The organism is Bacteroides sp. AM37-9, assembly GCF_003603455.1.
In the GTDB taxonomy this organism is placed as follows: domain Bacteria; phylum Bacteroidota; class Bacteroidia; order Bacteroidales; family Bacteroidaceae; genus Bacteroides; species Bacteroides xylanisolvens.
This window is the reverse complement of the sequence record NZ_QTNF01000002.1, coordinates 173,015-368,680: the sequence shown is the minus strand read 5'-3', so window position 1 is coordinate 368,680 and position 195,666 is coordinate 173,015. Positions and strand designations below refer to the sequence as shown.

The following is a 195,666-nucleotide window of genomic DNA, read 5'->3' as shown; positions in this document are numbered from 1 at the left end:
TTGTAGATATGGCTTGTTGCATTGTAACTCTTAATGATGTGGTGTCTTTAAAGTTACTAAAAAGCAAACATATCTACAACTTTTTATAGGATTAAGAAAGAAGAAGAGGAAAACCATCGAAATAAAAAAGAGATTACCACCAAATTTGACGAAGAACCTTGAAAAACATAAAAACATCTGCCACCTGCAACCAAACGCGTGTAATGCACTAATTGACAAATAGTTGGAACGTGGCAGATACTGTGGCAGATAGGTTGCAGATAAAGTATCTGCAACGCGTTATATAATCAAAGAAAAAGCCTTGATTCCTTTATGCAAAGCTATGGGATAATTGGGGTGACTCTATGGATAATTTGTGGTGTCTCTACGGGGAAACGATAGTATCCTTACGTAGAAACTGTAGTGTCCCGCCTTAGAAACTGTCGTTTTCCTGCCTTAGAAACTCTCGTTTCCTGCCGTGGAAACTGTAATTTCTAATGCCGGAAACGACAGTTCCCCGCCTGGAAACGGGGAGTTAATGTATACAATAAACTTTTGCCCTCCTGGAGAATTGGCTTATGCAAGGCTTATACTGTGTTGCAGATACTTTATCTGCAACCTATCTGCAACAGTATCTGCAACGCTACAACTGTTTGTCAACTAGTGTATTACACGCGTTTGGTTGCAGGTGGCAGATGTTTTTATATTTTTTCAACTTTATAGTAGAGGATTACGCATCAAAATTAGGGTCACCACTGTAAGTCATAAACCAAATTCACCTCTGTGTCTTCCGCGTCCTCTGTGGTGAAAACCTAAACAAGAACTAATAACCTTCATTTTTCTATCAATTCCAGTCATTCCGTTTTGGGGGCTATTTTACCCTTTTACCCTCTTTGTAGCCTCCTGTAACGCTTGTTTTGGACGAATTTTAAGTTGAAATGAACGAAAACAAAGTCCTGTTAGACAGTATCAGAGAAGGAAGAAATGAATTGAAAGTTCCGTTTCGGACGGTTTATCTACATTTGCCTACAGAAAAACCAATCATTTGATATCATGAAAAAAGTATTATTGATTTCATTCGTAATCTTGTCTGTGGCTGCACAGATGACACATGCGCAAAAACAAGCAGTCATCAAGTTGACGGAAACAACGTTGATGCACGAAATGCGTGCCACTCCTTATCCTCTTGATAAAGCGGTGGTTAATGACCGCGCGGTTTCTTTTCAGTGGCCGCTCCGTTCAGACATGAACTCGCAGGACAGTCCGTTGGATGGATTCGAACACAAAGTAAAGAAGGTAGATAAAACGAAGATTACCTATCGGTTACGTTATTCGCAGGATGCCAGATTGAAGTCCGGAGTTGTTCAGGTGGAAACTCGTTGGCCGTTCTATAATCCGGAACAACCGCTTGCGCCGGGGGTATGGTACTGGCAGTTCGGTTACGTAGAAAACGGACAAGTGACTTGGGGAAGCACACAGCAAGTCACCGTAGAAGATCGTCCGGGCAAATTCTGTCCGCCTTCATTGAAAACTGTGTTGGCAAAACTACCTGCCGACCATCCGCGTGTGTGGATCATGAAGAACGAATGGAAGGACTTTATAAATCACAGCAAACAAAAGGCAGAAAGACAATGGTATCTTGAGCGTGCAGATCAGGTACTTCAGACTCCAATGAAATCAGTGAAAGATATTAATGTCTCGCAGGTGAAGAATCTGAAGAACGAGATGCAGATAAATTCATACCTCACTCGTGAAAGCCGTCGCATCATCGATGCGGAAGAAGGCAATACCGAAGCATTGATACGGGCCTGGTTGCTGACGCAGGATACTAAATATGCTGACGAAGCCATCAAACGGGTATTTATCATGGCCGACTGGGATAAAGATAAGAATGTGAAAGGAGATTTTAATGCTTCTAGCTTATTGTCTCTCTGCTCTATGGCTTATGATTCTTTCTACGACCGGTTGAATACATCACAAAAGAAAGCATTACTGGAAGCCATCAAAAATAAAGGTGGTGAAATGTATGAGAACTTTAATAACCGGATGGAGAACCACATCGCCGACAATCATGTGTGGCAGATGACACTTCGCATCCTTACAATGGCGGCATTCAGTGTATATGGCGATCTGCCCGAAGCCGATACATGGGTGGATTACTGTTATAACGTATGGTTGGCACGTTTCCCCGGATTGAACAAAGACGGTGGCTGGCACAATGGCGATTCTTACTTTACGGTCAACACCCGTACATTAGTAGAAGTGCCTTACTATTATAGCAAACTGACCGGTTACGACTTCTTTTCCGATCCTTGGTATCAGGGAAATATCATGTATACCATCTTCCAGCAACCTCCTTTTTCCAAATCCGGAGGAAACGGAAGTTCGCATCAGAATGTGGGACGTCCCAACAGCATCCGTATAGGCTATTTGGATGCGCTGGCACGCCTTACCGGAAACACGTATGCCGCTGATTTCGTACGCCGCACATTGAAAGTGGAACCGGATTATATGAAGAAAGCCTTATTGAGTAAGCCCGGTGATCTTGCCTGGTTCCGCCTGCAATGTGATAAACTTCTGCCGGAAGGTGAAGGATTGACAGCACTCCCTGCAGGATACGTCTTCCCCGCAACAGGACTTGCCTCTTTCCAGACGAACTGGGACAGAGTAGGTGGAAATGCGATGTGGAGTTTCCGGTCAAGCCCTTATGGTTCTACCTCTCATGCACTTGCCAATCAGAATGCTTTCAATACGTTCTATGGTGGAAAACCATTATTTTACAGTAGCGGACACCACATTGAGTTTACCGACGTACATAGTATGTTGTGCCATCGTGCCACGCGTGCTCACAATACGATTCTGGTGAACGGTATGGGACAACGTATCGGTACGGAAGGATATGGATGGATTCCCCGTTATTATGCCAGCGAGAAGATCGGGTATGTGCTGGGTGATGCTTCCAATGCTTACGGAAAAGTGATTTCACCGCTTTGGCTGACACGCGGCGAACAGTCGGAGGTGCATTATACGCCCGAAAATGGCTGGGATGAGAACCATGTGAAAACTTTCCGCCGTCATATTGTCAATTTGGGAAAGACAGGACTCATCTTTATCTATGACGAACTCGTGGCAGACGAACCTGTAAACTGGAGTTTTTTGCTGCATACCACAGAAAATCCCATGACAGTGGATCAATCGAATCATCGCTTCGTGCATATTCAAGCCACGAACCGCGGAGGAGCATCAGACGCTTATCTTTTCTCCACCGGAACATTGCAGACAGATACGACGAGCCGTTTTTTCTATCCGGCAGTCAACTGGCTACGTGCTGATGACAAAGGGGTGTTCAAGAAGTATCCTAATCACTGGCATTTCACCGCTACATCGGAAAAGGCACAAGTATATCGTTTTGCCACTGTCATCAATACACATGCACTGAAATATCCTGCCAAAGATCCCGAAATCTTGTCCGACGGACGTATCAAAGTGGGCGGATGGCTAATCAGTGTTAACCTGAAATCCGACGGTGCTCCTTCATTCTTTATCCGCAGCACTCAAGAGAAGGTGAATATCACTTATAAAGGTGAAGCTACTGTCATCAATGAGGATGGGTACGAAACGGTAATGAGGGATACAGTGCCCGAACTGGAAATCTGATCAATGAACATGAAAGATACGAATATATGAGACACTCTACTTTTAATATAAGAACTATATGTCTGTTGGCTGCATTATCGGGCATAACCGTCTTGTCGGCACAGACTCCCGGTAAACCCCGTGTACAGACTTCGGCAGCTCCGGAGGAAACTACGGTCTACAAGCCCGGCGGGAAAAAGCAGGAAATAGCAGTTGCGACTTCTTCAAAAAAGGAGGAGGATAAACGCCAATCCGGCAAAGAGAATGCAGGAAAGAAAGCGACTGCCTTTGATGGTCAACGCTATCTGGCATTGAAAACGAATGTAATATATGATGCTTGTGCTTTGCTGAACCTTGCCGTGGAAATGCAGGTGCATAAAAAGATCACGGTAGAGTTGCCGTTGACTTGCAGTTTGTGGGACTTGGGGGATAAGCACGGCGTGCGTACGGTAGCATTGCAACCTGAAGCCCGCTGGTGGATAGGAAATGAAACAGGACGGGGACACTTTGTCGGACTGCACGCCCACGTGGCATGGTTTAACGTGAAGTGGAACGATGACCGTTATCAAGATACGGATCGTCCGCTGTTGGGAGCCGGAATAAGCTACGGTTACAAACTCCCTCTTTCCAGACACTGGGGAGCGGAATTTAATCTGGGAGTGGGATATGCCAACATGAAGTATAACACCTATTATAATGTAGACAACGGCGCACTGCTGGATACGCGTGTCCGTCATTACTGGGGGATAACCCGTGTGGGAGCATCGTTAGTCTACCGCTTCTAACCTTAGATAGGAACATACATATAAATAAGATAACAATATGAGAAGAAATTTATATATACTGGCACAGTGCACTTTCTTGTTGTTCATCACCCTGCTGGTGAATGGATGCAGCCTGCACGAAGAACCGGAAATGACTCCCGAAGGAGAACTGGGAGTGGATCCGACAGCTGTAACACTCAACCTTAATCTGGCAATGAATCTAAGTTTGGCAGAAAGAGCACCGGTGACCATCACCCGTGCGTCGGAAACCAACTATCTGCGTCGTTTCATCGTAGAAGCCTATTTGGATAGACAGGTGGCGGCACGGCAAACGGTATATGAAGAGGATTTTAACCGTGCCAGTCTGTCTGTTAGTATGAAGCTGCACGCCCGTAATTACCGCATCCTGGTGTGGGTCGATTATGTGAATGCGGAGACACCGGAACAGGGACTTGTTTACGATGCCAAGAATCTGGCTTTTATCCTTCCTGCCGGAAAGTATATAGGGAATAGCCGCTATAAAGATGTTTTTGCAGCTTCTACTACAGCGGACCTGACTTCTTTCCGCAATCATTGGGGAGCTGAAACAAGCCTTGACGTTGAACTGTATCGTCCTGTAGCATGCTATGAATTGGTGGCTAAAGATGTAGCGACGTTTCTCAATAAACTGTCCACAGGCGGACTGAAAGGTGAAAGTTTTACCGCTCGTGTGAAGTACAGTGATTATTTGCCTACCGGCTACAATTTGTGGGACGATGTACCCAAGAACTCGCTCATGTACATGGAATATAAAGTGGCCTTTGAACGCCCTGCCGATGGTACGAAAGAACTGATACTGGGATTCGACTATGTGTTGACCGATGCCGGAGAAACCGTTTCCATCCCTGTAGAGCTCGAAATCTTGAATGAGAAGAATGAAGTGCTAGCACGTACTGCTTTCCGTATTCCTTGTGAACGGGGCAAAAACACAGCGGTACGTGGCAATTTCCTAACTTCCGATGCTAATGGAGGAATAGGGATCGACCCCGATTATGACGGTGATCTGGAGGTAGACCTTGGAGAATTATAAAATAGACAAATCAATTAAGAATTGCTTAACCATAAAACAATTAAGATCATGAAAAAGAACTTATTTTATTCGCTAATGGCTTTGTTCGTAGTGCTTTTTGCATCCTGTGGACAAGAAGAAATCGTTTCGGACAACGGAACAGAAATCAATGCTCCTGTTACTATCTCTGTACAGGCTCCTGTAAATAACGTCTTTAGCCGTGCGGTTACCATTCCTGACGGTTATACGATGCAATGTATCATGCAATTACTGAATGCTGATGGCAATAAGATAGGCGATCAGGTAACTAAACCGGTTACAGACGGTAAGGTATCTTTCACTATTTCTGTAGATGAACAAAAAGAAGTGTCGAAAGCATTGTTTTGGGCTGAATACGTGCCGGAAAGTGGTGCCGCTAATAAAGTATATAACACTGCTGATTTGAGAGCTATAGGATATAATACTGCATCATTCGATCTGACAAATGATGCGTTGATGGCAGCCAGCGACGCTTTCTGCGGAAAATTGGAAACGATTGGTAATGCCAGTGTGACATTAAAGCGCCCGTTTGCTAATGTGAGCGTAAAACCGAAGAATCCGGAAGTAGCTGCGGCAGCTAATAAACTGGAAATAACATACAACGCTTTGAGTGGATATGATATTTTAGAGGGTAAATGTACTGCTACGACTCCTGTGACTTATACAAATGCAAGTTTTGCTTCTGCGGATGGCAATTGGTTCGCTAATTTCTTTTTTGCTCCTTCAAATGTAAGTAAATTTACAGAAGAAATAACCATGGCATTGAGTGGCGGATATAGTAAAGAGATTAAAATACCGGCAAATACATTACCTTTGGACGCTAATATGCAGATTATGGCTAAATTTGAAATCGGAGATGGAAACTTTGACATTGAAGTAGGAGTGGATCCGGATTATGAAGCGTTGGAAATGAAGGTTGGTAGTTATATCAATGCAGAAGGTAAAGTGGTACGTGATGCAGCGGATGCTGTCGGTATTGTTTTCAAGATGGAAGCTATTGGTGATGATGTGCCGGCTAATTATCCTGTAGCACTTCAGGGCAAGACAATAGCCGGATATGCAGTAGCGATTGAAAATGTGGCGACTGGTCGTCAAACTCTTAATACTGAATTATTGACTGCTTTGACCGAAACTGTTGCAGGTATGACAAATGGCACACAGACTACGGGCGTCTTATTAACAGGTCTTGGAGATGTTGCGTTTAAAACAACTTATGAGAAATGGGTGGGAGAACATGCTCCTGCTAGTGAAAATTTGAGTGCATGGTATATTCCTACATTGTCGCAATTGAGCGCATTTATGGGTACATTGTTTACAATGAAAGATGTGCCTGCTACTGGTAGTGAGGACTTCAAAAATATTCCGGAGTTTGAATTTGTCAATGGCAAAATGTTTGATAGAGAAACGATTGCTACAGTGAATTATGCTTCTAGTACTATCAATAACCAAGGTAATGTTTCTGGTGTACGTATTAATGTAGCTGATGGTGTTGTTACTAATGCACAAGAGGCGGGTATCAGTGTTAAGACAGCTCTTAATCAACAAGCTCTTTGCCGCCCAATGATTACAATCTTTAAATAGTCACTGAATATTCGACCTTACTCAATAGAAATTCAAGGAAAGTGGGATCCCCCCATCCCGCTTTACCTTCTTCTTACATTGAAACTTTTGAAAATAGCCCTCTAATCTTATACCTAGAAAAGAAGATAATATGCACACCACATTTCGCCTATCGGTTTTTCTTTTGTTCATGGTACAGCTGTTCTGTAGCTGTACATCTGACTCGCTGCCCGAACCGGACAGTACGCAGCCAGAGACGCCTGCCGGAATTCCCGATGCCTATCAGGATAAAATACGAACGCAACCTTATCCCAAAGCAGATAATGAATTGTATCTGAATCCTGCTCCTCTTATTGTTCCTCAAGCCATGAAGACGGGCGAAAGACTGCAATTTTCCCTTTCACGTACTGAAGATTTCAGCAGTTCCGAAACGCTACTTTCCGAACCGCAGGAATGGTGTATGTATAATCTTCATCGTCGTTTGGAGGTCGGCACATGGTATTGGCGCTTTCGTTCCACCAATCTTAATGGAACTACGCCCGGTGAATGGAGTGCTATCTATCGTTTCGAAGTAAAGAATGATACACCGGAATTTGTAACACCTCCTTTTCAGACATTCTTAGCAAATGCTCCCCGTCTGCATCCTCGTATTTACTGTTTTTTAGACGACCGTATCGGAGAGGCTCGTAACCGTGTCACTTCACACCCTGAATATGCAGAACTACAAAGTCGTGCTTCACAGGCATTGAAAGCCGAATACACCGGAATGACTGATTTATATAGCCGTGCAGAAGAGCTCCGGCAACATGCCACTTATCTTTATCAGGCCTATCATTTAACCCAAAAAGAAATTTATGCCGAAAAGTTACGCCAGCTTCTCGAAGCGTTGATTGTCGCTCCCCCTGCTGATGGACAGCTTTTTGCATCCAACTTTACTGCCAGCAACATCGCATGGTGTCTTGTTGCAGCCTACGATCTGCTTTATAATAACTTGTCTGCTTCCGATCGTACTGCTGCCGAAGAACTGATGATGCGTGTGGCACGTTACTATTACAAGGTAAATTGCGGTTTTCAGGAAAACCATCTCTTTGATAATCATTTTTGGCAGCAGAATATGCGCATCCTCTTTCAAGTGGCTTTGTCGCTTTACGACAAACCGGCCTATTCTTCCGAAGTGCTGCCCATGATGGAGTATTATTATGAATTGTGGACAGCCCGTGCTCCTGCTTCCGGTTTCAATCGCGACGGTATATGGCACAATGGTACCGGTTATTTCAGTGCCAATATCTTGACTTTGGCGTATATGCCGTCTCTTCTTTCATTCATCAGTCGGTACGATTTTCTATCACATCCGTGGTATCAGAATGCCGGACGTTCGTTGGTTTATACTTGCCCGCCGGGATCGAAAAGCAATGGCTTTGGTGACAATAGTGAAAAGGGTAGCGAACCCAACCGTTTGGTTGCTGCCTTTGCTGATTATCTGGCGTGTGAAACGGGTGATTCCTATGCCGGATGGTATGCCGGAGAATGTCGGGAGCTGTTGCGCCGGGATTATGAATTGCGTCTTTACCGGATGTGCACCGAGCAGGATTACAACACTGTTTTTCCTGCCGGGGCTGATAAAATGGTGTGGTATAAAGACGCTGGTGAAGTAGCCATGCACAGTGCCCCGGAAGATACGGGAAAGGATCTTGCACTCTCGTTCCGTTCCAGTACATTCGGGTCCGGCAGTCACACTACTGCCAGTCAGAATGCTTTTAACCTGTTGTATAAAGGTGTCGATGTGTATCGCAGTACGGGTTATTATCAGAATTTCAGCGATGCTCATAATCTGATGTCCTATCGCCATACGAGGGCGCATAATTCACTGTTGGTAAACGGCATCGGGCAACCTTATTCTACCGAAGGTTATGGCAGTGTGACGCGTGCTATGGGTGGACAGCATATTAGTTACTGTTTGGGAGATGCTTCACATGCTTACAGAGGGATCAGCAATGACCCGATGTGGGTTGGCTACTTTAAGCAGGCAGGTATTGAGCAGACGCCTGAAAATGGATTCGGTGCCACTCCGTTGACTAAATATCGTCGGCACGTGTTGATGCTTCATCCTCATACAGTAATAGTGTATGATGAATTGGAGGCATCGGAGGCTGTCCGCTGGGAGTGGCTGTTGCATAGTCCTACGGAATTTAAGATGGATGTAACAAAGAAAACGTTGTCTACAAATAATAAAACCCAAGGATGGGTGGCAGTGACGCAACTGTTTGGAGGACATGTTTTTACGCTGTCTCAAACGGACCGTTTCGTAGTGCCGCCCGCCATCACCGGAGCGGAGTATCCTAACCAGTGGCATTTGACTGCACGGGTTGACGGTTGTTCTGCCACCCGTTTCCTGGCTATTATTCAGGTAGGAGATGAGGCTGTTTCTATTATTAACCGTGACGGTGATACCTTTAACGTAGGCGACTGGACGATCAAAGCGGTTTTGGATGCTTCCAAAGCACCCGAACTTGCAGTGAGTCATCGCACCGAACAGGCGGTATTTAGTTATGGAACAGACAATCCTGCGTTGAATGGCAATTTTTACTCTCGACAATATACGGGTTCCTCGTTGCTTTACGATGAGATAGACGGGGCTTATCGGGTGGTTGAAATGACCGACCGGAGTCCTATATCTACCCGGGTAGTAAATCAATGATAAACAATGAAACATAGTGAATATAAATAACAAACAGAATATGATGAAAAGTAGAATTATTTGCATTTTGTTGCTTCTTGTCGGTGCATCCGGCATTTATGCCCAGAGTTTGACCGTTACCGGTAAGGTGGTGGACAACGAAGGCTTGGAAGTGATTGGAGGAAATGTAACCGTGAAAGGAAAACAAAACACGGGTACCATTACCGATATCAATGGTAAATACACCATTACCGTTAGTGATCCGCAGAAAGATGTCTTGGTTTTCTCTTTTATCGGATTGGAAAATATGGAAGTACCCGTGAAAGGAAGAAAACAGATTGATGTGACCATGAAGGCTGCGTCGGTATTGTTGGATGAGGTGGTAGCTATCGGTTATGCAACAGTAAAGCGTAAAGACCTGACCGGTTCCGTGGCTTCTGTGAGAAGCGACGATTTGCTCAAAGTTCCTTCGTCTGATGTAACCCAAGCCTTAGCGGGACGTATGGCAGGGGTACAGATTATACAGACAGACGGTCAGCCCGGTGCTACGATGTCAGTGCGTGTTCGTGGCGGTATATCAATTACGCAAAGCAACGAACCGCTTTATATTATCGACGGATTTCCGACGGAAGATGGCATGTCCAGCCTTGATCCTGCCGATATTGAAAGTATCGACGTGTTGAAAGATGCTTCGGCAACAGCCATCTACGGCGCCCGGGGAGCGAATGGCGTAGTGGTAATCACCACCAAAAGCGGTGCGAAAAGTGAAGGGAAAGCGACTCTTACTTTCGATTCTTATGTCGGTGTGCGTACGCTTGCCAAGCGGTTGGATGTATTAAGTGTAGAGGAATTTGTGTTGGCGGATTATGAAAGAACATTAGGAGATGCTACTGATCCCGAGGAAAGTATGCGGTCATGGCAAAACCGTTATGGTGGTTTTGTCGATCTTCATGAGAACTATGGAAATCGTAAAGGTATCGACTGGCTGGACCGTACGATGGGACGCACTACCGTTACGCAAAATTACCGGGTAGGCGTCAACGGTGGCAATGATAAGTTGAACTACAATATGTCTTATGGTTACTTCAAGGATGAAGGTGCGATGGTATATAGCGGCAGCGACAAACATAACATTGCGCTTAGCGTGAAAAGCGAAGTGAATAAGCGGCTCTCCGTTACAGGACGTATCAACTTCGATTATCTGAAAGTGTATGGAGCAGGTGTTGCCGGAAATGGTACGAATGAAGGCGGAAGCAATGTAGATGCAAAGTTTAATAAAATGGTTCAGATTTTGCAATACCGTCCTACCATTGGTATACGTGGCAATGACTCGGATTTGTTGGCAGGAGAAGACCCTGTATTAAGCGATGCAGACGGAAACGTGATGCAGAATCCGTTGATTGCCGCCGCTGAAGAAAAGGATAATAAGGAAACACGTACTTTGCAAGCCAATGGCGGACTGACTTTCAAAATCATCAAAGGATTGACTTTCCGCAACAATACGGGGATGCGTTATCAGCTTTACCGCCGGGAGCTTTTCTATGGCGACCAATCTATTATGGGAAGACGCAGCGGTATTTACGGCTCTATCAGGAATACGGAGACCGGAAGTTTTCAGACTTCTAACGTCCTGACTTATGACAAACGTTTTCAGAAGAAGCATAAAGTGGTGGTACAATTGGGACAGGAATTTGTAAAACGCTGGACTCGTGTACTCGAATCCGGTGTCAGTGGGTTGCCTACCGATGAGTTCATTTTGGGAGATATGAGTCTGGGTACTCCATCCGTTGCTTCGTCCGATGAAAACTATGATGATAATCTGCTCTCTTTCTTCGCTCGTCTCAACTATGACTTTACCGATAAGTATTTGTTTTCCGCAACTTTCCGTGCGGATGGCTCTTCTAAATTCGGTAAGAATAATAAATGGGGATATTTTCCTGCTGTATCGGCAGCCTGGCGTGTGAGTGAAGAGGATTTTATAAAGAAACTGAATGTTTTCTCCGACTTGAAATTCCGTATCGGATACGGTTTGGCGGGTAACAACAGAATCGGTAGCTATAACAGCCTTGCTTTAATGTCTTCCATCATCACAGCTATGGGAGATCAGCTTACTCCCGGTTATGCTTCCAAGCAGATACCGAATCCCGATCTGAAGTGGGAAGCGAACAAGACTTTTAATATGGGGGTCGATTTAGGATTTCTGAATCAACGTATTACCATTTCACCCGAATTCTATATAAATAGGAGTAGTAACTTGCTGCTCAACGCCCAGTTGCCTTATTCTTCCGGTTATCAGAGTATGTTGATTAATGCCGGAGAAACGAAGAATGTAGGTGTGGAACTGACTGTGAATACTGTGAATTTCTCTACAAAGAAGTTTAGTTGGAACACTACACTGACGCTGTCTCACAATAAAAATTCAGTGAAAGCATTGACCGGTGAGGCGGTGCAACTCTATGAAGCCAGGTTCGGCTTTAACCAAAACACTCATCGTATTGCTGTCGGAGAACCATTAGGACAGTTCTATGGTTACATCACCGAAGGGCTGTATCAGGTAGATGATTTCAATTATGATGCTTCTACGCAGACCTATACCCTGAAAGATGGGATACCTTATCATGGTGATAAAGGCCGGATTCGTCCGGGTATGTGGAAGTTTAAGAACTTGACCGGAGACGATAATGTGATTGATGAAAATGATAAAACGGTCATTGGTAACGCTCAACCGAAATTCTACGGAGGATTGAACAACTCTTTTACTTACAAAGGATTTGATTTGAGTATATTCCTGACTTTCAGCTATGGCAACGAAGTGCTGAATGCGACCAAACTGGTTACCAGTAAGGTAGGTAGCTTGAACTACAACGCATTGGATGTGATGAATAGCTCTAATCGTTGGATGACCATCAATTCGGATGGACAGAAAGTGACAGATCCCGGAGAACTGTCTGCTCTGAATGCTGGTAAAACCGTAGCTGCTTATCATGATGCTCAACAAGGAGACAATTATATTCATTCATGGGCAGTGGAGGATGCTTCCTATTTGAAACTAAGTAATGTGACTTTGGGATATACATTCCCTAAAAACCTGATTGCAAGGGTAGGATTGAAGAACTTGCGTTTGTATGCCACCGGTAATAATCTCTTGACTTGGACTAAGTATTCAGGTTTCGATCCGGAAGTCTCTACGATGAAAAGCGGTTTGACACCGGGTGTTGACTTTGGGGCATATCCGCTTAGCCGTTCTTTTATTTTTGGTCTCAACGTAGCATTTTAATTCTTTAAATACATAGTAATCATGAAAAATATACATCTATTATATGCCGTATTCGCCCTATTGGCAACAGGATTTTCCTCTTGTGAGGATTTGCTGACGGAAGAACCTAACTCAAAATATGACCGGGACCGCTATTTCGATTCGGAAGATAAAGCGGAAATGGCAGTGATGGGAATATATAGTTCATTGTCGGACTTTAATCATTACGGTTGGTACGAAATGGCTTCTCCCGCATCGGATGATACCTATTATACGGCTCGCACACAGTCTGACAATCAGGTTCACGATATTGCACATTATCAGCTAAACTCCACGAATACGTGGATTGAAAGTATCTGGAAACTGAAATATGAGGGAATCGACCGGGCTAACCTCACCATTGACGGAATCTGTGGCATGACAGGATACGCAGAAAATACCCGTCTGAAAGCATTGGAAGCGGAAGCTCGCTTTCTGCGTGCTTTCCTCGCATTTGATTTGGTGAGATATTGGGGAGATGTGCCTTTCAAAACATCTTATTCATCATCCTACGAATCTGCTTTTGGTGAACGTGTGAACAGGGAAGTGATTTATGACGAGATTATATCCGACCTTACTTTCGCTAAAAACAATCTGGATTGGGCAACTGCTTCTTCCAGTCCCGAACGGGTGACGCAAGGGGCTGCCCGTGCATTGCTGATGCGTGTATATTTGCAACGTGCAGGATATAGCCTTCAATCGAATGGACAGTTGCAGCGTCCGGAGGACAGTAAGCGGATGGAATATTTCGATGCAGTGATAAAAGAGTGGGAGGCTTTTGAAAAGAAAGGGTACCATGATTTTTATGACGGTGGTTATGAGGCACTCTTTAAAAGCTACTCGCAGGGGGTACTGAATAATAAGGAGAGCCTTTGGGAGATTGCTTTCTATCATTCGCAAGGACGTCGTAACGGTGGAGCATGGGGGATTTATAACGGTTCGCAGGTGGCGGAACCTACCGGAGTTTCTGCATCTGAATCAAGTCAGTATATGGGACGTGCCAATGGTTTCTTTATAGTCGTTCCCGAATGGCGTAACTTCTTCGAAGCGAGCGATAAACGCCGTGATGTTGCTATTTGCACCTATCGTTATACTTGGAATGGTACTAAAAAAGAGCATGTAAAAGAAGAAAGAAGCGCAGGAAGCTGGTATGTGGGAAAATGGCGTCGGGAATGGATGCCGAAAGAGTCATGGAACAAGAATATCAATTATGCGGATGTGAACTATTGCCCTTTGCGTTATGCTGATGTGGTATTGATGGCTGCCGAAGCGTATAATGAAACAGGAACAGATAGACAAAAAGCATGGGATTTGTTGAATAGCGTACGTACACGTGCTGAAGCAACTTCTATTACAGAAGCGAATTATGATGAAATGATGAGCGCACGGAAAAAGACACATAACCTGACTTTCATTGACGACTCTGCACCAGAAGGAAAGTTCCGTACGGCTCTCTACTGGGAACGTGGCTTTGAACTGGCTTTTGAAGGACAACGCAAATATGATCTGATACGTTGGGGAGTGTTGGGAAAGGCTCTGAAACTGTTTGGTGAGATCAGTTCCGTCAATCAGAAAGAGAACAAACCATATCCGGCTTACCGGAATTTTACGGAGGGTAAACATGAACTTTTCCCTATCCCTCTGAAAGAGATACAAAGTAATCCGAAACTCAATGGAATGAATAATAACGGGTATTGAGAAGACTCTCAATAGAATAGGCGACTGGAAAAATATACAAAAATAGTTTGCCAATTCAAAGAAAAGCCGTACTTTTGCAAGCCGATTATTATCACAAAATGATAAGAGATTAATTCATAGCAAGTTAGTATTCCTTTGTCCGGGGAAGACTAATGAGTGGTGAAGAAATTTTTAGTAGTAACATTTAAAAAACAAAATTAGAGTGGATACTTTAAGTTACAAGACCATTTCTGCAAACAAAGCGACTGTAACCAAAGAATGGGTTATCGTTGACGCTACAGACCAAACATTAGGCCGTCTGGGAGCAAAAGTTGCAAAATTGCTGAGAGGAAAGTACAAACCAAACTTTACTCCTCACGTAGACTGCGGTGATAACGTTATCATCATCAATGCAGACAAAGTAAAACTGACTGGTAACAAATGGAATGACAGAGTTTATTTGTCATATACAGGTTATCCTGGTGGTCAGAGAGAAATGACTCCTGCCCGTTTGATTACAAAACCGAACGGTGAAGAGAGATTACTGAAAAAAGTAGTGAAGGGCATGCTTCCTAAGAATATCCTGGGAGCTAAGTTGCTGAATAACTTGTATGTTTACGCTGGTAGCGAACACAAACAAGCTGCTCAGAACCCGAAAATGATTGATATTAATTCATATAAATAAGATATAATGGAAGTAGTAAATGCATTAGGCAGACGTAAACGTGCTATTGCACGCATATTCGTAAGCGAAGGTACAGGAAAGATTACTATTAACAAGAGAGACCTTGCAGAGTACTTTCCATCAACTATTCTTCAGTATGTTGTAAAACAACCATTGAACAAGCTGGGTGCTGCTGAGAAGTATGACATCAAGGTGAACTTGTGTGGTGGTGGTTTCACTGGTCAGTCTCAGGCATTGCGTTTGGCAATTGCTCGTGCACTGGTTAAGATGAACGCTGAAGATAAAGCTGCTCTTCGTGCAGAAGGCTTCATGACTCGTGACCCTCGTTCTGTTGAACGTAAGAAACCGGGACAGCCGAAAGCTCGTAGAAGATTCCAGTTCAGCAAGCGTTAATGTGCTGCCTGATAGAGGAATATGTTTAGTATCTAAACTACTGGGACTCTGCTCATAGACTACCCAGCGGTTGGTTTAGAAAAAACAAAAAAGAAAGTAAACGATTTAAAGAAAAAACAAGATGTCAAGAACAAATTTTGATACATTATTGGAGGCTGGTTGCCACTTCGGACACCTTAAGAGAAAGTGGAACCCTGCAATGGCTCCTTATATTTTCATGGAACGCAATGGTATTCATATCATTGACCTCCACAAAACAGTTGCAAAAGTAGACGAAGCTGCTGAAGCTTTGAAACAGATTGCCAAATCTGGCAAGAAAGTTCTTTTTGTTGCTACTAAAAAACAAGCTAAACAAGTTGTAGCTGAGAAAGCTCAATCTGTTAATATGCCTTATGTAATCGAACGCTGGCCGGGTGGTATGTTGACTAATTTCCCGACTATCCGTAAGGCTGTGAAGAAAATGGCTACTATCGATAAATTGACTAACGATGGTACTTACTCTAACCTTTCTAAGAGAGAAGTTCTTCAGATTTCTCGTCAACGTGCAAAATTAGACAAGACTTTGGGATCTATCGCTGACCTGACTCGTCTGCCGTCTGCATTGTTCGTTATCGACGTAATGAAAGAAAACATCGCAGTTCGCGAAGCTAACCGTCTGGGTATCCCTGTATTTGGTATCGTTGATACTAACTCTGATCCTTCAAACGTAGATTTCGTAATTCCTGCTAACGATGACGCTACTAAATCAGTAGAAGTTATCTTGGATGCTTGCTGCGCTGCAATGATCGAAGGTTTGGAAGAAAGAAAAGCTGAAAAGATCGATATGGAAGCTGCTGGTGAAGCTCCTGCTAACAAAGGCAAGAAGAAATCAGTGAAAGCTAGACTCGACAAGTCTGACGAAGAAGCTATCAACGCAGCTAAAGCTGCTGCTTTCATCAAGGAAGACGAAGAGGCTTAATATATAAAATGTGCCAATTTGCTAATGTGCAAGAGTATATTTATACGCTTGTATCTTGATTGGCAGATTGGCACATTTTTTGTTTCGAAAATTATTATTCATTTAAATAAAGGAAATTATTATGGCTGTAAGTATGGCTGATATTACCAAGCTGCGCAAAATGACCGGAGCTGGTATGATGGATTGCAAAAACGCGTTGACTGAAGCTGAAGGCGATTTCGACAAGGCAATGGAAATTATCCGTAAGAAAGGACAAGCTGTTGCTGCTAAGCGTTCGGAACGTGAAGCTTCTGAAGGTTGCGTTTTGGCTAAAACTACCGGTGACCGTGCTGTTATCGTTGCTTTGAAGTGTGAAACTGACTTTGTGGCTCAGAATGCTGATTTCGTGAAACTGACTCAGGATATTCTTGATCTTGCTGTGGCTAATAAATGCGCTACTTTGGACGAAGTAAAAGCATTGCCGATGGGTAACGGTACTGTACAGGATGCAGTGACTGACCGTAGCGGTATCACAGGTGAGAAGATGGAACTGGATGGTTACATGACTGTAGAAGGTGTATGCACTGCTGTTTATAATCACATGAACAGAAATGGTCTTTGCACGATTGTTGCTTTCAACAAGGAAGTGAACGAGCAGTTGGCTAAGCAAATAGCTATGCAGATTGCTGCCATGAACCCGATTGCTATTGATGAAGATGGCGTTTCTGAAGACGTAAAACAGAAAGAAATTGAAGTTGCTATTGAGAAGACAAAAGCAGAACAGGTACAGAAAGCTGTAGAAGCTGCTCTGAAGAAAGCTAACATTAACCCGGCTCATGTGGACAGCGAAGAACACATGGATAGCAACATGGCTAAAGGATGGATTACAGCTGAAGATGTAGCTAAAGCAAAAGAAATTATTGCTACTGTTTCTGCAGAGAAGGCTGCACACCTGCCTGAACAAATGATTCAGAATATTGCGAAAGGTCGTCTGGGCAAGTTCTTGAAAGAAGTTTGCTTATTGAACCAGGAAGATATCATGGACGGTAAGAAAACTGTAAGAGAAGTGTTGGCTGCTGCTGACCCTGAACTGAAGATTGTTGATTTCAAGCGTTTCACTTTGAAAGCTGAATAATTAATCAGATTCAAATTCTATGATGTGTCCTTAAAAACGGAACACGTTAACTTAATAGAGGTATTCATTAAGACTCTCTATTTGAAGATACAAGAAAGGCAACTAATTCATAACGAGTTAGTTGCCTTTTCTTTTGATTTGATCTTATCATTCCTTTCCTCAAGAAACTGCCATGTATAACATGAGGCACATTCTTGGGGAGGATTATTTCAATGCTTTGTCTATTTCCTTCATCAGCTTGTCCATTTCCTCTTTTTTATAACCGACAGTGGCGGATATCACTTTCCCGTCTTTGTTGATTAAGTAACTTCTGGGAATGTATTGACTGGCAAACTTACCTGTGACTTCCCGTTTCGGGTCCGGGTAGAGAGGAAATGTAAACCCTTTGCGCTTGTTGTATTCCGTTAATTGGTCGTCGGTATGTTCGCGCCCGATTACTAACATGCAGAAATCTTTGTTGTCCTTATATTTAGGCCAGAGTGTTTTTTGAACTTCAGCCAGTTCGCTTTGGCAAGGACCACACCAAGTAGCGAAAATATTGATTAATACAACTTTCCCTTTCAAGTCCTCGGAGTTTACAGAACCGTTCACTGTTGAATGAAGCGTGAAAGCAGGCATACTATCGCCTACCTTGACGATATCAGCATTGTTGTCTTGTGCAAATGACAACAGTGAGAATAACGCTGCTGCAAAGAATAATGTTACTTTTCTCATATCTTTAAAATTTCTAGTTACAAAATGCTATTTAGTTTAACCTCCTATACCTTTTGTTTTAGAGTATCCTTCTTTAATGAGCAGCTCTATGATTTTGGTTTTGAAATCTCCTTGTACCATAATCTCTCCGTCTTTAGCCGATCCGCCTACTCCGCATTTGCTTTTCAGTAGCTTACCCAGCTCTTTCAAGTCGTTTTCCGTACCTATAAATCCGGTAATTAATGTGACCACTTTACCGCCCCGGTTCTTTTTGTCAATGGAAACTCGCAGGTTTTGTTTGTTTTTGTCGAGAGTAACTTGCTCTTCATCGTTATCCATTTCATAGCCGAAGTCCGGATTCGTGGAATACACTACGTTTAATCTATCTTTCCAATCATTATTTTTCATACTCGTCATTTTTAATCCTTTTCAAAAGTATTAAACTTATGGAGAAGAGCAAAATTTGAACCTCTTTTCATTGTTTTGTTTAATCTCTATTAAGGTTTTCTGTTATAGGGTTGTCAGTCTCAAAAAAGATTGTACTTTTGCAAAATACCAAATTTAGTAAGAAGTATGAGCACATCTATACGAAAAGAGGCGGATAAAGTGCCGGAGCCTACCTTGCGCAGACTTCCCTGGTATCTGTCCAATATAAAACTAATGAAAGAAAAAGGAGAGCAGTACGTCTCTTCTACACAAATCTCTAAAGAAATAAATATTGACGCTTCTCAAATCGCCAAGGATTTATCCTACGTCAATATCTCCGGGCGCACGAGAGTAGGGTATAACATTGACGCGTTGATTGAAGTGTTGGAGAGTTTTCTTGGATTTACCAATATGCACAAAGCCTTCTTGTTTGGTGTAGGTAGCCTGGGGGCTGCTTTGCTTCGGGATTCAGGTTTGCATCATTTCGGGCTGGAGATTGTGGCAGCTTTTGATGTGAATCCGGAATTGGTGGGAAAAGACCTGAATGGTATTCCTATTTTTCACTCTGATGATTTTGAGGCAAAGATGAAAGAATACGATGTAAATATCGGTGTGTTGACCGTGCCTATTAATATTGCTCAGGAAATTACAGATAAGATGGTAGACGGAGGTATAAAAGCCGTATGGAACTTTACTCCTTTCCGAATCCGTGTACCCGAGAATATTGTGGTGCAGAATACGTCTTTATATGCTCATTTGGCTGTTATGTTTAACCGATTGAATTTTAACGAGAAATAATGAAGATTATTGCAGTAGGCATGAACTACGCCCAGCATAACAAAGAACTGGGACATACACAAGTAAATACGGAGCCGGTGATTTTTATGAAGCCTGATTCTGCTATTCTGAAAGATGGCAAACCGTTTTTCATCCCCGACTTTTCCAACGAGATACATTATGAAACGGAATTGGTAGTCCGTATCAACCGATTGGGGAAAAATATCGCTCCCCGTTTTGCTAACCGCTATTATGATGCTGTGACAGTCGGTATCGACTTTACAGCCCGTGACCTTCAACGAAAGTTCCGTGAACAGGGGAATCCCTGGGAGCTTTGTAAAGGTTTTGATTCATCGGCTGCTATTGGGACTTTTGTTCCGGTAGAGCATTATAAAGATATTCAAAATTTGAACTTCAATCTGTTGATCGACGGTAAAGAAGTACAGCGTGGCTGTACAGCAGATATGCTTTTCAAGATAGATGATATTATCGCTTATGTCAGTCGGTTTGTAACGTTGAAAATCGGTGATCTACTCTTTACGGGGACTCCTGTCGGTGTAGGTCCTGTTAGTATCGGACAGCGTTTGCAAGGTTATCTGGAAGAGGAAAAACTGCTGGATTTCTATATCCGTTGATCTTTTTTATTCATTAGTACTCATTTGTTATACGAAATATGAAGATAAGAGTAGGCTTTGGCTTCGACGTACATCAGCTGGTCGAAGGGCGTGAATTGTGGCTGGGCGGTATTCTTTTGGAACATACAAAAGGATTGTTGGGGCATTCGGATGCTGATGTATTGTTGCATGCAGTTTGCGATGCTTTGTTAGGGGCGGCGAATATGCGTGATATCGGTTATCACTTTCCCGATACGGCAGGAGAATTTAAAAACATAGATAGCAAAATTCTGCTGAAGAAAACAGTGGAATTGATTGCTACCAAAGGATATAAAGTGGGTAATATCGATGCAACCATTTGTGCCGAACGCCCGAAGTTAAAGGCACATATTCCTTTGATGCAAGAGACGATGGCAACTGTCATGGGAATTGATGCGGATGATATTTCCATTAAGGCGACTACTACCGAGAAACTCGGTTTTACGGGTCGTGAAGAAGGTATATCAGCCTATGCTACCGTATTGATAGAGAAGATTTCTTAACCCCTAAAACAAATAAATATGATTCGGCTCTTAAAAATTTACTTAACACTTACCTTTTTGTTGGTAACAACTTTTTGTATGGCTCAAAAGAGTGAACTGAAATTTAGTAAAGATGGTAAATTCAAAATTGTGCAATTTACCGATGTGCATTTTAAATACGGCAACCGGGCTTCTGATATCGCTTTGGAACGCATAAATCAGGTGCTTGATGATGAACGCCCGGATTTGGTGATTTTTACCGGCGATGTTGTTTATTCTGCTCCGGCAGATTCCGGAATGTTGCAGGTATTGGAACCGGTAGTTAAACGCAAACTGCCTTTCGTGGTCACTTTTGGTAATCATGACAATGAACAGGGAATGGCACGGGAACAGTTATATGATATTATCCGTAAAGTTCCCGGCAATTTATTGCCAGACCGGGGAACAGTCTTATCGCCGGACTATGTATTAACCGTGAAATCGTCTTCTAATGTAAAGAAGGATGCAGCTTTGCTTTATTGCATGGATTCTCATTCCTATTCTCCTTTGAAAGATGTGAAGGGATATGCATGGCTTACATTCGATCAGATAAACTGGTATCGCCAGCAGAGTGCAGCTTATAAAGCGCAAAATGGTGGACAGCCTTTGCCGGCTCTTGCCTTTTTCCATATTCCTCTTCCTGAATACAATGAAGCTGCCCGTACCGAAAATGCGATTCTTCGCGGAACTCGTATGGAGGAAGCTTGTGCACCTAAATTGAATACGGGAATGTTTGCGGCAATGAAAGAAGCGAGTGATGTGATGGGTATGTTTGTAGGACACGATCATGATAATGATTATGCAGTGATGTGGAAAGGTATTCTTCTGGCTTATGGACGCTTCACCGGTGGAAATACGGAATATAATCATTTGCCTAACGGGGCCCGTATCATCGTATTAGATGAGGGGGCTCGTACATTTACGTCCTGGATTCGTCAGAAAGACGGAGTGGTGGATAAAATTTCTTATCCGGCAAGTTTTGTCAAGGACGATTGGACTAAACGTTGAGGCTTGCGAACTTCACATGGCTAAGGCGCGTGTACTTTGAACCATAGCTTTCGTATTGGCGTGATACTTTCGCCGATGCAATGTAGATAATATCTCCCAGTCGGTATTCATGTTCTATCCCTGATAGAGTGCATGAAACCGCACTGGGATTTTTTGATGGAATACTTATAATAACCAGGTTTCCACTGGCATCGGTTAAAGTTAGTATCTGCTTGACAAAAAACTGTGGGGTAGTGCCGTTCACTCTTGTTTTGTATGGATCGTCTTCCAGTCGTACGCGTGTGACTTTTAATTTTAAGTCAGTCAGTTTTTCCCCTAATTCTCCCAAATAGCGGCTTGATGAACGTTTCTCTCTCGACTTTCTGATCATGATATCCAAATGTATGGAATGATAAGCCTGTGCTATTTGGACGAAGCGTTCCTGTTTAGGTATTTTTGGGGTGAACTTGTAAGCTACCCAACTTAAATAGGCAGGATCTATCTTCAAAATTTCATGAAGAAAATGTCCCCGGTATTTTCCGAAGAAGATGAGGTCGTCACCGTTACTCTGCATTCTTTTTTCATTGTAATCCATGAGAATAAGACAACGCCTTGAATAGTAAAACATTGTACTGGCCATCCGGAGGGATTCGTTAATGTCCGGTGACAGGTCATGTATATAAAGAATGGATTGCTTTTCGGGCAGGGGAGAGTACAGCCAAAGGGAATAGTTTGGTTTCCCCGGTCGGGGCAACACCACCAAGTAGACTCCTGCCTCTTTAAAAGAGGCTCTGCCTCGGTTGTACTCATTCAATTTGGCATACAATAAGGCTTCTTCGTTTTCGGAAATACCCGGTAATCTAGGGTTAGCCATAATTGTTCTCGCTTTTGGTATATTTCAAATATAAGGATTTTCTTTCAGAAAAGCAACTTTTCTCTTTGAAATCTCGTACATTTGTAACCATGTAAATTTTCAAAATTCGAATGGAAGAACGAAACAAGAGAGTATTGGTAGGTATGAGCGGTGGCATAGACAGCACCGCTACTTGCTTGATGCTGCAAGAACAAGGATATGAGATTGTAGGAGTTACCATGCGTGTGTGGGGAGATGAACCGCAGGACGCCAGGGAGTTAGCAGAACGGATGGGGATTGAACATTATGTGGCAGATGAGCGTATTCCTTTTAAAGAGACCATCGTAAAAAACTTCATAGATGAATATAAGCAGGGGCGTACACCGAATCCGTGTGTGATGTGCAATCCGTTGTTTAAGTTCCGTGTTTTGACGGAGTGGGCGGATAAGTTGAATTGTGCATGGGTAGCTACCGGACATTATTCGCGATTGGAAGAGAAAAACGGAAACGTTTATATAGTAGCCGGAGACGATGATAAGAAAGACCAGTCGTATTTTCTCTGGAGATTGGGGCAGGATGTGCTGAAACGTTGCATTTTCCCGTTGGGAGATTATACGAAAGTAAAGGTTCGTGAGTATCTTGCGGAGAAAGGGTATGAAGCAAAGTCGAAAGAAGGAGAAAGTATGGAGGTTTGTTTTATTAAGGGAGATTATCGTGATTTTCTTCGTGAGCAGTGTCCCGAACTGGATAGTGAAATCGGACCGGGATGGTTTGTCAACTCTGAAGGAGTAAAACTGGGGAAACACAAAGGGGCACCTTATTATACGATTGGTCAACGAAAAGGACTGGAGATTGCTTTAGGAAAGCCTGCTTATGTGTTGAAAATCAATCCGCAGAAAAATACGGTGATGCTTGGAGATGCCGACCAATTGGAAACTGAATACATGTTGGCGGAGCAGGATAAGATTGTGGATGAACGGGAACTGTTCGGGTGTGAGAATCTGACAGTGCGGATTCGTTATCGCAGTCGTCCGATTCCCTGTCGGGTGAAAAGATTGGAAGACGGACGTTTGCTGGTACGTTTCCTCGAAATGGCTTCGGCCATTGCTCCCGGACAATCTGCTGTGTTTTATAATGGAAGACGGGTGCTGGGAGGAGCTTTCATCGCTTCCCAAAGAGGAATCGGGCTGGTGATTATAGAAAATGAAGAATTATGATTGATTAAAATAGAAAGATAACTTATGAAGAAGTTTATAGTATTGATTCTCGCTCTAAATATGTATCTGGGGGTATCTGCCCAATTTACTCCGGGAGATACCTTAAAATACCGGATTAGTCTGAAAGACAAAGCGGCTACGGACTATTCCTTGCAAAAACCGGAAAAGTATTTGTCTAAGAAATCTATAGAACGGAGAAAGAAACAGGGATTGCCCATTGATTCTACCGATTTACCGGTTTGCAGGACGTATGTAGATGCCATACGAAAAACTGGTGTTCATGTACTTGTGACCGGGAAATGGGATAATTTCGTTACTGTTTCTTGTAATGACAGTACCTTAATCAGCGAAATAGCTCAACTGCCTTTTGTACGTTCTACAGAAAGAGTGTGGAAAGGTATCACGCAAAAAGCATTTCAAAGAGACTCATTGATAAATAAACCGTTGCGCACTGATAGTCTTTACGGTCCTGCAATCACGCAAGCGGCTATGAGCCGCGTCGATCTCCTGCATGATGCAGGCTTTAAGGGACAGGGAATGACCATTGCCGTGATTGATGCCGGCTTCCATAATGTGGATAAGATTGATGCCATGAAAAATATCCGTATTCTCGGTGTGCGTGACTTTGTGAATCCGGAGGCAGATATTTATGCAGAAAGCAGTCATGGAATGTCTGTATTGTCCTGTATGGCTATGAACCAGCCGCATGTGATGATTGGCACTGCTCCTGAAGCTTCTTATTGGTTGCTGCGTAGTGAAGACGAATATTCGGAAAATTTGGTAGAGCAGGATTATTGGGCGGCAGCCATCGAGTTTGCCGATAGTGTAGGAGTGGATTTAGTGAATACATCGCTTGGTTACTACTCATTTGATGATCCTACGAAGAATTATAGATACCGTGACTTGAATGGGCATTATGCATTGATGTCCCGTGAAGCTGCGAAGGCTGCCGATAAAGGAATGGTAGTTGTTTGCAGTGCCGGAAATTCGGGCGCGGGTTCGTGGAAGAAGATTACTCCTCCGGGAGATGCGGAGAATATCATAACTGTAGGAGCTGTAACAAAAAGAGGAGAACTGGCGCCGTTTTCTTCTGTAGGAAATACGGCTGACGGACGTGTGAAGCCGGACGTAGTGGCTGTCGGTTTAAATTCGGATGTGATGGGAACGGATGGAAATCTTCGTCGCGCCAATGGAACCTCTTTTGCTTCTCCGATTATGTGCGGTATGGTAGCTTGCTTGTGGCAGGCTTGCCCGAAGCTGACGGCAAAGCAGATTATTGATTTGGTACGTCAGTCAGGTGACAGAGCTGATTTCCCGGATAATATATATGGATATGGTATTCCCGATTTGTGGAAAGCATATCAATCAACTCAACGTTAACTGTTCTTTTTTATGGATTCTCTTTCCCTTTTAGAACTGAATTCACTTGTCCGCCGTAGTCTGGAGCAATGCCTGCCCGATGAATATTGGATACAGGCAGAGTTGAGCGATGTCCGTTCCAATACGACGGGGCATTGTTATCTGGAATTTGTGCAGAAAGATCCTCGTAGTAATAATCTCGTAGCCAAAGCACGGGGGATGATTTGGAATAATATCTACCGCTTGCTGAAACCCTACTTTGAGGAAAGCACCGGACAACTATTTACCTCCGGTATTAAAGTGCTGGTGAAAGTAACTGTTCAGTTTCATGAGTTATACGGTTACAGTCTGACAGTGCTTGATATTGATCCAGCTTACACGTTGGGAGATATGGCTCGCCGTCGTCGGGAAATATTATTGCAGTTGGAAGAGGAGGGAGTCTTGACGTTGAATAAAGAACTTGAAATGCCGGTTCTTCCCCAACGTGTTGCTGTCATTTCTTCGGCTACCGCAGCCGGATATGGAGATTTCTGCCATCAGTTACAGCACAATCCGGGCGGATTCTATTTTTATACAGAACTTTTTCCGGCTTTAATGCAAGGCAATCAAGTTGAAGAGTCTGTATTGGCGGCTTTAGACCGTATCAATGCCCGCATCAATGAATTTGACGTAGTGGTCATTATTCGTGGCGGTGGGGCTACTTCCGATTTATCCGGTTTTGATACTTATCTACTAGCAGCTGCATGTGCGCAATTTCCATTACCTATCATTACCGGTATTGGTCATGAACGCGATGATACAGTCCTTGACTCTGTAGCTCATACCCGGGTAAAGACTCCTACGGCTGCTGCCGAGCTTCTGATTCATCAGGTAACGGAAGTAGCAGAGCATCTGGAAGAATTATCTGTACGTCTTCAACAGGGAGCTTATATGCTTCTTGAGCAGGAACAACGAAGGTTGGAGGCGCTCCAAATCCGTATTCCCAATCTTGTTCACCGCAAACTTGCGGATGCTCGTTTTTCTTTGCTGGCAGCAAAGAAGGATTTATCACAAGTGGCGAAAGCATTGTTGGCCCGTCAGTCTCACCGGTTGGAACTTTTGCAACAGCGGATAGCAGACGCCTCTCCGGATAAACTCTTGAGCCGGGGATACAGTATTACAATCAAAGACGGGAAAGCGGTGACGGATGCATCTTCGCTGAAACCGGGAGATCGCTTGACAACCCGGTTGCTGAAAGGAGAAGTGCAATCTGTGGTGGAAAAGTAACTATCCGTCGACTGTTTATTTGTAAGAACATTCATCATTAACCATTAAATATCAATCATCGTGGCAGCAAAAAAAGAAACATATTCCCAAGCAATGGAACGTCTCGAAAAGATCGTTCGCCAGATAGATAATAACGAACTGGATATCGACATTTTGAGTGAGAAAATAAAAGAAGCCAATGAGATTATTGCTTTTTGCAAGGATAAACTGACAAAAGCCGACCGGGAAGTCGAAAAATTATTGCAAGAAAAGAGGCTATCTGAAGAATAAAAGTTATTTTTGCGTTTCAATGCAATAGAAAATAAACTAATACATAACAATATGAAAGAAATAGACTGGGCGAATCTGTCATTCGGATACATGAAGACAGATTACAATGTGAGAATCAACTTCCGTAATGGTGCATGGGGAGAATTAGAGGTTAGTAGTGACGAACACCTTAATTTGCACATGGCGGCAACCTGTTTACACTATGGTCAGGAAGCCTTTGAAGGGCTGAAAGCATTCCGTGGAAAGGATGGTAAAGTACGTATTTTCCGTTTGGAAGAAAACGCAGCCCGTCTGCAATCTACTTGCCAGGGAATTTTGATGGCAGAACTTCCGACAGAACGGTTTAAAGAAGCAATTTTGAAAGTCGTAAAACTGAATGAACGTTTTATCCCTCCTTATGAAACCGGTGCTTCTCTTTACATTCGTCCGCTGTTGATCGGAACAAGTGCCCAAGTAGGTGTACATCCTGCTGAAGAGTATATGTTTGTTGTGTTCGTAACTCCGGTAGGTCCATATTTCAAAGGTGGTTTCTCTACCAATCCGTACGTTATCATTCGTGAGTTCGATCGTGCCGCTCCTCATGGAACAGGTATTTATAAAGTAGGTGGCAACTATGCAGCCAGTCTTCGTGCTAACAAGAAAGCACACGATCTGGGGTATTCCTGCGAGTTCTATCTTGATGCGAAAGAAAAGAAATATATTGATGAATGTGGTGCTGCCAATTTCTTCGGTATTAAAGATAATACTTATATCACTCCGAAATCAACTTCTATTCTGCCTTCTATTACCAATAAAAGTTTGATGCAGTTGGCAGAAGACATGGGTATCAAGGTGGAACGCCGTCCGATACCGGAAGAAGAACTGGAAACATTTGAAGAAGCAGGTGCTTGTGGTACTGCCGCAGTAATCAGCCCGATTCAGCGTATCGATGATTTGGAAAACGGAAAATCATACGTTATCTCTAAAGACGGTAAGCCGGGACCTATCTGTACAAAATTGTACAATAAGCTGCGTGGAATTCAGTATGGCGACGAGCCGGATACACATGGCTGGGTGACGATTGTAGAATAACGATATATTATGAAATAACACATTTATCAATTAATATTATTCACTATGTTAAAACTAAACTCAGAACTGCGTGCTCAGGCGCGTGAGGCACTTCAAGGAAATTGGGTGATGGCGGCTGTAGCTGCCTTGATTTATTCGGCTATTGTCAGTGCAACAAGTTATTTACCTTTGGTAGGAACATTGCTTGTAGGATTGCCGGTGGCATACGGATTCACGATTCTCATGTTTAGCGTGATAAAAGGAGCAAAAGACATTGACTTGGGAATCTTGTTTGAAGGATTCAAAGACTACAGCCGAATCATGGGAACCGTAGTTTTAGTGTTTATTTATACTTTCTTGTGGTCGTTGCTACTAATTATTCCGGGCATCATTAAACACTATTCGTATGCGATGACACCGTATATTCTGAAGGAAGAACCCGAAATGAAAAACAATGCAGCTATCGAAAAGAGCATGGTTATGATGGATGGCAATAAGATGAAGTTGTTCATGCTTGATTTGAGTTTCATCGGTTGGGCTATCCTTTGCCTCTTTACTTTCGGTATCGGATTTTTCTTCTTGCAACCTTATATGCAGGCTTCTCATGCTGCTTTCTATGAAGATTTGAAAGCACAACAAGGTGGAAATGTAGAAGTAAACGTTGAGGTGAATGTTGAGATTTAATAACACGAATCATTCAATATTATAGAAGAATGGAGCATAGAGAAATCTGTGCTCCATTTCTTTTTGTCGGTTGCGTCAAAATCAGTACCTTTGCGACCTAATCAGGATTGATATGGGAAAGAATAAATTAGAAAAGTTTGCCGATATGGCGAGTTATCCACACGTGTTCGAATATCCTTATTCGGCAGTAGATAACGTGCCTTTTGACATGAAGGGGAAATGGCATAAGGAGTTTTTTAAAAACGATCATCCGATTGTGCTCGAACTAGGCTGCGGACGTGGTGAGTACACCGTCGGCTTGGGTAAAATGTTTCCCGAAAAGAACTTTATAGCAGTTGATATAAAAGGTGCCCGTATGTGGACGGGAGCAACGGAATCATTACAGGCCGGAATGAAGAATGTCGCTTTCCTGCGTACCAATATTGAAATCATTGAACGTTTTTTTGCCGAAGGCGAAGTAAGTGAAATATGGCTTACCTTCTCTGATCCGCAAATGAAGAAAGCAACCAAGCGATTGACTTCCACCTATTTTATGGAACGGTACCGTAAATTCTTGCAGCCGAATGGCATTATCCACCTGAAAACGGACAGCAACTTCATGTTTACCTATACAAAATACATGATTGAAGCGAACCGTCTTCCCGTTGAGTTTATGACCGAAGATTTATATCATTCCGATTTGGTAGATGATATTCTCGGTATCAAGACTTATTATGAACAACAATGGCTCGATCGTGGTTTAGCTATTAAGTATATCAAATTCCGGCTTCCGCAGGAAGGTCAATTGCAAGAACCGGATGTAGAAATAGAACTTGATCCTTATCGTAGTTACAATCGTAGCAAACGTAGCGGATTAAGTACAAGTAAATAGTTTTGTGCAGTAACAATCGCCCTTAAAGTGAACTGACACTTAATCGAATGGTGATTTTAAATTGTAAATAGTAAATCGTCAAATAGTAAATAAAATGACTCTCTATCCTAAATTGATATTAGATGCATTGGCAACGGTGCGTTATCCCGGTACGGGAAAGAATCTGGTGGAAGCGGAGATGGTTGCCGATAATCTCCGTATTGATGGCATGACTGTCAGCTTCTCATTGATCTTTGAGAAACCGACTGATCCGTTTATGAAATCAATGTTGAAGGCTGCGGAAACAGCTATCCATACGTATGTCTCTCCTGATGTGCAGGTAACGATCACAGCGGAAAGTAAACAAGCTGCCCGTCCGGAAGTTGGCAAGCTCCTTCCGCAAGTGAAGAATATAGTCGGCATATCTTCCGGTAAAGGTGGAGTAGGCAAGTCTACGGTGTCTGCGAATCTGGCTGTTGCTTTGGCTAAATTAGGTTATAAAGTAGGTTTGCTTGATGCTGATATTTTTGGTCCTTCTATGCCGAAGATGTTTCAGGTGGAAGATGCACGCCCTTATGCTGAACGTATCGACGGTCGTGACATGATTATTCCGGTAGAAAAATATGGAGTGAAATTATTATCTATCGGCTTCTTTGTCGATCCGGATCAGGCAACTTTGTGGCGTGGTGGAATGGCTAGTAATGCGTTGAAACAGTTGATTGCTGATGCAGCTTGGGGAGAGTTGGATTATTTTCTGATAGACCTTCCTCCCGGAACCAGTGATATTCATTTGACAGTTGTTCAAACGCTGGCCATGACAGGGGCGATTGTTGTCAGCACTCCGCAGGCAGTGGCTTTGGCAGATGCCCGTAAGGGAATCAATATGTTTACCAATGATAAGGTAAATGTACCTATCCTTGGTTTGGTTGAAAATATGGCTTGGTTTACTCCTGCCGAACTTCCCGAAAATAAATACTATATCTTCGGAAAAGAAGGCGCAAAGAAACTGGCTGAAGAGATGAATGTTCCTTTGTTGGGACAGATACCTATTGTTCAAAGCATTTGTGAAGGGGGAGATAATGGTACACCTGTTGCGTTGGATGAAGATTCCGTGACCGGACGTGCTTTCTTATCCCTGGCTGCCAGTGTCGTTCGCCAAGTAGATCGACGGAATGTAGAGATGGCGCCGACTCAAATCGTGGAAATGCATAAATAAGTGGAATCTGGAGTTGGATAGCTTTGCAGTAAGTTATCCATAGGATATAAAACGAGCCTCTGTAGTCTTTTCAAAGACTATGGAGGCTCGTTTATTTATTGATTTTTAGGATTACGTATTCTTGCAAAATAATCTTATATTATAATCCGCGTAATCCGTGCCTAAATATATTATATAAACTAATTATGATGACATACTTATATAGCAATTGTTGTTGGCGGATTTTCCTCTACAAGATAGTGACGCTATCCGATAGAAATAGTGACGGTATCATTATCATATACCGTCACTATCCTAAGCATATACCGTCACTATCTTTTTAACGTTCGAATTACTTATTCAAAGCTTTCATAAGCTCTTTTTTCATGGTGTCTACTCCGGGAAATCCAGTTTGTTTGAAGGTGATATTACCCTCCGGATCAACAACAAAATAAGTGGGAACTCCCCGGATATTGAAGCTGGACATCAGAAAACTCCATTGTTCATTTGTCACACGGAAATGCTCACCATGAATGTCGGTAATCATATTTTCCCAAGTGCCTTTGGGTGAAGTTTCGCCTGTGATGTAGAGGTAGATAATATCCTTGTCTTTTAATTCCTCTTTCATTGGAGTAATGGCTTTATTGGCTGTGCGACAAGGGCCACACCAAGTTGCCCAAAAATCGACTAACAACGTGTGTCCACGGAATTTAGAGATAATGGATGGGAATAAGTCCTCATTGGAGACTTGTCCCGTCTCGTTTACAGTGAAGCCTGTCTTTCTTTTGTTTAATTCTATTTTCTTTATTATTTCTTTGTTCGTTTGGGTAAGCATCTCTGCGTATGCCGGGGAAGAAAAAGTTTTTAGTTCGGCATTCTGCTCTGTTGTTAACGGGGTAAAATCCTTTATGGATTGATACAGCTTATTAAATTTAATGTTATCGAATAAGGGTCCCTGTCCCGTTCCCAGTGTCTCTTTAAGTACATCTAAAGAATTTGGCAGAAAACTTATCAAGTATATTGTTGATGCGTAATATTTACCGTATAGCGCTTTCAGAGTGTTGATAGAAGTGAACTCTTTCAATATGTCATAGTATCCTGTAGGAATATCAATGCGGGTATTGTAGAAATAGTCGTCGGTCTGTTCTTTATTCAGTTTATTAACAGTGATATATGCTGATTTTAGTTCTCTCTCCGTCATGGCGATTTTACCAGTCGCTGCCAGATCTACCTGAATATTTAATAGCTCTTTACACGCATTGCTGTATGGGGATTGTGCAATTTCTTTTCGAATGGATGGAAGACGCTCCAATACATAAGCCTTGTATTCATCTGCGCTTTTCCCGGCAATGTCGTTGTACATATCCATGTAATAAACGCTTTTCAATACAATATCTATATCTACGGAAGCTAATTCTTGTTGCAGACTAGCCAGATAACCATTAAAGTATACAGGTTCTCCATACGTTTTATCCTTTTTTTGCAGATGCGCCTGTCTACGGCATAGTTCCTTTGTATTGATGATGAGCGATGTCTCTTCGTTGGGAGCTATCAGACACTCGATCCAGCCAAAAGGAAGTTCTAATGCTACACTTGTAACGGACGCTACTTTGACCTCCGCCTGAAAAGTGCCGTCTTCTTTGATCTTTATGATATTCTGTTCGTTGTGGACATTCAATGCAGGACTTTCTATATGCATCTTCATTTGTTGCATCATCTCTTTTTGATAGTCCAGTATTTTTCCTTTAAGTGTAGCAGTCCCATAAACCAACTTTGGAGTAGGCAATATCGCTTTCTTATTTATTTTGTGTACGACTGCTTCTTTGGGAAGTTTTTGTTTATAGAATGTATCTTTGTCTAATTGTATTCCCCATATCTTATAGGCCCCGTCGAAGTCTCCTTCCGAGAAATCCAGACTGGTTACATTTTCAGGTATTGGGGGAAATAAGAGTTGAAACTCCGCTTCTCCCGATTCCGGCATCCAGAATTCCTTATCCAATGTGATTCCAACTCCCTTTCGGATGGGATAAAGCATTCCATTATTATCTTTCAGAAAACTGCCCGTTGCTATTTTAATCCAGTATTTCGGACGATAAAAAGCCTTTATATACACTGTTGTCACGGTATCACTCATGACAATTTTATCAATCTCAATACTATTGGAGCTCCATGCTAGAAAAGGAGGCCGCTCGATAACTCTGTCTTTGGCTTGTATGGTGCAGATTGTGCAGAATATTAAACCGATAATCCATGCGAATCTTTTCATGTGAATAATGTTTTATTACACGAACAAATATAAGGATCTTTTTATAACTATCCTTGTAAAAAACGGAAAAAGAAATGACTTTTTTCAGCACCGGGGAAAGATACGTCCGGCACCGGGGAGGAGAGGGTTCCCCACCGATGAACGCCCCGTTCCTCACCGATGAGGAAAGGGAGCGGTATCGGGGAAGTTATTTATTGTAACCGGAACGTGATAGGGAGGGTATACTTAACAGGGACAGCCTGTCCTTTTTGCATTCCCGGTTCCCATTTAGGCATGTTTCCCACTACACGGATGGCTTCTGCATCCAGTGACGGAGATACGCTACGTAATACTTTTACGTTTGACAAACTACCGTCTGTTCCGATAATCATTTGTATGATTACCCTGCCTTGTTCTTTGTTTTTTTGAGCAATGACAGGATATTTGATACTTCTAGCAAGATAACGCATCAACCCGGCTTGTCCCTCCGGGAATTTGGGCATTGTTTCTACTACAGTGAAAGCCTGATCTGCGTTTTCTCCTTTCACACCTACTGCACCGGGAGTTGAATCTTCCTGTGGACCGTATCCCACTACAACTACTTCGTCCAGATCAGACTGTTTGATCTCTTCCGCCTTGGGTAGTTCTGGATCGGATAGTCTGAAAGCAACGGGAACTGTAAATCTTACATTTACTGCTTCCCCTCTTTGTTTGCCAGGTTGCCATTTAGGCATGGCAGCAATGACACGCATGGCTTCTTTGTCGAGATACGGATTGACACTTCGTTCTACTTTTGTGTCAGCTATACTTCCGTCCTTTTTAACAGTAAAGCTTACAATTACACGTCCTTGTGCACCGATTGCATGTGCTTCAGCCGGATATTTGACATTTTTAGACAAGTAATCCATCAATGCCTTCATCCCTCCCGGAAAATCCGGCATTTCTTCTACAACCTGAAAGACAACTGAATCCGGTACACTCTTGATTTGTGTTTCCGTTACTTCCTTTCCTTTTGTACCTTGCGGAAGGCTGATTTCTTGAATTTCTCTTGTAGAAAGTTCGGGAATATTTGTGGTTTCAGCTTGCATGGCAACTTCTTCCGTTACTTGTCCCATCATTTCTTTTGCAAATTTTTCAGTAGTACGTGCTACCATTTCGATGTTACTGACAATCATCAAGATGCCAGCTAAGGGAAGAAACATCAGATATTTGGTTCTTCCTATTTCTTTCGTTCTTCGTTTATTCATCATTTTAATACGATTTTTGAGTGGTAAAACATTGAAACTATTTGATAAATTTGCTGCAGCCTTGTGATGTGCCAGTCCCAATAAGTGGTACTGGTATGATTTACTATCATGTCCCGTTTCTAATACACGATGGTCTGCCATGTATTCGAGGTTTCCTCTGACCTCCCGTTTCATTAACCAGATAAATGGGTTGAACCAGCAGAATATACACATTATTTCGCTGAAAAGCACATCCACCGAGTGGTATTGTCGGGCATGGGTCTCTTCATGCGTAATGATTTCACTGATTTCAGATTCCGTATGTGATTGCGGGTGTATGAATATCCAGTGGAAGAAAGAAAAAGGACCTGTTTCTTTTTTTAATAGATGTACGCGTACTCCTTGTATATTGCTTTTTGAGCATTGGAAATGCAATCGGATGATGCTACCCAGTTGTACGAAGAAACGTGCGGTAAGTAATAACATTCCGCTCCAATAAATAATTTTAGCGAACTGCGTGATAACCTCTTGCCAATTTATGACAGTCGCTTGTGTAGGAGTCACAACTTGCTCCGGAAGCAGGATGGTTGCATAAAGATCTGCCATTGCCACCATCGGTTCGTGAGCTTTTATCCATCCCTGAATATTCAATAGGGGATAAAGCATGGAGATGGCAAAGAAACATAGCAAAGCCATCCTACGCCAATGGAAGAAGGTGTCTTTATGGAAAAACAACCGATAGAATGCATAGAACAGAGCTATCGCTACATTTATCTTTAGAAAATAAGCTAGTTCCGGAGTCATGGTGATGAATGTTTTCTATTAATTTTCTTTTCCTTTTTCAATGAGTTCGATAATATCTTTGAGATCATCGGTCGAAATTTTCTGGTCTTTGGCAAAGAAAGAAACCATTTCTTTGTAAGAGTTCTCAAAGTAGTTACGAACTACGCCACTCATAAAATGGCGTTTATATTCATTTTCGCGAATGGCAGGAGTATATTGGTAGGTATTACCCACACGTTTCGGTGTGACATATCCTTTCCGCTCGAGGTTCTTTACGATAGATGCTACTGTGGTATAAGGAGGTGCCGGTTGCGTATACTTTGCAACAATGTCTTTTACGAAACAGCATTGTAACTCCCAAATGTAGATCATTACTTCTTCTTCTTGTATAGTTAACTTTTCCATGGAGATGTTGTTTAATTACGAATACTTCGCAAATCTACGAATATTTCGTAAACAAGCAATAGCTAGTCGGTTAATAATTGTAAATGTATAAATCTTGCAAGAATATTTTAATTGCATTGTTATTCGGAAATTATTTAAGCATAAAAAAAGACCGGATGAACATTATTTTTTTCTATATAGTCACTCTTTAATAACCTTTATGCAAAAAATAGACTATCAAGGATTTTTTTATATAAAATAAATGAAATATATTTGCGGCTACAAAACATACGTTAAATACGGAAGGGTGTGTTTCAATACTTTAACCGGTTGCGAATAATTCCCCACACTTCAAACAGAACTATTAACTAACAATGCCAACCAAAGGGAAGAGGAAGGCAAACTAAAAAATGAATGATATGAAAAAAGGTTTGATTTTTGTGCTATTTGCACTTGTTTCTATCGTTTCTTATTCTCAGATTTCTTGGAATGCCAAAGTTGGTATGAACATGAGTAACTTTACTGGGGATATGGATACTGACATGAGGATTGGATTCAATGTAGGCGTTGGCATGGAATATCAGTTCTCTGATATGTGGTCTATTCAACCTTCGTTGATGTTCACTCAAAAAGGTGCTAAACAGGATGAAGTGAAAATGAATCCAATGTATTTGGAGATTCCGGTATTGGCTGCTGCAAGATTTGCAATTGCTGATAACCAGAATATTGTAGTGAAAGCTGGTCCTTATTTTGCATTTGGTATTGCTGGTAAGTGTAAAATTGGTGATGAAAAAATTGATTTCTTTGGTGACGGTGATGATCAATTTGGAGCAAAAAGATTTGATGCAGGTCTCGGTGTAGGCGTTGCTTATGAAATTAATAAATTCTTTATTGACTTATCAGGAGAATTTGGTTTGGCTAAATTGGCTGATGGTGACGGTGCACCGAAGAACATGAACTTCTCTATCGGTGTAGGTTACAAGTTCTAAACTTATTATACTCTCTTTATAATATCTCTAAAATCCCTCGTTCTATACTCTCTTGGAACGGGGGATTTTCATGTTCTTATTTGAAAAAAACGGCATATCCCATTGAAAGGATACACCGTTAATTCTCTCTCTTGTAATTCTTACTCATTAATCACTTATCTGCTTGGATAAGTTTGCTTTCTCTTTTAATTCTTTGTATCTCTCTATTGCATGTTTGCGACTCATCAGTATTTGCCAGCGGTATACCCAACAGGTGGTCAGGAAATAAATGCCGGCTTGCAACCACAAAGCCTTATATTCAAAAGCTACTTCACTAAGAGTGGCTCCCATATTGTTGATTTTTACAAAGCCGTTAATTCCAAACGTTGAGGGGAAGATGTAGGATACATACTTCCAAAACGGAGGAATAGCTGCTCCCGGCCAGGAAATTCCTGAAATAAATAACAGGGGGACTGATGTGAATACAAAAATCAGCATACACGTTTCCCGATTGCGAATGGCAATAGAAGCTGTCATCGCAAAGAAGATACAAGCCGCAAGATAGGGGACAACGAATAATATTAATGAACTGGGTTGCCCAATTTGGTTGAGGCTAAACAATCTTGGAACGACATAAAGTACGTAGAAAGCTACCAATATATAAACTAGGAAATAACTCAATCCTTTTCCTAATACAATTCGTAACGTCCCGTTATAGTGACGATTAATAGGTACAAGATCCTTAAATCTGTTGTTCTCACGAGCAGTTCCTGCAGCGAGACCGATGCCGAGCAATAATGTCTGTTGGATAATCAATACCAATACAGCAGGAATCAGGAAAGCGGCGAACCCGGCAGTGGGGTTGAAGATGGAGATTTCTTCATATTCTATCGGATAAGCAGTGATTTCATCCTGACGGTCGGTCGTGTTTCCGCTACGTGCAATTTTGATATCCCTGTTCATATCCAGAGAAACGGCAGTGTTGGCAAGAAGCATCGATTTATAGTATAACAATCCGCTCATGTCGCAATAGATACTGACTTGTGTCTGTTTTCCTTTGGCAATATTGTCGCTGAAATCCGAAGGGATATAAATGATGCCGTATGCACGCCGGTTTTTCAGCATTTGTTTAGCTTCTTCCATATCGGCACAGTAGGAGACGATTTGAATATCGGGCGTAGCATCTACCTTGCGGAGATATTCGCGGCTAAGAGATGAATGTGAATCATCTACAACAACAGCAGGAACTTCACGCACTACTTCGTTATCATAGATGAAACTATATAGCAACGGATAACCTAACGGGACGAGTATAAAGAATATTAGTACCCCCTGGTCGCGGAAAGTTGTCTGAAACTCCCGTTTCCAGATATAAAACAGGTCATTGATGCCTTGAGCTATCTTATCTTTTAATTTTATATCTTTCATTTAGGGTATATATTTATAGTAAACCAATGCTTCCTTCAGGCGGTGAACCACGAAGAAGGGGAGCATCATAAATATTAATAGTGCCATATAGTTGGTCCATGAGTAAGCCATACTATATCCGTTGAGCGCCTGATCCACGTAAATAAGGAAATAGTGCCGCAAAGGAAATAGATTGCTCAAAGCCTGTAAAACAGGATGCATAGCCATGACCGGGAATGAAAAACCGGAAATGGAGAACGATATGACTCCCCACAGGGAAGCAAAACTTAATCCGAGTCGTAGAGTCGGCAGGGTTCCTATCATGACAATACCACAACATTGGGATGCCAGTACAAGACAAAGCGTGGCAAATATCATCGGAAATATACCGCTGTTGCAAGGAAAATGCAGGAATCCATACAGGTATACGTTATAAAATATACCCATGATGAAAAAGATTACGGTGTGGGGAAGCAACTTCCCGGCCAATGCAATATAAATGGAGTTGTTACTCATTCGTAACCATTCGCGAGCCGTACGATCTTTGATTTCTACACCGATTGAATAGACAGTTACCATAAATATTAATAGCATGAGTACTCCCGGTATCAGTGTATTGCATAAGTATACCGAATAGTTCAGCCACGGATTATTCAGTGGGTGTGTATCGATAACAATCGGTTGCAGATATGCCATAGCCTGATCCTCTGTTGCACCTTTGGCATATAACATAGTCCTTGCAGCAGCTCCCGAAGTGAGTTCTCCCATCATTTTCATGTCTCTGAACAATAGGGAGCCTGCAATCAGGTAGGAGTAATTGGTGTAGAAGGAGATTGTCGGTTGTCGTTGGCTCTGTGCCTCTGCCGATAAACCTTTGGGAAGGTAGAAGAATCCGTAGATTTTTCCCTCTTGCATGGCAATGCGTGCATCTGTCACATTACTGTAATGAGCTACAACCCCTGTCTGTGAAAAAGCATCCAGGTTGCGGACAATATTGCGGGAGGTGGACGAATCATCCATGTCTACCACTCCTGCAGGAAGATCCTTGGGAAGTCCCGAATCCATTAAGGTGGTGAAGAATATATAGCAAAACAGTGGGGCAATGACCATACAGAAGAGGTAGAGCGGGCGTGAAACCAACCGCCGGCACTCTCTTTGCATGACCTGCCACAGGGCTATATATTTCTTTTCTCTCTCTCTCATGATTACTTGTCAATGATGACAGACATACCCGGACGGAGGTTTTCCACTTTCTCTATCGGAGAAGCTTTCACTTCGAATGTTTTCAGGTCGAACTGTCCGGTTGTTTTGGTTGCTTTCCAAGCGGCATAAGTCCCTAAGTCTTTCAGATAATATACTTTGAGTTTGATCTTTTTGTTATCCAGAGCAGGAATGACTGCTTCGAATTCCGAACCCATTGTCAGATTTTTGAGCAGATCCTCGCGTACGTTGAATGTTACCCACATATCATTGAGTTCGGCGATATTCATGATGGGAGCACCAGTACCTACCAATTCGCCTACCTTCGGGAAAATCTCTGAAACTTCTCCGGCAGCCGGAGCTATGAGATAAGTCTCCTTTATGTACGATTCTACTTCGGCAACAGCACCTTTTGCCCGGTTTACCAAAGCTTCCGCGGCCATCTTGTCTTCACGTTCCGCTCCGTTCTTTGCCATGGTATATTGTGCTTTGGCTGCTTTCTCCGTAGCAATACTTGCATCCCGTTGCGCAGTGACTTCATCCAATTTCTGTGCAGGCATTACTCCCTGCTCATAGAGGTTCTTTACACGTTGATATGATTTTTCGGCAATGGTGACGCCTGCTTGGGCTTTTTGCCACATTTCGTATGCTGCCTGGATTTGTTCCTCACGCGCGCCTTTGATTGCTTTTGCGTTTTGTGCTTGTGCGGCAGCTTCGGCAGCACGTGCCTGTTCCATTTTTGCCACTACGTCAGGAGCTTCCAAAATGGCCAGCGTATCTCCGGCATTGACACTTTGTCCTTCTTTCACGCGAAATTCCAATATACGTCCCGGAACTTTGCTCGAAACGCGATACTCGGTAACTTCAGCCTGTCCCTGTATGATTTCAGGACCTTTGCGAAGCATGAAGAAGCCAACGACTGCAACGATTGCAATAACTCCCAGTAGAGTAAGGAATGCAAGCAGCATATTGCTGTTTTGTGATTTTATAGGTGCCATATGATTTATGAATTATGATTTATGATTTATGTTTTATGGATTGTGAGTTGGTTAGGGATTGGGTTGTTTCTGATTGGGTTCTTTACTTTATTTTTCTGCTTTTTATTTATTTCAGTGTTCCCAGAGATTTCTTCAGATAGATTTCTGTTAACTTCACATCTATTTGTGCGTCAATCTTTTCTGAATGAGCGGACAGCCATGCCGTTTGTGCTTCAAGAACATTACTTGTGGCAATCACTCCCTCTTTAAAACCAAGCGTTGCATAGCGCAGATTCTCTTCCGCTTTTTCCATGTTTTTGGAAGACATAACCAGTTTCTTACCTGCTTCTTTTACCTTGAAAGCGGCTTGATTGACTTGCAACTCTATTTTTTCGCGTGCGTCCTGAAGCTGGTATTGTGCAATGCGGGCTTCGGCTTTTGCCGCTCTCGTTTTATAAATACCTTCTCCCCAGTGCCATATAGGTATCTGTACCATCACTCCCACATTCCACATGCCTTTGAATTTGTTTTCAAAGCTGTTGAAGACAGAAGGGTTGGTTACCATATAATTCCCCATCAATGCGATAGAAGGAAGATGTTCGGCACGGGTTACGTTTACTTTCTGTTTATAAATCTGTGTCGCTAATTCGAGACTACGTATTTCCGGACGATTCTCATAAGCGGTAGATAAATCGAAATGAGGGTCTGTTGTCAGTAATGGAATATCTTCCATATTTTCATCTGCTAGCGTGATGGGGGAGCTAAGATCAATACCGCATAGTTGGCACAGCAACATTCGGGCAAGGCTCAATCCATCTTCCACTTTGGTGAGTGTCATTTCTGCTTCATTCACCTTGACGCGTACAGACAAGCCATCCGCTTTGGTGGCTACTCCTTCATTAATCATTTTTTCCACATCACCGTCCAGCTGTTGCAAGAGCTTTAAATAACCTTCCGCCAACTTCTTCTTATTAACCAACGAAATAACTTGCCAATATGCCTGGTCTGTACTCATGATTACTTCCTGCATGCCACCGTGGTGTTGTTCTTGAGCTAACTCTTCGGCATACTTTGTTATTTTGTTGTACGCCCGGATTTTTCCACCCATATATAAAGGCTGTGTCAATGTAATAGCGCCTGCATAGACATTTCTGGTGTCTGTGCGGAGTGCATCCACTAAAGAGTTTCCTGCTTGGTCGAGAGCAGGCAGAGCCGCTCCTAGTTTTCCGCTTAAGGAAGCAATAAGTGGTTTTAATTCAGGATGTGCTGTTACAATCTCGGTTGCAGCCTGTTGGATAGGGCCTGCCAGATTAGTTCCTAATCCTGAAAGCGTAGCTTTCTGGTCATTGTTTAATAATGAAAACTCTTTCTGGTTTCTCATGTAAGCTCCGGTTGCCGAGAAGTTGGGCAAATAATTCGTAAATGCAGCTTTTCGTTGATAATGAGCAGCATTTATCTTCTCATTGCTTATCAACAAATCTTTGTTGTTGGCAAGAGCTAATGCGCGGCAACTATCCAGACTTAGAAAGTTCTGCGCTTTTCCTATGAAAGTGAGACTTAGCAGAATTGTCAGAAGAAATACTTTTTTCATCGCATCTTGCATATTAATAAGGTGATACTTCTATATTTAATAACCCGGTTCTCATGTAATTTGTTTATTGAAGTAGTCTGTTTTTTTGAACTTGTTTACTTAAACAATAATTGCATAAACAACGATGCAAATGTATGAGCTTTACTTGAAAGTGCAAAATGAATTAGCTTTTTTTAAAATATAGTGGGGTAGGATTCTGTAGAAAAGAAAGAAGGCTGTTCCTCGTAGTGAAGAACAGCCTTTCTTGATATATAAAGTAAGGGGATTAATTACAGAGCACCTACTTCTTTCAAAGCAGCGTTCGTTCCGTGAACAGCTTTTGCGCTAGCTGCGAACTTAGCTTTTTCGTCTTCGTTCAGGTTCAGTTCAACGATCTTTTCGATACCGTTCTTGCCAAGGATTACAGGAACGCCGATGCAAAGATCTGATTCACCATATTCACCTTCCAATAATACAGAACAAGGAACCATCTTCTTTTGGTCATGAAGGATAGATTCAACTACGAATGCTCCTGCTGCACCTGGTGCATACCATGCAGAAGTACCCAGCAATTTAGTCAGTGTAGCACCACCTACCATTGTAGCAGCGGCTACTTCTTCCAGTTTTTCGGCAGAGATGAAGTTGGCTACAGGCATACCTTTGTAAGTAGCGAAACGAGTCAAAGGAATCATAGTAGTATCACCGTGACCACCGATAACCATACCTTCTACTTCGTTAGCGTTGCAACCGATAGCTTGAGACAAGAAATATTTGAAACGAGAGCTATCCAAAGCACCACCCATACCGATCACACGGTTTTTCGGCAAGCCCAAAGCCTTCAATGCCAAATAAGTCATTGTATCCATCGGGTTAGAGATAACAACGATGATAGCGTTAGGAGAATATTTCAACAGGTTTTCTGCTACCGATTTAACGATACCAGCGTTCACACCAATCAGCTCTTCACGAGTCATACCCGGTTTACGAGGAATACCTGAAGTAATCACAACAACGTCAGAGTTAGCGGTTTGAGCATAGTCGTTAGTGCAGCCTACCAATGCAGTGTCGAAACCCAGCAATTGAGCTGTCTGCATCATATCCATTGCTTTACCTTCTGAAACGCCTTCTTTAACGTCCAGCATTACTACTTCGTCTGCTACTTCATTAAAAGCAAGTACATTTGCACATGTAGCACCTACGTTACCTGCGCCTACTACGGTTACTTTTGACATAATACTATATATTTAAAAAGTTGATAATTTGTTTTATCTTTTAGCGCGACAAAATTACAACGATAATCCTGATTAAAGAAATTTTTCCGTAATAATTTTAGTTAAAGGTCTAAGTTCTCCGGAATGGATAGCTATCATGAAAAAAAAGTGGTCGAACAAGCCGTTGGCAAGCGTGGAAGAGAAGCGGAGAATAAACAACGAAAACGATACAAAAACGAGGGTGTTCGGAGAGGGTGTTACAAAGCGCTGAAACGCCCGCCAGTAAAGGGGAAAAACCCAATGAAAACCAGTAGAGTAGAGAAGAGTAAAGTAAAGAAGAGTAAGTAAAAGTATTATTTCTGTTATAAACAATAGCAATAATACTGGGCAGAGAAGATGGCTTTGGCTGCTGCCGTTGTCGGTTTGGATCACTTCGTCGGTGTCGTTTCTGTTCTCGTGTCCCTCATGAACTGTTCGTCCGGCAGATGACCGCCTTTTGTCTGGTAGGTTATTGATGCTCGCCCGGTGGGTAACGGACATTCACACGGTAGATAACATACGTTTGTACGTTAGGTGAATTCTATATTATTTCTCGGGCTACCGCTTCATTAAAAAATAATTTCAATACTTGTTTGCTAAAGTATCATTTGCTTCAAAACCAGTACGCAAACGAGGTAAAAGTCGCAAATAAGGCTGCTTCGATCAGGTAATGTCAGTGGCCGCTTAGGATCATAAAGGAGAATCAGTCGGGGTACTTTGCGTCTGTCGGTTCGGCCTGGTTGACTGGTTAATAAATTAAAATTGCATAGATTAGTCGGGAGTTTTTCAAAAACTCTCACTTTTTATACTTGACTTCTGTTGCGAAATGATTACTTTTGCGCACGTTATCAATTCACAACTGAAACTATGAGTAAAAAAAGCCTTCTTATTGCGGCCGTGGCTATCTTGGTGATAGCTATTATTGGTATTACTTATTTATTGTTTACCGAAAAAAAAGCTAATCGGGAGTTAGTGCAGGAATTCCAATTGGATAAGGAAGATCTGGAAAACGAATATAGTCGTTTTGTGCAAGAATATGATGAATTGAAGTTTAAGGTTACTAATGACTCATTAGGAGTATTGTTAGAACAGGAACAGTTAAAGACCCAACGTCTATTAGAAGAACTTCGTACTGTGAAGAGTTCGAATGCAACAGAGATTCGTCGTTTAAAGAAAGAATTGGCTACCTTACGTAAAGTAATGGTTGGTTATATTAATCAGATTGATTCACTAAATAAACTGGCTGCACAGCAGAAACAGGTCATTGCAGAAGTAACACAAAAATATAATCAGGCTTCACAACAAATCAGTAACCTTTCCGAAGAAAAGAAAAATCTGGATAAGAAGGTGACGTTAGCCGCACAACTCGATGCAACTAATATTCGTATCGAACCACGCAATAAACGCGGTAAAGTGGCGAAGAAGGTGAAAGATGTGGTGAAATTGGCTATCAGTTTCACAATCGTGAAGAATATAACTGCTGAAAACGGGGAACGTACCATTTATATACGTATAACCAAACCGGATAATGATGTTTTGACTAAGAGTGCATCCAATACTTTCCCTTATGAAAACCGTACACTGGTTTACTCCATCAAGAAATATATTGAATATAACGGAGAAGAACAGAACGTGAATGTATTCTGGGATGTAGAAGAATTCTTATATGCCGGAAACTATCGCGTTGATATCTTCGAAGGTGGTAATCTGATTGGTTCGCAGACGTTTACGTTAGATTAGTTTCCCATCTATCGTCTTCCATCCGCTCCCCACATCATTTTGCTGCGGAGTGTATCGAAAAAGATATGATTGAAGCGTTTGACTACTTTTATGCTATAATCTGCCCGGCGGATCTTGAGTTGAGTTGTTTCTTTGCAGGTTTCGCTTCGCCCGTCAATAGCAACGAGGAAATTATGGCTCCGGCTTTCCACATCCAATGTGATTTCCCAGTCGTCACGGATAACGATAGGACGGACGTTGAGGCTATGCGGAGCTACCGGAGTAATGGCAACCGTGTTGGAATGGGGAACCATAATCGGGCCGCCTACGCTTAATGAATAAGCGGTAGAGCCGGTAGGAGTTGCAATAACCAGTCCGTCAGCCTGATAAGTATTCAGATAGGCTCCATTGATTGCTGTTCGGATACTAATCATTGACGAACTGTCCCGTTTAAGAATTGCAATTTCATTGAGAGCATAAGGAGAATCCTGAAGACGTTTTTCGTCACAGATGAGTTGAAGCACGCTTCGTTCCTCCACACTATATCTTCCGGCTTGGATTTCATCGAACGTTTCTTCCATCTCCTCGGGAGAAATATCTGCCAGAAAGCCCAAACGGCCTGTGTTAATTCCCAAAATAGGAATTCCTTTTCTTCCTACGCGGCGGGCAGCTTTCAGGAATGTTCCGTCGCCTCCGATACTGATTACCATATCGGCATCAAAATCATCTCCGTCAAACAAGTGATCGGCATGGATGTCCATTTTGAGCTCTGTAGTCAGGAATTGATAAAAGTCCCTGCACATACAGATTTCTGCTTTCTGCCTTCTCAATAGTTGGAACAACCTTAGCGCATGAGAAGACTTTTTAGCCTGATAAGTATTTCCGAAAATGGCAAATTTCATAAGCAACATCATTAGTTCAGGATGCAAATTTGGCATTTTTTCTTGGATTTCTACTTTAAATAACCAAAAAAGAACCCATAATGCGTTTCGTATTATTAGGCAACTAATAATAATATTTGTATTTTTGCGGCAAATATAACGTAGAACTATGACTAAATTAAGTGTAAACATAAACAAGATTGCCACACTAAGGAATGCTCGCGGAGGAAATGTCCCCGATGTAGTAAAGGTAGCGCTTGATTGTGAATCTTTTGGTGCAGACGGTATCACTGTTCATCCTCGTCCCGATGAACGCCACATTCGTCGTTCAGATGTATATGATTTGCGCCCTTTGTTGCGCACGGAATTTAATATCGAAGGTTATCCCGCTCCGGAATTTATTGACCTGGTGTTGAAAGTCAAACCGCATCAGGTAACTCTGGTTCCCGACGATCCTTCACAGATTACTTCTAATTCCGGTTGGGACACCAAAGCAAATCTGGAATTCCTGACTGAAGTGCTCGATCAGTTTAACAGCGCCGGTATTCGTACTTCTGTTTTTGTGGCAGCCGATCCTGAAATGGTGGAATATGCAGCAAAAGCGGGAGCGGATCGTGTCGAACTGTATACCGAACCATACGCAACGAACTATCCGAAGAATCCGGAAGCTGCCATCGCTCCTTTTATCGAAGCCGCGAAGACTGCCCGTAAACTGGGTATCGGATTGAACGCCGGACACGACTTGAGTCTGGTTAATTTAAATTATTTCTATAAAAACATTCCTTGGGTGGATGAAGTCTCCATCGGACATGCGTTGATTAGCGATGCATTGTATCTGGGACTCGAACGTACCATTCAGGAATATAAAAACTGTCTACGCTCATGAATGCAATGATCTTGTTAGCCCAAGGGGCTATGAATATGGCCGACTCGCTGGCTACTGCCAACCCCGTATTGACGGAGGTGAACGCTCCTGAAATGAACATGCTTGATATGGCTATCAAGGGTGGATGGATTATGATTGTGCTGGGTGTATTGTCGGTTGTCTGTTTCTATATCCTGTTTGAACGTAACTACATGATTCGCAAGGCAGGAAAAGAGGACCCGATGTTTATGGAGCGGATTAAAGACTATATTCATAGCGGTGAGATCAAAGCGGCTATTAACTATTGCCGTACGATAAACACCCCTTCGGCACGTATGATAGAAAAAGGGATCAGCCGTTTAGGACGTCCTATTAACGATGTACAGGTAGCTATTGAGAATGTAGGTAATATTGAAGTGGCAAAGCTGGAAAAAGGATTGACTGTAATGGCAACTATTTCCGGAGGTGCTCCGATGCTCGGATTCCTCGGTACGGTGACCGGTATGGTACGTGCATTCTATGAAATGGCGAATGCCGGAAGCGGAAACATTGATATCACTTTGCTTTCTGGTGGTATCTATGAAGCTATGATTACTACGGTCGGTGGTCTGATTGTCGGTATCATTGCTATGTTTGCCTACAATTATCTGGTGATGCTGGTAGACCGTGTGGTAAATAAAATGGAGTCTCGTACAATGGAGTTCATGGACTTGTTGAACGAGCCGGCAAAATAATAGGCTGATGGGATTAAAAAGAAGAAATAGAGTATCGCCCAATTTCAGCATGGCTTCCATGACGGACGTCATCTTCCTGTTGCTGATATTCTTTATGATAACCTCTACGGTGGTGTCGCCCAATGCTATCAAAGTCTTGTTGCCGCAAGGCAAGCAGCAGACTTCGGCCAAACCGCTGACAAGAGTGGTTATCGATAAAGACTTGAATTTCTATGCCGCTTTCGGCAATGAAAAAGAGCAGCCGGTGGCGCTGAACGATCTGACTTCATTCTTGCAGAGTTGCGCAGAGAAGGAGCCGGAAATGTACGTGGCATTGTATGCGGATGAATCGGTACCTTACCGTGAGATCGTAAGGGTATTGAACATTGCAAACGAGAATCATTTTAAGATGGTGTTGGCTACACGCCCGCCTGAAAATAAATAAGAAACAATGGACAGAAGAAAAAAGGGTGAATACATAGGAGCGCTGGGTGCACTGTTGGTGCATGTGGCAGTGATTGCTCTTTTGATTCTGGTGAGCTTTACTGTCCCTCAACCGGATGAAGATGCAGGCGGAGTGCCTGTAATGATGGGAAATGTAGACGCAGCAAGTGGCTTCGATGATTCCTCTCTGGTAGACGTGGATATCATGGATGAAGATGCGGCAGCACCCGCGGAAACAGCACCGGAACTTCCTTCGGAACAGGATTTATTGACGCAGACTGAAGAGGAAACAGTAACCCTGAAACCTAAGACGGAAGAACCGAAAAAAGAAACGGTGAAACCTAAAGAGGTGGTCAAGCCGAAAGAACCGGTGAAGAAGCCGGAGAAAACGGAAGCCGAAAAAGCTGCGGAAGCGAAACGACTGGCAGAAGAAAAAGCGGAACGTGAACGTAAGGCTGCCGAAGAAGCTGCCAGAAAGAGGGTGTCCGGTGCGTTTGGAAAGGGAGCGCAAATGACAGGAAATAAAGGAACAGCGGCTAGTGGTACGGGAACCGAAGGTAGCAAGGAGGGAAATTCTTCTACCGGAGCGAAGACCGGAACCGGAGGTTACGGAACATTTGACCTTGGCGGACGTTCTTTAGGTACGGGCAGTTTGCCGAAGCCTGTATATAATGTGCAGGAAGAAGGACGTGTAGTGGTGAATATCACCGTGAATCCTGCAGGGCAAGTGATATCGACCAGTATTAGCCCTCAAACGAATACGGTAAATTCCGCTTTGCGTAAGGCAGCGGAGGACGCAGCGAAGAAAGCCCGTTTTAATACGATAGATGGGGTGAATAACCAGACAGGGACAATCACCTATTATTTTAACTTGAGATAGTATCATTAACCAAATATATAAAGGATTATGGGAACTGTATACGCTTTTTTTGCAGATGGTTTTGAAGAAATTGAAGCCTTTACTGCTATTGACACGTTGAGACGTGCCGGACTTAATGTAGAAATCGTATCCGTTACACCGGATGAAATTGTAGTGGGAGCACATGACGTATCCGTCCTTTGCGATATCAACTTCGAGAATTGCGATTTCTTCGATGCTGAACTGTTGTTGTTACCGGGAGGAATGCCGGGAGCTGCCACACTTGACAAGCACGAAGGGTTGCGTAAATTGATTCTTGATTTTGCCGCAAAAGGTAAACCTATTGCGGCCATTTGTGCTGCTCCGATGGTGTTGGGTAAGCTGGGGCTGCTGAAAGGAAAGAAGGCTACCTGTTATCCGAGTTTTGAACAATATCTGGATGGTGCAGAATGTGTAAATGAACCTGTCGTACGTGATGGAAACATCATTACCGGTATGGGACCGGGTGCTGCCATGGAATTTGCTTTGACAATCGTTGACCTGTTGGTAGGTAAAGAAAAAGTAGACGAACTGGTAGAAGCGATGTGTGTTAAACGCTAAACCGTCCATGAAGAAATATGTAATCATTGTCGCCGGTGGAAAGGGCTTGCGAATGGGAAGTGACCTCCCGAAACAATTCCTTCCCATGGGTGATAAACCTGTGTTGATGCATACCCTGGAAGTATTCAGGAGATATGACGAAACACTTCAAATCATAGTAGTGCTTCCACGGGAACAGCAGGACTTTTGGAAGCAACTTTGCCAAAAACACAGCTTTGCGGTGGAACATACCCTTGCCGATGGAGGCGAAACACGTTTTTACTCTGTAAAGAACGGTCTGGCACTGGTGCAGGAGCCGGGACTGGTAGGGGTGCATGATGGCGTACGTCCGTTTGTGTCGGTAGAGGTGATTCGCCGTTGTTATGACTTGGCAAAAGTGCAGAAAGCGGTGATTCCTGTGGTGGATGTGGTAGAGACACTTCGCCATCTGACAGATGCCGGAAGTGAAACGGTCAGCCGGAATGATTACAAGCTGGTGCAAACACCGCAGGTTTTCGATGTAGAGTTGTTGAAACAAGCCTATGCACAAGAATTTACTCCCTTCTTTACAGATGACGCTTCCGTTGTCGAAGCAATGGGAATACCTGTGTATCTGGCGGAAGGTAACCGTGAAAATATAAAAATAACGACTCCTTTCGATTTAAAAGTAGGGAGTGCCCTTTTATAAATGTTCGATTTAGCCACACGCGACATAAAATTTATCTCCGGTGTAGGCCCTCAAAAAGCCGCTGTATTAAATAAGGAGTTGGAAATCTACTCCTTGCACGATTTAATTTATTATTTCCCTTATAAATATATTGACCGGAGCCGCATCTATTACATTCACGAAATAGATGGCAATATGCCGTATATCCAGTTGAAAGGAGAAATTCTCGGTTTCGAAACCATTGGCGAAGGACGTCAACGTCGTTTGACGGCGCACTTTTCGGATGGTACGGGAGTCGTGGATTTGGTGTGGTTTCAAGGCATTAAGTATATCTTAGGTAAGTATAAACTGCACGAGGAATATATCATCTTCGGCAAACCGACTGTTTTCAACGGACGTATCAATGTGGCGCATCCCGATGTAGACAAGCCGGAAGATTTGAAACTTTCTTCGGTGGGACTGCAACCTTATTATAATACGACGGAGAAGATGAAGCGCAGTTTCCTCAACTCTCACGCGATTGAGAAGATGATGGCAACGGTGATTCAACAAATACAGGAGCCTCTGCCTGAAACACTTTCTTCCAAATTGCTGGCGGAACATCATCTGATGCCTTTGACGGAAGCTCTCCGGAATATTCACTTCCCGACCAATCCCGATGTGCTTCGCAGGGCGCAATATCGCCTTAAGTTCGAAGAACTGTTTTATGTTCAACTGAATATCCTCCGCTACGCCAAAGACAGACAAAAAAGATATCGTGGATATATCTTTGAGAAAGTGGGAGATGTGTTCAATACATTTTATACAAAGAATCTTCCTTTTCAACTGACAGGTGCACAGAAGCGGGTATTGAAGGAAATACGGAACGATGTCGGCAGTGGCAGGCAGATGAATCGCCTCTTGCAGGGAGATGTAGGAAGCGGGAAAACACTGGTTGCCTTGATGAGTATGTTGTTGGCGTTGGATAACGGTTATCAGGCTTGCATGATGGCGCCCACCGAAATCTTGGCGAACCAGCATTATGAAACGATCAAAGAATTGCTCTTTGGCATGGATATCCGTGTCGAACTGCTGACAGGCTCTATTAAAGGCAAAAGGCGGGAAGCGATTCTGACCGGATTGCTGACCGGAGATGTGAAGATATTAATAGGAACGCATGCCGTTATTGAAGATACTGTCAATTTCTCTTCTTTAGGTTTCGTTGTTATCGACGAACAGCATCGCTTTGGCGTGGCACAACGCGCCCGCCTTTGGAGTAAGAATGTTCAACCTCCACATGTGCTCGTGATGACTGCTACCCCGATTCCACGTACTTTGGCAATGACATTGTATGGTGATTTGGACGTGTCTATTATCGACGAGCTTCCACCCGGAAGAAAACCGATTACTACCATCCACCAATTTGATAACCGCCGGGAAAGTATGTATCGTTCGGTGCGCAAACAAATTGAAGAAGGACGCCAGGTCTATATTGTTTATCCGCTGATTAAAGAAAGCGAAAAGATTGATTTGAAGAATCTTGAAGAAGGATATCAACATATTCTGGAAGAGTTTCCCAAATGTACGGTTTGTAAAGTGCATGGCAAAATGAAACCAGCCGAGAAGGATGAGCAAATGCAGCTTTTTGTTTCGGGCAAAGCGCAGATCATGGTGGCCACTACCGTCATTGAAGTCGGAGTGAACGTCCCGAATGCTTCGGTGATGATTATTGAAAATGCAGAACGTTTCGGGCTTTCGCAGTTGCATCAGTTGCGTGGCCGGGTAGGACGTGGGGCGGAACAGTCTTATTGTATTCTGGTGACGAATTATAAGTTGACGGAGGACACCCGGAAACGATTGGAAATCATGGTACGCACCAATGATGGTTTCGAAATAGCTGAGGCCGATTTGAAATTGCGTGGCCCCGGTGATCTTGAAGGTACGCAGCAAAGCGGCATCGCTTTCGATTTGAAGATTGCGGATATTGTACGCGACGGGCAACTGTTGCAATACGTGCGTGCCATAGCTGAAAGTATTGTGGAACAAGACCCTGCGGCACAGAATCCCGAGAATGAAATCTTGTGGCGGCAGCTTAAAGCCTTGCGGAAAACGAATGTTAACTGGGCTGCCATAAGTTGAAAAACGGTTAAACATGCAGTTTATTTGCGTAAATGTGTTGCAAAACATATTTTGTCCCTATCCTCCCTATTTATAGGAGTTTAACGGAACAATTATTCCCTCTTTTTGCACTAAGCATCTGAAAAATAGTTAATAACTCCCTTGCCATTTCACAGGAAAATACTACCTTTGGGAGAATTTTTTTAGTAAATGTATTGTTTAACCATTTGCAAAGTCGAGTATTATGCTTGAAAAAACGCTGGTCATTTTAAAACCATGTACCCTTCAACGGGGATTGGTTGGTGAGATTACTCATCTCTTTGAACGTAAAGGATTACGGTTGGCCGGCATGAAGATGATGCAACTGACTGATGAATTGTTAAGCGAACATTATGCCCACCTTAGCGGCAAACCTTTCTTTCAGCGTGTGAAAGATTCGATGATGACAACTCCTGTCATTGTTTGTTGTTTCGAAGGTGTGGATGCTATTCAAACAGTCCGTACGTTGGCGGGACCGACTAATGGACGTTTAGCTGCCCCAGGCACCATTCGCGGGGATTATAGTATGAGCTTTCAAGAGAATATCGTTCATACATCCGATTCTCCGGAGACTGCAGCTATTGAATTAACGAGATTTTTTAAACCGGAAGAAATATTCGATTACAAGCAGGCTACATTTGATTACCTGTATGCAAACGACGAATATTAATTGAATTGACAAAGAAGGAATGAATTTTAGCATTATTAAAACAGGATTGGTCGCTGTTGCGGCTATGGTCAGTCTGAGCTCTTTCTCACAAGACCTGATTGCCCGCCAAGCACCGATAGACAAGAAATTAAAATCAGTAGACTCTTTGGCCTTGCAGAAGCAAATCCGTGCCGAACAGTCCGAATATCCCGCCCTAAGTCTTTATCCAAACTGGAACAACCAGTATGTACATGCTTACGGAAATGCTATTATCCCTGATACGTATACAATCGACCTGACAGGTTTCCATATGCCAACTCCAAGTACAAAAATTACTTCGCCTTTCGGTCCTCGTTGGAGAAGAATGCATAATGGGTTGGACTTGAAAGTGAATATAGGTGATACTATCGTAGCTGCTTTTGACGGTAAAGTACGTATCGTAAAATATGAGCGTAGAGGATATGGAAAATATGTCGTTATCCGTCATGATAATGGATTGGAAACAGTGTATGGTCATTTATCAAAACAATTGGTTGAAGAAAACCAATTAGTGAAAGCCGGAGAAGTAATCGGTTTGGGTGGTAACACCGGACGCTCTACTGGTTCGCATCTTCATTTCGAAACCCGCTTCCTGGGGATTGCAATTAATCCGATTTATATGTTCGACTTCCCGAAACAAGATATCGTTGCCGATACTTATACGTTCCGCAAAGCAAAAGGCGTGAAGCGTGCTGGTTCTCATGATACTCAAGTGGCTGACGGTACCATCCGTTATCACAAGGTGAAGAGTGGCGATACATTGTCCCGCATTGCTAAATTGCGTGGCGTATCAGTCAGTACACTTTGCAAACTGAACCGTATCAAACCGACCACTACTTTGCGTATCGGACAGGTTTTGCGTTGTTCATAAAAAATATAGCTTATAAAACAGTAATACAATATCTTTAGGAGAGGGCACTTTAATATAATTTAGAGTGCCCTCTTTCTGTTTTTACTTAATTATTGTTACCTTTGCGCACTATTTGGAAGAAGATGAAAGATACCAAGCAACAATTTGAACATGTCATCGCTTTGTGCCGTGACTTATTTTCCAAGAAGCTGCACGATTACGGACCTGCATGGCGTATCCTGCGTCCGGCTTCGGTGACTGACCAGATTTTTATTAAAGCCAATCGGATTCGAAGTATTGAAACCAAAGGAGTAACCCTGATTGACGAGGGAATCCGTGCCGAGTTTATTGCGATTGTCAATTATGGCATCATCGGACTTATCCAGTTGGAACTGGGGTATGCTGAGTCTGCCGACATCAGCAATGAAGAAGCGATGGCTTTGTACGATAAGTATGCAAAAGAGGCATTAGAACTGATGCTTGCCAAGAATCATGATTATGATGAAGCCTGGCGGAGCATGCGTGTCAGCTCTTACACAGACTTGATTCTGATGAAAATTTACCGTACCAAGCAGATTGAGAGCCTGGCCGGCAATACATTGGTATCAGAAGGAATTGATGCCAATTATATGGATATGATTAATTACTCTGTTTTCGGACTGATTAAGATAGAATTTGAAGGATAAGAACTTACATATCATTCAGGAGGTAGTGGCGAATATGTGTCGCTTTCTTTTGGCGGCATCGTTCATCTTTTCCGGATTTGTAAAGGCAGTTGATCCGCTGGGTTTCCAGTATAAGATACAGGATTATCTGACTGCATTCGGAATGGCTTCCTGGTTCCCTTCATTCTTCCCTTTATTGGGAGGTATCACTTTATCTGCCGTTGAGTTTTTTATAGGCATCTCTTTGTTCTTTGCAACAAGAAGAACATTGGCTACTTCATTGGCTTTGATGCTGATGATTTTCATGACGCCACTGACCTTGTATCTTGCCATCTTTGATCCGGTTTCGGACTGCGGTTGTTTTGGTGATGCCTGGGTATTGACGAATTGGGAAACATTTGGAAAGAATATCATTCTGCTGTTTGCGGCAATAATGGCTTTCCGTCACAGGAGGATGCTGATTCGTTTTATCAGTGTGAAGATGGAGTGGCTGGTTTCTCTCTATACGCTGTTTTTTGTGTTTACTTTATCGTTCTATTGCCTGGACCGTTTGCCTGTTTTAGACTTTCGCCCTTACAAGATCGGAAAGAATATCCTGGAAGGAATGACAATGCCCGAAGGAGCCAAACCAAGCGTATATGAAAGCATCTTTATCCTGGAGAAGAACGGAGAGCAGAAAGAATTTACGTTGGATAACTATCCGGATAGTACCTGGACATTTGTCGATACGCGTACCATCCTTAAGGAAAAAGGATATGAACCGGCTATTCATGATTTTTCTATGATAGATCTGAATACGGGGGAAGATATAACAGACGATGTATTGACGGATATAGGATATACTTTCCTGTTGGTTGCCCATCGGATTGAAGAGGCGGATGATAGTAACATTGATTTGATTAATGAAATATATGACTATTCGGTGGAGCATGGCTACAAATTTTATTGCCTCACTTCTTCACCGGAGGAACAGATAGAACTGTGGAAGGACAAGACGGGAGCCGAATATCCTTTCTGTCAGATGGATGATATTACATTAAAGACGATGGTTCGTTCCAATCCGGGATTGATACTGATTAAGAACGGAACAATTTTGAATAAATGGAGCGATGAGGATATACCGGATGAATATGTGCTGACGGACAAACTGGAAAATCTGTCGTTAGGAAAGCAGAAGGTGAGCAGTGACACTCATACGGTAGGATATGTATTCTTATGGTTTGTTATTCCATTGTTGTTAGTGCTTGGGGTGGATGTTTTGGTCGTTCGCCGCCGGGAACGGAAAACCGCGAAGCGGAAGCAACAAGAAGAAGAGATAAAAAGCAAAGAACCGGAAACAAAAAATCAAGGAATAGAAGAACAAGAATAAGAAAAAATGATAACGAGCGACCCTCTGTAACGAACACTAAGCTGAATCGTTCAATCGTCAATCGTCCGATCGTAAATTTATTAACCCTTTAAAATAAAAAAACAAAATGAGAAAGAACATTGTTGCAGGAAACTGGAAAATGAACAAAACCCTTCAAGAGGGTATCGCTTTGGCTAAAGAACTGAACGAAGCATTGGCTAACGAAAAGCCTAACTGTGATGTAATCATCTGTACTCCGTTCATCCACTTGGCTTCTGTTACTCCGTTGGTAGACGCTGCTAAGATTGGTGTAGGTGCTGAAAACTGTGCAGACAAAGCATCAGGTGCTTATACAGGTGAAGTTTCTGCTGAAATGGTTGCTTCTACTGGTGCAAAATATGTAATTCTGGGACACTCTGAACGTCGTGCATACTACGGTGAAACAGTTGCTATCCTTGAAGAAAAAGTAAAATTGGCTTTGGCTAACGGTCTGACTCCGATTTTCTGTATCGGTGAAGTGTTGGAAGAACGCGAAGCTAACAAGCAGAACGAAGTGGTAGCTGCACAAATGGAATCTGTATTCTCTCTGTCGGCTGAAGACTTCTCTAAGATTGTATTGGCTTACGAACCGGTTTGGGCTATCGGTACAGGTAAAACTGCTTCTCCTGAACAAGCACAGGAAATCCATGCTTTCATCCGTTCTATCGTAGCTGACAAGTATGGCAAAGAAATCGCAGACAATACTTCTATCCTTTACGGTGGTAGCTGCAAACCTTCTAACGCTAAAGAATTGTTCGCTAACCCGGACGTTGATGGTGGTTTGATTGGTGGTGCTGCTCTGAAAGTATCTGATTTCAAAGGTATCATTGATGCTTTTAACGCATAATTAAAACTTCTTTCAGGCACGGATTTCACGGATTACACGGTATCGTTTAGTCCAAGAGATTTCGAAAACTGTGTAACCCGCGTAATCCGTGCCTAAATATTATTTATAGAATGAGAAAACTAGCTTTACTTACTTTGTTGTTGGTATTGGCAGTTGTCGGTGTACAGGCACAGGGCATTGTCAAAAGTCTGGAACGTAACGTTCCGGGACAAGGAAAGGTGACTATTCATCAAGATCCCCGTATTGAGGCTCTGATAGGGATGGAACGTCCTGCAACAGGTGAACAGAAAGTAATAAAGACTTCCGGATTCAGAATACAGGCGTATGCCGGTAATAATACTCGTCAGGCTAAGAATGATGCTTATCATGTAGCATCACGCGTTAAAGAGTATTTCCCTGAATTGACAGTATATACTTCGTTCAATCCACCTCGTTGGCTTTGTCGTGTAGGTGATTTCCGGAGCATTGAAGAGGCGGACGCAATGATGCGTCGGTTGAAGTCTACCGGTGTGTTCAAAGAGGTTTCTATTGTAAGAGACCAGATCAATATTCCTTTATAATCGTATCATGTTAGAAAAAGAAGAAATTATTTCTCCGAATCTGGAGGAGTTGAAGAGTCATTATCGTAGTATTATAACTTTGTTGGGTGAAGATGCCGAACGGGAAGGGTTGCTGAAAACTCCGGAACGGGTGGCTAAAGCAATGTTAAGCTTGACGAAAGGGTATCACATGGATCCTCATGAAGTGCTTCGCTCTGCTAAATTCCAGGAAGAATACAGTCAGATGGTGATTGTGAAAGATATCGATTTCTTCTCCCTTTGCGAACATCACATGTTGCCGTTCTACGGGAAGGCGCACGTGGCTTATATTCCTAACGGCTATATCACCGGGTTGAGCAAGATAGCCCGTGTAGTCGATATATTCTCTCATCGCCTGCAAGTGCAGGAACGCATGACACTGCAAATCAAAGAGTGTATTCAGGAAACACTGAATCCATTGGGTGTAATGGTGGTAGTGGAAGCCAAACACATGTGTATGCAGATGCGTGGTGTAGAAAAACAAAACTCTATTACTACTACTTCGGATTTTACCGGGGCTTTCAATCAGGCAAAGACTCGTGAAGAGTTTATGAATCTGATTCAACACGGGACTTTGTAGAGAAAACCTGGTAAGAAACGCTATTGGGTTTCGGTATCGGGGAAGACAGGCTTCGGTACCGATGAAGAGGGGGGGCACCGATGAAGACATCTCTCGGCACCGATGGGGAATCATCGCAGAACAACCCTGTCACCCAGTCGTTTTGCCATGATGCTTTGTACGGTCTTCAACTCATTAAAGCGTTTCATAAGCGAATCACATTTTTCATTATCATGGGCGAGAGCAGGATCTTGCAGGGCATAAAGCATGTGCTTCAATTCCTCCGTTACGATTGCATATTTGAAGTTAATCATTAACATCGGAACCATTTCATAGAGACGCTCTTCATCCGTTACGATCTTTTGGGATTTGGAGTGGTATTTACTAAGCTGATACCGCACATTAATCAAATCCACACTCAATTTACTGATTACCGGATCAGGATGTGCCAGGAAATAACGTTCAGCAATGAAATTGGAATCATGCATGTGTGCAGCAGCTTCCGATAACATTTGGCGGTGCAACGGATTATGAAAAGCTAACTCATCTTCTTTCAAATCATTAATCACATATTCTATAACGGTTACCGGAATCTCGTTTCCTTCTTCATCAGTCAGGTTACACATGATTTTTTCTCCATAACGAACTACTGCCTGTAATATCAGCCGTTCGAATTTGTAGAATTCTTGTCCTTCCTTTCCTTCCTGGGGGATAAAAGATGCATAGTTGTCTTCCTGCAGAGAGGGAGGAACCTCTGTATATCCGTTATCTATTTCAGGAGGCAACGGAATATCTCCGTTGGGCATCGGAGCATTTTCAGACGGTGTCCCTTGAGACATTGTAGCTGTTCTTTCAGCCATCCGGCGTTCCCGTTCCGTCTGTTCAGCTCGTTTCTCTGCTTGAGTTTCCCGTCTTTTGGCAACTTCCGATACCAACAGCTTATCTTCTACATGAAGTAGCTGTGCACATTCTTTGATATAGACATCTCTGACAATCGCTTCCGGGATAACAGAAATACTTTGCACCAAGTTACCAATCAGTTCCGCACGCTTGATGGGATCTTTTCCTGCATCCTCCAGCAGCAAGTTTGTTTTGAAGCGGATAAAGTCCGTTTCATGTTCAGAGATGAAAGCCTGGAATTCCGTTGAGTTATGTTTGCGGGCAAAAGAGTCCGGGTCGTCCCCATCGGGAAGAAGACAGACTTTGATATTCATACCTTCCTCCAATAACATGTCAATTCCCCGGATAGAGGCCTTGATACCCGCTGCGTCACCATCGTAAAGCACAGTCATATTGTTGGTGAACCGGTGAATCATACGGATTTGTCCCGGTGTAAGGGCTGTTCCCGAAGAAGCAACCACATTCTCTATACCGGATTGATGCATGGAGATTACATCCGTGTAACCTTCAACCAAAAAACAACGGTCTTGTTTTACAATAGCCTGTTTGGCAAAATATATACCGTATAATTCGTTACTTTTATGATAGATTTCCGATTCGGGTGAATTGACGTATTTTACTTTAACCCCTTTCGTTGCACTGGCAAGTACACGTCCGCCAAAAGCCACCACTTTACCGGAAAGCGTATGGACAGGGAAAATTACACGTCCCCAAAAACGATCTCGCAATCGGTGGTCGTCCGTTTCGTAGCAAAGTCCGGTTTTTACCAGATACTCTTTTTTATATCCTTTTTGGATTGCCTCTTTGGCGAATGCATCGTGACTTTCAGTACAGTAGCCTAGTTGGAATTTCTCAATAATGTCATCGCGAAAACCACGGTTGCGGAAATAAGCCATACCGATGCTACGCCCGTCTATATGATTTTTTAGTATGTTTTGGAAATAATCGCGCGCAAAGTTATTGACGATAAACAGACTTTCACGTTCGCTTTGCACAAACTTCTCTTCATCGCTTAATTCCCGCTCCTTGATTTCAATATTGTATTTCTTGGCAAGGTACTTCAGCGCTTCCGGATATGACATCTGCTCGTGCTCCATAATGAAATGCACTGCGTTTCCACCTTTTCCACAAGCAAAACATTTGCATAATCCCTTGGCGGGAGAGACATAAAAAGAAGGGGTTTTATCACTATGGAACGGACACAAACCGACGTAATTGACACCACGTTTGCGCAGGGTGACAAAATCTGAAACGACATCCATAATTTGTGCCGCGTCCAATATTCGGTCTATGGTAACTTGATCTATCATTCTTTCTCCTGTGAATCCGTTTTTGCGGATACAAAGGTACACATAAAAAAATCCCCTGCAAACAAAAAAGTATGCAGAGGATCGTAAAATCTTGCCTATATAAGGGATGGTTCTGTAACCGGAGAGGCACACGGAAGATTATTATTTCCCCTGATCCCTCTCTATATAATGGATTATTTAATCTTCTCCCGAATCTTAGTCAGATACTTTTTCATTCCTTCCGCATCTTTGTTCTCGATAATTTCGAGAAGATTCTTCAACTCCGTGCGGATATTGGCTACCTGTCCCGGAGTGCGTGGGTTGAATAGAATTTCCTGAAGCAGGTAGTCGTCTTCGCTTAATAGGCCTTTGGCAATTGCCATGTGCTTTTTGAACGTAGTTCCCGGAGCTTCCTGATGTTTCATTACGGCAGCAAATACAAAAGTCGATACGAACGGAATAGAAAGCGAGTAAGCTACTGTTTCGTCGTGTTCGTCGAACGTATATTCGAAGATGTTCAAACGCAATGTCTGATAGAGATCTTTGAAGAATATTTTTCCCAGATGGTCTCCTTCACTGATGATGATGGCATTTTCGCTGCTTAGATTACTAAGACTAGCAAAAGTAGGGCCAAACATCGGGTGGCTGGAGACATAACGGAAACCGCTTTCTTCATAAAACTTCTTCAGTCCTGTTTTTACAGAGGCAATGTCACTAATGATACAGTCTTTCGGTAACACAGGCAATACTTTATGAAAGGCATCCAGCGTGTACTTCACTGTAACGGCGTTAATAACCAGTTCCGGTTCAAAGTCCTTAATCTCCTCCAATGTGGTGAAACGATACGTGTTATAGACAAAACGCAACTGGTGCGGGTTGACGTCGAACACGGCCGTTTCATGTTGAAAGCTTAATATATCAGTAAAGAAAGAGCCCATTTTGCCGGCTCCAAGGATTAATATTCTCATAATGTTTATTTAAAAATCCTTTCCCTAACCTTCTCCCAAGGAGAACAGACTAAAAGTTACTCTTGTCAATATGAACAGTAAGGTTACTTTCTTTCCTCTCTTTGGAAGAGGGTTAGTGGAGAGGCTGCTTTTTATTTATTAATAATTTCCATCTGTTGACGAACCGATTCTTCGTGGATGGCTTCGAAAATTTTCTTCATAAACTCGCTGTCCATACCACACTGTTCGCCCTGCGCGCCACGTTTTTCCAAGATTTCATTGTAACGTCCGGCTTGAAGAACGGTGATTCCATGCTCTTTTTTGTAAGTACCGATTTCGCGGGCTACGCGCATTCTTTTTGATAGTTCCTGAATGATATTGTCGTCACATTCGTCAATTTGTTTACGGAGTTGTGCCAGACTTTCGGTAGATTGCGTTTCAGTACGGATCACCAGTAGATTGAGGATATAGTCGAGTACGTCCGGAGTAACCTGTTGAGACGCATCACTCCAAGCACAGTCCGGATTGCAGTGGCTTTCTACGATCAGACCATCGAAGTTCAAGTCCATCGCCTGTTGGCAAAGCGGAGCTACTAATTCACGTTTTCCACCGATATGGCTCGGATCACAGAAAATCGGAAGATTAGGGATACGGCGGCGCAGTTCGATAGGAATATGCCATTGGGGAAGATTACGGTAGATCTTCTTGTCATAGCTGCTGAAACCACGATGGATAGCACCCAGGCGTTTCAAACCAGCGTTGTTGATACGTTCCAGTGCTCCGATCCATAATTCGAGATCCGGGTTCACCGGGTTCTTAACCAATACGGGGATATCAACACCTTTCAGCGCATCGGCGATTTCCTGTACGGCGAAGGGATTGGCAGTGGTACGTGCACCTACCCAAAGAATATCGATTCCCGCTTTCAGACATTCGTAAACATGTTTGGCTGTTGCTACTTCCGTAGAAACATACATTCCTGTTTCTTTCTTTACCTCTTTCAACCAGGCAAGACCTTCTACGCCGATACCTTCGAAACCTCCCGGTTTGGTACGCGGTTTCCAGATGCCGGCACGGTATATTTTCTGTCCTTTTGCAGCCAGTTGTTTGGCTGTATCCATTACTTGTTCTTCAGTTTCTGCGCTACAAGGGCCGGCAATGACAATCGGTCTTTTAGCTTCAATGCCCGGTAATAAAATTGATTCGAGTTCCATATTCTTATTTGTTTTTATTCTTTTAATAACTTGTTTTCGTTGAATTTGTTCTGTCTCATTATGCTGCTGTTTTCTTCTTTTTTTTGAAGAGAGAACAACAGAAACCTATATTCTTTTTATTCTTTCCAGTGCTTCCGCCAGTTTATTGTCTTTACAACAAAGAGAGATACGAATATATCTTGCTCCGTTACTGCCGAAAATAAATCCCGGAGTGATAAACACTCTTGCTTCATGCAGCACCTTTTCCGTCAGTTCCTCTACATCCTTGCAGGAAGCGGGAATCTTTCCCCAGAGGAACATTCCTACTTGCTTTTCGTCGTAGGTGCATCCCAATGTTTTCATAATCTCACCGGCGAGGTGACGACGGTTGCGATAGTTTTCGTTATTGCCTTCATACCAGTCTGCTTCTGCTTCAAGAGCAGTTGCTGCAGCCAGTTGCATGGCACGAAACATACCGCTGTCGATATTACTTTTCACTTTCAATATCCATTGTACGAATTCTGCGTTCGATGCCAACATACCGATACGCCAGCCGGGCATATTGTGACTCTTGCTCATAGAGTTGAACTCGATGCAACAGTCTTTGGCTCCCGGCACACTTAGAATACTGATAGGCTTATCGTTCAGGATAAAGCTGTACGGATTGTCGTTCACAATCACGATATTCTTTTGGCGGGCAAAATCAACAAGACGCTCATAGATTTCCGGAGTAGCATTGGCTCCTGTCGGCATATTCGGGTAGTTGGTCCACATCAGTTTTACACGACTAAGATCCATCTTTTCCAGTGCCTCAAAGTCGGGCATCCAGCCGTCTTCTTCTTTCAGGTCATAGTTGATAACTTCCGCGCCAAGTATTTTACTTAAAGAAGTATAGGTGGGGTATCCCGGATTTGGGACTAACACCTGCTCACCCGGATTGACAAATGCCAGCGTAACATGGAGGATTCCTTCTTTCGAACCGATCAATGGTTGTATTTCCGTATTCGGATTCAGTTCCACTCGGTACCAGCGTTGATACCAATTGGCGAAACCTTTGCGCAGTTCGGGGATACCTACATACGGTTGATAACCGTGTCCGTTAGGATCATGAGCATTGTTGCACAATGTTTCGATGGTTTCCCTTGAAGGAGGCATATCGGGGCTTCCGATACCGAGGCTGATGACATCTTTTCCTTCAGCATTCATCTGTGCTACCTCTTTAAGTTTCTTTGAGAAGTAGTATTCGCTAACACTTGCCAATCTGTCGGCAGGAGCGATTTTATACGTTTGACTTTCCTTCTGCATATTCGCCTAATAATTTAAGTTCTTTGGTTAATGGAGTGATTGCGGCAATAGATTGCTTGTATCTTAGATAATCGTTGAAAGCCACATCTACGTAAAATTGGTATTCCCATTCCCGTCCGATGATTGGCAACGATTGGATTTTTGTCAGATTGATATTATAGAACGATAGAATAGACAAAACCTGTGACAGACTACCTTCTGTGTGCGGAAGAGTGAATACCATACTCGCTTTGTTGGTTGCGTTGACATGATGTTGGCGGAGTTCGTCCACTTGCCAGGGATCGGCAACTACCAGAAAACGGGTGAAGTTGTGTTTGTTCGTTTCAATGCCTTCCTGAAGAATTTTCATGCCGTAACGTTCGGCTGCTGCTTTGGAGCAGATAGCGGCATGGCCTTTCAGACTTTCATTCTTGATGATTTCCGCGCTGCGGGCAGTATCTTCACCTTCCACTACTTTCAACTGTGGGTGCTGATTCAGAAATTCGCGACATTGCATCAGGGCGATAGGGTGGGAGTTGACTTCAGTCAGGTCTTCCCAACTCTCATCAGGGAGACAGACGAAGCTGTGCGAGATACGCAGTTTGTATTCACCGATGATTTGTGTGCCGCTTTGTCGCAGCAACTCATTGTTGTGCAGCAAGCTTCCCGCAATTGTATTCTCGATGGCTAGCATTCCGATAACCTGGCTGTCTTTTCGTATCGAAGTAAACACGTCTTCGAAGTTGGCACAACAGATTAACTCTATTTCTTCTCCCTCGAAGTACTTGTGTGCGGCGATATCATGATATGAGCCGAGTGTTCCTTGAATTGCTATCTTTTTCATTGTTTTAATGTATTATATAAAAAAATCCCGCGTCCATATTGGAGCGGGATTCATATGATTGATTTCTCTATTCAGTCCTTAAGCATCACTGTCACTTGATACATACAAACTCCCGCTCTACTTTGTTGCTAAAGTAAAAGTAAAAAAAGAAGTAATATGCATAAGTAAATGATTTCATTCGAATCTTTGTTTTTTGCTTTGGTTTCTAATTCTGGGGCAAAAGTAATAATTTTCTGTTAGATGCAAACAAAAAACGATATTTTTTTTGTTTTTTCATCAAAAACAAATGAAAAGGTCATTCTGTTTTGAGCTTTACATGTCGTCTTTCTCTGGTTTGCGTGTAGCCTTTTCTTTCATTAAGGCTGAAAGCCTTCTATTATATAGCGTAGGGCATCGCCCTACGTAAAAGCATACACCTAACATAAGCCCTGAAAGGGCGGAACTGCTTGGACGTTTACGTCTTTCATAGTATGATTCTATATAAACTCTTCATTATATTCAACCTGATATTCTTTTAGAAACATTTTCAGTTCATCTTGGAAGGTCATTTTTTTGTGATGCTCTTTTTGTCCCAGAATATATCGAGTTACAGTCTCAACTTTTGATTGACTGACTGAGAAAGCTCCATATCCTTCTTGCCAGGAGAAATCATGATATGAGGGTCCTAAACTTTTTATCCATTTTGACGAACTACGTTTTACTTCTTCTACCATTTTGGATAATGCGATGTTTTTGTTGAGAATACATAGGATATGTATATGATTGGTAAATCCGCCTACTATGATAGGTGGGCAGTCTATGTTTTTCAGAATGCCGGAGATGTATTTGGATATTTCTGATAATTTATCCTCGTTTATACTGTCCTTCCTGTATTTAGTGCTGAAAGTCAGATGAATATAGTTCTTTGATAGGGATTGTGGCATATAGTTAGTTCATGTTCCGCCCTTTCAGGGCTTGTATTTGGGTTTTATAAATACGTAGGGCGATGCCCTACGCTATATAATGGAAGGCTTTCAGCCTTATCAATGTTGATGTCAATCCGTCCTGATGGTTTCTACGCTATATAATGGAAGGCTTTCAGCCTTATCAATGTTGATGTCAATCCGTCGTTTCTGATAGTTCCTACACTATATAATGATAGGCTTTCGGTCTTATTTTAAAAGATTCCCGGCAGTGCCTCCGGTTTCGGTCCCAAGTTTTTGAATTCTCCATTCAGACCAGCTTCCTCCTTCGGATTCAGTTCCAAAGATTTCTTCATGTCCTCTACAGAACCATCCTTATCACCATTCAGTAATTTAGCACGTCCGCGTTCTTTGTAGGCCTCTGCAAAGTTCGGATTCAGTTCGATGGCTTCATCAAACAGTCCGATGGCTTCCGTCAGCTTCTTCTGATTGATATAAAGTTGTCCTAAGTAAAGGTAAGCCTGTTCGTTGAACGGGTTTATTTCCGTCACCAGTTTGTAATCCTCTTCCGCTTCTTCGCCCTGACCGTTGGATTCTTTCACTTTTCCACGCAGGAGCATGGCAGTTTCTTCCTCCGGATTTTGAGCAAGTACAGCGTCTATATCCTCCATCATTTCTTTATACTGTTTCAGGTTCAGCAAAGCTTCTGCACGTAGCAGGCGGGCTTCGATGAAATCGTCTTTCAAAGTGATCGCTTTGGTGAGATGGGCAATGGTCATTAGGTCGTCGTTTTGTCCCTTACGGGCTTTTCCTAGCAGATAATGAGCTACGGCATTTCCTTCCTCAATGGCAATTGCTTTATTGGCAGCCTCTTCCATGGCCTGATAATCTTCCTGGATAAAGCATACATTTGCCAGTGTCAGGAAAGTACTCGTGAGATGAGGTTCCATGGCAGCCATTTTTTCCAACAGTTCGCGGGCTTTTGCCGTTTCTCCCATCTGAATGTAGAGTTGGCTAAGATAGCCCATTGTTTCAAACTCTTCCTGAATGGCAAGAGCTTCTGTAAAACATTTTACTGCATAATCCGGACGTCCCATGCGTTGCGCACGTAAACCGTCGTATTTAAAAATCTCGAAATTTTTCTGATCGTTTTTCTGTTTTTCACTTTCCGGAGTTTCCGACTTACCGGAGAAGAAAGATTTAAAAAAGTTCGGCATGACTGTGTTATTTTTGAGTTACCTTGCAAAGGTAGTAACTTATTTTGAAATATGTATCATTCCATCCTGCATCTTCCATTCACCTTCCTCCAATAAATATTGGATGACTTCACTGACTCTCTCTTTCTCCGCTTCTATTTTCTCGGCTATTTCTGCCGGCGTATGCGGTTTTTGGGCAAGTAATTCTGCTATTTTCTTTTTCAGTTCTTCAAGAGACTCCCCGGTCAGCGTATCTGTTGCACGGTGACTAAGGCAAACATCACATTGTCCGCAGTTATGCTCGTTTTTCTCTCCGAAGTAGCGGAGCAGCATCCGGCTTCGGCACACATTCTCCGAAATGACATATTCTTCCATCGCCTTGATGCGAGCTTCATACCGGGCTTTACGCTCTTCGTAGACAGCAGGGGGGATGTGCACAAAACGAAGTTCCTGCCGTTCGCGTGTATATATAATATAAGGAGTCTTTTTGTGCGGAATATAATCTACGATGCGACGTTTGGTAAGCGTGACCAATATGTTATAAATCTGTTCGCGGGTCAGTCCGGTACGTACGGACAGGGTGGCTTCGCTGATATAGGCATAATCGGTGAACACTCCGGTGTAAGAACGGAGAATCATCTGTATCAGAGCTTCCGCTTCCGTTCCCATTTCCCGCAGTTTGTACAGTTCGTCCCGGCGAATCGTAAAAAGAATACGGGAAGCGTTGTCCTGTTCGTCCGTATATTCCAGATAACCTGCTTGAGTCAGTATCTTCAGCGCACTGTCTACCGGAACCGGGAAGTATTTGAACTTCCGGCAAAACTCTTCCAGGTTAAATTCACGTACACATTGGAAACCGTCGCCCATTGCCATCTGATAGTAATATTGCAGATGCTCGTACACATTGAGGATATATTCTTTATCGGGAAAAGTATCCACTACACGCCTGTGTAACGTCGTTCTGTCCGTTTTAGTATATAAGATTACGGCATACGCTTTCTCACCGTCTCTTCCTGCACGTCCGGCTTCCTGAAAGTAGGCTTCGAGAGAATCAGGGAGGTCAAGATGTAATACGATACGCACATCAGGCTTATCGATCCCCATGCCAAAGGCATTGGTAGCTACCATCACGCGAACTTCTCCGCTTTGCCAGCGTTTTTGACGGAGGTCCTTTACGGCATTATCCAGTCCGGCGTGATAAAAGTCGGCGGTGATATCTTCATTTACCAGTAATTCGGTGATTTCTTTGGTCCGTCGTCTGTTGCGGACATAGATAATGGCGCTGCCCGGTACCTTTCGTAAGATATGCAACAGTTCTTGAGTCTTGTTATCTGTTTGCCGTACCATATACGCCAAGTTTTTCCGCTCGAAACTCATGCGGAAAACATTCTCTTCACGGAAATCCAAGCGGGCTTGAATATCTTTCACCACTTCCGGAGTGGCGGTGGCGGTCAGTGCCAGTACCGGAATTCCCGGTAACAGCGCCCGTATCTCGGCAATTTTCAGGTAAGCGGGGCGGAAGTCATATCCCCATTGTGAGATACAGTGACTTTCGTCAACCGTAATCATAGAGACTTTCATTGACCGCAGTTTGGTGCGGAATATGTCCGTGTCCAGACGTTCCGGAGAAATATAAAGGAATTTGTAATCACCGAAGATGCAGTTTTCAAGTGCAGTGAGAATTTCCTGCCGCGTCATGCCGGAATATACGGCAAGGGCTTTGATACCGCGTTTGCGGAGGTTCTGCACCTGGTCTTTCATCAGGGCGATGAGCGGAGTAATGACAATGCAAATTCCTTCCTGGGCGAGAGCAGGCACTTGAAAGGTGATGGACTTACCGCCTCCGGTAGGCATGAGCCCCAGTGTATCTTTGCCTTCGCCGATACTGGTGATGATCTCCTCCTGCAAGTCGCGGAAGGAGTCATATCCCCAATATTGTTTTAATATCTCCTGATACTTATTCAATCGGCTTTATATCCTCGATTTGAAGTTGAACTTCGCCACGCTTATGCGTGTTTTCTTCAATGGTGTAACAGATGTCGAACGAACGTTTCGTTTTGATATAGCGCACGTGCGAACTCTGTCCGAACGCAATACCGTTCATTACATTATTCGATTTATTATCAACCAGTTCGAGCTTGATATGTTCCTGGTCGCGTCCCACCACTTTGCTTGTTCCATAATCATAGACGTGATGAGTGCAGAAAATGGGTTTCGTGTTGTCGGGACCGAAAGGATTAAACTTTTTCAGGTCGTTGAAGAATTTGGAAGAAATATCCCTGAAGTCGATTTCAGCATCAATTTCGATGACGGCACTGGTTTGTTCCGGCAGGATATGCCGTGAAACGTAGTCTTCGAACCGTTTGGTAAAAGCATCCACATTCTCCACTTTCATTGATAGTCCGGCGGCGTATGTATGTCCTCCGAAGTTTTCCAGCAGGTCGCGGCAATGCTCGATTGCTTTATATACGTCGAAGCCGGAAACAGAACGTGCGGAACCTGTCGCCATGTCATCCGTCCGTGTCAGTACCACGGCAGGGCGGTAATACACTTCCGTCAGACGGGAAGCTACGATACCGATCACTCCTTTGTGCCATTCTTCGTTGTAGAGCACAATAGAGCGGCGGTCGGCTAATCCTTCCAGATTGGCAACGATGTTGTTTGCTTCCTCCGTCATACTTTTGTCGAGGTCTTTCCGGGTTTCGTTGTACTGGTTGATTTGTCCGGCTTTCTCAAGTGCCGCCGAGAAGTCTTTTTCCGTCAGCAGGTCTACTGCTTCTTTCCCATTCTGAATACGTCCCGATGCATTGATGCGCGGTCCGATTTTAAACACAATATCGCTGACAGTAATTTCTTTTTCAGAAAGTCCGCATACATCGATGATGGCCTTCATGCCGATACTCGGGTTACTGTTCAGTTGTTTCAGACCGTGGTAGGCGAGAATACGGTTTTCACCCATAATCGGAACGATGTCCGATGCGATACTCACGGCTACGATGTCGAGCAACGGAATCAGGTGATGGAATTCGATACCGTTACTAATGGCGAACGCCTGCATAAACTTGAAACCGACTCCACAACCGGAAAGGTGGGTGTACGGGTACGTGTTGTCCAGGCGTTTGGCATTTAGAATGGCTACGGCAGGCGGGAGAATATCATCCGGCACGTGATGGTCGCAGATGATAAAGTCAATCCCTTTTTCTTTGGCATACGTGATTTCCTCTACTGCTTTTATTCCGCAATCGAGTACAATAATCAGTCCCACACCGGTTTCAGCGGCGTAGTCCACTCCTTTTTTAGAAATACCATACCCTTCGTTGTATCGGTCGGGTATGTAGTAATCAAGGTTCGAATAGAACTGTTGAATAAACTTGTAGACCAATGCCACAGCAGTAGTACCGTCTACGTCATAATCTCCATAAATTAGAATACGTTCTTTCTTTCCCATCGCCCTGTTCAGACGTTCTACTGCAATATCCATATCCTTCATCAGGAACGGATCGTGCAGGTCGGGCAACTGCGGGCGGAAAAACTTCTTGGCATCTGCTGCCTTCGTAATTCCCCGCTGTACCAAAAGTTGTCCAAGAATCGGGCTAATCCCTAATTCCTGGGCCAATGTCTGGCTTGTCTCTGCCTGTTCGGGTGTAATGGGTCGATAATTCCATTTGTGATTCATTTTATATATTGTTTTTTCTTTTTCTGTTCTCAAGGGTTGGAAAGGAACTTCTTCCCAACAAGGGGTAAAAGTACGAAAAAAAGCGGAAGTGAAAGGCAGATATTACGAAAATATTTCAGTGAAGTATGGATGAGGACTTTTTTGCAATAGAAATGTAGTGGCATCCGGACTTTTTTTTCTTTATGGTTTTACTTTTCTATACTGCTTTTTGGCAGCTAACTTCTTTTGGTTATCTTTGCTTCACCAACCAATATAAAAACTAGGAGAGAAATCCACAAAAATGGGAAGACTGGATGATACTATAAACACTGGAATGACATTTGATAATATCTATATGGAGTATTATCAACGCTGCTTCTTATTTGCTAAGTCTTATCTTCATGACGAAATGTTATCCAAAGATATAGCTTCCGAAGCCATGATAACTTTATGGACTACGATGAAAACCGAAGATGTGAAAAATATCCATGCTTTCCTGATGACCGTAGTAAAGAACCAGGCATTGAATCATATGCGAAATGAACATCTGCGAATGGAAGCCCGTGAAAGTATATTGGCTGATGAACTCTACGAACTTGATTTTCGCATCGCTTCTTTGGACTCTTCCGACCCGAACCGACTTTTCTCTGAAGAAATAACCGATATTGTGAACCGTACTTTGAACGGATTACCGGAAAAGACAAGAAAAGCATTTATGATGAGCCGGTATGAGAACAAATCGGTGAAGGAGATTGCCGAAGCGCTGAATGTCACAGTGAAAGGAGCCGATTATCATATCAGTAAAGCGCTGCAACAATTGAGAAAGAACCTGAAAGATTATCTTTATACCTTATTATTTTTCTAATAAAGTTATCCACCGGTGAAGCACTCCTTCGGCACCGAGGAACACACCTTCCGGTACCGGGGAACAAATAAACGGTTAATAACGCACTTTTTTTATTTTTTCCACTAGTGAACTTTGCAAGTGGCGTGTCTTATATATGTAAGCCCACAAAGAGTTTATATATAAACCTAAGAAAAGGTATGGACGCGAAACTATTGAATAAATATATTGCAGGTGACGCACTTCCCGAAGAAAAAAAGGAAGTGATACGCTGGATGAAGGAGAGCGAAGAAAATCGGGAACAGTTGATGCAGTTGCACCGTGTTTACAATGCCACTATATGGAATGGAAACTTACAGGCAGAAAAAACAGAGAACAAGAAACCTGTGATGCGTTACCTTTGGGCGTCTATAAAGATAGCGGCGGTCGTTGCCATGGTTGCTTTTATTATCCATAAGGAATATCAGGAATACCGGATAGAACATTCTGCCGAAATGCAAATTATGACCGTCCCGGCAGGACAAAGGGCTAGTCTGGTCTTGGCTGACGGAACAATTGTTTGGCTGAACTCCAACTCTACCTTGAAATATCCGGCAACCGGATTTCATTCCAAAGAGAGGAAAGTGATTCTGGAAGGAGAGGGATATTTCGAAGTGGCACATAACGAGAAGCATCCTTTCATTGTAGAAACGGAGAAATACGATATCAGAGTATTGGGAACCACCTTCAATGTCTCTGCCTACCCAAACTCCGGTTTATTCGAGACATCTTTGATTGAAGGTAAAGTTACCGTGTATCAGCCCGATACACAACATGAAATGACCTTGAAACCTCATGAAAAGGTAGAAGTTAAAGATGGCAAACTCTATAAGGAGACTTTCTCATCGGACAATGATTTCTTGTGGAGAATGGGTATCTATTCTTTCAAGGATGAACCGCTGGAAACTGTCTTCAGGAAATTGGAGCAATATTATGAAGTGAAGATTATTAATAAGAACGAGGAAATCGCTTCCCGCCCGTGTACCGGTAAGTTCCGTCAGAAAGAAGGAATCGAGCACGTGATGAAGGTATTGCAGAAGTACGTCAAATTCAACTATATACAGGACGATGAGAAAAATCAGATAATTATCTATTAAATCAACCCTAGTATTTAATCTAAAAAAGAAACACCCGGAATGAGAGCAAGAGAACCAGCCCTTTCAAAACAGAAATATCGGTAAATGCTGCAACACTTACCGATATGTGAGAAGTCAATAAAAAAGACTCGACATCTGTTACAAATCTTTATGTATTAACTTAATAACTCTAGGCAAAGATATGAAAAATAATCTTTGGTGTGGGCGTATTGTCCATAGAAAAACACACTGTACTCAAATTTTAAGAATTATGAGGTTAACTGTCTTTTTCCTGTTATTCATTATTCTTGAGACATATGCCCTGAACGGCTATTCGCAAAATCAGAAAGTTTCGATGAATAAAGGAACCGCAACATTGGCTGAAATCATCAGGCAGATTGAAAAGCAAACAGACTATTTGTTTATTTACAATGAACGTGAGGTTAGTCTGAAACGGAAAGTATCTATTTTCACTCAGAATGGGACAGTGGCAAGTCTGCTGCTGGATGCACTGAAGGGTACGGAGTTCTCCTATACAATGGAAGGGAAACACATCATCCTTACGAAAAAACAAGCTGAAGCGCTAAGTCCTGTGCAACACAAGAAAAGAATAACCGGTCTGGTGAAGGAATATTCGGGCGAAGCCATCGTAGGATGCAATGTGTCGGTTAAGGGCACTACCATCGGTACAATCACTGATATAAATGGCAAGTATAGCCTTGAAGTTCCCGATAATGCAACCTTGGTCTTTTCATTCCTCGGATATAAGAGTATGGAATATCCGGTGAAAGCACAGCAGACTATCAATGTGACCTTGGGCGAAGATTCAAAAGCACTTAATGAAGTGGTGGTTGTAGGATACGGCACACAACGTAAGGCGTTGGTGACTAATGCAATCAGTTCTTTTAAGCCCAGCGAATCGAATATGCGTCCGGTGTTGACTCCGAGCGAATTACTACAAGGACGAGTGGCGGGGGTTACGGTATCGACCGGCTCCGGCAATTTGGGAAGTTCCGAACGAATGAGTATCCGCGGTGCGGCTTCTTTGAGTGCCAGTAACGAACCTCTGTACGTGGTGGACGGAATTCCCATCCTTAACAGTAACGCTTCCTTATTCAATATGGGGGAAGATTTGAGCTCGATGGCAGTATTGAATCTGACGGACATCGAATCTATTGAAGTATTGAAAGATGCCGCTTCGGCAGCTATCTACGGTTCGCGGGCAACGAATGGCGTGGTGGTGATTACAACCAAATCCGGTAAGGAAGGCCGTTCGGATATTCGTTTGAATGTCAGTACGGGAATCTCCAAATTCGCCAATAAAGGACGCATTAAATATGCGGATTCTGACTTGTATGTGGAAACTTATAACGACGGAGTCGAACGTTATAACCGTCAGAATGGCTATACCGTAGGTTCTGCAGGGTATGTAGTGCCTATCTCCAACCCATTCCAGGGATTACCCGATACGGATTGGCTGGATTTGATTACTCAAGTGGGACATTCTTACAATGTAGACCTCTCCTTCTCCGGCGGAAGCAAGAAAACAAAATTCTATGTGGGAGCCAACTACAATTATCAGGAAGGTATAATCAAGACCAATGACATAACCAAAATCAATCTGAAAGCCAAGATTAGCCACGAAATGACTTCCTGGTTGGAAGTCGGCGCCAATGTCAGCGGTAATTATCTGAAAAACAACCGTGTTCCGGGAGCCAATATCGGTTCTACCATCGTAGCCCGTGCCGTTGAACAACGTCCTTTCGACCGTCCGTACAAACCGAACGGTGACTATTATTTAGGTGGAACCGACGAGTTGGCACGTCATAATCCACTTCAGATTCTGAATGAAGAAGTATCCTATATTGATACCTACCGTTATTTAGGAACGTTCAATGCAGACTTAAAATACAAGAAGTTCAGTCTGAAAAACTCTGTCAGCACCGACATCGGATATACGTATGACTATGTGTACTACAATGAGAATCATCCTTATGGAGCAGGCGGCGGACGTATTGTGGAGTACAACCGCCTGGTGAAGAACTTATTGATAGAGAATGTATTCAACTATAATGATAAGTTCGGTGATTTTGAAGCGGGTTTGATGCTAGGACATTCTTTCCAGAAGATGTCCACCCGTACATCTTCTATCGACGGACGCGGTTTTCCGTCTCCGGTATTCGATACGGTCGGCACGGCTTCCGAAATTTATAATGCTTCGGGCGGCATCTCCGAGTTTGCCATGGAGTCCTACTTCGGACGTATCAACCTGTCTTATTTAGACCGTTACATTCTGAATGTGACTATGCGTTCGGACGGTTCATCCCGTTTTGCCCCTTCCGACCGCTACGGATATTTCCCCTCTGTCTCTTTAGGTTGGAATGTTTCGAAAGAATCTTTCTGGAAATTCCCTCAGACAGACTTGAAGTTCCGCCTGAGTTATGGTAAGACCGGAAATCAGGATGGAATCGGCAATTATGCCTGGCAACCGTTAATGTCCGGCGGCATTAACTACGGCAATAATAGCGGTATGGCTGTCACCAGCATGGGAAACAACAAACTGACATGGGAAACTGCCGACCAGTATGACTTCGGCTTCGACCTGGGCTTTTGGAACGGCAAACTGAATATGATAGCCGATATTTATCTGAAGAATACGAACAACCTGCTTTATTCAATGCCCTTGCATGGAACAAGTGGTTTCACCAGTATCACCAGCAACATCGGTTCCATGCGGAACTACGGTGTGGAATTCTCCATCAACGGCCATTTGAATATAGGGAAAGTCAACTGGACTTCCTCTTTCAACATCTCCCACAACAAAAACAAATTGACTAAACTGCTGGGAGACGACTTGCTTCCGATAGGTTCTAACCGCGCCTTGAAAGTAGGTGAGGAACTGGGAGCTTTCTACCTGTTCCAGATGGACGGGCTCTACCAATATGACGGTGAAGTGCCGCAACCATTGTACGACCTGGGTGTACGTGCCGGTGACGTGAAATATCATGACGCGGATAATAATGGCATTATCAATGATAACGACCGTGTACTGACCGGTTCTTCCAATCCCGATTTCTTCGGTGGATGGAACAATACTTTCAAATACAAAGGTTTCCAACTGGATGTGTTCTTTACGTATATGTACGGAAATGATGTGTATGCCGAATGGGCGGTGACCGCTACCCGTCCCGGATACCGCATGGCCATTACGGAAGATGTCGCCAAGAATCGTTGGACGGCTCCGGGAAGTTCTGATAAATATCCGCGTGCGGTCAATACGCTGTGTGGGCATAACAGCAAGAACTCCACCCGTTTCCTTGAAGACGGCTCTTTCATTCGCTTGCGTTCTCTTACATTCAGTTATACATTCCCGCAAGTAATGTTACAAAAGATTTGTTTGAAAGGTCTGCGTCTCTATGTGCAAGGGGACAACCTGTTGCTGTTCTCCAAATACTCCGGCTGGGACCCTGAAGTGAGTAAGAACATGGACCCGCAGTACTTTGGCGTCGATTTGTATGGAGTGCCGCCTTCCCGTTCGGTCAATTTCGGAATAAACCTTAGTTTCTAATCATAAACGCTCACAATGATGAAAAAGATTATTACTATATTTCTGGGATGCCTGTTGCTGGCTTCATGCAGTGGCATGCTTGATATCGAATCCCACTCCGCCGTATCGCCGGGAAGTGTGACGCCCAAAGACTTATCGGCTTTACGCATGGGAATGTACAATAAGGTACAGAACTCTCCGGCGCGTGAGTCATATATTACATTCGATATATTGGGCGGAGACTTGACTCAAAGTACAGGGAATGCAAGGGACTTGATAAACTCTGTACTTTCCTCACTGAATTCGATCGTAGCCAACAGTTGGAACGGCTATTACAATGCTTTATATCAAGTAAATAATGTTATCTCCATTGTAGAAGACCTTCCCGAATCCGACCTGCGGAATCTGATTATCGGAGAAGCGCATTATTTCAGGGCATATATCTATCATTCACTGGTGACACGCTGGGGTGGTGTGCCTATCCAAAGAGTGAATACGATGGACAAGCCTTTCCGTGATTCGGAAGAAGCAGTGTGGGCATTTATTGAGGAAGAACTCGAAACAGCCCTTGCTTTCTTGGGGACTTCTTCCAGTTGTTACTATGTATCCCGCGATGCCGCCCTTGCACTGAAAGCCCGTGTGATGCTCGAACGTGGCAAAAAGACGGAAGCGGCTGCACTGGCGGAAGGTCTGATAAAGGATGGAAAATACAAACTGGATAGCTTCGACAAGATATTCCGTGGAAAGACCAACACGGAAGTTATCTTTTCCTTCCAATGTCTGGCGGAAGAATCGAATATCACCATTTCCACCTTATTCTATACATATGCTCATCCCAATCACGGCAGCTATGTGTATCGTCCCACGAACGACGTGATGAATATGTATGACGACAAGGATAAACGGAAAGAAGTTTCCATTATCAATGTAGGTGCCGAACCTTGTATCAATAAATATCCGAGCGGACAAACCGGTACCGACCCGGTAGTGATGAGCCGTCTGGCTGAAATGTACCTGATAAGTGCGGAAGCGCAAGGACTCTCCAAAGGTCTGGGACGGCTGAACGACTTGCGGAAAGAACGCGGGCTGGATGCCGTAAATCCGAAGGATGAAGACGAATTTATAGAATATATCCTGGACGAACGCCGGAAGGAACTGCTCGCCGAAGGTTTCAGATATTATGACCTCATACGTACGAATAAGGCAAAGACAATGCTTGGACTGAAAGATTACCAGTTGGTATTGCCTATACCGGGCAAGGAAATGATTTCGAATCCGAACCTGGAGCCGAATCCCGGATATTGATAATGATTGTATTTATACTTATTAAAGAGACAAAATGATGAAAAAACTGATATATGATTCCGCTCTTCTTCTTTTAGGGTGTCTGCTATGGACGGGATGCAATAATGATGAAGACCTGACCGTCTATTCCACCGAGGGCGCGAAAACGGAGTTGGGACAGAAGATAATTGTCGGAAGTGACGGATACGTCGGACAATATTTCTCGGACACTACTTACACGTTGGCTCCGGGTGTAAAGGCTTTGGAGATGGAAATCCTTTCTGCCACAGGTATGGCGGTAAAGATGTTTGTCCTGGAAGTCGATTTGAAAGACACGCATCTGACGATGAAGGCTTCGTCTCCCAAAGACGAAGGCAAGCTCAAGACGAAACAACAAATGACGTTGCAGGCATTGGCACACGACAAACAGGGCAGCCGTGTTCTGGCTGCCGTGAATGGTGATTTCTTTGCTACGGACGGAACACCGCAAGGCATTTACTACCGGAACGGGGTATGCTTGAAGAATACGATGACCGATAATGTATGTACTTTCTTTGCCGTCACGAAGGGTAAGAAGGCGGTGATTGGCTCGTATGACGAATATGATACTTATAAGGATGAGATTCAGGAAGCGGTGGGCGGTCGCGTGCGTTTGATGACGAACGGGAATGTGCTTCCTCAGACATCGACAGCACTGGAACCCCGGACGGCTATCGGCGTGACGGACAATAATGTCGTTTATATTTTGGTTGCCGACGGACGTAACTTTTGGTACTCCAATGGCATGAGGTATGCTGAAATGGGAGCTGTCATGAAAGCGTTGGGAGCGAAGGATGCTATCAATCTGGATGGCGGTGGTTCGTCTACGTTCATTATCCGCTCGAAGGCGGGATTTGAAGAGAACCGTTTTGCTATCCGCAATTGGCCTTATGATAATGGCGGTGTCGAAAGAGCAGTTGCCAACGGACTGTTGGTGGTGACCGATAATTAATAGTTTGAATCTTAATAGTTGAATCATTATGATACGAAATAATAGAATGTATAGTTGCTGGCAAGGTCTATGGGGAATCATCTGTTGTCTGTCCTTGCTGCTGGGTATGGCAAGCTGTCAGGACTTTACGGATGATACGGGACGCACAATGCCCGAACCGGATTTGAAGTTTGCGGACGGAACGCTGAATCTTCCGTTGGAAGAAAAGGAATATACGGTGGATATCGAATCCAATCTGCCTTGGCGTGTGAAGACTTCCGCCACTTGGATTGACTTGCTTTCATCGAACGGGATGGGTACGGGAAGTTTCAGAATATCGGTATCCAAGAATGCGAATGTAGCTCCCCGCGAAGCGGAAATTGCAGGCTGGATTATCGAAGGTGCCGAAACAAAGCTGAAAGTGGTACAGGAAGGAGTGGGCATCGCTTTAAAAAAACGTGCGGTGAAAGTAGGTGCGGAAGGCAGTGCGGAAGAGGTGATACCTTTTTCGACAATGGTTACTTACACATACGAACTATCCGAAGGATGCGACTGGATACACGTTACCGACGGGGCGGCAATTACTCCGGGCGTCATCAATGAATCGGAACTGAAATTGGCGATTGACCCTTATACGGATATAGACGAGGGACGTACCGCCTCATTGTACCTGAAAGGTTCGAATGGGATTACCGACGTACTGACAATAACGCAGGATAAGAAACCTTTGGGAGACATCGATTACCTGAGAATGTTCTACGAAAGTGCGAACGGAGATAACTGGACGAAGAAATGGAACTTTGACGCTCCACTGGAAACTAACCCGACAAACTGGTTCGGATTGAAGTTTGAGAATAAGAGGGTGGTTGAGATTGATATTCAGTCCCCGAATAATATCGAAGGAGATATTATCCCCTTATGCAACTTGTCGGAACTGAGAAGCATAAAGTTCAAACATCAGAAGTTAGCAGGTATTCCCGAGGAAATAGGACAACTGTCCCAATTGACCACTTTATGGATAATAGAATCTGCTGCAAGCGGAAACTTGCCGGAATCTTTGGGAGAATGTGAATTATTGACTAGCTTTAACATCTCAAATCATCCAACTTCCACTCCGGCCGGATTTAACAACACGTTTACTGGTAATCTGGATATGTTGATAAATATCCCCGGTATGGTGACAATAAAGGCATATTGTAATAATTTGAGCGGGCCGCTTCCGGTTATTCCGTTAGACGGAAACAATAAACCGACCACTTGGAAGAGCCTGAAAGAGTTTATGATTTATACCAACGGATTCAGTGGAAGTATCCCTTACGGATATGGAACGGTAATCGAGAAGAGTGGTTCGAGTGGTATATTCAGAGTGAATGATAATCAGTTGAGTGGACAGATACCTGCGGATATCAAGGCATGGTCGCAATATGCAACCCGGAAAGCTGCGTGGATATTGCAAGGGAATAGTCTTACTGAATAAGATAACTTAATTAATTTATTAACTTAACACATTTATCTGTCTGTTTACAATGAGAAAATACTTCGTTATCCTTGTCTTAGCTCTCTGTTCCGTCGGAACATTGAAAGGGCAGACCGCATCAGATTCTTTGGCAATCGTTTCTGCACAATGGGAGATAATACATGCTCAAAAGGGAATTATCCACAAGAGTGCGTCTATACCTCAGCTTTATCAGTGCCCCCAAGTTATCAACCTGATAGAGATTGACCCCGGCAAAGGGATGAAAGCGGGTATTGCCATATCGGACGGTATGAAAAAGACAAGCCGGATAGCTTCCGAACATCATGCGCTTGCGGCAATCAATGGTTCTTATTTTGATATGAAGCATGGGAATTCTGTCTGTTTCCTGAAAACAGACAGGCAAGTGATTGATACGACAACGATAAACGAGTTTAAACTACGTGTCACGGGAGCCGTTTACGAACGGAAAGGAAAGATGAAGCTGATTCCCTGGAACAGACAGATAGAAAAAAAATATAAGCGAAAGGTGGGTACAATATTGGCATCCGGACCGTTATTATTAAAAGACGGTCGGGTATGCGACTGGAGCTTGTGTGGAAAGGACTTTGTCCAGAATAAGCATCCCCGTAGTGCTGTTTGCATGACGAAGGATGGAAAAATACTGCTTGTCACGGTGAACGGACGTTTTCCGGGGCGTGCCGAAGGGGTGAATATCCCCGAACTGGCACACTTGCTTCGGATATTAGGCGGTAAGGATGCGTTGAACCTGGACGGTGGCGGTTCCACAACATTATGGCTGTCGGGGGCACCGGAGAATGGTGTCGTCAATTATCCTTGTGATAATAAACGTTTCGACCATGCCGGAGAACGCGGAGTGCCCAACATCATTTATGTTTATGAATAACCTTATTGTTTATCAGCTATCGCACGACTTGAAGTTGCGAATAAAATGGAAAATGAAATGAAGAAACTTTTAAGATGCTCCCTGTTGGGGCTATTATTATTGTGCAGTGTCGTTGTAAACGGAGCGCAAGTCCCCAAATATATCTTCTTGTTTATCGGTGACGGCATGGGATTCAACCATGTGGAAGCAACCCAAATTTATGCGGAGAAAGTAGGAACAGATACGGGCGAATGTTCACTGTTATTCCCCACTTTCCCTGTGATGACTCAAGTATGCACGCGCTCGGCTTCTCACTTGATTACGTGTTCATCCGCCGCAGCTACCGCTTTGGCTACCGGAGAAAAAACGACGAACTATGTAATCGGAATGGATGCGGAAAAGAATCACGGGTTAAAATCCCTGGCACGCCAACTGAAAGATAAAGGTTATAAAATAGGAATAATCACTTCTGCTTCTATCGACCACGCTACCCCCGGTGGATTTTATGCTTCACAACCCGACCGTTCTATGTATTACGAAATAGGAGTGGATGCCGCCAATTCCGGTTTCGATTTCTTCGGTGGGGCGGGATTGCTCGAACCTCGCAGCAAGCGTAACCTTTCGGCGCCTTGCCTTTATGACCTGTTCAATCAGAAAGGCTATACGATGTTTCGTGGAATGGACGCTTATAACCGTGCTGCTGCAAAGGATAAAATTCTCCTCTTCCCAACCGATACAGTGAGCAAAAGCCTGAAATATGCGATGGACCGTTCCGCCAAAGACTTGAGTTTGCCTGACTTGACAAAAGCCTGCCTTGCTAATTTTCAGGAAACCGCGAAGAAGGGTTTCTTTATGATGGTAGAAGGCGGAAAAATAGATTGGGCGGCCCATGCCCACGACGGTGGCGCTGTTGTGAAAGAAACCATTGACTTCGACCAATGTATCCGCTTGGCTTATGATTTCTACAAAAAGCATCCGAACGAGACATTGATATTAGTGACTGCCGACCACGAAACGGGCGGTCTTGGACTGGGCAACTCCGATATGAACCTGAATATCGACTTGCTTCAATATCAGAAGTGTTCACAAGAAGCCTTGACTGCTGCTATGCGTGAAATGAAAAGCGGAAAGATGATTCCTTCGTGGGAAGACATGAAAGCGTTTCTGAAAAAGAACCTGGGCTTTTGGGAACAAATTAAGATTACTCCGCGTGAAGAACTTGAATTATTGGTTTGCTACGAAGAGTCTTTCTTGAAGAAGAAGTCGAAAGATGTGGTCAGCCTTTACGCGAAAGATGAACCTTTAGCGGTGGCTGCTATTGCCTTGTTGGATAAGAAGGCGTCATTGGGATGGACAACTAAAACGCATACGGGAGCACCCGTGCCATTGTATGCGATAGGCAAGCAGGCTGTTCTTTATTCGGGCAGGAGAGACAATACGGATATGGCTAATGTTTTGCGGAAATTATTCCTTATCAAATAGGGAGAGGTTTATCAATCAAGAATGTGAGTCAGTATTTGAGTTAGAGGAATCCCGTATGAAAATGAACTAAGCCAATACTGAACATAAATATATGGCTGGATACTACATAATGTCGGCTCTATATGGCGATTTTGACGTTGATTTATTAATCGACAACTGGAGTCGGCCACTTAGCTGACTGAAGTCGGCTGCTTAGTCAACTGGAGTCGGCTATATAGCCGACTTTAGTCGACTGATACGATGTCGGCTGTTTCAATCCGGTATCCGGTCATATTCTTCTTACGTTCTTCCACATAAGAAAACACCTGAGTTTTTGTTTGAACTAGAGCTTCTTTTCTTAAAAGTGTGAACAGTGTGAAGGATGTGAGGAGTTTAAAATGGGGTTGTGAAATCACAGCAAACATCTGTTATTCTACAGTTTATGAGACTGTGAAAAGCGTGAAAGATAAAAGATGAACTTTTATTATAAAGGGTATCTAAATTTATACTTTTGTCAGCTATCATTTTCTGTACTAGATATTTTATGCCTTATTAATTAAGGTACAAAAATAGGCAATTTCTGTTATATAGCGGACATGAATCAGAATAAAACTTTTTCCGGAGAATTGGTTTTGCTTGTTTTGTTTCTCATTCGTGAGGGGGCTTTTTCAAAAAAAAACTATCTATGCTTTTTGCAAGTCCCGTTCTTCATATTTGCAGATCGCCTCTATCCATTCTTCTGTCAGTGGCATGGATTCATGTCTTTCAAGATCGAAAGTAACCATAACAGACTTGCAGATACATTTTACTTCATTCGTTTCTGTGTCGATAACCCGCTGGATCAGGTGAAAGCTTTTGGTGCCTATCTTAGAAACAGCAGTCTGTACGGCGATATGATCGGATGCGAATATCTGTTTGACGAAATCCGCTTCGATGTGGACAACGACAATCCCGATCTTTTCCCAATCTACTCCGGGGCATACTGAAGCGAAGTATTCAGTCTTTCCTAAGTCGTAAAAGGAGAAGTAAACTGTGTTGTTGACGTGACCAAATTTGTCTACATCATTGAATCGCAATTGGATAGGTAATGTGTGATGAAATACGATTTCTTCCATTGTTTTCTCTTAAACGTTTTAAATTCGACACAAAAATGGCACTTTTGCTTTCTTGCTTGAAATTGAGGCAAAGATAGAGATTTCTAATGATTCTGCTTTCGGAGATAAGGAAGATTTTCGTTAATAATCGTTTAAAACGAAGTTTTGGGATGTTTGTTCTGTTAGGGAAACACGCTTGTAATAATGTAATAGTTAAATTGTTGTCTGCCAATAGTTGATTTTAAAGGGTGATTTAAAAACGTCAGGATAGATTTCACTAAATGGAATAAATGTGTTATTTTTGCGTCTTGTTCTTAACGGAAATTAATCAAGAAATGATAGAAGATATTAAAAAAGCCTGTCAGGTGATGAATGAAGGAGGAGTGATCCTTTATCCCACTGATACCGTATGGGGTATAGGCTGTGACGCGACTAATGAGGAGGCTGTACGCCGGGTGTATGAGATTAAGAAACGTGCTGATAGCAAAGCTATGTTGGTGTTGGTGGATTCTCCGGTTAAAGTGGATTTTTATGTACAGGATGTACCTGATGTAGCATGGGATTTGATTGAAGTTGCCGACAAGCCGTTGACGATTATTTATTCCGGAGCACGAAATTTAGCACCTAATCTGCTGGCCGAAGATGGCAGTGTAGGGATTCGTGTGACGAATGAAGATTTTTCCAGAAGACTCTGTCAGCAGTTCCGTAAAGCAATTGTTTCTACTTCGGCTAATGTCAGCGGGCAGCCGGGTGCTGCTAATTTTAGTGAAATTAGTGATGAAATCAAATCGGCGGTAGATTATATCGTTGGCTTTCGTCAGGATGATATGAATAAGCCGAAACCCTCAAGTATTATTAAGTTGGAAAAAGGTGGAGTGATAAAGATAATTCGCGAATAAATGAAAGGAGAAAAACTTAGTTTATTGCAGCGTTGTATCAAATGGCGGGAAGCGAACATAAAGGAGAAGCAATTTATCCTGATATTAAGTTTTCTGGTCGGAATCTTCACTGCGTTTGCTGCGTTAATATTGAAATTTTTTATCCATCAGATACAGAATTTCCTGACTAATAATTTCAATGCAACAGAAGCTAACTATTTGTATTTGGTATATCCGGTAGTCGGTATTTTCCTTGCAGGTTGGTTTGTGCGTAATATTGTAAAGGATGATATCAGTCATGGGGTCACCAAAATTCTATATGCCATCTCCCGTAGGCAGGGACGTATCAAGCGACACAATATCTGGTCGTCTACTATCGCCAGTGCCATAACCATCGGATTTGGTGGATCAGTCGGAGCAGAGGCACCAATTGTACTGACAGGTTCGGCAATCGGTTCCAATCTCGGGAGCGTGTTTAAGATGGAGCATCGCACGTTGATGCTGCTCGTAGGTTGTGGTGCGGCAGGTGCCATTGCCGGTATTTTTAAAGCTCCGATTGCGGGACTGGTATTTACCTTGGAAGTGCTGATGATTGACTTAACCATGTCTTCTTTGCTTCCCCTGCTGATTTCTGCCGTGACAGCAGCAACTGTTTCGTACATAGTCACTGGTACGGAGGCTATGTTTAAGTTCCACCTCGATCAGGCATTTGAACTGGAACGTATTCCTTTCGTTATCTTGCTGGGAATTTTTTGTGGGCTGATTTCGTTGTACTTCACACGTGCCATGAATTCGGTAGAAGGTGTATTTGGCAAACTCAATAACCCTTACAAGAAACTGGCTTTTGGTGGTGTGATGTTGAGTGTATTGATTTTCCTTTTCCCACCTCTTTATGGTGAAGGATATGATACGATTAATCTTTTGTTGAATGGAACGTCTGCCGAAGAGTGGGATACGGTCATGAACAACTCTATGTTTTATGGCTATGGTAATTTGTTGCTGGTTTATCTGATGCTGATTATCTTATTGAAAGTATTTGCTTCCAGTGCAACAAACGGTGGAGGTGGTTGTGGTGGTATCTTTGCTCCTTCGCTTTATCTGGGATGTATTGCCGGTTTTGTTTTCTCTCATTTTAGCAATGACTTTGCTTTCTCCGCTTATTTGCCGGAGAAGAATTTCGCATTGATGGGAATGGCGGGAGTAATGAGTGGTGTCATGCATGCTCCATTGACAGGGGTGTTCCTGATAGCCGAGCTGACAGGTGGATATGATTTATTTCTTCCGTTGATGATTGTATCTGTAAGTTCATATCTGACAATTATTGCTTTCGAACCTCATAGTATCTATTCGATGCGTTTGGCTAAGAAGGGACAATTGCTGACACATCACAAGGATAAAGCTGTGTTGACGCTGATGAAAATGGAAAACGTGGTGGAGAAAGATTTCGTTGTCGTACACCCGGAAATGGACTTGGGCGAACTGGTGAAAGCAATTGCAGCTTCCCATAGAAATGTCTTTCCGGTGACAGATAAGAAAACGGGTGAATTGTTGGGAATTGTATTGCTCGACGATATTCGCAACATCATGTTCCGACAAGAACTTTATCATCGTTTCACTGTTAATAAATTGATGATATCTGCTCCTGCCAAAATCTTCGATACGGATGGAATGGAGCAGGTTATGCAAACATTTGACGATACGAAAGCCTGGAATCTTCCGGTCGTAGATGAGGAAGGCCGCTATCAGGGATTTGTCTCTAAATCAAAGATATTTAATTCGTATCGGCAAGTGCTGGTACATTTTTCTGAAGACTAATCCGTGCCTAAGTAATGATAACATATTTAAAATGATGAAGAAAGAGGACTTAAGAATAGTATATATGGGGACTCCCGATTTTGCAGTAGAGGCCCTGCGTCAATTGGTAGAAGGCGGTTATAATGTAGTGGGTGTGATTACGATGCCCGATAAACCTGCCGGACGCGGACATAAGATTCAATATTCTCCTGTCAAACAATATGCGCTCGAACAGAATTTACCGTTGCTTCAACCGGAAAAGTTGAAAGATGAAGCTTTTGTGGAAGCGTTGCGTGAATGGAAAGCGGATTTGCAGATTGTAGTTGCTTTCCGTATGTTGCCGGAAGTGGTATGGAATATGCCGCGACTGGGTACATTTAATCTTCATGCTTCTTTACTTCCTCAATATCGTGGAGCTGCTCCTATCAACTGGGCGGTTATCAACGGTGATACGGAAACCGGGATTACGACTTTCTTTTTGAAGCATGAGATAGATACCGGAGAGGTCATTCAACAGGTACGTGTGCCTATTGCAGATACGGATAATGTAGAAGTGGTACATGATAAATTGATGATGTTGGGAGGAAAACTGGTTCTTGAAACAGTAGATGCTATACTGAATGGAACGGTCAAACCAATTCCTCAAGAAGAAATGGCAGTTGTCGGTGAACTCCGTCCTGCTCCGAAGATATTTAAAGAAACTTGCCGGATTGACTGGAACCAGCCGGTGAAGAAGATCTACGATTTTATCCGTGGACTATCACCTTACCCCGCTGCCTGGAGTGAACTGATTGCTTCCGAAAAAGCAGAAAGTGTGGTCGTGAAAATATTTGAAAGTGAGAAAGTTTATGAATCACATCAATTGGCTGCCGGAACAATCGTAACTGATGGCAAGAAATTTATGAAAGTAGCTGTACCGGATGGATTTGTATCTATTCTTTCTTTACAATTACCCGGTAAAAAACGACTGAAAACAGATGAGTTGCTTCGTGGTTATCACCTGGAAGATGGGTGTAAGATGAAGTGATCTGACAATAAGATAGAATAAAAACCGTCCCGAACACGAGACAATTAGAACCTAAAATAAAAGAATTATGAAACCGATTATCGCTCCTTCTATTCTTTCTGCCGATTTTGGATATTTGGCAAAGGATATTGAAATGGTAAACCGCAGTGAAGCGGAGTGGGTACATATTGATATTATGGACGGAGTATTTGTTCCGAATATTTCATTTGGCTTTCCGGTACTGAAATATGTAGCGAAGTTAAGTAAGAAGCCGTTGGATGTGCATTTGATGATTGTGAATCCGGAGAAATTCATTCCGGAAGTAAAAGCATTGGGTGCTCATACGATGAATGTGCATTATGAAGCTTGTCCACATCTGCATCGGGTGATTCAACAAATCAGAGAAGCCGGGATGCAGCCTGCTGTAACGATCAATCCTGCTACTCCTGTAGCTCTTCTGCAAGATATTATCCGGGACGTGTATATGGTGCTTATCATGAGCGTGAATCCAGGATTTGGCGGGCAGAAGTTTATCGAACATTCGGTAGAAAAAGTTCGTGAACTGCGTGCCCTGATTGAACGGACAGGTTCGAAAGCCCTGATTGAAGTAGACGGTGGCGTGAATCTGGAAACAGGGGCCCGTCTGGTTGAGGCGGGAGCCGATGCGTTGGTGGCTGGAAATGCTGTCTTTGGTGCACAGGATCCGGAAGGAATGATTCGTCAGTTGCACGAACTGTAGTGGATGAATTATAAATATTGGTAAATTAGCTTAGATATAAAATATAAAAGTTACCTTTGTTGGAAAATAAACAAAAATGGGAACTTGGAGTCAACAGCAGGAGGTTAGAAAAGAAACCAAAGAAAGAGATAAGACTAGAAAAGAAAAATTGGCTGGTTATTTTTTTGATCTTTCGAAGCTTTCATTTGCTGGACTTGTGATTGGTATAATTATACCTCTATACGCCAACTTTTTGGATGAAAATAATTGGTATATAGCTGTAACGGGTATTGTTTTGACAACTTTGTCTGCATTATTAGCTAATAAAATATTAAAATGATATGGAAATGTTAGGTTTTGTTTTTACAGTAGGATGTGTGATTGTTGGAGGTATTTATCTGTGGACATTCACTAAGTCGGGAAAGAAGTGGCTGAAGAATCTGTGAAATAACTGCGACATTGTTTCTTTATAACGTCCATCGATATCCATTTATACGCCTGCTTATCCCTTGGATAGCAGGCGTTTTTTGTGGAGATCATTTTTTTGACCGTTCATGGGCCCCCCTTTGTGGTATTCTCTTCTTTGGCTTTTTTGCTGCATTGTCTTTTGCTCTTTATTTTCTGAAGCGCTATTCGCTGCGATGGTGTTTTGGGATAGCTATCTCCGCTCTTTGTTTTACGGGAGGATGGCTTGGGATGACTGGACAATTGCAACAGGCTGTCTGCTCTTTTCCGAAAGAAGAAACTGTGTACCGGGTTTTGATAACGGATGCAGCTCAACCAAAAGAACATACTTACCTCTGTCAGGCATTATTAAAAGAACGTCGTGATACTGCGGGCATATATCCGATAGGACATACTGCGGTTCTTTATCTACAGCAAGATTCGTCTGCCTCCCGTTTGAAGAGTGGAGATGAACTGCTGATTTCTGCCCACATTTCTCCTCCTCTCAACAATCGAAACTTTGATGAATTTGATTATGCCCGCTTCCTGATGCGGAAAGGTATTAGCGGAACAGGATATGTTGCATCCGGGAAATGGATAAAATGCGACGGAATGAATAACTTTGACCTCAAAAGTGTAGCCAGCTCTTGTAGAAGAAACATGGTTTCACTTTATCAGGAACTGGGATTCAACGGGGATGAACTGGCAGTACTTTCAGCACTAACAATAGGAGATAAGACAGAATTAAGTGATTCGGTTCGTGAAAGTTATTCGGTAGCAGGTGCAAGCCATATTCTTGCTCTATCCGGTTTGCATATCGGACTTTTATATACAATGATCTTTTTCATTCTGAAACCTATTGCCCGAAGAGGAAATATAGGTAGATGTGTGCGTTCTGTTTTTCTTCTTGTCTTATTGTGGACCTTTGCTTTTTTTACAGGGCTTTCTCCGTCGGTAGTACGTTCGGTCAGTATGTTTTCGATTTTAGCTATGGCGGATATGACTGGTCGTGAACCTTTATCTTTAAATACATTGGCGGTAGCTGCGTGGTTGATGTTATTCTGCAATCCTGCATGGTTGTTCGATGTTGGTTTTCAACTCTCTTTCCTTGCTGTTGCTTCTATCTTGCTTATCCAAAAGCCGATCTACCATTTGATTACCGTGAAAAGTAGAATAGGAAAGTATGTTTGGGGGCTGATGAGTATATCTGTTGCCGCACAAATAGGAACAGCTCCGCTTGTTCTGTTTTATTTCTCTCGATTCTCCGTGCATTTTCTGTTGACGAATTTAGTTGTTATACCTTTGATTACGATTATCTTATATGCTGCTGTCGCAATGCTTCTTCTGACTCCTTTCTCCTGGCTTCAGATAGGAGTGGCCGGAGGTGTTAAGAAGCTGTTGGAAGGACTTAATTTCTTTGTCCGATGGGTAGAACGGCTTCCTTGCGCTTCTATAGATGGAATTTGGCTTTATCAGTCAGAAGTGCTAGGTATCTATATTGTTATCGCTCTGCTAACCTATTATTTCATGAATCGCCGATACCGGAATCTGCAAATCTGTCTTTTTTCTATCTTGTTGATGGGGACTTATCATGCAACGCTGTATTGGCTGGATCGTCCTCAAACGAGTTTAGTCTTTTACAATATGCGTGGCTGTCCGGCAGTACATTGCATAAAGAGTGACGGACAATCCTGGATAAACTATATGGATACTCTCTCCAATGAAAAACGTCTGAAACACATGACAGCTAACTATTGGAAGCGTCATCACCTTCTTCCTCCCCAAGAAATAACGGCTGATTGCCGGCACGCTGAACTTAACCGTCAACAGCAGATTATATCCTATCATGGTTGTCGTGTATGTGTCATAAACGATAACCGTTGGCGAAACAAATCTACCGTTTCTCCGTTATATATTCAGTATCTTTACTTATGCAAAGGATATGACGGTCATCTGGAAGAACTCGCCCAGGTCTTTTCTTTCTCTTACGTCATATTGGACGCGTCCCTCTCGGAATACCGCAAACACCTACTTGAAAGCGAATGCAAGAAATCCGGTCTGCGATTTATCTCTTTGTCTGACGAAGGTTCTGTCCGCTTTTTGCTCTAAGTACAAAGATTTATCGTACATTTGCACCTTGATAAAGTTTAAGAGTATGTTGACGAAAGTAATTGAACAAGCCAAAATAGACCATTTTACCAAATGGTTTGAACGAGCTGACAAAATAGTAATTGTATCCCATGTTTCTCCTGACGGCGACGCTATTGGTTCATCATTGGGATTATATCATTTTCTGGATTCACAGGAAAAAACAGTAAACGTAATTGTGCCGAATGCCTTTCCCGATTTCTTGCGATGGATGCCGGGCAGTAAGGATATTCTTTTGTATGACCGTTACAAAGATTTTGCCGATAAGTTGATAGCCGAAGCTGACGTAATCTGTTGTCTCGACTTCAATGCACTGAAGCGTATTGACGATATGGCAGATGCTGTGGCTGCATCTCCTGCGCGTAAAATCATGATCGATCATCACCTGTATCCCGAAGATTTCTGTAAGATTGTAATGTCCTATCCTAAGATTTCTTCTACTTCCGAATTGATATTCCGGCTGATTTGTCGTATGGGATATTTCAGTGATATCACGAAGGAAGGCGCAGAATGTATCTACACAGGCATGATGACAGATACAGGAGGATTCACTTATAATTCGAATAACCGGGAAATTTATTTTATCATTAGCGAACTACTTTCCAAAGGAATCGATAAGGATGATATTTACCGTAAGGTGTACAATACCTATTCCGAGAGCCGTTTGCGTTTGATGGGCTATGTACTGTCGAACATGACTGTTTATCCGGATTGTAATTCGGCATTAATCACATTGACAAAAGCCGAGCAAAGTAAGTTTAACTATATAAAAGGTGATAGCGAAGGCTTCGTAAACATCCCCCTTTCCATCAAGAATGTTTGTTTCTCCTGCTTCTTGCGGGAAGATACAGAGAAGCCGATGATTAAAATCTCCCTTCGTTCGGTAGGAACCTTTCCATGTAATCAGTTAGCCGCTGAATTTTTCAACGGTGGCGGACATTTGAACGCTTCGGGCGGTGAGTTTTTCGGAACGATGGAAGAGGCAAAAGCGGTCTTTGAGAAAGCGCTTGAGAAGTATAAACCTTTGCTAACAGCGAAAAGCTAAAGATGGAAGGTTAAAAGTGAATATGGAAAGGTTAAAAGATACGAACTTTCAACTTCCCCCTTTCAACTTTTAATGATTTTGAGATACATTTGTGCGGAATATAGCTAAATAACAGATAATGAAGAAACTTGTATTTTTATTTCTCTCTTTGTTAACCGCCGGAAGTCTGTTCCAGGCATGCGACAATTCGAAGACTTATGCAGAAATGCTGGAAGACGAGAAAAATGCGGTGAATAAGTTCATCAAAGATAATGATATTCGTGTCATTTCACTGGAAGAGTTCGAACGAGACACTGTTACGGCTTCAAAAGAAGCTGGGGATGGATATGACGAATATGTTGCTTTTTCCAACGGCGTATATATGCAGATCGTAGATCGTGGCGGGAAAGAGGAAGGTGAGAATGGGGTTGAGTTTATTAATGAAGTAGATACTTTTGCTACTGATAACATCATTTGTACTCGTTATGTAGAAAAGGATATGATGACAGGAGAGGTTACTTGTTTCAATGTAGCTTTAGAAGAATGGATGGATTACCCTGATTATTATAAGTTTCCATTAACATTCCGTTATGTACAAAACGCGTCTACTGTTTATGGGATCGTTTTATCCGGTAGTTTGGAATATGATTTATTATGGGTTAATCAAGGTTATGGAACTGCAATTCCATCCGGATGGTTGATTGCCTTACCTTATTTGCGTAATAATGCACATGTACGCCTGATTGTACCTTCTAAGATGGGGCATACAACTGCACAACAATATGTCAATCCTTATTTCTATGATATCTGGAAATTTGAGAAAGCAAAAAGCTAAAGCACTAACATTAGATAAATCTTTTAGTTAAAAACCTATGACTCTAATCAAATCTATCTCTGGAATCCGCGGAACCATCGGCGGAGGAGCGGGAGAAGGACTGAACCCGCTTGACATTGTAAAATTCACCTCGGCTTATGCTACTTTAATTCGTAAGACCTGCAAAGCGAAGAGCAACAAGATTGTTGTGGGACGCGATGCCCGCATCTCGGGTGAAATGGTAAAAAACGTAGTAGTCGGCACATTAATGGGAATGGGCTGGGATGTAGTAGATATTGATCTTGCTTCTACTCCGACCACAGAGCTTGCTGTAACTATGGAAGGCGCTTGTGGTGGCATCATCCTGACAGCTTCTCATAACCCGAAACAGTGGAACGCACTGAAGTTACTGAATGAACATGGCGAATTTCTGAATGCAGCCGAAGGCAACGAAGTGCTTCGTATTGCTGAAGCAGAAGAATTTGACTATGCTGACGTAGATCACTTGGGCTCTTACCGCAAAGACCTGACTTATAATCAGAAACATATCGACAGTGTATTGGCTCTCGATCTGGTAGATGTAGAAGCTATCAAAAAAGCTGATTTCCGGGTAGCTATTGACTGTGTAAACTCGGTAGGTGGTATCATTCTTCCCGAACTTCTTGAACGTTTGGGGGTGAAACATGTAGAAAAACTCTACTGTGAACCTACCGGAAACTTCCAGCACAACCCCGAACCGCTTGAAAAGAACCTCGGTGACATCATGAACTTAATGAAAGGTGGAAAGGCCGATGTAGCTTTTGTTGTAGACCCCGATGTTGACCGTCTGGCAATGATCTGCGAGAATGGCGTAATGTACGGTGAAGAATATACATTGGTTACTGTTGCCGACTATGTACTGAAACATACCCCCGGTAACACTGTTTCTAATTTAAGCTCTACCCGTGCTTTGCGTGATGTAACTCGCAAGTATGGAATGGAATACAGCGCTTCTGCCGTAGGCGAAGTAAATGTGGTAACGAAGATGAAAGCAATCAATGCTGTTATCGGTGGTGAGGGAAATGGTGGAGTAATTTATCCTGCCAGTCACTACGGACGTGATGCATTGGTAGGCATCGCATTATTCCTTAGCCATCTGGCTCACGAAGGAAAGAAGGTTAGCGAGCTCCGTGCTACTTATCCTCCTTACTTCATTGCTAAAAACCGTGTAGACCTGACTCCGGAAATCGATGTAGATGCTATCCTTGCCAAAGTAAAGGAAATCTATAAGAACGAAGAAATCAACGATATCGACGGTGTGAAAATAGACTTTGCCGACAAATGGGTACATTTGCGCAAGAGTAATACAGAACCGATCATCCGTGTGTATAGTGAAGCTTCTACCATGGAGGCTGCTGAAGAAATCGGTCAGAAGATAATGGATGTGATTAATGAATTAGCAAAATAATATCCTGTAAAATAGGATTTTATTTATAACATTTGAGTCTCGTATATCATAAAGATAACTGAATAAGTTGTCTCATTGATATACGAGACTTTTTATTAGGATGATATCCACAGAATGATGATAGTTACTCTTCTCCTTGAGTATTAACAATAAAGTTTCTTTTGATTAAGTCTAAACTTCCTTTCGTCTAATAGTAAACTTCTCTTTTGTTATTTACAAACTTAAAATGAAAGCTTCATTTTTATAAATGCAAGCTTTGTTTTTAAAAACGGAACCTTTGTTTTTATAAATGAAGATTGCATTTATAGATTGGAAGGGATGAAAAGCAACTTTACTGTTAATAAAAAGAAAGTTTGGACTTAATCAAGAGCAACTTTTCTATTAATAGATTACATGAGAAGTAAGCAGTGTTGAGAGAGAAGTAATCAACGAAGCTTACTTTTCTGCGTCGTTAGCATAGATACACTACAAGAATATCAATTGGTATACAAAACTTTATAGGTCTTATATCAATGATAAACACATGGCTTAAATATACATATTGATAAACGTGCGATATGAAAATAAAACTGATTGCATTATTATTTATAATGATGAGATCATTGAAAAATGGAAGAGGCAGACTCTTAGATTGTGTGAACTTAGTAGTGAAGTAATTGTTGAAAAATAGAGGTACTTGATAAAATAGAGTTGCATTTTCCGTATAAAAACGTATCTTTGTGTAAAGAGAATCAAAGACATCGATTATTAATGGCTATTTTTTTTCGCACTGCGAAACAAAACATATAAGCGATTACCTGATATTTAATAGATGATATTAATGATTAACACAATGAAAATACGCTTGATTTTTCCTTTTGTTCTATTGATTTATTCATTGATCTGTCAGGCAGATGGCGGTAAAGATTCATATATCTTCCGGAAAGTAGATTATCAGCAAGGATTATCTAATAGCGCTGTGCTTTGTCTTTTTCAAGACAATACAGGGTTGATGTGGTTCGGTACTTACGATGGCGTCAATTGTTATGACGGCAGAAGCATGGAAGTTTTCCGTTCCGATTTTTCAGCTCCCAAGGCTTTGAGTAACAACGTAATCCATTCTATTCAGCAGGCGGATAATAATTGTTTGTGGATTTCTACCCATTTGGGGATCAATCGTCTTTCACAGGATTCACGGCAAGTTGTCGGATATTATGACTTTACAGATGATTATTATCTACATTCCAATTCTAAAGGAAACACATGGGTGGTGAGTCATGGTGGAATTTTCTACTATAATACATCTTATAAACGATTTGTACAGATTAAGAATCTGAAAGTACCCGTAGAAGATATGGATAAACGGGCGTTCGTCACGGATGATGGTGTTTTGTGGATTTTCACTCAACAAACAGGGGAGCTGTTACAGGTTTCGCAGGATGCTTTTGATTGTGACACATTATCAATTCATTCAACTGTTTCATCTACTAATTTTCATGCGAAACCTATTGAAGATGTCTTTTATCAGAATGGCGTTCTTTGTTTTATCGATAGTGAGCATGATCTTTATGTTTATGATATTTCCCGACAATCTAAAATTTATATTCGTAACCTTTCTTCATTAGTGCAGAAGAATGGAACTATTGCAGGAATAGCCCTTTTCTATGAAGATATTATTATTGGTTTTCGAACGAATGGGTTAGTCCGTCTCCGTACTTCACAAAAATATAAAGAAGAAGTGGTCGACCGGAATGTGCGTATATATAGTATTTATCGAGATCCTCATCAGAATGTCTTATGGGTTGCTTCGGACGGACAAGGAACGATTATGTATGCTAAGAAATATTCTATTGCCACCAATTTGATGCTCAATCAACTGTCATCTAACTTAAGCAGGCAGGTACGTTCTGTTATGACAGACAATAGTGGTGGGCTATGGTTCGGGACGAAAGGTGATGGACTGTTGCATATACCGGATTATCGTGAGAATGAGGAGGCTTCTGCCGTTACAGTTTACTCTCCTGAAGGTAAGCAAAATGTTGTGTCTTATATACGATGGAATAAAGAATTTCCTGTTTATAAATTGGTTCAAAGCCGTTATATGGATGGCTTTTGGATAGGATCTGGAGATCCGGGACTATTTTACTACTCTTTTGAAGACAAAACTTTGCATTCTGTGGAGAACCTGTCGGCACAACCCACCGAGATACATGGCATTTATGAGGAAAATGATAGTGTACTTTATGTGGTGACAGCCGGTTCCGGTTTTCATAAATTAATACTTGAGAAGCAGGCAGGTACCATTCGTTTCAAGTCGCAGAAAAGTTATCATTTTTTTCACGGTCAGCGAGAAATTACGATGTTCTATCCAATGTTGCCCGAGGGGGATTCTATTTTGTGGCTTGGCAGTCGGGAGAAAGGACTCGTACGGTTTGATAAGCGGACTGAAGAATATAAAGTGATTTCTTTGAAAGAAATGCTTCATAAGTCGGTAGACGATGTGCTCAGCCTGTATCGGACCAAAGAAGGGTTGTTATATGTAGGGACAACATCAGGATTGGTATGTCTGAATTCTAATGGAAAACAGATGAAAGCTACCTATATCGGACGGGAGCAAGGTTTGCTCAATGATATGATTCATGGTGTACTTGAAGATGAGAACGGACTCTTATGGCTTGGTACGAATCGGGGGCTGATTAAATATAATCCGATAAATGGCTCATCACATGCCTACTTTTACAGTGCAGGTGTTCAAATCGGTGAGTTTAGTGATGATGCTTATTACATGTGTCCATATACACAGGAGCTTTTTTTCGGTGGGATTGACGGGTTGCTTTATCTGGATAAAGAGGTGCAGGCTGCTCCGGAATTTTATCCGGATATTTTGTTACGTAAGTTGACTGTTGGACATACGCAAGTGGTTCAGGGGGATGGAGATTACTATACAGACGATGGTAAGGCATTACAGTTGAAGGGGACGGAGGTTTCATTTGCACTTTCTTTTGTTGTTCCGGATTTTTTATCAGGAGAAGATATAGAATATTCTTACCAGTTGGAAGGATATGATAAGGATTGGACCTCTTTTAGTAGTATTAATGAAGCCTCATATACAGGAGTGCCGGCAGGTGATTATATCTTTAAGGTACGCTATAAGAGGGATGTATTTGATACGGAATATCGGCATTTTTCTATTCCGGTATATATCCTTTCTCCCTGGTATCGATCGGTGGCGGCTTATTTTGTTTATTTGGTCATTTTCTTGTTGCTGTTAGGGTACGTGATATATTTACTACGTAAAAACTATCTTCAGGAACGGATGATGAAAACACTGATGGGGACAGAAAGTTGCCGGAAATCCGAGACTGTATATACAAACCGTAGGATGCTTGAAGATTTTACTCTTATTTATAATTATTGTGACCAATTGCGTGCAGAGAATCTTTCTTATGAGCAATGTCTTGAGAAAGTGTCACTGATACGCGAAACTGTGATGAACGCACTTCTTAATCCTGACGCTCTGTTTTTGGAAGAACTTAAACAATTCTTTCCGGATCGGTTTATTGTTTCTGCACGTATGAGTATACAGGGAGTTTCTCAAGAGGTGTTACGTACGTTGGAAGAACAAGGGATTGATCATTCTTCTATATCGTCAATGATTCCGGAACACTTAACATTTCCAGTTTACAAGAATGCATTATACAGTATTCTTTATTGCTGCTATCTTCGGATTACTGAAATGAAAGGTACTCATGGCGTAATAGTAGAAATGTCAGAACAGGATGGTAAGATGCAGCTACATTTTTCTTCTAAAGATGCTACTGCGAAAGCGTTGTATGAATATCTTTCAGATAAAGCTTCTTCAGTGACGGAGAAAGATTCCGATCATGTGTTTGCTGTGCATTTACTTTTAGGTTTTGTACGGTCGGCTTTGGAACGTATTCATGCCGTTCTTCGTTATGATGATGATGAGAGTGGTAGTCGGTTGACGATTATCTTTGAACCGGCAGTCTTGACAGTGGCAGGTGAACAAGGGAAAAAAACTGTGCTTTTGTTGGAAGACAGAGATGAAATGACTTGGTTGATTAGTAATTTCCTGGCTGATGAATATGTGGTTCATCAAGTAAAGAGTGTGCAGCTTGCTTTTGACGAAATTCGTCGGTCGGCTCCGGCTCTATTATTAGTGGATATGACAATGTATGCCAATGCTGAAAGTACTTTTATGGAGTATGTTAGCCGGAATCGTACTCTGCTTTCAAAGACAGCTTTTATTCCATTGTTAACTTGGAAAGTTGGTTCGGCCATTCAGCGGGAACTGATCTTGTGGTCTGATTCTTATATTGTACTTCCTTATGATATATTATTCTTGCGGGAAGTTGTCCATAATGCTATTTATGGAAAGCGGGAAGCGAAGCAGATATATATGGAGGAACTGGGAGATTTGGCGGGACAGATTGTCTGTACAACTACCGAACAAGCTGATTTTATTCGTAAATTGTTAAAGGTGATTGAAGAAAACCTGGACAAGGAAGAACTGGGCTCAACGTTGATCGCTGATCGTATGGCAATGAGTTCCCGTCAGTTCTATCGTAAATTCAAGGAAATCTCCAATACTGCTCCCGGTGATTTAATAAAGAGTTACCGTATGGAAAAGGCAGCCCGCCTGTTACTTGATGAAGAACTTTCTATTCAAGATGTTATTATGGAGGTCGGTATTTCCAGCCGGTCTTATTTTTATAAAGAGTTTACCCGTCGGTTCGGGATGACACCGAAAGATTATCGGGAACAGCGAAAGGTATGCTGATTGTCAGGTTAAATTCTTTCGTATAGGTGATTAGTTGGGAAACATTATTATTTATTTGTTTGTCACAACCTTGTGCTCTAAATCCCTTTTGTTGATTTTATTATGTTGATTATTAGTGCGTTAATCTGTGCTCTAATTTACCATTCTGTGCTTTAAATATGTGTCTTTATTTTGCCGTTTTTTTGGCAAGGTAGAGCATTGGACTTTTATTCGAATAGCCTTTATTTGCAACAATCTTTTTAAAGGGAATTAACCTTATTACTAATCAAATTTAAAGGAATTATGAATGAAAAACTAAAGTATCTTACCTTATTTGTAATAGGTATGATGTTGAGTTTGGGCATGAATGCTCAATCTGTAAAATCAATCTCCGGTACGGTAACCGATGATCAGGGAGAGGCGGTTATCAGTGGTACGGTGAAAGTTAAAAACGGTAGTACAGGAACAATCACTGACATTAACGGTAAATACACTCTCTCTGTTCCTTCCAATGCCACCTTGGTGTTTTCGTATATTGGTTATATCACACAAGAATTTAAAGTCTCGGAATTAAAGAGTAATGTTCTGAACGTAGTTCTGCAATCGGATACGAAAGCACTGGACGAAGTAGTCGTTGTAGGTTATGGTACCATGCGCAAATCAGACTTGACGGGTTCCATTTCCACAGCCAAAGGTAAAGACATGCTGAAAGCACAATCATTCAATGCGCTTGACGGATTGAAGGGTAAAGTGGCCGGTGTGAATATCTTCTCTAATACCGGTCAGCCGGGTGGAGAATCACGTGTCATCATTCGTGGTATTTCTACTATCAACGCATCGGCATCACCGCTGTACGTAGTAGATGGAGTGGTGATGTCAAACTTCGAATTGCTTAATCCGAATGATATCGAATCTATCGAAGTATTGAAAGATGCTTCCTCTGCTGCCATCTATGGTGCCCGTGGTGCGAATGGTGTTATCATGGTGACTACCAAGCGCGGTAATGCAGGAAAAGGAGTCCATGTTTCCTATGATGGTTCATTGTCTATCGGTAAGATGGCTAGAAAAATAGATGTAATGGATGCTAACGAATGGATGTCTACCTTCAAGCAGGGATTGGAAAATGCCAACGAATTTCAAGGCAAGAACTTCACAACTGATCTGTCACAGATATTCACAGACGAACGTTTGTTCAATGCAGACGGTTCTCCGAAATATAATACCAACTGGCAGGATGAAGCATCCCGCACTGCCATCTCTCATAACCATCAGATCAGTATCCAACGTACAGGAGAAGGATCTTCTATCGGAGCATTCATCAATTATACCGATCAACAGGGTATTTTGTTGAATTCCTACTTCAAACGTATCAATGCAAAATTGGCGTATGATGACAAACCGACTGATTGGCTGTCTACTTCCGTTAATTTATTAGTAAATCATACTTGGGGTAATAGAACTTCTGATAACCCTTACGGACAAGGCGCATTGCGTACAATGATCGAACAGTTGCCTTTCTTACCGGTTAAGCTGGATGGTGAATATACGCAGACGAACATTATTAATACAAGCTCTATTCTCAATAATCAGACTGATCCTAATAGCGGAAAACAAGGATTCAGCCCGGAAGGTGTAGGTAATCCCGTTGAGTTGCTCGAACGGATGCAGGCTATGCAATATCGTACGCAGATTTTTGGTAATGCTGCTTTGACTTTCCATCTCATGAAAGGATTGGATTTGAAGACCCAGTTCGGTATCGACTACCACAATAATCGTGATGCTAACTATACGCCGTTCACTCCGCGTCCGATGATTAATCAAAGTTCCGAGGGAGCAGCTTCTGCAAATAACTCCAACTCTTTGTATTGGCAGGAAGAAACCTATTTGACTTATGTGAAAGATATAAACAAACATCACATTAATGCAATGGCGGGTATGTCTTGGCAAGAGTATAATTATACCAAATTCGAAGCTTCCGACAGTAAGTATATTGATGACTTCTACGGATATTATAATTTAGGTTCCGGAACGAATCGTCCTTCTGTTGGCAGTGATTACGACAAGTGGGCAATGAACTCTTATTTCTTGCGTCTGGCGTATTCTTATGACAACAAGTATATGGCTACCGTAACCGGTCGTTATGATGGCTCTTCCAAATTCGGACAGAACAATAAATATGCATTTTTCCCGTCAGTCGGCTTGGGCTGGATGATTTCTAATGAAGACTTCTTGAAAGATAACTCATTGATTAGCAAACTAAAACTGCATACTTCTTACGGTGTGACAGGTAACTCGGAAATCGGTACTTATAAGTCATTGGCCACGGTAAGCCAGTCAAATACGATTATTGGTGATGCTTTGCACGTTGTGTCTTATCTGGACAATATGCCTAATCCTGACTTGAAATGGGAAAAGACTGGACAGTGGGACTTAGGATTCGAGTTGGGTTTATTCAATAACAGACTGAATTTCGATATTTCCTATTATTATAAATATACTTCAGATTTGTTGCTCGACCGTCCGGTTCCTGAATCAACAGGCTACTCTTCCATTATGGATAATATTGGAGCCGTTTCCAATCGTGGTTTAGATATTCTGGTTACAGCATATCCTATTCAGACACATGATTTCCAGTGGACTTCCACTCTTAATTTAGGTTTCAACAAAAACCGTGTAGAGAAGTTGGATGAAAGTGCATCTGTTGATCCTGTCACCGGTAAGCGTCAGATTACGACCGACGGTTTTGTGGGTTACGATATGTTGATCCGTGAAGGTGAAGAGCTTTCTTCTTTCTATGGTTATAAGCGCGCCGGTATCTACGATGGTATTCCGTCTAACTGGGATCCGGAGACAATGAACATACCTTCCACTATCGGTGAAAAGGTAACTTATAAGAAACGCGAAATTATCGGTAACGGATTACCAGACTGGATGGGCTCATTTATCAATACCTTCAATTATAAAGGTTTCGATTTGACTTTAGACTTCCAGTTTACATGGGGGGTAGACGTGATGCAAGAATATTATCACTCTACTGTAGCCCGTTTCCTGACTAACGGTATAGACCGTCTTTATAAGGAAGCATGGCATCCAACTCTCAATCCGTCGGGTAAAGAACAGGCAATTCGTCTGAATAACTTTGGTCAGGGAGCTAATAACCAGGCAGATGATGACTGGGTTTGCAATGGTTCTTATTTGCGTTGTAACATGATTCAGCTCGGATATACCTTCAATCCGACACTGATTAAGAAGATCGGTCTGTCTTCATTGCGTTTGTATGCGAATGTGAATAACGCGTTCCTGATTACTTCTAAGGACTATAACGGATACGATCCGGATAACTCATCTCGTTTAGGTGACAACAAATGGGGGGCTAACCGCCAATTCTTCACCTATCCGCGTCCGAGAACGTTTACGTTCGGTCTTAATGTAGCATTTTAATTCACCGTTATAAAAACCATAAGAATTATGAAACTATTAAAAGTATATATATCTGCATTTTGTATGTGTTCACTTTCTGTGTTGCTGAATTCATGCGACGATTTCCTGAAAGAAGAACCATTGGATATGAAATCATCTGACCAATTCTGGAAGACGAAAGCTGATGCGGAGTCAGGTGTGAACGCATTGTATTTTGGTGGTGTACCTTATTTACACAACACTGATGTAGGCGGTGGCTGGACTCCTAAAGCGACAATGTGGGGTGGTATTGTGTCCGGATTGTACGTTGATAAGCGTAAGGATAGAACATTTACTACGGCATCCGAAGGGTGTAACTTCAATATTGAATCTTTTGATGATATTGCAATGAAATACTGGCATGAGTTTTATAAAGGTATTTCACGTGCCAACTTTGTTATAGCCAATATTCCGACAATGACCGGGGTGCTGGATGAAGCTACTATTAATAATTATGTGGCTCAAGGTAAATTCTTCCGTGCATACGGATATTTTTGGCTGGTCAAAGAATTTGGTGGTGTTCCTTATATTTCAGAACCTTACACATCTACAGAAGGTATGTACAAAGAACGTCTTTCTGCTGAAGAGGTTTATAAGAAAATTGAAGCCGACTTGCTGGATATTGTCAACGGGGATGCATTGCCGAATAAAACGTTCTATGAAAATGGCTGTTATGTTACCAGAGCAATGGCGCAGACTTTGCTGGCACAAGTTTATCTACAATGGGCTGGTGCACCGTTAAACGGGGGGGCAGACTATTATGGAAAAGCTGCACAGATGGCATTGAAAGTGATTAATGATAGTCCTCACGGACTTATTCATCCGAATGGAACGACTGATGATTTGAACTCTGCGTATAATGTGATTAAGACAACGAAAGAATCAGCTGAAATCATTTATGCTAAAGAATACAATTATAGTGATTATAGTGTAGGTAACTCTTATGCTTGTCGTTCTATCGGGACAGATGCTTTTCAGTGGGGAGTGTTCCATCCGGGAGGAGACGTGCTGTATAATGCATACCTTCCCTGTGATATGTTGCTTAACAGCTATGCCTCTAATGATATTCGAGGACATGAGAAACAGTTCTTCTTTAAGCAATATACCGATGCTGAAGGAAATACTCATACTTTGAATAATGCAGGCAACTGGGCATGGTTTGATGAAAATGCTTTGATTAGCGGTCACGACGGTGATTATAATATGCCGGTATTCCGTTTTGCGGAAGTCTTGCTGATTGCGGCCGAAGGTCTGGCACGTACAAATCATGAAGATAATGCTGTCGGTGGAGCTAAATATTATCTCAATCAAGTGCGTAAACGTGCTGGATTGGCAGATGAGACGGCTACAGGAAACGATTTAATACAATCGATTTTGACTGAACGTTTGCATGAGTTACCGTTGGAATTTAAGATTTGGGATGACATTCGTCGTACTCGTTTGTATCCGGAAGCATCTACCGAATCAGGAAAATTGAAATGGACTGCTCTTGCATCGGCTCAAATTCAAAACAAGCCCGATGGAAGCACAAGAGCCGGTGCCATTCCTGAATATGCTTTGTTATGGCCTATCCCGTTAGATGAAATTCAGGCTAATCCTGCGTTGGAAGGACGTCAGAACCCGGGATGGAATTAATTAGGTAATAATAAATATTTGTTTCTGATAGAATTGGAGAGAGGGTAAAGGCAAATTATCCTCTCTCTATTGCTTAAACAGTTAGTCCTCCGGTTGTACTCTCGTGGTATGCACATAAATATTACATCCTGATTCTCACTTATTTAACTTGTACTCTCGTTGACGCTCGTATCCTTTGGTTGACCAAATGCTATTTTTTTCTTATTTTGGCGTATCAGAGGACTGATAATTACAGAAAGATGCTTTAATTTGTAACGTAAATAAAAAAGACTTGATAATCTAATTAATAGCTTAATTCGTAGACCATGAATAAAAAGAAACTACTATCTTTCGCAATAGCCCTGCTATTGGGAGCTTCTTCTACCTTTGCGCAAAAGCAACCGGTAGACTATGTGAATCCTTTAATGGGAACTGATTCGAAAATATCACTATCTAATGGGAATACATATCCTGCCATCGCGTTGCCTTGGGGAATGAACTTCTGGATGCCACAAACCGGAAAGATGGGTGACGGTTGGGCTTACACTTATGCATCCGACAAAATCAGAGGTTTCAAGCAAACCCATCAGCCTAGTCCGTGGATCAATGACTACGGTCAGTTCTCAATCATGCCGATGACTAAACAGTTGAAGATCGATCAGGACAGTCGTGCTTCCTGGTTCTCTCATAAGGCAGAGAAAGCCACTCCTTATTATTATAGTGTTTATTTGTCAGAGTATGACATGACAACTGAAATAGCTCCGACGGAACGTTGCGCATATTTCCGTTTCACTTTCCCTGAAACCTCTGATGCCTATGTGGTGGTAGATGCTTTCGACCGCGGTTCGTATGTGAAGGTGATTCCCGAAGAAAATAAAATAGTTGGTTATACGACACGCAATAGTGGCGGTGTTCCTCAAAACTTTAAAAATTACTTTGTGATAGAGTTCGACAAGCCTTTTACTTTCAATAAAGTATGGGCAGACTATCATTTGGTTGAAACACATCTCGAACTACAATCCAATCACGTGGGTGCTGCTATCGGATTTTCAACGAAGAAAGGAGAACAGGTACATGCAAAGGTGGCATCCTCATTCATCAGTCCTGAACAGGCTGAACTGAACTTGAAAGAAATTGGTAATAAGACCTTTGAACAGACAAAAGAGGCCGGTCGTAAGGCATGGAACAATGTCTTGGGGCGTATCAAGGTTGAAGACAGCGATGAGAACCGTATGCGTACGTTCTACTCTTGTTTGTATCGTTCGGTGTTGTTTCCTCGTATGTTTTACGAAGTAAACGGTAAGGGGGAAACTGTGCATTACAGCCCCTATAATGGTGAAATCCGTCCGGGATATATGTTTACCGACACTGGATTCTGGGATACTTTCCGTTGCTTGTTTCCATTTGTTAATTTGATATATCCTTCAATGGGTGAGAAGATGCAGGCAGGTCTGTTGAATACCTATCTTGAAAGTGGATTCTTTCCTGAATGGGCAAGCCCGGGCCATCGTGGTTGCATGGTTGGGAATAATTCTGCTTCTGTAGTGGCGGATGCTTTCATGAAGAATATAACCAAAGCGGATGCAGAAAAAATGTATGAAGGTCTACTGAAAGGGGCCAATAGCGTACATCCGAAAGTTTCTACTACCGGACGCCGTGGATATGAATATTATAACAAGCTGGGCTATGTGCCGTATGATGTGAAAATTAATGAGAATGCGGCACGCACATTGGAATATGCATACGATGACTGGTGCATTTACCGTATGGGTGAAAAATTAGGTCGTCCGGCAGAAGAACTGGATGTTTATAAGAAAAGGAGTCAGAACTACCGTAATCTGTTCGATCCGGAAACTAAGTTGATGCGGGGAAAGAATTCCGACGGAACTTTCCAGACTCCTTTCAATCCTTTTAAATGGGGAGATGCCTTTACGGAAGGAAATAGTTGGCATTATACATGGTCGGTATTCCACGATGTACAAGGACTGGTTGATCTGATGGGCGGCAAGAAGATGTTTGTTAGTATGCTTGATTCTGTATTCAATCTTCCTCCTGTATTTGATGATAGCTATTATGGAGGAGTGATTCACGAGATTCGTGAAATGGAAATTGCTAACATGGGTAACTATGCGCATGGCAACCAACCTATCCAGCACATGATCTATTTGTATAACTATGCCGGCGAACCTTGGAAAGCCCAATATTGGTTGCGTGAGACGATGAACCGCCTCTATCTTCCTACTCCGGACGGTTATTGTGGAGATGAAGATAACGGTCAGACTTCGGCTTGGTATGTATTTACTGCATTGGGATTTTATCCGGTATGTCCCGGCAGCAATGAATATGTAATGGGAGCTCCTTACTTCAAGAAAGCAACGATTACACTGGAGAACGGCAAGAAACTGGAAATCTCCGCCCCGAAGAATAACGATGATAATCGTTATATTCGTTCATTGAATTATAATGGCAAGAATTATACAAAGAATTATCTGAACCATTTCGATCTGTTGAAAGGCGGTCGTCTGGTGTTTGATATGGATAACAAACCGAATAAGGGAAGAGGTATCAACGAATCAGACTTCCCGTATTCATTCTCTCGTGACGCAAAGTAAGCTGATATGAATAATTTGAGAAAGAAAGTATTGATGATGACTATGGCGGCAGCAACTTTGTCCGCCATAGCTCAACAGCCGGTAGACTATGTGAATCCGATTATCGGGACCAATGGGATGGGGCACACTTTTCCCGGTGCTTGTACTCCTTTTGGATGGGTACAGTTGAGTCCGGACACAGACACAATTCCGCATAATGTAAATGGAGCTTATCAGAAAAATGCCTACGAGTATTGTGCCGGTTACCAATATAGGGACAAGACCATTGTTGGCTTCAGTCACACTCATCTTAGTGGTACGGGACATTCTGACTTGGGAGACATCTTGTTGATGCCTGCTGTTGGCGATGTGAAGTTAAATCCCGGTCGGGCGGATTATCCGGAAGAGGGATACCGTTCACGTTTTGACCATGCTACAGAAAAAGCTGTTCCCGGATATTATGAAGTGATACTGGACGATTATGGCATTAAGGCCCAACTGACAGCAACACAACGGACGGGTATACATAAATATACCTTCCCGAAAGGAAAAGATGGTCATTTGATTTTGGATCTGGTGCATGGTATTTATAATTATGACGGCAAAGTACTATGGGCTAATTTAAGGGTAGAAAACGATACTCTGTTGACCGGATACCGTATCACCAACGGATGGGCGCGCACGAATTATACCTATTTTGCTATCTCTTTGTCACAGCCGATTAAAGACTACGGATATAAGGATAAGGAAAAAGTACTGTACAATGGCTTCTGGCGTCGTTTCAAGATGGAAAAGAACTTCCCCGAAATCACAGGTCGAAAAATCGTGGCTTACTTTAACTTCGATACCGCTAACAATTCGGAACTGGTTGTAAAAGTGGCATTGTCGGCAGTCAGTACGGAAGGGGCCATTAAGAATCTGCATGCCGAGGCTTCCGGAAAGAGTTTCGAACAGTTGGCGGAAGCTGCTCGTACAGATTGGAATAGTGAACTGAAGCATTTCGAGATCGAAGGTACGCCCGATCAGAAAGCAATGTTCTATACTTCTCTTTACCACACCATGATTAATCCGTCTGTGTATATGGATGTAGACGGTTCCTATCGTGGGCTGGATCATAACATACACCGGGCGGAAGGATTCACCAACTATACTATATTTTCCCTTTGGGATACCTATCGTGCGGAACATCCTTTCCTGAATCTGGTGAAACCGGGACGCAATGCGGATATGGTGGAATCCATGATTAAACATGAGCAACAAAGCGTACATGGAATGTTGCCGATATGGAGTCTGATGGGAAATGAAAACTGGTGTATGAGCGGTTATCATGCTGTGTCTGTACTGGCGGATGCAATAACCAAAGGCGTCTTTTCGAATGTGGATGAGGCATTGGCGGCAATGGTCAGTACATCCACCGTTCCGTATTATGAAGGTATAGCTGATTATATGAAGCTGGGATATATTCCGCTTGACAAAAGTGGTACAGCAGCCTCTTCTACTTTGGAGTATGCATACGACGATTGGACTATCTATCAGACAGCTTTGAAGGCAGGTAACAAGGAAATAGCGGAGATTTACCGAAAGCGTGCCCTCAATTATCGTACTATCTATGATACAAGTATTGGTTTTGCACGTCCCCGTTATAGTGACGGTTCTTTCAAGAAAGAGTTTGATGTATTGCAAACCTATGGTGAAGGTTTTATCGAAGGCAATTCATGGAATTTCTCTTTTCATGTGCCACACGATGTATTTGGCATGATCGACTTGATGGGAGGAGAAGGGACGTTCGTGCAGAAACTGGATGAACTGTTCTCCATGCATCTGCCGGAGAAGTACTATGAGCATAATGAGGATATTACGGAAGAATGTTTGGTCGGCGGATATGTGCATGGTAATGAACCGAGCCACCATGTTCCTTATCTATATGCGTGGACTTCCCAGCCGTGGAAATCACAGTACTGGCTGCGTGAGATTCTGAATAAGATGTATAAGAATGATATTAACGGATTGGGTGGAAATGATGATTGCGGACAGATGTCAGCATGGTACCTTTTCTCCGTGATGGGTTTCTATCCGGTTTGTCCTGGTACAGACCAGTATGTATTGGGAGCGCCCTACCTGCCTTATCTGAAGATGATGCTTCCTAATGGAAAGACATTGGAGATCAAAGCGCCGGGTGTCAGCGATAAGAAACGTTACGTGCAGTCGCTGAAATTGAACGGTAAGGTATACGACAAGATGTACATTACACATGAAGACATTTTGAAAGGAGGCGTGCTTGAATTCAAGATGGGGGCGTCACCTAACAAACGTCGCGGATTATCACCGGAGGATAAACCTTATTCATTAACTAACGGAATCAACGAATAATCAATAAAGGAGTATGAAAAAGATACATTTAATCTATGCAGCCTGCCTGCTGGTAGGTATGGGGGCTTGTGCTGCAAGTGTGCAAAAACAGGTGAAGGATAATTCTGATGTATGGAAAGAGTACAATACAGGTGCTGTATTGTTTGAGGATAAAGCACCGGAAACGCTGGGATCGGACATTTACCACCGGATCATTCCCGATGCTGAATCGTATATCAAGGAACAGGCACGTACTGTATTAGCTACTCTTTACAATTCTCCGGAAGATAGTATTCCCGCAGTGCACAAGATACATTATACTTTGGAAGATATCAACGGTATTTCTGCTAAAGGCGGTGGCAATGGTGATGTGACGATTTTCTACAGTACACGTCATATTGAAAAATCTTTTGCAGCGAATGATACGGCAAAGTTGTTTTTCGAAACACGCGGGGTATTGTTGCATGAACTGACACATGCTTATCAGCTGGAACCGCAAGGAATCGGTTCTTATGGAACCAATCGTGTGTTCTGGGCATTTATCGAGGGAATGGCAGATGCTGTGCGGGTTGCCAATGGAGGATTTGACGGACCGAATGCCCGTCCGAAAGGCGGGAACTATATGGACGGTTATCGTACAGCCGGTTATTTCTTTGTCTGGTTGCGTGATAACAAAGATCCTGAATTCCTGCGTAAGTTCAATCGCAGTACGTTGGAGGTGGTGCCTTGGTCGTTCGATGGTGCTATCAAACATATTTTAGGGAATGAATATAATATTGACGAATTATGGCATGAGTATCAGGTCGCTGTAGGTGATATACAAGCATAATAATGTAAATATGGTGAGTGTAATGGGTAAAAGAGGATTGTTTTTAGTATGGCTGTGCCTGGTGAGTATTTTGCCAGGCATGGCTCAAACCGAGAAACTGATTGATTATGTGAATCCATTTGTGGGAACAGATGGTTATGGTAATGTGTATCCGGGTGCGCAGATTCCTTTCGGGGGAATTCAGATGAGTCCGGACACGGATAGTAAATACTATGATGCGGCTTCCGGTTATAAATATAATCATTCCACCTTGTTGGGGTTCAGTCTGACTCATTTAAGCGGGACTGGTATACCTGATTTGGGAGACTTCTTGTTTATTCCCGGAACAGGAGAGATGAAACTGGATCCGGGGACACGTGAGGAGCCGGAAAAGGGATACCGTTCACGTTATTCTCATGAAAAGGAATGGGCATCACCTAATTATTATGCGGTGGAACTGTCAGATTATGGAGTAAAGGCTGAAATGACGTCAGGGGTACGTAGTGGTATGTTTCGTTTCACCTATCCTCAATCGGATAAAGCTTTTATTATGATCGATATGAACCATACTTTATGGCAATCTTGTGAATGGGCAAATCTGCGCATGGAAAATGATTCTACCATCACCGGATATAAACTGGTGAAAGGTTGGGGACCGGAACGGCATATTTATTTCACGGCTACTTTCTCTAAAAAGTTGACCGGCTTGCGCTTTATGCAGAATAAGAAACCGGTGATTTACAATACCTCCCGGTTTCGTAGCAGCTATGAAGCTTGGGGAAAGAATCTGATGGCTTGCATCTCTTTTGATACGAAAGCCGGAGAGGAAGTGATTGTAAAAACTGCTATTTCATCGGTCAGCACAAACGGGGCAAAAAACAATATGGCGGAACTTGCTGGACTCACTTTCGATGATCTGAAAGCTAAAGGAGAAGCACTATGGGAAAAAGAACTTGGAAAATATACCCTTACTGCCGACCGTAAAACGAAAAGAACATTCTATACGTCGGCTTATCATGCGGCTTTGCATCCGTTCATCTTTCAGGATGCAGACGGGCAGTTTCGCGGATTAGATAAAAATATAGAGAAAGCCGAAGGATTTATCAACTATACGGTATTCTCTCTTTGGGATACCTACCGGGCTTTGCATCCCTGGTTCAATCTGGTGCAGCAGGAAGTGAATGCCGATATTGCCAATTCCATGTTGGCTCATTATGATAAGAGTGTGGAGAAAATGCTTCCTATCTGGTCGTTTTATGGAAATGAGACTTGGTGTATGATTGGTTATCATGCAGTTTCCGTATTGGCTGACATGATTGTGAAGGGAGTGAAAGGATTCGATTACGAACGTGCGTATGAGGCTATGAAGACCACGGCGATGAATCCGAATTATGACTGTTTGCCGGAATATCGTATGATGGGATATGTGCCTTTTGATAAAGAGGCGGAGTCAGTATCTAAAACATTGGAATATGCGTATGATGATTATTGCATGGCACAGGCTGCCAAGGCTTTGGGTAAAGAGGATGATTATCGTTATTTCTTGAATCGTGCACTCTCTTATCAGACTTTGATTGATCCGGAAACGAAATATATGCGTGGCAAGGACAGTCAGGGAAACTGGCGTACACCGTTTACTCCGGTAGCTTATCAGGGCCCCGGATCTGTAAATGGATGGGGGGATATTACGGAAGGCTTTACTGTACAATATACTTGGTATGTACCACAAGATGTACAAGGATATATGAACGAAGCTGGCGAAGATTGGTTCCGCAACCGGTTGGATGAACTGTTCACAGTAGAGTTGCCGGATGATATTCCGGGAGCACATGATATTCAGGGACGTATCGGAGCTTATTGGCATGGAAATGAACCTTGCCATCATGTAGCGTATCTTTATAATTACTTGAAAGAACCTTGGAAATGTCAGAAGTGGGTCCGTGCTATTGTTGACCGTTTCTATGGCGATACTCCGGATGCATTAAGTGGCAATGACGATTGCGGGCAGATGTCGGCTTGGTATATGTTCAATTGCATTGGCTTTTACCCGGTGGCTCCTTCAAGCAATATGTATAACATTGGTTCTCCTTGCGTTGAGGCAATAACAGTTCGGATGAGCAACGGAAAAGTTATTGAAATGGTAGCAGATAATTGGTCGCCGAAGAATGTGTATGTAAAGGAATTGTATGTGAATGGCAAGAAGTATGACAAATCTTATTTGAAATATGAGGATATACGTGATGGCGTGAAACTACGTTTTGTCATGAGCAGTAAACCGAACTATAAGCGTGCGGTATCGGATGAAGCGGTAGCTCCTTCTTTGTCGTTGCCTGGAAAGACAATGAAATATCAGGTAAATTTGATGAAAACGGGTATATCAAACCAGTGAAAATAACTTTTGAAGGAGTATTACCCAGTCCGTTTGATAGTACGAAGTGATGTTTTTATTACATTTGCCATTGTAAAACGATTATTAATTAAATATCTAAATCATGAGAAGATATTTCCTGTTAGTTGTGTGTTTGTGCTTGGCATCACTACTTCGTGCACAGAATAAGTTAGAGTTAATTTCTCCCAATGGAGAGCTGAAAGTGTCCTTGAATCTCTCGGATAAAATCTATTATAGTATAGATTATAACGGAGATGTATTGTTGAAAGACAATTCCCTTCAGTTGACATTGAGGAATCAGGTGTTGGGACAAAATCCCAAACTGCGCCGTCAGAAACGTACGGGTGTCGACGAGCAATTAACTCCTATTGTTCCTTTGAAATATGCGAAAGTCAATAATCGTTATAATCAATTGCTACTGACCTTTAAAGATTATTCAGTAGAATTCCGTGCTTTTGACGATGGAGTTGCTTACCGGTTTATTACCTCACAAAAAGGTGATGTTGAAGTAATGAACGAAGAGTTTGCTATCAACTTCCCGTCGGATTATCTTCTTCACTTGCAACAACCGGGAGGCTTCCATACAGCTTATGAGGAACCTTACACACATGTTCAAAGTAATGCGTGGAAGCCTGAAGAACGGATAGCTGTTTTGCCGGTATTGGTTGACACACAAAAAGACTATAAAATATTAATCAGCGAGTCGGATCTGGCTGATTATCCATGTATGTTTTTCAAAGGAACGGGCACGAACGGAGCAATTTCTGTTTTTCCTAAAGCTCCGCTTGCGTTTGCCGAAAATAGTGATCGAAGCGTGAAGATTACTCAAGAAGCTGATTACATTGCTAAAACAAAAGGTACGAGAAATTATCCTTGGCGTTACTTTGTGATAAGTAAAAATGATAAGCAGTTGATTGAGAATACAATGACTTATAAACTGGCTGAAAAGAATCAACTTCAGGATGTTTCATGGATTAAGCCGGGACAGGTGAGCTGGGAATGGTGGAATGACGCTTCTCCTTACGGACCGGATGTGAATTTTGTTTCCGGTTATAACTTGGATACTTATAAGTATTACATTGATTTTGCTTCTAAATTTGGTATTCCATATATCATTATGGATGAAGGCTGGGCTAAAAGTACACGTGATCCTTATACGCCTAATCCCAAAGTAGACTTGCACGAGTTGATCCGTTATGGCAAAGAAAAAAATGTAGGGATTGTGCTTTGGTTGACGTGGTTGACGGTAGAAAACAATTTTGATCTCTTCAAGACTTTCAATGAATGGGGAGTAAAAGGACTTAAGATTGATTTTATGGACAGAAGCGATCAGTGGATGGTCAACTATTACGAACGGGTAGCCCGGGAAGCAGCCAAACATCATTTGTTTGTCGATTTTCATGGCTCTTTCAAACCTGCCGGACTGGAATATAAATATCCGAATGTATTGTCTTACGAAGGAGTGCGTGGAATGGAACAAATGGGCGGTTGTTATCCGGATAATAGTCTGTATTTACCATTTATGCGTAATGCTATCGGTCCGATGGATTATACTCCCGGAGCGATGATTAGTATGCAGCCTAATGTGTATCGGTCGGAACGTCCTAATGCTGCAAGTATCGGAACACGTGCTTATCAGTTGGCACTCTTTGTGGTTTTTGAAAGTGGTCTGCAGATGTTGGCGGATAATCCTACTCTTTATTATCGTAATGAAGATTGTACCCGTTTCATTACACAAGTTCCCGTAACGTGGGACGAGACTGTGGCACTGGAAGCTAAAGCGGGTGAATATGTCATTGTTGCAAAACGGAAAGGTGATAAGTGGTTTATAGGAGGAATGACTAACAATGGTGAAAAGGAACGTAAGTTTACCATAAAGTTAGATTTCTTGAATAAAGATCGCTCTTATCAAATGACATCTTTTGAGGATGGTATCAACGCAGGACGTCAGGCGATGGATTATCGTTGCAAGTCAGCCCAAGTGAAAGCCGGAGAACAGCTAACTATAAAGATGGTTAGAAATGGCGGCTTTGCAGCTGTCATTGAATGATGGCACATATTCTAACTTTCCATACGTAAAAATGGAATCCTCTTTCAATCTATCACCATTCTTCTGAAACGCATTGTTCATCGAGCTTTCAGGGTGGTGATAGATTGTTCTCCACCTATCATCTAATCATTCATCTATCACCGTTTGAAATGAACATGCCTGCATATAAATATAAGCTTGTATGTAAATAGAAGTTTCAACAGGGGATACCTTTGGTTTCAAGGCGGGAAACTTTAGTTTCCATTAGGGGAAACTGCAGTTTCAGAGGCTTGAAACTAAAGTTTCTAAGGCTTGAAACAAAGTGTTTTACTACATGAAACTGTTTGTTTCAAGCGTTGAAACCAATCGTTTCACGGCACGAAACACTTTGTTTTGCTATTTGTTCTAAGAAGGCAATGTCTCGGAATCAACGTTTTCTCTTAGAGAACCACTCTTTAAACTCTGCTACTCGGGCTTTGCTGACAAGTATTTTTTCTTTGATTCCTGAATAATACAAGTTGATGGACAGGCGGCTGTTGAACCATAAGTCAATATCTTTGATAGCTTCTCGCGAAATAAGATATTGGCGGTTAGCCCGAAAGAAAAGAGAAGGATTGAGACACTCCGTAAGTTCATCTAATGTTTGAGAAAAACAGTATTCGGTTTCATCGGTTAAGACTACTTTTACCTGACAGTCCTTAATATAAAACAATTGTATCATATCTACAGAAACGGGCAATAGTTTGTCTCCTTTGCTAGGAATAAGGAAATGACTTTTATAGTTTTCCTGCTTTTGGAGTGAATGTATCAGTTTCAGTAGCTCATTCTCCTGTTGTGGAAAGGGGAACTGGTGTTTGTCAGCAGCATCTTGTAAACCTTGGAGCTTATCGAAAGCGTGTTCTATGTCTTCCTTACCGATGGGTTTTAATAAGTAGTCGATGCTGTTTACTTTAAATGCGCGTAATGCATATTCATCATAGGCAGTTGTAAAGATAATCGGACAAGTAATATTGATATGATTGAATATCTCGAAGGCGGAACCATCTGCCAGGTGAATATCCATGAATACCAGTTCCGGCATCGGATGAGAACTGAACCATTCGATAGTGGAACTGATACTATCCAGTATGGTCACGATTTCTCCATTCGGTTTTATCTCATTCAGCAGTGAAGTCAGGTTTCGTACTGCTGCTTTTTCGTCTTCTATAATGACAATCTTCATGGTGATTATTGTTCTAGTTGTGGTTTTTCAATCAAAGGAATACAAACTCTAAACTCTCTGTCCTCCGTTATTTGTATATCCCGTTTAAACAAGAGCCTGTATCGCTTGGCAAGGTTGGCAAGTCCGATGCCGGTTCCGGAAGTTGCAGTCCATTTGGGCTGAATGTCGTTGCTGATAGACAAATTGCCGTTATCGTCCGTCGTGATATGAATGGTCAACGGCTTCCGGTTGCTGATTTCGTTGTGCTTTACTGCATTCTCTATCAACACTTGCACCGCCATTGGAGGGAGGAGATATTCTTCGTAGGCATTGCTTATCTGTATGTCGAATTGTAGATTGTTCTCAAAACGCATCTTTAATAGAAATATATAAGCGGAAACAAATTCCATTTCTTCCCGGAGACTGACACATTGTGACTCATTACTTTGCAAAGTATACCTTAGTACCCGGGAGAGTTCCTGAATGTAATCCTGCGCTTTATCCTGATTTTCGCGTACCAGCGAACGCAGGGTATTCAGCGAGTTGAACAGCATGTGTGGGTTCAGCTGATTCTTCAGTACTTCATACTGATTGCGGAGATTCTCTGCCTGAAGCTGTTCGTTTTCAATAAGTACCAGTTGCTGCTTGAATATAAGATGAATGATGCAGCAGCTACTGGTGACGAGACATGCCACAATAAAATCCCGCAATGGATGCAAATAATGATGTACCATGGCATCGATGGCCGGAATATCAAACGTTCTGTGAAGGAAAACAAAAAACTGTCCTGACAAGTTACTCAATATCCATGTCACGATAAAGGAAAGCAAAATCTTTGTTCCTGTAATTTTAATGGAAGCCTGATTGAAATGAAACAAACGGGTATTGATGGCAAAAAGTAACAATAGCGACAGAAAGGTAAACAGGATTTCGTTTGCCACATCTATAAACTTCATCCCCGGGAATAAGGAATGACTTTCGAAACGGTCGAAAAGAGATACTGATTCAGGAAAATGAATCAGTACAGCAACCGCTAAGGAGATGATGACTGTGGAAAGTATATATTTATCTTTTTTTATTGCTTTGGCTATCATACAACAAAGATAGTGGTAAATTATGAGTTACCGGTTATAAAATGTCAATGCTGTTGTCACAGTTGGTCAATTATTGTTTCTGAATGTGTGCCGTGACATACATACCGGGGCGGAATTGTACATTTTCCTCCTTGATGGAAGCATACACTTCGAGCGAACGATTGGTTTCGTCTACTTTTTGTCCGATGGAAATCACGATACCGTGAAAGGTTTGTGTCCCCATTCCGTTTACACGAAACTGTACCGGGCTGCCGACTTGTATGTCTGCAAGATCTTTCTCGTAAGTAGTCAGGCAAAGCATCGGGCTGCTTTTATCGATAAGTTCGCAAAGTGCTTCTCCCGGATTGATATATTTGCCGATATTCATCTCTACATTAGCGGCATAACCACTAATGGGGGCTTTGACTTCCAGTAGCGGTTGTATTCCGTTCTTAAGTAATGCCTCCGTTTGAACGCCTAAAAGAGAAAGTTGTGCAGCAGCGGCGTCCTGGCGACTCTTCATGGAGAGAAAGTCCGCTTTACTTTGCTGGAATTTCTTTTGAGAAGCTGCTTGTTCGGCAGACAGATTTTTTTGCCGTTCGTATTCAGCTAGGAGATATTCGGTTTGTGCGTGACTGTCCAGATAAGTTTGTTGCAGGGTGATGAACTCCGGATTCTCTAACGTGGCGATTACACTGTTTGCAGCCACCCATTGCCCTGGAAGCAGAGAAGCTTTTTTTACAATGCCTCCCATGGTTAAAGCAATGGTTGCCTGACGTTGAGGAGGAAGAACGATTCGTCCGTTGAACGAAACCTGATTAGGCTTTGAGGTAGCTGAAGTGATGGCATCCACTTCGGGTTGTGCGATGGTATCTGCTATCGTTTCGGTAACGGGAATTGCGGCGGATTCGTTATTTGTAGTTTGCTGGTTTCCTTTGCAAGCCGTTAGAACTAGTAAAAGGATGGGATAAACTATCTTTTTCATATCTTATGTTTTATAATAATTATTCTGGGTGATGTATGTCATTCAATGTCTCGATCTTCCACCTACTTGAAAAGTTCATATTCCAGTGCAGCAATATTGTATTGGTAGACTGTTTCAATATAGCCTCTGCGTATCTCTCTGGCGGTGGTAATCGACTGTATATATTCGGCAATGCCTGTTTCGCTCTGCTGCAATTGCAGGTTGGCTGCCTTTGTCAGTTCGTCCGCTTCTTTCAAGGCCGATGAGGTATAATATCGTAAACTCTCATTATATCTGCGGAGGGATGCTTCCAGTTCGAGTGTCTTATTTCTTAACTCCAGGATGTTGGCATCTGCCTGTATTTGCGCTGAAGTGGCAGTTAGCCGTGCCTGCTTCACTTTGCTCTTTTGTGGCAGGAAGTAGATGGGGAAAGAAACCCCGATCATCCAGGCATTCAGATTCTTAAGTGGGAGAATGTCCTGACGTGTATACCCCACACTGATTTCAGGAAAGAAATGGCTCTGCTCTACACGGAGCATTGCTTTCGCTTCATCTGCCTGGCTTTGAAAGTAGGCAGTATGTGCTCTCGACAGGTTTCCATCCGAAATGCCGGTATAGAATAAGGATAAAGTGGAATCCACCGGAACAATGGGATCGTTGGAGTAGCAACTCCATTGGAAACGTGCCAATGCCATTTTCTCTTCTTCTTTTGCTTGGAACCAGCGGTTATGCAGATCGGCAGCTATGGTGGTCATCATATTTTTCTCTAGCAAGGTGATCTCTCCTTGTTGGTATCGTAATTCTCCGATGCGCTGCAGTTCTTCTGCCATTTTATCCTGATCCCGATACATTGAACAGAGATTAGTGGCATATTGGTAGTAGGCCCACGCCCTTTTCACTTCTGCTGTGATTTCTTTCTCTACCATCTGCCGATAATAGGTGTTCGTTTTTACCTGACGGTTGACTAACGCATTCTTATAGAATGGCGTTAGAAGGGAGCCCAGGCTTTGCTCGAAAGTCAGTTCCTTGTCTTTTTTGTTTTCTCCGTTAAGTTGACCCCAGGAATAGCTGAACGAGGTAGGCGTTGCTTCTATCACTTCTCCGCGAGTGGCTTTGGCTTGTTGAATAGCATTATTGGCTATTTTCAGGCGAGGATGATTTTGTTTGGCTATTTCTATCGCCTGTTCGAGACTGACTGTTTGTGTCTGTTGAGCGGAAACGAACGCGGGAAGAAACAAGAACAGGAGACACAATCCCCCGAAAGGCCAGCGCAGTTTGATTCCCGGACGTCTCCAGGTAGCAAATGAATTTACAATTTTGTAAAACACCGGAATGATGAGTAAAGTCAGTACGGTAGAAATTATCAAGCCACCGATGACCACTGTTGCCAACGGACGTTGTACTTCTGCGCCGGCTGAAGTGGCTATTGCCATCGGGACGAATCCCAGAGATGCAACCAGTCCTGTCAGGAATACAGGACGGAGCAAGTGTGGAGTCCCTCTTTTGATAATCTGGTTTGTAGTCATGGAATAGGTATTTTGTTTACGAAGTTCGTTGAAGTGATTTACCATCAGGATACCATTCAATACTGCCACCCCGAACAAAGCGATGAATCCTACTCCGGCCGATATGCTAAACGGAAGTCCGCGTAGCCAAAGTGCGGCGATACCACCGATGAGCGATAGGGGGACGGTTGAGAATACCATCAGGGTATAGGTGATGTTCTTGAATGCGAAGAACAGAATCAATAGAATGAGCATTAATGCTACGGGGATGACCACCAGTAAGGTATTGATGGCATTTTGCAAGTTTTCGAACTGGCCGCCGTATTCGAAGTAATATCCCGGCTTCAGTTTGATGTTCTTGTTCAATGTCTCTTGAATATTGGCGACAACTTGCTGGATGTCTGCGTCACGCACATTGACACCGATGACGATGCGCCGTTTGGTTGCATCCCGGTTGATTTGCAGTGGTCCACTGACAAGGTCGATGCTTGCTACCTCTCCAACAGGGATTTGAATTCCTTCCGAAGTGCGTACAAACAACTTATCAAGATTCAAGTCGGCCACTTTCTCCTGGTCAAGCCGGACCACGAGATCGAATCTCCGCTCGTTTTCAAAGATTACACCTGCTGACTCTCCGGCATAGGCAGTTCGGATAATGGTGTTAAGCTCTTGTATGTTGATGCCGTAACGGGCTATTTTGCCACGGTTGTATTTCACTACCAATTGAGGTAATCCCATCGTCTGCTCAACGATGACATCCGCTGCTCCCGGCACTTTTTCTACAAAGGTAGCTGCTTCTTTGGCTCTTTCATATAATTCGTGCGTGTCTTCTCCATATAATTTGATGGCAATATCTGCTTTTGCTCCCGTCATCAGCTCGTTGAAGCGAAGCTGTATCGGTTGCGAGAAGTTGAATTCGGCACGTTCGGAGAGCGGAGCAAGTGCATCTTTCATTTTATCCACCATTTCTGCACGGCTTCCGGCACTTGTCCATTCTTTAAATGGTTTCATGATAATCATCACATCGGCATCTTCCACTGCCATCGGGTCAGTGGGAACTTCCGCCGTTCCTATTTTGGCTACAACATGTTTGATTTCAGGGAATTTATCCATTAATGCTTTCTCTGCCAAGCGGGATACTTCGATACTTTCGGTCAGCGAACTTCCTGCGGGTAGTGTCATTTGCATGGCAAAATCTCCTTCGTCCAAAGTAGGAATGAACTCTGCTCCCAGGCGGGTAAAGAGGAAAAGTGAACCGATCAGTGCGGAGAAGGCTACGATGACGGTACGCCATTTGTAACGAAGACAGGCACGCAGGGTGTGCTGGTAGATCTTGTTCAGTTTCTCGAAGAAGCGGTCGGCAAGGGTGGGTTTCACAACAATGGTATGCTTCAGAAAGAGGGAGGCCATCATAGGAACATAAGTCAGTGAAAGAATTAAGGCTCCGATAATGCAGAACACAAGTGTTTTGGCCATGGGGGTGAAGTATTTCCCTTCAATCCCGTTCAATGTAAGGATGGGGAAGAAGACGATAAGGATAATTAACACTGCAAAGGTGGCGGAACGTGCAACGCCGGAAGCTCCTTTTTCCACTTCTTTGTCCATCTCTTTGCGGGTCAGTGTGCGGCCTCGGAATTGTTTTCCGTAAATGTGGGCGAGGATACCTTCCAAGATAACGATAGAGCCATCTACTACAATACCAAAGTCAATGGCACCGAGACTCATTAGATTGGCGGTGACATTGAATACACGCATCATGATAAAAGCGAAGAGCATTGCCAGCGGGATGACGGATGCTACAATCAGTCCGGCACGGAGATTGCCGAGGAAGAGGATGAGTACAAGGAAGACGATAACTGCTCCTTCAATCAGGTTGTTGACAACCGTAGAGATGTTCCGGTTTACCAGTTCCGAACGGTTCAAGTAAGGTTCTATACTGACTCCTTCGGGTAATAGCTGCTGTATTTTTTCTACCCGTTTTTCGAGTTCTTGAGTCACTACATTTGCGTTGGCACCTTTCAGCATCATGGCAATTCCGCCGACACACTCGCCCTCACCATCCTTGGTCATGGCACCAAAACGCTTTGGAGAACCGAAGCGGACAACTCCTACATCACTGATATGTACCGGAATCCCATTTCGGTTGGTCACTACAATCTGTTCAATATCCTTGATGCGGGTAATCATACCTTCCGACCGGATATAGTAGGCGTTCTTTATCTTCTCAATGTAGCTTCCGCCGGTATTTTGGTTGTTGCTGCTAAGTGCTTCGAACACCTCGCCGATAGTGATATTCAAAGAAAACAGGGCGTCCGGATCGACGGCTACTTCATATTGTTTCAGGTAACCGCCGAAACTATTGATTTCTACTATACCGGGTATACCGGACAACTGACGTTTCACCATCCAATCTTGAATGGTGCGGAGTTCCATTGCGTCATATTTCTTCTCATATCCGGGAGCTACCTTCAATATATACTGGTAAATCTCTCCTAGACCGGTGGTGATGGGCATCATCTCCGGTGTTCCGAGTTCGGAGGGAATCTCGCTTGTTACGCTTTGTATTTGTTCATTTATCAACTGCCGTGCATCGAGTGTGGGGACACTTTCTTTAAAAACGACCGTTACGACCGATAGCCCGAAGCGGCTGACAGAACGGATATCTTCGACATTCATAATATTGCTCATCGCTATTTCGATAGGCATAGTGATGAGTTGTTCCACCTCTTGTGGCGCGAGTGTAGGGGATACGGTCACTATTTGTACCTGATTATTGGTAATGTCGGGCACGGCATCAATAGGTAGTGTCAGCATCGCATAGATACCTCCGATAAACAGGAAGAGAGTAGTGAGTCCTACAAATAGTTTCTTCTTGATTGAAAAACGTACAATAGCTGTAAACATGACTTTCGTTGTATTATTATTTCACGATACAAAATTACTACCTATCTTCATCCGTTATCACTAAGAATAAATGAAGCGGAAAGATTGTGGGGTGAAGTGACGGATTTGGGAATTGAAAGATGTAAAATCATAGTTCTTGTTTCACTGCTGAACAAACATTTCTTTCAGTTTACTCGTTTAATATAAAAACAAACTAAATGTATATTCAGCATGAAAACATTCGTCTTGATGATGGTAAGCCTGTTGTTTGCAATTTCTTCGGAAGCGCAAAACAAGTCTTTTTATGATTTTACAGTGAAAACTATTGATGGTAAGGACTTTTCTCTTTCTTCACTGAAAGGTAAGAAAGTGCTGGTAGTCAACGTGGCATCTAAGTGTGGGCTGACGCCCCAGTATGCTCAACTGGAGAAACTATATGAGAAATATAAAGAAAAAGACTTTGTTATTATCGGTTTTCCGGCGAATAACTTTATGGGACAAGAACCGGGTAGTAATGAGGAAATAGCCAAGTTCTGTTCTTTGAACTATGATATTACTTTTCCGATGATGGCTAAGATTTCCGTTAAAGGAAAAGATATGGCTCCTCTTTACCAATGGTTGACGGAGAAAAAACAGAATGGAAAAGAAAACGCACCGGTTCAGTGGAATTTTCAGAAGTTTATGATTGATGAGAACGGACGTTGGGCGGGAGTTGTGTCTCCGAAAGAAAGTCCGTTCTCTGAAAAGATTATTACTTGGATAGAGAAGGAATAAGAGATACTTTTTTCAGCTCTTCTTCGAAGTTGGGAGTGAAGATTCCTTTACCCAGATTTTCTTTTATTTCTTCGATCTTCCAAAATCGTCCACCGTCCAGTTCGTCGCTGGGATGGATTTCTTCCTCATAAACGGTTTTGTGGACAAAAACAAGCTCTTTTTCACGGCTGGATTCAAAAACATAACTGGTGAGAAGCTCGGGGGTGAAGTCTGTGATGCCCAATTCTTCACGGACTTCTCTCTTTAGGGCGATTTCTACGCTTTCGCCCAAATCAATATGTCCGCCCACAGCCGTATCCCATTTCCCCGGTTGAATGTCTTTCCATTCGGGGCGTTTCTGTAAGTAGATGTCTCCTTGGGCATTGAATACGTGAAGGTGAACTACCGGATGAAGCAGTTTGCTACCGCTGTGACATTCTCCGCGAGTGGCGGCTCCGGTGATATTTCCCTGTTCGTCTACGATAGGGAACATTTCCTGGTTATTATCGCTTGGCATAGTGTCTTTTATATTGCGTAAAATCTTTCGGAGAGGAGGATTTCTTATGGTATTAATAAAGAAGAATCTCCATAACTTAGGAATCGGAAATCATGCGCCAGTGCATAATCATAAATTGTGCGCCAATTCCCTTTTACAAAAGCTGAAACTAAAAGCAGCAAGGTACTTTGCGGCTGATGGAAATTAGTAACCATCGCTTTCACTATTTTATAATTGTATCCCGGTGCTATGATAATCTGTGTACTGGTGTGAAGGGTTTCCAAACCATTCCTGTCGAGATATCCTAATATCTTTTGCAACGCAACAACGGGAGGAATCTGGTCGTACTTTTCATAAGGCTGCCATTGTTTGACACGTAGTTCTTCTTCCGTAGCATACGGATTTTCAGCCAATGTAACTCCAATGTGATACAGGCTTTCCAGAGTCCGTACAGAAGTAGTCCCTACTGCAATAGCACAACCGTCGTGGTCAATCAGTTTTTTGATGGTACTCCGATTGACCGATATATATTCCGTGTGCATCTCGTGACCTTCGATTTCTTCACTTTTTACAGGTTTGAATGTGCCTGCTCCTACGTGTAGAGTTAATTCTTCAAGATCGATGCCTTTCTCTTGAAGTGCATCCAATACTCGTGGAGTGAAATGTAATCCCGCCGTAGGCGCAGCTACCGAACCTTTAATCTTAGAATAAACAGTCTGATAAGTTTCCTTGTCACTTTCTTCCGTATCCCGGTTCAAGTAAGGAGGAATAGGAAGCTCTCCGAATACTTCAAGGATATCGGCAAACGTCACTTCTGGATTATCCCATGCAAAATCTACCCAATGGCTGGTTCCTTTACATTCTCCTCGGGTAGCGGTCAAGGTAATAGGGAATCCTTTGACGGTCATTTCGCGTTTCAACTGTCCGTCTTTCCATTTCTTCAGATTGCCGATCATGCAAAGCCAGGCGGCATGTGCTGTCTGTTGGAAATTCAAGACATAATCGTTTGGCTGGATCGGTTCAAGACAAAACACTTCGATCAGTGCTCCCGTCTCTTTTCGAAAATGGAGGCGCGCCTGAATGACTTTTGTATTATTGAATATCATCAGACTGCCTTGCAGCAGATATTCCGGCAAAGAAGTGAAAACATCTTCACTGATTTCTCCACGACGGTATATTAAGAGTTTGGACTGGTCGCGGGTAGGCAACGGGAATTTAGCAATACGTTCATCCGGAAGAGGATAACTGTATTCACTGATATGGATATGTCTAGGATCTTCTTTCATTGTTTTCTAAAATAAAAAGAGGTTAGAACCCATTCGGTTTCTAACCTCTTTAACCAGTCGGGGTGACTGGATTCGAACCAGCGACCACACGCCCCCCAGACGCGTACTCTAACCGGGCTGAGCTACACCCCGAATTGCGGATGCAAAAGTACAGATTAATTTTTAATTAGCAAATAAATAGCGTGAAATTTCTTCTATTATAAATTCCATAGTTAGTGCTATCTGTTGGCTATTAGTAGATTATGGAATTGTTTTGTTTGTTGGTGGGGCAGAATAAAAAGATGTTATGGATTTATATTTAATTCCATATTGCATTTTTCGATTTATGCAAAATGGCTGAGTTGTGGGACTAAATCATATCAATCAACCGAAAAACTTTAATAAAACTTTAATCGAATTTTCTTATCAGAACCTCATCGCTGTCTTTAAATTTATGTATTTATATGTATATAAATAATAATTATAGATAGTGATTGTATTTATATTTCACAACTTTGTGCTCTGCAATTTTAAAAAGTTCCACAGAGAAATTGTAGATTGACTAAATGATAATTTGTAATTATATGAGATGAATTTGTTCTTCTTTTTATGAAAAAAGAAAACAATGTGATGGGTTTGTGTTTCTAATTAATAAATTGAAAATTAGTAAATTATTTAATATATTTGATAAAGAATATAAACATGGTAAGAAGGTGTGAAAAATTACATGTTAATGATTGTTTCTGTTTCTGATGAATTTATTTTTTGATGTATATATTTGTGTTGTAATATTTATAAATAAAGTTTGTCGGGAGGATAAGAATATGGCAACAGTTAAATTTGTGTTGTACAAAAGTAACAAGCGAAAAGACGGGAGCTATCCTGTATGTTTGAGAGTAACTAAAAAAGGTAAGCTCAAGTACATTGATTTAAATTTATCTGCATTTGATGGGCAGTGGAATGAGGAGACTTGCCGCTTTAAGAATGATAAGCGTGTCAATCCTAATTATGAATTATATAATGGGCTGTTGAGCCATTACGAAGACCGAAAAAATACTATCCTAAGGAAGTTTTTGGAAGAGCGTGTAGATTGGACTTTGAATCAGTTTGAATCGGAATTTTTAGGTATGTCAAGGCAGGGAAAGGTTTATGACTACTTTATGAGGCAGGTCGAGAATTTGAAAGCTACAAAACATATTGGAAATGCAAAGGTTTATGAGCGAACTCTACGCATGTTGGCAAAATATGACCCGAAGATTAAGGAACGGGTATTTTCAGAATTGGATATAAAATATATCAATCGTTTTAATTTGGAAATGGAAAAAGACGGGTGCTGTGGCAATACCCGTAAATATTACCTTAAAACATTACGGGCGGTTATGAACAGGGCAATAAAGGAGCATGAAGCCTCATCAAGAACCTATCCGTTCGGTAAGAATGGTTTTGAAATAGGTTGTTTGGAGGAAGAAACAGAGAAACGCTATTTACAGCCAAAGGATTTGGAACTTTTAAAGAATTCGCCCCAAACGAATTTTATCTTGGAGCGTGCCCGTATGCTGTTTTTATTTTCCTATTATTGTTATGGGATGAGTTTTGTTGATATGGCAAAGCTTACGACTGAAAATATAGTTGTATCGGAAGGGATAGAACATATTATTTATAAACGGGAAAAGACGAAGAATGTCAAGAACATGAAGCCGTTAATAATACCTGTTACCCCTGCCTTGAAAGATATATTAGAGTGGTTTAAACAAAATACTTCTTTAGTAGGAAATTATCTTTTGCCTATAATAACGAAGGATTATGACGGAGAGCAACTGTATGACCATATACGTACCCGTTATCAACGCCTTAATAATAACCTGAAGAAATTAGGTAAGATATTAGGTGTTGAGAAGAATCTTACCACCTATGTGAGTCGTCATACGATGGCTATGACGTTGCAGGGTAATGACGTTTCCCGCGAAACAATTAGCGCAGTATTGGGACATCGTGACATTAAAACCACCATGACATATTTGGATAGTTTGTCACAAAATGTTTTGGATAGAGTTGCAATGTTATTATAATAATTTATTAAATCTTATTTGATATGATTTTAACGCTAAAAACACCTTTGGAGCAATTGATAGGTAAACTTCTTAAAGGGGAAGTAACAGCGCTGTCAGAAAAGAGACTCTATCTTTATGTTGAGAATTTAACGAATGGGGATAAAGGTAAACTTCGGCAAGCATTGAAAGATATAGATGATATGGTTGCTAAATGGAAGGATGGCTATTTTATATCCGTTTATGAAGAAAGGGTGATTGCTTTTAATCGAAGTAAATTGGCAATAACACCTCAAGAGTTGGATGATATTTATCATGAAGAAAATTATTTGTTGAAGTCTGGTAAAATTGCACTGTCAGTAGATTATTTATATGAATCTATTGCAAAGTATGGCTTTATAAATGAACATCATCAGGATGCTGTAGAAAGTGCATGTTTTTATCATGACATGGAGTTTTTGCGGAAAGAATGGGAGTGTTTAGTATTGGCTCCGATAATGTCATTACGGGATATTGTTTGTAGTATGTTGGGTATGGTCTGTGATACCCCTAAAAGTGAGTCGCAGACGTCTAGTAGACCATTAAAACGGATAGAAGATTATCCGGAGATATTTGATCTTGGTACTTGTTGTGAATTAACAGGCTATGCAAAGGATACGATTTACAAATGGACTCGTACTAAAGAAATACCATGTCATCGTTCCGGCACTAATGGACGTAAATTGAAATTCAAACGTGATGAAATTGTAGAATGGCTGACAGCTCGGAAACAGGAAACGAAAGATGAGTTTATAAAACGCAAAGAATCGGAGTTGGCTTCCAGGTATATCTATAATAACCTATAAAAGTAGTGGTATTTGTATACATTTAAAATAATCAGTTATGTATGACACAGTAGTTTTAAAACTTCTAAAAGAGGATATAGGCGATAAATACGATTGGAGGTCTGTCTTTAATAAAATTGACCAAATCAGTGAGTACAAGCCATTTGAAGGTGGTTCTGGACATATAAACGGGTTACGCGTTACTGTAACGGCAAAACATGTCAAAGTCAGTGGGAGCCTCTCTAAATATTTCAGAGGTACTAATCTCGATTCTCTAACCTTGTTACAAGTTGAAAAGGCTATCAAGCAGTTGGGCAAGGATTTGGGTGTTCCTATGATAAAGGCTGATGTGGAACGGGTGGATATGGCTGAAAACTTTGAAATGTCGCGTCCCCCTGAATTTTATATTTCTAAAATGCAAAGTTTGGGAGAATGTTGCCCTAATAAGTGGAAAGGAACTACCTATTTTCCTTCTAATGGGGTATTGTTACGCTTCTATGATAAATCCAAAGAAGTGCGTAAGAAAAGGAAAAATCAGAAGAATACTCCCGGTGCTTTCTCTACAAGTGTGGAACAGAATTTATTAAGATACGAGATATGCTTTGGTAAAAAGGCGATTAGGCGGATGTTCGGTCATCAGTTAAAAGCGAAAGACTTGTATGATAAAGATATATTTTGGAGGTTGGTATCCGAGTGGCTCTACTCCTATGACGAAATAGGTATAATATCGGATAAGCTTTTTGATGTGTCTTTTGAACAGATAAAAACGCTGAGTGATTTTGAGGAGTGGTGTATTTGTATTGCTCATAGTGTTGTTGGGCTTCCTTCTTTTGTAAAAGGGCGTTTCTCTGTCAGAGAGCGGAGTCTTGACGAATCGAATGGCAATAAAAAGGATGGACAGGATAGACAATATCATAAAAGAATACAGGATAAAATTAGAGGAGCTATGAAGCACTTTAGTGGTACTATGGGAAAAACAGAGTTGATGCAAGAACTGACAGATAAGATTGAGGCATATCTAACGGATAAGTTCGAAAACTCCCCCGATGCTTATAATGTGCGGGAAGATAGTGCTTCGGTCAAATAAGCTCTCTATTAGGTTCTATACGAGATAAACTTCTAACGGTTGGGGAATAGTGCTTGATTAGGGGTAACTCTTCTATAAAAGACTATTATGAGAGGTCATAAAAATAAAAGGAGGACTGGATATATGAAATATATCAAAGTCCTCTTTCGTCAATATACGCAGGCTATTGTCCTGCGTATATATCTTCTCTAATCTCTATTGGAAGCGTATTGCCACTTTTATTCCTTAATGGTATAATTTACTCGGTTAGGGGGGTAGAATAGTTAGTATCGCTTAAAAACGAGTCTCTATGATTAAATATGTGATGAGGCTATTGCTAAGAGTCGATGTTCCATTTTCAAGTTATCATAAAAAAGAATGGGGTGTAGGATGTCCACATTAGTTGGATGATACCCGTAAATGATGTAACAAGCTAGGGGTAGGAGTAGAGTACAGGTAGTAATATGAGAATGTCATATAGGATTAAAATAGAATGGATTGGAGTAGATATGTAGTGAAAAGGTAGGGGAAGGGCATAGTGATGAGGCTAATAGCGACGTCTCATTGACAAAAGTGATATCAGAGGTTTGGGAAGCCTCATCGAAGTTCTTTCCTAAAATCCTTGTTGGGTATCAAGTTTTATATAAATTTGTTCCATGACACCCCGAAAAACGTTTGTAGGACGTGGAATTTTGACTATATTTGTCGCATCATACAGGTTTATCCCTGTTTGGTGGACATAGTTAATTATGGAAGCGTTTAGCTTTATCCCGTTTTTAGAAATCTGGACAATTTCGAATCACACGGGGATTGGCGATACAAACGTTCATGCTAGCCGTATATACATACTCAAATGATATATACAGTTTAGCGTGGGGTGTCGTTTTATCTCGTGTGATAGGTTTGTCCAGAACCTCTAAAACAGATAATTCTAACAGCCTCACGCTTTCTTTTTTATACAAACCTTTCTTGTTGGGGCTAGGGAAGCAATAATTGTAATATGAAAATATCAAATTTGGGGATAGCCGTAATATTAGCGGCTTCTATGATTGTTATGTTTGCTTGTAGTGGTACACAAAACAAGAACGAAAACTATTACGCCAAGGTATTAACTTTGAACCCCGATGACCGCCAACCTATGGATGAAGGGGTAACTCTTAAGATTACCGAACTTGCACCGGATAAATTTCGTTTGAGGGTGTGTGATAAAGACGGTGATATTTTATTTGTGACATGGGTGAGCCTGCAATCGGAGAAATTTACGTTTAACAACAAAGCATTTAAAGATAGATTTAATATGCTTGACACCTACATCGCCCCGATAGTCTACATTTATACAGGAGAAGCCGTACAATTTAACCAAAAAGATAAGAGTGTGGCAACCACGATTGTAACGTCTAAACGATTAGAGGATTATGTAGCTCGAAAGACAGTTCGCATAGAGGAACAGGACGGGTGCGGGAATTGTATATATGTGGAAAATTGTTCAGTCAATAAACCTGATCAGGGGTGTCAATTAACCTACTTATTCCCTTTAAATCAATAAAATATGAAAACATTAAAATTTTGGATTGTCGTAACTTTAGCGATTTTTATAATGAGTGCATGTAATAATGCCTCTAGTGGAGATATTATTAGTAGGTTTTACTACCAACTAAATGAAAATGAGGGACTCATAATAAGTGAAGACACAACTCATCAATTCCGACTACAAATTACCAATAACGACGACCATAATTTGGTGATATGGGTAAAATTGGATGAAGTACAGCGTACAACGTCTGGAAATGCCATACGTGACCCAAAACAACAGTTTAACACTTATTTAGTAGATAGTCAGTACGTCTATCGTGGAACAGCGATGTTTAATGGTGAAGACCACCGGAGTGCTCTTGTTATTACTGCACTACCTCTTGAAAATTTTACTCAAGGAACATCAAAGCTAGCAATACGACATGGAAGTGTGAAGAATCTCATATTCATCGAGACGGATCATGCTCATATATATCCTATAAAAACACAATGGGAAAGTCCCTTGTATATAAATCTATGAAATGATGAAATAGTATAAATGACTGATATTGGAAGTAAAGTGGAAATTGTATATAATATTTGGATGGACGGAATTCTTGTAGTGTTTGATATGTGCGATGTGTGGAGAATTAAAAACTTATAAGTTATGGGAAAATTAGAATCTACTACTGTGAATATACCTACTCCACATCATGTGGGGCAAGGAAGGCTCGAACGGTGCTCAAATAAGAAAGTTTTATATGTAGACATGGATAACGTATTGGTAAACTTCCAATCGGGCATAGACGCTTTAAATGAGGACTTAAAAAGCCGATATGCGGGGTGTTATGATGAAGTCCCTAATATATTTGCAAAAATGCAACCCAATGAAGGGGCAATAGATGCCATGAATCGTTTAAAAGACAAATACGACATTTACATTTTATCAACAGCTCCATGGGATAACCCAAGTGCATGGTCTGACAAGTTAGAATGGGTGAAGCGTTATTTGGGTGAAGTATGCTATAAACGTTTGATCTTGTCGCACCACAAAAACTTGAATGCAGGGGATTATTTAATAGATGACAGGAAAAAGAATGGTGCTGCCGATTTTAAAGGTGAGCTTATATTGTTCGGTTCTGAACGGTTTCCAAATTGGGAGTCTGTGGTAAGGTATTTAATGTGATAAAAACACGAAGAACGCAAAAGAGATTTTACACTGCAATTTGCTTTAGTTTGGACTAAATATCCCGAAAACTTTAATCGAATTTTAATCGGTATAAAAATAAAGGAGCTAGATAACTATCTAACTCCTTGTTTTATATATGATTGTATGATGAAAATCTTTTACTCATTTCAATGCCCCCAGACGCGTACTCTAACCGGGCTGAGCTACACCCCGAATTGCGGATGCAAAAGTACAGATTAATTTTTAATTAGCAAATAATCCGTTGATTTTTCTAGTATGAATTGTGCCGATTTATAGCTATTATTCTGATTATTAGTCTTTCTTGTGGTCATGCAAATCTTTATCTCAATGAGTTAGTAGTTCTTTTGATTGCCTCTTATGTGATATAAAAGTACATTTCTTTAATTTTGCTTGAATTAGAAAACAATCTACTTATTTTTCATTTGAAAGCATTAATCCTTTTCTTGTCCTAAAAACACTATAAAAACCAGGTCAGTCTATAATAAAACGAAATAGGAAAATGATAAATGAACTAACAATCAGAGAGTTTGTTTATAAATTAATGTAAATAAAAGGTGTTTGACTTCCTTAGTATGATACTATATTTCCATTTTTGGTGCGTGGTAAATTAGGAAGTTATACATTTGTAAAAAGACTTAGTTTAGAAAGGTGTTAAATGTTAGACATTAAAAATAGAGAGACATTAGAGATATACGTCCTGGGTGACGATTTTAAATTTTATCAAAATCTGAAGTATCTTCCTTTGACTTCTTATCCTTCTAATAATCAATCAGCTTTGATTATATATTGTTTAGGTGGAAAGGCCAAAATTACAGTGCATGAAGATGTACATTGGATACAACCGGAGGAATTGATTATATTATTACCCGGACAATTTGTCTCATTTAGTGAGCCAAGTGAAGATTTCTCGACCGTTACGATGGTTATATCTACTTCACTGTTTAGTGATGCGTTAAGTGGTGTGCCCAGATTTTCTCCGCATTTCTTTTTCTATATGCGGACTCATTACTGGTATCCGCAGACGGAACGCGATATTCCCCGGATGTATAATTATCTGGGTATGATAAAAGATAAAGTTACCTCTCAAGATATATATAGGCGTGAGCTGATTATTCATTTGTTGAGGTATCTGTATCTGGAACTGTTCAATGCTTATCAAAAGGAATCGACCTTGATGACTGCCCGCAGGGATACCCGTAAAGAAGAGTTGGCTAATAAATTCTTTGGGCTTATCATGAAGCATTTTAAGGAGAATAAGGATGTGGCTTTTTATGCGGATAAACTGTGTATTACTTCCAAATACCTGACTATGGTAATTAAGGAGACAAGCGGGAAGTCTGCTAAAGACTGGATTGTTGAATACATCATATTAGAAATCAAGGCTTTGTTGAAAAACACAAGCCTGAACATTCAGGAAATAGCGATTAAAACGAACTTTGCGAATCAATCGTCGCTTGGACGTTTTTTTAGAAAGCATACAGGAATGTCGCTTTCACAATATCGAATGAGTAACTTAGAACAATAGTGCGGACAATTGCCTCACAATAGGCAATAATATCTATAGGGATTGGGAAGAGAAAGGGAATGAAGTCTATTTCATTCCCTTTTACTATGTGGTATATCTGATGTAGGATGGATTAAATTCCCATACATTCGCGATAGAAGTCGAGCATTTCGAAGATAGTGTCCTTATCGGCAGTCTGATTGATGCAAATGTCTCCAATATCTTTTAGTAAGGTGAAATTGATAGTACCTGAAGTATTCTTTTTATCATGCGTCATAAATGCATACAGTTGGTCATATTTCTTGCAGTCGAAAGTAAATACACCATAATTATCCTTGATAAACTGGATCGTTTGCCGCATTTTCTCTTTCGGGAAACCTACTTTGAGATGAGAAAGATACAGTTCGCACACAATTCCCCAAGCTACTGCATATCCATGTAATACAGGACGGTTTTCTGCCAGTGCCATACTTTCGAACGCATGTCCTACGGTGTGTCCCAGATTTAATGCTTTGCGGATTCCATGTTCGAAGGGATCCTGTTCTACAATATCTTCTTTCACTTGTACCGATTGACCTACCAATTGTTTGAGAGCTGCATAATCAATACTAGAGGAATCGAAATTGAGCAATTCTGCCCAATGTGCCGTATTGCTAATCAAACCGTGCTTCAACATTTCAGCATATCCGGAGAAGAAATTGTGTGTGTCCAATGTGCGTAGGAATTCAGTTTCAATCAATACACTGTTTGCCGGAGCGAAAGCACCGATTTCATTTTTCAGTCCGTTGAAGTTGATTCCTGTTTTACCCCCCACTGATGCGTCCACCATAGCGAGCAGAGTGGTTGGTATATTGATATAGGAAATGCCCCGTTTGAATGTAGCTGCGGCAAAACCTCCGAGATCTGTCACCATCCCTCCTCCAAGATTGATAAGTAAAGAGTGGCGGGTAGCCCCTTGAGTACTTAATGCCATCCAGACGGAAGCGAGTGTTTCCAGAGTTTTATGCACATCTTCTGCTCCGATACAGATTTCTACAGCATCTTTTAACAGATCCGATTCCTTTAGAGAAGGGAGACAAAGACGCTGGGTATGCTCGTCTGTGAGGACGAATAATTTGTCATGCGGACATAGCTCAATGGCACGACCGAGGCTCGTTTCCAAGCTTTCGCAGAGAATAACTTCTTGTTTACTCATGATTCTTTTGCTTTTTTACTCTGCAAATGTATATAAAATATCTTTTTTTACTTACTTTTGTCTCATTAAAACGTTTAATCATGAAAGCATTATTACCTGTATATTGTCGTCCTTTAGGATATGTTGTCTTGTTGGTAGCTCTGTTCATCCCTTTTATTTTGGTGATGCAGGGAGTAGTAACTGATACTAACTTGCTGTTTTATAAAGAATGTACAAAGTTGTTGATGATGGCAGGATGCTTGTTAATAATCTTTGCATTGAGTAAGAATGAAAGCCGTGAAACGGAGCAAATCCGGAATTCGGCTGTTCGTAATGCTATCTTTTTGACATTCTTGTTCGTCTTTGGTGGTATGTTGTGGCGTGTTATGCAAGGAGATGTGATAAACGTCGATACTTCCTCTTTCCTTACTTTTCTGGTTTTTAATGTGCTTTGTCTGGAGTTTGGTCTGAAAAAAGCGCTTGTTGATCGATTCTTTAAAAGATAATTTTCTTTTCAATTAAACCTTTTACGATTCGATTTGTCAAAAAGACATTGTTATTGCTACTAATATAATCGTAAATAAGGTAAATGAAAAGATTTTCAGCAGGGTTGGTGCTGATGTTGCTATGCACCTTCTCAATTTTTGCACAGAATAAGGTTATTACCGTTTCGGGACGTGTGGTGGAATCCGATACTAAAGAGCCCGCAGCGCAGGCTACAGTTCAATTGCTATCATTACCTGATAGTGCTTATGCCGCCGGTATAGCCAGTAGTAACCAAGGATGGTTTACTCTCCCCAAAGTAAAAGCCGGAAAATATGTGTTGAAAGTTTCCTATATTGGATTCCGAACCAAGCTCGTACCGGTACAATTATCTGCTAACGCCACTGATAAAAAATTGGGAACCATTACATTGGACCCTGATGCTGTCATGCTGAAGGAAGCGGTGATTACTGCCGAAGCTCCGCAGGTGGTCGTGAAAGAAGATACGCTGGAATATAACTCAACAGCTTACCGTACTCCCGAAGGGGCGATGCTCGAAGAGTTGGTGAAGAAACTTCCGGGAGCAGAAATAGACGATGACGGTAACGTCAAAATCAATGGTAAAGAAGTAAAGAAGATTATGGTGGATGGTAAAGAGTTCTTTGGCGGTGATGTGAAAACCGGATTGAAGAACTTACCGGTCAACATGATCGACAAACTGAAAACATACGATAAAAAATCGGACTTGGCACGTGTTACCGGAATAGATGACGGAGAAGAAGAAACTGTTCTTGACCTGAAAGTGAAGAAAGGTATGAATCAAGGTTGGTTTGGTAATGCAAGTGTTGCCGGTGGTACAGAAGATCGTTACGGAAGCAACTTGATGTTGAATCGTTTTGTCGATAATAGCCAATTCTCTTTAATCGGTTCTGCTAATAATGTGAACGATCAGGGATTCTCCGGTGGAGGTGGCGGACCTCGTTTCCGGAACAGCAATGGTTTGACTGCTACCAAGATGTTAGGGGCTAACTTTGCTACCCAGACTGAAAAATTGGAACTGGGAGGTAGTGCCCGTTATAATTTCAGTGATCGGGATGCAACATCTACAAACTACTCGGAACGTTTCCTGCAAAATGGAAATTCTTATTCAAATTCGAACAGTAAAGGCCGCAATAAGAATACGAACTTTAATGCAGACTTTCGGTTGGAGTGGAAACCGGACACATTGACAAATATCATTTTCCGTCCGAACGTTTCTTATGGAAAGTCTAATAGTTATTCTATTTCCGAATCGGGTACTTTTAATGGAGATCCATTTAATTTGGTGTCTAATCCTAATGAGTTTTTGAATAAGATTTTCTGGGGAAGTACGGATGATCCTTTAGAAGCTATTCGTGTCAACGCCAGTAATAGTGAATCAAAATCTGAAGGGCAGAATCTCTCTGCAAATGCTTCTTTGCAAGTGAATCGTAGATTGAATAATCAGGGACGAAACATCACTTTCCGTGGTACATTTAGTTATGGAGATAATGACAGCGAACAGTTTAGTGAATCATTGACGCGTTATTTTGATGATAATGCAAAAAAAGAAGATGATGAGCGTAAACAATATACTACTTCTCCAACCAAGAATTATGATTATACTGCCGAACTGACTTATAGCGAACCGATTGCGAGAGCTACCTTCTTACAGTTCCGCTATAAATTTCAATATAAATATAGTGAAAGTGACAGAAGTACATACAGCTTGATTCCTGATGCAGATAAAGGACAGGATTGGTTTTGGAATTTTGGTGATGGTCTGCCTGTAGGATATGAAGAGAATAAAGATAGAGATTTGAGTAAGTATGCTCAATATAAATATTATAACCATGATATTAATGCAGGACTAAATATTATCCGCGAGAAATATAGATTGAACTTTGGAGTATCTTTGCAACCGCAGAACACCAGATTGGATTATAAGAAGGCCGAAGTAGATACTGTAGTAAAAAGAAATGTGTTCAATTTTGCTCCTAACGTTGATTTTCGTTACAGATTTTCTAAAGTCAGCCAGTTGCGCTTTACCTATCGGGGACGTGCAAGCCAGCCGAGTATGGAAAATTTGCTTGATGTAACTGATGACTCTAATCCGTTGAATATCCGTAAGGGTAATCCGGGATTGAAACCTTCTTTCTCTCATTCTATGCGTTTGTTTTATAATACTTATAATGCAGATAAACAGCGTGGCATGATGGCTCATGCAAACTTGAATATGACTCAAAATAGCATTACTAATGCCACTACTTATAATCAGAGTACTGGTGGAGTGACTGTTAAACCGGAGAATATCAACGGAAACTGGAATGCGATGGGAATGTTTGGATTCAATACTGCATTGAGAGATAAGCGGTTTACCATAAATTCTTTCTCCCGTGCTAATTATACCAATGCGGTTTCTTATCTTTTTAATGACGATACTAAAATAAATGACAAGAACACTAGTACGACACTGACTTTCGGAGAGAATTTGAATGGAACTTTCCGTAACGACTGGTTTGAATTTACCTTGAATGGTTCAATCAACTATAACTTTGAGCGAAATCAACTGCGTCCGGAAAACAATCAAGAACCCTATACATTTGGTTATGGTGCAAGTACTAATATCTCTTTACCTTGGAGTATGACGTTGTCTACCAATATCACTAATAACGCTCGTCGTGGTTATCGTGATGCCAGTATGAATAAGAATGAACTTATTTGGAATGCACAGATTGCCCAAAACTTCCTGAAAGGCAATGCCGCAACCATCAGTTTTGAAGTATATGATATTCTGCGGCAGCAATCTAATATCAGCCGTTCGTTAACAGCCGATATGCGTTCTGTTTCTGAATATAACGGAATTAATAGCTACTGCATGCTTCGTTTCTCTTATCGTCTGAATGTTTTTGGAAATAAAGAAGCTCGCGGCAATATGCGTCATGGCGGTTTTGATGGTGGTGGACCTCGTGGCCCGCGTGGTGGCTTTGGAGGTGGCAGACCACACTAAAGCAGAGTAATAGGTTTAAATAAAAACAGGAAGTCCCGGCACAACGATTCAATGTTGTTGCCGGGACTTCTTTGTTAATCCGAGAATTTACTCTATATTTGTTGTTTAGTATCCGTATGAAAGGAGATTCCTATGATTGATTGGAACTATATGCTTAGCCAGATAGCAACAGTGGCTTTTGATATTCTTTATTTTGGAGCCATTATCGGTACGATTGTCATCATCATTCTTGACAACCGGAATCCGGTTAAAACCATGGCATGGATACTCATATTACTTTTCCTTCCTATTGTCGGACTTGTCTTTTATTTTTTCTTTGGGCGGAGTCAACGTCGCGAACGTATCATTGGGCAAAAAAGCTACGACCGCTTATTGAAGAAACCAATGGCCGAATATCTCGCACAGGATTGTTCGGACGTTCCTTATGAATACTCCCGTCTTATTCAGCTTTTCCAGCAAACGAATCAAGCGTTTCCATTTGAGGGGAACCGTGTGGCAGTCTATACCGAAGGATATACCAAACTTCAATCATTGTTGCGTGAACTGCAAAAAGCGAAGCAGCATATCCACATGGAATATTACATCTTTGAAGATGACGCTATCGGGCGTATGGTCAGGGATGTGCTGATAGAAAAAGCTTCTCACGGGGTTGAAGTACGGGTTATCTATGATGATGTAGGTTGCTGGCATGTGCCTAACCGTTTTTTTGAAGAAATGCGCAATGCCGGTATTGAAGTCAGGAGCTTTTTGAAAGTACGTTTTCCCTTATTTACCAGTAGGGTGAATTACCGCAACCATAGAAAGATTGTCGTTATTGACGGACGCGTGGGCTTCGTTGGGGGAATGAACCTGGCAGAACGTTATATGCGTGGCTTTTCTTGGGGGATTTGGCGAGATACGCATATCATGTTGGAAGGCAAGGCAGTGCATGGTTTACAAACGGCTTTTTTGCTTGATTGGTATTTTGTAGACCGTACGTTGATAACCGCTTCCCGTTATTTTCCGAAGATTGACTCTTGCGGAAGTTCTTTAGTGCAAATTGTCACGAGTGAGCCTATCGGGCCATGGAAAGAAATCATGCAGGGATTGACTGTTGCCATTACCAGTGCAAAAAAATATTTCTATATGCAAACACCTTATTTTTTGCCTACAGAACCAATATTAGCAGCTATGCAAACAGCAGCATTGTCTGGGGTGGATATACGCTTGATGTTACCGGAACGTGCAGATAACTGGATAACTCATCTTGGATCGCGTTCTTATTTGGCAGATGTGATGCAGGCAGGTGTTAAGGTCTATTTTTATAAGAAAGGTTTTCTACATTCTAAGCTGATGGTTTCAGATGATATGCTTTCCACTGTAGGCTCTACCAATGTTGACTTCCGTAGCTTTGAGCATAACTTTGAGGTGAATGCTTTTATGTATGACGTAGAAACTGCCCTTGAAATGAAAGAAATATTTCTTCAGGACCAGCGCGAAAGTACACAGATCTTTTTGAAGAATTGGGGCAGACGTTCGTGGAGACAAAAAGCTGCGGAGTCTATCGTGCGTTTATTGGCTCCGCTACTTTAATAAGGATGAAATTGTATTTGGATCTTATCTGAATAGTGAGAAGTTCACACTTCCATACACCCTTCTCTCAAGGAAATGTGGATTTTCTTCGAAATTATTATCTTTTCCATGCTCCAGTACCAATAATCCTCCTTCTTTGAGAAGATTATTCTGAAAGATTAATTCGGGTATTGTTTCCAACTCTTTTAAAGCGTAGGGAGGATCGGCAAAGATGAAGTCGAACTGTTCGCGGCCATTTTTGATAAACTTGAATACATCTCCGCGTATCGGCAGACATTTGTCTGTCTGCACCTCTTTCATAATTTTGCAGATGAATGAGTGATGTGCAGGATCTTTCTCAATGCTGATAACACGGTCGCATCCGCGGGATACCAATTCGATACTGATGCTTCCCGTTCCGGCAAACAAATCAAGAGCTGTTATTCCTTCTTCAAAATCGATATAGTTATTGAGTACATTAAACAGATTTTCTTTGGCGAAATCTGTCGTAGGGCGTGCTTTAAATGTCCGAGGCACGTCAAATCTTCTTCGTTTGTAAATACCGCTGATTACTCGCATGTTAATAAGGCTTGCATGTCAATATTAGTTGCAGGATTCATGATGAATACCTGTAGGATAAACTTTTTCAATTCACTCATTAAAACGTCTTTCTCCGGAAGTATTCCGGTTAGGTGTAACTCATCCCGTTCCTGATTAAACTCCAGTTGTTTCCAGGCGTACAATAAATAGTAAATACGGTCTTCTGTGTGCGTACATTCAAAGGAATTAGCCAGAAGCAGATGTCCTCGTTCAAAACAATAGATGTCAATGCCGTCTTTGCGTATAGAAGCATACATCTTCTTACTGTTTCCCAATCTGCTTTTTACAGAAAAATAATCGATGAATGGAGTAGATTGAGAATAGAAACGAGCTTCGGGATATTGTTCATTCAAAAAGGTCTGTGCGCTTTTGTCTATGCCGAAGATGACAGCTACATTATTCTTTCTTAGAATATTATAGAGCACCGTTTCGTTTTCTTTTTTCTGATGATTATGATAAAACAGAAGTTCCGCCTGTTCCTCTTCAAACAATTCTAATGGCGCAATCGTAAAACGCTTGCCTGCCATCATAATGTTTACTCGTTTGTAAGGATGATTGAGGAAATCCGATTCGTGAAAGAGTGTTTTTAGATTTGCTGTAAGGGATGAAGACGCATTTATCTCTTTCTCTATTATTGAAAGCGAATCGTCATGAATCGGGTTATAGATAGAAAAAGAAAATCCATCCGTACTAAGACGGATGGATAAAGTATATTGTTTTGATTTAGTAAAATCAATCATTATTCCCAGTTACCAGCACCATTGTTTGGAGTATCGATAGAACCTACCATCAAGCCGCTATATTTGCCTAGTTTAGAATCCAGGTCTTTTAGGTTGATGATTTCTTGTTTGTCAAGTCCGCTCAAATAAGTTTCGTATGGAGCTTTCACTTCGAACAAATATACCGGAGCACCAGACTTGGCAGTGTCATTTTTCACGTTCATTTCGAATTGAGCACCATTTCCGTGAGGAATATATTTCATAGAGTCGGCATTGAATCCTTTGGGATAGATAGTATCCAATACAGCTACCCACATAGTGTCACGTTTGAAGTTTTCAAGTCCCCATTTCTTAACTTCATCGTATCTACCGGTTTTCTTTGCTTTTTCGATGATAGCCATGGCTTTCTTTTCAGTCAGTCCATCTTCCAATTGCTTGTCAGTTAACATTCCCATCTTCATAACGAACGGCAATTTTTGATTTTTAACGAAATCAATCAGTGTGTCTAATTTGGGTGCATACATTCCGCGGTGCAGCGAACGGTATTCCTGCTGTGCCTTACGGATGTCGATCAAACGGGCAATGACTGCTTTTTCTCTTTCTTTTTTTGCGTTTTCAAAATTGATAGGACCCATAATGCTGGTGTAACAGATGTAAATCAGTGCAGCAGCACAAAGCACCAATACAATATTAAATACTGTTTTCATGATAAATTATGTTTTTAGTTGTTATATTCGCATCGCAAAAATAGAATAAATAAATTTAAATACGATAGTTCCTCGAACTTTTTTCTCGTACAAAAATGATAAATAACTATTTAGAAAGGCAAATTAAGGAAAATTTTCCTTATCAGCCAACTTTAGAGCAGGAAATTGCTGTAAAATCTCTTTCAGAGTTTCTGCTGTCCACACTGGCAGATGAAGTCTTTATCTTAAGAGGGTATGCTGGTACTGGTAAAACATCGTTGGTAGGGGCATTGGTGAAAACGATGGATCAGCTGCAGCAGAAATCTGTATTGTTGGCTCCTACAGGACGTGCGGCAAAAGTTTTTTCAGTGTATGCAGGACATCCGGCTTTTACTATTCATAAAAAAATATATAGACAACAATCTTTTTCTAATGAACTTAGTAACTTTTCGATCAATGACAATTTAGCTACCAATACATTGTTTATTGTCGACGAGGCTTCCATGATTTCAAACGAAGGACTGTCGGGCAGTATGTTTGGAACAGGACGTTTATTGGATGATTTGGTGCAATTTGTTTATTCAGGACAGGGATGTCGTCTCTTGTTAATGGGTGATACCGCGCAGCTTCCTCCGGTAGGAGAGGAGTTAAGCCCGGCACTTTTTTCCGATGCATTGAAGGGGTATGGACTTGAAGTACGTGAGATTGATCTTACTCAAGTAGTCCGTCAGGTGCAAGAATCCGGAATATTATGGAATGCCACACAGTTGAGGCAATTGATAGCAGAGGATGATTGTTATTCTCTGCCTAAGATAAAAATAGCAGGTTTTCCTGATATTAAACTGGTGCCGGGAACTGAACTGATAGAGGAACTAACTAATTGCTACGATCATGATGGTATGGATGAGACGATTGTTGTCTGTCGTTCCAATAAACGTGCAAACCTATATAACAATGGAATACGTGCTCAAATTCTTTGGCGTGAAGATGAATTGAATACAGGAGATATGTTGATGATAGCCAAAAATAATTACTATTGGACGGAGAAATATAAGGAGATGGATTTTATAGCTAATGGAGAAATTGCAGTTGTCCGGCGTGTTCGTCGAACTCGTGAAATATATGGTTTTCGTTTTGCCGAAGTTACTCTCCGCTTTCCTGATCAGAATGATTTTGAATTGGATGCGAATCTATTATTAGACACTTTACATTCGGACTCACCTGCATTGCCGAAAGAAGACAATGACCGATTGTTCTATACGGTACTTGAGGATTATATAGATATTCCAAACAAAAGAGACCGGATGAAAAAGATGAAAGCCGATCCGCATTACAATGCTTTGCAGGTGAAATATGCATACGCAATAACCTGTCATAAAGCGCAAGGCGGACAGTGGCAGAATGTGTTTTTAGATCAGGGGTATATGACAGATGAGTATTTGACTCCGGATTATTTCCGGTGGTTGTATACAGCTTTTACTCGGGCGACAAAGACACTGTATTTGGTGAATTACCCGAAAGAGCAGGTGGAATAGTTTTGTTTTTTGAATGACTCTTAATCTTTATATGATTTAGAGTTTTAAGGTTACATTGATTATATAATCAGTTGATTTCAATATTGTTGGATTCAAAAAGGTCTTTGAGTACTGGTTGTGGTTTGTTTATAGATGAAAAGAGTATTTTAAGATAAGAGCTAGCATTAGATAAAAATAGATAGCAATAATCCCTTTATTTGACTCTATTCACAGATTTGGAAAGAGTAAATAAAGGGATTCTCTATAAATTATTTCTCTATATATTAATTATTTGTAAACAATAGTAGTTGCATCATTCTTAGTTAACTTTGGTATCACTTGACCAGTCTTTAAATAAAGAGTCTTAATTTTGCTGCTACGATTGGCGTTTAAGTTTGTTAATGCTGGACATTCCGAAGCATCAATTGATGTAACATTATCATAACTTGCATACCAGGAAACAAGACTTAAATCCAAAGACTCAAGTTTACTACTGATGACTTTAAGACTTTCTGCCTCCGAATAAACATAGCTACCTCCTGCATTGAAACTAGTAATTGGATTATCTCCCAAATTATACTCTTCACAAATAGTAGGGCTATTAAATGTGAGTGATGATACCTTATGTAAACCTGAAATATCAAGCTTTTTCATGTTTGAACAATAACCTAAACGTAATGAAGTCAGGTTAGGGAAATACTCTATTCCGGTTAGATCTTTAATCTGGTTAGAGTATGAGGTGTTAGAGAATGAAGTTGCGTTTAATCCTTCTTCAAGAATAATACATTTGGTATCATCAATAGGGAGAGCCCAACCGTTAGATATACAAAGTGCTCGAAGAACGGCATCTGGAATTTCCACAGGGCTGGCGTCCGGATCTTTTTGAACAATAGCAATATCTTTTGCTAATGTACCACTGGTTTGGGCAATATGAATTGTACCTCCACGCGAAGCTGGTGATGCGGATAGTTTATAAGTAACAGTAACCGTAGTCAAACCATCATCACCTTTTTGTGGTTCGGAAATTGATTGATCAGTGATCCAATCCTTCCCTTTTGTTATGGAAATAGCGTAATTGACGTTGTATTTCACTTTTAAAGAGATAGTGCGTGCTGTTAGATCATATGTTAAAGTGTTACTTTCGGTGATAATTGCATCTGTTTGTTTTTGATTAATATCTACATTGACACTCTCAGTAACGAGTGGGCTTGAGATTGTAATTTTTGTACTACGATCTTTATATGTCTTGTTCTCGGCAGCAGTGAATGATAAAGTTACTTTACCGCCGAATTCATTACGTCTATCAAATGTCAGCCATTCTTCACCACCGTCACTATATGTTATCGTTGGGTCGGCCACATTGGTATTAAGTTGAATTCTCACAGTACTTTTTTCTTTAGTAATAGAAAGAGCTTCGTCAGAAAGTAAATCCATTATATATGCAGGTTGAGACTCTACTTGTAGTGGCACAACTGAAGAACCTGTGAAAAACTTGAAGGTTGCAGTACGCTTTTCATCTAATTTGTTAGGATCGATGGTAAAAGTAACTACATCACCATCTTTACCTGAAGTTATTGACGGATGTGCCCAATCACATATTCCTGACAACCGCCAGTTATCGGAGCTTGTTACAGTAACTGTAGCATCCCCTCCATTTTTATCCACTTGGAGTATATTGGTCGATAGTGAGATTGTTGAATTACCATTATTGATTGATTCATCATCATCAGAACAACCCCATAGTAGGAGGGATACCGATAACACTATCATTAAATTCTTAAATAATTTCATATCTATTCTTTTTAAGGTAAAATATACATTAATCAGTTAATAGCTTCACGTTCTGTACTATTCTTTTTATAATAGTAACTTGGATAAACTAATGTTTCATCGTACAAACCTTTACAAACGGATTGGCATCTATATACTTGTGAACCATATAATGATGGGTCAAGTGCGAAGAACATGTAGTATCCATAACCAGCTTCTTTTCTAGAACGCGCTGTAGATTCACTTGAGTTGCCACTGCCTCGTCTTAGTTCTATTGACATACCAGCACACTGTTTCAATGTCATACCGGTACCTGGCCCAGCAGCACCACCATAGTCAGCTACAGCATAATCGCAATACTGACCAGGTTCGATACCATCGATAACTTGGAGACTACTTGAATACATGTTGCCAAGGTTATAGAGCGAGACAATTTTTTCCGGCATGACAGCTTTACATTCATACATTAATCGTGAACCTGCATAAGCTGATGGGCTTGCAAGCCAGGGGTTTGAAAGGTCTGGTGAGTTCGAATATTCGTCATCGAAAGCGACGCCGTCCAGATTATAAGCACGGCAATAAGCTGCCAGTTCCCGGGCGAATTCCCTAGCTCCCATATCCGAAAGTTGAGCGACACCAGCTTCGTCATGATTACCAAGGATGCTGATAATAATTTTCATACCAGCTTTACGCAATGGTTGTAGATACTTATCATTATTGTCGAGCAAGAATTGAACATTTTCATTGTTCGCTAAATATACTCGTTGTTTCTCTGGATCCCAATTGATATTAGCAGCAAAAAGTACGATATGGTCGAAAAAATATTTACCACTTTCAGTCAGAAACTCAAGGGCATTGAGCGGGTTAGTATCATTAACTTCGAAATAAAGAACTGTTTGTACCGCATCTTCTCCTTTGTTAGTATTAGGTTTGTTGCGATAATCTTGAACGAGAAGCACCATATGCTTGGACGTTTCAGTAAATGTTACTCCTTCAGTAGAAGATGTTACTGTCAAAGGTACTATGTAGGTTTTATCCTCTTCCATTCCATCAAACGTAGTCAGTGTAACTTTCACGCTTGGGGTAACTTTATCATCTGGGGCAAGTACAAAAGTACCATTATTTGCGATTTTCACATTAGCGGCAGGAAACACTTCGAAATCCGTTTCATGGATAGTGTTGTATATAGCTGCATATGATTCCTCGACAGCTATTTGAACATCTACTCCTTTTTGAGGTAGTTTAGAAAGACGGAATACCACATTAGTGCTATATTCATTATTTCGGAGCTCGATTACCGAACTGTTTTTATTCGTATTTTCGTCCAATAATAATCCGCTCAGTTGAGTCGATGCCAAATAAGAAGATTCATCTATCTTGTTTCCTATTTCAATGTCTTCCTCACAAGATGTGAAGGTTGCCATAGTGAACATTACCACTGGCAGGAAAGCATATTTGATATTGTTTATCATATTCATATTCAATTCTTAGTTAAATGATTTATTATTGAGGCAATGAAACAGATTCCCATTTAGGTTCTTTTTCGATTGTCAAATCATAGCCACTCACGCTGTAATCTTTAGCTACTGTACCCGAACCTTCGTCGAATTTCCAATATGCAATGAGCCCTTCCGATTCAGGTTCTATTGTGTAGAAGTGATTTGTTGCCTGAATTTCTTCTGCTGTTAATGCACGATTCCAGATTCGTACTTCGGAAACGACGCCATCAAAATAGCGGTCATCTTTATAGGAATAACCTACCCAGAAACAACGTGAGCCGTCTTCCTCATTGGTATGTTTAGCACCAAGACTAACAGAACTCTTTCCCGTTGAACCGGAAAGCTTTTCTACGCCATTGATATATACTTTGACATTACCTTTATTGAATGCGACAGCTACATGATACCACTTGCCACTTTCAAGTTGAAGGTCTGCGCTTGTACAATTGTTAACAGAAGTAGCTACTTGAAGTTGGTTATTCGGAATGGTTGCGTCACCGATACGGAGCAAATAATTGCTTTCGATACCCATCAACGTGTTCAGAGTATTAGGGAATGAATTGGCCTTGAACAGTATCTCCATCGTATTCTCCGTTAGATTATTGAATTTGGAGTCATTCTTGAAGTCCGGATAAGCACGATTACGACTGATATTACATACCACATTAATAAGTGATGCTCCGCGGAATACATAATAATATGTCTTAGCACTTTGCAAAACGCCGATTCCTTCCACTGATTTAATAGTGACTGGAAGCACATAAGTGGTTTTGATATCAAGTTCTCCTGTATTAATGAATTCAATAGGCAATTCTGGACTAACTATACTACCTGATTTGATGGTAGTCGAAGTTTCTGGCATTGAATAATGTTCTTCAGAAAGAAGTACTGCAGTTTCATCGTAATATGCCAGTTTATAAGTTGATAAAAGTTCGGGAGCAGGTGACATAGTCACTTTGATATCATGTTCTTCAGGCTTTGCTATGGCTACTGAAAGACCAGTTTCTACATTTGTATCACCAGCTTTGAACAGTATTTCCTTAGTAAAGTTCGATGCCGAAATGAAGAGTTTATTGTCATAATGCTGTTCATTTTCATCGTTGTTCTGGCAACCGGCAAGAATTATTGAGAAACCGGCAAGAGCTGTAAATATTAAATTGTTTAATTTCATAAGGCAGTTTTTTATTTAACGGTTGGACTCAATATACTTATAGCTTCTTTTAAGGTTGGGTATACATTGCTGGCATTAAAATAGTCTTTTTCCGCTGCATCAATTGAAATTCCAGCTTTGGTGTAGTCAGGCGTCTTTGCCACTGCCCATTGAGCAGCTCCAATGATGGCAGATGAGCCATCTCCGAGTTCACCATTGTAACTCCCCGAATTGGTAAGATAAGGCGTTGTTACTCCCATGATGAAGCGGTCGGTTGGTACGTTTTTTGCTGATGCCATGAGTATGAGATAAGACATCTCGTATTGGTTTTTTGCTCCATGCGCATTGACAATGATGTATTTACAATCAGAAAGCAGACTTTTACCAATAACGTTCTGCGGGTAACCTTTGAAAAGCAAGTCCTTATTAGTATTCGCAACTTTCCAGTTAGCTACCGCGTCAAAGAATGCTCCTTGACGTGCTGTTTCAGCGGCAATTTCATTCTCTTCAACAAGCGAATTGAGGTCGAAGCCTGTATAATTCACTACAATTCCATCTACATCTAAAGCGTTACTTGCGGCGATTTGTTTAGTGACCTCACTTTTGCAGTATTCAATAAAACGTGTTGCATCGTCGACAGTCTCTTCTCCTTCTTCTCCATTTTCTGTTTCATCAGATTCGGGATTAGGTACAGCGTTGGCTGCTTCTTCTTCAAGAATCTTTTTCCATGCACTTTCTATAGCATCGAAATCAACTAATCCCAATACTTTTGTACCCAATCGACGTACTTCCTTCATCTCAGATATATTTGCCTGATTTACTTCCATTGTATTGTTTAGACAAATATAGTCGAGACTGTCAGGCATATCAGTAAGATGTTGACTGCGTGAGGTTGTTACAGTACTTACATTATTAACTGAAACAATTACTACCTGATGGTCTGTTGCTTTAAAGTTGTTGAGAGATTCCAGGTATTGAGCATAAAGTTCCGGATTTTGTTCCTCCATAGAAGGAGTATGTATATTGATGCTTTCTGGATCTGTCCAGTCAGAACACGAGAACTGCATCATAGAACATGCCAGCATTACAGGCATGAGATATTTTATTTTTCTTCTCATATATGCTATAATTAAGGTAATTTTATTTGTATAATTTAATATACTAAGTACTTGGTATATATTTTTATTTTTTGTTACTCATTGGTTGATTTATTTACAGTCCCACCATACGTGAGTTGCCATCGTATCTCCTCTTTTAGTCTTGGACTCTTGTGTCAATGTCGCAACTGCTGCTTCTACGCTTTCTCTATTTTCACGATATTCATCAGTTGGATATGGCATGCGTCGTGCACCTTCCGCATCATTAACAATTCCTCCACTTGCATTTGCTGCCATTGGCATTAATTTAGGATAGCCTGTACGACGGTACTCAGTCCATGATTCCATACCATTTGGAAAGTTTGCAATCCATTTTTGAGTAATAATCTGTTCTAAGCTTTTTTCAAAATCACCTCCAGACCATGCCACAGTTACATTTGTATTAATAGCTCCAGAGTAATCATAAGTTTGGGCACTTTGTCCTTTCAGTGGATCTTTATATGCTTCTACTTTTCCCGTACTTGCAAGATAATTTTCGACTCCACTGGTAATTCCGTTTTCTTCAAACGACAAACGGATTCCTTCCTCATAGAAGTCTTTAGCTGTTCCTCCCATGTTCCAGTTACGAAGAGCTCCTTCAGCACGCAAGAAAGCGACTTCTGATGCACGGAACACAACTATATTATCACTCGTAGTGACTTTCATACAAGAAGAGCCTTGTGACCAGGAGTTATATTGTCCTTGCAGAATACCCCGACGTAAACCTACATAACTTTCTTCTCCAGTATATGCATTTCCCGACACGGTGCCAAAAGTACTTTTATCATAATATGCTTCGCGACGAGGATCGTTGTATGCATTCATGTAGCAGGTTAAATCCGCTGAAATTCGTGCATCTGACCATAGTACCATAAAACGTTGCCATGGATTATGATCGGCAACTTTACGATAAGCGCCATCAGTTGCAGCAGTCATAACACCTGCTGCTACAGCTTCTTCAGCCAATTGCTGTGATGTTTTTCCATTCACGTTAAATCCTGCTACATAGCAAGTACGCATCGCCATTCTTAGCTTCAAAGAGTTGGCAAACTTATACCATGCTGATGTATTGCCATTATAAATTCTATCAGCACTTGAGCTGAAGCTTTGGTTGCCAAACTTTCCTAATACTGTAATAATATTATCCAAATCTTCTAGCATTTTGGCATAGACAGCTTGCTGAGAATCATAAGGGGATTTGATCGCATTAGCTGCACCTACTTTTGAATAAGGGATGGGACCATATGTATCTGTTACACGTAACATTACGACGATACGATATAACTCGGCCAACGATAAGAAAAGTTCATCATCGCTTTGATTTTTCAAATTGAAGTAATCAGGATAAAACTTTGAATAAAAATCATTGAATGGAATTTTTTTCCAATCGTCTGAAGGATTATAAGTTGCGTAACGACCAGACCAACCTGTACCCAAATTGGAGTCTGCTACATATCCCGAAAATGCTCCTGCCATCAAACAGTCTACATATTGAGAAAAGTTCTCTTGTTCTGGCATCATCAAATCTTGTAAATTAAGAGCTAATGATCTTACCAAATACCAATCTACTCCCATGTCATTTTGGTCTGGTTCATGAGGATTTTTATTGTAATCTTCAAAGTTTCCTGTACATGCAGTTGCACCGAAAAGAAACATACCAGTGACTATAAACTGTATTATTGTATTTTTCTTCATCTTTTCCGTTTTTAGAATTTAAGTTTCAAATTGAATCCTACGCTACGAAGGCTAGGCATCATAAAGTAATCAATTCCCTGGTAATAGTTACCTGTAGTGGCTACAGATTCAGGATCGAAAGGAGCCTTGCAATAAATCATCCACAAGTTACGACCTACCAGCGAAAGAGTGATATCCATAATATTTTTCAATTTCTTTCTTGGGATAGTGTAGCTGACAGAAGCTTCTTGCAGACGTAAATTGGTAGCACTATAAGTGTAATATTGAGGAATACCGCTGTCGGCACCAACCACTGTATACCACTTTTGCGCGTCAATCATATCGTTGCCGTTTATCACGACTCCACCATTATCACGAGCTGCTGCTGTAGCTTCGGATACACCATAGGAGTCAAGAACGGCTTGAGTCGCAGAGTAAACGACTCCTCCCAAACGGGCAGTAAGAAGGAAGCCAAGTCCCCAGTTACCATATTGAAAGTCATTGCGCCATGCCATATTAGCTTTTGGAAAAACAGATCCTAAATAAATATCATCAGCTTTGTCATTCACTGCTACATTTCCATCGGCATTTACATAAATCTTATTATTTGAATCTCGAAGCAAGTCAGACTGTGAGTAGAGATCACCTAAAGATCCACCTACTTTTAGAATGAACCGTGCCTTTGATAAACCACCTACATCCATACGGTCTTTTGTTATTTCTTCACCGGTTACAGGGTTTATGTAACCATCAATCAGGCTTAAAATCTTGTTTTTATTGGCACTGAATGTGTAGTTAGAACTCCATGAAAACTTGTTCCATGTATTCTTGTAACCAAGTGAAAGTTCTACACCACGGTTACGTACGTTACCAGTCTGCGCATAGAATGTACTATAGCCTCCTGTTGGAGAAAGCTTTGCATCCATGGTTTGATTGTAAGTCTTGGTATTATAGAATGAAACATCAAAATTGAAATGTTTAAGGAAACGTGCAGTAAGACCTACTTCCCAAGAATCTGTACGTTCCGGTTTTAAATCATACAATGGATATGCAGACTGAGAAGAGTATGCTCCTGTTGAAGTATTCCATGAAAAAGTTGGATAAGCAAGGAAGCGTCCAAATGGTAGACCTACGGATGCCCAAGAAGCACGTAGTTTTAAGTATGAAATACTTTCAGGTAATTTGAAAAGTTCAGACAAAACAACAGAGCCTCCTACTGACGGGTAGAAAAAAGAAGACTGTTTTGAGTTCGGTCCCGCTAATTGACTTGGCCAATCATTACGTCCGGTAAGAGTCAAGTAGTAAGTACTTCTATAACCAACTTCTGCAGATGCAAATATAGATTGTGTTTGTTCACGATAACCAGTTTCTTCACGTTTCCCAGTTTCTTTATCCAATTGAGCAACTGTGAAAAAGTTAGGAAGTCCATTCGCTGCAATTGGTCCACTAACGGCAAGAGCTTCAGAACGATTGTCTGAATAAGATGCTCCGATATTAGCTGTTAAACTCCAATCCTCGCCAAATGTTTTATTTATATTCAACAATAAGTCTGCATATGTTTGCTTGTCACGAGTGTTTGTTACACCATAAAAACCATTTTCACCTTCAGCAATAGTTGCGATGGTAGAGGCATAGTATTTTTGTGTATATGTGTTGTATGAATTATCTAGACGTACACGTCCAGCTACGTTCAACCAACTTAGAATATCGTAACTTAAAGCTGCACTCAACATATAACGATCTTTGTCATTTTCACGCAAGTTACGATAATTAATCCAGTAAGGATTTTGCAAACGGAACGATCCTCCTCCTTGAGGCCAATATTGCGTATACATATTACGCTCTAAATCATAACGTTCGTACATTTTGTAATCTTCCCAGTCATTTCCACGCGGAAACAGGTAAGCAGAAGACAGTGGGTTTGCATAAATACCTTGATTCACCATATTACGGTCTTTCTGCATAATATATTGAGCGCCAACATCCAGTTTCATCTTATCTTCTAGGAAAAGAGTAGTGTTACGGAATGTAAAGTTATAGCGGTCGTATTTGTTATTTGGAATAATGCCACGCGAATTAACGGCTGCGGCAGAAAGATATGTCTGATTGTGTTCTGTACCAGTAGAAAGTGTTACAGATTCTGTTCCAATAAGCCCAGTCTGAAAATAATCACTTGCAGGATCGTATCCGCGGTAATTAGCTTCGTTCAATCTTTTACCCCAACTAGCATCTGTTCCAGAAGTTCCATAGCGATTCTGAAACTGTGGCATGACGAATGGAGATAACATTTCTGTATTACTAGATACGGTCAAGGCTACACGACCCACTTTCCCTTTTTTGGTTGTAATCACAATAGCACCATTAGATGCATTGCTACCATACAATGCGGCAGCAGCGGCACCAGACAAAACTGACATTGATTCAATGTCATCTGGGTTTATATCAGCTATAGCTTCTGTAGAGCCTTGCGATTGCATCTCTTCAGAACCACCAGAAGCGCTCAGGTTATACATTGGAATACCGTCGATAACATAAAGAGCATTAGACGATTGTTCGATCCCCCTGGAACCACGCATAACAACTTTACTTGCACCACCAATACCAGAAGAAGAAGAGTTGATATTTAAACCCGCAACCTTTCCGTTCAGTGAATTAATAAAGTTCGCATCTTTTACAGCTAAAGCTGATTCTGCATCGACCTGTGTGACATTATAACTCAAAGCTTTCTCCGAACGCTTAATGCCCAAAGCTGTAACAACCACCTCGTCAATCACTTGGGTGTCATCCATCATCGTAATATTAATGGCTGTCTGTCCTTTCAAAGGAATTTCTTGTGTCTTATATCCGATATAAGAATAAACAATAACTGGGTTATTGCTTTTTGTCATAATTTTGTAGTTACCATCCAAATCGGTAATAGCTCCGTCTGTTGTTCCTTTCACTAAAATGCTAACACCAATCAATGGTTCTCCTTTAGCATCTACAACTTGTCCGGTTATAGTACGTTCTTTCCCGCTTTGTTGTTGTAGCGAATTAGAGTTTTCTTTTTCCGATAAATAAATTATATTCTCTTCTATTTTATAAGAGATATCTTTATTTTTCAAAAGTGTGTTTAAAACTTGCTCTAAAGAAGCATCTTTTACTTTTAAAGGTTCAACTGTGACAGTTGATAGCTTGTCATTGTAGAAAAATTGGTACTTTGATTGTGATTGAATTTGTTTAATTACAGTTCCTAAAGTTGTACGGGGAGTTGATAAGGTCAACTGTGCCGCAGCCCATTGTACAGGAACTGCTATCAACAAAAGAATCAATAAAGCTCGAAATAACTTCGACTTTCGAAGCGAATGTTTGCTTTCCATACATTTAATTTAATGGTTATACATTTTATTAAACTCAAAAAGAAGAGTGTCGACTTTCCCTCCCTTTGTTAATAAAACAATGCTAATATAATAAACACTTAGTCCATTTTCTCTTTTTTTTTGAAAAAAGTAAGAAATATCTGATATCTCCTTGAATAACCTATATTTAGAATTTACCAAGTACTTAGAGAACTTGGATGAAAATAATGTGATTAAAATCTTTAAGTGATAATATATATGAAAAGAATAGTAAAAAACAGTTTGTTTACAACAATATTGATGGTGTGGGGGATGATGTATTCCTCATGCGAAGGCTGGACAGACCCAGAAAGCATTAACATCCATTACCCTACATTTGAAGAGCAAAACCCGCAACTGTATGCTGACTATATCAGAGATCTGAAACGCTACAAGGATGGAGAACATAAGTTAGTCTTTGTCTCTTTTGACAATCCGGAAACTAATCCAATCAATCAAACCGAACGTCTCACCGCTATACTGGACAGTGTGGATTTTATCTGTTTGAATAATCCAGAAAAGCTCTCGTCTGAAACACAAGCCGAAATGGTAAAAATACGCGAGAAGAATATCCGCACGCTTTCCTGCATTAATTATGAGAGTTTAGAACAAGAATGGAACAATAAGGCAAAAGATAATTCCGAATTGACGGAAGAAGATGCACAAAGGTATCTGAATGAACGTACGGATGCTATGCTGGTTCTATGTGACAATTATGGATATGATGGTATCCTAATTGACTATACAGGACTTTCAATGGTGGGTATGCAAGAAGATGTGTTACAACAATACAAGGCACGTCAGCAAAACTTCTTCAGCAGAGTGTTGGATTGGCGGATTAAGCATACCGACAAAACATTGGTTTTTTACGGTTATGTGCAGTATTTAGCTCCCGAAAACATGGATATGCTGGATAAATACAATCATCTGATACTGAAAACCGCTTCTTCCAAAAACATGGAGGATCTGACATTAAATGTTTTTATGGCTATTCAAGCAGGCATAGACGTAGCAGGAACGAATGTGGATCTTGTTCCAAAAGATCGTTTTATTGCCTGTACACAGTTTCCTCAACAGGAAGATAAGGATATGATAATTGGTTATTGGGATACACGGGATGCAAATGGAAATAAAGTATTGGCTGCACAAGGTACAGCTCAATGGATTGTACAGGCATCACCAGATTATACCCGCACTGGTATTTTTATCATCAATATCCAAAAGGATTATTACAATAATACTTACGGAACAGTACGTGAAACTATTCATATAATGAATCCTAACAAATAGAAATACAATATGAAATTGCATATTTATCAATTAGCATTTATAGCACTTACTGCATTTACGGTAAGCAGCTGCAAGAATACGGATATTAATGATGAACATCATTATGACAATAAGCTTTATATAAGCTCGGTACCCGTAACTGAAGATTTACTGATTAAAGAAGATGTATTGTTTGACAGTCGTAAAATTACTTATCGGCTTGCTGCTCCTGTCGACAACGAAATCCAAGTCAGCTTTGATGCCAAACCATCTTTAGCAGCTACCTACAATCTAAGTTATGGGGATAATGCTACAGCACTTCCCGAAGCGTTTTATGATATTCCTGTGAAAAATGTTACGATTCAACCCGGAGGAATTTCTGGAGATGATATCATCGTGAATTTCGTTAATTTGAATCAATTGGACGACTCAAGACGTTATGTGTTGCCTGTTACAATCACAAATGTAACTGGAATTGGACTTCTAGAGAGTGCCCGTACCACTTATTTTATTATTAAAGGCGCTGCTCTTATTAATGTTGTAGCTAATATTAAGGAAAATTATTTCCCGATCAACTGGAATAGTAATGTAAGTAAGATGACTACTATTACAGTAGAAGCATTGGTACGAAGTGATGACTGGGTGGCCAAACGTGATAATGCACTAAGTTCTGTTTTTGGAATAGAAGGTAATTTCCTTATACGTATCGGTGATGGTGACCGTCCACGTGATCAACTTCAGGCATTTGTGCCAGGTGGAAGTTTTCCTCCAGCAAATCACGCACCAGGTATTGGACTTCCGGTAGACGAATGGGTACACATAGCTGTTGTGTATAACACTGTCAATAAAAACCGAATCTATTACAAGAATGGTGTGGCGGTGTATAAAGACCAGTCAGCAAATAGTACGGTTAATTTAACTAAGAATTGCTATATAGGTCGTTCTTTTGATGGTACCCGCTGGCTTCCGGGAGAAATTTCAGAGGTTCGTATTTGGAGCGTAGAAAGAACTGCAGAGCAAATTGCAGATAATCCTTATAAAGTAAATCCTGCCAGTGAAGGACTTGTAGCCTACTGGAAATTTAATGAGGGGTCTGGAAAGGTTGTTATAGATCGTACTGGCAATGGAAATGATATCACAGCGAGTAAAGATCCGATATGGGTTCCTGTAGAACTTCCTCAAATATATTAATCCTTTTAATTAAAAAGAATATTATTATGAAACAAAAATATCTGATAACAGGGTTGATGGTTGCCATATTTGCAGGCGGCATAACTTGCCTTACCTCTTGTGATGATGATCTTGTCATAAATAAAGCAATAGATGAGTCAGCATATACTGGCATTTATGAAAACAATGGATACTTGCGTGACGGAAAGTCCAATTTGTCCTCTAACGTAGTGGAGCTATACAAAGATACTTATACTACTTCTGTAAAAATGAGTCTTAGTAAAATGGCGAGTACCAGTACTTCTGCTCAAGTAATTATTGATGCAGACTATTTGGATACTTATAACAAAGAGCATGAAACCGATTTTGAATTGTATCCTGCGCACCTGGTTTCTTTTAAGAATGACGGGAAGCTTATTGTAGATGCACAAACAAAATCTGTTCAGACTGACATCACCATTCAGGCAGACGGCACTTTGAAAGAAGATAAAACCTATGCTTTACCTATAGCTCTTACCCACGTAAGTAGCGACATTACCATAAAAGATGAGAAAGCTGGTCATTGTATTTATTTGATAAAAGATATGAGAAAGCTGGGAAACACTTACAAAGGAGAAGATGTAGTAAAGTCATTTGTCTTCTTTGATGGTACAAATCCACTGAATGCTCTTTCTTTTCAACTGGAAAACGGAAAATTGCTGTGGGATGTAGTTTCCCCATTTGCTGCCAATATCAACTGGGATGCACAAGCCCAACGCCCTTATTTAAAATGTAATGCTTACATACAATATTTGCTAGACAATAATGAGAAATTTTTGCAACCACTTCGTAAACGTGGAACTAAAATAGTATTAGGGATACTTAGTAACGGGGATATAACAGGAGTGGCGCAACTTTCTAAACAAGGTGCCAAAGACTTTGCACGAGAACTAGCTCAGTATTGCAAAGCATATAATCTGGACGGGGTATGTTTTGATGACGAATATGAAGGCGCTTATGATCCGAATAATCCAGCATTAACAAAGCCTAGTGAGGAGGCTGCGGCACGTCTATGCTACGAAACAAAACAAGCAATGCCTGATAAAATCGTAGCGGTATATGCATTAAAAAGAATGTATAGTTCGAAGGCAACCGTTGTTGATGGAGTAACTATTAAAAACTGGATAGATATTGTAGTTGGTGATTATGGTAGAGATCCTTCTCAAGTTCCGTATGGGGACCTGACATCCAAAGAATGTTCCGGTCAATCCATGGAGTTTGTTAGAGGTACAGGTGGCGATTTACAGGGACAAAGACTGATAAACCAAGGTTCTGGATGGTTTATGGGCTTTTCACCGAAGCCGGAAAATTATGGTAATGTATTCCGGCGTCTGTCTGATGTGAAAACTCTGTATGGTTCTCCGTTACAAGCACCTACCGTGTTCTACAAGGACAATGATGCCACACCTTACCAATATCCCGATGATTTGCAATAATTTAAAAAACAATTGTAGAAATGAGAACACTTTATAGATTTTTCTTATTGTTGGCAGTCGGTTCGCTGACAGCCCTTTCTGGATGCGGCGAAGATGAAACTCCAAGTCTGGCTACCTATCCGGATAACAATTTTTCTCTTGTGGCGGAAGACGGAGAAGGTTCGGAAATAATAGTGAATGCCACCTATAATAATGAGGGTATATTAGAATTCGATAAACCCGCAATATTCACCTTTCGTTTTAACGCTTCACCCGAGGACGCAATAGTTACTTTTGAGCCAATCGGAGAAGATGTTGAGTTAAGTGATACCAAATTGATAATTCCGGCAGGCTATACGGATGCCAGTGTTACTTTGGGTGTAAAAAATATGGATGTTTTTCAATCTAATTACGATGAAGCTACCTGTGATTTAGGAGTGAGAGCTACTGTGCAAGGATATAAAATGCCATCTATTTCCTTGGAGGCAAAAGCTTTGATAAAGAAAGAGGCGTATGTAGCTACAGGTTTCTTGGAAGGAAAAGCCGGTAATAAAACTACATTCGAACATACTTATTTCAACGGAGAATTTAAGGACACGGAGCGGAATCTATATACATTCAGTGTACAGTTGGATCGTCCTGCTCGGAAAGATGTAAAGGTGAAACTTACAACGGAAGGACTGGATGACGAATACCTGAAAGACATTAGTATTACTCCTGCAGAAATTATAATTCCTGCTGGTGAAAAGACATCAGGAGATATTACTTGGGAGATTACTAATGACTTTTTGTTGCGTACATCGGACGACTCGTCAAACACATTAAATATCACAGCTGTTTTTGAATGTGAAGACCCGGTCTTTGTGCAGGACGAGAAGAGAAGTTCTTTCACTTTGAATATAAATAAATATATAAGGGGATTTGAACACATATCTTACAAACGGCCTTCCGGTTGGATAGAATGGTCCAAACAGGGTTGGTCTGTAGATGTGGAAGATAGTAGTGATTTTTATCAAAACGATGGTGGCGGTTCGCTTATTGATGGTGAAACCCAAGGTAACTATGAAGGTATATGTTCTGATGGAGATATTTCATTTACACTCGATATGGGAGAGGAGAAAACAATTACTGGAGTAGGTCTTGATTATATATATTATTATGCTCCTCAAAATGTACAATTATCAGTTTCTTCTGATGGAAACACATGGAATTATCTGGGAAAAGTAGCTACTGTTGATGAGAATGCCGATTACTATCAATTCATTGAACCTATAACTGCACGGTATGTGAAATTTGACCTTTTGTCTTCTTGGGGATGTGAGCTTTATGAAATATACGTCTTTAAGTAGTGTTGAGTCTAAAAAGAATGTAGGTTAAAGTTTGTATTTGAGAGGCTGTCTCAAGATTGTTTTTGAGTCAGCCTCTTTTTAATTGCTTTTTCAAAGAATGGGCAGGCGCTAACTTCTTTAAGTCTAACGTTTGCTCATGTTCCTAAATATTTGAATTAAATGCTACATAGTGAAACAAAATATCTATCATACTTTTACCAGTAAAAACGGGTTATCTATCATTGTGCAAAATAGCCGTATAAGGGTCATAATAGGTGTAAGATAGCTTGTTTTTGTTACAATGAAGCCATATAAATCTGATTATCGTGGCTTAATAATGTAACTGTAATGGCGATAAGTTTATAGCCCACGTATGTGTGCTGTACAGTCCGCATGTGTGGGCTGCACGGTTTACATACGTGGGCTGTACAGCCTGCACATGTGAACTATAGAAAGACAGCCGCTTCCAATAGATTATTAAGTAGTCAATACAGGTTATCATCCTATAAAGTGTGCATTCTTATGCCTTTAAATGGATACTCTCACCTAATGCTACACTAAATAGATATAGTATGGGTGTGATAGATACCCATTTTTTGCAATAAAAATATGATAGATGCATTTTCAAAAAGCTATCTGTCATACTTATTTATTTGGTAATTAGAAGATTATTAAAATGAATGATACTATGATAGATGTTTTTTACGCTATGTATTCAAACCTGTATCATTTTACTCATTTCCGTACGGTGTTGAAACTAACTTTTGATATGCTTGCCTTGTTTGGTCGAATAAAAGCAGCGAAAGATAATAAAAGCAATAGCCTGAAAGCAGACTTCTTTGCTTTCAGGCTATTACTTTCAGCCGGAATATTGATGAATAGTTACTTTCTGAAAAATACAGAAAGACTCAAACCAAGATTAGGGCTAAATTATCTCGCAAGGATTATTGTTGCTTAGAGAAAGAATAGGGCATATCTTCTTCTTTAGTTCCTCTATTCTGATTAGGTTGATTGCTCATTTCAACACTGATTGTACCTCCCTTGAGCAAATTTTCGTGTCGGAGATAATTTTTAGTGTAATCAGCACCATTGACATTCATCGAATTGACATAAAAATTCTTCTTACTGTTATTCGGAGCATCAATAACCAAACTATTGCCATTTTCAAAATGGAGTGTAGCTTTCTTGAATAATGGAGCACCTATAATATATTCATCCGTTCCCGGGCAAACAGGATAGAAACCTAATGCCGAGAATACATACCAGGCAGAAGTTTGTCCGTTGTCCTCGTCGCCACAATAGCCGTCCGGAGTAGGAGAGTACATACGATCCATTACTTGACGCAACCAGTATTGGGCTTTCCAAGGTTGTCCTGCATAGTCATATAAATAAATCATGTGCTGAATCGGTTGATTGCCATGTGCATAATTACCCATATTCATCACAGTCATTTCACGGATTTCATGAATCACTTGGCCGTAGTAGCTATCATCAAAAATAGGAGGTACGGCAAAAACAGAATCCATCATGGTGATAAACATCTCTTTTCCGCCCATCAAGTCAATCAATCCTTGAGGATCGTGGAATACCGACCAAGTATAGTGCCAGCTATTTCCTTCTGTAAAAGCATCCCCCCATTTCAGCGGAGAGAAAGGAGATTGGAATGTACCATCTTCGTTGCGTCCACGCATTAACTTAGATTCCTTATCGAAAAGATTCTTGTAGTTCATGGCACGTTTTGCGAAAAGATTAATCTCTTTTTTCGGACGTTTAAGTTCCTTTGCCAGTTGGTAGATACACCAGTCATTGTATGCATATTCCAACGTGCGGGCAGCGTTCTCATTGATTTTCACGTCGTATGGCACGTAACCCAGTTTATTGTAATATTCATATCCCAGACGTCCTGTTGATGATACTTGTGGATGTACATTCTCCGTTCCGTGAATCAGCCCTTCATACAATGTTTTTATATCGTCCACTTTCACTCCTTTCATGTAAGCATCCACTAAGACAGAAGCAGAATTGTTACCAACCATACAGCCTCTGTGCCCCGGACTTGCCCATTCCGGGAAGAAACCGCTCTCTTTATATGTATTGATCAGACCTTCCTGCATTTCCTTGTTGACTGACGGGTACATTAGGTTCAATAACGGGAATAGGCAACGGAAAGTATCCCAAAAGCCTGTGTCGGTATACATATATCCCGGTAATACTTGCCCATTATAAGGACTGTAATGAACAGGTTGTCCGGCAGCATCCAGTTCGTAGAATTTGCGTGGGAAGAGCAATGAACGATATAAACAAGAATAGAATGTGCGATATTGGTCGAGATTGCCTCCTTCTACTTCTATCTTGCCTAACACTTGGTTCCACGCTTCTTTTCCTTTCTTGGCTAGCTGTTCAATATTATCTTTGCCCAACTCTTTCATATTCAAAGCTGCCTGTTCAAAACTGATGAAAGAAGAAGCAATTTTTGCATGTACTTGTTCGCCCTTATGTGTTTGGAAACCAATAATGGCTCCGGCATGAACTGTTGTCTGTTCGGTAACATTTTCCTGCAGATTGCCATTGGCTACCGTAGCTTTATAAGTGAAAGGCTTGTCGAATTCAATAATAAAGTAATTTTTAAAGTTTTCGGGAACTCCACCGCTGTTGCGGGTCGTGTAACCGATAATCTTGTTTTCTTCCGGAATAACCTTAATATACGATCCCTTATCAAAGGCGTCCACTACAACATACGAATGATCGTTTTCCGGAAAAGTGAAACGGAAAAGAACGGCACGCTCGGTTGGAGCCATTTCTGTCACTACATCATGCTCTGCAAGATATACCTTATAAAAATAAGGAGTGGCAGTTTCTCCTTTGTGGGCAAACCAACTGGCACGCTTCTCTTCATTGAATTCCGGTTTGCCTACTACAGGCATAATAGAGAATTGTCCGTAATCATTAATCCACGGACTGGGTTGATGTGTTTGTTTAAATCCACGAATCTTATTAGCCGTATAAGTGTATTGCCATCCGTCTCCCATCTCTCCTGTCTGTGGAGTCCAGAAATTCATTCCCCATGGACGGGCAATGGCCGGATAAGTATTACCTGTTGATAACTCGAAACTAGATTGAGAACCCATAAGCGGATTGACATACTGTGTCCAGTCTTTGGCTTTTGCAAAGACGATACAACTTAATGCACATACTAATAGGAGATACTTTTTCATGGTCTTATTTATTATTTATGGCTCAATCGAATCAGAAATCGATTGAGCCAATTTATTTTTCAAGGTTTTGTTTTTTTATTCAATTTGAACAGCTAATACCAACTCATTCCTCTTCTTTGGAGGAGAGAGCCGGAGAGAGGACTCCCCATTTCGTAGGATGATCGGTCATCTTGATTTCCATCGTTCCTCCATTCGCAATATCCTGATGGTTAAAGAATGGAATGTTTAGAGCCTTACCGTTCAGCGATACACTTTCAATGTATTTATTCTTTTTCCCATTATTCTTTACTACAATACTGAAAGTCTTTCCTTCAGGCAGATTGATAACTGCTTTGTCGAAGGCAGGACGTCCGATGGAATATACCGGCTTGCCGGGACATACCTGATAGAATCCCATAGAGTTGAGTATATACCAGGCAGACATCTGACCGCAGTCCTCATTGCCCGAAAGACCGTCTATACTGTTGGTATACTGACTTCGGTAAACGCTATCCACCAACTCTTGAGTCCTCCAAGGATGGTTAACGTAGTTATATAGGTGGATCACATGATGACTTGGTTCGTTTCCATGTGCATATTGCCCGATAAGTCCGCTGATATCTGATGAGGTTGTCTCACCTTCAAGTGATGAATCGGCCGAGAATAAAGAATCGAGTTTTTGGACAAAAGCATCTTCTCCACCCATCAGATTGACTAATCCTTCTACATCATGCGGCACAAACCAAGTCCATTGCCAAGCTGTTCCTTCACAATAATCATCGCTGCGGTGAGTAGATGCACGCGGATTGAATGGAGTACGCCATTCACCTTTTGAGTCCAGTCCACGCATGAAGCGGATTGATTTGTCGAAATAAAATTCGTACGCCTTGGCGAAGCGTTCATACTTTGCTTTGGATTCAAAATCACTCATTGCTTCTGCAAAGATAGAGATACACCAGTCATCATACGCATATTCCAGAGCTTTGGCCACTGATTCATTTTCGCGGTCACAAGGGATATATCCGATGGCATTCTTATAATATTTTGCTTTAGGCATGAGATGAGGCAATACCAGATCCGGACATTTGATGCCGGTGGTATCATATTCGGCAGCACGCAGGCAGGCTTTATAAGCCTCTTTGGCATCAAAGTTGCGATACCCTTTCATGTAGGCATCCACGATGACCGGAACAGCATGATAACCAATCATAGTGCCGGTATAATTGGAAGCCAAGTCCCACATGGGGTATATCCCACCTTCCTGATGTTTCTTAATTAACGAATTGATAAAGTGATTATTCAAATCGGGATCAATGATAGTCATTAGCGGATGTAGCGCACGGAAAGTATCCCATAAAGAAAAGACAGTGTATATCGGATTAAGGGTGTCTCCTTGATGCACTTCAAGATCCATTCCTAAATAACGTCCGTCTGCATCAGTGAACAGATTTGGACTGATTCCCGTATGATAGAGGGCCGTGTAGAAGATGGCTTTATCTTCTTTATCGGAAGTTGTAATATCAATTTTGGAAAGATATTCATTCCATGCCGTACGTGCGTCTTTACGTACTTTCTCGAAATCCCATCCGGGAATTTCTGATTCAACGTTCTTCCGTGCACCGGCAATATCAACAGCGGACACACCTACTTTAACAAGAACCTGTTCGTCTTTACTGGTGTTGAAATGCAATAATGCTTTGCAGACAGGAAGCCGTTTGCCATTGTCCATGGTGATAGAATCCGTAACGAGCGTATAAGAGAATGGTTTGGAAAATTTAGCGTAGAAGTTGATGTATTGGTCGAAAGCCCAATAAGTTGTTTTCTTATGTCCACAGATTTCCGTATCGCTTATTACTTCTATTTCCATCTCGGAGTTAGTCTGTCGTTGCAGGCTGTAATCCAGGTCGATGATAAATCCGGATTCGGTGTTTTCGGGAAAAGTATAGCGATGGATTGCTCCTCGTTTGGTGGATGAAATTTCAGCTTTCACCTGATAAGTATCAAGAAAGACAGAATAATATCCTGGTTCTGCGATTTCATTCTTATGTGAGAAAGAGGAAGCGTATGCTAGTCGCTGGCTTTGGGGATCGGTTGTACGATATTGTTGCTTACCCACAGTTGGCATGAGCAAGACATCTCCATAGTCGCAACAACCTGTACCGCTGACGTGTGTGTGAGAGAAGCCATTGATGGTAGAGTCGGCATAATAATAACCGGAACAGGCATCCCAACCATCGATCCGGGTGTCCGGACTGGGCTGAATCATCCCGTGGGGAACTACCGCTCCAGGGAAGGTATGACCATGTCCACCGGTACCGATGAAAGGGTTGACGTAAGCACTATAGTCTTTTACATTAGTGGGGGCTGTGCAGGAGCTAAGTGTGAATAAACCTCCTAAACATCCTACTATTAGGAATGTTTTTAATTTCATGGTATTAATAGCTTTTAAGTTTTAGCCGGTTCATCTTTTACTTCTTATTTGGGAGAAATGAAGATATTGTTTCCGACAATTTTATAATCAATAGGTATAGAGTTTTGCAATGATTTCAACACTGACTCGATATTCGATTTCCTTTTCAGTACACCGGAGTAAGTTTTACCCGTCTGAATGTCAGGAGATAGAATGATTTTCACATCATAGAAACGCTCCAGCGCTTTGGTGATGGTGAAGATATCTGCTTTTTGGAATGGAATCAGATTATCGTGCCAAACAGCATCCAACTTGGCATCCACTTGTTTCACGGTCAATCGTCCATTATTTTTGTTCAGTTCCGCACGTTGCCCCGGAGTGAGGATAATCTGCCCCTCTTCCTTATTGCCTTTTACTTCAATCTCACCTTCAATAAGTGTCGCCTCCGCTATCCGGCAACGCTTATCGGATTTTAAATTGAACGTAGTTCCCAGTACGCGTACGCGTATTGCATCACTTTGAACGGTGAATGGCTTATGGCGGTTTTTGGTGACCTCGAAATAAGCTTCTCCTTCTAGGTAGACATTGCGTTCCTTTTCGGAGAACTCACGTGGATATTTCAAGGTTGCTGCATTGTTCAGCCAAACCTTGCTGCCATCCGGTAAGACTACCTCCTTAACAATGCCTTCGCTGGCTACTGCAACCATCATTTGTTGATTGTTTCCGTTTTGATAGAACCAATATCCGACTCCACCACCCATGACCAACATCACAGCAATCACTGCGGCATATTTCATCCAGCGATGCATGCTTAGTATTTTGCTCTGTTTACCTTTCTCTTCGTCCAGCTTTTTATAGAGTTGTTTTTCCGCACGAAGTATCCGTTGTTCATCAGTGTATTGGTCGAATTTACCCAAATGATAAATTTCTTCCATACGAAAGAGCTGGCGGGCATTTTCTTCCGATTCCTTCATCCAGGCATTGACCTCGATAAGCTCTTCTTCAGAACACTGTCCTGTCAGATATCTGTTTATTATTTCTTCACTCAGATTACTCATTTTCTTTTCCTTCATATTAGTAATACAATTCAAAACGCAAAAACACTTATTATAATCGCCATAAAAATAAGAAAAGAATCGCCCAAAGAGGATCGAGTCGGCCACGCAAGTATTTTAAAGCCTTATACATATGGGCTTCCACCGTGCGGAGTGAAACTCCGAGAATATCGGCTATTTCCTTGTTTTTCATATCATGCAGATAGCTAAGTTTGAAAACCTCTTTGCATTTGTCAGGGAGATCGTTAATTGCATCATGAATTTCCTTGCGGAGTTCCTTGTCTTCGATCCTCCGAATCACTTCGTTGTTGTCCGGTTGATAGAATTCGGCGCGTCTTTGGTTGATTTCTTCCATGGCAACACAATAACCTTCTTCCACACTGCGGTGTTTCAAGACGTTAAGGGCACGGGTGTAAACGGCACGATAGAGAAAGGCCTGGATTTGGTCGCCTATCTCTATGTGGTCTTTCCGCTTCCATAATTCTACAAATACGTCCTGCACTACATCCTCTGCTTCTTCTTCTCCCACCAGACGGGTTGCATAGAAAATCAGGCTGGGATAGTACCGGCGAAATAGTGCTTTATAGGTTATATCGAAGTTTTCGTTCATTCTCTCAATTGGTTGTTCAGGTTTGGCTTATGGGTTATTTTCTTCGAATATGACTCCAATTGCTTTAGGGGTGTTACTCATTTCGAATTCGACAGTTGCTCCACTCATGATTTGCTCGTGAGTAAGATACGTTTTGTCATACGGTTTTCCATCTATTTTGATGGATTGGATATAGATATTTTCTTTGTTCACTTTGGGGGCCAGTACGGTGAAAGTCTTTCCATTCGCCAGATGTAATTGCATTTCCGGGAATAGGGGAGTACCTATCTCGTATTTTCCACTGACGGGATTGACGGGGTAGAATCCCATCGCACTGAATACATACCATGCTGACATCTGTCCGCAATCTTCGTTGCCGCAAAGACCGGCTGGTTCGTTCTTGTAGAGCTCGTTCATCACTTTGGCCACATATTCTTGTGTGCGATTTTCGTGTCCTATAGCATTGAACAGATAAATAACGTGATGGCTCGGTTCATTGCCATGCGCATATTGTCCTATCATGCCCGTGCTGAAGATAGGTAGTTCGTCATCTGCTGCCGGATGATAGGTGAACATACTGTCCAGTTTTTCGGCAAATCGGTTTTTACCTCCTACAAGGTCGATCAGTCCGTTAATGTCATGCTGAACAGACCAAAAGTATTGCCATCCGTTGCTTTCGCAAATGTGTGGTGTATAGTCATCGGCCTTGAAGTCCTTGATAAAGGTGCCTTTGTCGTCACGTGGCTGCATGAAAGAAGTAGCGGGGTTATATACATTCTTGTAGTTTTGAGAACGTTTGTAAAATTCGTCCGCAATGTCTTGTTTGCCCATCTTCTTCGCCATTTCGGCAATGCAATAGTCATCGAAAGCGTATTCCAGTGTTTTGGATAACGACCAGTTTTCTGCGTTGTAGTGGTCTGTTACGTTGTAAGGTATGTATCCTAATTCTTTGTAGAGTCCGATGCCGCGGTAATTATCTAGATTAGCCGTTGCTATGCAAGCATCCAAGGCTTTCTTTGCGTCGAAGTCGCCGATTCCTTTCAGATAGGCGTCTACAATAACAGGAACAGCATGATAACCGATCATCATGTCTGTTTCACTTCCGTAGAAGTTCCACACTGGCAGACGGCCATTCTGTTCGTAGAAGGCGATGAAGGATTTCACCATGTCGTTGACACGCTCGGGTTCGGTATAAGTAAAGAGCGGGTGGGCAGCACGGTATGTATCCCATAGGGAGAAGGTGCTATAATTAACCCAGCCGTCGGTCTGGTGTACTTTCTTATCGGGACCGTAGTAAGCTCCGTCTACATCACTGTAAATAGTTGGAGCAATCATTGAGTGATAGAGAGCGGTGTAGAAGTTCACTTTATCGTTCTCATTATCACTTTTTATTTCAATCTTTCCGAGCTGGCGGTTCCAGTTTGCTTTTGTTTCCGCCAAGTATTTGTCGAAGTCATTTTCGGGGACTTCAGCTTTCAGGTTTTTGGCTGCTCCTTCCATACTGACACCGGAAATGGCGGTGTTTACTAATATCTGTTCATCCTTTTGGGTATTGAAATCGAAGCGGGCGATAACAGCTGTGCCGATACGTTTATTGTCTTTGATGATGGCAGTTGTGTCCAGTTCCATTTTCTCAAAAGGCTTGGAGAATCGGGTGCGGAAATAGATGTGTTGATCGCGTGCCCAGCCATCGGAGAAACGGTAACCTTGAATGGTAACGGAGTCTACGACTTCGATATGAGAATCGTTGGTAAAATCCCAGTTCATGGCTTTCTTCAGATTTAAGAAGATAGCAGATTGGGCTTCCGGAAACGTATAACGTTGGATACCACAACGCTCGGTGGCAGTCAGTTCGACGTTGATGTTATAATCTGTCAGGCGTACTTGATAATAACCGGCATGAGCACTTTCATCCTTGTGGGAGAATTTAGAGTGGATGCCAAGCGGTGCTTCCGCTTCTTTATAGGGAAGGGTGACTGGCATGAAAGAGATGTCATACAAATCTCCCGCTCCAGTGCCGGAGAGATGTGTGTGGCTGAAACCGGCAATCGTACTGTCCGGATAGAAATAACCGGAGATACGGTCCCATCCGGGGAGTCCGTTGTCCGGGCTAAGTTGCACCATGCCGAAAGGAGCTTGGGCACCAGGATAAGTGTTTCCAGTGAAGTCTGTTCCGATAAATGGATTTACATAAGATGTGTAATCTATTTCGTGTTTTTCTTGCGTAGGGGTACAAGAAATGAGCATGCAGGTTAACAGCAGGCATAGATAAGCAGGTGTTCTCATCATTCTTTAGGTATTAGTGATTACTTATTTTATTTATTTGAAGGATAAGAAAAATAATTAATCTGGTCACAAAGGTAGAAAAAAACTGTGACAAGCCTAAATTATAAGCTAATATTTTTAGAAAGAGACAAATAGACTTCTATTTCTTACCGGGTTTGTTTGGTTTTGGGGGAGGGTCGGAAGTATCCTTTCCCGATGCTTTTATAGGGGATTCAAAAGGGGATTCAAGCCGAAATTGTTGTTGGTGAATTCCCTTCTGTAAAATAGTGACGCTATCCGATGCAAATAGTGACGCTATATGCTAGCGATACCGTCACTATCCTGTGCATATACCGTCACTATTTTTTTCTACATTAATAGGGAGTTTTTTATGTATTTATTCAGACGCGTCTAATTTTAAGTCTTTACGTAAAAGGGGGTGTCGATAAGTCTCTTTTTAACGATTTCACCCCTATCAGAACAAACTCTGATAGGGGTGATTTCTTTTTTGAGGGGCTTGTTAGGCAGCCTCTTTTATTTATTCTTAGATTCCTGCCAGCTCCAGTACTTTTTCAACTGCTGCCGGTAGTCCATCAGCATTTTTACCTCCTGCAGTAGCGAAGTGAGGTTGGCCACCGCCGCCACCTTGAATCAGTTTGGCAGCCTCTTTTACCAGATTACCAGCTTTCAGACCACCAGCAACCAAATTATCGCTAAGCATTACTGTCAGCATCGGTTTGCCATTGTCTGTACTTCCGGCTACGAAGAACAAGTTTTCTGTGATTTCACCCCGAAGTTGGAAAGCGATATTCTTCACTACTTCTGCCGGTAGTGGAGCACAGAACTTGATTACTTTGATACCGTGGATCTCTTGTACATTTTTCAGTAGTCTTTCCTTCAAAGCTGCTTCTTTCTCTTTCATGAAGTCTTCTACCTGCTTTTTCAATCCTGCATTTTCATCCAGATATTTACGGATTGCAATTCTTAAGTCAGGAGCATTATTGAAGAGAGCCTTCAAGTCGCTAAGTGTATCTTGTATCGTATCCAGCATTTCTTCCACGCGTGCTCCGGTATAAGCTTCAATACGACGAACGCCAGCAGCAACAGAACTTTCGGAGATGATTTTTACCATACCGATATTTCCGGTTGCAGCTACATGTGTACCACCGCAGAACTCGATAGAAGTGCCGAACTGGATCACACGAACTCTGTCGCCATACTTTTCACCAAAGAGAGCGATAGCTCCCAACTCCTTAGCTTCCTCGATAGGAATATTGCGATATTCTTTCAATGGGATATTAGCGCGGATTCTTGCATTAACGATATGTTCAACTTTACGGATTTCTTCATCGGTCACTTTCTGGAAGTGAGAGAAGTCGAAACGTAATGAATCCGGTGTAACCAATGAACCTTTCTGTTCGATGTGTTCACCCAATACTTCACGTAAAGCAGCATCCAGCAAGTGGGTCGCCGAGTGATTGGCTGCGCAGGCAGCACGTTTGTCGGTATCTACACAAGCCATCATCGGAGCTTCCGGATGTTCGGGTAGCTTTTTGGTAATATGTATCGGAAGATTATTCTCTTTCTTTGTGTCGACCACTTCAATCGTCTCGAACTCGCTCACCAATACACCTGTATCACCTACCTGACCACCACTTTCTGCATAGAACGGAGTATAGTCGAGTACAATCTGATACAATGTCTGGTTCTTTTGTTTGATCTGACGGTAACGAAGGATAGAAGCCTCGTATTCAGTGTAATCGTAACCAACGAATTCAGTAGTTCCTTCTTTCAGTACAATCCAGTCACCAGTTTCGATGGCGGCAGCATTACGTGCACGCTGTTTCTGTTGCTGCATTTCTTCATTGAACTCTTCAATGTTGACAGTCATTCCGTTTTCACGGAGAATCAGCTCTGTCAAGTCGAGCGGGAAACCGAATGTATCATATAAAGTAAAGGCATCTTTACCGCTGATTTCAGTTTTTCCATTGACTTTGGTATCTTCCATTGTCTTATCCAATAAACGGATACCAGTTTCCAAAGTGCGGAGGAATGATTCTTCTTCTTCCTTGATTACTTTTTCAATCAGTGTCTTTTGTGCAACCAGTTCAGGATAAGCCTCTCCCATGTTATCAATCAATACAGGAAGCAACTTATACATAAATGCCTGTTTCTGTCCGAGGAAAGTATATCCGTAACGAACAGCACGGCGAAGGATACGGCGGATCACGTAACCTGCCTTTGCATTAGACGGCAACTGGCCATCTGTGATTGAGAATGCAATGGTACGGATATGGTCGGCAATCACACGCATAGCAATATCTTGCTGCTTGTCTTTTCCGTATTCTGTACCCGACATTGCTGCAATAGCTTTCAGCATTGGCTGGAATACGTCTGTGTCGTAGTTGGATATTTTGCCTTGCAGAGCCATACAAAGACGTTCGAATCCCATACCGGTATCAATAACCTTGGCAGGAAGCGGCTCAAGACTGCCGTCTGCTTTGCGGTTGTATTGCATGAACACGAGGTTCCAGATTTCAATTACCTGCGGGTGATCGTGGTTCACGAGGTCGCGACCGGAGATCTTGGCACGTTCTTCAGCAGGACGGAGGTCGATATGGATTTCGGAACAAGGTCCGCAAGGTCCTGTATCACCCATTTCCCAGAAGTTGTCGTGTTTGTTACCGTTGATGATGTGATCTTTCGGCAAGAACTGTTCCCAATAGGAAGCAGCTTCGTCGTCACGGCTCAATCCTTCTTCAGGACTTCCTTCAAATACGGTTGCATAGAGATGTTCCGGATTCAGTTTCAAGACTTCTACCAGATATTCCCACGCCCAGTTGATCGCTTCTTTCTTGAAGTAATCGCCGAACGACCAGTTACCAAGCATTTCAAACATGGTGTGGTGGTACGTATCGTGTCCTACTTCTTCCAGGTCATTATGCTTTCCGCTTACACGCAAACATTTTTGCGAGTCCGCGACTCTTTGGTATTTCGCCGGATGGTTACCCAAAATAATATCTTTAAACTGGTTCATACCCGCGTTCGTAAACATCAGGGTAGGGTCATCTTTAATCACCATCGGAGCCGAGGGAACGATGTGGTGTCCTTTCGACTCAAAGAAATTCTTGAATGAATCTCTGATCTCTTTTGCAGTCAACATATAATGAAGAATTATGATTTATGAATTATGAATTATGGGCTGTGGGATATGAGAGAGGGGAGGAATCCCCAATAAATCATAAATCACAACTCATAAATTCGTAAAAACTGTGCAAAGATAGCTTGTTTTTATTACTTTTGCCGTATTAACAAGCGAAATATTTCCAAAAAGATGCGCAAAGTATACTACATCTATAATCCACAGACCCAGACTTATGATCGAATTTACCCTACCGTACGGCAGCGTGCGCTTAGTATCCTGCGTCGGCTTTTCTATGGAATGGGGTTGGGAGCAGGTTGCTTTATTGTATTGCTTTTGATTTTTGGTTCTCCGTCGGAGAAGGAATTAAGAATTGAAAACAGCCGTCTTTTGGCGCAGTACAATGTGCTTTCCCGGCGTTTGGACGACGCTATGGGGGTGCTTCAGGATATTCAGCAACGTGACGATAATCTGTATCGGGTGATTTTACAGGCAGATCCTGTTTCTCCGGCTATTCGTCAGGCAGGTTATGGCGGGACGAACCGTTACGAAGAACTGATGGATTTGGCGAATGCCAAGCTGGTGGTGAATACGACTCAAAAGTTGGACGTGCTTTCCAAAAGGCTTTATATTCAGTCGAAATCTTTCGATGATGTGATTGATATGTGTAAGAACCACGATGAGATGCTGAAATGTATTCCGGCCATACAGCCTATTTCTAATAAGGATCTTCGTCAGACAGCATCCGGTTATGGTACACGTATTGACCCTATTTATGGTACGACAAAGTTCCATGCAGGCATGGACTTCTCTGCTCATCCGGGAACGGATGTTTATGCTACCGGAAACGGAACAGTGGTGAAAGTGGGATGGGAAACCGGATACGGTAATACTATTGAGATAGATCATGGTTTCGGGTATCTTACTCGGTATGCTCACTTGCAGGGATTTAATACGAAAGTCGGAAAGAAAGTGGTACGTGGTGAGATTATCGGAAAAGTGGGTAGTACAGGAAAAAGTACCGGCCCGCATTTGCATTATGAAGTGTACGTGAAAGGGCAGGTAGTAAATCCGGTCAATTATTATTTCATGGATTTGAGTGCCGAAGATTATGAAAAGATGATTCAGTTGGCAGCCAATCATGGTAAAGTATTTGATTAAAATCTTAAAACAGGAGTGTTATGCTTAATACAGACAAAGAATTGAAGCTATATTATTCAATAGGAGAAGTTGCCGATATGTTCGGAGTCAATCCGTCATTGCTCCGTTTTTGGGAAAAGGAATTTCCGCAAATCTCTCCTAAGACAGCAGGAAGAGGAATACGTCAGTACCGCAAAGAAGACGTAGAAACGATCGGTCTTATCTATCATTTGGTAAAAGAAAAAGGCATGACACTTCCCGGTGCCCGGCAACGTTTGAAGGATAATAAAGAAGCTACGGTTCGTAATTATGAGATTGTAAATAAGCTGAAAGCGATAAAAGAAGAGCTTTTGGCTATTAAACGCGAATTGGATGGACGGGAGTAGAATAACGTTGATCGATAATGAATGTGTCGATCAATGTTATTCTTCTACGCGGCTCACCTGTTTGATATTCTGTATTTTCTTCAGATTGTTACAGATGGTTTTCACATCATCCACGTCATGTACCCATAACTGAATTTTTCCTTCAAAGATACCATCTTCGGTTTCGATGGTTAGCTTACGGATATTTACATTGAGTTGTCTGGAGATAACCTGGGTGACTTCATTCAAAAGTCCCATGCTGTCTATACCTTTTATATATATATATACCAGGAAAGATAGTTCTTTGTGTGTATCCCATTCTGTTGCTAATATACGGTTGCCATAACTGCTCTTCAGTTTGGCGGCAACAGGACATTGGCGTTTGTGGATAATGATCCGGTCGTTTTCATCCACATATCCCAATACGTCATCACCGGGAATAGGATGGCAACATTCGGCCATGATATATTTCTTCTGCAAACTTTCTTCCGTCAGTTTGAGCACTTGCTTCGGATTGATTTTTTCTTTTTCTTGCGGCTCTTTTTCTTCTTGCTTCTCTTTATTGTTGCCGAAAGAGAAAGTCAGATATTTCTTCCAGTTACTGGTTTGCTTTTCTTTCAGTTCATTCTTGTCCGCTTCTCCCAGAATGATTGCTTTACTGCCAATGGCAGCCAACAATTCTTCTTCATTTTTTGCATTATGCAGTCTACGCAGCTTCTCGATAACGGCTTCTTCAGGGCGGATTTCCTCTTTTTTCAAAAACTCGTTAAGGATTTCTTCACCTATCTTCTGGTTTGCTTTACGCTCTTTGCGGAGGATGGCTGCAATCTTGGCACGGGCACGGGCAGTGGTTGCAAAAACTTCCCATTGCGGTTGTACACGTTGCGATTTTGAAGTCAGGATCTCAACTTGGTCACCACTTTGCAATTTATGGCTTAACGGAACTAATTTGTGGTTGACTTTGGCACCAATACAATGGCTGCCAATATCCGTATGCAGGGAAAACGCGAAGTCGAGAGCCGTAGAATTCTGCGGCATAGTCTTCAGTTCACCTTTGGGAGTGAACACAAATATTTCAGAAGCAAATAAATTAAGTTTGATGGTATCCAGAAAATCAATGGCATCCGGTTGCGGATCATCCAATATCTCCTTAATGGTTTTCAACCATTTTTCCAACTCTCCTTCATCTTCGCTGCCTCCTCCTTCTTTGTATTTCCAGTGAGCGGCGAAACCTTGTTCGGCAACGTCATTCATTCGTTCACTACGAATCTGGACTTCAATCCATTGTCCGTTATTACCCATCAGGGTGACATGCAATGCCTGATAACCATTTGCTTTAGGATGGCTCACCCAGTCGCGCAGACGGTCCGGATGAGGCTTGTATATCTTGGAGATGGAAACGTAAATGTCGAAACAGTCGTTGAGTTCTTCTTCTATGTTACGTGGCTCGAAGATGATACGGACAGCTAGTAGATCAAATATTTCTTCAAAAGGAACATGCTTGGTCTGCATTTTGTTCCAGATAGAATAGATTGATTTTACGCGGGCAAGTATCCGGTATTTTAATCCCATCTTATCCAACTGTGTACGGATAGGAGCAGTGAAGTCGTTGAAAACTTTGTCGCGTTCGGCAGCTGTGGCATTCAACTTCTCTTCTATTTCCGCATATTCTTCGGGATGTTCATATTTGAAGCTTAGATTCTCAAGCTCTGTTTTTATTTTATAGAGACCCAGGCGGTTGGCGAGTGGCGCATAGATGTAAAGCGTTTCGCCTGCAATCTTATATTGCTTGTTGGGCAACATGGAACCGAGGGTACGCATGTTGTGCAAACGGTCGGCTATCTTGATAAGAATTACCCGGATATCGTTCGACATAGTGAGCAGTAACTTCTTGAAGTTCTCTGCTTGTGCTGAAGCACGGTCACCGAAAATTCCGCCGGATATCTTGGTCAGTCCGTCCACAATTTGGGCAATCTTCGGGCCAAAGATATTTTCAATGTCTTCTACTGTGTAATCAGTGTCTTCTACTACATCATGCAACAAGGCCGCACATATAGAAGTTGAACCCAGGCCGATCTCATTACATACAATACTTGCAACGGCAATCGGGTGCATAATATAAGGTTCGCCCGAACGACGTTTGATACCTTTATGCGCCTGATTGGCGAAGTTGAAAGCCTTCGTAATGATTTCAACCTTTTTGCGATGTTTAGTGTTGAGATAATCATTCAGTAGTTCGTGGAACGCCTGATTGATCATCTCTTCATCACTTATTTCTTTAGGGGGCAGATTATCCATAATTGTTATCCTTTCACTTGCTTAGTTCTGCAAAAATAAGCAAATTTCCGAACGATGCAAGCAGGAAGCTGTTTATTTGTATATTTTCAATCGTTTTCCTGCAGCAATTTTGGTGTTGGACATTCCATTCCACCTTTGTATATCCTTAATTGTGACGCCATACTTTCCGGCGATAGTTGACAAAGTGTCTCCACTTTTTATTGTGTAGTAGGTCAGTTTGCCTTTACCGGCAACAGCTGCTGTCGTTTTGCGGGTTGAGGGGGTAATTTCCTTTACTGCAACGGTTTTTCGGTTGCGGAACAATTCGTCGGCACGATGTGCGTAAATTGTGTCTTGCTTATCTATAAAGGTACTGATAGCATCGATAGGAAGTCTTAAAGTATAAGGCTTGCTGTCACCCGGAATCATGTGCTTCTTATATTGCGGATTCAAGCTCTTGATTTGATCCAAAGGTACGTTGCAAAGATCAGCAATCTGTTCGAAGTGCAGATTTTTGTTCACTTGTACTGTGTCGGTACTTGCCGGGATATTTGTTTCCATCGGACAAATATTATGGTCACAATAGTAAGTCATCACATAATTAGCGGCGATAAAGGCAGGTACGTAACCACGTGTCTCTTTAGGCAGGTAATTATAAATTTTCCAGTAATCCGTTTCGCCATTGGCACGGCGGATTGCCTTGTTGATAGTACCGGGCCCACAGTTATAAGCAGCAATCACAAGATTCCAGTCTCCATAGATATCGTACATTTCTTTGAGATAACGTGCGGCAGCCCAAGTTGCTTTAATCGGGTCGCGTCGTTCATCTACCAGGCTGTTTGATTCCAAGCCATAGATCTTACCTGTACCGATCATAAATTGCCACAGACCGGAAGCGCCTGCGCGCGACACGGCAGAGGGGTTCAGTGCAGATTCGATAATCGGGAGATATCTAAGTTCCAGTGGAAGTCCGTATGCATCCAATGCTTCTTCAAAAATCGGCATATAGAAGTTGCAGGCACTCAACATGAAAGAAACCTGATTACGCAAGCGTCCTGCATACATATCGATGAATTTGCGGATAATATCATTATAAGGCATTTCCATGATAGCCGGAATGCGTGACAAGCGGTCGATATAGACAGAGTCGCTGAATAAAGGGTTGATTTCAGCTGTACTGCAATCTTTGCCTAAGTCAATATAATTTTTGGCTTTCCAGTCGTTCAACAGACTGTCAAGTGGATATGTCATACTTTTAGGCAGGTCGATGCTTTCTTTGCGTTCAGTTCCATTTTCACGAATCACTACATCTACACTTTGCGCTTTTACCTGCGACGTTGCCACCAGTAAAAGAAAAATAATCGAACAATAGTTAACTAATTTCTTCATGCTTCAATAATAAGATCAATCTAAATTGTGTTTTTAAAATCGTAATACGCATTGCAGACCAACCGACTTGCTTTTTAAACTGCTGGAGCGGAACTGGTTGTTATTGTCGATAACAGCCGGTTCTACTTTCATGCTCAAGTCGGGGGTTATATCGAAGTTAGACAACTCTGCATCTACATAAGCGTCGATGATAGAGATCAGATAAACTCCGATAAAAGCAAATATACTAAGGTCCCGATAACGACGGAACATATCTTTTCTTCGTTTTAGTGTGTTTTTTAGCTGCTCCTCATTATAAGTGGAGTTCGGGGGCAACAAGTCTTCGTAACTTTTCGTATTCGGGTTGCTGTCCATAATGTCCAGATAGGCTTGCGAATAGTCTTTGTACATCTTACCGTTCCAACTTAAGGCGTAAGCACAACCAGCAAATCCTCCATATATAATAGGTAATTTCCAGTATTTACGGTTGTAAATCTGTCCTCCACCGGGGAATACGACTGCCAGCCACGTTGCTTTGGTCGGATTCGGGATAAATATTTTCTTGTTAATATCTTGAGCAGGTGGCGGCACAGTGTCGGTCTTTACAACAATGGAGGCAGGTTGCTCTATCTTTTTCAGCTCTTTCTTGTTGGCTGCATCCAAGCTGTCCGCTATCTGTATTTTAGCAGCTGACAAACTGTCGATGGCCGGAAGTTCTTTGGATGGTATGATTTGGATAGAATCCTTCTTTACCGAGTCCTGTATAATCGGATCACGATGCCTTCGTGCACGGGCTTTCGGCGCTTCTCGCTGTATGATTGTTGTATCTTTCCGTGCCGGAGTAACTGTGGATTGTGCATACACATCAATCCCTGCCACCTGTAAAAAACAGAGAAGCAGGGCGCTGACTAGTAACTGATATTTCTTACTTTTTCTTGTCATTTACTTCTTTAGCGTATCGAAGATTTCCATGATACGTTCCAGTTCCTCCTCGTTCCCGAAAGGAATACTGATCTTGCCTTTTCCCTTTTCAGAGCAGGTGAGTTGTACCTTGGTGTTGAAAAAGCCGGAGAGTTGTTGCTTCAATAAGTTGAATTCTTCAGGAAGTTTGCCACGTTTGGGTGTTATTTTCCGTGTGCCGCTTTTCACAGCTTCTCCTTCGCTTAATGATTTAACAATTTCTTCTACTTTGCGGACTGAATATCCGTGTTCTTGTATTTCTTCGAATATTTTAACTTGTAGTTTAGGGTCGCCTAATGAAATCAGTGCACGGGCATGTCCCATGTCCAACTGCTTGTTTTGCAGGGCCATCTGTATCGGAGCCGGCAATTTCAGTAAGCGCAGGTAGTTGGCGATCGTCGTTCGTTTCTTTCCGATGCGTTCGCTAAGACGTTCCTGTGTCAGTTCGTATTGATCGAGCAGATGCTGGTAGGCAAGTGCGATTTCTACGGCATTCAGGTCTTCACGCTGGATATTTTCAATCAGCGCCATTTCCATCATGTTTTCGTCGTCGGCAGTGCGTATATAAGCAGGGATCGTTTTCAGTCCTGCTCTTTGTGACGCACGATAACGACGTTCTCCCGCGATGATCTGATACTCATCGTCCGAGAGTTTGCGTAAGGTAATAGGTTGGATGATACCGATTTCCGCAATGGAATCAGCCAGTTCCTGCAATGCTGTTTCGTCAAACTCACGGCGGGGCTGGTTAGGATTGACAGTAATCTTTGCCAGCTCTATTTCATTAATGGAAGAAGACCCTTCGGTTTTCACATCATCCATTGAGAGCAAGGCGTCGAGACCACGTCCTAATGCATTTCTTTTTTGTGTTGCCATATCTTCTTCTTTCTTTTATTTATTTCGGTTGATAATCTCTTTAGCAAGAGCCAGGTGGTTTTTGGCGCCGGTAGATTCCGCATCGTAAAGGATGGTCGGGACACCGTAGCTGGGAGCCTCGCTCAATTTCACATTTCGTTGAATAACGGTGTTGAACACCAGTTCCTGGAAATGACGTTTCACTTCGTCGTAAATCTGATTAGCCTGACGCAGACGAGAGTCATACATTGTCAGTAAGAAACCTTCGATTTCTAAAGCCGGATTCAGTTTCGACTTGATGATTTTGATGGTATTCAACAATTTGCTGATACCTTCAAGAGCAAAATATTCAGCTTGAACGGGGATAATCACGGAGTCGGCTGCCGTCAGGGCATTGATCGTGATCAGTCCTAATGAAGGCGAACAGTCTATCAGGATATAGTCATATTCTTTCTTCAAAGGGGTGAGTACTTCTTTTAGTATCTTTTCTCGGTTTGGGAGGTTCAGCATTTCAATCTCTGCTCCTACGAGATTGATGTGCGAAGAGATTACTTTCAAAGAATCAATCTCCGTATCAAGGATAGCGTCCTGTACGTTGGCTCTGTCAATAATACATTCATAGATAGTGCATTCCGACTGCTTGATGTCTACTCCCAGACCGGAAGAAGCATTAGCTTGCGGGTCGGCATCTACTACGAGTACCTTTTTTTCCAGTGTAGCAAGTGAAGCTGCGAGATTAATCGTAGTCGTTGTCTTTCCTACACCGCCTTTTTGATTGGCCAAAGCAATAATTTTTCCCATATTCTCTAAATTTATTGGCAGCGAAATAAGTGATAAATCCTTAGAGCGCCTACGAAAAAAGAGAAACTTTGCAATTTCTGTTGATAAGTCGCCTGTTTTGTTAATAACTGTCGGACGAAACGGTTACCAAACTTCGACAGGTTCATCATCTACCTTTCTCTTTATGAGCTTGCAAATATACATATTTATATTGGATATTTATTTCTTTTTTTGCTCGCTTGCAGAAGATTAAGATTTGTAAACGGGTAGGAGTGGGGGTGAAAGAGACTTTTCGATCTGATGCGGGGAGGTGTTTGGTGGTACGGCTTCTTTTTGTTACTTTTGTGCGAATATAAAAAAGGAAAGGATTGAATATATGGAAAAAGAGAAGCCGTTGATACTTGTTTCGAATGACGATGGCGTGATGGCTAAAGGTATTAATGAACTGGTGAAGTTTCTTCGCCCTTTGGGTGAGATTATAGTGATGGCACCTGATGCTCCGCGTTCCGGTAGTGGGTGTGCGCTGACGGTGACGCAGCCGGTTCATTACCAGTTAGTAAAGAAGGAAGTGGGCTTGACTGTTTATAAATGTTCGGGAACACCGACCGATTGCATCAAATTGGCACGAAACACAGTGCTCGACCGGACTCCGGATCTGATAGTCGGCGGTATCAATCATGGAGATAACTCTGCCACTAACGTGCATTATTCCGGTACGATGGGAGTGGTGTTTGAGGGCTGTTTGAATGGAATTCCTTCTATTGGCTTCTCCTTGTGCAATCATGCACCCGATGCTGATTTTGAAGCTGCCGGACCTTATATCCGCAGCATCGCTGCCATGATCTTGGAAAAAGGACTTCCTCCTTTAACTTGTCTGAATGTAAACTTCCCCGATACAGCCGATATAAAAGGAGTGAAAATCTGTGAACAGGCGAAAGGACGTTGGACGAATGAATGGGCTGCCTGCCCTCGTCTGAATGATCCTAACTATTTCTGGCTGACCGGTGAATTTACCGATCATGAACCTGAAAACGAGAAGAACGATCATTGGGCTTTGGCAAATGGTTATGTTGCTATCACCCCGACTACGGTTGACGTGACGGCTTATCACTTTATGGACGAACTTAATAAATGGTTTAATTAGTTGAAATTTGAAAGTTGAAAAAGAAAGCATGACGCCCTGTTAGTCATCTATCCCTACCAACTCTCAACTCTCAACTCTCAACTCTCAACTCTATGAAGTATTATCTGATTGTCGGTGAAGCTTCCGGCGATTTGCACGCCTCTCATCTGATGGCTGCCTTAAAGGCAGAAGACCCGCAGGCTGATTTTCGTTTTTTCGGAGGTGACTTGATGGCGGCTGTCGGAGGAACGATGGTGAAGCATTATAAGGAGTTGGCATACATGGGATTTATCCCTGTATTACTCCATCTGCGCACTATCTTTGCAAATATGAAGCGTTGCAAAGAAGACATTGTTTTCTGGGAACCGGACGTTGTTATTCTGGTAGATTATCCGGGATTCAATCTTGATATTGCCAAGTTTGTCCATGCAAAGACACAGATACCGGTTTACTATTATATTTCTCCGAAGATATGGGCGTGGAAAGAATACCGTATCAAGAATATAAAACGAGATGTAGATGAGCTTTTCTCCATCCTTCCTTTTGAAGTGGAATTCTTTGAAGGAAAGCATCAATACCCCATTCACTATGTAGGAAACCCTACCGTGGATGAGGTGGCGGCCTATCAGGCAGCTCATCCGAAAAATAAGGAGCACTTTATTGCAGAGAACCAATTGGAAGATAAGCCGATTATCGCTCTTCTTGCCGGTAGCCGGAAACAGGAAATCAAAGATAATCTGCCGGATATGTTGAAGGCTGCTTCCGCTTTTCCCGACTATCAGCTTGTCTTGGCCGGTGCACCTGCCATTGCTCCCGAGTATTATAAACAATATGTAGGAGAGGCGAAAGTGAAAATCATTTTCGATCAGACTTATAGCCTGTTGCAGCATGCAGATGTAGCTTTAGTTACTTCGGGTACAGCTACGCTTGAGACGGCATTGTTTCGTGTTCCTCAAGTGGTTTGTTATTACACTCCGATCGGGAAAGTGGTTTCTTTTTTGCGGCGTCATATCTTAACTGTGAGATTTATTTCGTTGGTTAATTTGATTGCTGACCGTGAAGTGGTAAAGGAACTGGTGGCAGATACGATGACCGTGAAGAATATGCAGAGCGAATTGAAAAATATCATTGAAAATGAAGCATATAGAAATGAGATGCTTTCCGGGTATGAATATGTAGCCGAACGGTTAGGACCTGCCGGTGCTCCCCGTCACGCAGCTCGTGAAATGCTGCGTTTGTTGAAAAAATAACTTTCTTTTTCTGAATAAACGTAAAGCCGATGCAGTAAATGCACGGCTTTTTTATTTATAAAGCAGAAGACTAAAATAAAGAAAGGAAAAAGATATGAAAAAATTTAAGTGGCTTTTAGGAATCTTATTATTGGCATTAGTGCCAATGTTGCAATCATGTGATGATGATGGTTATTCTATTGGAGATTTCAGCTGGGACTGGGCGACTGTTCGTGCAACCGGTGGAGGAGGATATTATTTGGAAGGTGATAATTGGGGAGTGATTGATCCGGTTGCTACATCTATTCCTTGGTTTAAACCAGTGGACGGTGAACGTGTCGTGGCTTTTTTCAATCCTTTGTATGACATGGAAGGAGGAAAAGGAGTTCAGGTGAAGATGGAAGGCATACAGGAACTGTTGACAAAAGAAGTGGAAGATATGTCGACAGAGGAAGAAGCGGAAGAATTCGGAAATGATCCTATTCTGATTTATCAGGGTGATATGTGGTTGGGAGGAAAGTTCCTGAACGTAATTTTCCGCCAGGAGTTGCCTCGTTCGGAGAAACATCGTATCAGTCTTGTGCAAAATAAGATGGAACCGGGAGAGCCGGGCGAACCGTCAGAACCGGGAACATTGAATGTGGATGAAGATGGTTATATACATTTGGAACTGCGTTATAATACGTATGAGGATGTGACTGACTATTGGGGATGGGGACGAGTTTCTTATAATCTGGAAAAGTTCTTCCCTACGCCGAAAGATTCCTGGGTAGCACCCAAAGGTTTTAAGGTGACGATAAATTCAAGAGAACATGGGGAAGGAAGAGTGATTGTGCTTGATCTGGATCATCCGGTCGGTGTACCGGAAGCAGCAAAGGATGTTCATTCCACTTCTTCGATCCGATAACCTAACTATGATTTACTGTGTGTGAAAAAGGTCGGGATGCTTCAGTAGAAGTTCCCGACCTTTTGTATTTTGTTTCAGTTCTAATCGATTGAGAAAGAATCCCCCGTTAGAACCATGTTAATGCATATAGATAAACGACTGCTGCCGGTATAGCCATCAGAGAACTGTCAAAGCGGTCGAGCATCCCACCGTGTCCCGGAAGAATGGTTCCCGAATCCTTAACGTGCAACTGGCGTTTCAATAACGACTCCGTCAGGTCGCCCCATGTACCGAATATAACAACCGCCAGTGCCAGTCCTGCCCATTCAATCATTGACATAAATGGGAAGTAGTGAGCGAGTATAAAAGATACTCCGATTGCTACCACTCCGCCGCCGATAGAACCTTCCCATGATTTCTTGGGAGAGATACGTTCAAATAACCGGTGTTTGCCGATCAATGAACCGATGCAATAGGCTCCCGTGTCATTCAGCCAGAGGAAAATAAAGATAGATAGCGGTAGGATAGGATTGTAACTTACGCTACTGTATTCTGATCCCGGATCGTTATGGAATGCTAATACATTCAGCAAAGCAAAAGGTAGTCCGATATAAAGTTGGCTAAGCATAGAATAAGCCCAGTTAAGTACCGGGTTTTCCTTTTTCAGATACAACTCGCTAATCATCATGTAAAGCAATAAAAGCACATACGGGATGAATATCTTCGAATCGGCCGCATCAATGCAGAATCCCATGATTGCAAGGAATAGGTAAGCCCCGCCGAGCATATTAATAGTCTTGTTTATCTTCACTCCTTCTGCGCGCATATTTACCAGCTGCCCGAACTCATAAATGGTCAGTGCGCTGATAGCGGTAAACAGAATACCAAAGCTGAATGCGTCATAAAGGATGCACCCCACCAAGATGGCAACGAAGAGTACACCCGTAATAGCTCGTTTTATGAAATTATTAATCAAAATCTATTCGTTTTAATTAGTTGGACCCGTTAGCTTCTTCTTCATTGGATTTACCCTCTACGGTAACTTTGCCCTCCACAGTAACCTTTTTACCTTCTGCGGCAACTTTGGTGTCTATGGGTGCTTGTTCTTCCTTTGCGGTATTTTCAGCTTCCTCTTCTTTGATTTCCTTTTCTTCTTCTTTCAGCTTTTGGGCAAGTTCTCTTTCAGCTCTTGCGGCATCCTGGCTTTCTTTAGCAGCCATGATTTCTTCTGAACGGGAAGCCCAGGGGCGTTTACCGAAGATGCGTTCAACGTCTTCCGCGAAGATTACTTCTTTGTCAATCAGTAATTGCGTCAGTTCGTTGTGTCCTTCTTTATTCTCCGACAGAATTCTCTTGGCACGGTCATACTGCTCGTTTACCATTCTCTTGACTTCTTCGTCAATCAATTCGGCTGTCTTTTCGCTGTATGGACGGTTGAAAGAATATTCATCGTTGTTGTAATAACATAAGTTCGGCAGCTTGTCGCTCATACCTAAATAAGCAATCATGCCGTATGCCTGCTTAGTCACCCTTTCCAGGTCGTTCATGGCACCTGTTGAGATGCGGCCGAGGAATAAATCTTCAGCGGCGCGTCCTCCCAAAGTAGCACACATTTCGTCCAGCATCTGCTCCTTGGTAGTGATCTGACGTTCTTCCGGCAGATACCAGGCAGCTCCCAATGCACGTCCGCGAGGAACGATTGTGACTTTAATCAATGGGTTGGCATATTCCAACAACCAGGAGATAGAGGCGTGTCCTGCTTCATGCAAAGCGATGGAACGTCTTTCTGCTTCCGTTGTAATCTTGGTTTTCTTTTCCAGACCACCGATGATGCGGTCTACCGCATCTAGGAAGTCCTGCTTGCTTACGAATTTCTTCCCGTGGCGGGCAGCGATCAGTGCAGCCTCATTGCAGACATTGGCAATATCCGCACCCGAGAATCCCGGTGTCTGACGTGCCAGCAAGTCCACATCTACACTATCGTCTATTTTAATCGGGCGCAAATGCACGCCAAATACTTCTTTACGTTCGTTTAAGTCGGGCAGGTCCACGTGTATCTGACGGTCAAAACGTCCTGCACGGAGCAGTGCCTTGTCGAGTACGTCTACACGGTTGGTAGCAGCAAGGATAATCACACCGCTATTGGAACCGAAGCCGTCCATTTCTGTCAGCAACTGGTTCAATGTGTTTTCGCGTTCGTCATTTCCTCCCATTGCAGGGTTCTTGCCACGGGCACGTCCTACGGCATCAATCTCATCAATAAAGACGATACAGGGAGCTTTTTCTTTAGCCTGTTTAAATAAGTCGCGAACACGGGATGCACCTACACCCACAAACATTTCCACGAAGTCGGAACCTGCCAATGAGAAGAAAGGCACATTCGCTTCGCCGGCCACAGCTTTGGCAAGCAATGTTTTACCGGTTCCCGGAGGGCCTACCAGCAATGCTCCCTTGGGTATCTTACCTCCCAAATCCGTATATTTCTGCGGTTCCTTTAAGAACTCTACGATTTCCTCCACTTCTTGTTTTGCTTCGGCCAGCCCCGCTACATCTTTAAATGTAATCTTGATGGCTCCGCCTTTTTCAAAAAGCTGGGCTTTTGATTTTCCTACATTAAATACGCCGCCGGGGCCACCACTGCCGCCTCCGCTCATACGGCGCATGAAGAATATCCATAACGCAACCAGCAAGACAAGCGGGAGTACCTGAATCAGAATTGCGGGGAAAATATCCGATTTGGGCGGATAGTCGGATGAACCGTCAAAATGACCGGCTTCCTTTTCTGCCTGCAAAAACTCTTCCAGTTTATCGGTAGACGGGGTTCTACTTGTAATGACAGGGTTGCGTCCCACCTTGGTAGAGTCGGCTCCAAAAACAGCCCCTACGGCAGTCGGTTTGAGGAAAGCTTCGATTGATTTATCTTCATAACCCAATACTTTGCTGACATAACCCTTTTTTACATAGTCCTGAAACTCGCTGTAAGTTACAGCTTTGCTTCCTGCTCCTTTTGAATCACTGCCCCACCAGAGGCCGAGAAGCATAAGGGCAATAATCATATACATCCAGTTCAGGTTGAACTTGGGCATATTAACCTTATTGTTAGGTTTATTGCTATTGTTATTGTTGCTATTATTATTGTCCATAATCATTAATTAGTCTAGATCGGGGATTTGAGTAAGTTTGGCATCTGCCCAGAGGTGCTCAAGATTATAAAAAGCTCTTGTCTCCGGCAAAAAAACGTGTACCAATACATCGGCATAGTCCATAGCTACCCATTCTGCATTTCGGAGTCCGTCGATTGCATAAGGCTTGCTGTCCGCACCTTTGCGTGTAAATTCCTTGATTGAATCTACTATTGCACTCACTTGACTGGGAGAATTTCCCTGACAGATAACGAAATATTTACAGATGGTATCTTCTATGCTGGTTAAATCGGCAACAACTATCTTTTTACCTTTTTTCTCTTGAATTCCTTCTTTTATTTTTTCAATTAATACTTTAGTATCGTTCATTCCTGTAATTGGGATTAATAATTCATGTTCTCTATTTGTTTATAACAAAAAAAGGTGACCCTTTGTTTCTGATAATAAACGTGATATTTTTGACAAATATACGCTGATTTATTGGATACAAGAAAGTTATCCCTCAATTTTTGTGTTTTTTAGTGGAGATACTTTTGTTTGGAAAGCTTATTTGGACATTTTTGCAAAAAAAATATCGGATTTGTTTTGAATTCCCAAAATATTTGTATCTTTGCACCCGCAAACGAAAATCATTGGGCTATGGTGTAATGGTAACACTACAGATTCTGGTCCTGTCATTCCTGGTTCGAATCCAGGTAGCCCAACAATTTATAAGACAAAATAAGCTAAAAGCCGTTATTACTTAGTAATAACGGCTTTTTTGCATGTTTAACAGTTGTGTCTCTAAACTTCTCAACATCAAGAGGTCACATAATAGGTCACTGGAAGTTTTAAAAACAGTTCCTCGGTGGCAAATTCGGTGACACGAATGCACGTTGATAGTCCGAAAAACGCTAATCTTATGAAAAACCGTGAAGTTGATTGATAAAGAATAAATCCTTAAACTGGCTGTCGTCTTGTTTAGTAGAAAAGAAAAACAGGTTTTATAGCTCAAGTGAGTATAAAACCTGTTTCTAATTTTTCTAAATCGGGCAGAACTCTTATTCTTCTGCTTTTATTGATTCATCGATTACTTTGATCTTTTGTAATACCAGTTCCAAGTCTGCTTTCAACTTATCTACCTTGCGGTTCAATTCAGTCAACAGGTTGCTGCCTTTCTTAGAAGTAGAAGTCAGGAAGCCCAGATTGTTCTCATAAGTCTGAAGCTCATTCTTCATATTCTCATAAGTGCGTACCAGCTTTTCGCGTTCTCTGTACAGAGATTGAGTACCGCTTCCCTGGATATTGCTGATATTCGAACGGAAGTTACTTAACTTCTTGTTGGAAGCATTGATGTTAAAGCGGTCGAATAGCTGATCGATGATTCCGTGATACTGCTTGTATAACTTATCTTTTTCTTTGAACGGCACATGACCGATAGAGTTCCACTCTTTCATTAAATCCCGAACCAAGGTACTTGCTTCTTCGGTATCCATGCTTTCATCAATAGCGGATAACTTCTCGATCAACGCTTTCTTCTTTTCCATATTCTCTGTTTCTACGGAGCGTTGTGAAGAAGTAGCTTTGTTCTTTTGTTCGAAGAAGTAGTCGCAAGCTGTGATAAACCGTTTCCAGATTGCATCCGAGTGTTTCTTGGCAACCGGTCCGATGGTCTTCCATTCTTTTTGAAGTTTGGTCAGTGCATCGGCAGTTACTTTCCAGTCTGTACTATCTTTCAAGGCTTCCGCTTTTTCACAGAGCGCTTTCTTCTTTTCCAGATTCTCGTTCATTCCTTCTTTCAGGCTCTTGAAGAATTCTCCTTTCTTCTTGAAGAAATCATCGCAGGCATGGCGGAAACGCTCGAAGATCTTCACATTCATCTTTTGCGGCGCAAAACCGATAGTTTTCCATTTGTTTTGCAAGGCAATCACTTCCTGGGTCTTGTTTTCCCAGGCAGAGAATGTTTTCAGTTCATCATACTCAATCGCTTCAACGATTTCGCAGATGACGGTCTTTTGATCCAAATTATGTTGTTCGGCTTCTTTCAACGATTCGAAGTGCTGCTGATGGCGGCGGTTGACAGCGGTAGAAGCTGTTTTAAACCGATTCCAGACTTCATCACGCAGTTCTTTGGCTACCGGACCTGTATCGCGGAACTCCTGATGTAACTTCTGAAGTTGGTGGAAAGCGGAAACAACATCTTCCTCGTCAGCCAACTTTTCGGCAGCTTCGCAGAGATGTGTTTTGATTTCCAGATTCTTTTTGAAGTCATATTCGCGGAATTCATTGTTCAGTTTCAATAAATCGTAGAACTTCTCTACATATAATTGATAGTTTTTCCAAAGTTCATTCACTTTACCTTGCGGCACCAGTTTCGTATCATTCCATTGCTGTTGCAGCTTCTTGAACTCTGTATAAGATTTGTTGGCGTCATCTCCGGATTCCACCAATTCTTTCAGTTCTTCAATAATGGAAAGTTTCACTTGCAGGTTTTCTTCCTTTTGGCGTTCCAGCTCGGCAACCTGTTTGCTGCGTTTTTCCTTGATAACCCCCATCAGACGTTTGAATTCTTCTTCCGTCGGGTCCTCTTCGGCAACAAAATCTTCAATGTTTCCACCGTTATCTGTAAACTGTACCTTAGCAGCTTCCAACTCGGCATTATGTAACTTGTAGAATGATTGTTTCAGATTGTCAATATCCTGCTTGTTCGCATTTTCAGCATCTTGCGCAAGCTCTTTTAGCTGGTTTAGTACATCTTCCTTAGTGGCAGGTTTAGGAGCTGCTTCAGGTTGAACTTCGGCAGTAACATCTTCAGCCGGAGTCTCTGTAATAGCTTCAGAAACCTCGACTGTTTTCTTTTCTTCTTCTAATTCCCCTTGGTTCAAGGGTTGATTAGTGTCATGAGCGTCCATCATTGTATATTAGTTTTGGGTCACAAATTAATGAAATAAAACGATTACTTCATACTATTTTGCTTATTTTTTTTTGTTTATCGTGTTTTTATGACAATAAAACGGTTATTCCCATGTACAACATCATTCCGATGATGTCATTTGTAATGGCTATAAACGGACCTGTTGCAATGGCTGGATCGATTTTGAACTTCTCCAGCGTCATCGGTACCAGTGTCCCGAAAATAGAAGCGAACATTACCACGGCAAACAGGCTGATGGATACGGAATAGGTGACCGTAGCCGTTGCGCCGAACCTGATAAAGTTGTAGGTGTATACTAATAAGGAGATAATAGTGGCATTAATTAAAGCTACTACCGATTCCTTGGTTATCTGCTTGAAGGTATTTTTAGCGTCCAGCGAGCTGTTTGCCAAACCTTGTACGATGATTGCCGAAGATTGTGTTCCGACATTTCCTCCTGTACCACCGATTAGCGGGATGTATAGTGCCATTTCGGGATGGGCAGCAAAGGTGGAGTCGAAATTACCCAATATCATAGAGTTGCCGATTCCGCCGATCATACCGATTAATAACCAGGGGAGGCGGGCAGTGGTCTGTCTCAATACATTATCGTCCGTTTCTACGTCCTGCGAAAGACCGGATGCCAACTGGTAGTCACGTTCCGACTGCTCACGGACTTCATCCATGACGTCGTCGACGGTGATTTGTCCCACAAGCCGACCGATACTGTCGACAACGGGGATAGCCACCAAGTCATACTTCTCAATCGCCTGTACTACCTCGTCAATGGGAGTATCCACGTGTACCGAAATCGGATCTTTCTGCATCACGTGTTTCACTTTCGATACAGAAGGGGAAGTAATCATCTTTTTGAGCGGGAAGATACCTCGCAGACGTTCGTCATCGTCAATGACATATACATAATAGATTTCGTCCAGCTCTTCCGCCTGTTGCCGCATCTCTTTCAGACATTCGGGCATACTCCAGTTTTCGTTGACGAGTACCATTTCCGTACCCATCAAACCACCGGCGGTATTTTCGTCGTATTTCAACAAGTCGACGATGTCTCCTGCCTGTTCGATGTCCTCGATGTGCGAAAGAACCTCTTCCTGCTTGTCTTCATCGAGTTCACGCATCAGGTCTACGGCATCATCCGTGTCCATGTAGTCAACGAAACGTTTGGCGATTGTCTCCGAAGGAAGCATTTCGAGTAGCTCTTTACGAGCATCTTCGTCCATTTCGACAAGCACGTCGGCGGCAATTTCGTTATCGAGCAGGCGATAGACGAACTTAGCCTCTTCCGCATTCAGGTCATTGCACAATTCGGCGATGTCGGCCGGGTGGAGGTCGATGAGAAGACCTTTTACCTTGTCGGCGTCTTTTTGCTCAATAAGGTGTTTAACGTTGTCAATGTATTCCTCGTTCATCGTTGTCAATTACAAATTACGAATTACAAAATCCAGTTCTCTGCTCACTGTTACCCGCCAATTATTGGGCGTCGCCGGCTGTCTTTAGTGCTTCTTCCACTTTATTGGTCAGATCGATAAATTCGGCTACCGATAGTTGTTCCGGGCGTTTATTAAATAAGATGTCCTCCGTGAGTGGACAATCTTTTCCTAAAATAGGTTTGATGGAGTTGCGCAATGTTTTCCGTCGCTGGTTGAAGGTCGTTTTCACTACTTGCTTGAACAGTTTTTCGTCGCATCCCAACTCTTTAGTCTCGTTGCGTGTCATACGGATAACAGCACTTTTCACTTTGGGAGGCGGATTGAACACGTGTTCGCTGACAGTGAATAAATATTCTACTTTATACCATGCCTGTATCAATACGCTAAGGATACCGTATGTCTTGCTGCCCGGTCCGGCTGCAATACGTTCGGCTACCTCTTTTTGAATCATTCCCGTGCAACAGGGGACGATATCTTTGTTGTCCAGCATCTTGAAAAAGATTTGGCTGGAAATATTATAGGGGTAATTACCAGTCAGTACGAAAGGCTTCCCGTCGAACAACCGGTGAAGATTCATTTTCAAGAAGTCATCCTCGATGATGTGGTCTTCCAGTGACGGATAGACTTCGCGAAGATAAGCAACCGACTCATAGTCAACTTCTACGACCTTTACCAATCGGTCTTTCTTTACTAGAAACTGGGTCAATACTCCCATACCCGGCCCCACCTCTAAAATAGGTAGTTCGGGGAAGGTATCGACTGTATCGGCAATATCTTGCGCAACTTTCAGATCTTTCAGAAAGTGTTGTCCGAGAAACTTTTTAGGCTTTACTAATTTCATTTACCAACTAAATAATTACTTTTGCAGCTGACAAAGGTAATTCTTTTAAATGAAGAACGTACCACTATTTATTAAAAAATAAATGATGTGTCAGCGAAGCTAATGAAGAATTAAGGATGAAGAAACTATTAAAAAAGACGCTGAAACTGATATTACCGGTTGTTTTAGGCGGCTTTATCTTATTCTGGGTATATCGCGACTTTGATTTTACAAAAGCGGGCGATGTGTTGTTACACGGTACAAATTGGTGGTGGATGCTCTTCTCGTTATTGTTCGGAGTGTTTGCGCAAGTCTTTCGTGGTTGGCGGTGGAGACAGACATTGGAACCGTTGGACGCTTTCCCGAAAAAGAGCGATTGCGTGAATGCTATCTTCATTTCATACGCTGCCAGTCTGGTGGTTCCCCGGATCGGGGAGGTGAGCCGTTGCGGAGTGTTGGCGAAATATGATAATGTCTCGTTTGCCAAGTCGTTGGGAACAGTCGTTACGGAACGGTTGGTCGATACGTTGACTATTCTCCTCATCACAGGCATCACTGTATTGCTCCAATTACCGATATTCGTCACTTTCCTTCAGCAGACCGGAACGAAAATCCCTTCATTAGTCCACCTTTTGACTTCGGTATGGTTTTATATCATTCTGTTTTGTTTTATTGGTGTGGTGATACTTCTTTATTATTTAAGAAAAACGTTGTTCTTCTATGAACGGGTGAAAGGATTTGTATTGAATATATGGGAAGGAATTATGTCTTTAAAAGGCGTGCGTAACATTCCTCTCTTTATTTTTTATACACTGGCTATTTGGGCTTGTTACTTTCTCCATTTCTATTTTACATTCTATTGCTTTGCCTTTACGGCACATTTGGGTATCCTTGCGGCATTGGTCATGTTTGTCGGCGGTACGTTTGCCGTAATTGTGCCTACCCCTAACGGAGCGGGACCCTGGCATTTTGCCATCATTTCTATGATGATGCTTTATGGAGTAAACGTGACGGATGCCGGAATATTTGCCCTGATTGTACACGGTATTCAAACCTTTTTGGTTGTTTTATTGGGTGTGTACGGCTTGGCTGCTCTGCCGTTCACCAATAGACATCGGGCGTAAATTTTTAGCTAAAAGTGTATATTCTTACATGTTTTTGCCAACCTCCTTTGTCATCTGAAAACTTTTCCATAACTTGGCACTGTTTAATTATCAGATTTAAAATAGTTTTAAAATATTTATTATGAGTACCATTCTTTCTTTAGCTCCACAGAACGTGTGGAAGCATTTTTATTCGTTGACACAGATTCCCCGTCCGTCAGGGCACATGGAAAAGATTACAGCATTTCTTTTAGGTTTCGGAAAAGAGCTGGGGCTGGAGTCTTTTGTAGACGAAGCAGGTAATGTGATTATCCGTAAACCCGCCACTCCGGGTATGGAAAACCGGAAAGGTGTGATTCTTCAGGCGCACATGGATATGGTTCCGCAGAAGAACAACGATACTGTACACGATTTTGAAAAAGATCCGATTGAAACTTATATAGACGGTGACTGGGTAAAAGCAAAAGGCACTACTCTGGGTGCAGACAACGGACTGGGTGTAGCTGCTATTATGGCTGTGTTGGAAGCAAAAGACCTGAAACACGGTCCTTTGGAAGCTCTTATCACGAAAGATGAAGAAACCGGCATGTATGGTGCATTCGGCTTGAAGCCGGGTACACTGAACGGAGAGATTCTTTTGAATCTGGACTCGGAAGATGAAGGCGAATTGTATATTGGTTGTGCCGGAGGTATGGATGTAACTGCAACTTTGGAATATAAAGAAGTAGCTCCCGAAGAAGGAGATGTGGCAGTGAAAGTTACATTGAAAGGATTACGCGGCGGACATTCGGGATTGGAAATCAATGAAGGACGTGCCAATGCTAATAAGTTGCTGGTTCGTTTCGTTCGTGAAGCGGTTGCCAGCTATGAAGCCCGTTTGGCTAGCTGGGAAGGTGGTAATATGCGTAATGCTATCCCACGTGAAGCACATGTGGTTATTACCATTCCGGCTGAAAATGAAGAAGAACTATTGGGCTTGGTGAAATACTGCGAAGACCTGTTCAATGAAGAATATTCGGCAATTGAAACACCGATCAGCTTTACGGCTGAACGTGTGGAACTTCCTTCGGGTCAAGTGCCTGAAGAGATTCAGGACAATCTGATTGATGCAATCTTTGCTTGTCAGAACGGTGTGACCCGTATGATTCCTACTGTTCCGGATACGGTAGAGACTTCTTCCAATCTTGCTATTATTACGATTGGTGGAGGAAAAGCAGCCATTAAGATTCTGGCTCGCAGCTCGAGTGATAGTATGAAGGAATATCTGACTACCAGCTTGGAGTCTTGTTTCTCTATGGCAGGTATGAAGGTGGAAATGACTGGTGGATATTCCGGTTGGCAGCCTGATGTTAATTCTCCGATTTTGCATGCGATGAAGGCCTCTTATAAGCAGCAGTTCGGTGTAGAACCTGCAGTGAAAGTAATCCACGCAGGCTTGGAATGTGGTATTATCGGTGCTATTATTCCGGGATTGGATATGATTTCTTTTGGCCCGACTTTGCGTTCACCGCACTCACCGGACGAAAGAGCTTTGATTCCTACTGTACGGAAGTTCTACGACTTCCTGGTGGCTACTTTAGAACAAACTCCACTGAAATAAGGTATTCTTTATTATGTAAATATTCTCCTATTATATAATAGGTATTTATAGCGAAGGCACGGATGAGATTTCATCCGTGCCTTTTTGTCATATTTGTTGCAGGCTATATTACAATTTTATTTCATAACAAATAAATTAATTGATGCAAATCAAGAAATATGCTATAAAACATAAATTTCGCTCTTTTTTAGATCAATGTATAAACAAAGGCCGTATTTTTGTGTTATAAAACATGTAATTAAGAGGATAACAAAATGAAAAGTTTAAAAAGATTGTTTAGAAAGATCGGCGAAGCCGATGTACATGTTTGGGGATATTCAACAATTAATGCTAAACCAAACAAGTAAGTTTTATTTTTTAGTTTTCAGGAATTAGTAATTTAAAGTTTTAAAGATTATGGCAAAGAAAATGAGTTCTTTAGTTAGAAAAATCCTTAGTGAAGTAGGTCGTAATGAAATGCTTTCATGGGGGTACAGAATTGAGAAATGAGAAAGAGTACATTAACTAGGTTTAGAGTGGGGATACGTTATTAAAGACGATATCCCCACTTTTTTATATAAAAAGAGATATAGGGTGAGGAGGGGAATAAAATGAAGGAGCATTTAACTCATGTCGGTGCAGTTTTGATTCTTTTCACCACAGAGGACACGGAGGGCACAGAGGTGAATTGGGTTTATGACTTACGGTTGTGGGCATAATTTTGACGTGTAATCCTCATACTATAAAGTTGAAAAAACATAAAAACATCTGCCACCTGCAACGAAAAGCGTGTAATGCGCTAATTGATAAATAGTTGGAACGTTGCAGATACCTGCGGCAGATAGGGTGCCGATAAAGTATCTGCCGCACGTTATATAATCAAAGAAAAAGCCTTGATTCCTTGATGCAAAGCTATGGGATAATTGGGGTGACTCTATGGATAATTTGTGGTGTCTCTACGGGGAAACGGCAGTATCCTTACGTAGAAACTGTCGTTTCCCGCCTTAGAAACTCTCGTTTCCTGCCGTGGAAACTGTAATTTCTAATGCCGGAAACGACAGTTCCCCGCCTGGAAACGGGAAGTCAATGTATACAATAAACTTTTGCCCTCCTAGAGAATTAGCTTATGTAAGGTTTATACTGTGTTGCAGATACTTTATCTGCAACCTATCTGCCACAGTATCTGCAACGCTCCAACTATTTATCAATTAGCGCATTACACGCGTTTGGTTGCAGGTGGCAGATGTTTTTATGTTTTTTCAACTTTATAGAGGAAGGATTACGCATCAAAATTAGGGTCACAAGCGTAAGTCATAAACCCAATTCACCTCTGTGCCCTCCGTGTCCTCTGTGGTGAAAATAGTGCAAAAATGAACTATTCAATTAAATAACAAACCGAATAATATTTTTTTATTCTAAAGTGAATCAGCTAATGAGCTAACGTCTATACGATACAGTATAAGGTTGGTAGCTTGATAAAAGTTTTTTTTAAGCTAAAAAGTACAAATCTTTAAACTTTATTTCTTTACTTTGTTATTTATAGAGTGAGACTTATAGCGAACTTAAACTAGAAAGATTATGAAAGTAAAGCAAATTTGTATGATGGTGCTACTATGGTTGGGAGTGATTCCGGCGGTGCAGGCACAGACTTTCGACAAATTATGGAAAGAAGTGGAGCAAGCAGAGAAAAAGAGCTTGCCTAAGACAGTGATAAAACTGACTGATGAGATTTATCAGAAAGGGGAAAAAGAGAAAAACTCTCCGCAGATGCTCAAAGCATACGCGTGGCGGATGAAATACCGGGAAATGTTGAATCCGGATAGTCTTTATGCCGGTCTGAAAGGACTGGAACAGTGGGTGAAACAAACCGACCAACCAATGGACCGTGCTATTTTGCACTCTCTGATAGCCGGAATTTATGCAAATTATGCTGCCAACAATCAATGGCAACTTCGCCAACGGACGGAAATTGTAGGCCAAACGCCTTCCGCGGATATACGCGAGTGGACCGCCAATATGTTTGTAGAGAAAGTGCGGACAAATGTGAAAGAAGCCTTGGCTGACTCTGTGTTACTGCTCAAAACTTCTTCACGCGACTATATCCCTTTCGTAGAACTGGGGAAAACGAGTGAATATTATCACCATGACCTCTATCATTTATTGGCTTCCCGTGGCATTGATGCTCTGTTGCAAGTGGAAAAACTAGGTAGCGGGTATACTGAAACGAACGCCGTAAATCCGGTGAAGCAGGATATAATAGCTATTTACGGAAATATGCTTTCTGCTTATAAAGCAGCCGGATTGAAAGAAGGTTATGTGTTGATCGCACTTAACTATTTGGAATGGAGACGGGGAGCGGAACGGTATATCCGACCTCTCCAAGTAAAGGGAGAGGCTTCAGTATTGACGGATGACACTTACCTGAAAGCATTGAATACATTGAAAAGTAAATATGCTTCGGAGCCGATATGTGCTGAAGTGTACCTGGCACAAGCCCGTTATGCTATTGAAAAGCAACAGCAGGTTAATGCATTGCAGCTTTGCGATGAGGCGATTCGTCTTTATCCGGGGTATGACAGAATCAATGCTCTGAAAAATCTTCGGGAAGAGATATTGGCTCCTTATTTGAATGTCTATGCAGCAGATCAGGCTTTCCCGAACGAAGAGATAGAACTAAGAGCCTCACATAAGAATCTGGATGGTTTTACCGTCCGGATTTATCAGGCGAAGAAACTGATAAAAGAACAACATTACTCTGTAATTCGTCCGGAAGATTACCGGACACAGGACACGGTGTTTACGTTCAAAGCTCTCGAACTTGGAGCTTACGTAATGCGTATCATACCGGATATTCGTGCAAAGAGAGACAGTGAAAGCAAGTTTGACGTAACACGTTTCAAGGTGTTGACTTGTCGTCTGCCGGAAAAACAATATCAAGTGGTGACGTTGGACGGACAGACGGGACATCCTATTTCGAATGCGAAAGTTACGATGTATAGTAACGATGAAAAAGTTTTGCAAGAGTTTACGACGGACAAAGATGGTAAGGTGGTATTTCCCTGGAAATCTGAATACCGCTATTTGAAAGCCTCCAAGGGTACGGATACAGCGATGCCGAAGCAAGGTATCTATGCAGGAAGTTACGGATATTACGGTGACGAAGATAAAGTGGCGGAAAATATGACTTTATTGACTGACCGTTCTTTGTATCGTCCCGGACAGACGGTGTATGTGAAAGGAATTGCCTATTCTCAAAAATCAGATACGGCGGATGTGCTTCCGAACAAGGAATATATGGTTACTTTATTGGATGCAAATAATCAGGAAGTAGGGCAGAAGTCGGTACGCACCAATGAGTTCGGCTCGTTTGCCACTGATTTCGCGTTGCCTTCAGCTTGCCTGAACGGAATGTTCTCGTTGAAGGCAGGAAGAGGTCGTACAAGTATCCGCGTGGAAGATTATAAACGTCCGACATTTGACATCACTTTTGAAAAGCAACAGGGAAGTTACAAGTTGGGAGATGAAGTGCAGGTGAAAGGCAAGATAGAATCTTATAGCGGTGTATTGCTTCAGGATCTTCCGGTAAAATATAAGGTGATGCGTTCTACATATAGCCTTTGGCGCTTTGCGGAATCGGTGCAGATTGCTTCCGGTGAAGTGACGGCCAATGAGAACGGAGAATTTACGATACCGGTCCGCCTGCAGGAAAGTGACTCTTATAAGAATGATGATAAAGTATATTATCGCTATTCCATTGAAGCTACTGTTACCAATGTGGCGGGTGAAACACAATCTTCTACGGATGTCATTTCGGCCGGAAATCGTTCGTTGGTTTTGCAGGTGGAATTGCATGATAAGACTTGTAAGGATAAACCATTCGACACGATGTTTAACGTGCAAAACCTGAATGGACAACCTGTGGAAGTGAAAGGAAATTATTACTTATATCCTGCCAAAGACCAGGATTTCAAACAACTGGAAGAGAAACCGGTTTTAACGGGAACTTTTACTTCTAACGAAGAAATAACGCTCGATTGGAAGAATCTTCCTTCGGGCCCTTATGTACTGAAAGCATCGGTGAAAGATAATCAGGGCAAGGAAGTGACTACTGATACTAACACGATTCTTTTCTCCATTGAGGACAAACGTCCGCCTGTTGAAACGACGGTTTGGTTCTATGGAGAAAATATGGAATTTGATGCGACTCATCCGGCTGTATTCTGCTTCGGTACGTCGAAAAAGGATACTTATGTGATGATGAATGTATTCTCCGGTGATAAACTGCTGGAAAGTAAGATGTTGAACTTGTCTGATACGATTGTTCGCTTCGAATATCCATATCAGGAGAGTTATGGTGACGGTGTGTTTGTGAATTTCTGTATGGTAAGAGATGGACAGGTTTATCAGGAACATGCCCGGTTGACCAGACGTGTGCCGGATAAGACATTGACTATGAAGTGGGAAGTGTTCCGCGATAAGTTGCGTCCCGGACAGAAGGAAGAATGGAAACTGACGATTAAAACGCCACAAGGACAAGCCGCTAATGCGGAGATGCTGGCAACGATGTATGATGCTTCACTGGATAAGATATGGAACCGTCAGCAGAATTTCCAAATCTTCTATAGTCAGATTGTTCCGTATTCTAATTGGATGAGCGGATATTCCGGCAATAATTCATTTAATTACTGGTGGAATACGAAAAGCCTTAAAGTGCCGGGATTGGCGTATGATTATTTCGTGATGTCTTCCGGTGTAGGAAATGTATATGCATTGTCGGAGTCTTTGGCTGATGGAGTGGTGGTTAGAGGTCTGGCGGTTCAGAGAAAGGTGTCGTTGACAGGAAGTGTTACAAGCCGGAGCAATGCGGTGGAAGTGAAATATGTACCGGCTTTAGTCTCCGATGCTTCTGAAGATGTGGAATTTGAGTCAG

145 protein-coding genes and 2 tRNA genes (1 of these 147 running past the window's edge) are annotated in these 195,666 nt (G+C 41.9%); 91 read left to right on the top strand and 56 right to left on the bottom strand.

The features are described 5' to 3' along the window. Nucleotides 1-1,032 precede the first annotated feature (1,032 nt). The 11 genes from DW862_RS02680 to tsf all read left to right on the top strand — a co-directional run bounded on the left by DW862_RS02680 (nt 1,033) and on the right by tsf (nt 17,825). Nucleotides 1,033-3,636: a DUF4962 domain-containing protein gene (locus tag DW862_RS02680; RefSeq protein WP_120067237.1), complete on the top strand. Its 2,604-nt coding sequence runs from the start codon at nt 1,033-1,035 to the stop codon at nt 3,634-3,636. A 26-nt stretch (nt 3,637-3,662) separates the two neighbouring features. Next, nucleotides 3,663-4,400: a DUF3575 domain-containing protein gene (locus DW862_RS02675; protein WP_120067236.1), complete on the top strand. Its 738-nt coding sequence runs from the start codon at nt 3,663-3,665 to the stop codon at nt 4,398-4,400. Between the two features lie 37 nt (nt 4,401-4,437). Next, a complete protein-coding gene (locus DW862_RS02670) occupies nt 4,438-5,448 on the top strand; it encodes a DUF6562 domain-containing protein (protein ID WP_120067235.1) in 1,011 nt (336 codons plus the stop codon). Nucleotides 5,449-5,496: 48 nt separating this feature from the next. Continuing rightward, the gene (locus DW862_RS02665) at nt 5,497-7,047 is read left to right on the top strand and encodes a hypothetical protein (protein ID WP_120067234.1); all 1,551 of its coding nucleotides are present in this window, start codon (nt 5,497-5,499) and stop codon (nt 7,045-7,047) included. Nucleotides 7,048-7,177: 130 nt separating this feature from the next. Next, entirely contained in the window at nt 7,178-9,724 is a 2,547-nt protein-coding gene (locus tag DW862_RS02660) for a DUF4962 domain-containing protein (protein WP_120067233.1), read from the top strand. A 40-nt stretch (nt 9,725-9,764) separates the two neighbouring features. Next, nucleotides 9,765-12,980, top strand: coding sequence for a TonB-dependent receptor (locus tag DW862_RS02655; protein WP_120067252.1), 3,216 nt, complete (start codon nt 9,765-9,767; stop codon nt 12,978-12,980). 21 nt (nt 12,981-13,001) lie between these two features. Further along, entirely contained in the window at nt 13,002-14,696 is a 1,695-nt protein-coding gene (locus tag DW862_RS02650) for a RagB/SusD family nutrient uptake outer membrane protein (protein ID WP_120067232.1), read from the top strand. 202 nt (nt 14,697-14,898) lie between these two features. After that, complete coding sequence (rplM, locus tag DW862_RS02645; RefSeq protein ID WP_004297202.1) at nt 14,899-15,360, top strand: 50S ribosomal protein L13; 462 nt, start codon at nt 14,899-14,901, stop codon at nt 15,358-15,360. A 6-nt stretch (nt 15,361-15,366) separates the two neighbouring features. After that, nucleotides 15,367-15,753, top strand: coding sequence for a 30S ribosomal protein S9 (gene rpsI, locus DW862_RS02640; RefSeq protein WP_004297203.1), 387 nt, complete (start codon nt 15,367-15,369; stop codon nt 15,751-15,753). Nucleotides 15,754-15,874: 121 nt separating this feature from the next. Then, a complete protein-coding gene (gene rpsB, locus DW862_RS02635; RefSeq protein ID WP_004297204.1) occupies nt 15,875-16,711 on the top strand; it encodes a 30S ribosomal protein S2 in 837 nt (278 codons plus the stop codon). A 121-nt stretch (nt 16,712-16,832) separates the two neighbouring features. Further along, on the top strand, nt 16,833-17,825 hold the full coding sequence (gene tsf, locus DW862_RS02630; protein ID WP_120067231.1) for a translation elongation factor Ts: 993 nt from the start codon (nt 16,833-16,835) through the stop codon (nt 17,823-17,825). Between the two features lie 204 nt (nt 17,826-18,029). On the opposite strand, the gene DW862_RS02625 is transcribed toward tsf, so the two are convergent. Then, nucleotides 18,030-18,539 (bottom strand): TlpA disulfide reductase family protein, encoded by a 510-nt coding sequence (locus tag DW862_RS02625; protein ID WP_008020448.1) that lies wholly within the window; start codon nt 18,537-18,539, stop codon nt 18,030-18,032. 36 nt (nt 18,540-18,575) lie between these two features. Next, entirely contained in the window at nt 18,576-18,926 is a 351-nt protein-coding gene (locus tag DW862_RS02620; protein ID WP_008020449.1) for a translation initiation factor, read from the bottom strand. Nucleotides 18,927-19,091: 165 nt separating this feature from the next. On the opposite strand from DW862_RS02620, the gene DW862_RS02615 reads away from it, so the two are divergent. The 4 genes from DW862_RS02615 to DW862_RS02600 are packed head-to-tail and all read left to right on the top strand — an operon-like array spanning nt 19,092 to nt 21,903. Next, nucleotides 19,092-19,742 carry a redox-sensing transcriptional repressor Rex gene (locus DW862_RS02615; protein ID WP_004297208.1) on the top strand — a complete coding sequence of 217 codons (651 nt, stop codon included), beginning with the start codon at nt 19,092-19,094 and terminating at the stop codon, nt 19,740-19,742. Further along, nucleotides 19,742-20,356: a fumarylacetoacetate hydrolase family protein gene (locus DW862_RS02610; RefSeq protein WP_120067230.1), complete on the top strand. Its 615-nt coding sequence runs from the start codon at nt 19,742-19,744 to the stop codon at nt 20,354-20,356. Before DW862_RS02615 ends, DW862_RS02610 begins: the two co-directional genes overlap by 1 nt. A gap of 38 nt (nt 20,357-20,394) precedes the next feature. After that, nucleotides 20,395-20,877 (top strand): 2-C-methyl-D-erythritol 2,4-cyclodiphosphate synthase, encoded by a 483-nt coding sequence (gene ispF, locus DW862_RS02605; RefSeq protein ID WP_004308656.1) that lies wholly within the window; start codon nt 20,395-20,397, stop codon nt 20,875-20,877. An 18-nt stretch (nt 20,878-20,895) separates the two neighbouring features. Then, the gene (locus tag DW862_RS02600) at nt 20,896-21,903 is read left to right on the top strand and encodes a metallophosphoesterase family protein (protein WP_120067229.1); all 1,008 of its coding nucleotides are present in this window, start codon (nt 20,896-20,898) and stop codon (nt 21,901-21,903) included. On the opposite strand, the gene DW862_RS02595 is transcribed toward DW862_RS02600, so the two are convergent. Beyond that, nucleotides 21,893-22,756, bottom strand: a complete 864-nt coding sequence (locus DW862_RS02595) for a hypothetical protein (protein WP_004314722.1) — start codon at nt 22,754-22,756, stop codon at nt 21,893-21,895. The genes DW862_RS02600 and DW862_RS02595 overlap by 11 nt on opposite strands. Before the next feature lie 110 nt (nt 22,757-22,866). Here DW862_RS02595 and mnmA point away from each other — a divergent pair, with 110 nt between their 5' ends. From mnmA to DW862_RS02555, 8 genes are all read left to right on the top strand, one after another. Beyond that, entirely contained in the window at nt 22,867-23,952 is a 1,086-nt protein-coding gene (gene mnmA / locus DW862_RS02590) for a tRNA 2-thiouridine(34) synthase MnmA (RefSeq protein WP_120067228.1), read from the top strand. A 24-nt stretch (nt 23,953-23,976) separates the two neighbouring features. Then, a complete protein-coding gene (locus DW862_RS02585; RefSeq protein ID WP_004314725.1) occupies nt 23,977-25,332 on the top strand; it encodes a S8 family serine peptidase in 1,356 nt (451 codons plus the stop codon). A 12-nt stretch (nt 25,333-25,344) separates the two neighbouring features. Beyond that, on the top strand, nt 25,345-26,577 hold the full coding sequence (gene xseA, locus DW862_RS02580; RefSeq protein ID WP_004309386.1) for an exodeoxyribonuclease VII large subunit: 1,233 nt from the start codon (nt 25,345-25,347) through the stop codon (nt 26,575-26,577). A 60-nt stretch (nt 26,578-26,637) separates the two neighbouring features. Further along, the gene (gene xseB, locus DW862_RS02575; RefSeq protein WP_004314727.1) at nt 26,638-26,847 is read left to right on the top strand and encodes an exodeoxyribonuclease VII small subunit; all 210 of its coding nucleotides are present in this window, start codon (nt 26,638-26,640) and stop codon (nt 26,845-26,847) included. A 39-nt stretch (nt 26,848-26,886) separates the two neighbouring features. Further along, the gene (locus DW862_RS02570) at nt 26,887-27,918 is read left to right on the top strand and encodes a branched-chain amino acid aminotransferase (RefSeq protein ID WP_255344217.1); all 1,032 of its coding nucleotides are present in this window, start codon (nt 26,887-26,889) and stop codon (nt 27,916-27,918) included. 45 nt (nt 27,919-27,963) lie between these two features. Continuing rightward, nucleotides 27,964-28,581: a DUF975 family protein gene (locus tag DW862_RS02565; protein ID WP_004309383.1), complete on the top strand. Its 618-nt coding sequence runs from the start codon at nt 27,964-27,966 to the stop codon at nt 28,579-28,581. Nucleotides 28,582-28,693: 112 nt separating this feature from the next. Beyond that, nucleotides 28,694-29,452: a tRNA (guanosine(46)-N7)-methyltransferase TrmB gene (gene trmB / locus DW862_RS02560; RefSeq protein WP_004309382.1), complete on the top strand. Its 759-nt coding sequence runs from the start codon at nt 28,694-28,696 to the stop codon at nt 29,450-29,452. Nucleotides 29,453-29,546: 94 nt separating this feature from the next. Continuing rightward, nucleotides 29,547-30,647, top strand: a complete 1,101-nt coding sequence (locus DW862_RS02555; RefSeq protein WP_004309381.1) for an Mrp/NBP35 family ATP-binding protein — start codon at nt 29,547-29,549, stop codon at nt 30,645-30,647. A gap of 331 nt (nt 30,648-30,978) precedes the next feature. Here DW862_RS02555 and DW862_RS02550 read toward each other — a convergent pair whose 3' ends face one another. The 3 genes from DW862_RS02550 to DW862_RS02540 form a co-directional block, all read right to left on the bottom strand. Further along, nucleotides 30,979-32,892 (bottom strand): TlpA disulfide reductase family protein, encoded by a 1,914-nt coding sequence (locus DW862_RS02550; protein ID WP_004307827.1) that lies wholly within the window; start codon nt 32,890-32,892, stop codon nt 30,979-30,981. Between the two features lie 191 nt (nt 32,893-33,083). Further along, nucleotides 33,084-34,901: a M56 family metallopeptidase gene (locus DW862_RS02545; protein ID WP_008020471.1), complete on the bottom strand. Its 1,818-nt coding sequence runs from the start codon at nt 34,899-34,901 to the stop codon at nt 33,084-33,086. 18 nt (nt 34,902-34,919) lie between these two features. Further along, nucleotides 34,920-35,285 carry a BlaI/MecI/CopY family transcriptional regulator gene (locus DW862_RS02540; RefSeq protein WP_004305524.1) on the bottom strand — a complete coding sequence of 122 codons (366 nt, stop codon included), beginning with the start codon at nt 35,283-35,285 and terminating at the stop codon, nt 34,920-34,922. A 398-nt stretch (nt 35,286-35,683) separates the two neighbouring features. On the opposite strand from DW862_RS02540, the gene DW862_RS02535 reads away from it, so the two are divergent. Continuing rightward, complete coding sequence (locus DW862_RS02535) at nt 35,684-36,253, top strand: porin family protein (protein ID WP_004314733.1); 570 nt, start codon at nt 35,684-35,686, stop codon at nt 36,251-36,253. A gap of 147 nt (nt 36,254-36,400) precedes the next feature. Here the strand turns inward: DW862_RS02535 and DW862_RS02530 are convergent, their stop codons facing one another. From DW862_RS02530 to mdh, 5 genes are all read right to left on the bottom strand, one after another. Next, nucleotides 36,401-37,660, bottom strand: coding sequence for an ABC transporter permease (locus DW862_RS02530; protein WP_004297229.1), 1,260 nt, complete (start codon nt 37,658-37,660; stop codon nt 36,401-36,403). Next, nucleotides 37,661-38,842 carry an ABC transporter permease gene (locus tag DW862_RS02525; protein ID WP_032811697.1) on the bottom strand — a complete coding sequence of 394 codons (1,182 nt, stop codon included), beginning with the start codon at nt 38,840-38,842 and terminating at the stop codon, nt 37,661-37,663. 2 nt (nt 38,843-38,844) lie between these two features. Beyond that, a complete protein-coding gene (locus DW862_RS02520) occupies nt 38,845-39,837 on the bottom strand; it encodes an HlyD family secretion protein (protein ID WP_004315462.1) in 993 nt (330 codons plus the stop codon). 106 nt (nt 39,838-39,943) lie between these two features. Continuing rightward, entirely contained in the window at nt 39,944-41,407 is a 1,464-nt protein-coding gene (locus tag DW862_RS02515; RefSeq protein ID WP_008020478.1) for a TolC family protein, read from the bottom strand. Nucleotides 41,408-41,676: 269 nt separating this feature from the next. Then, nucleotides 41,677-42,618 (bottom strand): malate dehydrogenase, encoded by a 942-nt coding sequence (gene mdh / locus DW862_RS02510; protein ID WP_117810305.1) that lies wholly within the window; start codon nt 42,616-42,618, stop codon nt 41,677-41,679. Nucleotides 42,619-42,741: 123 nt separating this feature from the next. Here mdh and DW862_RS25750 point away from each other — a divergent pair, with 123 nt between their 5' ends. Together DW862_RS25750 and DW862_RS02500 are read left to right on the top strand one after the other, a co-directional pair. Continuing rightward, nucleotides 42,742-42,945: a hypothetical protein gene (locus DW862_RS25750; protein ID WP_008641898.1), complete on the top strand. Its 204-nt coding sequence runs from the start codon at nt 42,742-42,744 to the stop codon at nt 42,943-42,945. Between the two features lie 558 nt (nt 42,946-43,503). Continuing rightward, nucleotides 43,504-44,376, top strand: coding sequence for a hypothetical protein (locus DW862_RS02500; protein WP_008020481.1), 873 nt, complete (start codon nt 43,504-43,506; stop codon nt 44,374-44,376). 8 nt (nt 44,377-44,384) lie between these two features. On the opposite strand, the gene DW862_RS02495 is transcribed toward DW862_RS02500, so the two are convergent. Beyond that, complete coding sequence (locus DW862_RS02495; RefSeq protein WP_120067227.1) at nt 44,385-45,293, bottom strand: NAD kinase; 909 nt, start codon at nt 45,291-45,293, stop codon at nt 44,385-44,387. A gap of 112 nt (nt 45,294-45,405) precedes the next feature. On the opposite strand from DW862_RS02495, the gene DW862_RS02490 reads away from it, so the two are divergent. The 14 genes from DW862_RS02490 (at nt 45,406) to folE (ending at nt 57,094) form a co-directional block, all read left to right on the top strand. Beyond that, on the top strand, nt 45,406-46,122 hold the full coding sequence (locus tag DW862_RS02490; RefSeq protein WP_004307837.1) for a pyridoxine 5'-phosphate synthase: 717 nt from the start codon (nt 45,406-45,408) through the stop codon (nt 46,120-46,122). Continuing rightward, entirely contained in the window at nt 46,119-46,835 is a 717-nt protein-coding gene (locus DW862_RS02485; protein ID WP_004307838.1) for a MotA/TolQ/ExbB proton channel family protein, read from the top strand. The genes DW862_RS02490 and DW862_RS02485 overlap by 4 nt, the downstream gene beginning before the upstream one ends. A 7-nt stretch (nt 46,836-46,842) precedes the next feature. Next, entirely contained in the window at nt 46,843-47,259 is a 417-nt protein-coding gene (locus tag DW862_RS02480; RefSeq protein WP_004305499.1) for a biopolymer transporter ExbD, read from the top strand. Nucleotides 47,260-47,265: 6 nt separating this feature from the next. Next, the gene (locus DW862_RS02475) at nt 47,266-48,138 is read left to right on the top strand and encodes a TonB family protein (RefSeq protein WP_120067226.1); all 873 of its coding nucleotides are present in this window, start codon (nt 47,266-47,268) and stop codon (nt 48,136-48,138) included. A gap of 27 nt (nt 48,139-48,165) precedes the next feature. Continuing rightward, a complete protein-coding gene (locus DW862_RS02470) occupies nt 48,166-48,717 on the top strand; it encodes a DJ-1 family glyoxalase III (protein WP_008020485.1) in 552 nt (183 codons plus the stop codon). A 7-nt stretch (nt 48,718-48,724) separates the two neighbouring features. Next, complete coding sequence (locus tag DW862_RS02465; protein ID WP_120067251.1) at nt 48,725-49,384, top strand: 2-C-methyl-D-erythritol 4-phosphate cytidylyltransferase; 660 nt, start codon at nt 48,725-48,727, stop codon at nt 49,382-49,384. Beyond that, complete coding sequence (recG, locus tag DW862_RS02460) at nt 49,385-51,481, top strand: ATP-dependent DNA helicase RecG (RefSeq protein WP_120067225.1); 2,097 nt, start codon at nt 49,385-49,387, stop codon at nt 51,479-51,481. 223 nt (nt 51,482-51,704) lie between these two features. Continuing rightward, entirely contained in the window at nt 51,705-52,169 is a 465-nt protein-coding gene (ndk, locus tag DW862_RS02455) for a nucleoside-diphosphate kinase (protein ID WP_004307843.1), read from the top strand. Nucleotides 52,170-52,188: 19 nt separating this feature from the next. Beyond that, nucleotides 52,189-53,058, top strand: coding sequence for a peptidoglycan DD-metalloendopeptidase family protein (locus DW862_RS02450; RefSeq protein WP_004307844.1), 870 nt, complete (start codon nt 52,189-52,191; stop codon nt 53,056-53,058). 122 nt (nt 53,059-53,180) lie between these two features. Further along, entirely contained in the window at nt 53,181-53,723 is a 543-nt protein-coding gene (locus DW862_RS02445; protein ID WP_004307845.1) for a DUF1599 domain-containing protein, read from the top strand. Further along, nucleotides 53,713-55,071, top strand: a complete 1,359-nt coding sequence (locus DW862_RS02440) for a BT_3928 family protein (protein ID WP_120067224.1) — start codon at nt 53,713-53,715, stop codon at nt 55,069-55,071. The genes DW862_RS02445 and DW862_RS02440 overlap by 11 nt, the downstream gene beginning before the upstream one ends. A gap of 106 nt (nt 55,072-55,177) precedes the next feature. Then, nucleotides 55,178-55,936: a triose-phosphate isomerase gene (gene tpiA / locus DW862_RS02435; RefSeq protein WP_004307847.1), complete on the top strand. Its 759-nt coding sequence runs from the start codon at nt 55,178-55,180 to the stop codon at nt 55,934-55,936. A gap of 110 nt (nt 55,937-56,046) precedes the next feature. Next, nucleotides 56,047-56,496: an SPOR domain-containing protein gene (locus DW862_RS02430; RefSeq protein ID WP_004307848.1), complete on the top strand. Its 450-nt coding sequence runs from the start codon at nt 56,047-56,049 to the stop codon at nt 56,494-56,496. Between the two features lie 7 nt (nt 56,497-56,503). Continuing rightward, on the top strand, nt 56,504-57,094 hold the full coding sequence (gene folE, locus DW862_RS02425) for a GTP cyclohydrolase I FolE (protein WP_004307849.1): 591 nt from the start codon (nt 56,504-56,506) through the stop codon (nt 57,092-57,094). A 110-nt stretch (nt 57,095-57,204) separates the two neighbouring features. Here folE and dnaG read toward each other — a convergent pair whose 3' ends face one another. The 9 genes from dnaG to recJ form a co-directional block, all read right to left on the bottom strand. Next, nucleotides 57,205-59,283, bottom strand: coding sequence for a DNA primase (dnaG, locus tag DW862_RS02420; RefSeq protein ID WP_022199406.1), 2,079 nt, complete (start codon nt 59,281-59,283; stop codon nt 57,205-57,207). Nucleotides 59,284-59,456: 173 nt separating this feature from the next. Then, nucleotides 59,457-60,230, bottom strand: coding sequence for a prephenate dehydrogenase/arogenate dehydrogenase family protein (locus DW862_RS02415; protein WP_004307851.1), 774 nt, complete (start codon nt 60,228-60,230; stop codon nt 59,457-59,459). Nucleotides 60,231-60,361: 131 nt separating this feature from the next. Further along, on the bottom strand, nt 60,362-61,423 hold the full coding sequence (locus DW862_RS02410; protein WP_004307852.1) for a bifunctional 3-deoxy-7-phosphoheptulonate synthase/chorismate mutase type II: 1,062 nt from the start codon (nt 61,421-61,423) through the stop codon (nt 60,362-60,364). Nucleotides 61,424-61,528: 105 nt separating this feature from the next. Beyond that, nucleotides 61,529-62,707 carry a pyridoxal phosphate-dependent aminotransferase gene (locus tag DW862_RS02405; protein ID WP_118218695.1) on the bottom strand — a complete coding sequence of 393 codons (1,179 nt, stop codon included), beginning with the start codon at nt 62,705-62,707 and terminating at the stop codon, nt 61,529-61,531. After that, the gene (locus DW862_RS02400; protein WP_004307854.1) at nt 62,682-63,530 is read right to left on the bottom strand and encodes a prephenate dehydratase; all 849 of its coding nucleotides are present in this window, start codon (nt 63,528-63,530) and stop codon (nt 62,682-62,684) included. Before DW862_RS02400 ends, DW862_RS02405 begins: the two co-directional genes overlap by 26 nt. 476 nt (nt 63,531-64,006) lie before the next feature. After that, entirely contained in the window at nt 64,007-64,453 is a 447-nt protein-coding gene (locus tag DW862_RS02395; protein WP_004307855.1) for a transposase, read from the bottom strand. A gap of 233 nt (nt 64,454-64,686) precedes the next feature. Continuing rightward, the gene (locus DW862_RS02390; RefSeq protein ID WP_044133046.1) at nt 64,687-65,649 is read right to left on the bottom strand and encodes a tetratricopeptide repeat protein; all 963 of its coding nucleotides are present in this window, start codon (nt 65,647-65,649) and stop codon (nt 64,687-64,689) included. 39 nt (nt 65,650-65,688) lie between these two features. After that, nucleotides 65,689-67,593: an ATP-dependent DNA helicase RecQ gene (locus DW862_RS02385; RefSeq protein WP_004311061.1), complete on the bottom strand. Its 1,905-nt coding sequence runs from the start codon at nt 67,591-67,593 to the stop codon at nt 65,689-65,691. After that, on the bottom strand, nt 67,586-69,304 hold the full coding sequence (gene recJ / locus DW862_RS02380; RefSeq protein WP_008016000.1) for a single-stranded-DNA-specific exonuclease RecJ: 1,719 nt from the start codon (nt 69,302-69,304) through the stop codon (nt 67,586-67,588). Before recJ ends, DW862_RS02385 begins: the two co-directional genes overlap by 8 nt. Nucleotides 69,305-69,617: 313 nt before the next feature. On the opposite strand from recJ, the gene DW862_RS02375 reads away from it, so the two are divergent. The 8 genes from DW862_RS02375 to DW862_RS02340 all read left to right on the top strand — a co-directional run bounded on the left by DW862_RS02375 (nt 69,618) and on the right by DW862_RS02340 (nt 80,885). Continuing rightward, the gene (locus DW862_RS02375; RefSeq protein ID WP_008016003.1) at nt 69,618-70,148 is read left to right on the top strand and encodes an RNA polymerase sigma-70 factor; all 531 of its coding nucleotides are present in this window, start codon (nt 69,618-69,620) and stop codon (nt 70,146-70,148) included. A 179-nt stretch (nt 70,149-70,327) separates the two neighbouring features. Continuing rightward, entirely contained in the window at nt 70,328-71,263 is a 936-nt protein-coding gene (locus DW862_RS02370) for a FecR family protein (protein ID WP_004314615.1), read from the top strand. Nucleotides 71,264-71,597: 334 nt separating this feature from the next. Then, nucleotides 71,598-74,810: a TonB-dependent receptor gene (locus tag DW862_RS02365; RefSeq protein WP_004314614.1), complete on the top strand. Its 3,213-nt coding sequence runs from the start codon at nt 71,598-71,600 to the stop codon at nt 74,808-74,810. 15 nt (nt 74,811-74,825) lie between these two features. Next, nucleotides 74,826-76,094, top strand: a complete 1,269-nt coding sequence (locus DW862_RS02360) for a RagB/SusD family nutrient uptake outer membrane protein (RefSeq protein ID WP_004314613.1) — start codon at nt 74,826-74,828, stop codon at nt 76,092-76,094. 37 nt (nt 76,095-76,131) lie between these two features. Continuing rightward, nucleotides 76,132-77,064, top strand: coding sequence for a phosphodiester glycosidase family protein (locus tag DW862_RS02355; protein WP_229097046.1), 933 nt, complete (start codon nt 76,132-76,134; stop codon nt 77,062-77,064). A gap of 28 nt (nt 77,065-77,092) precedes the next feature. Next, nucleotides 77,093-78,520 carry a BACON domain-containing protein gene (locus tag DW862_RS02350; protein ID WP_004314610.1) on the top strand — a complete coding sequence of 476 codons (1,428 nt, stop codon included), beginning with the start codon at nt 77,093-77,095 and terminating at the stop codon, nt 78,518-78,520. Between the two features lie 49 nt (nt 78,521-78,569). Continuing rightward, a complete protein-coding gene (locus DW862_RS02345; RefSeq protein ID WP_004314609.1) occupies nt 78,570-79,424 on the top strand; it encodes a phosphodiester glycosidase family protein in 855 nt (284 codons plus the stop codon). Between the two features lie 57 nt (nt 79,425-79,481). Beyond that, nucleotides 79,482-80,885, top strand: a complete 1,404-nt coding sequence (locus DW862_RS02340; protein ID WP_009038999.1) for an alkaline phosphatase — start codon at nt 79,482-79,484, stop codon at nt 80,883-80,885. A gap of 662 nt (nt 80,886-81,547) precedes the next feature. On the opposite strand, the gene DW862_RS02330 is transcribed toward DW862_RS02340, so the two are convergent. Continuing rightward, the gene (locus tag DW862_RS02330; RefSeq protein ID WP_004313074.1) at nt 81,548-81,979 is read right to left on the bottom strand and encodes a thioesterase family protein; all 432 of its coding nucleotides are present in this window, start codon (nt 81,977-81,979) and stop codon (nt 81,548-81,550) included. Between the two features lie 314 nt (nt 81,980-82,293). Between DW862_RS02330 and DW862_RS02325 the strand changes: the two genes are divergently transcribed. From DW862_RS02325 to DW862_RS02245, 17 genes are all read left to right on the top strand, one after another. Continuing rightward, on the top strand, nt 82,294-82,857 hold the full coding sequence (locus tag DW862_RS02325; protein WP_004313073.1) for an L-threonylcarbamoyladenylate synthase: 564 nt from the start codon (nt 82,294-82,296) through the stop codon (nt 82,855-82,857). Then, nucleotides 82,858-84,651, top strand: a complete 1,794-nt coding sequence (locus DW862_RS02320; RefSeq protein WP_004313072.1) for a chloride channel protein — start codon at nt 82,858-82,860, stop codon at nt 84,649-84,651. Nucleotides 84,652-84,685: 34 nt separating this feature from the next. Further along, a complete protein-coding gene (gene fmt / locus DW862_RS02315) occupies nt 84,686-85,657 on the top strand; it encodes a methionyl-tRNA formyltransferase (protein WP_049702297.1) in 972 nt (323 codons plus the stop codon). Nucleotides 85,658-85,724: 67 nt separating this feature from the next. Beyond that, nucleotides 85,725-86,375, top strand: coding sequence for a ribulose-phosphate 3-epimerase (rpe, locus tag DW862_RS02310; RefSeq protein ID WP_120067223.1), 651 nt, complete (start codon nt 85,725-85,727; stop codon nt 86,373-86,375). A 76-nt stretch (nt 86,376-86,451) separates the two neighbouring features. Beyond that, nucleotides 86,452-86,694, top strand: a complete 243-nt coding sequence (locus DW862_RS02305) for a hypothetical protein (protein ID WP_008020549.1) — start codon at nt 86,452-86,454, stop codon at nt 86,692-86,694. A 119-nt stretch (nt 86,695-86,813) separates the two neighbouring features. Next, nucleotides 86,814-88,907 carry a ComEC/Rec2 family competence protein gene (locus DW862_RS02300; RefSeq protein WP_120067222.1) on the top strand — a complete coding sequence of 698 codons (2,094 nt, stop codon included), beginning with the start codon at nt 86,814-86,816 and terminating at the stop codon, nt 88,905-88,907. Between the two features lie 46 nt (nt 88,908-88,953). After that, nucleotides 88,954-89,991, top strand: a complete 1,038-nt coding sequence (locus tag DW862_RS02295; protein WP_004313064.1) for a bifunctional oligoribonuclease/PAP phosphatase NrnA — start codon at nt 88,954-88,956, stop codon at nt 89,989-89,991. Between the two features lie 118 nt (nt 89,992-90,109). Next, on the top strand, nt 90,110-90,805 hold the full coding sequence (locus DW862_RS02290; RefSeq protein ID WP_008641986.1) for a DUF4827 domain-containing protein: 696 nt from the start codon (nt 90,110-90,112) through the stop codon (nt 90,803-90,805). 37 nt (nt 90,806-90,842) lie between these two features. Next, nucleotides 90,843-92,231: a phosphoglucosamine mutase gene (glmM, locus tag DW862_RS02285; RefSeq protein WP_008020557.1), complete on the top strand. Its 1,389-nt coding sequence runs from the start codon at nt 90,843-90,845 to the stop codon at nt 92,229-92,231. Nucleotides 92,232-93,051: 820 nt separating this feature from the next. Next, nucleotides 93,052-97,011, top strand: coding sequence for a helix-turn-helix domain-containing protein (locus tag DW862_RS02280; protein ID WP_120067249.1), 3,960 nt, complete (start codon nt 93,052-93,054; stop codon nt 97,009-97,011). 282 nt (nt 97,012-97,293) lie between these two features. Next, nucleotides 97,294-100,431, top strand: coding sequence for a TonB-dependent receptor (locus DW862_RS02275; protein ID WP_049701842.1), 3,138 nt, complete (start codon nt 97,294-97,296; stop codon nt 100,429-100,431). 27 nt (nt 100,432-100,458) lie between these two features. After that, nucleotides 100,459-102,084, top strand: coding sequence for a RagB/SusD family nutrient uptake outer membrane protein (locus DW862_RS02270; RefSeq protein WP_120067221.1), 1,626 nt, complete (start codon nt 100,459-100,461; stop codon nt 102,082-102,084). 305 nt (nt 102,085-102,389) lie between these two features. After that, nucleotides 102,390-104,675 (top strand): GH92 family glycosyl hydrolase, encoded by a 2,286-nt coding sequence (locus DW862_RS02265; RefSeq protein ID WP_117610956.1) that lies wholly within the window; start codon nt 102,390-102,392, stop codon nt 104,673-104,675. A 6-nt stretch (nt 104,676-104,681) separates the two neighbouring features. Then, nucleotides 104,682-107,024 (top strand): GH92 family glycosyl hydrolase, encoded by a 2,343-nt coding sequence (locus tag DW862_RS02260; RefSeq protein ID WP_120067220.1) that lies wholly within the window; start codon nt 104,682-104,684, stop codon nt 107,022-107,024. A 13-nt stretch (nt 107,025-107,037) separates the two neighbouring features. Next, complete coding sequence (locus DW862_RS02255; protein WP_120067219.1) at nt 107,038-107,832, top strand: basic secretory family protein; 795 nt, start codon at nt 107,038-107,040, stop codon at nt 107,830-107,832. Nucleotides 107,833-107,842: 10 nt separating this feature from the next. Then, nucleotides 107,843-110,200, top strand: a complete 2,358-nt coding sequence (locus tag DW862_RS02250; protein WP_004311027.1) for a GH92 family glycosyl hydrolase — start codon at nt 107,843-107,845, stop codon at nt 110,198-110,200. Nucleotides 110,201-110,303: 103 nt separating this feature from the next. After that, nucleotides 110,304-112,250: a glycoside hydrolase family 97 protein gene (locus DW862_RS02245; RefSeq protein WP_120067218.1), complete on the top strand. Its 1,947-nt coding sequence runs from the start codon at nt 110,304-110,306 to the stop codon at nt 112,248-112,250. 406 nt (nt 112,251-112,656) lie between these two features. On the opposite strand, the gene DW862_RS02240 is transcribed toward DW862_RS02245, so the two are convergent. The 4 genes from DW862_RS02240 to DW862_RS02225 form a co-directional block, all read right to left on the bottom strand. Continuing rightward, nucleotides 112,657-113,451, bottom strand: coding sequence for a LytTR family DNA-binding domain-containing protein (locus tag DW862_RS02240; protein ID WP_004305425.1), 795 nt, complete (start codon nt 113,449-113,451; stop codon nt 112,657-112,659). Nucleotides 113,452-113,456: 5 nt separating this feature from the next. Further along, complete coding sequence (locus DW862_RS02235; protein ID WP_120067217.1) at nt 113,457-114,524, bottom strand: sensor histidine kinase; 1,068 nt, start codon at nt 114,522-114,524, stop codon at nt 113,457-113,459. 70 nt (nt 114,525-114,594) lie between these two features. After that, nucleotides 114,595-115,488 carry an efflux RND transporter periplasmic adaptor subunit gene (locus tag DW862_RS02230; protein ID WP_120067216.1) on the bottom strand — a complete coding sequence of 298 codons (894 nt, stop codon included), beginning with the start codon at nt 115,486-115,488 and terminating at the stop codon, nt 114,595-114,597. Between the two features lie 62 nt (nt 115,489-115,550). Further along, nucleotides 115,551-119,876: a CusA/CzcA family heavy metal efflux RND transporter gene (locus DW862_RS02225; protein ID WP_120067215.1), complete on the bottom strand. Its 4,326-nt coding sequence runs from the start codon at nt 119,874-119,876 to the stop codon at nt 115,551-115,553. 210 nt (nt 119,877-120,086) lie between these two features. Here DW862_RS02225 and DW862_RS02220 point away from each other — a divergent pair, with 210 nt between their 5' ends. Continuing rightward, nucleotides 120,087-120,629, top strand: coding sequence for a glutathione peroxidase (locus DW862_RS02220; RefSeq protein ID WP_120067214.1), 543 nt, complete (start codon nt 120,087-120,089; stop codon nt 120,627-120,629). On the opposite strand, the gene DW862_RS02215 is transcribed toward DW862_RS02220, so the two are convergent. The 3 genes from DW862_RS02215 to DW862_RS02205 form a co-directional block, all read right to left on the bottom strand. Then, nucleotides 120,607-121,125: an NUDIX domain-containing protein gene (locus DW862_RS02215; RefSeq protein WP_004323622.1), complete on the bottom strand. Its 519-nt coding sequence runs from the start codon at nt 121,123-121,125 to the stop codon at nt 120,607-120,609. The genes DW862_RS02220 and DW862_RS02215 overlap by 23 nt on opposite strands. Before the next feature lie 44 nt (nt 121,126-121,169). After that, complete coding sequence (locus DW862_RS02210) at nt 121,170-122,390, bottom strand: S-adenosylmethionine:tRNA ribosyltransferase-isomerase (RefSeq protein WP_004314598.1); 1,221 nt, start codon at nt 122,388-122,390, stop codon at nt 121,170-121,172. Between the two features lie 57 nt (nt 122,391-122,447). Next, nucleotides 122,448-122,522 (bottom strand) — tRNA-Pro (locus DW862_RS02205). 671 nt (nt 122,523-123,193) lie between these two features. Here DW862_RS02205 and DW862_RS02200 point away from each other — a divergent pair. The 7 genes from DW862_RS02200 to DW862_RS02170 all read left to right on the top strand — a co-directional run bounded on the left by DW862_RS02200 (nt 123,194) and on the right by DW862_RS02170 (nt 130,554). Continuing rightward, the gene (locus DW862_RS02200; protein ID WP_117684894.1) at nt 123,194-124,438 is read left to right on the top strand and encodes a site-specific integrase; all 1,245 of its coding nucleotides are present in this window, start codon (nt 123,194-123,196) and stop codon (nt 124,436-124,438) included. A gap of 23 nt (nt 124,439-124,461) precedes the next feature. Then, entirely contained in the window at nt 124,462-125,262 is an 801-nt protein-coding gene (locus DW862_RS02195) for an AlpA family transcriptional regulator (protein WP_117684884.1), read from the top strand. Nucleotides 125,263-125,299: 37 nt separating this feature from the next. After that, nucleotides 125,300-126,328 carry a phage/plasmid replication protein gene (locus DW862_RS02190; RefSeq protein ID WP_117684882.1) on the top strand — a complete coding sequence of 343 codons (1,029 nt, stop codon included), beginning with the start codon at nt 125,300-125,302 and terminating at the stop codon, nt 126,326-126,328. A 979-nt stretch (nt 126,329-127,307) separates the two neighbouring features. Further along, nucleotides 127,308-127,853 (top strand): hypothetical protein, encoded by a 546-nt coding sequence (locus DW862_RS26240; protein WP_117685258.1) that lies wholly within the window; start codon nt 127,308-127,310, stop codon nt 127,851-127,853. A 3-nt stretch (nt 127,854-127,856) separates the two neighbouring features. Continuing rightward, entirely contained in the window at nt 127,857-128,360 is a 504-nt protein-coding gene (locus DW862_RS02180) for a hypothetical protein (protein WP_117685260.1), read from the top strand. A gap of 126 nt (nt 128,361-128,486) precedes the next feature. After that, nucleotides 128,487-129,005 carry a hypothetical protein gene (locus tag DW862_RS02175; protein ID WP_229077655.1) on the top strand — a complete coding sequence of 173 codons (519 nt, stop codon included), beginning with the start codon at nt 128,487-128,489 and terminating at the stop codon, nt 129,003-129,005. A 679-nt stretch (nt 129,006-129,684) separates the two neighbouring features. Then, on the top strand, nt 129,685-130,554 hold the full coding sequence (locus DW862_RS02170; protein WP_004314597.1) for an AraC family transcriptional regulator: 870 nt from the start codon (nt 129,685-129,687) through the stop codon (nt 130,552-130,554). A gap of 112 nt (nt 130,555-130,666) precedes the next feature. Here DW862_RS02170 and aroB read toward each other — a convergent pair whose 3' ends face one another. Beyond that, nucleotides 130,667-131,728 carry a 3-dehydroquinate synthase gene (aroB, locus tag DW862_RS02165; RefSeq protein WP_008020580.1) on the bottom strand — a complete coding sequence of 354 codons (1,062 nt, stop codon included), beginning with the start codon at nt 131,726-131,728 and terminating at the stop codon, nt 130,667-130,669. An 80-nt stretch (nt 131,729-131,808) separates the two neighbouring features. Here aroB and DW862_RS02160 point away from each other — a divergent pair, with 80 nt between their 5' ends. The 3 genes from DW862_RS02160 (at nt 131,809) to cls (ending at nt 136,790) form a co-directional block, all read left to right on the top strand. Further along, nucleotides 131,809-132,213 (top strand): hypothetical protein, encoded by a 405-nt coding sequence (locus DW862_RS02160; protein WP_004305412.1) that lies wholly within the window; start codon nt 131,809-131,811, stop codon nt 132,211-132,213. A gap of 83 nt (nt 132,214-132,296) precedes the next feature. Beyond that, nucleotides 132,297-135,218 (top strand): TonB-dependent receptor, encoded by a 2,922-nt coding sequence (locus tag DW862_RS02155; RefSeq protein ID WP_004311007.1) that lies wholly within the window; start codon nt 132,297-132,299, stop codon nt 135,216-135,218. A gap of 132 nt (nt 135,219-135,350) precedes the next feature. Next, nucleotides 135,351-136,790 (top strand): cardiolipin synthase, encoded by a 1,440-nt coding sequence (gene cls, locus DW862_RS02150; protein WP_004301164.1) that lies wholly within the window; start codon nt 135,351-135,353, stop codon nt 136,788-136,790. Nucleotides 136,791-136,814: 24 nt separating this feature from the next. Here the strand turns inward: cls and DW862_RS02145 are convergent, their stop codons facing one another. Genes DW862_RS02145 through DW862_RS02135 form a run of 3 tightly spaced genes read right to left on the bottom strand, consistent with a single transcriptional unit; the run spans nt 136,815 to nt 138,795 of the window. Beyond that, on the bottom strand, nt 136,815-137,348 hold the full coding sequence (locus tag DW862_RS02145; protein WP_004314595.1) for an RsmD family RNA methyltransferase: 534 nt from the start codon (nt 137,346-137,348) through the stop codon (nt 136,815-136,817). After that, the gene (locus tag DW862_RS02140; protein WP_004311006.1) at nt 137,339-138,109 is read right to left on the bottom strand and encodes a DUF3822 family protein; all 771 of its coding nucleotides are present in this window, start codon (nt 138,107-138,109) and stop codon (nt 137,339-137,341) included. The genes DW862_RS02145 and DW862_RS02140 overlap by 10 nt, the downstream gene beginning before the upstream one ends. Continuing rightward, on the bottom strand, nt 138,109-138,795 hold the full coding sequence (locus tag DW862_RS02135) for a hypothetical protein (protein WP_004301363.1): 687 nt from the start codon (nt 138,793-138,795) through the stop codon (nt 138,109-138,111). The genes DW862_RS02140 and DW862_RS02135 overlap by 1 nt, the downstream gene beginning before the upstream one ends. 95 nt (nt 138,796-138,890) lie before the next feature. Here DW862_RS02135 and DW862_RS02130 point away from each other — a divergent pair, with 95 nt between their 5' ends. Next, nucleotides 138,891-140,309 (top strand): ATP-dependent RecD-like DNA helicase, encoded by a 1,419-nt coding sequence (locus tag DW862_RS02130; RefSeq protein WP_004311005.1) that lies wholly within the window; start codon nt 138,891-138,893, stop codon nt 140,307-140,309. Between the two features lie 267 nt (nt 140,310-140,576). Here DW862_RS02130 and DW862_RS02125 read toward each other — a convergent pair whose 3' ends face one another. From DW862_RS02125 to DW862_RS02100, 6 genes are all read right to left on the bottom strand, one after another. Next, nucleotides 140,577-142,079, bottom strand: a complete 1,503-nt coding sequence (locus DW862_RS02125) for a BACON domain-containing protein (RefSeq protein ID WP_120067213.1) — start codon at nt 142,077-142,079, stop codon at nt 140,577-140,579. Nucleotides 142,080-142,111: 32 nt separating this feature from the next. Continuing rightward, a complete protein-coding gene (locus DW862_RS02120) occupies nt 142,112-143,536 on the bottom strand; it encodes a BT_3987 domain-containing protein (protein WP_120067212.1) in 1,425 nt (474 codons plus the stop codon). Between the two features lie 25 nt (nt 143,537-143,561). Continuing rightward, nucleotides 143,562-144,728 (bottom strand): DUF1735 and LamG domain-containing protein, encoded by a 1,167-nt coding sequence (locus tag DW862_RS02115; protein ID WP_004301367.1) that lies wholly within the window; start codon nt 144,726-144,728, stop codon nt 143,562-143,564. 11 nt (nt 144,729-144,739) lie between these two features. Beyond that, a complete protein-coding gene (locus tag DW862_RS02110; protein WP_004323633.1) occupies nt 144,740-145,825 on the bottom strand; it encodes a glycoside hydrolase family 18 in 1,086 nt (361 codons plus the stop codon). Nucleotides 145,826-145,915: 90 nt separating this feature from the next. Continuing rightward, nucleotides 145,916-147,538 carry a SusD/RagB family nutrient-binding outer membrane lipoprotein gene (locus DW862_RS02105; RefSeq protein ID WP_004323634.1) on the bottom strand — a complete coding sequence of 541 codons (1,623 nt, stop codon included), beginning with the start codon at nt 147,536-147,538 and terminating at the stop codon, nt 145,916-145,918. A gap of 11 nt (nt 147,539-147,549) precedes the next feature. Then, nucleotides 147,550-150,876 carry a TonB-dependent receptor gene (locus tag DW862_RS02100; protein ID WP_117685350.1) on the bottom strand — a complete coding sequence of 1,109 codons (3,327 nt, stop codon included), beginning with the start codon at nt 150,874-150,876 and terminating at the stop codon, nt 147,550-147,552. A gap of 237 nt (nt 150,877-151,113) precedes the next feature. On the opposite strand from DW862_RS02100, the gene DW862_RS02095 reads away from it, so the two are divergent. From DW862_RS02095 to DW862_RS02075, 5 genes are all read left to right on the top strand, one after another. Next, entirely contained in the window at nt 151,114-152,184 is a 1,071-nt protein-coding gene (locus DW862_RS02095) for a glycoside hydrolase family 18 (protein WP_120067211.1), read from the top strand. 9 nt (nt 152,185-152,193) lie between these two features. Next, entirely contained in the window at nt 152,194-153,354 is a 1,161-nt protein-coding gene (locus DW862_RS02090; RefSeq protein ID WP_120067210.1) for a DUF1735 and LamG domain-containing protein, read from the top strand. Between the two features lie 26 nt (nt 153,355-153,380). Continuing rightward, nucleotides 153,381-154,808, top strand: coding sequence for a BT_3987 domain-containing protein (locus DW862_RS02085; protein WP_120067209.1), 1,428 nt, complete (start codon nt 153,381-153,383; stop codon nt 154,806-154,808). A gap of 20 nt (nt 154,809-154,828) precedes the next feature. Further along, a complete protein-coding gene (locus DW862_RS02080) occupies nt 154,829-156,136 on the top strand; it encodes a DUF4989 domain-containing protein (protein WP_120067208.1) in 1,308 nt (435 codons plus the stop codon). A gap of 655 nt (nt 156,137-156,791) precedes the next feature. Beyond that, the gene (locus tag DW862_RS02075) at nt 156,792-157,073 is read left to right on the top strand and encodes a hypothetical protein (RefSeq protein ID WP_120067207.1); all 282 of its coding nucleotides are present in this window, start codon (nt 156,792-156,794) and stop codon (nt 157,071-157,073) included. Here DW862_RS02075 and DW862_RS02070 read toward each other — a convergent pair. The 6 genes from DW862_RS02070 to alaS all read right to left on the bottom strand — a co-directional run bounded on the left by DW862_RS02070 (nt 157,060) and on the right by alaS (nt 168,791). Next, the gene (locus DW862_RS02070; protein WP_120067206.1) at nt 157,060-159,330 is read right to left on the bottom strand and encodes a GH92 family glycosyl hydrolase; all 2,271 of its coding nucleotides are present in this window, start codon (nt 159,328-159,330) and stop codon (nt 157,060-157,062) included. The two genes, DW862_RS02075 and DW862_RS02070, sit on opposite strands and share 14 nt — an antisense overlap. A 103-nt stretch (nt 159,331-159,433) precedes the next feature. Then, on the bottom strand, nt 159,434-161,740 hold the full coding sequence (locus DW862_RS02065; protein ID WP_120067205.1) for a GH92 family glycosyl hydrolase: 2,307 nt from the start codon (nt 161,738-161,740) through the stop codon (nt 159,434-159,436). A gap of 44 nt (nt 161,741-161,784) precedes the next feature. Further along, a complete protein-coding gene (locus DW862_RS02060) occupies nt 161,785-162,792 on the bottom strand; it encodes a FecR family protein (protein WP_004301377.1) in 1,008 nt (335 codons plus the stop codon). Nucleotides 162,793-162,826: 34 nt separating this feature from the next. Then, on the bottom strand, nt 162,827-163,384 hold the full coding sequence (locus tag DW862_RS02055; protein ID WP_120067204.1) for an RNA polymerase sigma-70 factor: 558 nt from the start codon (nt 163,382-163,384) through the stop codon (nt 162,827-162,829). Nucleotides 163,385-163,411: 27 nt separating this feature from the next. Continuing rightward, a complete protein-coding gene (locus DW862_RS02050; RefSeq protein WP_120067248.1) occupies nt 163,412-165,649 on the bottom strand; it encodes a GH92 family glycosyl hydrolase in 2,238 nt (745 codons plus the stop codon). A gap of 523 nt (nt 165,650-166,172) precedes the next feature. Beyond that, a complete protein-coding gene (gene alaS, locus DW862_RS02045) occupies nt 166,173-168,791 on the bottom strand; it encodes an alanine--tRNA ligase (RefSeq protein WP_120067203.1) in 2,619 nt (872 codons plus the stop codon). A gap of 171 nt (nt 168,792-168,962) precedes the next feature. Here alaS and DW862_RS02040 point away from each other — a divergent pair, with 171 nt between their 5' ends. Together DW862_RS02040 and DW862_RS02035 are read left to right on the top strand one after the other, a co-directional pair. Further along, complete coding sequence (locus tag DW862_RS02040; RefSeq protein ID WP_004315137.1) at nt 168,963-169,931, top strand: M23 family metallopeptidase; 969 nt, start codon at nt 168,963-168,965, stop codon at nt 169,929-169,931. Between the two features lie 20 nt (nt 169,932-169,951). Further along, nucleotides 169,952-170,296 (top strand): MerR family transcriptional regulator, encoded by a 345-nt coding sequence (locus DW862_RS02035; protein WP_004301384.1) that lies wholly within the window; start codon nt 169,952-169,954, stop codon nt 170,294-170,296. Between the two features lie 36 nt (nt 170,297-170,332). On the opposite strand, the gene DW862_RS02030 is transcribed toward DW862_RS02035, so the two are convergent. The 5 genes from DW862_RS02030 to DW862_RS02010 all read right to left on the bottom strand — a co-directional run bounded on the left by DW862_RS02030 (nt 170,333) and on the right by DW862_RS02010 (nt 176,533). Then, entirely contained in the window at nt 170,333-172,573 is a 2,241-nt protein-coding gene (locus DW862_RS02030; protein WP_118407795.1) for a bifunctional (p)ppGpp synthetase/guanosine-3',5'-bis(diphosphate) 3'-pyrophosphohydrolase, read from the bottom strand. Nucleotides 172,574-172,645: 72 nt separating this feature from the next. After that, nucleotides 172,646-173,941 (bottom strand): lytic transglycosylase domain-containing protein, encoded by a 1,296-nt coding sequence (locus DW862_RS02025; RefSeq protein WP_008020625.1) that lies wholly within the window; start codon nt 173,939-173,941, stop codon nt 172,646-172,648. Nucleotides 173,942-173,974: 33 nt separating this feature from the next. Continuing rightward, complete coding sequence (locus DW862_RS02020; RefSeq protein ID WP_004315141.1) at nt 173,975-174,862, bottom strand: DUF5683 domain-containing protein; 888 nt, start codon at nt 174,860-174,862, stop codon at nt 173,975-173,977. Continuing rightward, nucleotides 174,863-175,753, bottom strand: a complete 891-nt coding sequence (locus DW862_RS02015) for a ParB/RepB/Spo0J family partition protein (protein ID WP_004301392.1) — start codon at nt 175,751-175,753, stop codon at nt 174,863-174,865. A gap of 15 nt (nt 175,754-175,768) precedes the next feature. Continuing rightward, the gene (locus DW862_RS02010; RefSeq protein ID WP_004301394.1) at nt 175,769-176,533 is read right to left on the bottom strand and encodes a ParA family protein; all 765 of its coding nucleotides are present in this window, start codon (nt 176,531-176,533) and stop codon (nt 175,769-175,771) included. A 355-nt stretch (nt 176,534-176,888) separates the two neighbouring features. On the opposite strand from DW862_RS02010, the gene surE reads away from it, so the two are divergent. The 3 genes from surE to DW862_RS01995 all read left to right on the top strand — a co-directional run bounded on the left by surE (nt 176,889) and on the right by DW862_RS01995 (nt 179,771). Continuing rightward, complete coding sequence (gene surE, locus DW862_RS02005; RefSeq protein WP_008020629.1) at nt 176,889-177,656, top strand: 5'/3'-nucleotidase SurE; 768 nt, start codon at nt 176,889-176,891, stop codon at nt 177,654-177,656. Nucleotides 177,657-177,748: 92 nt separating this feature from the next. Then, nucleotides 177,749-178,885 carry a lipid-A-disaccharide synthase gene (gene lpxB, locus DW862_RS02000; RefSeq protein ID WP_120067202.1) on the top strand — a complete coding sequence of 379 codons (1,137 nt, stop codon included), beginning with the start codon at nt 177,749-177,751 and terminating at the stop codon, nt 178,883-178,885. Nucleotides 178,886-178,979: 94 nt separating this feature from the next. Next, nucleotides 178,980-179,771: a NigD-like protein gene (locus tag DW862_RS01995; RefSeq protein WP_004310987.1), complete on the top strand. Its 792-nt coding sequence runs from the start codon at nt 178,980-178,982 to the stop codon at nt 179,769-179,771. Between the two features lie 106 nt (nt 179,772-179,877). Here the strand turns inward: DW862_RS01995 and DW862_RS01990 are convergent, their stop codons facing one another. From DW862_RS01990 to rsfS, 3 genes are read right to left on the bottom strand one after another with little or no spacing between them, the layout of a single operon-like run. Continuing rightward, a complete protein-coding gene (locus DW862_RS01990; RefSeq protein ID WP_009039035.1) occupies nt 179,878-180,726 on the bottom strand; it encodes a phosphatidate cytidylyltransferase in 849 nt (282 codons plus the stop codon). Between the two features lie 16 nt (nt 180,727-180,742). Then, nucleotides 180,743-182,893, bottom strand: a complete 2,151-nt coding sequence (gene ftsH / locus DW862_RS01985; protein WP_049702305.1) for an ATP-dependent zinc metalloprotease FtsH — start codon at nt 182,891-182,893, stop codon at nt 180,743-180,745. A 9-nt stretch (nt 182,894-182,902) separates the two neighbouring features. Beyond that, complete coding sequence (rsfS, locus tag DW862_RS01980; RefSeq protein WP_004310984.1) at nt 182,903-183,262, bottom strand: ribosome silencing factor; 360 nt, start codon at nt 183,260-183,262, stop codon at nt 182,903-182,905. 264 nt (nt 183,263-183,526) lie between these two features. Between rsfS and DW862_RS01975 the strand changes: the two genes are divergently transcribed. Continuing rightward, nucleotides 183,527-183,597: transfer RNA gene (locus DW862_RS01975), tRNA-Gln, on the top strand. 336 nt (nt 183,598-183,933) lie between these two features. Here DW862_RS01975 and DW862_RS01970 read toward each other — a convergent pair. The 3 genes from DW862_RS01970 to rsmA form a co-directional block, all read right to left on the bottom strand. Beyond that, nucleotides 183,934-185,787, bottom strand: a complete 1,854-nt coding sequence (locus tag DW862_RS01970; RefSeq protein WP_120067201.1) for a DUF349 domain-containing protein — start codon at nt 185,785-185,787, stop codon at nt 183,934-183,936. Nucleotides 185,788-185,872: 85 nt separating this feature from the next. Beyond that, nucleotides 185,873-187,213: a magnesium transporter gene (mgtE, locus tag DW862_RS01965; protein ID WP_004312092.1), complete on the bottom strand. Its 1,341-nt coding sequence runs from the start codon at nt 187,211-187,213 to the stop codon at nt 185,873-185,875. 61 nt (nt 187,214-187,274) lie between these two features. After that, nucleotides 187,275-188,075, bottom strand: a complete 801-nt coding sequence (gene rsmA, locus DW862_RS01960; RefSeq protein WP_120067200.1) for a 16S rRNA (adenine(1518)-N(6)/adenine(1519)-N(6))-dimethyltransferase RsmA — start codon at nt 188,073-188,075, stop codon at nt 187,275-187,277. A gap of 116 nt (nt 188,076-188,191) precedes the next feature. On the opposite strand from rsmA, the gene DW862_RS01955 reads away from it, so the two are divergent. From DW862_RS01955 to DW862_RS01940, 3 genes are all read left to right on the top strand, one after another. Next, nucleotides 188,192-189,178, top strand: a complete 987-nt coding sequence (locus tag DW862_RS01955) for a lysylphosphatidylglycerol synthase transmembrane domain-containing protein (protein ID WP_004315816.1) — start codon at nt 188,192-188,194, stop codon at nt 189,176-189,178. A 121-nt stretch (nt 189,179-189,299) separates the two neighbouring features. Further along, nucleotides 189,300-190,757, top strand: a complete 1,458-nt coding sequence (locus DW862_RS01950) for an aminoacyl-histidine dipeptidase (protein ID WP_120067199.1) — start codon at nt 189,300-189,302, stop codon at nt 190,755-190,757. A 1,557-nt stretch (nt 190,758-192,314) separates the two neighbouring features. Then, nucleotides 192,315-195,666, top strand: partial view of an alpha-2-macroglobulin family protein gene (locus tag DW862_RS01940; protein ID WP_165861870.1) — the 5' portion only. Its footprint extends 2,393 nt past the window's final position; 3,352 of the gene's 5,745 nt are visible here — the first part of the coding sequence; its start codon is at nt 192,315-192,317; its stop codon lies off the right edge, out of view.

What these genes read in the sequence shown, in the direction of transcription:
- DW862_RS02680 (WP_120067237.1), top strand. Translation starts at nt 1,033, where the DNA reads ATGAAAAAAGTATTATTGATTTCATTCGTAATCTTGTCTGTGGCTGCA.
- DW862_RS02675 (WP_120067236.1), top strand. Translation starts at nt 3,663, where the DNA reads ATGAGACACTCTACTTTTAATATAAGAACTATATGTCTGTTGGCTGCA.
- DW862_RS02670 (WP_120067235.1), top strand. Translation starts at nt 4,438, where the DNA reads ATGAGAAGAAATTTATATATACTGGCACAGTGCACTTTCTTGTTGTTC.
- DW862_RS02665 (WP_120067234.1), top strand. Translation starts at nt 5,497, where the DNA reads ATGAAAAAGAACTTATTTTATTCGCTAATGGCTTTGTTCGTAGTGCTT.
- DW862_RS02660 (WP_120067233.1), top strand. Translation starts at nt 7,178, where the DNA reads ATGCACACCACATTTCGCCTATCGGTTTTTCTTTTGTTCATGGTACAG.
- DW862_RS02655 (WP_120067252.1), top strand. Translation starts at nt 9,765, where the DNA reads ATGATGAAAAGTAGAATTATTTGCATTTTGTTGCTTCTTGTCGGTGCA.
- DW862_RS02650 (WP_120067232.1), top strand. Translation starts at nt 13,002, where the DNA reads ATGAAAAATATACATCTATTATATGCCGTATTCGCCCTATTGGCAACA.
- rpsI (WP_004297203.1), top strand. Translation starts at nt 15,367, where the DNA reads ATGGAAGTAGTAAATGCATTAGGCAGACGTAAACGTGCTATTGCACGC.
- rpsB (WP_004297204.1), top strand. Translation starts at nt 15,875, where the DNA reads ATGTCAAGAACAAATTTTGATACATTATTGGAGGCTGGTTGCCACTTC.
- tsf (WP_120067231.1), top strand. Translation starts at nt 16,833, where the DNA reads ATGGCTGTAAGTATGGCTGATATTACCAAGCTGCGCAAAATGACCGGA.
- DW862_RS02625 (WP_008020448.1), bottom strand. Translation starts at nt 18,539, where the DNA reads ATGAGAAAAGTAACATTATTCTTTGCAGCAGCGTTATTCTCACTGTTG.
- DW862_RS02620 (WP_008020449.1), bottom strand. Translation starts at nt 18,926, where the DNA reads ATGAAAAATAATGATTGGAAAGATAGATTAAACGTAGTGTATTCCACG.
- DW862_RS02615 (WP_004297208.1), top strand. Translation starts at nt 19,092, where the DNA reads ATGAGCACATCTATACGAAAAGAGGCGGATAAAGTGCCGGAGCCTACC.
- DW862_RS02610 (WP_120067230.1), top strand. Translation starts at nt 19,742, where the DNA reads ATGAAGATTATTGCAGTAGGCATGAACTACGCCCAGCATAACAAAGAA.
- ispF (WP_004308656.1), top strand. Translation starts at nt 20,395, where the DNA reads ATGAAGATAAGAGTAGGCTTTGGCTTCGACGTACATCAGCTGGTCGAA.
- DW862_RS02600 (WP_120067229.1), top strand. Translation starts at nt 20,896, where the DNA reads ATGATTCGGCTCTTAAAAATTTACTTAACACTTACCTTTTTGTTGGTA.
- DW862_RS02595 (WP_004314722.1), bottom strand. Translation starts at nt 22,756, where the DNA reads ATGGCTAACCCTAGATTACCGGGTATTTCCGAAAACGAAGAAGCCTTA.
- mnmA (WP_120067228.1), top strand. Translation starts at nt 22,867, where the DNA reads ATGGAAGAACGAAACAAGAGAGTATTGGTAGGTATGAGCGGTGGCATA.
- DW862_RS02585 (WP_004314725.1), top strand. Translation starts at nt 23,977, where the DNA reads ATGAAGAAGTTTATAGTATTGATTCTCGCTCTAAATATGTATCTGGGG.
- xseA (WP_004309386.1), top strand. Translation starts at nt 25,345, where the DNA reads ATGGATTCTCTTTCCCTTTTAGAACTGAATTCACTTGTCCGCCGTAGT.
- DW862_RS02565 (WP_004309383.1), top strand. Translation starts at nt 27,964, where the DNA reads ATGTTAAAACTAAACTCAGAACTGCGTGCTCAGGCGCGTGAGGCACTT.
- trmB (WP_004309382.1), top strand. Translation starts at nt 28,694, where the DNA reads ATGGGAAAGAATAAATTAGAAAAGTTTGCCGATATGGCGAGTTATCCA.
- DW862_RS02555 (WP_004309381.1), top strand. Translation starts at nt 29,547, where the DNA reads ATGACTCTCTATCCTAAATTGATATTAGATGCATTGGCAACGGTGCGT.
- DW862_RS02550 (WP_004307827.1), bottom strand. Translation starts at nt 32,892, where the DNA reads ATGAAAAGATTCGCATGGATTATCGGTTTAATATTCTGCACAATCTGC.
- DW862_RS02545 (WP_008020471.1), bottom strand. Translation starts at nt 34,901, where the DNA reads ATGACTCCGGAACTAGCTTATTTTCTAAAGATAAATGTAGCGATAGCT.
- DW862_RS02540 (WP_004305524.1), bottom strand. Translation starts at nt 35,285, where the DNA reads ATGGAAAAGTTAACTATACAAGAAGAAGAAGTAATGATCTACATTTGG.
- DW862_RS02535 (WP_004314733.1), top strand. Translation starts at nt 35,684, where the DNA reads ATGAAAAAAGGTTTGATTTTTGTGCTATTTGCACTTGTTTCTATCGTT.
- DW862_RS02530 (WP_004297229.1), bottom strand. Translation starts at nt 37,660, where the DNA reads ATGAAAGATATAAAATTAAAAGATAAGATAGCTCAAGGCATCAATGAC.
- DW862_RS02525 (WP_032811697.1), bottom strand. Translation starts at nt 38,842, where the DNA reads ATGAGAGAGAGAGAAAAGAAATATATAGCCCTGTGGCAGGTCATGCAA.
- DW862_RS02520 (WP_004315462.1), bottom strand. Translation starts at nt 39,837, where the DNA reads ATGGCACCTATAAAATCACAAAACAGCAATATGCTGCTTGCATTCCTT.
- DW862_RS02515 (WP_008020478.1), bottom strand. Translation starts at nt 41,407, where the DNA reads ATGAAAAAAGTATTTCTTCTGACAATTCTGCTAAGTCTCACTTTCATA.
- mdh (WP_117810305.1), bottom strand. Translation starts at nt 42,618, where the DNA reads ATGTCAAAAGTAACCGTAGTAGGCGCAGGTAACGTAGGTGCTACATGT.
- DW862_RS25750 (WP_008641898.1), top strand. Translation starts at nt 42,742, where the DNA reads ATGGATAGCTATCATGAAAAAAAAGTGGTCGAACAAGCCGTTGGCAAG.
- DW862_RS02500 (WP_008020481.1), top strand. Translation starts at nt 43,504, where the DNA reads ATGAGTAAAAAAAGCCTTCTTATTGCGGCCGTGGCTATCTTGGTGATA.
- DW862_RS02495 (WP_120067227.1), bottom strand. Translation starts at nt 45,293, where the DNA reads ATGCCAAATTTGCATCCTGAACTAATGATGTTGCTTATGAAATTTGCC.
- DW862_RS02490 (WP_004307837.1), top strand. Translation starts at nt 45,406, where the DNA reads ATGACTAAATTAAGTGTAAACATAAACAAGATTGCCACACTAAGGAAT.
- DW862_RS02485 (WP_004307838.1), top strand. Translation starts at nt 46,119, where the DNA reads ATGAATGCAATGATCTTGTTAGCCCAAGGGGCTATGAATATGGCCGAC.
- DW862_RS02480 (WP_004305499.1), top strand. Translation starts at nt 46,843, where the DNA reads ATGGGATTAAAAAGAAGAAATAGAGTATCGCCCAATTTCAGCATGGCT.
- DW862_RS02475 (WP_120067226.1), top strand. Translation starts at nt 47,266, where the DNA reads ATGGACAGAAGAAAAAAGGGTGAATACATAGGAGCGCTGGGTGCACTG.
- DW862_RS02470 (WP_008020485.1), top strand. Translation starts at nt 48,166, where the DNA reads ATGGGAACTGTATACGCTTTTTTTGCAGATGGTTTTGAAGAAATTGAA.
- DW862_RS02465 (WP_120067251.1), top strand. Translation starts at nt 48,725, where the DNA reads ATGAAGAAATATGTAATCATTGTCGCCGGTGGAAAGGGCTTGCGAATG.
- recG (WP_120067225.1), top strand. Translation starts at nt 49,385, where the DNA reads ATGTTCGATTTAGCCACACGCGACATAAAATTTATCTCCGGTGTAGGC.
- ndk (WP_004307843.1), top strand. Translation starts at nt 51,705, where the DNA reads ATGCTTGAAAAAACGCTGGTCATTTTAAAACCATGTACCCTTCAACGG.
- DW862_RS02450 (WP_004307844.1), top strand. Translation starts at nt 52,189, where the DNA reads ATGAATTTTAGCATTATTAAAACAGGATTGGTCGCTGTTGCGGCTATG.
- DW862_RS02445 (WP_004307845.1), top strand. Translation starts at nt 53,181, where the DNA reads ATGAAAGATACCAAGCAACAATTTGAACATGTCATCGCTTTGTGCCGT.
- tpiA (WP_004307847.1), top strand. Translation starts at nt 55,178, where the DNA reads ATGAGAAAGAACATTGTTGCAGGAAACTGGAAAATGAACAAAACCCTT.
- DW862_RS02430 (WP_004307848.1), top strand. Translation starts at nt 56,047, where the DNA reads ATGAGAAAACTAGCTTTACTTACTTTGTTGTTGGTATTGGCAGTTGTC.
- folE (WP_004307849.1), top strand. Translation starts at nt 56,504, where the DNA reads ATGTTAGAAAAAGAAGAAATTATTTCTCCGAATCTGGAGGAGTTGAAG.
- dnaG (WP_022199406.1), bottom strand. Translation starts at nt 59,283, where the DNA reads ATGATAGATCAAGTTACCATAGACCGAATATTGGACGCGGCACAAATT.
- DW862_RS02415 (WP_004307851.1), bottom strand. Translation starts at nt 60,230, where the DNA reads ATGAGAATATTAATCCTTGGAGCCGGCAAAATGGGCTCTTTCTTTACT.
- DW862_RS02410 (WP_004307852.1), bottom strand. Translation starts at nt 61,423, where the DNA reads ATGGAACTCGAATCAATTTTATTACCGGGCATTGAAGCTAAAAGACCG.
- DW862_RS02405 (WP_118218695.1), bottom strand. Translation starts at nt 62,707, where the DNA reads ATGCAGAAGGAAAGTCAAACGTATAAAATCGCTCCTGCCGACAGATTG.
- DW862_RS02400 (WP_004307854.1), bottom strand. Translation starts at nt 63,530, where the DNA reads ATGAAAAAGATAGCAATTCAAGGAACACTCGGCTCATATCATGATATC.
- DW862_RS02395 (WP_004307855.1), bottom strand. Translation starts at nt 64,453, where the DNA reads ATGCCACAATCCCTATCAAAGAACTATATTCATCTGACTTTCAGCACT.
- DW862_RS02390 (WP_044133046.1), bottom strand. Translation starts at nt 65,649, where the DNA reads ATGCCGAACTTTTTTAAATCTTTCTTCTCCGGTAAGTCGGAAACTCCG.
- recJ (WP_008016000.1), bottom strand. Translation starts at nt 69,304, where the DNA reads ATGAATCACAAATGGAATTATCGACCCATTACACCCGAACAGGCAGAG.
- DW862_RS02375 (WP_008016003.1), top strand. Translation starts at nt 69,618, where the DNA reads ATGACATTTGATAATATCTATATGGAGTATTATCAACGCTGCTTCTTA.
- DW862_RS02370 (WP_004314615.1), top strand. Translation starts at nt 70,328, where the DNA reads ATGGACGCGAAACTATTGAATAAATATATTGCAGGTGACGCACTTCCC.
- DW862_RS02365 (WP_004314614.1), top strand. Translation starts at nt 71,598, where the DNA reads ATGAATAAAGGAACCGCAACATTGGCTGAAATCATCAGGCAGATTGAA.
- DW862_RS02360 (WP_004314613.1), top strand. Translation starts at nt 74,826, where the DNA reads ATGATGAAAAAGATTATTACTATATTTCTGGGATGCCTGTTGCTGGCT.
- DW862_RS02355 (WP_229097046.1), top strand. Translation starts at nt 76,132, where the DNA reads ATGAAAAAACTGATATATGATTCCGCTCTTCTTCTTTTAGGGTGTCTG.
- DW862_RS02350 (WP_004314610.1), top strand. Translation starts at nt 77,093, where the DNA reads ATGATACGAAATAATAGAATGTATAGTTGCTGGCAAGGTCTATGGGGA.
- DW862_RS02345 (WP_004314609.1), top strand. Translation starts at nt 78,570, where the DNA reads ATGAGAAAATACTTCGTTATCCTTGTCTTAGCTCTCTGTTCCGTCGGA.
- DW862_RS02340 (WP_009038999.1), top strand. Translation starts at nt 79,482, where the DNA reads ATGAAGAAACTTTTAAGATGCTCCCTGTTGGGGCTATTATTATTGTGC.
- DW862_RS02330 (WP_004313074.1), bottom strand. Translation starts at nt 81,979, where the DNA reads ATGGAAGAAATCGTATTTCATCACACATTACCTATCCAATTGCGATTC.
- DW862_RS02325 (WP_004313073.1), top strand. Translation starts at nt 82,294, where the DNA reads ATGATAGAAGATATTAAAAAAGCCTGTCAGGTGATGAATGAAGGAGGA.
- DW862_RS02320 (WP_004313072.1), top strand. Translation starts at nt 82,858, where the DNA reads ATGAAAGGAGAAAAACTTAGTTTATTGCAGCGTTGTATCAAATGGCGG.
- fmt (WP_049702297.1), top strand. Translation starts at nt 84,686, where the DNA reads ATGAAGAAAGAGGACTTAAGAATAGTATATATGGGGACTCCCGATTTT.
- rpe (WP_120067223.1), top strand. Translation starts at nt 85,725, where the DNA reads ATGAAACCGATTATCGCTCCTTCTATTCTTTCTGCCGATTTTGGATAT.
- DW862_RS02305 (WP_008020549.1), top strand. Translation starts at nt 86,452, where the DNA reads ATGGGAACTTGGAGTCAACAGCAGGAGGTTAGAAAAGAAACCAAAGAA.
- DW862_RS02295 (WP_004313064.1), top strand. Translation starts at nt 88,954, where the DNA reads ATGTTGACGAAAGTAATTGAACAAGCCAAAATAGACCATTTTACCAAA.
- DW862_RS02290 (WP_008641986.1), top strand. Translation starts at nt 90,110, where the DNA reads ATGAAGAAACTTGTATTTTTATTTCTCTCTTTGTTAACCGCCGGAAGT.
- glmM (WP_008020557.1), top strand. Translation starts at nt 90,843, where the DNA reads ATGACTCTAATCAAATCTATCTCTGGAATCCGCGGAACCATCGGCGGA.
- DW862_RS02280 (WP_120067249.1), top strand. Translation starts at nt 93,052, where the DNA reads ATGATTAACACAATGAAAATACGCTTGATTTTTCCTTTTGTTCTATTG.
- DW862_RS02275 (WP_049701842.1), top strand. Translation starts at nt 97,294, where the DNA reads ATGAATGAAAAACTAAAGTATCTTACCTTATTTGTAATAGGTATGATG.
- DW862_RS02270 (WP_120067221.1), top strand. Translation starts at nt 100,459, where the DNA reads ATGAAACTATTAAAAGTATATATATCTGCATTTTGTATGTGTTCACTT.
- DW862_RS02265 (WP_117610956.1), top strand. Translation starts at nt 102,390, where the DNA reads ATGAATAAAAAGAAACTACTATCTTTCGCAATAGCCCTGCTATTGGGA.
- DW862_RS02260 (WP_120067220.1), top strand. Translation starts at nt 104,682, where the DNA reads ATGAATAATTTGAGAAAGAAAGTATTGATGATGACTATGGCGGCAGCA.
- DW862_RS02255 (WP_120067219.1), top strand. Translation starts at nt 107,038, where the DNA reads ATGAAAAAGATACATTTAATCTATGCAGCCTGCCTGCTGGTAGGTATG.
- DW862_RS02250 (WP_004311027.1), top strand. Translation starts at nt 107,843, where the DNA reads ATGGTGAGTGTAATGGGTAAAAGAGGATTGTTTTTAGTATGGCTGTGC.
- DW862_RS02245 (WP_120067218.1), top strand. Translation starts at nt 110,304, where the DNA reads ATGAGAAGATATTTCCTGTTAGTTGTGTGTTTGTGCTTGGCATCACTA.
- DW862_RS02240 (WP_004305425.1), bottom strand. Translation starts at nt 113,451, where the DNA reads ATGAAGATTGTCATTATAGAAGACGAAAAAGCAGCAGTACGAAACCTG.
- DW862_RS02235 (WP_120067217.1), bottom strand. Translation starts at nt 114,524, where the DNA reads ATGATAGCCAAAGCAATAAAAAAAGATAAATATATACTTTCCACAGTC.
- DW862_RS02230 (WP_120067216.1), bottom strand. Translation starts at nt 115,488, where the DNA reads ATGAAAAAGATAGTTTATCCCATCCTTTTACTAGTTCTAACGGCTTGC.
- DW862_RS02225 (WP_120067215.1), bottom strand. Translation starts at nt 119,876, where the DNA reads ATGTTTACAGCTATTGTACGTTTTTCAATCAAGAAGAAACTATTTGTA.
- DW862_RS02220 (WP_120067214.1), top strand. Translation starts at nt 120,087, where the DNA reads ATGAAAACATTCGTCTTGATGATGGTAAGCCTGTTGTTTGCAATTTCT.
- DW862_RS02215 (WP_004323622.1), bottom strand. Translation starts at nt 121,125, where the DNA reads ATGCCAAGCGATAATAACCAGGAAATGTTCCCTATCGTAGACGAACAG.
- DW862_RS02210 (WP_004314598.1), bottom strand. Translation starts at nt 122,390, where the DNA reads ATGAAAGAAGATCCTAGACATATCCATATCAGTGAATACAGTTATCCT.
- DW862_RS02200 (WP_117684894.1), top strand. Translation starts at nt 123,194, where the DNA reads ATGGCAACAGTTAAATTTGTGTTGTACAAAAGTAACAAGCGAAAAGAC.
- DW862_RS02195 (WP_117684884.1), top strand. Translation starts at nt 124,462, where the DNA reads ATGATTTTAACGCTAAAAACACCTTTGGAGCAATTGATAGGTAAACTT.
- DW862_RS02190 (WP_117684882.1), top strand. Translation starts at nt 125,300, where the DNA reads ATGTATGACACAGTAGTTTTAAAACTTCTAAAAGAGGATATAGGCGAT.
- DW862_RS26240 (WP_117685258.1), top strand. Translation starts at nt 127,308, where the DNA reads ATGAAAATATCAAATTTGGGGATAGCCGTAATATTAGCGGCTTCTATG.
- DW862_RS02180 (WP_117685260.1), top strand. Translation starts at nt 127,857, where the DNA reads ATGAAAACATTAAAATTTTGGATTGTCGTAACTTTAGCGATTTTTATA.
- DW862_RS02175 (WP_229077655.1), top strand. Translation starts at nt 128,487, where the DNA reads ATGGGAAAATTAGAATCTACTACTGTGAATATACCTACTCCACATCAT.
- DW862_RS02170 (WP_004314597.1), top strand. Translation starts at nt 129,685, where the DNA reads ATGTTAGACATTAAAAATAGAGAGACATTAGAGATATACGTCCTGGGT.
- aroB (WP_008020580.1), bottom strand. Translation starts at nt 131,728, where the DNA reads ATGAGTAAACAAGAAGTTATTCTCTGCGAAAGCTTGGAAACGAGCCTC.
- DW862_RS02160 (WP_004305412.1), top strand. Translation starts at nt 131,809, where the DNA reads ATGAAAGCATTATTACCTGTATATTGTCGTCCTTTAGGATATGTTGTC.
- DW862_RS02155 (WP_004311007.1), top strand. Translation starts at nt 132,297, where the DNA reads ATGAAAAGATTTTCAGCAGGGTTGGTGCTGATGTTGCTATGCACCTTC.
- cls (WP_004301164.1), top strand. Translation starts at nt 135,351, where the DNA reads ATGATTGATTGGAACTATATGCTTAGCCAGATAGCAACAGTGGCTTTT.
- DW862_RS02145 (WP_004314595.1), bottom strand. Translation starts at nt 137,348, where the DNA reads ATGCGAGTAATCAGCGGTATTTACAAACGAAGAAGATTTGACGTGCCT.
- DW862_RS02140 (WP_004311006.1), bottom strand. Translation starts at nt 138,109, where the DNA reads ATGATTGATTTTACTAAATCAAAACAATATACTTTATCCATCCGTCTT.
- DW862_RS02135 (WP_004301363.1), bottom strand. Translation starts at nt 138,795, where the DNA reads ATGAAAACAGTATTTAATATTGTATTGGTGCTTTGTGCTGCTGCACTG.
- DW862_RS02130 (WP_004311005.1), top strand. Translation starts at nt 138,891, where the DNA reads ATGATAAATAACTATTTAGAAAGGCAAATTAAGGAAAATTTTCCTTAT.
- DW862_RS02125 (WP_120067213.1), bottom strand. Translation starts at nt 142,079, where the DNA reads ATGAAATTATTTAAGAATTTAATGATAGTGTTATCGGTATCCCTCCTA.
- DW862_RS02120 (WP_120067212.1), bottom strand. Translation starts at nt 143,536, where the DNA reads ATGAATATGATAAACAATATCAAATATGCTTTCCTGCCAGTGGTAATG.
- DW862_RS02115 (WP_004301367.1), bottom strand. Translation starts at nt 144,728, where the DNA reads ATGAAATTAAACAATTTAATATTTACAGCTCTTGCCGGTTTCTCAATA.
- DW862_RS02110 (WP_004323633.1), bottom strand. Translation starts at nt 145,825, where the DNA reads ATGAGAAGAAAAATAAAATATCTCATGCCTGTAATGCTGGCATGTTCT.
- DW862_RS02105 (WP_004323634.1), bottom strand. Translation starts at nt 147,538, where the DNA reads ATGAAGAAAAATACAATAATACAGTTTATAGTCACTGGTATGTTTCTT.
- DW862_RS02100 (WP_117685350.1), bottom strand. Translation starts at nt 150,876, where the DNA reads ATGGAAAGCAAACATTCGCTTCGAAAGTCGAAGTTATTTCGAGCTTTA.
- DW862_RS02095 (WP_120067211.1), top strand. Translation starts at nt 151,114, where the DNA reads ATGAAAAGAATAGTAAAAAACAGTTTGTTTACAACAATATTGATGGTG.
- DW862_RS02090 (WP_120067210.1), top strand. Translation starts at nt 152,194, where the DNA reads ATGAAATTGCATATTTATCAATTAGCATTTATAGCACTTACTGCATTT.
- DW862_RS02085 (WP_120067209.1), top strand. Translation starts at nt 153,381, where the DNA reads ATGAAACAAAAATATCTGATAACAGGGTTGATGGTTGCCATATTTGCA.
- DW862_RS02080 (WP_120067208.1), top strand. Translation starts at nt 154,829, where the DNA reads ATGAGAACACTTTATAGATTTTTCTTATTGTTGGCAGTCGGTTCGCTG.
- DW862_RS02075 (WP_120067207.1), top strand. Translation starts at nt 156,792, where the DNA reads ATGAATGATACTATGATAGATGTTTTTTACGCTATGTATTCAAACCTG.
- DW862_RS02070 (WP_120067206.1), bottom strand. Translation starts at nt 159,330, where the DNA reads ATGAAAAAGTATCTCCTATTAGTATGTGCATTAAGTTGTATCGTCTTT.
- DW862_RS02065 (WP_120067205.1), bottom strand. Translation starts at nt 161,740, where the DNA reads ATGAAATTAAAAACATTCCTAATAGTAGGATGTTTAGGAGGTTTATTC.
- DW862_RS02060 (WP_004301377.1), bottom strand. Translation starts at nt 162,792, where the DNA reads ATGAAGGAAAAGAAAATGAGTAATCTGAGTGAAGAAATAATAAACAGA.
- DW862_RS02055 (WP_120067204.1), bottom strand. Translation starts at nt 163,384, where the DNA reads ATGAACGAAAACTTCGATATAACCTATAAAGCACTATTTCGCCGGTAC.
- DW862_RS02050 (WP_120067248.1), bottom strand. Translation starts at nt 165,649, where the DNA reads ATGAGAACACCTGCTTATCTATGCCTGCTGTTAACCTGCATGCTCATT.
- alaS (WP_120067203.1), bottom strand. Translation starts at nt 168,791, where the DNA reads ATGTTGACTGCAAAAGAGATCAGAGATTCATTCAAGAATTTCTTTGAG.
- DW862_RS02040 (WP_004315137.1), top strand. Translation starts at nt 168,963, where the DNA reads ATGCGCAAAGTATACTACATCTATAATCCACAGACCCAGACTTATGAT.
- DW862_RS02035 (WP_004301384.1), top strand. Translation starts at nt 169,952, where the DNA reads ATGCTTAATACAGACAAAGAATTGAAGCTATATTATTCAATAGGAGAA.
- DW862_RS02030 (WP_118407795.1), bottom strand. Translation starts at nt 172,573, where the DNA reads ATGGATAATCTGCCCCCTAAAGAAATAAGTGATGAAGAGATGATCAAT.
- DW862_RS02025 (WP_008020625.1), bottom strand. Translation starts at nt 173,941, where the DNA reads ATGAAGAAATTAGTTAACTATTGTTCGATTATTTTTCTTTTACTGGTG.
- DW862_RS02020 (WP_004315141.1), bottom strand. Translation starts at nt 174,862, where the DNA reads ATGACAAGAAAAAGTAAGAAATATCAGTTACTAGTCAGCGCCCTGCTT.
- DW862_RS02015 (WP_004301392.1), bottom strand. Translation starts at nt 175,753, where the DNA reads ATGGCAACACAAAAAAGAAATGCATTAGGACGTGGTCTCGACGCCTTG.
- DW862_RS02010 (WP_004301394.1), bottom strand. Translation starts at nt 176,533, where the DNA reads ATGGGAAAAATTATTGCTTTGGCCAATCAAAAAGGCGGTGTAGGAAAG.
- surE (WP_008020629.1), top strand. Translation starts at nt 176,889, where the DNA reads ATGGAAAAAGAGAAGCCGTTGATACTTGTTTCGAATGACGATGGCGTG.
- lpxB (WP_120067202.1), top strand. Translation starts at nt 177,749, where the DNA reads ATGAAGTATTATCTGATTGTCGGTGAAGCTTCCGGCGATTTGCACGCC.
- DW862_RS01995 (WP_004310987.1), top strand. Translation starts at nt 178,980, where the DNA reads ATGAAAAAATTTAAGTGGCTTTTAGGAATCTTATTATTGGCATTAGTG.
- ftsH (WP_049702305.1), bottom strand. Translation starts at nt 182,893, where the DNA reads ATGGACAATAATAATAGCAACAATAACAATAGCAATAAACCTAACAAT.
- rsfS (WP_004310984.1), bottom strand. Translation starts at nt 183,262, where the DNA reads ATGAACGATACTAAAGTATTAATTGAAAAAATAAAAGAAGGAATTCAA.
- DW862_RS01970 (WP_120067201.1), bottom strand. Translation starts at nt 185,787, where the DNA reads ATGATGGACGCTCATGACACTAATCAACCCTTGAACCAAGGGGAATTA.
- mgtE (WP_004312092.1), bottom strand. Translation starts at nt 187,213, where the DNA reads ATGAACGAGGAATACATTGACAACGTTAAACACCTTATTGAGCAAAAA.
- rsmA (WP_120067200.1), bottom strand. Translation starts at nt 188,075, where the DNA reads ATGAAATTAGTAAAGCCTAAAAAGTTTCTCGGACAACACTTTCTGAAA.
- DW862_RS01955 (WP_004315816.1), top strand. Translation starts at nt 188,192, where the DNA reads ATGAAGAAACTATTAAAAAAGACGCTGAAACTGATATTACCGGTTGTT.
- DW862_RS01950 (WP_120067199.1), top strand. Translation starts at nt 189,300, where the DNA reads ATGAGTACCATTCTTTCTTTAGCTCCACAGAACGTGTGGAAGCATTTT.